Annotated in this window: 178 protein-coding genes, 4 tRNA genes, 3 pseudogenes and 2 riboswitches (2 of these 187 only partly in view); of the genes and pseudogenes, 92 read left to right on the plus strand and 93 right to left on the minus strand. The window is 72.7% G+C overall.

Annotation, left to right across the window (positions count from 1 at the left end; genetic code table 11):
• On the minus strand, nucleotides 1–1,674 hold the 5' portion of the coding sequence (locus D7223_RS16675) for a carbon starvation CstA family protein (protein WP_272948707.1). It extends 456 nt beyond the left edge of the window; 1,674 of the gene's 2,130 nt are visible here — the first part of the coding sequence; its start codon is at nucleotides 1,672–1,674; its stop codon lies beyond the left edge, outside the window.
• Between the two features lie 70 nt (nucleotides 1,675–1,744).
• Complete coding sequence (locus tag D7223_RS16680) at nucleotides 1,745–1,975, minus strand: DUF3311 domain-containing protein (RefSeq protein WP_202864661.1); 231 nt, start codon at nucleotides 1,973–1,975, stop codon at nucleotides 1,745–1,747.
• Between the two features lie 152 nt (nucleotides 1,976–2,127).
• Between D7223_RS16680 and D7223_RS16685 the strand changes: the two genes are divergently transcribed.
• The 3 genes from D7223_RS16685 to D7223_RS16695 are packed head-to-tail and all read left to right on the plus strand — an operon-like array spanning nucleotide 2,128 to nucleotide 4,603.
• Nucleotides 2,128–3,675 carry a sodium:solute symporter family protein gene (locus D7223_RS16685; RefSeq protein WP_120729332.1) on the plus strand — a complete coding sequence of 516 codons (1,548 nt, stop codon included), beginning with the start codon at nucleotides 2,128–2,130 and terminating at the stop codon, nucleotides 3,673–3,675.
• A gap of 2 nt (nucleotides 3,676–3,677) precedes the next feature.
• Nucleotides 3,678–4,316 (plus strand): sigma-70 family RNA polymerase sigma factor, encoded by a 639-nt coding sequence (locus tag D7223_RS16690; RefSeq protein ID WP_202864662.1) that lies wholly within the window; start codon nucleotides 3,678–3,680, stop codon nucleotides 4,314–4,316.
• A complete protein-coding gene (locus D7223_RS16695; protein ID WP_120729333.1) occupies nucleotides 4,313–4,603 on the plus strand; it encodes a hypothetical protein in 291 nt (96 codons plus the stop codon). Before D7223_RS16690 ends, D7223_RS16695 begins: the two co-directional genes overlap by 4 nt.
• A 30-nt stretch (nucleotides 4,604–4,633) precedes the next feature.
• Here the strand turns inward: D7223_RS16695 and D7223_RS34295 are convergent, their stop codons facing one another.
• Together D7223_RS34295 and D7223_RS34300 are read right to left on the minus strand one after the other, a co-directional pair.
• Complete coding sequence (locus D7223_RS34295; RefSeq protein WP_420330322.1) at nucleotides 4,634–5,029, minus strand: nuclear transport factor 2 family protein; 396 nt, start codon at nucleotides 5,027–5,029, stop codon at nucleotides 4,634–4,636.
• Nucleotides 4,987–5,670 (minus strand): hypothetical protein, encoded by a 684-nt coding sequence (locus D7223_RS34300; protein WP_420330317.1) that lies wholly within the window; start codon nucleotides 5,668–5,670, stop codon nucleotides 4,987–4,989. Before D7223_RS34300 ends, D7223_RS34295 begins: the two co-directional genes overlap by 43 nt.
• Before the next feature lie 261 nt (nucleotides 5,671–5,931).
• Here D7223_RS34300 and D7223_RS16710 point away from each other — a divergent pair, with 261 nt between their 5' ends.
• From D7223_RS16710 to D7223_RS16755, 11 genes are all read left to right on the plus strand, one after another.
• The gene (locus D7223_RS16710) at nucleotides 5,932–7,605 is read left to right on the plus strand and encodes an ABC transporter ATP-binding protein (RefSeq protein WP_202864673.1); all 1,674 of its coding nucleotides are present in this window, start codon (nucleotides 5,932–5,934) and stop codon (nucleotides 7,603–7,605) included.
• Complete coding sequence (locus tag D7223_RS16715; protein WP_120729336.1) at nucleotides 7,602–9,377, plus strand: ABC transporter ATP-binding protein; 1,776 nt, start codon at nucleotides 7,602–7,604, stop codon at nucleotides 9,375–9,377. Before D7223_RS16710 ends, D7223_RS16715 begins: the two co-directional genes overlap by 4 nt.
• Nucleotides 9,378–9,587: 210 nt before the next feature.
• Entirely contained in the window at nucleotides 9,588–9,809 is a 222-nt protein-coding gene (locus D7223_RS16720; RefSeq protein WP_202864663.1) for an EamA family transporter, read from the plus strand.
• Nucleotides 9,810–9,929: 120 nt separating this feature from the next.
• The gene (locus tag D7223_RS16725) at nucleotides 9,930–10,748 is read left to right on the plus strand and encodes an MBL fold metallo-hydrolase (RefSeq protein WP_120729338.1); all 819 of its coding nucleotides are present in this window, start codon (nucleotides 9,930–9,932) and stop codon (nucleotides 10,746–10,748) included.
• A gap of 112 nt (nucleotides 10,749–10,860) precedes the next feature.
• Nucleotides 10,861–11,301 carry a hypothetical protein gene (locus D7223_RS16730; RefSeq protein WP_147252560.1) on the plus strand — a complete coding sequence of 147 codons (441 nt, stop codon included), beginning with the start codon at nucleotides 10,861–10,863 and terminating at the stop codon, nucleotides 11,299–11,301.
• Nucleotides 11,302–11,409: 108 nt separating this feature from the next.
• Nucleotides 11,410–12,219 (plus strand): SAM-dependent methyltransferase, encoded by an 810-nt coding sequence (locus D7223_RS16735; protein ID WP_120729340.1) that lies wholly within the window; start codon nucleotides 11,410–11,412, stop codon nucleotides 12,217–12,219.
• Nucleotides 12,220–12,563: 344 nt separating this feature from the next.
• Nucleotides 12,564–12,636: transfer RNA gene (locus tag D7223_RS16740), tRNA-Trp, on the plus strand.
• Between the two features lie 212 nt (nucleotides 12,637–12,848).
• Nucleotides 12,849–13,292 carry an HNH endonuclease gene (locus tag D7223_RS16745; RefSeq protein ID WP_120729341.1) on the plus strand — a complete coding sequence of 148 codons (444 nt, stop codon included), beginning with the start codon at nucleotides 12,849–12,851 and terminating at the stop codon, nucleotides 13,290–13,292.
• Nucleotides 13,293–13,348: 56 nt separating this feature from the next.
• Nucleotides 13,349–13,422, plus strand: a tRNA-Met gene (locus D7223_RS16750).
• Nucleotide 13,423: 1 nt separating this feature from the next.
• A tRNA-Leu gene (locus D7223_RS32820) sits at nucleotides 13,424–13,507 on the plus strand.
• 94 nt (nucleotides 13,508–13,601) lie between these two features.
• Nucleotides 13,602–13,674: transfer RNA gene (locus D7223_RS16755), tRNA-Arg, on the plus strand.
• Between the two features lie 126 nt (nucleotides 13,675–13,800).
• Here the strand turns inward: D7223_RS16755 and D7223_RS16760 are convergent.
• The gene (locus D7223_RS16760) at nucleotides 13,801–14,769 is read right to left on the minus strand and encodes a GNAT family N-acetyltransferase (protein ID WP_120729573.1); all 969 of its coding nucleotides are present in this window, start codon (nucleotides 14,767–14,769) and stop codon (nucleotides 13,801–13,803) included.
• A 120-nt stretch (nucleotides 14,770–14,889) separates the two neighbouring features.
• Between D7223_RS16760 and D7223_RS16765 the strand changes: the two genes are divergently transcribed.
• Nucleotides 14,890–15,627, plus strand: a complete 738-nt coding sequence (locus D7223_RS16765; RefSeq protein WP_120729342.1) for an alpha/beta fold hydrolase — start codon at nucleotides 14,890–14,892, stop codon at nucleotides 15,625–15,627.
• 42 nt (nucleotides 15,628–15,669) lie between these two features.
• Here the strand turns inward: D7223_RS16765 and D7223_RS16770 are convergent, their stop codons facing one another.
• The 6 genes from D7223_RS16770 to D7223_RS16795 all read right to left on the minus strand — a co-directional run bounded on the left by D7223_RS16770 (nucleotide 15,670) and on the right by D7223_RS16795 (nucleotide 20,320).
• Nucleotides 15,670–17,208, minus strand: a complete 1,539-nt coding sequence (locus D7223_RS16770) for a methyltransferase domain-containing protein (protein WP_238162068.1) — start codon at nucleotides 17,206–17,208, stop codon at nucleotides 15,670–15,672.
• A gap of 70 nt (nucleotides 17,209–17,278) precedes the next feature.
• Entirely contained in the window at nucleotides 17,279–17,779 is a 501-nt protein-coding gene (locus D7223_RS16775) for a polyketide cyclase (RefSeq protein WP_120729343.1), read from the minus strand.
• Nucleotides 17,780–17,783: 4 nt separating this feature from the next.
• Nucleotides 17,784–18,536 (minus strand): class I SAM-dependent methyltransferase, encoded by a 753-nt coding sequence (locus tag D7223_RS16780; protein ID WP_120729344.1) that lies wholly within the window; start codon nucleotides 18,534–18,536, stop codon nucleotides 17,784–17,786.
• A gap of 6 nt (nucleotides 18,537–18,542) precedes the next feature.
• Entirely contained in the window at nucleotides 18,543–19,091 is a 549-nt protein-coding gene (locus D7223_RS16785; RefSeq protein ID WP_120729345.1) for a TetR/AcrR family transcriptional regulator, read from the minus strand.
• Nucleotides 19,092–19,163: 72 nt separating this feature from the next.
• Nucleotides 19,164–19,802: a GyrI-like domain-containing protein gene (locus D7223_RS16790; RefSeq protein WP_120729346.1), complete on the minus strand. Its 639-nt coding sequence runs from the start codon at nucleotides 19,800–19,802 to the stop codon at nucleotides 19,164–19,166.
• Nucleotides 19,802–20,320 (minus strand): PadR family transcriptional regulator, encoded by a 519-nt coding sequence (locus tag D7223_RS16795; RefSeq protein WP_120729575.1) that lies wholly within the window; start codon nucleotides 20,318–20,320, stop codon nucleotides 19,802–19,804. The genes D7223_RS16790 and D7223_RS16795 overlap by 1 nt, the downstream gene beginning before the upstream one ends.
• A 63-nt stretch (nucleotides 20,321–20,383) precedes the next feature.
• Here D7223_RS16795 and D7223_RS16800 point away from each other — a divergent pair, with 63 nt between their 5' ends.
• Together D7223_RS16800 and D7223_RS16805 are read left to right on the plus strand one after the other, a co-directional pair.
• On the plus strand, nucleotides 20,384–20,578 hold the full coding sequence (locus D7223_RS16800) for a helix-hairpin-helix domain-containing protein (RefSeq protein WP_120729347.1): 195 nt from the start codon (nucleotides 20,384–20,386) through the stop codon (nucleotides 20,576–20,578).
• Between the two features lie 122 nt (nucleotides 20,579–20,700).
• Entirely contained in the window at nucleotides 20,701–21,144 is a 444-nt protein-coding gene (locus D7223_RS16805; RefSeq protein WP_120729348.1) for a nucleotidyltransferase domain-containing protein, read from the plus strand.
• 158 nt (nucleotides 21,145–21,302) lie between these two features.
• On the opposite strand, the gene D7223_RS16810 is transcribed toward D7223_RS16805, so the two are convergent.
• The 3 genes from D7223_RS16810 to D7223_RS16820 are packed head-to-tail and all read right to left on the minus strand — an operon-like array spanning nucleotide 21,303 to nucleotide 23,608.
• Entirely contained in the window at nucleotides 21,303–21,983 is a 681-nt protein-coding gene (locus tag D7223_RS16810; protein WP_120729349.1) for a GOLPH3/VPS74 family protein, read from the minus strand.
• A complete protein-coding gene (locus D7223_RS16815; protein ID WP_120729350.1) occupies nucleotides 21,980–22,699 on the minus strand; it encodes an ABC transporter permease in 720 nt (239 codons plus the stop codon). Before D7223_RS16815 ends, D7223_RS16810 begins: the two co-directional genes overlap by 4 nt.
• Before the next feature lie 27 nt (nucleotides 22,700–22,726).
• Nucleotides 22,727–23,608 carry an ABC transporter ATP-binding protein gene (locus D7223_RS16820; RefSeq protein WP_120729351.1) on the minus strand — a complete coding sequence of 294 codons (882 nt, stop codon included), beginning with the start codon at nucleotides 23,606–23,608 and terminating at the stop codon, nucleotides 22,727–22,729.
• Between the two features lie 107 nt (nucleotides 23,609–23,715).
• Between D7223_RS16820 and D7223_RS16825 the strand changes: the two genes are divergently transcribed.
• The 3 genes from D7223_RS16825 to D7223_RS16835 are packed head-to-tail and all read left to right on the plus strand — an operon-like array spanning nucleotide 23,716 to nucleotide 26,153.
• Nucleotides 23,716–24,870, plus strand: coding sequence for a sensor histidine kinase (locus D7223_RS16825; RefSeq protein ID WP_120729576.1), 1,155 nt, complete (start codon nucleotides 23,716–23,718; stop codon nucleotides 24,868–24,870).
• Nucleotides 24,867–25,469, plus strand: a complete 603-nt coding sequence (locus tag D7223_RS16830) for a response regulator transcription factor (protein ID WP_120729352.1) — start codon at nucleotides 24,867–24,869, stop codon at nucleotides 25,467–25,469. Before D7223_RS16825 ends, D7223_RS16830 begins: the two co-directional genes overlap by 4 nt.
• A gap of 54 nt (nucleotides 25,470–25,523) precedes the next feature.
• On the plus strand, nucleotides 25,524–26,153 hold the full coding sequence (locus D7223_RS16835; RefSeq protein ID WP_120729353.1) for a class I SAM-dependent DNA methyltransferase: 630 nt from the start codon (nucleotides 25,524–25,526) through the stop codon (nucleotides 26,151–26,153).
• Nucleotides 26,154–26,203: 50 nt separating this feature from the next.
• Here D7223_RS16835 and D7223_RS16840 read toward each other — a convergent pair whose 3' ends face one another.
• The 6 genes from D7223_RS16840 to D7223_RS16865 form a co-directional block, all read right to left on the minus strand.
• Entirely contained in the window at nucleotides 26,204–26,638 is a 435-nt protein-coding gene (locus D7223_RS16840) for a VOC family protein (protein ID WP_120729354.1), read from the minus strand.
• Nucleotides 26,639–26,681: 43 nt separating this feature from the next.
• Entirely contained in the window at nucleotides 26,682–27,053 is a 372-nt protein-coding gene (locus D7223_RS16845; RefSeq protein ID WP_120729577.1) for an ArsR/SmtB family transcription factor, read from the minus strand.
• 573 nt (nucleotides 27,054–27,626) lie between these two features.
• Nucleotides 27,627–29,618: an acyl-CoA dehydrogenase family protein gene (locus tag D7223_RS16850; RefSeq protein WP_120729355.1), complete on the minus strand. Its 1,992-nt coding sequence runs from the start codon at nucleotides 29,616–29,618 to the stop codon at nucleotides 27,627–27,629.
• 123 nt (nucleotides 29,619–29,741) lie between these two features.
• Nucleotides 29,742–30,593 (minus strand): Rossmann-fold NAD(P)-binding domain-containing protein, encoded by an 852-nt coding sequence (locus D7223_RS16855; RefSeq protein WP_120729356.1) that lies wholly within the window; start codon nucleotides 30,591–30,593, stop codon nucleotides 29,742–29,744.
• Between the two features lie 73 nt (nucleotides 30,594–30,666).
• A complete protein-coding gene (locus tag D7223_RS16860) occupies nucleotides 30,667–31,380 on the minus strand; it encodes a hypothetical protein (protein ID WP_120729357.1) in 714 nt (237 codons plus the stop codon).
• A 217-nt stretch (nucleotides 31,381–31,597) separates the two neighbouring features.
• On the minus strand, nucleotides 31,598–34,351 hold the full coding sequence (locus D7223_RS16865) for a beta-L-arabinofuranosidase domain-containing protein (protein WP_120729358.1): 2,754 nt from the start codon (nucleotides 34,349–34,351) through the stop codon (nucleotides 31,598–31,600).
• A gap of 727 nt (nucleotides 34,352–35,078) precedes the next feature.
• Here D7223_RS16865 and D7223_RS16870 point away from each other — a divergent pair.
• A complete protein-coding gene (locus D7223_RS16870) occupies nucleotides 35,079–36,467 on the plus strand; it encodes an RICIN domain-containing protein (protein WP_120729359.1) in 1,389 nt (462 codons plus the stop codon).
• A 71-nt stretch (nucleotides 36,468–36,538) separates the two neighbouring features.
• Here the strand turns inward: D7223_RS16870 and D7223_RS16875 are convergent, their stop codons facing one another.
• Nucleotides 36,539–37,309, minus strand: a complete 771-nt coding sequence (locus D7223_RS16875; protein WP_120729360.1) for a FadR/GntR family transcriptional regulator — start codon at nucleotides 37,307–37,309, stop codon at nucleotides 36,539–36,541.
• Between the two features lie 149 nt (nucleotides 37,310–37,458).
• On the opposite strand from D7223_RS16875, the gene D7223_RS16880 reads away from it, so the two are divergent.
• From D7223_RS16880 to D7223_RS16915, 8 genes are all read left to right on the plus strand, one after another.
• A complete protein-coding gene (locus D7223_RS16880; protein WP_120729361.1) occupies nucleotides 37,459–38,724 on the plus strand; it encodes an ABC transporter substrate-binding protein in 1,266 nt (421 codons plus the stop codon).
• Nucleotides 38,725–38,728: 4 nt separating this feature from the next.
• The gene (locus D7223_RS16885) at nucleotides 38,729–39,709 is read left to right on the plus strand and encodes a carbohydrate ABC transporter permease (protein ID WP_120729362.1); all 981 of its coding nucleotides are present in this window, start codon (nucleotides 38,729–38,731) and stop codon (nucleotides 39,707–39,709) included.
• Complete coding sequence (locus D7223_RS16890; protein WP_120729363.1) at nucleotides 39,709–40,536, plus strand: carbohydrate ABC transporter permease; 828 nt, start codon at nucleotides 39,709–39,711, stop codon at nucleotides 40,534–40,536. The genes D7223_RS16885 and D7223_RS16890 overlap by 1 nt, the downstream gene beginning before the upstream one ends.
• 1 nt (nucleotide 40,537) lies before the next feature.
• The gene (locus tag D7223_RS16895) at nucleotides 40,538–41,767 is read left to right on the plus strand and encodes a mandelate racemase/muconate lactonizing enzyme family protein (RefSeq protein ID WP_120729364.1); all 1,230 of its coding nucleotides are present in this window, start codon (nucleotides 40,538–40,540) and stop codon (nucleotides 41,765–41,767) included.
• A 115-nt stretch (nucleotides 41,768–41,882) separates the two neighbouring features.
• The gene (locus D7223_RS16900; protein ID WP_120729365.1) at nucleotides 41,883–42,908 is read left to right on the plus strand and encodes a zinc-dependent alcohol dehydrogenase; all 1,026 of its coding nucleotides are present in this window, start codon (nucleotides 41,883–41,885) and stop codon (nucleotides 42,906–42,908) included.
• Nucleotides 42,905–43,666: a 2-dehydro-3-deoxy-D-gluconate 5-dehydrogenase KduD gene (gene kduD / locus D7223_RS16905; protein ID WP_120729366.1), complete on the plus strand. Its 762-nt coding sequence runs from the start codon at nucleotides 42,905–42,907 to the stop codon at nucleotides 43,664–43,666. Before D7223_RS16900 ends, kduD begins: the two co-directional genes overlap by 4 nt.
• Entirely contained in the window at nucleotides 43,663–44,541 is an 879-nt protein-coding gene (locus tag D7223_RS16910) for an amidohydrolase family protein (protein WP_120729367.1), read from the plus strand. Before kduD ends, D7223_RS16910 begins: the two co-directional genes overlap by 4 nt.
• Entirely contained in the window at nucleotides 44,538–45,524 is a 987-nt protein-coding gene (locus tag D7223_RS16915; protein WP_120729368.1) for an aldo/keto reductase, read from the plus strand. Before D7223_RS16910 ends, D7223_RS16915 begins: the two co-directional genes overlap by 4 nt.
• Before the next feature lie 100 nt (nucleotides 45,525–45,624).
• Here the strand turns inward: D7223_RS16915 and D7223_RS16920 are convergent, their stop codons facing one another.
• The 3 genes from D7223_RS16920 to D7223_RS16930 all read right to left on the minus strand — a co-directional run bounded on the left by D7223_RS16920 (nucleotide 45,625) and on the right by D7223_RS16930 (nucleotide 54,433).
• Entirely contained in the window at nucleotides 45,625–47,748 is a 2,124-nt protein-coding gene (locus D7223_RS16920) for a ThuA domain-containing protein (protein ID WP_120729369.1), read from the minus strand.
• Between the two features lie 87 nt (nucleotides 47,749–47,835).
• A complete protein-coding gene (locus D7223_RS16925) occupies nucleotides 47,836–50,676 on the minus strand; it encodes a PQQ-dependent sugar dehydrogenase (RefSeq protein WP_120729370.1) in 2,841 nt (946 codons plus the stop codon).
• 211 nt (nucleotides 50,677–50,887) lie between these two features.
• On the minus strand, nucleotides 50,888–54,433 hold the full coding sequence (locus D7223_RS16930; protein WP_120729371.1) for a ThuA domain-containing protein: 3,546 nt from the start codon (nucleotides 54,431–54,433) through the stop codon (nucleotides 50,888–50,890).
• Between the two features lie 459 nt (nucleotides 54,434–54,892).
• Here D7223_RS16930 and D7223_RS16935 point away from each other — a divergent pair, with 459 nt between their 5' ends.
• From D7223_RS16935 to D7223_RS16970, 8 genes are all read left to right on the plus strand, one after another.
• Nucleotides 54,893–56,404 (plus strand): sugar ABC transporter ATP-binding protein, encoded by a 1,512-nt coding sequence (locus tag D7223_RS16935; RefSeq protein ID WP_120729372.1) that lies wholly within the window; start codon nucleotides 54,893–54,895, stop codon nucleotides 56,402–56,404.
• 114 nt (nucleotides 56,405–56,518) lie between these two features.
• Entirely contained in the window at nucleotides 56,519–57,493 is a 975-nt protein-coding gene (locus D7223_RS16940) for an ABC transporter permease (RefSeq protein WP_120729373.1), read from the plus strand.
• Between the two features lie 2 nt (nucleotides 57,494–57,495).
• Nucleotides 57,496–58,491, plus strand: coding sequence for an ABC transporter permease (locus D7223_RS16945; protein ID WP_120729374.1), 996 nt, complete (start codon nucleotides 57,496–57,498; stop codon nucleotides 58,489–58,491).
• A complete protein-coding gene (locus tag D7223_RS16950) occupies nucleotides 58,491–59,672 on the plus strand; it encodes a substrate-binding domain-containing protein (protein WP_238162070.1) in 1,182 nt (393 codons plus the stop codon). The genes D7223_RS16945 and D7223_RS16950 overlap by 1 nt, the downstream gene beginning before the upstream one ends.
• Before the next feature lie 6 nt (nucleotides 59,673–59,678).
• A complete protein-coding gene (locus D7223_RS16955) occupies nucleotides 59,679–60,287 on the plus strand; it encodes a TIM barrel protein (RefSeq protein WP_238162074.1) in 609 nt (202 codons plus the stop codon).
• Nucleotides 60,288–60,473: 186 nt separating this feature from the next.
• Nucleotides 60,474–62,873 carry an RICIN domain-containing protein gene (locus tag D7223_RS16960; RefSeq protein WP_120729376.1) on the plus strand — a complete coding sequence of 800 codons (2,400 nt, stop codon included), beginning with the start codon at nucleotides 60,474–60,476 and terminating at the stop codon, nucleotides 62,871–62,873.
• 128 nt (nucleotides 62,874–63,001) lie between these two features.
• The gene (locus D7223_RS16965; protein WP_120729377.1) at nucleotides 63,002–63,379 is read left to right on the plus strand and encodes a PadR family transcriptional regulator; all 378 of its coding nucleotides are present in this window, start codon (nucleotides 63,002–63,004) and stop codon (nucleotides 63,377–63,379) included.
• Between the two features lie 2 nt (nucleotides 63,380–63,381).
• Complete coding sequence (locus D7223_RS16970) at nucleotides 63,382–64,086, plus strand: hypothetical protein (protein ID WP_120729378.1); 705 nt, start codon at nucleotides 63,382–63,384, stop codon at nucleotides 64,084–64,086.
• Here D7223_RS16970 and D7223_RS16975 read toward each other — a convergent pair.
• Entirely contained in the window at nucleotides 64,043–64,600 is a 558-nt protein-coding gene (locus D7223_RS16975) for a GNAT family N-acetyltransferase (RefSeq protein ID WP_120729379.1), read from the minus strand. The two genes, D7223_RS16970 and D7223_RS16975, sit on opposite strands and share 44 nt — an antisense overlap.
• A 153-nt stretch (nucleotides 64,601–64,753) precedes the next feature.
• On the opposite strand from D7223_RS16975, the gene D7223_RS16980 reads away from it, so the two are divergent.
• A complete protein-coding gene (locus D7223_RS16980) occupies nucleotides 64,754–65,407 on the plus strand; it encodes a class I SAM-dependent methyltransferase (RefSeq protein ID WP_120729380.1) in 654 nt (217 codons plus the stop codon).
• Between the two features lie 3 nt (nucleotides 65,408–65,410).
• Here D7223_RS16980 and D7223_RS16985 read toward each other — a convergent pair whose 3' ends face one another.
• Nucleotides 65,411–66,199 (minus strand): hypothetical protein, encoded by a 789-nt coding sequence (locus tag D7223_RS16985; RefSeq protein ID WP_120729381.1) that lies wholly within the window; start codon nucleotides 66,197–66,199, stop codon nucleotides 65,411–65,413.
• Nucleotides 66,200–66,382: 183 nt separating this feature from the next.
• On the opposite strand from D7223_RS16985, the gene D7223_RS16990 reads away from it, so the two are divergent.
• A complete protein-coding gene (locus tag D7223_RS16990; protein WP_120729382.1) occupies nucleotides 66,383–67,681 on the plus strand; it encodes a M16 family metallopeptidase in 1,299 nt (432 codons plus the stop codon).
• A 373-nt stretch (nucleotides 67,682–68,054) separates the two neighbouring features.
• Here the strand turns inward: D7223_RS16990 and D7223_RS16995 are convergent, their stop codons facing one another.
• From D7223_RS16995 to D7223_RS17040, 10 genes are all read right to left on the minus strand, one after another.
• Nucleotides 68,055–68,336 carry a hypothetical protein gene (locus D7223_RS16995; protein WP_120729383.1) on the minus strand — a complete coding sequence of 94 codons (282 nt, stop codon included), beginning with the start codon at nucleotides 68,334–68,336 and terminating at the stop codon, nucleotides 68,055–68,057.
• Between the two features lie 138 nt (nucleotides 68,337–68,474).
• A complete protein-coding gene (locus tag D7223_RS17000) occupies nucleotides 68,475–68,861 on the minus strand; it encodes a hypothetical protein (protein WP_120729384.1) in 387 nt (128 codons plus the stop codon).
• Entirely contained in the window at nucleotides 68,858–70,147 is a 1,290-nt protein-coding gene (locus D7223_RS17005; protein ID WP_120729385.1) for an NAD(P)/FAD-dependent oxidoreductase, read from the minus strand. The genes D7223_RS17000 and D7223_RS17005 overlap by 4 nt, the downstream gene beginning before the upstream one ends.
• 25 nt (nucleotides 70,148–70,172) lie before the next feature.
• Complete coding sequence (locus tag D7223_RS17010; RefSeq protein ID WP_202864665.1) at nucleotides 70,173–70,598, minus strand: thiol-disulfide oxidoreductase DCC family protein; 426 nt, start codon at nucleotides 70,596–70,598, stop codon at nucleotides 70,173–70,175.
• Complete coding sequence (locus tag D7223_RS17015) at nucleotides 70,591–71,292, minus strand: response regulator transcription factor (RefSeq protein ID WP_120729386.1); 702 nt, start codon at nucleotides 71,290–71,292, stop codon at nucleotides 70,591–70,593. The genes D7223_RS17010 and D7223_RS17015 overlap by 8 nt, the downstream gene beginning before the upstream one ends.
• A gap of 26 nt (nucleotides 71,293–71,318) precedes the next feature.
• Nucleotides 71,319–71,870: a hypothetical protein gene (locus tag D7223_RS17020; RefSeq protein ID WP_120729387.1), complete on the minus strand. Its 552-nt coding sequence runs from the start codon at nucleotides 71,868–71,870 to the stop codon at nucleotides 71,319–71,321.
• Nucleotides 71,867–72,892, minus strand: coding sequence for an alpha/beta hydrolase (locus D7223_RS17025; RefSeq protein ID WP_120729388.1), 1,026 nt, complete (start codon nucleotides 72,890–72,892; stop codon nucleotides 71,867–71,869). Before D7223_RS17025 ends, D7223_RS17020 begins: the two co-directional genes overlap by 4 nt.
• A gap of 15 nt (nucleotides 72,893–72,907) precedes the next feature.
• Complete coding sequence (locus D7223_RS17030) at nucleotides 72,908–74,758, minus strand: ABC transporter ATP-binding protein (protein WP_120729389.1); 1,851 nt, start codon at nucleotides 74,756–74,758, stop codon at nucleotides 72,908–72,910.
• A complete protein-coding gene (locus D7223_RS17035) occupies nucleotides 74,751–75,620 on the minus strand; it encodes a hypothetical protein (protein ID WP_120729390.1) in 870 nt (289 codons plus the stop codon). Before D7223_RS17035 ends, D7223_RS17030 begins: the two co-directional genes overlap by 8 nt.
• 162 nt (nucleotides 75,621–75,782) lie before the next feature.
• Entirely contained in the window at nucleotides 75,783–76,046 is a 264-nt protein-coding gene (locus D7223_RS17040) for a hypothetical protein (RefSeq protein WP_147252558.1), read from the minus strand.
• 299 nt (nucleotides 76,047–76,345) lie between these two features.
• On the opposite strand from D7223_RS17040, the gene D7223_RS17045 reads away from it, so the two are divergent.
• On the plus strand, nucleotides 76,346–77,674 hold the full coding sequence (locus D7223_RS17045; RefSeq protein ID WP_158610900.1) for a cation:proton antiporter: 1,329 nt from the start codon (nucleotides 76,346–76,348) through the stop codon (nucleotides 77,672–77,674).
• A gap of 64 nt (nucleotides 77,675–77,738) precedes the next feature.
• Here D7223_RS17045 and D7223_RS17050 read toward each other — a convergent pair whose 3' ends face one another.
• The 11 genes and pseudogenes from D7223_RS17050 to D7223_RS17090 all read right to left on the minus strand — a co-directional run bounded on the left by D7223_RS17050 (nucleotide 77,739) and on the right by D7223_RS17090 (nucleotide 101,262).
• The gene (locus D7223_RS17050; protein WP_158610901.1) at nucleotides 77,739–79,193 is read right to left on the minus strand and encodes an amino acid adenylation domain-containing protein; all 1,455 of its coding nucleotides are present in this window, start codon (nucleotides 79,191–79,193) and stop codon (nucleotides 77,739–77,741) included.
• A complete protein-coding gene (locus D7223_RS17055) occupies nucleotides 79,187–81,454 on the minus strand; it encodes an AMP-binding protein (protein ID WP_238162102.1) in 2,268 nt (755 codons plus the stop codon). Before D7223_RS17055 ends, D7223_RS17050 begins: the two co-directional genes overlap by 7 nt.
• Before the next feature lie 5 nt (nucleotides 81,455–81,459).
• On the minus strand, nucleotides 81,460–84,333 hold the full coding sequence (locus D7223_RS17060) for a thioester reductase domain-containing protein (RefSeq protein WP_120729395.1): 2,874 nt from the start codon (nucleotides 84,331–84,333) through the stop codon (nucleotides 81,460–81,462).
• Nucleotides 84,330–85,061, minus strand: a complete 732-nt coding sequence (locus D7223_RS17065) for a thioesterase II family protein (protein WP_120729396.1) — start codon at nucleotides 85,059–85,061, stop codon at nucleotides 84,330–84,332. The genes D7223_RS17060 and D7223_RS17065 overlap by 4 nt, the downstream gene beginning before the upstream one ends.
• Nucleotides 85,055–86,239: an acyl-CoA dehydrogenase family protein gene (locus D7223_RS17070; protein WP_238162080.1), complete on the minus strand. Its 1,185-nt coding sequence runs from the start codon at nucleotides 86,237–86,239 to the stop codon at nucleotides 85,055–85,057. The genes D7223_RS17065 and D7223_RS17070 overlap by 7 nt, the downstream gene beginning before the upstream one ends.
• A complete protein-coding gene (locus D7223_RS34305) occupies nucleotides 86,236–90,699 on the minus strand; it encodes an amino acid adenylation domain-containing protein (RefSeq protein WP_420330323.1) in 4,464 nt (1,487 codons plus the stop codon). The genes D7223_RS17070 and D7223_RS34305 overlap by 4 nt, the downstream gene beginning before the upstream one ends.
• 132 nt (nucleotides 90,700–90,831) lie before the next feature.
• Nucleotides 90,832–90,966, minus strand: a pseudogene (locus tag D7223_RS34310) (phosphopantetheine-binding protein); the annotation flags it as partial.
• A 360-nt stretch (nucleotides 90,967–91,326) separates the two neighbouring features.
• Nucleotides 91,327–93,756 (minus strand): annotated as a pseudogene (locus D7223_RS34315) (type I polyketide synthase); the annotation flags it as partial.
• Nucleotides 93,753–99,179, minus strand: coding sequence for a non-ribosomal peptide synthetase (locus D7223_RS17080; protein ID WP_120729398.1), 5,427 nt, complete (start codon nucleotides 99,177–99,179; stop codon nucleotides 93,753–93,755). The pseudogene D7223_RS34315 and the gene D7223_RS17080, both read right to left, overlap by 4 nt.
• Before the next feature lie 218 nt (nucleotides 99,180–99,397).
• On the minus strand, nucleotides 99,398–100,237 hold the full coding sequence (locus tag D7223_RS17085; RefSeq protein ID WP_202864666.1) for an ABC transporter permease: 840 nt from the start codon (nucleotides 100,235–100,237) through the stop codon (nucleotides 99,398–99,400).
• Nucleotides 100,234–101,262, minus strand: coding sequence for an ATP-binding cassette domain-containing protein (locus D7223_RS17090; RefSeq protein WP_120729399.1), 1,029 nt, complete (start codon nucleotides 101,260–101,262; stop codon nucleotides 100,234–100,236). Before D7223_RS17090 ends, D7223_RS17085 begins: the two co-directional genes overlap by 4 nt.
• Before the next feature lie 107 nt (nucleotides 101,263–101,369).
• On the opposite strand from D7223_RS17090, the gene D7223_RS32535 reads away from it, so the two are divergent.
• Entirely contained in the window at nucleotides 101,370–102,017 is a 648-nt protein-coding gene (locus tag D7223_RS32535; RefSeq protein ID WP_158610902.1) for a TetR/AcrR family transcriptional regulator, read from the plus strand.
• A 55-nt stretch (nucleotides 102,018–102,072) separates the two neighbouring features.
• On the opposite strand, the gene D7223_RS17100 is transcribed toward D7223_RS32535, so the two are convergent.
• The 11 genes from D7223_RS17100 to D7223_RS17150 all read right to left on the minus strand — a co-directional run bounded on the left by D7223_RS17100 (nucleotide 102,073) and on the right by D7223_RS17150 (nucleotide 125,527).
• Complete coding sequence (locus tag D7223_RS17100) at nucleotides 102,073–102,750, minus strand: response regulator transcription factor (protein WP_147252555.1); 678 nt, start codon at nucleotides 102,748–102,750, stop codon at nucleotides 102,073–102,075.
• A 207-nt stretch (nucleotides 102,751–102,957) separates the two neighbouring features.
• Nucleotides 102,958–103,338, minus strand: coding sequence for a hypothetical protein (locus D7223_RS17105; RefSeq protein ID WP_120729401.1), 381 nt, complete (start codon nucleotides 103,336–103,338; stop codon nucleotides 102,958–102,960).
• A 70-nt stretch (nucleotides 103,339–103,408) separates the two neighbouring features.
• Nucleotides 103,409–103,639 carry an MbtH family protein gene (locus D7223_RS17110; protein WP_120729402.1) on the minus strand — a complete coding sequence of 77 codons (231 nt, stop codon included), beginning with the start codon at nucleotides 103,637–103,639 and terminating at the stop codon, nucleotides 103,409–103,411.
• Between the two features lie 2 nt (nucleotides 103,640–103,641).
• Nucleotides 103,642–114,111 carry a non-ribosomal peptide synthetase gene (locus D7223_RS17115; protein ID WP_120729403.1) on the minus strand — a complete coding sequence of 3,490 codons (10,470 nt, stop codon included), beginning with the start codon at nucleotides 114,109–114,111 and terminating at the stop codon, nucleotides 103,642–103,644.
• A 2-nt stretch (nucleotides 114,112–114,113) separates the two neighbouring features.
• On the minus strand, nucleotides 114,114–114,992 hold the full coding sequence (locus D7223_RS17120; RefSeq protein WP_202864667.1) for a 3-hydroxyacyl-CoA dehydrogenase family protein: 879 nt from the start codon (nucleotides 114,990–114,992) through the stop codon (nucleotides 114,114–114,116).
• The gene (locus D7223_RS17125) at nucleotides 114,989–120,187 is read right to left on the minus strand and encodes a condensation domain-containing protein (RefSeq protein WP_120729404.1); all 5,199 of its coding nucleotides are present in this window, start codon (nucleotides 120,185–120,187) and stop codon (nucleotides 114,989–114,991) included. Before D7223_RS17125 ends, D7223_RS17120 begins: the two co-directional genes overlap by 4 nt.
• Nucleotides 120,188–120,204: 17 nt before the next feature.
• Nucleotides 120,205–122,007 carry a non-ribosomal peptide synthetase gene (locus tag D7223_RS17130; protein WP_120729405.1) on the minus strand — a complete coding sequence of 601 codons (1,803 nt, stop codon included), beginning with the start codon at nucleotides 122,005–122,007 and terminating at the stop codon, nucleotides 120,205–120,207.
• Nucleotides 122,004–123,047, minus strand: coding sequence for an HAD-IIIC family phosphatase (locus D7223_RS17135; protein WP_120729406.1), 1,044 nt, complete (start codon nucleotides 123,045–123,047; stop codon nucleotides 122,004–122,006). The genes D7223_RS17130 and D7223_RS17135 overlap by 4 nt, the downstream gene beginning before the upstream one ends.
• Nucleotides 123,044–124,054, minus strand: coding sequence for a beta-ketoacyl-[acyl-carrier-protein] synthase family protein (locus D7223_RS17140; protein WP_120729407.1), 1,011 nt, complete (start codon nucleotides 124,052–124,054; stop codon nucleotides 123,044–123,046). The genes D7223_RS17135 and D7223_RS17140 overlap by 4 nt, the downstream gene beginning before the upstream one ends.
• Nucleotides 124,051–125,232: an acyl-CoA dehydrogenase family protein gene (locus D7223_RS17145; protein WP_202864668.1), complete on the minus strand. Its 1,182-nt coding sequence runs from the start codon at nucleotides 125,230–125,232 to the stop codon at nucleotides 124,051–124,053. The genes D7223_RS17140 and D7223_RS17145 overlap by 4 nt, the downstream gene beginning before the upstream one ends.
• 13 nt (nucleotides 125,233–125,245) lie before the next feature.
• Nucleotides 125,246–125,527, minus strand: coding sequence for an acyl carrier protein (locus D7223_RS17150; RefSeq protein WP_120729408.1), 282 nt, complete (start codon nucleotides 125,525–125,527; stop codon nucleotides 125,246–125,248).
• A gap of 116 nt (nucleotides 125,528–125,643) precedes the next feature.
• On the opposite strand from D7223_RS17150, the gene D7223_RS17155 reads away from it, so the two are divergent.
• Entirely contained in the window at nucleotides 125,644–126,420 is a 777-nt protein-coding gene (locus tag D7223_RS17155; RefSeq protein ID WP_120729409.1) for an alpha/beta fold hydrolase, read from the plus strand.
• A 14-nt stretch (nucleotides 126,421–126,434) separates the two neighbouring features.
• Here D7223_RS17155 and D7223_RS17160 read toward each other — a convergent pair whose 3' ends face one another.
• The 3 genes from D7223_RS17160 to D7223_RS17170 form a co-directional block, all read right to left on the minus strand.
• On the minus strand, nucleotides 126,435–127,190 hold the full coding sequence (locus D7223_RS17160) for an SDR family oxidoreductase (protein WP_120729410.1): 756 nt from the start codon (nucleotides 127,188–127,190) through the stop codon (nucleotides 126,435–126,437).
• A 119-nt stretch (nucleotides 127,191–127,309) separates the two neighbouring features.
• Nucleotides 127,310–127,498, minus strand: coding sequence for a hypothetical protein (locus D7223_RS17165; protein ID WP_120729411.1), 189 nt, complete (start codon nucleotides 127,496–127,498; stop codon nucleotides 127,310–127,312).
• 56 nt (nucleotides 127,499–127,554) lie between these two features.
• Entirely contained in the window at nucleotides 127,555–127,857 is a 303-nt protein-coding gene (locus D7223_RS17170; RefSeq protein WP_120729412.1) for a helix-turn-helix domain-containing protein, read from the minus strand.
• 65 nt (nucleotides 127,858–127,922) lie between these two features.
• Between D7223_RS17170 and map the strand changes: the two genes are divergently transcribed.
• The 6 genes and pseudogenes from map (at nucleotide 127,923) to D7223_RS17205 (ending at nucleotide 136,147) form a co-directional block, all read left to right on the plus strand.
• Nucleotides 127,923–128,705: a type I methionyl aminopeptidase gene (map, locus tag D7223_RS17175; protein WP_120729413.1), complete on the plus strand. Its 783-nt coding sequence runs from the start codon at nucleotides 127,923–127,925 to the stop codon at nucleotides 128,703–128,705.
• A 156-nt stretch (nucleotides 128,706–128,861) separates the two neighbouring features.
• Entirely contained in the window at nucleotides 128,862–129,695 is an 834-nt protein-coding gene (locus tag D7223_RS17180; protein WP_420330324.1) for an SAM-dependent methyltransferase, read from the plus strand.
• 1,116 nt (nucleotides 129,696–130,811) lie between these two features.
• Nucleotides 130,812–131,213: pseudogene (locus tag D7223_RS33985) on the plus strand (family 43 glycosylhydrolase); the annotation flags it as partial.
• Nucleotides 131,201–132,415: a carbohydrate-binding protein gene (locus D7223_RS33990; RefSeq protein WP_272948709.1), complete on the plus strand. Its 1,215-nt coding sequence runs from the start codon at nucleotides 131,201–131,203 to the stop codon at nucleotides 132,413–132,415. The pseudogene D7223_RS33985 and the gene D7223_RS33990, both read left to right, overlap by 13 nt.
• 12 nt (nucleotides 132,416–132,427) lie before the next feature.
• On the plus strand, nucleotides 132,428–135,235 hold the full coding sequence (locus tag D7223_RS17200; protein ID WP_120729415.1) for a glycosyl hydrolase family 95 catalytic domain-containing protein: 2,808 nt from the start codon (nucleotides 132,428–132,430) through the stop codon (nucleotides 135,233–135,235).
• A gap of 81 nt (nucleotides 135,236–135,316) precedes the next feature.
• Complete coding sequence (locus tag D7223_RS17205) at nucleotides 135,317–136,147, plus strand: hypothetical protein (protein ID WP_337589450.1); 831 nt, start codon at nucleotides 135,317–135,319, stop codon at nucleotides 136,145–136,147.
• 201 nt (nucleotides 136,148–136,348) lie between these two features.
• Here the strand turns inward: D7223_RS17205 and D7223_RS17210 are convergent, their stop codons facing one another.
• The 8 genes from D7223_RS17210 to D7223_RS17245 all read right to left on the minus strand — a co-directional run bounded on the left by D7223_RS17210 (nucleotide 136,349) and on the right by D7223_RS17245 (nucleotide 146,866).
• Nucleotides 136,349–137,266: an ECF transporter S component gene (locus D7223_RS17210; protein WP_238162084.1), complete on the minus strand. Its 918-nt coding sequence runs from the start codon at nucleotides 137,264–137,266 to the stop codon at nucleotides 136,349–136,351.
• A complete protein-coding gene (locus tag D7223_RS17215; RefSeq protein ID WP_120729416.1) occupies nucleotides 137,263–138,882 on the minus strand; it encodes an ABC transporter ATP-binding protein in 1,620 nt (539 codons plus the stop codon). The genes D7223_RS17210 and D7223_RS17215 overlap by 4 nt, the downstream gene beginning before the upstream one ends.
• A complete protein-coding gene (locus D7223_RS17220; protein WP_120729585.1) occupies nucleotides 138,879–140,126 on the minus strand; it encodes a CbiQ family ECF transporter T component in 1,248 nt (415 codons plus the stop codon). Before D7223_RS17220 ends, D7223_RS17215 begins: the two co-directional genes overlap by 4 nt.
• Nucleotides 140,119–141,045 (minus strand): hypothetical protein, encoded by a 927-nt coding sequence (locus D7223_RS17225; RefSeq protein ID WP_120729417.1) that lies wholly within the window; start codon nucleotides 141,043–141,045, stop codon nucleotides 140,119–140,121. Before D7223_RS17225 ends, D7223_RS17220 begins: the two co-directional genes overlap by 8 nt.
• Complete coding sequence (locus tag D7223_RS17230; protein ID WP_120729418.1) at nucleotides 141,042–142,514, minus strand: cell wall anchor protein; 1,473 nt, start codon at nucleotides 142,512–142,514, stop codon at nucleotides 141,042–141,044. The genes D7223_RS17225 and D7223_RS17230 overlap by 4 nt, the downstream gene beginning before the upstream one ends.
• A 177-nt stretch (nucleotides 142,515–142,691) precedes the next feature.
• Nucleotides 142,692–142,745, minus strand: a riboswitch (cobalamin riboswitch).
• A 119-nt stretch (nucleotides 142,746–142,864) separates the two neighbouring features.
• Nucleotides 142,865–143,350, minus strand: a complete 486-nt coding sequence (locus tag D7223_RS17235) for a hypothetical protein (protein ID WP_120729419.1) — start codon at nucleotides 143,348–143,350, stop codon at nucleotides 142,865–142,867.
• Between the two features lie 67 nt (nucleotides 143,351–143,417).
• On the minus strand, nucleotides 143,418–144,452 hold the full coding sequence (locus tag D7223_RS17240) for a ribonucleotide-diphosphate reductase subunit beta (protein ID WP_420330318.1): 1,035 nt from the start codon (nucleotides 144,450–144,452) through the stop codon (nucleotides 143,418–143,420).
• Nucleotides 144,449–146,866 carry a ribonucleoside-diphosphate reductase subunit alpha gene (locus D7223_RS17245; protein WP_120729420.1) on the minus strand — a complete coding sequence of 806 codons (2,418 nt, stop codon included), beginning with the start codon at nucleotides 146,864–146,866 and terminating at the stop codon, nucleotides 144,449–144,451. The genes D7223_RS17240 and D7223_RS17245 overlap by 4 nt, the downstream gene beginning before the upstream one ends.
• Before the next feature lie 124 nt (nucleotides 146,867–146,990).
• Nucleotides 146,991–147,201: riboswitch (cobalamin riboswitch) on the minus strand.
• Nucleotides 147,202–147,429: 228 nt separating this feature from the next.
• Between D7223_RS17245 and D7223_RS17250 the strand changes: the two genes are divergently transcribed.
• On the plus strand, nucleotides 147,430–148,071 hold the full coding sequence (locus tag D7223_RS17250; protein WP_120729421.1) for a GNAT family N-acetyltransferase: 642 nt from the start codon (nucleotides 147,430–147,432) through the stop codon (nucleotides 148,069–148,071).
• Nucleotides 148,072–148,177: 106 nt separating this feature from the next.
• On the opposite strand, the gene D7223_RS17255 is transcribed toward D7223_RS17250, so the two are convergent.
• Both D7223_RS17255 and D7223_RS17260 read right to left on the minus strand, forming a co-directional pair.
• Entirely contained in the window at nucleotides 148,178–148,990 is an 813-nt protein-coding gene (locus D7223_RS17255; protein ID WP_120729422.1) for a class I SAM-dependent methyltransferase, read from the minus strand.
• A 61-nt stretch (nucleotides 148,991–149,051) separates the two neighbouring features.
• Nucleotides 149,052–151,661: an ATP-binding protein gene (locus tag D7223_RS17260; RefSeq protein WP_158610903.1), complete on the minus strand. Its 2,610-nt coding sequence runs from the start codon at nucleotides 151,659–151,661 to the stop codon at nucleotides 149,052–149,054.
• A gap of 214 nt (nucleotides 151,662–151,875) precedes the next feature.
• Between D7223_RS17260 and D7223_RS17265 the strand changes: the two genes are divergently transcribed.
• Together D7223_RS17265 and D7223_RS17270 are read left to right on the plus strand one after the other, a co-directional pair.
• The gene (locus tag D7223_RS17265; protein WP_147252553.1) at nucleotides 151,876–152,427 is read left to right on the plus strand and encodes a hypothetical protein; all 552 of its coding nucleotides are present in this window, start codon (nucleotides 151,876–151,878) and stop codon (nucleotides 152,425–152,427) included.
• A gap of 88 nt (nucleotides 152,428–152,515) precedes the next feature.
• Nucleotides 152,516–153,883, plus strand: a complete 1,368-nt coding sequence (locus D7223_RS17270) for a pyridoxal phosphate-dependent decarboxylase family protein (RefSeq protein ID WP_120729425.1) — start codon at nucleotides 152,516–152,518, stop codon at nucleotides 153,881–153,883.
• Here the strand turns inward: D7223_RS17270 and D7223_RS17275 are convergent.
• Both D7223_RS17275 and D7223_RS17280 read right to left on the minus strand, forming a co-directional pair.
• Nucleotides 153,864–154,265 carry an MmcQ/YjbR family DNA-binding protein gene (locus tag D7223_RS17275; protein WP_120729426.1) on the minus strand — a complete coding sequence of 134 codons (402 nt, stop codon included), beginning with the start codon at nucleotides 154,263–154,265 and terminating at the stop codon, nucleotides 153,864–153,866. The two genes, D7223_RS17270 and D7223_RS17275, sit on opposite strands and share 20 nt — an antisense overlap.
• A complete protein-coding gene (locus tag D7223_RS17280; RefSeq protein WP_120729587.1) occupies nucleotides 154,258–155,502 on the minus strand; it encodes a MalY/PatB family protein in 1,245 nt (414 codons plus the stop codon). The genes D7223_RS17275 and D7223_RS17280 overlap by 8 nt, the downstream gene beginning before the upstream one ends.
• Nucleotides 155,503–155,609: 107 nt before the next feature.
• On the opposite strand from D7223_RS17280, the gene D7223_RS17285 reads away from it, so the two are divergent.
• The 7 genes from D7223_RS17285 (at nucleotide 155,610) to D7223_RS17315 (ending at nucleotide 163,468) form a co-directional block, all read left to right on the plus strand.
• A complete protein-coding gene (locus D7223_RS17285) occupies nucleotides 155,610–156,488 on the plus strand; it encodes a bile acid:sodium symporter family protein (RefSeq protein WP_120729427.1) in 879 nt (292 codons plus the stop codon).
• A gap of 9 nt (nucleotides 156,489–156,497) precedes the next feature.
• The gene (locus D7223_RS33995) at nucleotides 156,498–156,881 is read left to right on the plus strand and encodes an SdpI family protein (RefSeq protein WP_120729428.1); all 384 of its coding nucleotides are present in this window, start codon (nucleotides 156,498–156,500) and stop codon (nucleotides 156,879–156,881) included.
• Nucleotides 156,882–156,988: 107 nt separating this feature from the next.
• Complete coding sequence (locus D7223_RS17295) at nucleotides 156,989–158,545, plus strand: phytoene desaturase family protein (RefSeq protein ID WP_222622264.1); 1,557 nt, start codon at nucleotides 156,989–156,991, stop codon at nucleotides 158,543–158,545.
• Complete coding sequence (locus D7223_RS17300) at nucleotides 158,487–159,059, plus strand: RNA polymerase sigma factor (protein WP_120729430.1); 573 nt, start codon at nucleotides 158,487–158,489, stop codon at nucleotides 159,057–159,059. The genes D7223_RS17295 and D7223_RS17300 overlap by 59 nt, the downstream gene beginning before the upstream one ends.
• The gene (locus tag D7223_RS17305; RefSeq protein WP_120729431.1) at nucleotides 159,052–159,771 is read left to right on the plus strand and encodes a hypothetical protein; all 720 of its coding nucleotides are present in this window, start codon (nucleotides 159,052–159,054) and stop codon (nucleotides 159,769–159,771) included. Before D7223_RS17300 ends, D7223_RS17305 begins: the two co-directional genes overlap by 8 nt.
• Before the next feature lie 87 nt (nucleotides 159,772–159,858).
• Complete coding sequence (locus D7223_RS17310) at nucleotides 159,859–160,383, plus strand: hypothetical protein (protein WP_120729432.1); 525 nt, start codon at nucleotides 159,859–159,861, stop codon at nucleotides 160,381–160,383.
• Between the two features lie 103 nt (nucleotides 160,384–160,486).
• Entirely contained in the window at nucleotides 160,487–163,468 is a 2,982-nt protein-coding gene (locus D7223_RS17315) for an Hsp70 family protein (RefSeq protein WP_120729433.1), read from the plus strand.
• Between the two features lie 3 nt (nucleotides 163,469–163,471).
• On the opposite strand, the gene D7223_RS17320 is transcribed toward D7223_RS17315, so the two are convergent.
• Entirely contained in the window at nucleotides 163,472–164,107 is a 636-nt protein-coding gene (locus D7223_RS17320) for an NADPH-dependent F420 reductase (RefSeq protein WP_120729434.1), read from the minus strand.
• 87 nt (nucleotides 164,108–164,194) lie between these two features.
• Between D7223_RS17320 and D7223_RS17325 the strand changes: the two genes are divergently transcribed.
• Together D7223_RS17325 and D7223_RS17330 are read left to right on the plus strand one after the other, a co-directional pair.
• Entirely contained in the window at nucleotides 164,195–164,560 is a 366-nt protein-coding gene (locus D7223_RS17325; protein ID WP_120729435.1) for a winged helix-turn-helix transcriptional regulator, read from the plus strand.
• 82 nt (nucleotides 164,561–164,642) lie between these two features.
• Nucleotides 164,643–165,191: a hypothetical protein gene (locus D7223_RS17330; RefSeq protein ID WP_120729436.1), complete on the plus strand. Its 549-nt coding sequence runs from the start codon at nucleotides 164,643–164,645 to the stop codon at nucleotides 165,189–165,191.
• Between the two features lie 4 nt (nucleotides 165,192–165,195).
• Here D7223_RS17330 and D7223_RS17335 read toward each other — a convergent pair whose 3' ends face one another.
• Nucleotides 165,196–166,119 carry an alpha/beta fold hydrolase gene (locus D7223_RS17335; RefSeq protein WP_202864669.1) on the minus strand — a complete coding sequence of 308 codons (924 nt, stop codon included), beginning with the start codon at nucleotides 166,117–166,119 and terminating at the stop codon, nucleotides 165,196–165,198.
• Nucleotides 166,120–166,371: 252 nt separating this feature from the next.
• Here D7223_RS17335 and D7223_RS17340 point away from each other — a divergent pair, with 252 nt between their 5' ends.
• Nucleotides 166,372–167,217: an SAM-dependent methyltransferase gene (locus D7223_RS17340; RefSeq protein ID WP_238162087.1), complete on the plus strand. Its 846-nt coding sequence runs from the start codon at nucleotides 166,372–166,374 to the stop codon at nucleotides 167,215–167,217.
• A gap of 183 nt (nucleotides 167,218–167,400) precedes the next feature.
• Nucleotides 167,401–168,375: a hypothetical protein gene (locus D7223_RS17345; protein WP_147252552.1), complete on the plus strand. Its 975-nt coding sequence runs from the start codon at nucleotides 167,401–167,403 to the stop codon at nucleotides 168,373–168,375.
• Between the two features lie 13 nt (nucleotides 168,376–168,388).
• Here the strand turns inward: D7223_RS17345 and D7223_RS17350 are convergent, their stop codons facing one another.
• The gene (locus D7223_RS17350; protein WP_120729439.1) at nucleotides 168,389–169,975 is read right to left on the minus strand and encodes an LLM class flavin-dependent oxidoreductase; all 1,587 of its coding nucleotides are present in this window, start codon (nucleotides 169,973–169,975) and stop codon (nucleotides 168,389–168,391) included.
• Between the two features lie 188 nt (nucleotides 169,976–170,163).
• On the opposite strand from D7223_RS17350, the gene D7223_RS17355 reads away from it, so the two are divergent.
• The 7 genes from D7223_RS17355 to D7223_RS17385 all read left to right on the plus strand — a co-directional run bounded on the left by D7223_RS17355 (nucleotide 170,164) and on the right by D7223_RS17385 (nucleotide 177,255).
• Entirely contained in the window at nucleotides 170,164–171,276 is a 1,113-nt protein-coding gene (locus tag D7223_RS17355; protein WP_238162088.1) for a hypothetical protein, read from the plus strand.
• Between the two features lie 82 nt (nucleotides 171,277–171,358).
• Nucleotides 171,359–171,838, plus strand: a complete 480-nt coding sequence (locus D7223_RS17360; protein WP_120729440.1) for a DUF2975 domain-containing protein — start codon at nucleotides 171,359–171,361, stop codon at nucleotides 171,836–171,838.
• Nucleotides 171,838–172,044, plus strand: a complete 207-nt coding sequence (locus D7223_RS17365) for a helix-turn-helix domain-containing protein (protein ID WP_120729441.1) — start codon at nucleotides 171,838–171,840, stop codon at nucleotides 172,042–172,044. Before D7223_RS17360 ends, D7223_RS17365 begins: the two co-directional genes overlap by 1 nt.
• Nucleotides 172,041–172,982, plus strand: a complete 942-nt coding sequence (locus tag D7223_RS17370; protein ID WP_120729442.1) for an ABC transporter ATP-binding protein — start codon at nucleotides 172,041–172,043, stop codon at nucleotides 172,980–172,982. Before D7223_RS17365 ends, D7223_RS17370 begins: the two co-directional genes overlap by 4 nt.
• The gene (locus D7223_RS17375) at nucleotides 172,979–173,788 is read left to right on the plus strand and encodes a hypothetical protein (protein ID WP_120729443.1); all 810 of its coding nucleotides are present in this window, start codon (nucleotides 172,979–172,981) and stop codon (nucleotides 173,786–173,788) included. The genes D7223_RS17370 and D7223_RS17375 overlap by 4 nt, the downstream gene beginning before the upstream one ends.
• The gene (locus tag D7223_RS17380) at nucleotides 173,785–174,942 is read left to right on the plus strand and encodes an NAD(P)/FAD-dependent oxidoreductase (protein WP_120729444.1); all 1,158 of its coding nucleotides are present in this window, start codon (nucleotides 173,785–173,787) and stop codon (nucleotides 174,940–174,942) included. Before D7223_RS17375 ends, D7223_RS17380 begins: the two co-directional genes overlap by 4 nt.
• Nucleotides 174,943–175,125: 183 nt before the next feature.
• Nucleotides 175,126–177,255, plus strand: a complete 2,130-nt coding sequence (locus tag D7223_RS17385) for a cellulase family glycosylhydrolase (RefSeq protein WP_186832242.1) — start codon at nucleotides 175,126–175,128, stop codon at nucleotides 177,253–177,255.
• A 105-nt stretch (nucleotides 177,256–177,360) separates the two neighbouring features.
• Here the strand turns inward: D7223_RS17385 and D7223_RS17390 are convergent, their stop codons facing one another.
• Both D7223_RS17390 and D7223_RS17395 read right to left on the minus strand, forming a co-directional pair.
• On the minus strand, nucleotides 177,361–178,812 hold the full coding sequence (locus D7223_RS17390; protein ID WP_120729445.1) for a cellulase family glycosylhydrolase: 1,452 nt from the start codon (nucleotides 178,810–178,812) through the stop codon (nucleotides 177,361–177,363).
• Between the two features lie 142 nt (nucleotides 178,813–178,954).
• Nucleotides 178,955–180,349, minus strand: coding sequence for an aminotransferase-like domain-containing protein (locus D7223_RS17395; protein WP_120729446.1), 1,395 nt, complete (start codon nucleotides 180,347–180,349; stop codon nucleotides 178,955–178,957).
• Between D7223_RS17395 and D7223_RS17400 the strand changes: the two genes are divergently transcribed.
• Nucleotides 180,348–181,292: a DMT family transporter gene (locus D7223_RS17400; RefSeq protein WP_120729447.1), complete on the plus strand. Its 945-nt coding sequence runs from the start codon at nucleotides 180,348–180,350 to the stop codon at nucleotides 181,290–181,292. The two genes, D7223_RS17395 and D7223_RS17400, sit on opposite strands and share 2 nt — an antisense overlap.
• Before the next feature lie 38 nt (nucleotides 181,293–181,330).
• Here the strand turns inward: D7223_RS17400 and D7223_RS17405 are convergent, their stop codons facing one another.
• From D7223_RS17405 to D7223_RS17415, 3 genes are all read right to left on the minus strand, one after another.
• Nucleotides 181,331–182,005: a hypothetical protein gene (locus D7223_RS17405; protein WP_120729448.1), complete on the minus strand. Its 675-nt coding sequence runs from the start codon at nucleotides 182,003–182,005 to the stop codon at nucleotides 181,331–181,333.
• Between the two features lie 148 nt (nucleotides 182,006–182,153).
• The gene (locus D7223_RS17410; protein ID WP_186832239.1) at nucleotides 182,154–183,269 is read right to left on the minus strand and encodes a glycosyltransferase; all 1,116 of its coding nucleotides are present in this window, start codon (nucleotides 183,267–183,269) and stop codon (nucleotides 182,154–182,156) included.
• Nucleotides 183,270–183,311: 42 nt separating this feature from the next.
• On the minus strand, nucleotides 183,312–185,078 hold the full coding sequence (locus tag D7223_RS17415) for a hypothetical protein (RefSeq protein WP_120729450.1): 1,767 nt from the start codon (nucleotides 185,076–185,078) through the stop codon (nucleotides 183,312–183,314).
• A gap of 195 nt (nucleotides 185,079–185,273) precedes the next feature.
• Here D7223_RS17415 and D7223_RS17420 point away from each other — a divergent pair, with 195 nt between their 5' ends.
• Together D7223_RS17420 and D7223_RS17425 are read left to right on the plus strand one after the other, a co-directional pair.
• Nucleotides 185,274–186,341: a DUF2855 family protein gene (locus D7223_RS17420; RefSeq protein ID WP_120729451.1), complete on the plus strand. Its 1,068-nt coding sequence runs from the start codon at nucleotides 185,274–185,276 to the stop codon at nucleotides 186,339–186,341.
• Nucleotides 186,342–186,441: 100 nt separating this feature from the next.
• Nucleotides 186,442–188,703: a catalase gene (locus D7223_RS17425; RefSeq protein ID WP_120729452.1), complete on the plus strand. Its 2,262-nt coding sequence runs from the start codon at nucleotides 186,442–186,444 to the stop codon at nucleotides 188,701–188,703.
• Nucleotides 188,704–188,782: 79 nt separating this feature from the next.
• Here D7223_RS17425 and D7223_RS17430 read toward each other — a convergent pair whose 3' ends face one another.
• Nucleotides 188,783–189,550 (minus strand): IclR family transcriptional regulator, encoded by a 768-nt coding sequence (locus D7223_RS17430; protein ID WP_120729453.1) that lies wholly within the window; start codon nucleotides 189,548–189,550, stop codon nucleotides 188,783–188,785.
• A gap of 46 nt (nucleotides 189,551–189,596) precedes the next feature.
• On the opposite strand from D7223_RS17430, the gene eda reads away from it, so the two are divergent.
• From eda to D7223_RS17485, 11 genes are all read left to right on the plus strand, one after another.
• Entirely contained in the window at nucleotides 189,597–190,235 is a 639-nt protein-coding gene (gene eda, locus D7223_RS17435) for a bifunctional 4-hydroxy-2-oxoglutarate aldolase/2-dehydro-3-deoxy-phosphogluconate aldolase (RefSeq protein WP_238162092.1), read from the plus strand.
• A complete protein-coding gene (locus tag D7223_RS17440) occupies nucleotides 190,232–191,335 on the plus strand; it encodes a sugar kinase (protein ID WP_120729455.1) in 1,104 nt (367 codons plus the stop codon). Before eda ends, D7223_RS17440 begins: the two co-directional genes overlap by 4 nt.
• A 79-nt stretch (nucleotides 191,336–191,414) precedes the next feature.
• Nucleotides 191,415–191,945 carry a P-loop NTPase family protein gene (locus D7223_RS17445; protein ID WP_120729456.1) on the plus strand — a complete coding sequence of 177 codons (531 nt, stop codon included), beginning with the start codon at nucleotides 191,415–191,417 and terminating at the stop codon, nucleotides 191,943–191,945.
• 64 nt (nucleotides 191,946–192,009) lie between these two features.
• Complete coding sequence (locus D7223_RS17450; protein WP_420330319.1) at nucleotides 192,010–192,657, plus strand: M23 family metallopeptidase; 648 nt, start codon at nucleotides 192,010–192,012, stop codon at nucleotides 192,655–192,657.
• 120 nt (nucleotides 192,658–192,777) lie between these two features.
• On the plus strand, nucleotides 192,778–193,782 hold the full coding sequence (locus D7223_RS17455) for a LacI family DNA-binding transcriptional regulator (protein ID WP_120729458.1): 1,005 nt from the start codon (nucleotides 192,778–192,780) through the stop codon (nucleotides 193,780–193,782).
• A 255-nt stretch (nucleotides 193,783–194,037) separates the two neighbouring features.
• On the plus strand, nucleotides 194,038–195,417 hold the full coding sequence (locus D7223_RS17460; protein ID WP_120729459.1) for an ABC transporter substrate-binding protein: 1,380 nt from the start codon (nucleotides 194,038–194,040) through the stop codon (nucleotides 195,415–195,417).
• Nucleotides 195,418–195,498: 81 nt separating this feature from the next.
• Nucleotides 195,499–196,455 carry a carbohydrate ABC transporter permease gene (locus D7223_RS17465; RefSeq protein ID WP_120729460.1) on the plus strand — a complete coding sequence of 319 codons (957 nt, stop codon included), beginning with the start codon at nucleotides 195,499–195,501 and terminating at the stop codon, nucleotides 196,453–196,455.
• 12 nt (nucleotides 196,456–196,467) lie between these two features.
• On the plus strand, nucleotides 196,468–197,355 hold the full coding sequence (locus D7223_RS17470) for a carbohydrate ABC transporter permease (RefSeq protein WP_120729461.1): 888 nt from the start codon (nucleotides 196,468–196,470) through the stop codon (nucleotides 197,353–197,355).
• A 102-nt stretch (nucleotides 197,356–197,457) separates the two neighbouring features.
• Entirely contained in the window at nucleotides 197,458–199,107 is a 1,650-nt protein-coding gene (locus D7223_RS17475) for a glycoside hydrolase family 13 protein (protein WP_120729591.1), read from the plus strand.
• Nucleotides 199,108–199,261: 154 nt separating this feature from the next.
• Complete coding sequence (locus D7223_RS17480) at nucleotides 199,262–202,147, plus strand: discoidin domain-containing protein (protein ID WP_120729462.1); 2,886 nt, start codon at nucleotides 199,262–199,264, stop codon at nucleotides 202,145–202,147.
• Nucleotides 202,148–202,257: 110 nt separating this feature from the next.
• Nucleotides 202,258–206,271 (plus strand): galactose-binding domain-containing protein, encoded by a 4,014-nt coding sequence (locus D7223_RS17485; protein ID WP_120729463.1) that lies wholly within the window; start codon nucleotides 202,258–202,260, stop codon nucleotides 206,269–206,271.
• A gap of 40 nt (nucleotides 206,272–206,311) precedes the next feature.
• Here D7223_RS17485 and D7223_RS17490 read toward each other — a convergent pair whose 3' ends face one another.
• Both D7223_RS17490 and D7223_RS17495 read right to left on the minus strand, forming a co-directional pair.
• On the minus strand, nucleotides 206,312–206,791 hold the full coding sequence (locus tag D7223_RS17490; protein WP_120729592.1) for a GNAT family N-acetyltransferase: 480 nt from the start codon (nucleotides 206,789–206,791) through the stop codon (nucleotides 206,312–206,314).
• Nucleotides 206,792–206,955: 164 nt separating this feature from the next.
• Nucleotides 206,956–207,873 (minus strand): hypothetical protein, encoded by a 918-nt coding sequence (locus D7223_RS17495; protein WP_120729464.1) that lies wholly within the window; start codon nucleotides 207,871–207,873, stop codon nucleotides 206,956–206,958.
• Nucleotides 207,874–208,181: 308 nt separating this feature from the next.
• On the opposite strand from D7223_RS17495, the gene yidD reads away from it, so the two are divergent.
• Nucleotides 208,182–208,433, plus strand: a complete 252-nt coding sequence (gene yidD / locus D7223_RS33610; protein WP_238162104.1) for a membrane protein insertion efficiency factor YidD — start codon at nucleotides 208,182–208,184, stop codon at nucleotides 208,431–208,433.
• On the opposite strand, the gene D7223_RS17505 is transcribed toward yidD, so the two are convergent.
• The 3 genes from D7223_RS17505 to D7223_RS17515 form a co-directional block, all read right to left on the minus strand.
• Complete coding sequence (locus D7223_RS17505) at nucleotides 208,316–209,566, minus strand: MFS transporter (RefSeq protein WP_120729466.1); 1,251 nt, start codon at nucleotides 209,564–209,566, stop codon at nucleotides 208,316–208,318. The genes yidD and D7223_RS17505 overlap by 118 nt on opposite strands.
• Before the next feature lie 82 nt (nucleotides 209,567–209,648).
• Nucleotides 209,649–210,125, minus strand: a complete 477-nt coding sequence (locus D7223_RS17510; protein WP_120729467.1) for a hypothetical protein — start codon at nucleotides 210,123–210,125, stop codon at nucleotides 209,649–209,651.
• Nucleotides 210,126–210,166: 41 nt separating this feature from the next.
• Nucleotides 210,167–211,300 carry a PQQ-dependent sugar dehydrogenase gene (locus tag D7223_RS17515; RefSeq protein ID WP_120729468.1) on the minus strand — a complete coding sequence of 378 codons (1,134 nt, stop codon included), beginning with the start codon at nucleotides 211,298–211,300 and terminating at the stop codon, nucleotides 210,167–210,169.
• A gap of 165 nt (nucleotides 211,301–211,465) precedes the next feature.
• Between D7223_RS17515 and D7223_RS17520 the strand changes: the two genes are divergently transcribed.
• The 6 genes from D7223_RS17520 (at nucleotide 211,466) to D7223_RS33060 (ending at nucleotide 218,648) form a co-directional block, all read left to right on the plus strand.
• On the plus strand, nucleotides 211,466–212,800 hold the full coding sequence (locus D7223_RS17520) for an MFS transporter (RefSeq protein ID WP_120729469.1): 1,335 nt from the start codon (nucleotides 211,466–211,468) through the stop codon (nucleotides 212,798–212,800).
• 23 nt (nucleotides 212,801–212,823) lie between these two features.
• Nucleotides 212,824–213,348 carry a hypothetical protein gene (locus D7223_RS17525; RefSeq protein WP_120729593.1) on the plus strand — a complete coding sequence of 175 codons (525 nt, stop codon included), beginning with the start codon at nucleotides 212,824–212,826 and terminating at the stop codon, nucleotides 213,346–213,348.
• Between the two features lie 10 nt (nucleotides 213,349–213,358).
• Complete coding sequence (locus tag D7223_RS17530) at nucleotides 213,359–213,979, plus strand: CG0192-related protein (protein WP_120729470.1); 621 nt, start codon at nucleotides 213,359–213,361, stop codon at nucleotides 213,977–213,979.
• 40 nt (nucleotides 213,980–214,019) lie between these two features.
• The gene (locus tag D7223_RS17535; RefSeq protein WP_120729471.1) at nucleotides 214,020–215,102 is read left to right on the plus strand and encodes a PIN domain-containing protein; all 1,083 of its coding nucleotides are present in this window, start codon (nucleotides 214,020–214,022) and stop codon (nucleotides 215,100–215,102) included.
• A 406-nt stretch (nucleotides 215,103–215,508) separates the two neighbouring features.
• Nucleotides 215,509–218,226: a pectate lyase family protein gene (locus D7223_RS34135; RefSeq protein ID WP_222622263.1), complete on the plus strand. Its 2,718-nt coding sequence runs from the start codon at nucleotides 215,509–215,511 to the stop codon at nucleotides 218,224–218,226.
• 257 nt (nucleotides 218,227–218,483) lie between these two features.
• Entirely contained in the window at nucleotides 218,484–218,648 is a 165-nt protein-coding gene (locus D7223_RS33060; RefSeq protein WP_186832238.1) for a hypothetical protein, read from the plus strand.
• Nucleotides 218,649–218,690: 42 nt separating this feature from the next.
• On the opposite strand, the gene D7223_RS17545 is transcribed toward D7223_RS33060, so the two are convergent.
• From D7223_RS17545 to D7223_RS17570, 6 genes are all read right to left on the minus strand, one after another.
• Nucleotides 218,691–219,410 (minus strand): GNAT family N-acetyltransferase, encoded by a 720-nt coding sequence (locus D7223_RS17545; protein ID WP_238162094.1) that lies wholly within the window; start codon nucleotides 219,408–219,410, stop codon nucleotides 218,691–218,693.
• Between the two features lie 2 nt (nucleotides 219,411–219,412).
• Nucleotides 219,413–219,925, minus strand: a complete 513-nt coding sequence (locus D7223_RS17550) for a DinB family protein (RefSeq protein WP_120729472.1) — start codon at nucleotides 219,923–219,925, stop codon at nucleotides 219,413–219,415.
• A 44-nt stretch (nucleotides 219,926–219,969) separates the two neighbouring features.
• The gene (locus tag D7223_RS17555; protein WP_120729473.1) at nucleotides 219,970–221,058 is read right to left on the minus strand and encodes a Gfo/Idh/MocA family protein; all 1,089 of its coding nucleotides are present in this window, start codon (nucleotides 221,056–221,058) and stop codon (nucleotides 219,970–219,972) included.
• Nucleotides 221,059–221,169: 111 nt separating this feature from the next.
• The gene (locus D7223_RS17560) at nucleotides 221,170–222,117 is read right to left on the minus strand and encodes an SMP-30/gluconolactonase/LRE family protein (RefSeq protein WP_120729474.1); all 948 of its coding nucleotides are present in this window, start codon (nucleotides 222,115–222,117) and stop codon (nucleotides 221,170–221,172) included.
• Nucleotides 222,118–222,219: 102 nt separating this feature from the next.
• Nucleotides 222,220–224,235, minus strand: a complete 2,016-nt coding sequence (locus D7223_RS17565) for a cation:proton antiporter domain-containing protein (RefSeq protein WP_202864671.1) — start codon at nucleotides 224,233–224,235, stop codon at nucleotides 222,220–222,222.
• Nucleotides 224,236–224,362: 127 nt separating this feature from the next.
• The gene (locus D7223_RS17570) at nucleotides 224,363–225,361 is read right to left on the minus strand and encodes an alpha/beta fold hydrolase (protein ID WP_120729475.1); all 999 of its coding nucleotides are present in this window, start codon (nucleotides 225,359–225,361) and stop codon (nucleotides 224,363–224,365) included.
• Between the two features lie 241 nt (nucleotides 225,362–225,602).
• Between D7223_RS17570 and D7223_RS17575 the strand changes: the two genes are divergently transcribed.
• Nucleotides 225,603–230,309: a hypothetical protein gene (locus D7223_RS17575; protein ID WP_120729476.1), complete on the plus strand. Its 4,707-nt coding sequence runs from the start codon at nucleotides 225,603–225,605 to the stop codon at nucleotides 230,307–230,309.
• A 10-nt stretch (nucleotides 230,310–230,319) separates the two neighbouring features.
• On the plus strand, nucleotides 230,320–230,686 hold the start of the coding sequence (locus D7223_RS17580) for a hypothetical protein (protein WP_120729477.1). Its footprint extends 3,266 nt past the window's final position; 367 of the gene's 3,633 nt are visible here — the first part of the coding sequence; the start codon lies at nucleotides 230,320–230,322; its stop codon lies off the right edge, out of view.

Genomic DNA, 230,686 nt, shown 5'->3' on the forward strand with positions numbered 1-230,686 from the left:
GATCACCGTGGCGACGGTGAGCGCCACGGCGGCGAGCAACTGGTTGGCGATGCCGAAGAGCGGGAAGAGCTGGTTGATGCCACCGAGCGGGTCGATGACGCCGGCATACAGGAAGTAGCCCCAGGCGCCGACCACGATCGCGCTGGTGGCCCAGACGCCGGGCAGCCAGCTGACCCGGCCGATCGGCTTCCAGATGTTGCCCAGGGTGTCCTGGAGCATGAACCGTCCGACCCGGGTGCCCGCGTCGACCGTGGTGAGGATGAACAGGGCCTCGAACATGATCGCGAAGTGGTACCAGAACGCCTTGAACGAGTCGCCGCCGATCACGCCGGAGAAGATCTCCGAGATGCCGACGGCAAGGGTGGGGGCGCCGCCGGTGCGCGCCACGAGGGTCGGTTCACCGACCGCGGCCGAGGCGGCCTGTAGGTCGGCCGGGGTGATCGTGAACCCGAGGTTCGTTACCGCGGTGGCGGCCGACTGGAAGGTCGAGCCCACCACACCCGCCGGGGCGTTCATCGCGTAGTACAGGCCGGGATCGAGAATGGACGCCGCGATCAGCGCCATCACCGCCACGAACGACTCCATCAACATGGCGCCGTACCCGATCAGCCGGACCTGCGACTCCTTCTGGATCATCTTGGGCGTGGTGCCCGAGGCGATCAGAGAGTGGAAGCCGGACAGCGCGCCACAGGCGATGGTGATGAACACGAACGGGAACAGTTGGCCGGCGAAGACCGGACCGGTGCCGCTCCGGGCGAAGTCGGTGATCGCGTCGGTCCTCAGCACCGGAAGGGTCACCAGGACCCCGACCGCGAGCAGCGCGATCGTGCCGATCTTCATGAACGTCGACAGGTAGTCGCGCGGCGCGAGCAGCATCCACACCGGCAGCACGGAGGCGAAGAACCCGTACACGACGAGGCAGATCACCAGCGCTTCCGGGCTGAGCGTGAACGCCGGGGCGAGGCTCGACTCCTGGATCCAGCCGCCGCCGAGAATCGCGGCCAACAGCAGGACAACGCCGATGACCGATGTCTCGATCACCTTGCCCGGCCGAAGGATGCGCAGGTATACGCCCATGAAGAGCGCGATCGGGATGGTCATCGCGATCGAGAAGGTGCCCCACGGCGACTCCGCCAGGGCGTTCACCACGACAAGGGCGAGCACCCCCAGCAGAATGATCATGATGGAGAAGACCGCCACGAGTGCGGCCACGCCGCCGATCGGGCCGATCTCGTCCCGCGCCATCTGCCCCAGGCTGCGGCCGTCGCGACGCATCGAGAAGAACAGCGTCACCATGTCCTGGACGGCGCCGGCGAAGATCACGCCGATGATGATCCACATCGTGCCCGGCAGGTATCCCATCTGCGCCGCCAGGACCGGCCCGACGAGCGGACCGGCGCCGGCGATCGCGGCGAAGTGGTGCCCGAGCAGGACCCGACGGTCGGTGGGGTGGTAGTCGATGCCGTTGTCCAGTCGCTCCGCCGGCGTCGCGCGACGGTCGTCGACCCGCAGCACCCGCCGGGCGATGAAGCGTGCGTAGAACCGGTAGGCGATGGCGTACGAGCAGAGTGCCGCCACGACGAGCCAGACGGCCGAGATGCTTTCGCCACGCGCGACGGCGAGCACGCCCCAGGCGGCGGCGCCGACCACGGCGACCAGCGTCCAGATCACCACGGATCTGGCCCTGGTGCCGGCGCGCGTAGATGCCACTTCGTTCATTGCTGCTCCTGATGGTGGGAAGGGTCTACCGCTCGTCGTCGAACCGGTCGTGCGGGTGGCGACGCAGGAGGCGGTGACTCACCGCCATCACGGCCACGGAGAGCACCGCCCAGGCGAACTGGTACCAGTAGAAGTACGGCAGGCCGAGCAGGTTGGGGCCGTCGCGGGCGTACAGCGGCGGCCACAGCAGCGCCAGCACGGGAGTGGCCAGCAGCACCCCGGCGGCTATTCGCCGGGCCTTTTCCGATCCCGCCATTGTTCGCCTCCACATCCGCTGTTCGCTCGCGGCGCGAGTGACGTGGTTAGAGTTGCGCCGACCCGGGCGAGGGTTTACCGCGAAGAAACATTCGATCGCTTGTCAACCGAACATGGACCGTGCGCAACCTCATCTCGATTGAGAGGTGACTCGTGCAACCGGTCAGTGTGGCGGTATTCGCCGCCGTCGTGCTCGGCACGTCGCTGCTGGCCGTCGCCGCGCGCCGGTTCCGGGTCGGCACCGACCTGCCCAGCCTCGAAGACTGGGCGTTGGCCGGGCGCCAGTTCGGCCCCGTGCTGACCTGGTTCCTACTCGGTGGCTCGATCTACACCGCGTACACCTTCGCCGCCGTGCCGGGCCTGGTCTACGGTGCCGGCGCCCTCGGGTTCTTCGCCCTGGCCTACACGGTGATGATGGCTCCGCTGGCTTTCGTCGTGCTGCCCCGGCTCTGGCGGGTGGCCCGCGACCACGGCTACCTCACCGTCGCGGACTACGTGCGCGGCCGGTACGACTCGCCGCTGTTGGCGCTCGCGGTCGCGCTGACCGGCATCCTGGCCACGATGCCGTACATCGCCCTGCAACTCCTGGGCATCCGGGCGCTGCTCAGCGCCGGCGGCGTCTATCCCGCAGGCCTCGCCGGCGACCTCATGTTGACGTCGGTGTTCGCGGTGCTCGCCGGTGCGACATACCGCAGCGGTCTCCGCGCGCCGACCGTCATCTCCCTCGCGAAAGGCATCCTCGTGTTCGCCGTCGTCCTCGCCGTGGTCGCCGTCGCGCTGGGCGATCTGGGCGGGCCGGCGGCCATGTTCGACACGGCGACGCGCACCCTCTCGACGGATGGGCCGTCCACGGCCGCACTGGTGCTCGACCCGGCAATGCACACCGCGTACGCCAGTCTGGCGCTGGGATCGGCGATGGCGCTGCTGATGTACCCCCACGTCCTCACCGCCTCCTTCGCCGCAGCGGGCCCGGACAGCCTGCGTCGGGCGACCATCGCGATCCCGGCCTGGACCGTCGTGCTGGGTCTGTTCGCCCTGCTGGGCGTCGCCGCGATCGCGCAGGGGGTGGTGGCGCCGCCGGGCAACGCCGAGGCTGCCGTACCGGTGATGGTGCGCGACCTGCTTCATCCGGTCCTCACCGGCCTGGTGTTCGGTGCCCTGGCGGTCGGCGCGTTGGTCCCCGCCGCGGTGATGTCGGTGGCGGCCGCGGCGTTGTTCGTCCGCAACGTCTACGTGGAGTACTTCAACCCGACCGCCACCCCCAAACACCAGACGAAGGCGGCACAAGTGGTGTCGCTGGTGGCGAAGTTCGGCGCGATCGCGTTCGTGTTCGGGCTGCCAGATCAGGACGCGATCAATCTGCAACTGCTCGGCGGGGTGTGGATCCTGCAGACCTTCCCCAGCGTCGCGCTGGGAGTGTTCAGCACCTGGCTGCACCGCGGCGCGCTCCTCACCGGTTGGGCGGTGGGCATGGCGGCCGGCACCGCCCTGGTGGCGTCCGGTGGGTTCTCCGCCGTCGTGGCACTGGACGTGGGCGGCAGGCAGGCGCTGGTGTACGTCGCCCTCGCCGCGCTGGCCCTCAATCTCACCGTGGCCATGGTGCTGACCCCGATCCTCGATCGGGCGGGAGTCGCCCGCGGCATGGACGCCACCGCGGCCACCGAGCGCCGGATGCCCCGACCCCCGAAGGTGGTGCGCTGAGCATGCGTCGAGGATCGCCGCCCGGCACGGCCATGGGCACGTCCGCTGCGAACCCAGCGGCCGCACCGGCGATGCCGTCGCCGCCCGGCGCGGTGCCGGTGAGCGGTACGACCGAGGGCGCGCACGACGCAGCCGCGCCGGCCCTCACGGACCTGGAGCGTGAGACGGAGTTGGCGCGGGTCTTCGACGCGCATCGGACGACCCTGTTGCGGCTGGCCGTCCTGCTCGGCGGCGAGAGCGACGCGGAGGACATCGTCTCCGAGGCGTTCTACGAGCTGTACCGCAAGTGGAATCGGCTTCGCAGCCCCGACGCGGCGCTCGGCTACCTCCGGTCGACGATCTGCAACCTGGTGCGCATGCGGGTACGGCGGATCCAGGTGGTCCGCCGGCACGCCGAGCAGAGCGTCGAGATGGCCGAGTCGGCCGAGACCGAAGTGTTGCTGCGCGACGACCAGCGGGCGGTCGTCCTGGCGCTCAAGGCCCTGCCTTCGCGGCAGCGGGAGGCGCTGGTGCTGCGCTACTGGCTGGATCTGCGGGAGGCGGAGATCGCGGCGGCCATGGGCATCTCGGCCGGCGCGGTGAAGTCGCACGTCGCACGCGGCATGGCCGCGCTGAGCCGAAGCATGGATGATCGCGCATGACAGAGCGACGACCGGATACGACGGCGGATCAGCTCCGGGACGTCTTCGACGCGCTGGCGGCCACCGTCAGCGAATCGCCGCCGGCGTATTCGAAGGCGCTGGCCGGTTGGCGGCGCCGGGAGAGGCGGCGTCGTCTGCGACTCGCGATCCTGGTCGCCATCGTCTTCGCCGCGGCCAACGCCATCGGCCTCTGGGCGTTGAACCGGGCGAGCCCCGACGTGCACATCATCTTCAACGACACGCCAGGCGTCACCGCGACACCCCGGGACGGCTTCGGACCGCCCTGAGCGCGGCCGCCGGCGGCGGCCCGTACGCTCTCATTCCCCACGGCGTGTCGCGATCCTCACCCGGTCCCGGACCCCGGGCACATCAGCCGCAGCGTGGCCAGCCTCGTCTCCGTCACTGATCCCGGCCAGGATGCTCCTCCGCTCCGCCGGGAGTGCGGTTGGTACGCCATCAACGGGGGAGTGTCGGTGGTAGGCCTTGTTGGCAATGCGCCACCTGTCGTCGACGTGGACGAGCAGAAAGATGTCGGTGAAGGTGTCCACGCCGTGCCGGAGCGTCATGGTGGCGGTTGCGACGGTGCCGTGGACGTCGATGGAGTCGATGCGGCGAGAGCGGATCGGTTCGTCCGGGGCTGGATGGCCGTGGAAGAGAGCGCAGTAGTCGTCTAGGCGCCAGGAGGTGAAGGCACCGTCTCGGATGCCCTCGATGTGGGCGGTGGGTAGGAATGCGTCGCGGAAGTGTGCGGGTTTCCGGTGGCGTGTCCGCGGATGTAGGCCCGTAGCGGTTCGAGCACGGCGTCGTCGACGGCAGGGATGGCGGCGGCGACGGCGATGTCGCCTTGCTGGCCGGCAGGGGTGGCCGCCATCAGGCCGGCCGCACTGCGCAGGGGGGTGTTCGATGCGGCGGCCAGCAATGCCATGTCCTTGACCAGCGCGCCGATCGTGAACTCAGCTGTGGCAGCGGGCGGTGGGCCGGCGAGCCAGGATCGCTTTCGGGCGACAAGCCCACCGAGTGGGCCTAGTTCGAGGATGTCCAGCGTCTGCGCTCGGGGCAGGCCCAAGGCGTCGGCTTGCCGCAAGGAGTCCCGTAGCGCGACGACGGAACCGGCGAGGCTGAAGGTGACAGGTTCATCGGTTGGAGCCAGGACATCGGCCGCAGCATCGCCCCGATCGGCGAGCTGGCAGGCGGGACCTGCGGATGGGCCAACCTCGGTCTCGATGAACGGGGAGAGATCTACACTGTCATGGTCGGGTTGGCGACCTTCGGCCGCATGCCGCATGCCGCATGCCGCATGCCGCATGCCGCATGCCGCATGCCGCAGGCTCTGGATCGTCTCGTCCTCGGACACATGCCCCGCAGCATCAACCGATGCTCTTCGTCCTGAGTTGCCGCACATCCGGATCGGCCGCTGCACGTGCGCGGCCTTTCGCCAGCGACTCCACGTGGCGCGCGTGGACTCGACCGGCGCGGTAATGCGTGGATACGTCGCGAGCGTGATCGGTAACCTGGGCCGGTGCCTCCGCAGCTCCCTCATCCCGAGCCCGGCGTGCCGGATACGAGGGGTCCGTTGTGGTACATCTGGTGGCTGGTCCGCTGCCAGCCGTGGCGGGTGCTGCGCGGCAGCCTGATCGGTACGGCCTGGATGCTCGGGCTGTCGGCCCGGCCGTACCTCGTCGCCCGGGCCATCGACGATGGGCTGCGCGCATCCGACTACCCGGCGCTGGTGTGGTGGGTGACCGCGATCCTCGTCGCGGGGGTGGGCCTGGCCTACCTGGGCATCATGCGGCACCGCACGATGACCTTCGTCCGGGAGGATGCGTCGGCCCGCTCCGCGGCCGTCCTGCTGCGTCACCTGTCCCGGATCGGCGCCGTGCTGCCGCGCAAGCTCGCCGCCGGGGAGGTCGCCACCGTCGGCGGCGCCGATGTCACGCACACCTCGGCGGTGCTGACGATGACCGGGCCAGGTGTGGGCGCGGTCCTCGCGTACGCGTTCGTCGCCGTCGTGCTGTGGTCGGTCTCCCCGCTCCTGGCGCTGTTCGTGCTGCTCGGCGTACCCGCGACGGTGGTGGTCGTGGGACCGCTGCTGCGCCGCCTCGAACGGGTCGAGTCGGTCTACCGGCACCAGCAGGGCCTCCTCACCACCCGCGCCGGAGACATCGTGGCCGGGCTGCGCGTGCTCGCCGGCGTCGGTGGGCGCGGCCTGTTCGGCCGCCGGTACGCGGCCCGCTCGCAGCGCCTGCTGACGGAGGGATACCGCGTCGGCGCCGTGAACAGCTGGATCGAGGCCTTGACGGTCGTCGTCCCCGGGCTCTTCCTGGCCGCCGTGGTGTGGCTGGCGGCGCGGATGGCCGCGGCCGGCGACATCACGATCGGGCAGATGGTCGCCGTCTACGGATACGTGGCGGTCCTCATCGTGCCGGTCTGGTTCCTGCTCGAGGGCGGCTACCAGTTGATCCGGGGCCGGGTGGCCGCCCGCCGGATCGTCGACCTGCTCACCCTGACCCCGGACGACGCCGCACCCCCTCCGGGAGTCGGCGGGGCGGGAGTCCAGCGCGCGCCGGACCACCCCGCCGACCTGCACGACCCCGCCACCGGGCTGACGGTACCGGCCGGGCGGCTGCTCGCCGTCGCCGCCGATGACCCGGCCGAGGCCATCGCGCTGGCCGACCGCCTGGGGCGGTTCCTCGCCAGCGACGTGACCTGGGGCGGCGTGCCGCTGGCCGGGGTCACGCTCGACGAGGTACGCGCTCGGATCCTGGTCGCCGACCACGACTCCTACCTGTTCGCCGGGACGCTGAAGGAAATTCTGCGTACCCGGGCGGGCAAGGACGACGCCGACATCAGCGCGGCCGTCGCCACCGCGTCGGCCGAGGATGTCGTCGACGCCCTACCGGACGGGCTCGCCACGCCGATCGGCGCCCGGGCTCGTACCCTCTCCGGCGGTCAGCGCCAACGCATCCGGCTCGCCCGGGCCCTGCTCGCCGAACCGGAGGTACTGATCCTCGTCGACCCGACGTCGGCCGTGGACGCGCATACCGAGGCGCGTGTCGCGCAGCGGCTCCGGGCGGCGCGGGCCGGGCGGACCACCATCGTGCTGGCCACGTCGCCACTGCTGCTCGGGTGCGCCGACGAGGTCGCGCACCTGCGCGACGGCCGGATCGTCGGGACCGGCACCCATCTCGAATTGCTCGAACAGGACCCGAGCTACCGGGCGCTGGTGTCCCGGCGCAGTGACTCGGGGGACACCCAGGAATCCGTCGGCCTCGACGGGGTGCCGCGGTGACCCGGCTCCCCGTCGCGGACCGGGCCGTGGTCCGCCGAGCCGCGCGGGACCTCCTCGCCCGGGACCGTCGCGCGGTCGCCATCGTGCTGGTGCTGCACGGCGCCGCGGCGATCGCCGGGCTCGCCGCGCCATGGTTGTTGGGCAGGATCGTGGACGAGGTCGCCGCCGGCGGGGGTGCGGCCGCGGTGGACCGCCTGGCGCTCGCGATCGGCGTCTGCGTGCTGGCCCAGGGGCTGCTCTCCAGGTACGCCCAGTACGCCGGCCACCGATTCGGCGAGCGTGCCGTCGCCCGACTGCGCGAGGACTTCGTCTCGCGGACGCTCGACCTGCCGGTCTCGCTCGTCGAGCGCGCCGGCACCGGTGAACTCGCCACCCGCAGCTCGGTCGACGTGACGACCGTCGGGACCACCGTCCGCGACGTGGTGCCGGTCATCGTCATCGCCACGACCCAACTGTCGCTTCTCTACGGCGCGATCTTCCTGCTGCACCCGCTGCTCGGCCTGGTCGCCTTGACCGGACTACCGTCCATCTTCGCGGTCACCCGCTGGTACCTGCGTCGCGCCAGGCCGGCATACCTTGCCGAGGGAGCCGCGACCGCCGAGCTGACCGAGGCGCTGACCACGACCGCGGAGGGCGCCCGTACGGTCGAAGCGCTCCGCCTCGGCGCCGATCGCATCGCCCACGGCACGCAGCGCATCGGTCAGGTATGGGCCACCCGCCGGGCGACCCTGGCGCTGCGCTCCGTCTTCTTCCCCGTGGTGGAGGCGAGCTACGCACTGCCCATCGCCGCGGTGCTGCTCATCGGCGGGTTCGTCATGCCCAGAGGCATGGTGACGCTCGGTGAGGTGGTCGCCGCCGCGCTCTACCTCCAGCAGGCAATCGATCCCCTGGACCGGCTCCTGCAGTGGACGGAGCAGGCACAACGCGGCCTCGCCTCATTCGCCCGCGTACTCGGTGTCGGCCAAGAACCTGACAACGGCTCCCGCCCCGACACGGTCGCCTCGGCCGCACACGGGATACCGGAACCGCGCGGCACGGTGTCCACCGCGGAGGAGCGGCTCGTGGTGCGCGGCGCACGATTCTCCTACGCCGACGGCCCCGATGTGCTGCACGGGATCGAACTCGAGGTGCACCCTGGCGAACGGCTCGCCATCGTCGGCCCGTCGGGCGCCGGGAAATCCACCCTCGCCCGGCTGCTCGCCGGCATCGACGCGCCGCGCGAGGGTGTGGTGAGCCTCGGTGGTCGCCCCGTGACAGACCTGCCCCCGGCCGAGCGGCGCCGTCGGATCGCCCTCGTCACCCAGGAGCACCACGTCTTCATCGGCTCGCTGCGCGACAACCTTGCCTTCGCCGCGTCTGGCGCGTCCGACGACCAGATGCGCTCCGCGCTGGCAGCGGTGGGCGCCGACTGGTACACCGACCTGCCCGACGGCCTCGACACGCAACTCGGCGACGGCGCCCGCGAGCTCAGTGCCGCCGATGCCCAACAGCTCGCGCTGGCAAGGCTCGTGCTCGCCGACCCACACACGTTGATCCTCGACGAGGCGACCGCCGCCCTCGACCCGACAACCGCCCGACGCACCGAGCGGGCGCTCGCCGCCGTCGTCAGCGGGCGTACCGTCATCGCGATCGCGCACCGTCTCAACACCGCACACGACGCCGATCGGGTGGCAGTGCTCGAAGACGGCCGGCTCACCGAACTCGGCAGCCACGACGACCTCGTCAACGCCGATGGCGCCTACGCCGCCCTCTGGCGCTCCTGGCACGGATGAGCGGGAACCTGACCGTGTCGCTACCGCTGGTCGTGGCGCTATGGGTGTCGCGCCGACGGGTCCGCGGGCGGGGGCGCGGCGGGCCGCGGCCGCGTGCCGCTACGCGAGTTGGACCAGGACACCGCGGCAGGTGGCCAGGCACCGGTTCTTGGATGACCTTGCCGGCACGACCCGGCCACCAGACGCCCACCGGGCCGGCCGAAGAAGCCGTTGAGCAGTTCATCGATGCCACTGCTCGGCGTGTCCGGCAGCCTCGCGTTCGTCGAGGCCCGCCACCTCACCGACCTCGGCGTGGTCGCCGTGCTCGCCTCGTTCTATCCCGCCGTCACCGTGTTGCTGGCCCGGATGCTGCTCGGCGAGCGCCTCGGCATCGGGCAGCGCCTCGGCCTGGTGTTCTGCTCGGCCGCCGTCGGGCTGATCGCCGCCGGCTGACCGGCCGTCGAAGCCCCTACCACCCACCCAGAAGGAAGCCTTCGTGAAGAATGATGCGGCCAGTTCCACCGCGTACGGTCTCGACAGGTGGCGGCAGACCACAAGCGGAAGGATCCGCCCGTGCTGACCCAGGTCGCGGAAGGTGTGCTGATCCACCAGAGCGAGTTGCTCCAGAACAATGCCGTTGTCGTGCAGGGCCGGGCGGGGGCGTTGCTGATCGATCCCGGGATCACCGGCGACGAGATGGCCTGCCTCGCTCAGGACCTGTCCGACTCGGGCCAGCACTGTGTCGCGGGTTTCGCGACCCACCCTGATTGGGACCACGTGCTCTGGCACGCCGACTTCGGCGACGTGCCCCGGTACGGCACAGCCCGCTGCGCGGACGTCATGCGGGGTGTGCGGTCCCGAGCGGACTGGAGGACCCGCGCCGCCGAGGGCCTCCCGCCGGAGATCGCCCAGGAGGTACCGCTGGATCTGTTCGGCCTCATCACCGGTCTGTCCGCCGGAACCGGGCAGGTTCCCTGGGCCGGCCCTCGGGTTCGGATTCTGGAGCATCCGGCTCACTCCCCGGGCCATGCGGCACTCCTGATCGAGGACCGGGGAGTGCTCGTGGCTGGCGACATGCTGTCCGACGTCTTCATTCCGATGCTCGACGACTTCAACGACGCCAATGACCCGGTCGAGGACTACCTCACAGGACTGCGCCTGCTGGAGGGCGTGGCGGACAGAGTCGACGTCCTCGTTCCGGGTCACGGGTCAGTCGCCCGGGCTGACCAGGTGCACGCACGGATCGCACAGGACCGCGCCTACCTGCACGCCCTGCGGGACGGCCATGCTCCCGAAGATCCGCGGATCGGCCCAGCGGCCGCGCCTGGCTGGGAGTGGGTGAGTGACATACACGCAGGACAGGCCCAGCGCCTCGCCGAAAGACACCGGTAGCGGGGCCTGGGATCGGGAGAGCGCGATGCACCGGTGACCTGTGCGATCCGCACGGTTGACCGGTGACAACAGGAGGCTGCCCGTTGCGTGCCCAAGGCCGCAACCTGGATCCATGACCGGAACAGTGACTCACCAAGCCACCTCCCCTGCTGCCGCCGTGCTGCGGAGTCCCGCGCTGTGGTTGGGCGTCGCGCTCGGGGTGGTCGAGCTGACCGACAGCGGCCCCTTCGACCCGTACAGTCCGACAACGTTCATCCCCCCTCTCGTCGCCCTCATCTACCTGATCTTCGCTGCCTCTCGGCACGGTGCGGACCGGTCCGCCGCGATGCGGATCCAAGCCGTCGGGCTGGTCTGCTTCACCGCGGTGTCGGTGGTTACGTTGATCGTGGATCCGGCAATCGGCCGCTATCTGATCGCGGCAGGCTGGCTGGCCCACGCCGCGTGGGACTTCGCCCACCGTGACGGCCGCGTCGTACCGAAATGGATCGTACGGTTCTGCGTACCGTTCGACCTTCTCGTTGCCACCTCGCTCGTTGTCGGGACCTGGTCGTGAAACGAACGTTCGGAGAACGGGGATCGACAGCCTTGCGGTACCACGCGGGCGTCGGCGCGTCGCTAGGCTACGGCCTTGACGCCGCCTGGCTGGTAAGGAGAGACAGACATGTCGCAGGACCGGGCTGAGCAGCCCATGGGGGGTTCGGCCACCAAGCTGGACACGACGGTGCCGCACTCCGCTCGGGTGTGGAACTACTGGCTCGGCGGTAAGGACAACTTCGCCCCGGATCGGGAGGTCGGCCAACAGGTGCGGGCGGTCTTCCCGGAAATCGTCGAGGCGGCACGGTGTTCGCGCGCGTTCCTGGGTCGAGCGGTGACCTATCTTGCCGCAGAGGCGGGGATTCGCCAGTTCCTGGACGTCGGCACCGGCCTGCCCACGGCCGAGAACACGCACGAGGTCGCCCAACGGATCAAGCCGGAGGCGCGCGTCGTCTATGTCGACAACGACCCGATGGTGCTCGCGCACGCCCGGGTGCTGCTGAGCGGCAGCCAGGAAGGCGCCACCCAGTATGTCGACGCCGACCTGCGCGACCCGGAGAAGATCATCCAGGACGCCCGCGAAACACTGGACTTCAATGAGCCGATCGCCCTGATGATGCTGGGCGTCATGGGTCACGTCGAGAACCCGGCCGAGGCGCGGGCCATCGTCAACGCCCTGGTCTCGTCCCTGCCCCCCGGCAGCTTCCTGGCGATGTCCGACGGCACGGCGACCAGTGAGCGGGTCATCGAGTCGCATCGGCAGTACAACGGGAGTGGCGCGCTGCCGTACCACCTGCGGGGGGGCGCGGACTTCACGGCCTTCTTCGACGGTCTCGACCTCGTCGAGCCCGGTGTCGTGCCGTTGGGGCACTGGCGGCCGGACAACCGGCCGTCGGCCATCGTGGATGGTTACTGCGGGGTCGCCCGCAAGCTCTGACGTGTAGTTGCGCTCCTCAACGCCGGACCGTCGATAGCCACGAGGTAGGTGAACGCGGATTCGGAAATATCCGTTGCCCATCGTGGACGCCGCCCTTACCTTCAATTGGCAAGGTCATCCGCACCAACCGAGGAGTTCCCCGTGCCGCAGTACGCCTCTACCGAATCCACGCGGCTCATGCCGCGCGGCGGTGTGCTGCCCTCGTTCGGGCGAGCCCACGACCTCCGCGCGAGCGAGCAGAACTGGAAGCCGGGGTGGCGGCGCGAATAGCGCCGGCGCAAGCTGCGAAGCCGCCCACCCCGACAGGGACAGGGCGGCTTTTCGTTACTCCATCACCACCTCACAGGGGCGTAGCTCAACTGGTGGAGCACCGGTCTCCAAAACCGGAGGTCGCAGGTTCGAGTCCTGTCGCCCCTGCTACTCGCTCCGACTTCGGCCGGCAGCGTCGCACATTCTCCACTCCACACTGGATGGCATAGACAGAACCCCGGCCGGCGTCAGCACGGGCCGGCCGGGGAGTACCACCTCCGGGACGAGGGCGACGGCTGACCCGCTCGCTTTGGGAGCGAGAGACACGGGGTTCGACTCCCGGAGCCTCCACCACCGGCATACGACAGGAAGGGGGACCGGTGGACGCCGTTCTGGTCCTGAACGCCGACCTGGGACCGCTGCACCGGGTCCCGATCAGACACGCGATCCGGATGCTCATGCGCCGGGTCGCCGAGATCCACGAAGCCGAGCCGGACCGGCTCATCGGCATCTTCCCGGTGCCCCGCGTCCTCCGGCTCGTCCGGTACGTCGTCACCAAGTGGCGCTACACGAGAGAACCCGCCTGGAGCAAGGGCGGCGTCCTGCGCCGTGACGGCCGTCGGTGCGGCTACTGCCCCGCGCCGGCGACCACCGTCGACCACATCGTGCCCCGCTCCCGCGGCGGGCGGAACACCTGGCAGAACACGATCGGCGCATGCTACGGCTGCAACCAGCGCAAGGGGGACCTGACCCCCACCGAGGCGGGGATGGCACTCCGGTTCCCGCCGTCGGTGCCCAGCTGGTCGAGCATGGAGCAGCGCTGATCCTGGCCGGCGGGGTCGCGGCCCCGCCGGCCGCCTTTCCCGGGCCGTCCACTCAAGCCGGCGTACTCAACGGCAGAGCATCCGGCTCATGACCGGAAGGCACCCGGATCGACACCGGGCGTCGGCACCACGCGCTCGTGGTGGAACTCAGGTAGACACGCGCGGTTCAGCGCCGCGTGCCGAGAGGCGTGAGGGTTCGACTCCCTCCGAGCGCACGCAAGACAGAAAGCGAAGGGAACTGCCGCCCTCCGGTGGAGAGGTGGCCGGAACGGCAGGACAGCGGTGGTGCGGGCCCACCGACGACACCTTGCCCCCGTGGCTCAGCGGATAGAGCACTGGATTACGGATCCAGGGGTCGCGCGTTCGAATCGCGCCGGGGGTACGCAGCGAGATGTGGGGCACGCGACAGCGCGTCGGGTCCGGGGGGCCGGAGGCCGGCCCGCCTGCGAAGCGGCGCACGCCGGTTCGATTCCGGTCTCGATGCCGTCCGGTGTGGGGTCGCGACCGGTCAGTAGCCGATCAGCCGGTGCAGCCGGAGGAACGTCTCGCTGAAGCCGAGTGCCGGCCAGGCCCGTGAGGCGAGCAGGTTGGTCACCCGCCAGTCGGTGACCACGCTGTCGAACCCGGCCGTCACGGCCCAGTCGATGACGGCGGTGCCGAGGGCGCGTCCGGCGCCGGTGCCCCGGGCGTGCGGGAAGACCGCCGCGAACCCGAGGAACCCGGCGTGGTCCGGGCGGGCCAGGCTCAGGTGCCCACTCGACTTCTCCAGTGCGCAGCCGATGGCCGAGCCGACGACCCGGCCGTCCGACTCGGCGACGAAGGTGGCGTACCCGGGGTTGTCGAAGTCGGCGGTCCACTCGGCGAGGGCCTCTTCCAGCGTGCCCACCCGGCCGGCCGAGAACGTCGGGGACCGCCCGTGATGCAGTGGCAACTCGAGTTCGAGTTGGGCGAGCGCCGGGATGTCGGCCCGGGTCGCCCGGCGCACCGGCAGCCCGGCCGGCGTACCCGTCCCCGGCCGGGCGGCGGGTTGGATGGCGTGCGCGTGCTGCTGGCCGAAGCCCAGGCGGAACCAGGCCCGCACCAGCTCCGCGTCGTACGTAGGTACGACGACGTAGTGCGCCGTGCGGCCCTCGTCGACCCATCGGGCGGCGGCGACCGCGTACAGGTCGCGCGTCACCTCGGGGTCGGTGACCGCGAGTCCGGCGGCCTCCACCCAGATGTTCGGCCCCCACAGCGGTGACGGCTTCGGTGCGCCGAGGACGAAGCCCACCGGGACGCCGGCGCGGTACGCGACCGCTCCCGACGCGTCGGGAGTCTCGTACGCGGCGGTCAGCTCCGCCAGCGCGACGGCGGCGTCCTCGAACCGGGCGGACAGCAGCGGCTGGGCGGCGCGGTGCCGGCGGTGCCGGTCGGCCAGCAACGTGCCGCAGGCAGCCAGGTCGGCGGCCGTGAACGGCCGTAGCTCTGTCCGGGACATGGCCGGCACGCTACGCACCATCGGCGCCGAGGTCATCCGGGTTTCGACCGCTCCGATGGCTCGCGACATCGCGTTCGCCGAAAGGTGGCGGCTGTCGGGCGGGTCCGTGATGGTGGACCGATGAAGCCGGTGTTCGTACTGCTGCACAGCCTGTTGTTGGGTCCCCTGACCTGGGCTCCGGTGGCGGCCAGGCTGAGGGCCCGGGGTGCGGCGGCGATCGTGCCGTCGTTGGTCCGGGTGGCCGATGCCGACGACGCCCCGTTCTGGCCCCGGATCGGCGCCACTGTCAGCGAGAGCGTCACCCACCTACGGCCGGACCAGCCGATCGTGCTGGTCGCGCACAGCAACGCCGGACTTCTGGTCCCGACTGTCGTAGTCGCGGTCGGGCGGCCGGTGGTCGGCTGCCTGTTCGTGGATGCCAGCTTGCCCTCCCGGTGCGGGCCGACGCCCGCCGCGTCGCCCGAGCGGCTGGCGTACCTGCGGTCGATGGCGACGCAGGGTCGGTTGCCGCCGTGGACGACCTGGTGGGAGGAGAGCGCCACCGCGTCGCTGTTCCCCGACGCCCGGACCAGGTCGATGGTCGCGGCCGAGCAGCCCCGGGTCCCGTTGAGCTACTACGAGCAGCAGTTCCCGGTGCCCGTGGGCTGGGATCACCGGCCGTGCGGGTACCTGTGCTACGGGCCACCGTACGACCGCACGGCGCAGGAGGCGCGGACGCGGGGTTGGGACGTGGCCGAGATTCCCGGCGGTCACCTGCACCAACTCGTCGACCCGGACGGGGTGACCGCGGAGATCGTCACCCTTACCGCGAGCTGGAGCCCGCCGGCCGGACCAGACCGTACCCGCTCTCGCCGCTGATGGGGCGCGAGATCCGGAAGTGCGGCCGCTGTGCCGGCACGCTCACCCGTGCCAGGGGCGGCGGGCGACGGCGCGGATGTGGGTGGTCGGCCAGTCGAGCGGGCGACCGTCGAGGTCGGTGAGGGAGGCGACCGGCGCGATCCGGTTCTCGACCAGCCAGTCGTTGCGAACCGGGGTCGAAGCCGGGTCGATCTCGAAGCCCGCGTCGGTCAGCAGGTCCGTCCAGTCGGCGAAGTCGAGGCCGCAGAACTGCTCCCGCGTCTCCGACAGCCAGCTGTCGACGTAGTCCTTGCGGGTCAGGTAGTCCATCGCGGCACCCAGTTCGAGCCGTACCGAGCCGTCGTCCAGGGCCTCGTGGCTGAAGGGGAACGCGAAGTCGACCGCGAACTGGTCCAACCGCGCTCTCGTCGACAGGCCACCGACGTACCGTCTGACCTCGCCGGAGGTGAGCTGGGCGAGATCGTGTCGCGGCGACGCCGGGTTGTCGCCGTCGTCGGTGGCGAGCCACAGGATCACCTGACGGTGGCGGTCGTCCGGCCCGCAGACGTCGCTGTTGATCCAGACTCCGCCGGGCACCGTGTGGTCGTGGATGCGACGGGCGAACTTCAGCACCGACTCGCGCTGCCGCCCGTACGACCAGATCTCATGGGTCAGGGCGAAGGTGAGCGTGGTGTCCACCGAGCGGTCCTTGAAGATCGCCCCACCCAGGACGTTGCGCTGGAAGAAGTACACGTTGGCGTTGCGGAAGACGCCCTGCGCCTTCTTGTGCACGCACTCCTGGTAGAGCTGGCGGGCCACCTCGACGCCGATGAGGTCGCTCTCGTGCAGCGCGGCCTCCCGGTCCGCCAGTTCCAGGACCGCCCCGGCGCCGCAGCCGATGTCCACGATGCGGCCGGGCTGCACGTGCTGGCGGACCGCGGCCCACTTGCGCTCGGCGGCGTCGGCGAAGGCCTCGACGTAGGTCCGGTAGTCGCGGGTCGCGGTCAGCCCGCCCTCGTCGCCGACGAGGGGGTCGTTGACCACCGACCGGACCGTCTCGACCAGTTGGTAGCGGTCGAAGACGTCGATCGTGGCCGGGTGGGCGAGCTGGCGCCAGGTCTCGTCGCCCCCGGCCAGCCGCAGCAGCACGTCCCACGGGCGCTCCGGCGCGCCCGGCATCTCCGGGTCCGCCTCCACCTGCGCGATGGAGAACCCGAGCCGCTCGTAGAGCTTGGCCACCTGCGGTGTGGAGCAGGCGACCAGGGTGTTGTCGGGGGTCAGGTCGAGGCCGGTGGCCACCGCGATGGTCTTGAGGGTCACCTCGGCGAAGGCGTCGGTGGGCGCGGTGTCGAAGATCGGTACGACCACCGACCGCAACCCGCTCGACACGCTCAGTCGCTCGATCGCGGCCTCACGCCGGTGGTACGGAACCGGATTGCGCCGGGTGTTCTCGTGATTGGCGGAGGTCACCGCCCACACGATCGTCGTGCCGCCGGCCGCGGCCAGCCGGTGCAGGTAGTCGGCCTGGAAGCGGGTCAGCAGGTGATGGCGCCCGGGAAAGAGCACGAAACGCGTCGACGGGTCGATCGTGATCATCTCCATGCGGTGCCGGGTCGAGGTGCGATCCGAGATCGTACCGGGATGCGACACCGGCGGAGCCGGCCGGGATCCCTCACTCGGTAGAGCGTTCGGCCAGTTGCTTGAGGGTGAGTAGCTGCCGTCGGGCCATGACCAGGTCCCCGACGGACACCCCGAGGGCGACCATCCGGTTCGTCCGCATCACCACCTTGAGCAGCAGGCGCGTGGTGTCGTGCTCGTCGGGTACCAGGACGTAGGACAAGCAGGCATTCATGATCGTGCCGGTCAGTTGCCTTCCGGGCTCGACCGAGAGAATCCGACCCCGCCGGCGCCCGCCGGCGGTGGTGAACGCCTCTCCCACCCGGGGTTCGGGGAGGCCGACCAGACGGCGAGGTGAGCGGCGGCCGAGATTGTCGATCCAGTCGTAGGAGTAGGGCGCCAGCCGCACCTGGGCGACCCACGGCCACACCACGGTGGCAGGCGCGTTCACCCGTACCCCTCGCCACGCCCGCAGGGTGGGTGCGACGACGAAGTCGTCGCAGGGATAGGCGCGCGAGACCTCGCTGTCGGTCACGCCCCACCGGTCACCGAGCATGCCGTCACCCTTCGCCCCGGGCCAGCACCAGCGTGGTGCGCAGATCGAGTACGACGGTGCCGCCGAAGTCGTCGACCAGTCGGCCGAGGACGGTCAGCCCGCGCCGTTGCCGCTCCGGGGACCGGGACAGGTACGGCCCGAAGGTACGCACCAGATCGAGATAGTGCCCCTTGTCCAGTGGCAGGTCACGCCGGAAGACCTCCTTGCGGACGTCGACGAACCGCCCGTGGTCGACGACGTCCTGGTGGAACCAGTCCGCGGGCCGCTCCCGTACGGTGGGGTCGATCGTTTGCAGCGCGGATCGGATCGCCGCCCGCTGGCCGGGGTCGGCGTAGTCGTAGCGATGCCCGAACAGCGCCAGTGTGCCGCGGGGGGCGAGTGCCTGCCGCGCGTGAGCGTTGCGGGTGGCCGGGTCCAGCCAGTGCCAGGCCATGGCACAGGCCAGCACGCCGACGCCACCGGCAGGTGGCGACCACTGTTCGAAGGTGCTGGCGCGGACGTCAACGTCGGGAAATCGCGTGGCCAGTAACGCCGCCATCCGCGGATCGGGCTCGATGCAGGTCAGCGGCGCGCCGATGCGGGCGAGCACCTCGGTTCCCTTGCCGGTGCCGGCGCCGATCTCGACCACGGACAGCGGCGTGCCGCCGTGGTAGGCGACGATCTCCTCGGCGATCTGGGGCGGATAGCCCGGCCGGGCGGTCTCGTACAGGTCGGCCACCGACCCGAAGACGTCCACCACCTCACTCCTCTCGATCAAAGCGGTTCACCACGTGGCCTCCGCGCCGCGCAGCGAGTCGATCGCGGCCTGGCTGCCCCCGGTCACGTCCACGCTCAACGCCTGGAGCATCACCACCAACGCACCGAGCGCGAGCGTGTCCCGCAACTCTCCCGGTCCCGCCGTGGACCAGTGCTCGGCCTCGTCCAGGATCCCGCCGATCACCGCCCGGCAGCCCGCCGCGACCGCCTCGTCGGAGCGGGCCGCCGCGCAGGCCTGCAACCACAGGCCGGTGACGACACCGTCGGCGATCAGCGCCCGGAAGCCGGCGCGCATGGCGGGCAGCGGGTCACCCGGGTTCTGGGTCGCCGCCTGCTGGAGCACCCGCCGGATACGGGCCTCCATCTCATGCATGCAGGCCAGGAAGAAGTCGCGCTTACTGCCGAACAGCCGGAAGACGTACGGCTGGGACACGCCCATCTGGTCGGCCACCTTCTGCACCGACGCGGTGGTCAGTCCGTGGTCGGCGAAGACGCGCATGCCGATGTCGACCGCGTCCACCCGTCGCTGCGGTGCCGTACTGCGCTGCGTGCCCATACCCGCAGCATTACAGTAGTAACCACTTACAAACAAGGCTTGAACGCTTCGCGCTCATCGCGGGCCCGGCGCTCACCCCCGGGTGTCGGTGGTGACCGGTTGCCTGAGGATGGTGCGCCGCTTGTCGGGTGCCACCTTGCGGAAGTCGCTGAGGTAGATCTCGTGATGGGTGCCGGCCATGCGCAGCCGGTGGCCGGGGATGAACTCGTGGTGCAGTCGCGCGAGCACGTCGGCCTCGTCGTCGAAGGAACCCACGTGCAGCGTCTGCACGCACCGTCCCTCGGCCAGCGTCTGGAGGCGGACATCGTCGAGACGCGCGGGGCGGTGCCTCGCGGCGGCCTGCTCGACGGCGCTGGAGAACATCCGCTCGTCGATCCAGTCCGGGACCATGAGCATCAGCGTCCAGTCCCACCGTGACTTGTCCCGGGCGGTGGTGAAGGACCTCATGTCCGCGGCCCACCACAGGCCTTCCAGGGGCGGGACGACGTAGTCGCGTCCGAGGTTCCGCTTGCTGGCGAACTTCAGCTTGTACGCCACCGGGTAGAGCGCTTCGATCGCCTCGACGAAGGCGGGTGAGGTGTTGGGATCGCCGTGGCCGTCGATCATGACGTACTGCATCTCGGGTACGTCGACCATCCGGAACCGGCCCCGCTGTGCCTGGTAGGCGTCGAGGGTCTTCTTGAAGTCGGTCTTGTCGTCGGTCATCTTCATCACCGGGCCTGGGCTCGGGTGGCGAGCCACTGCCTTTCCGCCTCCATGAGGCTCAGGGAGTAGGAGAACACCTCGCGCGCCGCGAGTGGGAGGGGTGCTGGTCCCTGCTGGGCCGCTCGGACCGCGGCGATCTGGGCTTCGATCTGCGCCAACCGGGCGCTCAGCGCCTGCGCGTACTGCTGCGCCGACAGCAGGGAGAGGTTGGCGATGCCGACCAACAGTGGGTGTGGAACCGGCCGCGCCTCGGCGATGAGGGTCCGCGCGTCACGTGCCGCGACCTCACGGCCCGCTGCGGTGGCGTGGAAGACACGGCGGGACCTTACGGCTGCCGGACCCTCCGGAACGTGGAGCAGGCCGCGCCGCTCCAACTTGGCGAGCAGGTAGTAGATCGAGGAGAACCCGATATCGGTCCACTGCCGTATGCCGCGCTGCTCGATCACCCGCGCCAGGTCGTAGCCGTGCTGCGGCCGCTCGATGACCAGACCCAGCACGGTCAACTCGGCGGGGGTCAGATCCATGACCATTATTCTAGCACTAGAATACTCGACCGCGGCAGGGCCGGGACGCCTAGGATCGGCGGCGTGGAGTCCACCCTCGACACGCTGCCGAAGATCGGTGCGCCGGCGACCCGCGCCCTGAACAACGCCGGCTATGCGACGCTGCGCGACCTCGCCGGGGTGCCGCGCACCGAGCTGGCCAAGCTGCACGGCATGGGGCCGAAAGCGCTCGGGACCATCCAGAACGCGCTGGAACAGCACAACCTGAGCCTGGGATAGGGCTTCCTGCGCCAGTCGTGGTGGGCACCCCGCCGTCGGTCGCCCCGCGCTGCCGGGTTGGGTCGTCGGCGACGGGATCGGCAGGACAGCGGCTGGCCGACGCTCATGTCAGACTCGACCGCGTGGTGACGCAGGAGCGGTCGCAGGAGGTCCGAGCGGTCGTCGACCAGGTGGTCGGGTGGGCGGCCAGCCGCGAGGACGTCGGTGCAGTGGTGGTCGTCGGTTCCTGGGCGCGCCAGGCCGCGCGGATGGACTCGGACGTCGACATCGTGGTCCTCACCGACAATCCGCGTCACGCGGAGGCGAGCGTCTGGACGGATCTGCTCCATGGTGACGTCGTCCGGTTGGCGCAGTGGGGGCCGCTCCGGGAGATCCGGGTGCGGCGCCCGTCCGGATTCGAGGTCGAGATGGGGGTCGCCCCACTGGGCTGGGCAGACATCGACCCGGTCGATCCAGGCACGCACCGGGTCATCACCGACGGCCACATGATCCTGCATGATCCGGCAGGTCGGTTGGCCGCTCTTTCGGCCGCGTGCCGTGCCGGGAGTGGCACAGGTGAGGCCTGAGACGCGGTAAGGCTGAGTTCCGCCGCGCCGGGTATGCGGCTCGACGTGCCGACCGGGTCGGGCGGATGCCGTCGCGGCGGTACGGCGTGCGGCCTGCACCGCCCGCCGCGCCGCCAGCGAGGGATTCCACCCGCCCGGTACCTGACGCGCCGGCCTGCTCAGACTCGGGGAAGCACGGTGATGGCCACGACCGCACTGTTGACGACGGTGGCCGTCACGGTCCGGGCCACCGCCTCCGCCGCGGCGTCGGCGCCCCAGTCGCCGCGCTCGAGTTCCTTGGCCCGCGTGATCACCGGTGACGTCCACGGAATCTCGCGGTGGAACTGCGGGAGGGTTCCGCTCGCCGAGAGCAGTGCTGCGAGTGCGGCGACCCGGGCCTGCGGCTCGACGCCGTCCACGAGGACCCGCCGGACGTCGGCGAGCAGGCGCGCCCGGCGTTCGGTCCTTCCTTCCCGCAGGGCTGTCGTCCGGAACAGGCCGAGCGTCTTGCGCGGCACCCGATCGATGTCCCCTCGTCCGACTAGCCGCTCCAACACGGGCTCGCGCAGGGCGGGGCCGATCGCCGCGAGTGTCGTCTGAACCCCCCGGGGCTTCTCGGAGAGGTAGTCCCACGCCGAACGGAGGATCTCATCCGACGGGGGGTGACCCTCGACGCTCCGGACCCGCCGCCGTTCCGCCGTGGTCAGATGCTCACCGAGGGCGAGGTCGGCGAGTACGGCTCCGGCGAGAACGTAGAAGAGGGTGTTCTCCCCGGCGATGGTCCCGGACCTGGGCTGGAACAGGAGCAGCAGGAGATCCTCGGCCAGGGTCGGGGCGTCCGGGCGGTCATCGGCGGTCATCGGCGGGGCTCCCAGCGGAAGAGTCGGTTGGCGAGGGCGACGGCGATGGCGACCCAGGCCAGGGTGGGTGCGAGTAGGGCCAGCGATTCGGTCACGGCGACGCCGCCGTTCCAGGCGTTCATGGTCAGTTCGGTGGCGGCGCCGCCGGGCAGCAGCCGCTTGAGCCAGGCGAGGTCCGCGGTGCCGGTGATGCCCACCCAGGTGGCCACGAAGATGACGCCGAGCGTGACGGGCAGGGTGGTGACCTGCGCGTGTTCGGGTGAGTTGGTCAGCCCGGCGGTGGCCAGGGCCAGGCCGATCATCATGGCCAGGGTGGCGACGGTCGCCACCACGAGCAGGGCGATGTTCGCCGGCTTCCCGGCGACCACGGCCAGGGCGATCAGGATCGCGGTCACCTGCACCACCGCGATGACGGTGACGGGCAGCAGCAGGCCGGCGAGGATGCCGGTGTCGCTCGCGGCGGTGGAGCGCAGCCGCTTGAGGAAGAGGTTCTGCCGTCGGGAGGCCAGGGTGGTGACGGCGGTGGCGTAGAGCCCGAACGCGGCGATCGTGAACATCACGACCGCGGCGATGTAACCGAGGCTGCCGATGTCAGCGAAGGTCTCGTGCTGACGGACGAAGAAGAGGCAGACGGCCACCGGGATGATGAGGCTGGTGACCAGCACCAGCCGGTTGCGGAAGATCTGGATCAGTTCACTGGCGGCGATGGACAACACGGCGACACTCCTGTCGAGAGGGAGGATTCAGCTGCTGATGGCACGGAACACGTCGTCGAGGCGGGTCGGCCCGGCCTCCAGGCCCTGCAGCTCGATGGCGTGGTCCTGGGCCCATCCGAGCAGGAGGTGCAGGTCCTTCTGCAGTCCGAAGGTCTCGACCACGACCTTCCCGTCGGCGTCGACGGCGGCCTGCAGCGGCAGTGCCGGTGCCGGTGCCGGGAGGGAGAAGCGGATGACCGCCGGCAGGGTGCGGGTCAGTTCGGCGACGGTGCCCTCGCGGTGGAGGGTGCCCTGGTGCATCAGCCCGATCCGGTCGGCACGCTGCTGTGCCTCTTCAAGGTAGTGGGTGGTGAGCACGATGGTGGCGCCGTTCTCGCGCAGCCGGTCGACGGTCGCCCACACGGCGTCGCGGGTCTGGATGTCCAGACCGGTGGTCGGCTCGTCCAGGAAGATCAGCTCCGGGGTGCCGTAGACGGCGGTGGCGAAATCCAGCCGCCGCTTCTCCCCGCCGGAGAGCTGGGACACCCTCCGGCCGGCCCGGTCGGTGAGGTCGACGATGTCGAGCACCCGGTCGACATCGTCGGTGCGCCCGCTGAGCCGGCCGATCAGACGGACGGACTCACGGACCGTGAGGTCCGGGGAGAATCCGCTCTCCTGGAGCATGACGCCCATCCGGGGACGGACCGCCCGGCGGTCCCGCGGGCTGTTCCCGAAGACCCGCACGGTGCCGGAGGTCGGCCCCCGGTGTCCCTCGATGACCTCCAGGGTCGAGGTCTTCCCGGCTCCGTTGGTGCCGAGCAGCGCGTACAGCTCTCCTGGTCTTACCTCGAAGGAAAGGTCCCTGACGGCGTGGAAGTCGCCGTAGGTGAGGTTCAGCCGGTCGACTTCGATGACGGGTGTGGTGGACATGCACCCATCACAGCGCGGATCCGCCCGACCGGTCAGTGGCGCCACGTCATGACCGCATGTGACGTGGTGTCACTGGTCGTGGCCACCGGCTGGCGGATACTGAGGTGGTGACCGCAAGATCGCCGCGCTTCACCAAGGCGACGCAGGGACGACTGCGCCGGCTCACCCTCGCGACGTCACTGCCGCCGGTGGTGATCGCCGCGGTGGTCCTGCTCCTCGTCGACGCGCGTACCTGGTGGCATTTCATCGTCCTGGCCCCGGGGGTCGTGGCGGCCCTGGTGGCCTTCGAACGGTGGACCGCGGACGACCTGGCGCGGGTCGCGCTGCCCTGCGTGGTCGTCGCGGCAGCGGTGTGGCCGTTGGGAGTCCTGGTGACCGGCAGCCCGAACGCGTACTGGGGTTTCTGCGCGGCGGGTTCGCTCGCCATGCGCGAGGTACGGCGGCGGCGGGCACTGGCGCTGGTCGCGCTCTTCTCCTACGTCGCCGTCGTCGGGTCGGCACGGCTGCTGGTGGAGCGGGACGACGTGGGCGAGGTCCTCCTCACGTACGTCCTCGTCCCGACGGCCCTCACCGTCCTGGTGACCGTCCTGACGGTGGTGGGTGAGCGGTTCTACGACCTCATCCGGGAACTCGAACAGACCCGGGAACGCGAGGCGGAACTGGCGGTCGTCCGGGAACGGGTCCGGTTCGCCAGCGACCTGCACGACATCCAGGGCCACACCCTGCACGTGGTCAAACTGAAGATCGCGCTGGCGCGGAAACTGGTGCCCGGCGACCCGGATCGAGCGGAGAGCGAACTGCGGGAGATCTATGCCCTGGTCAGCGACACCATCACCCAGACCAGGGAACTCGCGTACGCGCAACGGCGGCTCAACCTCTCGGCGGAGATCGAGAACGCGAAGAACCTGTTCGAGGCCGCCGGCATCCGGGTCCGGGTGACCCGGGAGGCCGAGGTCGACGCCCGCGCCAGCGAACTGCTCGGTCAGGTGCTGCGCGAGACGACCACCAACATCCTGCGGCACGCGCAGGCCACCACGGTGCAGATCACGCTCTCCGGCTCGGGCATCACCATCGTCAACGACGGCGTGACCGCCGACACGCTCCCCGAACTCCGGGGGCTGTCGGCGCTGCGGCAACGGTTGGCGGGCGACGGAGGCGAGCTGACCGTGGAACAGACGGATGGGCGGTTCCTGACCGCAGCGGTCTTCCCGCCGGCCCGCGCCGAAGCCGCACCCAGGGACGCGGGGAAGGTTGGCCGATGACGACGATCGTGCTCGCCGACGACGAGGTGCTGCTCCGCAAGGCGCTGGCCGCACTGCTGCCCCTGGAAGGCGACGTCACCGTCCTGGCCGAGGCGCAGGACGGCGAGACCGCCATCGCGGCCACCCTGCGGCACCGGCCCGACGTGCTGGTTATCGACCTGGAGATGCCGGGCGTGGACGGGCTCGGCGCCGTCGCGGAGATCCGCCGTGCCCGCCCGGAACAGGTGGTCCTCATGTTGACCCGGCACGCCCGGCCCGGCGTGCTGCGCAAGGCCCTGAAACTCGGCGTCCAGGGCTTCGTCAGCAAGTCCGCCGAGCCGGCTCACATCACCTCGGTCATCACCGCCCTGCAAGCCGGCAAGCGGTGGATCGACCCGGACGTGTCCGCGCTCGCGGTCATCGACGACTGCCCACTCACCGACCGCGAACTCGACGTCCTGCGGGAGACCGGCGAGGGCTACTCGGTCGTCGACATCGCCGCCCGGCTCCACCTCGCCCAGGGCACGGTGCGCAACTACCTGTCCAACGCCATGCAGAAGACCCAGACCCACACCCGCCACGAGGCGGCCCGCTACGCCCGCGAACACGACTGGCTGTGAGCGGCGGGTCGGGTGAGTCTGCGCGGTACCCCGGCCGAGGCTATGGTGCAACGCATGCGAGGTTGGCTCGACGACACCCGGACCTCGTACGACACGGTGGCGCTGAGCTATGCCGAGCTGCTGCGCGACGCTCTCGCCGGTGAGCCGTTCCAGCGGGGCATCCTCGCGCTCTTCGCCGAACTCGTCCGCGCCCAGGACGCCGGACCGGTCGCCGACATCGGCTGCGGGCCCGGCCGGATCACCGCCCACCTGCACCGCGCCGGCCTGGACGCGTTCGGCATCGACCTGTCACCCGTGATGGTCGACGTGGCCCGGCGGGACCATCCGGGCCTACGCTTCGAGGTCGGCTCGATGACCAGCCTCGATCTGGCCGACGGCTACCTGACCGGGCTGCTGGCCTGGTTCTCCCTGATCCACGTTCCCGACGACGAGGTCCCCACCGTCCTTGCCGAGTTCCGCCGGGTGCTCCGGCCCGGCGGGGTGGTGTTGCTGGGATTCCACGCGGGTGACGGCAGCCGGCGGGTGACCGAGGGCTATGGCGGCCGGATGAACGTCCATGTGCACCGTCGCCCACCGGGCCGGATCGCGGCCTGGCTGCGCGCCGCCGGCTTCGCCGTCGAGGCCGAGATGGTGCACCACCCGGCCCCGAACGTCGAGGGCGGTTTCGTCTTCGCCCACCGGTGAGGCCGGCGGCGGGCGCAGTCGACGCACGGGGTCGCCACGCTCGCGGCCGCTCAGTCGAGACAGAACTCGTTGCCCTCGACGTCCTGCATCACGAGGCACGACTCGTTCTCGCCGTCGGCGAGAAGCAGCCGCACGCGTGCCGCGCCGAGCGGAACTAGTCGGGCGCATTCGGCCTCGAGGGCGGCCAGTCGCTCCTCACCCACCAGCCCGGTGCCGACCCGTACGTCGAGATGCAGCCGGTTCTTGACCACCTTGCCCTCGGGAACGCGCTGGAAGTACAGCCGCGGGCCCACACCGGTGGGATCCGTGCACGCGAACGCCGCGCCCTGCCGCTCCGGCGGCTGCGCGTTGCCGAAAGCCTCCCAGGTGGCGAATCCCTCCGGCGGTGGCGGCAGGACGTACCCCAACAACTCGCACCAGAAGCGGGCGACCCGCTCGGGCTCCGCGCAGTCGAAGGTGACCTGGAACTGTCTGACCGATGCCATCGGTACACCATAGGGTGGGGGCGTCCGCCGTCCACCGGGCGGATCAGCGGGATTTCTTCGTCGCCCGTTTACGCGGTGGCGTCAACAGGTCGGCGATCGCCGCGATCGCGGACGGCACCAGGCGGTAGTACGCCCAGACGCCGCGCTTCTCGCGTTCCAGTAGGCCGGCCTCGGTGAGGATGCGTAGGTGATGGCTCACGGTGGGCTGGGAGAGACCGAGCGGTGCGGTGAGGTCGCTGACGGACGCCTCGCCCTCCGGCGCGGACTGGATCAGACTGAGCAGTCGGAGCCGGGCGGGGTCGGCGAGCGCCTTCAGCACTCCCGCGAGCCGCTCGGCGTCGGCCCGCTTGATCGGCTCGCCGGTGAGTGGCGAGATGGCAGGCATGACAGTTTTCGCAGTTCCCACGCCCTGCATCGTTCCATCCGCACCGTCGATGGACTGGAGAATCGCCATCAGTACCCCGATCGCGATCGGAGGTGTACCTCCCGGTCGAAGTTGTTGCCGACCTCGGTAGGTGCTTCCTGCCGTCGCCACCGTGGTAGACGACGTAGGCGGTGTCGTCGCGGGTGAGCAGGTGCGGGGAGTTGATCGCCCAGCGGCAGTTCATCGAGGGGCTGGCCCACACCGGCCTGAAGGGGTGAGATCACCGGCCGCAGGACCGACACACCGCAGGTACGCGACGCCGCCGGGCGGGGTCCGCCGCCCGGCGGCGGGAGCCCTTCGGTGGAACCGGCGGCACAGCCCCCGGCCGGTGCGTGCAGCATCGGGCTGACGCCAGACCGCGAACGCCGGCGACGGTGGGGCTGCGCGATCGCACCACGGGCACTACCGAACTGAGTCGTCAATGTCATCACGCCCCTCCGGGCGAGGCTGAGTCATCGACGACATCAGGTCGATAGGGCGTCGCGCGGCTCGCCGACCGCCGGGCTCAGGTGAGGCGTCGCGGCGCTGGCCGCCACCGCCCGGAGACCCGCTGGCACCCGCTCGCTATACCGGGACGGCCTGCGGATCCCCGGCGGCGTCGTGGGCGGCCATCGTCTCCTGCCGTTGGGGCTCCTCGCGCAGGATGGCGCAGTGCAGCCACTTCTCCGGGATGGCGAAGCCTTCCACGAGTGTCCGCATCTGCGGGCGCAGCTCCTTGAGCAGGCCGTTCACCACGCCGGTGATCGCCTTCGAGCGGGCCGGCGTGAGCCGGCCGTGCTCCAGGAGCCAGCCCTTGTTCGCCTCGATGACACCGAGCGCGTAGAGATCGCAGACCCGGGAGAGTAGCGCCCGGACCGCCGGGTCGGCGGTGTCCTCGACGCCGGCGACGAACGCCTCCAGGGTGACCCGGTCGATGTGCGCGGCGGCGACGGCGAGGACATGGTCCTGCACGTCGTTGAAGATGTCGAAGGGGCGGTCCTTCTTCGTGACCGCGCCGTTGCGGAGACGGCGGACCGCGCCGTCCAGGAGGTGCCGCTCGCGGTCCTCGAAGACCTTGAGCTGCCAGCCCCGGTCGGTGACGGCGACCTCCTCGTCGCGGCCGGGAACGGCGCTGATCAGCCGTTCGATGAGTGACCGGGCGGCGGTGCGTTCGAGCACCATCTCCCGGACCTGTTCGGCGACGAAGGAGGCGCGGCCCCAGCCGTCCAGCGACCCGAAGTCGTCCCGGTGTCCGGTGAGCAGACCCTTGGCCACCAGTTGCAGCAGCACCGTGTTGTCGCCCTCGAAGGTGGTGAAGACGTCGGTGTCGGCCTTGAGGCTGGGTAGCCGGTTCTCGGCCAGGTAGCCGGCGCCGCCGCACGCCTCGCGGCACATCTGGATGGTGCGGGTGGCGTGCCAGGTCTGCGCGGCCTTGAGCCCGGCCGCCCGGGACTCCAGTTCCCGTTGCCGGTGCTCGTCGACCGGGCCGTCGCCGCCCTGCACCTCGTGCAGCGCGGCGACCAGTTCGGCCTGGGCGAAGTGCAGGGCGTACGTGGTGGCCAGGGCGGGCAGCAGCTTGCGCTGGTGGGCCAGGTAGTCGTTGAGCAGCACCTCCCGATCCGCGTCGGGCGTGCCGAACTGCCGACGGATGTCGCCGTAGCGCACCGCGATGGTCAACGCCGACTTGGTGGCGGCCGACGCGGCGCCGCCCACGCTCACTCGGCCCCGGACCAGGGTGCCGAGCATGGTGAAGAAGCGGCGGGAGTCGTTCTCGATCGGGCTGGAGTAGGTCCCGTCCTCCGCGACCTGGCCGTACCGGTCCAGCAGCATGTCGCGCGGCACCGTCACGTGGTCGAAGCTCAGCCGTCCGTTGTCCACGCCGAGCAGGCCGGCCTTGGGCCCGGCGTCACCGATGGTCACGCCGGGCAGCGGGTTGCCCCGCGCGTCGCGGATCGGGACCAGCCAGGCGTGCACGCCGTGCCCCTGCCCACCGGTGACCAGCTGTGCGAAGACCACCGCCATCCGCCCGTCGCGTGCCGCGTTGCCGATGTAGTCCTTGCGGGCCGCCTCGTGCGGGGTGTGCAGGTCGAAGGTCTGCGTCCGCGGGTCGTACTCGCAGGTGGTGCGTAGCTGCTGGACGTCGGAGCCGTGGCCGGTCTCGGTCATCGCGAAGCAGCCGAAGATCTTGCCGGCGATGATGTCCCGCAGGTAGGCGTCGTGGTGCCGCCGGGTGCCGAGGGCGTTGACGGCGCCGCCGAACAGGCCCCACTGCACGCCCGCCTTGACCATCAGGGACAGGTCGACCTGCGCCAGCATCTCGGTCGCGACGATCGAGCCGCCGACGTCGGATCGGCCGCCGTACTCGGTGGGGAAGCCCGACGCGATCCCCAGCTCGACGGGGAGGTCGTGGAGGAGCCGGGTGATCCGCTCCCGGGCCTGGTCACCGGTCTCGCCGTAAACCGGCAGGAAACGCCCGTCGAGGTGATTCCGGTGGGCCTCGCGGACCTCGGCCCACGGGCCGTCGAGCGCTTCCCGTAGGCGAGCGAGGTCGATGTGGCCGGACACGTGATCGGACATGGTGACCCCTCCGCAGGCGGACATATGGGTACAGTCTGGTCCCGATCAAGGGTACCGGCCGGTAACGGTGACCCGGGGGGTATGACCGCGGTGAGACCGGACACCCTCCGGGGTCGCGTGCGCCTAGGCCGGCCGGGTGTCGGCCAGGAAGTCCTGCAACGACCGTGCCGGCCGCCCGGTCACCCGCTCGACGGTGTCGGTCACCGCCGCGAAGCTGCCCGCGCGCACGCGCTCGAACGTCAGCGCGGTGAGGTCCCGTTCGAAGCCCGATGTCCCGGCGAGTGCCTCGTCCACGGTCACCTCACGATGGACCACCGGACGTCCCGCCGCGGCGGCGAGCAGCTCCGCGGTGCGCGGCAACGAGAGGGACTGCGGACCGGACAGCTCGTAGACCTGACCGGCGTGCCCGTCTCCGAGCAGCGCCCGCTCGGCCACGGCCGCGATGTCCCGGGCGTCGATCCAGGCCACCCGCGCACCACCGCTGGGGAAGGCCAGTTCCCCGGCCTCGGTGATCTGGTCGCGGTAGAAGCGTGGGTCGGTGAAGACCTGCATGAACCAGCTCGGTCGCAGGATCGTCCAGGCGCGCCCGCTGTCACGTACGGCACGCTCGGCCCGCGGTGCCCATCCGTCGGGCCCGGTGTAGTCCGCGTCCCGCTCGGACAGCAGGACGACGCGGGCGCCGGGTGGCGTCTGGTGCAGCAGCGCACCGATGAGGTCCGGCGCGTCGGCACGATCCGGTCGGACGACGTAGACGGCCTCGGCGCCGTCGGTCGCCGCCGCCCACCCGGCGGGTTCGTCCCACGAGAAGGCCGTGGGGCGCACGCCGTCGATGGTGACCGTGGACGGATCGCTGCTGCCGCCGCGCACCTCGACGCCCGGCCGCGTCGTGAGTGACCGCGCCAGCGGTACGCCCGTCTTGCCGCGGACCCCGGTCACCAGCACCCGAGTCGGGCCGGTCGGGCCGGGACGGTTCATGTCGCACCACTCCTCTGCTCCGGCGACTGTTCCACCAACCACCTAAGCACGTCGGACGTGGTGCGGCCGGGCTTCAGACCAGCAGTTGCTCGCGCATCCTCGCGCCCGGGTTGATGCCGCCCAGGGCCCGAGCGCTGGCCGGGTCGTGCACGGCGAGGGTGTTGTTGCGGCGCATCAGCTCGCGCACCGCGGGCGGCAGCCGGGGCGGGTCGTCCATGGCGGCGAGGACCTCACCGGCGCTGGAGATGAGTCGATCGGCCAGGGCGGCGGCGTCGGTGTCCACCCGCACCCGGCCGTACTCCCAGCCCGCGATGGTGAGGTCGAGCACCTCGAACAGCCGGGTCACGAGCGGGTTCGGGTCGATCACCCGGTCCAGCCGGGGTGCCCGGCGGCCGACCACCTTGACGGCGGCGGCCACCTGCGCGTACGGATGGAAGCCGCACGGCAGCGCGAACAGTGGCCACCGCAGAGCCGGCCCGGCCTCCCGCCACAGTGGCCGGTAGTTGCGGCGGTGCACCAGAAGCCGCCGGCCCGTCCGCCGGTGCACCTCGTGGGCCTGGGCCAGCAGGTCCGCGTGGGCCTCGTCGGCGACCTGGCTCACGATCCGGGCCGCCACCACCAGACCGTCGTCGCCGGCCAGCATCTCGGTGACCGCCTCGACCTGCTCCGGGAACCGGATCTGGGCGTGGGCGCCGTACCGAGTCTGGACGTCCCGTAGCAACGTCTGCTGGCGGACCGGATCGAGCTGGACCCGCCCGCCGCCCAGCAACCGCTGGAGCCAACGCATGTCGCCTCGATTCAGCAGAGCCGTCCCGGACCGCGGCTATGTTAGTGCGTCCGACTCCCCTCGTGTGCCCGAGGGTGACGCTGCGGTCCCTCGACCCGCTGGCCGTGCCCGCGTACCACGGGAACAGCCGACCCGGTCCTCATGCCTGCCTCGAGACGTGTCGCCGGTCGGCCGACCAGGGGAACGGGTACCGGCCCGAAGGCCGGTACCCGTCGGGTCAGATGAACCGCCAGCGCTGGTCGGCGGCGCCGCTGTCGTTACCGAGGACGACCTGCGCCCCCTGGGAGCTGGAGCCGCCGCTGACGCCGAGGACCCGGCCCCCGTTGGCGCACTGAATGCGGAAGTAGCCGGCCCCGCCGTAGCGCAGCCGCCACCGGTGGTCGGCCGCGCCGCTGTCGGTCCACTGGAGGATCCGGGCGCCGGCGGTGGTGGCGCCGCCCTCGACGCCGAGCACCTTGCCGCTGTGCGAGTTGCGCAGCCGCAGGTATCCGCCGGTGTCCACGATCGCGGTCCAGAGGTGGTCGGCGGTGCCGGTGTCGCCCCACTGGATGACGAGGCCGCCGTCGGCGGTGGACATGTTCTGCACGCCGAGGACGAGGCCGCTGGCGAGGTTCTGGATCCGGCGGGCGCCGTTGGGTATGAACCGCCACTGGTTGTCCGGGCTGCCGTTGTCCTGGTCCTGCACCGCCTGGGCGCCCTGGCCGGTCGCGCCACCCGAGATGGCAAGCAGCTTGCCGGTGTGCACGTTGCGCAGCTTGTGCGAGCCGTCGCCGACGTCGACGACGGTCCAGAGGTGGTCGGCGGTGCCGTTGTCGGCCCACTGGAGGATGCGGGCGTTGTCGGCGGTGGACATGTTCTCCACCCCGAGCACCTTGCCGCTGTGCACGTTGCGCAGCCGGATCGCCGATCCGTCGACCAGGATCTGCCAGTTGTGGTCGGCGGTGCCGGTGTCACCCCACTGGAGGGCGAGTCCGCCGTCGGCCGTGGACATGTCCTGGATGCCGAGCACCAGGCCACTGGCGACGTTTGCCAGACGGAAGCTGGCGTCGGTGCCGCCTCCACCGGCACCGACGTTCCAGTACACCGTGTAGTGGTGACCGTGGGCGTCGTGGAACGGGCCCAGGTTGACGCCGGTGCCGTTGGCGACCGCGGTGAACGCCAGGGCACTGCCGCTGGTACGGGTGATCGAGCCGGGGTCGAGGGTGGGCAGGCCGGCCAGGGCGGTGTTGCCGTAGTTGCCGGAGAGCACCACCGGACCGTACGTGATCGCCTGGACGGCGGGGTTGTCGTTGGCCGGCACCATGACGACGCGCATCGGCAGCCGGACCGTGACCACGTCACCGGACGCCCAGGAACGGGTGAGCACGGCGTAGCTTCCCGGACTGGTGGCGATGTTCTGCGGCGTGCCGTTGACGCTGACGGTGGCCCCGCTGGTCCACGCCGGAATCCGGATCCGCATCGTCCACGAACCGCCGACCGAGCCGGTGACGGTCAGGGTGGTGGTGTCGCTGACCGGGTACGAGGTGCTCTGGGTGACCGTGATCCCGCGCGGTGTCCAGTTGAGCACCGACGGCATGAACAGGTTGACCGTCAGCGTGCTGCCGTTGTGGAAGTAGATGGAGTCCATCAAGGTGGTGTTGGTCTCCAGGCCGGTGCCCTGACAGCACCAGAAGGAGTGGTAGTCGGTGCTCCACGTGCCGCCGCCCCACGCCGGTCCCACGCCGCGCCGACCACCGGGGTTGAGCGGGGTGAAATAGGTGACGTGGCCGTGCCCGTCGGCCGGGTTCTGCTGGCCGATCATGTGATTGAGCAGCGCCCGCTCGTAGAAGTCGAAGTACCCCGCCCGGTTCGGGTCCAGCTGCCACAGCTCCCGGGTCAGCTTGAGCATGTTGTAGGTGTTGCACGCCTCGCAGGTGTCGGTGCGCAGGTACCCGGCGATGGCGTCGGGGGCGCGGAAATGTTCGGCCTGGCTGTTGCCGCCGATGACGTAGGTGTGCGCGTCGACGGTGATGTTCCACGCGTTGCTGGCGATGTCCCGGTAGCGGGTGGTCCCGGTGGCCTTGAACTCCCGGGCGGCGCCGATCCACTTCGGCACCTGGGTGTTGGCGTGCAGCCCGTTGAGCTGGTCGGAGTTCGCGGCCAGCGGGTTGAACACGGCAGCGTGGTCGAAGCGCTGGGCGACGGCCAGCCATCGGGCGTCGCCGGTCTGCTGGTACAGGTCGGTCAGCACCGCGTTCATGCCACCGAACTCGGTGCCCAACATGGCCTGCATCTGGGCGGAGGTGAGCCGGCCGGTGCGCCGGTCGACCCAGCCGGCGAGCCCCAGCAGCACGTCGCGGGCCTGGTTGTTACCGATGAGGCGCCACACGTCGAGCAGACCGGCGAGCGTCTTGTGGATGCAGTAGTAGGGCACGTTGCCGTTGTTCAGCGTGCGAGCTTCCAACGCGGTGAAGTCGGACTCGGGGAAGCCGCTGAGGTAGCCGGTGCCGAAGCCGGCGGCCGGGTTGTTGGCCTGGCACTTCGCCAGCTCGGCGACCATGTGGTCGGCCTTGTCCCGGCAGGTGGTGTCGCCGAGCACCGCCCACCCGTACGCCCACGCGGTCAGGAAGTGCCCCTGCATGTGGGTACGGAACGGGAAGGTCGGGGCGTCCCAGCCTCCGGTCGGCGCCGCGCCGGCGGTGGACAGGCGGTGGTTGGCCCGGAAGTTGTAGAGCAGCCGGTTGACGTCGACGAAGCGCAGGTAGTTGAGCGTGCGATTCTGGTTGTCCTGCCAGCGGCTGGCGGTCAGCCGCACCTGGCCCGGGTCGAACGCGTACGCGGAGACGCCGATGTCGGGCCGGACCGGAGGCAGCGCGGCGCTGGCGGCACCCCCGCCGATCAGCGGCCCGAGGGCGGATCCGACCGTGGAGGCGACGGCGGTCGCGCCGGCGGTCCGGAGGAGAAGTCGGCGGTTCAGGTGGGGCGAGGTCATCAGGGCCTCCGTGGCGGGGACTGACAATCAGGTGGCGGTGCGGCGGGCCGGCGGGAGGCGTGCTCCCGCCGGCCCGCCCGATGTCCGGTCGTTGATTCGGCGGGCGCCCCGGTACCCGCGGCAGGCCGCGGCGTTCCGTACCGGGCCAGTGGCGAATCAACCAGCGGCACAGGTTGGACATGGTCACGTCGATCCGGCACGGCGGAGGTACTTCGGCGCTCCGGCGGATGCCTGTCCCGCTACGCCGGATCGTCGACAGCCGTGGCCCGGCCCCCGCCGGCGGTCGGGCCCGACCGTCGGCCTGCCCTGGGGGCGTCGTGACCCGAGGTGCGACCAACGCGGTGCGCCCGGCCCGACACCGCGGGCGTCGCCCTCGACCATCGACTGTGAGCGATAACACTGACTTCGTCAAGTGGCCCCGACCGTAATGGAAAGTCAGGACTCCAGCTCAGTATTGATCGATGTTCGTCGTTTGACGTATGACGTCGTGAGCGCTAACTTCTGACGCGCGGGTCAGGTGGCTGCCGGGAGCCGGATGACGCACCGCCGCGGTCTGCGCGGGCCTGCTTCGATCGCGTCGGTCGGGGCGGGGCCCGGGTCGTACGCCGCCGCCGCGCTCACCCGCGCAACACCCCATCGTGCTGACGCCACCACCGGACGCCGGCACACACGCCAGGGCACGCGCGTGCGTTCTGCCCGTGGGTGACCCCGATCGAAGGAGTGGACCATGAAGGCCATCGGTGAGGCTCGTCCCGCCTCTCCCCGGAGACGTCGCTGGCGGTCGACGCTGGCCGCGGCGGCGGTCGCGGTCATGGCGGCCGGCACGCTCGTCGCGGTGAACGCGACGCCCGCGGCGGCGGCGACGGTGGATACCAACGCCTGGTACGTCCTGGTGAACCGGAACAGCGGCAAGGCGTTGGACCTGTACGGCGCGGCGACCAACGACGGCGCGCGGATCAGCCAGTGGACGCGCAACAACGGCGCGAACCAGCAGTGGCAGTTCGTGGACTCCGGCGGGGGTTTCTACCGGCTGAAGTCCCGGCACTCGGGCAAGGTCCTCGACGTCTACAACTTCTCCACCGCCGACGGCGGCGCGATCGTGCAGTGGACCGACGGCAACGGCCCGAACCAGCAGTTCCGGCTGGCTGACTCGGACGGTGGCCACGTCCGGCTGATCAGCCGGCACAGCGGCAAGGCGGTGGAGGTGCAGGGGGCCTCCACGGCCGACGGGGCGAACATCGTGCAGTACTCCGACTGGAACGGCGCCAACCAGCAGTGGCAGCTCGTCCGTACCGACGGCGGCACCACCCCGCCGCCGACCGGCGGCACCGGGTGCGGCAAGGCGCCGACCCTGAACAGCGGCACGCACACGATCCAGAGCAACGGCAAGAGCCGCTCGTTCATCCTGCGGGTGCCCAGCAACTACAACAACAACAACCCGTACCGGCTGATCTTCGCGTTCCACTGGCGGGGTGGCACCATGCAGGAGATCTCCTCCGGCGGCACCAGTGGGACCCCCTGGTCCTACTACGGCCAGCAGGAACAGTCGAACAACAGCGCGATCCTCGTGGCGCCGCAGGGGCTCGGCAACGGCTGGGGCAACGCCGGTGGCGAGGACGTCGTCTTCGTCGACGACATGATCAGCCGGATCGAAAGTGCCCTGTGCGTCAACCCGCGGCAGCGGTTCGCCCTCGGCTTCAGCTGGGGCGGCGGCATGAGCTACGCCCTCGCCTGCGCGCGGGCCAATGTCTTCCGGGCCGTCGCGGTCATCTCCGGCGCGCAGATCAGTGGATGCAGCGGCGGTACGCAGCCCATCGCGTACTTCGGGCTGCACGGCATCTCGGACAACGTCCTGAGCATCTCCCAGGGACGCTCGCTGCGCGACACGTTCGTCCGGAACAACGGCTGCGCCGCACAGAACCCGCCCGAGCCGGGAGCGGGCAGCCGCACGCACATCACCACCACCTACTCGGGATGCCGGGCCGGCTACCCGGTGCAGTGGGCCGCGTACGACAACGGCCACATGCCCGGCCCGGTGGACGGCACGTACGCCGAGAGTGGCATCACCACCTGGACCAAGGGCGAGATCTGGCGGTTCTTCGCGCAGTTCTCGTGACTCCGGGTCGGCGACGAGGCCGACGTGCGACCGCGGCGCCCGCTCCCGCACCGGGAGCGGGCGCCGCCGGCTCAGCGTTGCAGGCGGGCGGGCCGACCCGAACCGCTGCGCCGGACCAGCCAGGCCTCGGTGATGTGGGTGAACATCGCCTCGGCGGCACCCTCCGGGTCGCCCGCGGCGATCCGCTCGTAGATCCGACGGTGCCCGCGGTTGGACGCCACACAGAGGGAGCGTTCGGTCCGGCCCATGTAGCGGGCGGTGTTCACCACCTGACTCTCCAGCGCGCGTACGACACCGCGCGCGATGCGGTTGCCGGACGCCTGCATGACCGTGTCGTGGAAGGCGCGGTCCTGCTCGTGGTAGGTGACATGGTCGTCGACCAGCTCGTCCATCCGGTCCACCAGGGCGCGCAGCCGGTCGAGGGTCTCCTGGTCGGCGAGGCGGGCGGCGACGTTGGCCATGTCGGACTCGAGCACCCGCCGGGTGACGACGAGGTCGTCGAGGATGGCGAGGCTGTCGTCCTCGGCGATGGTGGCGCCGAGGACGAGTTCGTCGAGCATGTCCCAGTTCGACGGCGGGGTGACCGTGGTGCCGGCGCCCTGGCGGACCTGTACGAGCCCCTTCTCCTGAAGGATCTTCACCGCCTCCCGGACGACGGTCCGGCTCACCGAGAAGGTCTCGCAGAGGACCGGCTCGGGGGGCAGCGGCGCGCCGGACGGATGCACCCCGCGGACGATGCGCTCCACCAGCTCGGCGGTGACCGCCGTGGCGAGGTTGGCCGGTCGCCGCGACCACGCCGGGCTGGCCACGGCATTCGGGGCTGTGTCCTGCGATGGCGTCATGTCCCCCTCCGAGTGGATCGCCGTGGCACCGGCGTCCGGAGATCAGTGTACGACCGACGATTGACGTCACACGTCATACGAGTTACGTTCCGGTCAACGATGGCGCGACGGCGGGTCCGTCGGCCAATCCCCTTCTGAGGTGAACAACGATGAAACAGCGCGCATTGTGGTCGGCGGTCCTCGTTGCGGGACTGGCTCTGGCCGGCTGTGGAAGTGCCACCGACTCGGACTCGTCGTCCGGTGGGTCGGAGGAAAAGCTGGTGGTGTGGGACTGGAAGTCCGGTGAGGCCTCCGCCGCACCGTACATCGAGAAGGCGAAGGCCGACTTCGCGAAGAAGCACCCGAACGTCACGGTGGAGTTCGTCGCCCAGCCGTTCGACCAGTACTACACGCTGCTCGGTGCGGCGATCCAGTCCGGCAAGGGCCCGGACGTCATCCTGTTCAACGGTGGCGGCCAGATCCGCGACCGGGTCGACGCGCTGGCGCCGCTGGACGAGTACGTGGCCGACGACAGGCAGCGGCTGGCCGGCTGGGACGCGTTCACCAAGGACGGCAAGATCTACGCCGGCCCGGTGACCCTGCAGGGCCACCCCATCTACTACAACAAGGCGCTCTACGAGCGGGCCGGACTGGACCCGGCGAGCCCGGCCACGACGTGGACCGAGTTCGTCGCCGACTGCGCCGCCATCGCCAGGGCCGGGGCCAAGTGCTTCGCCCTCGGCAACAAGGAGGGCGTCGGCATCCAGTTCTGGCTCTCCGCCCTGGCGTCGGGCATCCTCACCGCCCAGGAGTACGACGACTGGATCGCCGGCAGGCGCGACTGGAACTCGGCCAACGTCAAGCGGGTCTTCCAGCTCTGGCAGGAGGCCGGCGAGGCGGGCCTGAACAACGACGGCGCCAACTCCACCGCGATGTTCAACGACTCGTTCGCGCTCTTCCAGTCCAGCAAGGCCGCCCATGTCATCGGGCTGATGTCGGACGTGGGGCACTGGAAGGACTTCAACGAGTTCCTGACCCCCGGGAAGCTCGGCGTCATGGACACCCCGGTGGTCACCGCCGGGACCACCCCGAGCCTGCCCTACGACGGTGGCATCGGCTACGGCGTCGCCAAGTGGACCAAGGACCCGAAGGTCGCCGCGGACCTGGTGCGCTCGCTGACCTCGACCGAGGCGCTGAAGGCGTTCTACGCCGAAGCCGGCGCGATCGCCGCCGACAGCACGATCGACGTGTCGCAGGCCGGCCCGGCCGCCGCCACCATCGTCTCCGAGATCAAGGGCGGCAAGCCGGCCCTGCACGTGGCGCTCTCCTCGAAGACCCTGGACCTGATGGGTCGGCTCTCCCAGCAACTGCTCAGCGGTTCGATCACCGTCGACGAGGTGGTGAAGCAACTGGCCGCTTCCGACCAGGCGGGCTGACCTCGTGCCGATCGGAAACGCTCAGCCGTCGGTCCGTCCGGCTCCCGCCGGACGGACCGGTCCGGCGCGGGGTGGGCTCTCCACCGAGCGGGCCGGCAACCGTGCCCGGCGATCCCGTGGTGGCGCGCGGGCCGAGCGCTTCGCCCCCTACATCCTGGTCGCCCCGGCCGTCCTGATCATCGTGGCGCTCCGGCTCTACCCGCTGATCCTCGGCGTCAACTTCTCGTTCACCGGCGACGGGGTACGCAACGGGCTGGCGGTCGGTCTCGACAACTACCGCGAGCTGTTCCACGATCCGCTGTTCCGGACCGCGCTGGGCAACGTCGGGCTGCTGGTGCTGCTGCTTCCGGTGGCGGTGGCGATCCCCGGGCTGCTCGCGACCTTCATCTACCTGCGGGTACCGGGCCACCGGTTCTACCGCGGCGTCTACTTCTTCCCCGCGGTGCTCTCCCCGGTCATCGTCGGCGCGATCTTCAACCTGCTGCTCGCCTTCGACGGCCCGCTCAACGCCGTCCTCGCCTCGGTCGGGGTCAGGCCGGTGGACTGGCTCGGCGACCCGGACGTCGCCATGTTCATGGTGGTCGGGGTGCATGTCTGGGCCACCTTCGGGATGGCGCTGGTGGTGTTCCTCGCCGGGTTCGCCACCCTGGACGCCGCGCTGCTGGACGCCGCCCGGGTGGACGGGGCGTCACTGCCCCAGGTCATCTGGCACGTGATCGTCCCGGGTCTCTCCCGCACCATCCAGTTCGTCTTCGTGACCACGCTGATCGGGATGTTGACCTCCATGTTCGGCCTGCTCTTCGTGATGACCAGCGGCGGCCCGGAGGGATCGACGTACCTGCCGGAGTACTACATCTGGATCCAGCAGGGCCAGATGAACCGGCCGGCCCTCGCGTCGGCCGCGTCGACGATCCTCTTCGTGATCATGATCGTGGTGGGGTTGTTGCAGATCAAGCTGCTCAAGCGGGCGGGAAGGGAGGACTGATGTCCCGCGTACGCCTGAGCCGGTGGCTGATCGCCGTCCCGATGTCGTTGCTCGCGCTCGCGACGATCTACCCACTGCTGTTCACCGCCAACGTCGCGATGAAGACGCGGCGTGACTACATCCTCGACCGGTTCTCGCTGACCGACGCCCTGCGCTGGGAGAACATCGACACGGCCTGGAACAGCGTCGGCATGGGCCGCTATTTCGTCAACTCGCTGCTCGTGGTGACGTCGTCGGTGGTCCTGCTGCTGCTGCTCGGATCGATGGCCGGTTTCGCCCTGAGTCAACTGCGGTTCCGCGGCTCGTCGGCGCTCTTCCTGGGCTGCCTCGCCGGGCTGTTCGTGCCGTTCCAGGTGATCATGGTGCCGCTCGCCCGGATCATGGCCGACACCGCGCTCATCGACACGTACCCCGGCCTGGTCCTCGTCTACGTCGCCCAGTTCCTGCCCTTCACCATCTTCCTGATGACGAGCTACTACCGGAGCATCCCGCCGGAGATCATCGACGCGGCCCGCATCGACGGCAACAGCGTGTACGGCGTGTACCGCCGGATCATGCTTCCCCTGGGCACCCCGGCACTGCTGTCGGTCGGCATCCTCAACGCCCTGTTCTGCTGGAACGACGTCCTCATGGCGTTGGTGATGATGCCCTCGGCGGACCACCGGACGCTGATGGTCGGCGTGACCTCGCTGCGGGGCCAGTACTCCGACGACATCCCCACCTTCGCCTCGGGGGTGCTGATCGCCGCGATACCCGTCCTGCTGGTCTACCTCTTCCTCCAGCGCCAGATCGCCGACGGCGTCGCCGCCGGTTCCACGAAGGGCTGACATGCGGATCACCGGATATCGGACTCTCCACACGGTCCAGGAATGGGGACGACCGGTCGGCGACGCCAACGGTGTCTTCGCCGACGGTGTGGTCCCGGTGTCGATCGTCATCGTCGATACCGACGAGGGCATCTCGGGGGTCGGCCTCGGACCGCACGTCGAGATCGAGCGGATCTTCGCGGCCATCGACGGAGAAGACCCGCGCGCCGTCACCACCCTCTACGACCGCATGCTGCGGCACACCTTCAAGGCGGGCCACGCCGGCCCGGTGTTCGGCACCATCGGCGCGCTCGACACCGCCCTGTGGGACATCAAGGCGCAGGTTGCCGGCGAGCCGCTGTGGCGGTTGCTGGGCGGACGCGACCGGCGGGTCCCGGCGTACGCGTCCGGCCTGGACATCGGGCTGACCGACGACGAACTCGTCTCGACGTACGAGGTCTACGCCCGGTACGGCCTACGGGCCGCCAAGCTCAAGGGCGGCCTCGACATCGAACGCGACCGGCATCGACTCTGCCTGGTCCGGGAGGTGCTGACCGAGGCCGGTCGCGGACTGCGGCCGGGTCTGATGCTCGACGTGAACGAGGCATGGACCCGCAAGCAGGCCGTCCGGCACGTCTACGAGTTGGAACGCACCCTGGACCTCATCTGGATCGAGGAGCCGGTTCGCCGGTGGGACGCCGAGGGCCTCGCCGCGGTCGGCCGGGGAGTCCGCGCGTCGGTGGCGACCGGGGAGAACCTGACCGGGCTCGAGCAGTACCGCCCGCTGATCGCCGCCGGCGCGGTCGACATCGTCCAGATGGCCGCCGTCTGGGGGGTCACCCACTTCCTGCGGACATCCGCCCTGGCGCACGCCCACGACCTGCCGGTGAGCCCCATCGGCAACAGCCCGGTCGGGTTGCTGCACGCCGCCACCTCGGTGCCGAACCACCTCACCAGCGAGTTGCAGGACCTGCGTCCACCGGTCGGGGTCTCCGTCGATCTGCACGTCGAGGACGGGGCCTTCGTCCTCGGCGACTCACCCGGACTGGGTGTCGGGATCGACGAGGACCGGATCCGGGCGGCCACCCGGCGCCCGGGGGCGCAGTCGGCCGAGGGCCCCCACGTCCGGCCGGAGCGGGCCGGACGTCAGCTGCTTGCCGGAGTCGACGGCCCCGCCCCCGCCCCCGCGCGGCAGATCCCCGTCGCCCCGCTGCCGCCCCGCAACGAGGTGGCGCCCCACGCACGGCACTGACCCTGCGCCGGGGCTCCGGTTCCACCGGGTCCGGCACCCGCCGACCGCGGGCGGTGCGCGTGCGGTCATGTCCGGTCGGTACGACCGGTGTACCGACCGTCGAGACGGAGGAGCGATGAAGGCAGTGCTCTACCGGGGTGCGCGGCACCTCGGGATCGAGGAACGCGACGCGCAACCGCCGGGCCGCGGCCAGGTGCGGATCGCGGTGGCCTACACCGGAATCTGCGGCACCGACCTGCACATCTTCCACGGTGACATGGATGCCCGGGTCGGCGCCCCGGCGATCATCGGGCACGAGATGTCCGGCCGGATCGCGGCCGTCGGCGAGGGGGTCACCGGTTGGTCCGTGGGCCGGGCGGTGACGGTGATGCCGACCCGGTCGTGCGGCCGTTGCCCGGCCTGCCGGCGGGGGCACTCGCACATCTGTCACGCCATGGACTTCCTCGGCATCGACTCACCCGGTGCCATGCAGTCCTTCTGGAACGTGCCGGCGGAACTGGTCCTGCCGCTGCCCGAGGAGCTGCCGTTGGACCATGCGGCGCTGGTGGAGCCGGTCGCGGTCGCGGTGCACGACGTACGGCGGGCGAACGTCTCCGCCGACCAGCAGGTGGTGGTGGTCGGCGGCGGCCCGGTGGGGGTGCTCATCGCCGTCGTCGCCGCGCGCCAGGGTGCGCGGGTGCTCCTCGTCGAGCCGGACCCGGTCCGTCGCGCGGTCGCCGGCGAGCTGGGGATCGACGCCGTCGACCCGACGGCGTCGGATGTGGTGGCGCTGGTGAACGACCGGACCGGGGGTGCCGGTGCCGATGTCGCGTTCGAGGTCTCCGGTTCGGCCGCCGGGGTCGGTACGGCGGTCGACGTGTTGACCACGCGTGGCCGGTTGGTGTTGGTGGCGATCCACCCGCAGCCCCGTCCGGTCGATCTGCACCGGTTCTTCTGGCGTGAGTTGGAGCTGCTGGGCACCCGGCTCTACCAGCGCGACGACATGGTCGAGGCGATCCGGCTGGTCGCCTCCGGCGCGATCCCGGTGCGGCGGCTCATCTCCCGGGTGGAGCCGGTCGAGGCGGTGGGCGCGGCGTTCGAGGCGTTGGAGTCCGGCGGGGTGATGAAGGTGCTGGTGGATCTGCGGGAGGAGGCGCGGTGAGCGGACCCTTCGACCTGTCCGGTCGGGTCGCGGTGGTGACCGGCGCCCGGCGGGGTATCGGGCTGGCGATGGCCGAGGCTCTGGCGGTGGCCGGCGCCGACATCATCGGCGTCTCCGCGCGGTTGGAGGCGACCGGCAGCGAGGTGGAACGCCGGGTCCGTGCGGCCGGGCGTCGGTTCACCGCGCTGCGGGCCGATCTCGCCGACCGGGCGGCGGTACGTCGGCTGGCCGAGACGGTCAACGAGTGGGGGCCGATCGACGTCCTGGTGAACAACGGTGGCACGATCGCCCGTACCCCGGCCGCCGAGCACCCGGACGAGATGTGGGACCACGTGATCGAGGTGAACCTGAGCAGCCAGTTCGTGCTCAGTCGCGAGGTCGGCCGGACGATGGTCGAGCGCGGCCGAGGGAAGATCATTTTCACCGCGTCGCTGCTGAGTTTCCAGGGCGGCATCACCGTTCCCGGCTATGCCGCGTCGAAGTCGGGCGTGGCCGGGCTGACCAAGGCACTGGCGAACGAGTGGGCGAGCCACGGGGTGAACGTCAACGCGATCGCTCCCGGCTACATCGCCACCGACAACACCCGCGCGCTGCGCGAGGATCCCGACCGTGACCAGGCCATCCTCGCCCGGATCCCGGCGGGTCGGTGGGGCCGCGCCGAGGATCTCGGCGGTGCCACGGTGTTCCTGGCGTCGGCGGCGTCGGACTACGTCAACGGGGTCGTGCTGCCCGTCGACGGCGGCTGGCTAGGCCGATGACCGGCCAGCCCGGACCCGGACGAGCCGGGATCATCGACGCGCACCACCACCTCTGGGTTCGGGCCCGGCACCCGCAGCCGTGGATCGACCCGGTCACCATGGCGGCCATCGACGCCGACTTCGAGGCCGTCGACCTCGCCCCGCTGGCCGGGGCCGCCGGGGTCACCGGGACCGTCGTGGTGCAGTCCATCGCCTCGACGGCGGAGACGGTGGACCTGCTCGGCGTCGCGGCCGACAACGCCCTCGTCCGTGGCGTCGTCGGCTGGGTGGACCTGACCGCCGACGACGTCGCCGAGCGGATCGCCGGGCTGCGGGCGGCGCCGGGTGGAGACCGGCTCGTCGGCATCCGCCACCTGGTGCAGGGCGAGGCCGACCCGGCGTACCTGGACCGTGCCGACGTCCGGCGGGGGATCGCGGCGGTGGGAGCCGCCGGCCTGGTCTTCGACCTGCTGGTCCGCCAGCACCAACTGGCCATGGCCGCGCGCCTGGCACACGACCTGCCCGACGTGCGGTTCGTCCTCGATCATCTGGGCAAACCCGCGCTGGGCCGCCCGGATCTGGCGGACTGGGCCCGGGACCTGCGGACGCTGGCCGCCCCGCCCAACACGACGGCGAAGATCTCCGGCCTGGCGACCGAGGTGCGGCGGCTGCCCTGCACGCCGGAGGACCTCCGGCCGGCCGTGGACCACGCACTGCACGCGTTCGGGCCGGACCGGCTGATGTTCGGCTCGGACTGGCCGGTGTGCCTGCTCGCCACCGCGTACGCCCGATGGGTCGAGGTCGTGGCGGAGTTGCTGGGTGACCTGGACGCACCCGGCCGCGCGTCGGTCTGGCGGGACACGGCGCGGCGCGTCTACCGGCTGGGGGCGGTGTGAGCGCGCGGGCGTTGCCGCGCCGCCCGGCGGTACGCCTCACCGAGCTGGGCCTCGGCGCGTCCCAGGGCGGCAACCTGTACCGGGCGACCACCGACGAGGATTTCGCCGCCGCCGTCGACACCGCGTGGGAGGCGGGCATCCGGTACTACGACACCGCGCCGCACTACGGACTCGGGCTGTCCGAGCGACGGCTCGGCGCCGCGCTGCGGCACCGGCCGCGCGACGAATACGTGGTGTCGACCAAGGTCGGACGGCTCCTGGTGCCGTCGCCGGAGGACGCGCACCTGCGCGACCCCGACGGGTTCGACGTTCCGGCGAGCCACCGGCGGGTGTGGGACTTCAGCCGGGGCGGCGTCCGCCGCTCCCTGGAGGCCAGCCTGGACCGCACCGGCCTCGACCGGATCGACGTCGTCTATCTGCACGACCCCGACGACCACTGGGAGCAGGCCGCGTCCGAGGCGGTGCCGGCCCTGGTCGAGTTGCGCGACCAGGGCGTGGTGGGCGCCATCGGGGCCGGGATGAACCAGTCGGCGATGCTGGCCCGGTTCGTGCGGGAGGCCGACATCGACGTGGTGATGTGTGCCGGGCGGTACACCCTGCTCGACCAGGACGCCGCCGCAGACCTGCTGCCCGCCGCCGAGAGCCGCGGGGTGGCCGTGGTGATCGCGGGCGTCTACAACTCCGGGCTGCTGTCGCGGGACCGGCCACCGGCCGACGCGCGCTACGACTACCAGCGGGCCCCGGGTGAGCTGATCGAGCGGGCGCGGCGGATCGCGGCCGTCTGCGAGACGTACGGCGTCACCCTGCCGCAGGCGGCTCTCGCCTTCGTCCGCCGGCACCCGGCGGTGGTCTCGACGGTCGTCGGTGTACGCGACGGATCTCAGGCGGCCGAGGCCGTGCGCCGGTCGGCGGCCGTGGTGCCGGACGACCTCTGGGACGCGCTGGCCGCGGCCGGGCTGCTCGCCGCGCCCCCGCCCGGGTAGCGCGCCCCCGTTCCGTTCGCCGCTCGGCCGCGTGAACCCAGACCAACGCGGTCCCCCCGCCGTATCCGTGACGGCGGGGGGATGCGCGGGTTCTACCGGGTCAGGGCAGGGTCCATTTCTGGTTGGCGCCGCCGTGGCAGGTCCACAGGTGGACGGCCTGGCCGTCGGTGGCGCTGTTGTTGGAGATGTCGAGGCATTTGCCGGTCTGCGGGTTGCGGAGGGATCCGTCGGGCTGGGCCGACCAGTTCTGGGCGGCTCCGCCGGTGCAGGTCCAGAGTTGGATCCTGGTGCCGTCGGCGGAGGCGCCGCCGTTGACGTCGAGGCACTTGTTGAGTGCCTTGATGGTGCTGCCGGGGGTGACGGTCCACTGCTGGTTGGCGCCGTTGTTGCAGGTCCAGATCTGGATCTGGGTGCCGTCGGCCGACGAGCCGCTCCGCACGTCCAGGCACTTGCCGCCCAGCCCGACGATCCGGCCGGCACCCGTCGGCGGCGGGGTACCGGACTTGACCAGGGTGAACTCGTCGACGTCGTAGAGGAAGCCGCCGCCACCGGCGAAGCTCAGATAGAGCGGCTGCGTGCCCGACGGCACCCCGGAGAGGCTGGCGGTCACGGAGGTGAAGGTCTCCCAGCCGCCGGTCACCGGCACCGCGACCTGACCGAGGAGCTGACCGGTGGCAGAACCGCTGCGGACCTGGAGGGTGCCGCCGGAACCGGCGGAGGCGACCCGCGCCCGCAGCGAGGTCGCCCCGGTGAGGCTGAGGCCCTGGTAGCCGACCCAGTCGCCGTTCTCGATGTTGCCGACGACCTGCCCGCCGACCGCGGCGGCCTTGGCGAACCGGCTGACCCCGCTGCCCGAGGTGTACGACTCCGCCTGCACCGTGACGTCACCGCTCGGCGGCGGGGTGGTGCCCCCCAGCTCCTTGATCCGGATGTTGCGGTACTGGACCTCGTCGCCCGTACCGTGGTTCTGGATGCCGATGTAGCCGTCGAGCTGCCGGTTCGGATCGGTGTTGGTGAAGTCGTTGATCCTGACCCCGTTGAGGAAGACCTGGAGGCGTTCCCCCTCGACCAGCAGTTCGAAGGTGTTCCACTCGCCCGGTGGGTTGAGCGCGGCGTCCCGGGCCGCGGTGTCCGGGGCCTTGACGGCGTAGATCGAGCCGGTGGTGCGGTCCACCGCGTCGGTGGCGTCGATCTGCACCTCGTAGCCGGTGTTCAAAGCCGCGTTGGGGTCGGTCGTCGCGGGGAAGCCGACGATCACCCCGGAGTTGTGGTCGCCTTGGATCTTCCAGTCCAGCTTGAGCGAGTAGCTGGGGGCGAACTGCTTCGCGCTGTACCAGTGCATGCCCATGCCACCGAACGAGGTGAGGGTGGCGTCGGAGTTGGTGAAGCCGCCCGGCCCGGCCTGGGACCACCCGGTGGTCGAGCCGTTGTAGAGGGGGGTGTAGCCGGTCTCCGGCCGGCAGTCGGCCCGGGCGCGGCCGGCCGCGTAACGGATGCCGCCGAGCAGATGCGCCCGGAACGCCGGCTCGGCGTACGACGCCTGGGTGTGCCCACCGGCGGTGTAGAACGACCGGCCGCCGCTGACCGTCTTGCACCAGGTGATCGGATGGTCACCGCCCATCGACCCGCCGGAGTACGACGACTCGTCCAGGGTGGCCAGCACCCGGGCCGTCGAGCGGGGATTGGACCGGAAGTTGTACCACTCGTCGGTGCGGGTCCAGTTCTGCGGGAGATGCGCGGTGCCCGGGTGGGCCCGGTTCTCCACCTTCACGGTGGCCTGCTGGATAGCCGGGTGCGAGGAGAAGTACGCACCCACCAGGTTGCCGTAGAAGGGCCAGTCGTACTCGGTGTCGGAGGCGGAGTGGACGCCGACGTAACCGCCACCGCCGTTGACGTACGACTCGAAGGCGGTCTGCTGGCTGCTGTTGAGCACGTCACCGGTGGTGTTGAGGAAGATCACCGCCTCGAATCGGGCGAGGTTGGTGGTGGTGAACTGGCCGGCGTCCTCGGTGGCGGTGACGGTGAAGCTGTTCGCCGCGCCGAGGTCCCGGATGGCCTGGATGCCCGCCGGGATGGCGTCGTGCCGGAAGCCGGCGGTCTTGGAGAAGACCAGCACGTCGTACGGCGCGTCGGCGGCGCTGGCCGGGGTGGCGGGGGTGGTCAAGGCGAGAACGGCCAGGACGGTGGTGGCCGCGCCGAGAGTGGATCTGATGAGTCTTCGCATTGTCGCCCTCTCATGGAACGGGATGAGCTGGGGGAGCGGCCCCCTGCCGGGCCTCGGACGCCGGCAGGGGGCGACGTTCCTACCGGGTCAGGGCAGGGTCCATTTCTGGTTGGCGCCGCCGTGGCAGGTCCACAGGTGGACGGCCTGGCCGTCGGTGGCGCTGTTGTTGGAGATGTCGAGGCATTTGCCGGTCTGCGGGTTGCGGAGGGATCCGTCGGGCTGGGCCGACCAGTTCTGGGCGGCTCCGCCGGTGCAGGTCCAGAGTTGGATCCTGGTGCCGTCGGCGGAGGCGCCGCCGTTGACGTCGAGGCACTTGTTGAGTGCCTTGATGGTGCTGCCGGGGGTGACGGTCCACTGCTGGTTGGCGCCGTTGTTGCAGGTCCAGATCGCGATCTGGGTGCCGTCGGCGGTCGAGCTGTTCGGCACGTCCAGGCACTTGCCGCCGAGCCCCACGACCCGCCCGGTGCGGCTCGCCGAGGTGCCGGTGTTGACGGTGAACGCGTCGAGGTCGTAGAGGAACCCGGTGCCGCCGGCGAAGGTCAGGTAGAGCGTGGTGGTGCCCGCCGGCGCGCCGGCGAGGTTGCCGGTGACGGTGGTGAAGGTTTCCCAGCTACCGGTGTTCGGCACGGTCGCCGAGCCGAGCACGGTGCCGGTGGGGGAGCCCGCCCGCACCTGGAGGGTGCCGCCGGAGCCGGCGGACGAGACGCGGCCGGTGAAGGAGGTGGCGTTGTCGAGCCGGTACGGCGTGAACGCGATCCAGTCGCCGTTCTCGATGTTGCCGACCGTGGTGCCGCCTTCGGCGGTGGTCTTACTGAAGGTCGCCACGCCGGAGGAGGTCCTGTAGTGCTCGGCCTGGCGCTTGCGGGGCTGGAGGGTGTGCTGCTTGTGGGTGGTCAGCCCGCCGTTGTCGGTGTACTCGGCGTCGAAGACGCCGAAGATGTTCGCCGCGTCGTCGTGTTCACCGTCGACCGGGATGGTGATCGAGCCGGAGCAGCCGTTCTTCGAGGTGATCGAGTGACCGTGCTGGTCGTGGCCGAGCACGTAGGTCAGCTTGACCCGGGCGCAGTCGATCGTCTGGTCCTCCGGGTCGCTGACCGTGATGGTGTACGGCACCGTGTCGCCGTAGGAGAAGAGGGTGCCGTCGATCGGGCTGGTGATGGTCACCGTCGGGGCGGTGTTGCCGACACCGACCTGCACGCTGGCGGTGCCGGTCGCGCCCTGCGGATCCCGGACGGTGAGCGTCACGTTGTAGGTGCCGTTCGTGCCGTACGTCTTGCTCGGGTTCGCCGCCGTCGAGCTGGTGCCGTCGCCGAAGTTCCACGAGTAGGTCAGCGCCCCGCCCTCCGGGTCCGACGATCCGGCCGACGAGAAGTTCACCGTCAGCGGCGCCTGGCCGGAGGTCTTGTCGGCGGTGGCCGCGGCGGTCGGCGCGCGGTTGCCGGCGGGACCGACGTAGTCGAAGCGGTAGAGCGCCGAGTTGGCGTCGCCGTTGTAGAAGCCGGTGCCGTAGTCGAGCACGTACAGCGCGCCGTCCGGGCCGAAGGCCATGTCCATGACCTGCTTGCCGACCCAGGGGAAGGTGTCGATGGCGCCCCGGGAACCGTCGGCGTTGATCTGGATCGGCTTGATCCAGCCACGACCGAACTCCCCGGCGAAGAACTGCCCGTTGAGCGACTGCGGGAACTTGGTGGTGGAGGGGTTGTTCGGGTCGTACCGGTAGACCGGGCCGGCCATCGGCGATTCGGAGCCGCCGCCGAACTCGGCCGGGCTGCCGGCGTCGCCGGCGTACCTGATCCAGGCCGGTTTGGCCCCCGGCAGGGTCGACAGGCCGGTGTTGCGGAACGAGTTGTTCGTCGGGCCGCCGGTGCAGTTGTACTTGCCGCCGGCGGAGTTGCTGTTGAAGTCCCACTCCGCGTAGGTCTCGTTGGCGGTGTTCGTGCCGGTGCAGTACGGCCAGCCGTAGAAGCCGGGCCCGGTGACCCGGTTGAACTCGACCTGGCCACTCGGACCCCGGTTGCCGGTGACGCCGGCGTCCGGGCCGTAGTCACCGACGTACACGACTCCGGTGGCCTTGTCGACGCTCATCCGGAACGGGTTGCGGAAGCCCATCGCGTAGATCTCCGGCCGGGTCCGCGCTGTGCCGGGAGCGAACATGTTGCCGGCCGGGATCGAGTACGACCCGTTCGCGTTGACCTTGATCCGCAGGATCTTGCCGCGCAGGTCGTTGGTGTTGGCCGCGGACCGCTGCGCGTCGTACGCCGGGTTGCGGTTGGTCCGCTCGTCGATCGGGGAGTATCCGGCCGATTCGAACGGGTTGGTGTCGTCGCCGGTGGACAGGTAGAGGTTGCCGGCGGCGTCGAAGTCGATGTCGCCACCGGCGTGGCAGCACTGGCCGCGATCGGCCGCCACGTCCAGAACGGCCACCTCGCTGGCCCGGTTCAGGCTCCAGTCGGAGTTGAGGGTGAACCGGGAGAGCCGGTTGACGCCCTGCCAGGCGGACCAGTTCGTGCCGGTGCCCGGTGCGTCCCCGCCGGGAGTGTTCAGCGTCGGCGCGTAGTAGAGGTAGATCTGCCGGTTGGAGGGGAAGTTCGGGTCCACCCCGACCCCCTGGAGCCCGTCCTCGTCGTGCGCGTAGACCGGAAGGGTGCCGATCACGGCGGTGTTGCCGGCCGCGTCGGTACGCCGCAGCGTGCCGTTGCGGGCGGTGTGCAGCACCGATCGGTCGGGCAGCACCGCGATGCTCATCGGCTCACCCATCTCGGCGAGGCCCTTGGCCAGGGTGACCTGCTGATAGTCCGCCGCGTTGATGGCGGCTGCCGCGGGTGTGGAGCTGCCGGCGAGGACGACCGCACCGGCCGCGGCCACCATGAGCAGCGCGGAGCCGGCTGACGAGAGTCGCCGGCCGAACATCGTGTCGAGTACAGACATGCTGGGGTTTGTTCCTTCCTGACTGCTGATGCCAGGTCGGCGCCGAAGCGCCGGTGCCGTGGCGACGGTTTGCCGCCTGTGGGGGGAGGTGGCCCCCGACCGGTCGTGCGACCGGTCGGAGGCCACCTGTCGACGTGCTCGCCGCGCCGCCGGGGCACATCGACGAATCGGGCCACCTACCCGCACCGCCCGCGAGGACGGGCGGGGTCGGTCACGCCGGGCTGAACCGCCACTGCTGGTTGGCGGCCCCGTGGCAGTTCCACTGCAACAGCCGGGCACCGTCGGCGGTGGCGGCGCCGTTGACGTCCACGCAGAGCCCACTGGGCACGCTCCGCACCGTGTACACCCCGGAGGTTCCGGTCGCCGTGGCGGTGAACTTCTGCTGGTTGCTGTTGTTACAGGTGGCCTGCTGGAGGAAGGCGCCCGGCGTGGTCGAGCCGCCGATCACCTCGGCGCACTTGCCGCTGTGCACCGCCTTCAGGTAGACCGCGCCGCCACCGGCGTCGACGGCCTGCCACTTCTGGTTGTTCCCGCCGGTGGCCGCCCACTGGTTGATCTGTGCGCCGTCGGCGGTGGAGACCCCGCTGACGTCCATCAGCTTGTTGCTGTGTTGCGCGGTGAGCGTCCACGTCCGTCCCGCCACGCCGGTGGTGGTGGGAGTGCCGACGCCGGGACCGCCGAAGGTGTGCGAGTCGAGATCGAACCAGTTGTTCGCGCTGCCCTTGAAGACCAGGTAGAGCGGGTGGCTGCCGGCCAGGGCGGCGACGTTGACCGGCGGCGTCGACTGGTAGTTGTCCCAGCCGCCGGTGCTCGGCACCGGTGTGGTGGCCAGCAGGGTTCCGGTCGGTGAGTCGGCGCGTAGCTCGATCGTGCCGCCGCCGGACGGCGACGACAGGCGGTAACTGACGGTGGTGATGCCCGACAGGCTCATCGGGTTGAAGGCCACCCAGTCGTTGTTGGAGATGTCGCCGACCCGCTTGGTGCTCTCCGCGCCGGCCTGGTCGACGACCCGGGTGCCGGACTGGCTGCTGTAGTACTCGGCCTGCTTGTGCTTGGGCTGGAGGATCACCTGTCCGTAGCCGGTGAGCGGGGCCGCGCCGCCCGCGCCGCCGTTGTCGGTGTAGCGCGCGTTCAGCACGTAGAACAGGTTGGCGCCGTCGGGGTGACCGCCGAGCAGATCGGTGGAGATGGTGCCCGAGCAGCCGGGGTACTCGGTGGTTTCGTGTGCGTGGTCGTCGTGGCCGAGCGCCGGGTTGAGGAACACCTTGGCGCAGTCGACCGGCGCGCCGCCCGGGTCGGTGACGCTGATCTGGTAGGGCACCCGGTCGCCGAAGGTGAGCATGCCGCCGTTGGCCGGAGTGGTGATGGTGACCACCGGGGCGGTGTTGCCGACGGTGATCTGGACGTTGGCGAAGCCGGTCTTGCCGGTGTTGTCGGTGACCTTCAGCTGCGCCGTGTAGTTGCCGTTGGTGGTGTAGACCTTCGCCGGATTGGCCGCGGTCGAGGTGGTGCCGTCACCGAAGGTCCACAGGTAGCTGAGCGTGTTGCCGGGATCGGGGTCGACCGTCCCGGCGCTGCTGAACTGGACGTTGAGCGGCGCGTTACCGCTGGTGGGGGTGCCGGTGGCCTTGGCGATCGGCGAGCGTCCGCCCTGGATGTAATCGATCCGGTAGAGCCCGGAGTCGCTGTTGCCGCCGCCGAAGTTGGTGCCCCACTCCAGCAGGTAGAGCGAGCCGTCCTTGCCGAACTCCAGGTCCATCGGCTTGTTGAACCGCGACGTCGGCAGGAACGGGTTGGTGCGGGTCACCGCCGTGGCCGAGTCGACGTGCACCTCTTTGATGTAGCTGCGGGACCACTCGTAGAAGAAGTGGACGCCGTCGTAGTAGGGCGGGAACTTGGTCGCTGACGGGTTCGCCGGGTCGTACCGGTAGACCGGCCCACCCATCGGCCCGGAGCCACCGGAGCCGAGTTCGGGGAAGGTCGGCGAGGTGCCGTAGCCGTACCACATGTTGGGTGCGACGACCGGCCGCAGGCTGGTCAGGCCGGTGTTGTTGGGCGAGTTGTTCACCGGCGCGGCGCAGTTGAACTTGGCGCCGACGACGCCGGTGTCCGGGTTGTACGGCGCGTACGGCTGGTTGTCGCCGTGGCAGAACGGCCACCCGTAGTTGCCCGCCGACTTGATCACGTTCAGCTCGACGAGCCCCTCGGGCCCGCGGTTGGTGGTCGGGGGGTTCCGGTCCGGTCCGTAGTCGGCCAGGTAGACCCAGCCGTTGGCGGGGTCGATGGAGAAGCGGAAGGGGTTGCGGAAGCCCATCGCGTAGACCTCCGGGCGGGTCTGCGCCGTGCCCTGTGGATACAGGTTGCCCGCGGGAATGGTGTAGCCGCCGCCGGCGGAGGGCCGGATCCGCAGCAGCTTGCCGCGCAGGTCGTTGGTGTTGCCGGCGGTGCGGGCGGCGTCCAGGTTGGCCTTGCCGGACCGCCAGTCCAGCGGGGCGTAGCCCTGCCAGTTGGGGTCGAGGTTCGGCGGGGTGTCGTCGCCGGTGCCGATGTAGAGGTTGCCGTCGGGACCGAACTCCAGGTAGCCGCCGGTGTGGCCGGGCTCGGGGAACGTCCGGTCACGGTAGGCCGGGATGTCGATGACGGTCACCCCGCTGGACATGTTCAGCGTGTCCCCGCTGAGGGTGTACCGGGAGACCCGGTTGATGTCGGTGCTGCTGCTGGCCGGGGAGTGGTACAGGTACACGTATCCGTTGCTGGCGAAGCTCGGGTCCAGGGCCAGTCCGGTGAGGCCGTCCTCGCCGCCGGTGTAGACGCTGAGCGTGCCGGCGGTGACGGTGCTGTTCGTGGCGGGCTTGAAGATCTTGACCTGCCCGCCCCGCTGGACGTACATCACCCGACCGTCCGGAAGCACGGACAGCGCCATCGGGTCGACGGTGTTGTCGTCCAGGGCGCGCTTCTCGAAGTTGCCCCAGACGGTGCCGCCGCAGTCGCCGGGCTCGTTGCCGGCCGCCCACTTGACGCCGCCCAGGACGTGGTTGCGGAAGTTCGCCTCGCTGTACGACGCGATGGCGTGGCCCATGGCGGTGGCCCAGACCCGTCCGCCGGAGACGTTGCGGCACCAGGAGATCGGATGGTCCGGACCCATTGCCCGGGAGCCCGGGTTGTAGGTCCGCTCGTCGGCGGTCACCAGGACGTGGACGTCGCCGCGGGGGTTGCGGTCGAAGTTGTACCACTCCTCACTGCGGTTCCAGCGGTCCGGCAGGCCGGCCGTCGACGGGTGTTTCTTGTCGGCGACGATGGCGGTTCCGGGCAGCACGCCGGGGGAGTGCTCCGGCATGTGCGCGCCGGCGTTCACGGTCTGGTCCCACCACGGGTACTCGGCCTCGATGCCCATGTCGGTCGCGTTGTGGATGGCGACGATGCCCTTGCCGCTGGCGAGGAATCCCTCCACCGCCTGGCGTTGGGCCGCCGAGGTCCACACCATGCCGGAGGTCTGGAACATGACGAGGACGTCGAAGGTGGCGAGGTTGGCCGGGGTGAAGACGTTCGAGTCCTCGCTGTGCACCAGTTCGAAGTTGTCGGCCGCCGCCTGCTGCTGGAACATCGAGATCCCGGCGGGGATGGAGTCGTGCCGGTAGCCGGCGGTCTTGGTGAACAGCAGGGCGCGGAAGGCGGGAGCCGCCGATGCCGGGTGGACGAGCCCGAGCGCGAGCAGCAGACCCGCGAGCAAGCCGATGATCAGTGTGTTGCGACGCATGCCGTCTCCTAGTTCGGCGGAGCAACGGGGGTGCACCACCGCGGGCCGCCCCGCCGGAGCGGTGCACCGCCGCACGAAGTCACACAGCGTGACCGAAAGCCGTGTTCATTCCGTGGTCGGCGGCGGTTCGAGGTGGCAACAGCTTCGGCATGTGTCGATGTTTGCGCTAACATCGAGTCGCCGTCACGGAGCGCGGTCGACTCTGCCGCCCCCTCGGCCCGGCATCACTGCCGATGAGCGACCAGCCCGGAAGTCGCCGTACGTCGAGGATTGCGAACTCATACCCAAGCATCTATCTTCATACGTGTGATGTTTCGTTCGTGTCAAGCAAAAGTTTGCGCACGAGAACAAGAAGTAAGCCGGGCTGTCGCCGGAAGCTTCCGGCCGGCCCGCTGCCAGATGACTCGAGTGCGGCGAGGGGATCTCGCCCACGGCTACTACTTGTAAGGGCTCCTGCGAATGTCGGATCCACGGCCCGTGCCGCTGCTCGCCCTGCGCGGCATCGGCAAGTCCTTCCTCGGCGTACGTGTCCTGCACGGTGTCGACCTGGACCTCGCTCCGGGCGAGGTGCACGCCGTCGTCGGCGAGAACGGCGCCGGGAAGTCCACCCTGATGAAGATCGTCTCGGGTGCGTACGCCCCGGACGACGGCACCGTCGAGTTCGCCGGCGAGGCGCGTGTGTTCCGTGGTCCGCGCGACGCGCAGCGGGCCGGCATCGGCATCATCCACCAGGAGTTCAACCTGCTGCCGGAGCGCACCGTCGCGGAGAACGTCTACCTGGGACACGAGCCGGTACGCCGTGGGCTGGTCGACCGCCGGGAGATGGTGCGCCGCACCGGGCAACTGCTCGCCTCGATCGGGGAGACCGCGTTGCCGGCGGACACCCCGGTAGGGCGACTCGGTGTCGCCCAGCAGCAGGTCGTCGAGATCGCCAAGGCGCTCGCCCTTGACGCGCGACTGCTCATCATGGACGAGCCCACCGCCGCACTGGCCGACCACGAGGTCGAGTTGCTCTACGGCCTGGTTCGCCGGCTCCAGGAGCGGGGGATCGGTCTGCTGTACGTCTCGCACCGACTCACCGAGGTCTTCGACCTCTCCGATCGGATCACCGTGCTCAAGGACGGCCACCGGGTGGACACGCTGTGGACCGCCGACACCACGGCCGGCGAGCTGGTGCGGCGCATGGTCGGTCGGGAGCTGTCGCACTACTACCCGGACCGGGCCGGTCCCGACGACCTCGGTCCGGTCCGACTCACCGTCCGGGACGGTGGCAACCGCAAGCTGCGCGGCGTGGACCTGGAACTGCGCGCGGGTGAGGTGCTCGGCGTCGGTGGACTCCAGGGCTCCGGGCGGTCGGCGCTGGCCCGTGCGCTGTTCGGCGTCGCGCCGTTCACCAGCGGCGCCGTCACGCTCGACGGCGCGCCGGTGCGGCTGCGCTCGCCGCGCACCGCGATCCGGGCCGGCATCGCCTACGTCACCGAGGATCGCAAGGGCGAGGGCATCCTCGCCCGGCAGTCGGTGCTCGACAACGCGCTGCTCGCCGGCCGCGCCGTCTTCGCGGCCCGGTCCGGTCGCACCGCCCGGACCGGGCGGGCGCGCGAGTTGCTCGCCGCCGTGGAGGTCCGCGCCGCCGGTGACGACCAGGAGATCCGCTTCCTGTCCGGCGGCAACCAGCAGAAGGTCGTGCTGGCCAGGTGGCTCGCGCTCGACCCGCGAATCCTGCTCTTCGACGAGCCGACCCGGGGCATCGACGTGGGTGCGAAGGCAGCCATCCACGATCTCGTCCGCCGCCTCGCCCGCGAGGGGGCGGCGGTGCTGATGATCTCGTCCGAGCTGCCGGAACTGCTCGGCATGAGCGACCGGATCGTCGTTATGCGCGACGGTCGGATCGCCGGGGAGCTGCCCGCCGGTGCGACCGAGGAGCAGGTCGTGGCCCTGGCCGTCGACGCCACGCGGGAGAGGGTCCAGTGAGCGTGAGGAGTGAGCCGGGTTTGCGAGCCCCGCAGTCGCGAACGAAGAGGGTCCAGTGAGCGTGAGGAGTGAGCCGGGTTTGCGAGCCCCGCAGTCGCGAACGAAGAGGGTCCAGTGAGCGTGCGGTCCCTCCTGCCCGCCCGACGCCCGGTGCCGGGGGTGTTCGTCGCCCTCGCCCTCACCCTCGCGATCGGCTGGCTGGTCGTCACGATCGACGGCGGTCAGCTCTTCAACCAGTCGACCACGGTGAGCCTGCTGCACGTCGCGGCCGGGCTGGGACTGGTGGCGGTCGGCCAGACCCTGGTCATCCTCGGTGGCTCGCTCGACCTCTCGGTGGCGTACGTGATCAGCTTGAGCACCCTCGTCGCGGCCGAGACGATGAACGGCAGCGACGGCGCGGTGCTGCCGGCGATCGGCCTGGCGCTCACCGTCAGCGCCGCCGTCGGACTGCTCAACGGGCTGCTGGTCACCAGGCTGCGGATCAACGCCTTCATCGCGACGCTCGGGGTCGGACTGTTGCTCAAGGGGTACCTGGACAGCGGCTACGACGGCCCGGCCGGCACCACCGCCCCCACGCTCGTGCAGACCCTCGGCTACCAGCGCGTCGGTCCGGTACCGCTGTCCTTCCTGCTGCTGGTCGTGGTCACCGGCGCGGCGTGGTTCGCGCTCTCGCGGACCCGCTTCGGCCATCACCTGGTCGCCGTCGGCGGTGACCCGACGGTCGCCCGGCTCTCCGGTGTCCGCAACGACCGGGTGCTGGTCACCGCCCACGTGCTCTGCTCGCTCTGCGCCGGGCTCGCCGGGATCTACCTGGCCAGCCGGCTCGGCTCGGGCGCACCCCGGGTGGGCACCGAGGGCCTCTACGACCTGGAGTCGATCGCCGCGGTGGTGATCGGCGGCACCGCTCTCGCCGGCGGTCGCGGCGGCGTCGTCGGCACCGTCGGCGGCGTGCTGCTGCTCGCCGGCATCGACGCCATCTTCAACCAGCTGGAGGTGGACGCCTTCTTCAAACAGGTGATCCGGGGGGCCGTCATCATCGCCGCGGTCGCCGTCTACGCCCACCGGGCCGTGCGAAAGGCGGCGTCGTGACCATGCGGACCGTCCAGCCTCGTCCGCTGCCGATGCGGCTCCTGCGGGCCCGCCCCGGCGGGATCCTGCCGATCCTCGCGATCCTCGCGGTGCTGCTTGTCCTGGTCGCCCTCCGGCAGCCCGACTTCCTCGCCCCGCCGTCGCTGATGTCGTTCCTCGGCCGTTCCGCGCCGGTCATCCTGCTCGCCGCCGGTCAGTACTTCGTGATCGTCTCCGGCGAGTTCGACCTCTCGGTGGGTTCCCTGGTCACCGCGCAGGTGGTCGTCGCCGCCCGGCTGATCGACAGCGATCCGTCGCGGACCTGGCCGGTGGTGGCGCTGCTGCTCGTCGGCGGTGCGCTGGTCGGGTTGGTCAACGGCCTGATCACCACGCGACTGCGGGTGCCGTCGTTCATCACCACCCTCGGCATGTTCCTGATCCTCGTCGGCGCGGTCTATCTCTGGTCCGACGGCGCCCCGAAGGGCGGGCTCTCCGAGGAGTTCCGCCGGTACGGCCGGCGCGCGTTCGAGGACGTGCCGGTGCTCGGCCGCGTGCCGTACGCGCTGCTGGTCCTCCTGGTCCTGGTGGCGCTGGCCGTGTTGCTGATGCGCTCCGACTTCGGCCGGACCCTGGTCGCCGTCGGCGACAACCCGCGCACCGCCGAGTTGAGCGGGGTACGGGTCTGGCGTACCCGGACGATCGCCTTCGTCCTCAGCGGACTCGCGGCGGCGGTCGCGGCGATCCTCCTGGGTGGCTACAGCGGGGTGTCGTTCCAGGCCGGCGTCGGCCTGGAGTTCGGTGCGATCACCGCGGTGGTCCTCGGCGGCGTCGCGCTGGGCGGCGGTCGTGGCTCGGTGGTCGGGGCGATGCTCGGTGCGCTGACCCTGGAACTCCTGTTCGCCCTCATGAATTTCTACGGCGTCTCCGGCGCCCTCAGATCGACCGTCCAGGGCGCGATCATCCTGCTCGCCGTGGCGGTCTCGGCAACGCGCAACGCTTCGAGACAAGGGGAAACATAGTGCGACGTTCCATGGCGGCGCTGGCCGCCGTCACCCTGCTGGCGCTGGCCGGTTGCGCCACCGACGAGCCCGCCGCGAGCCCCTCCGGCAGCGCCTCCGCCGCCGGTTCGGGCACCGGGGACCAGTCGAAGTTCTTCGTGCAGGCCGACTACGACGCCGAGCTCGCGTTGCTCGACACCGCCCCGACCGGGCCGGCCGACAAGCCGTGGGAACAGGTGCTCAACCCGACGATGGTGGACACCGCCAAGTTCAAGAAGGCCGGTCCGCACAAGATCTGCTTCTCCAACGCGGCGCTGAACAACCCGTGGCGGCAGGTCGGGTTCAAGACCATGCAGGCCGAGGTCGAGGCGCAGCGGAGCCGGATCAAGGAGTTCGTGCACGTCGACGCCGAGGGCAAGGACCAGAAGCAGATCGCGGACATCAACGACCTGCTCGGCAAGGGTTGTGACGCGCTCATCGTCTCGCCGAACACCACCGCCACGCTGACCCCGGCCGTCGAGGCGGCCTGCCGCGCGGGCCTGCCGGTCGTCGTCTTCGACCGTGGTGTCGACACGGACTGCCCGGTGACGTTCATCAACCCGATCGGTGGGTACGGCTTCGGTCACGTCGGCGCCGAGTTCGTCAGTCAGCAGATGAAGCCCGGCGGCAAGGTGCTCGCGCTGCGCATCCTGCCGGGCGTCGACGTGCTGGAGACCCGCTGGTCGGCGGCGAAGGTGGCCTTCGACAAGGCGAAGGTCGACGTCGTCGGGGTCGAGTTCACCGACGGGGACCCGGCCAAGACCAAGAAGATCGTCGACGACTACCTCCAGCGGTACGGCACCATCGACGGCATCTGGATGGACGCCGGCGCGGTCGCGGTCGCCGCGGTCGAGGCGTTCCAGGACGCGGGCAAACCGGTGCCGCCGATGAACGGCGAGGACCAGCTCGACTTCCTGAAGATCTGGAAGGACCGGAAGCTCAACGCGATCGCGCCGACCTACCCGACGTACCAGTGGCGTACACCGATCATCGCCGCGCTGCGGATCCTCGACGGTCAGCAGGTGTCCAACCCCTGGAAGCTGCCGCAGCCGACGATCACCCGGGAGAACCTGGACAACTATCTCGACCCCGGCATGCCGCCGCTGCACTACGCGATGTGCGGTTGCGCCGACCTGCCCGGTTATCCGCAGCGCTGGAAGTAGGTTCCGGTGTACGCCATCGGTGTCAACCCCTGGGTGTGGACCTCGCCGGTCGACGACGCGGCGCTGGCCGAGCTGGTCCCGCGGATCGCCGGGTTCGGCTTCGACGCGGTCGAACTGCCGATCGAGCAGCCCGGTGACTGGGATCCGGTCCGCACCCGGGACCTGCTGGCGGCGTACGGGCTGGCCGCGGCCGGCGTCTGCGCGGTGACCCCGCCGGGGCGCGACCTCGTGGCCGCCGCCCCGGCGGTCGTCGAGGCGACGGTGGCGTACCTGCGGAGCTGTGTGGACAGCGCGGCGGTCCTCGGCGCGCCGTGCGTCGGAGGTCCGGTCTACGCCTCGGTGGGCCGGACCTGGCGCATGTCCCCGGCGGCCCGGGCGGCCTGCTACGCGGACTTCCGCCGGGCACTCGCGCCAGTCGTTCACCGGCGAGAACGAGACCATCGCCACCGCCGCGTCGATCTGGCGTCCGCTCGCCCCGTCCCAGGATCAGCTCGCCCGGGACGGCCTGACCTATCTCCGGGGGCTCCTCGGCTGACCGCCGGGGATGGTCCGGTGTGGCCGCTCGGTCTCCCGCAGTGCCATGGATCGATTCTTGCTAAGACATCATTCGTATGATGAACTTCAGGAACCGGGTACCGGTGTCGCCTCGGGTGGCGCCGCGGTTCGTTCCCCGCGCGGCCGCCTGATCGCACCCTCGCCGGTGGCGACTCGTCCCAGCGCCACCAGCAGCGCAACGCCGACCAGTCACAGAACCGGACCGTCTGCCACACCACCACCACCCCCAGGTAAGGAGACCCTTCCGTGTCCGTACCGTCATTCCGCGCTGCCCGAAGGCGGGTGCTGGCCGGTGTCGCGGCGGCGGCCCTCGCCGCCGTGGCCACCGCGACCGTCGTCACCGCCGCGGCCACCCCGGCGCTCGCCGCCACCACCACCCTCTACGCCTCGCCCTCCGGCAGCGGCACCAGTTGCTCCGCCGCCCAGCCGTGCTCGCTGACCGCCGCGCAGACCGCGGTGCGCGCCCAGGCCGGCTCGATGTCCGGCGACATCGTCGTCCAGTTGGCCGACGGGGTCTACCGGCTCACCGCACCGCTGCGGATGACCGCCGCCGACTCCGGCACCAACGGTTACCGCGTGCTGTGGCAGGCGGCGCCGTCGGCGCGTCCGGTGATCAGCGGAGCCCGCGCGGTCACCGGCTGGACCCTCGCCGACGCCGGCCGCAACATCTGGCGGGCCAACGTGGGCGCGGGCCTCGACAGCCGGCAGCTCTACGTCAACGGCGCCATCGCCACCCGGGCGCGGACCCAGGTCAACCGGGCCGACTTCACCCCGGACAGCAACGGGATGAGGTTCAGCAGCAGCGCCCTGAGCTACCTGAACAACCTGGCGAACAAGAGCCGGGTCCAGATGGAGAGCGTCAACTCCTTCACCGACCGGTACGTGTCGGTGCAGAACATCACCGGCAACGTCATCACCATGCAGCAGCCCGGCTGGAGCAACAACAACTTCGGCTACGACACCTTCACCAGCCCGCACCGGGCCGGTCCGCTCTACCTGACCAACGCCTACGAGTTCCTGGACGTGGCGGGCGAGTGGTATCTGGACCCGACCACCGGTGCGCTGTCCTACATCCCGCTGGCCGGACAGAACATGAACTCGGTGAGCGTGGAGCTGCCCACCCTGCAGGCCCTGGTCAGCGTCGGTGGCACCTACGCCGCGCCGGCGCACCACATCTCGTTCAGCGGGATCACCTTCACCGGGACGAGCTGGCTGGGCGCCAGCAGCAACCAGGGCTACGTCGACCAGCAGACCGGTTCCTACATCGCCGGCAACTGGAGCTGGCCCAGCTTCACCTCCTGCCACAACGGCTGCCCGCAGTTCGAGGCGACCCGACCGAACTGGCAGCAGATGCCCGCCGCGGTGCAGGTCTCCGCCGCCAACGACATCACCTTCACCGACTCCGCGTTCGTCAATCTCGGGCAGACGGCGCTGGGTATCGGCAACGACGCCAACGCCCACCTCAGCGGCGTCGGCCTGGGCACCCGAAACATCACCGTCAACCGGTCGGAGTTCGCCCGCAACTCCGCCGGCGGCATCCTGGTCGGTGGCGTACGCGCCGACGCGCACCACCCCAGCGACCAGCGCATGGTCAACCGGGACGTCACCATCAGCAACAACCGGCTGCACGACCTCGGGATCGAGTACCGGGGCATCGTGTCGGTGCTGACCACCTACGTCACCAACGCCACCATCTCCTACAACGAGGTCTACAACATGCCGTACACCGGCATGTCCATCGGGTACGGGTGGGGCGCCAACGACGCCGGCGGCAGCGACCACTACGCCGGCCGTGGCCTGTACAACTACCAGCCGCGGTACACCACGGCGACCACCGCGTCGAACAACCGGCTGATCGGCAACCACGTGCACGACGTCATGCAGCAGATGAACGACGGCGGCTGCATCTACACCCTGTCGGCGAACCCGGGCGGGCTGATCAGCGACAACTACTGCCTGCGGACCAACGGCTACTTCGGGGTCTACTTCGACGAGGGATCCCGCTACTTCACCGCCCGCAACAACGTCTTCTCCGCCACCGGCACCTGGGCCACCGCCAACTACTGGTACGCCGAGAACATGGGCAACTTCACGGTCACCAACAACTGGTCGACCAACGGCAGCACCAACGTCACCAACGGCGACCGGGGCAACGTCGTCTCCGGCAACGTGACCGTGACCAACGGCAACTGGCCGGCCGGCGCCCAGGCCGTGATGGCGGCCGCCGGACCGCAGAGCGGAGACGGCAACGGCCAGCAGAACGTCCAGATCGTCGGGGGACAGTCCGGCCGCTGCCTGGAGATCGGGAACTACAGCACGACCAACGGCACCCAGGCGCAGCTCTGGGACTGCCACGGCGGGACGAACCAGCGGTGGACCCACACCGCGGGCAGGCAACTGATGGTGTACGGCAACAAGTGCCTGGACGCCTCCGGCCAGGGCACCGCCAACGGCACCCTGGCGATCATCTGGGACTGCAACGGCCAGCCCAACCAGCAGTGGAACGTCAACCCCAACGGCACCATCACCGGCGTCCAGTCCGGGCTGTGCCTCGACGCCAGCGGCAACAGCACCGCGAACGGCACGAAGATCCACCTCTGGGCGTGCCACGGCGGCACCAACCAGCAGTGGAGCCTGCGCAACTGACACGGCGGGCGGGCGGGGTCGTGCCGGTCGGCGCGGCCCCACCTCCGTGGAGGCGGCGCCGCCGCACTCCTGGCGGCTGACGTGGTTCGGTATATCGTGGCGCCAACTAGTAGCGTATTATGTCTCGCATGGTAGCTCCGGGGGATCAGCCGACCGACGAGGGCGATCGGCAGACGCAGCTCCTTCGCGGCGCGCTGGACATGTGCTTGCTGGCACTGCTGGCCCGCGAACCCGCGCACGGCTACGAGCTGGTACGGCGGATGGAGGCGGCCGGATTCGGTGCGATCAGCTACGGCACCATCTATCCGCTGCTGACCCGGATGCGCCGTCTCGGCCTGGTCGCCGACGAACAGCAGGTCAGCCCGACCGGGCCGCCTCGCAAGGTCTACGCGTTGACCGGCTCCGGCCGCACCCACCTGGACGCCTGGCAGAAGCAGTGGACCCGCTTCGCCGGCATCGTCGACGCCGTCCTCATCCCGCCCGCTGACCGCACCACGAGGAGTTGACCGTGGACATCATCGACAGCGTCCTTGCCGAAGCAGACCAGGCATGGCGCGCGTACGGGGTCGGCCCGGCCGACCGGACGGCGCTCGCCGCCGATCTGCGCCTCGATCTCCAGGCCGCGGTGGCCGACGGAGGCGTACCGGCGCAGCTGATCGGCGGCGACGTGGCCGGCTTCGCCCGACGGCTCGCCGACGAGGCCGGTGTCCGGCGAGTACGCCGGGACTACGCCCGGCTACTCCGCACCGCACTGCTCGGTGCCGTCCTCGGCGTCGTGCTCGGCTACGGCATCCTGATGGCGGCGTACCCGGTGTTCGTACGCCTGGTGGACATCCCCCGCTCGGTCCAGGTGCCGGTCCAGGTCGCGGTCGGCGTCTACTACGGTGTGCCGGCAGCCGTGGTCGTGGCCGGGGCGGTCGTGGCGGTGCGGCACCGGCTGCGCGACCTGCCCGAGATCCGGAGGACGACCCGGATGATGAGCGTCCTGCTGCCGGCGGCCGGCATTCTGGTCACCCCGATCACCATGGCGTTCGCATGGTCCACCGATTACGACACCGCACCGGAGGTGGTGGCCGTGGAGGTCGCCATGGTGCTGGCCGCGCTCGCTGGTGCCACGGTGCTGGCCCGCCGCCTGTCGCTGTCCGACCGCCGAGCGGCCGCCGCCGGCGCTACTCGGCGACCTGCCACTGCTCCAGGTACTCCTCGGCGGTGATGCCGAGCAGGACGACGTCGTGCTGGCGGCCGCGCCCGAAGTGGCTGCGGCGTCTGCGTCCCTCCTCCACGAAGCCCAGCCGTTCGCAGAGCCGCAGTGAGGGCCGGTTGAACGGCAGCACCTCGACGTTGCACTTCTGGTAACGCCGCTCGCGGAACATGTAACGCAGCAGCAGGACTGCCGCCTCGGTGGCGTGGCCCCGACCGCGGCGCTCCGGGTCCAGCGCGATGCTCGCGCCGAAGGTGCCGTTCCAGGGCTGCGCCAGCCGGGTCGACACGGTGCCGAGGATCGCCTCGTCCTCGGCGCCGACGATGGCCAGGGTGAACTCGTCGTCCTCGCGGGCGGTGAACTCGGGCGAGGTGCGCCGCTGGAACGCCGCCGCCGGCCGGGGTGGCACGACACCGCCCTGCTCGGCGTAGTCCGCGTCCTCGGCGATGCGGCGCAGGACCGGCCAGTCGTTCGGCTCCAGGGCGCGCAGCCGGACTCTCGTGCCGGTCCACGGATACATCGTCATCACCTTCTCCGTCGGGCCGTCCGTAAGGAAGGCTCAGAATAGGACGGTTGGCTGACGGATAAAACCACCAAATAGCGTGTTGGTGACTAGATCGACAGGAAATCGCTGATAGTGCCACGTGTGGTACTCCCAGGCCGTGACATACTCACCCCGATGAATGAGCGTGGCCGCGGACCCGACTCGGTCGCCCGCTTCAACCGGTGGGCACCGAGCTACGACAACGATGGCGTGCAAAAGATCTTCGCACCCCTGCATCGGACCACTCTCGACTGGGTGGCCGCGCTGACCACCGGGCCGACGGCGACCCGGCCGGCAGCGACCGGGCCGCCCGTCCTGCTGGATGTCGGCTGTGGCACCGGCGCCCTGCTGGCGGCGGCGGCGTCCCACCTCCCCGGCGCGCGCCTGGTGGGCGTCGACCCCGCCGAGGAGATGACGCGCATCGCCCGCCGGCGGCTGCCGGCGGGCGCACAGGTGATCTGTGCCGGTGCGGATCCGCTGCCCTTCGCCGACGGCGCCGTCGCCGTGGTGGTCAGCACGATGGCGTTCAACTTCTGGCCACGCCCCGCCGAAGGGCTGCGCGAGGTGGCCCGGGTGCTCGCCCCCGGTGGCCTGGTGGTGATCGCCGACCTGTTCGCGGTGGGCTGGCTGCGTACCGTCGCACCGGTGGTGGGGGCCGGCAACCGGCCGCGCAGCCGGCCCGCGATGGGCCGGCTGCTGGCCGACGCCGGCCTGCGCGTCGTCGGCTGGCGCGCGGTGAGCCGGCGCGGGCCGGTGCCGATCCTGCACGCCGTGGCGGCGACTCGCTGACGCTCAGCTCCCGGTGATGCTGCTGCGCCAACCGCCCCGGCGGAACTGGATCTCGCCGGCGTAGGTGGGCGGCAGGTCGAACTCGGCCAGCCGGGTGCCGGCGTCGATCGTCACGTCGACCGTCGCGACGCTCGTCGGGCGCAGGGCGTTCTGGTAGGCCATCGTCACCTCGCCGCGTCGCCCGGCGGCGTAGATCGGGGCGCTCTGCACCTCGGTGACCGGGGTGGCCGCCGGCTCGGTCACCAGCGCGGTACGCCGGTGGTCCAGGCCGGAGCCCCGGAAGCTCATGGTGATCCGGTTGCGGCCCGTGGCGTCCGCCTCGACGGACTCGGTCGCGGCCACCGGCCGCACCTTCAGGCCGAGCAGCTGGGCCTGCGCCACCAGCGACAGGTTGGTGGTGCCGTACCAGAGCTGGAAGAACGCCTCCTGGGGTACGCCGTCGCGCGACTGGAGCAGCGTCAGGCCCATGGTGCTGACGTGCCGCCCCGGCCACCGGTGGCCGTTGACCTCCACCCGGCCGCACTGGTGGTCGGAGACCAGCAGGTAGCCCAGGTCGGGGCTGGGCGGGAACGGGGCGATCTCATAGCGTGCGGGCACCGCCGCGCGCAGCTCGGTCATCGGCGCGAGCAGCATCTCGTTGAACTCGTAGCAGTCCTGCTCCACGGTGGACACCGACCAGGAGCGGGTGGCCGCCGACGCCGAGGGCGACTGCAGGGCCACGGTGACCGCGACGACCAGCGGGCACAGCACGATGGCGACGGCGCGCAGCGCCGCGCGTGGGTAACTGCTCATGACTTCCGCCCTTCGGTCCGACCCCGGTCGGGTCCGTCAGCCCGAATTCTCGTCCGGCACCGATTCCCGGGGGCAGACCAACCGACCTGACCGATGGGGCAGCGCCGGTCGGGGTCGCCGGATGGGCAGGGGCCGTCCGGGCACCCGGTGTGCGACGGTGTGGAGTGAGGAAGGGAGGGCGGCATGGTCCAGGAGAGCGCGCTGTCGGCGACGATCCGGGAGACCACGCTGCCCGGCGGGCTACGGGTGATCACCGAGACCGTGCCGTCCATGTCGTCGGTGGCGCTGGGCGCCTTCGTCGATGTCGGCGCGTGCGCCGAGCCGGCCGCCCTCGGTGGCCTCTCCCACTTCCTCGAACACCTGCTCTTCAAGGGCACCCCGCGGCGCGACGCCCTCCAGGTGGCGCGGGCCATCGACGCGGTGGGCGGCGACTCCAACGCGCAGGCGGGCAAGGAACTGACGTTCTTCCACGTACGGGTGCGTGACACCGAGCTGCCGGTCGCGGTCGACCTGCTGCTCGACCTGCTCACCTCGCCCCGCCTGGACGCCGGCGACGTCGAGGCGGAGCGGCGGGTCATCCTCGGCGAGCTGGCGATGCAGGAGGACGACCCGGGCACCGTGGTGCGGACGCTGCTGGGCCGCGCGCTCTTCGGCGACGGCACCCTGGCCCGCCCCGCGGTGGGCACCCGTGAGTCGGTCCTGGCGATCGGCGCCGACGACGTGCGCGAGTTCTACCACCGGCACTACCGGCCCGACCGGGTGCTGATCGCCGCCGCCGGCAACGTGGGCCACGACGAGTTGGTCGACCGGGTGGCCACCGCGGTGGCCGACGCCGGGTGGCAGGCCACGACCGGCGGCGCGGACACCACAACGGACGCCCGGATGCAGGACGGCGGGCCACGGGTGCGGGTGCTGCACCGACCGTGGGAGCAGGCGCACGTCACACTCGGCGTGCGCGGCATGGGGCACACCGACCCCCGGCGGTACGCGATGACGGTGCTGGGCACCGCCTTCGGTGGCGGGCTGTCCTCGCGGCTGTTCCAGGAGGTACGCGAGAGGCGGGGCCTGGCGTACGCCATCGGCTCGTACGCGTCGAGCTACCGGGACACCGGCACGTTCGTGCTGTTCGCGGGTTGTGCTCCCGCGAAGGTCGACGACCTGCTCGCGTGTCTCGGCGAACAGGTCGTCGACCTGAGGGCGCGCGGCCTGACCGACGACGAGCTCGACCGGGGAAAACGGCAACTGGCGGGCAAGTTCGTGCTCGGCCAGGAGGACACCTTCTCCCGCATGACCCGGATCGCGAGCAGCCGGCTCTTCACGGGCGTAGCGGAGTCGGTGTCGGACGTTCTCGACGGTATCGCCGCCGTCCGCGCGGAGGACATCGACGCGGTGGCGGCGGAGCTCTGGAACGTCGGGCGGTCGCGCCTGGCCGTCGCCGGGCCGGTGGACCCGGACCACGACTTCGCGGCGGTGTTGCCGTGACCAGCCGGCGCGGCGCAGCGCCGGGTCACCCCACCAGCCGCGGGTCGCGGCCCCCCGGTCCGGGTGGCGGCCTGGCGGTCGTCACCCTTGCCCTCGGAGACGGCGTACGCGAAACTGAAGGTCCTCGTCGGCGCCGGGAACGCGGCCGGCGCGACGGGGGCGGTCATCGTCGGCGCGGTGGAGCGCGCCGACCGGAGCTGCCACAACTGGCCACTGTCAACACGGGCCTCTGGATCCGCGGCGACGGTCTCGATGCGGTTCATCGTGATCCTCCGTGGCGCGGACGGGCGCGGCCTGACAGCGGTTGGCGTGGCGGGGTTCCCGTCGGCCGGGTGGAGCCGGCCGACGGGAACCCGTGATAGCCCTACCAGGGTCAGGAAAGCCCGCCGACGGCGGCCTGACGGGTCGCGACCAGCTCGTCGACCGGCATGTCGGCGAAGTTGCCGCGCACCCCGGTGAACGCGCCGTAGCCGGCGTCCGGTCCGTTGAACACGGCCTGCATGAACTGGTAGCCGGCGCCGACGCCGAGGATGAAGCCGGCGACGCACGGGCAGGTCAGCGTCGGCACGGTGGCCTCCACCGACTCCAGCGGCCGCAGGTAGGTGGTGTCGGCCTCGGGCAGCAGGTTCTGGGCGACGGTCTCGATGCGGTTCATCGTTCTACCTCCCTTAGTGGGTGTCCGGTGACATCTACGTTAGGAAGGCGAGCGGGGAGAGTCATCCCTCATATTGTGGGTTTGGATCGGGGCCGCCCGGGGGATGATGATCGATCCCCCGGACGGCCCCGCAGGTGCTCAGCCGCGCGCCACCCGCGCGGCGCTGACCAGGCACACGGTGGCCGGCAGCAGGCCGACGGCCCAGGCCCAGTCCTGGTCCCGCAGCAGGTAGTAGCCCAGCAGTGCGGCCAGCAGCGCGACCCCGTACGCGTTCAGCGTGGCCGTCGCGGCGCGGGCCGGCCCGGCCTGGGCGCCGGCGCGTCGGCGCAGTGACGAGCTGACCCACGCCAGCGCGCCGACGAAGAAGATGACGCTGAAGCCGAGGACGGCCTGTACGCCCGAGGGCAGCCGCCCCGCGCCGACGAAGATGGCGACGGTCAACGCGGCCAGGGCCAGCGCACCCGCCACGTAGCGGGTCCGGGCCGAGTCGGGCTGTCCGCCGCGGGCCTCGGATCGTGCGGTCATACCCGCTCTCCGTCCGCCGCCACGACCACCGGGTCCGGGTCGGGGATGTCGAAGTAGGTCGACATCGCGGCCGTGCCGGAGATGACGGCGATGAACGCCTCCCGGGCCGATCCCAGTTGTTCGTTGAAGGCCATCATCGCCTCCGCCTGCTGGAAGTAGTCCTCCACGTCACGGTCCGGATTGTAGAAGAACCGGACATAGGACAGGAAACCGGAGATCATCTCGTGATAGCCGGCGTGGTAGCCCTCCAGCGCCCGCTCGGCCAGGTCCGGCCGCCGCAGCGCGACGTCCGCGGCCCGCGCCGCCGGGTGGGAGGCCAGGATGGACAGGCAGACCCCGCCGGAGAAGAGCGGGTCGATGAACGCGCCGGCGTCGCCCACCGCCAGCCAACCGGGCCCGGAGAACCGGTCGGTCAGGTACGACCAGTCGCGGGTGGTGCGGAACTTGTCGACCTGCTCGGCGCCGGCCAGCAGGTGCTTGAGCTGGCGGCTCTCCGCGACTCCCCGGGCGTACAGCTCGGCGATGTCGACGTCGGCGGCCCGGACCGTCTCGGTGGGGGTGACGTAGCCGACGCTCAGCGTCGGCGGCGTGGTGGCGACCGGGATCGCCCAGAACCAGCCGTCGGTGACCCGCTCGACGAGGATGTTGCCCTCCTGCCCGGCCGGCAGCTCCCCGGTGGGGGCGAAGTACGTCCAGTAGGCGAGGCTGCGCAGGTCCTCCTGCCAGTCGATGGTGGCCAGGTGCCGGGTCAGCGCCCGGGCCTGCCCGGAGGCGTCGACGACCAGCGACGCGCGCACCACCCGCGGCTCGGCTCCGTCGACGGTGTACGACACGCCGACCACCCGACCGTCCTCGATCACCGGAAGACCGACGGTGGCCTGAAACCGGACCTCCGCGCCCAGCTCGACGGCCCGGTCCAGCAGCAGTTGGTCGAACTCGGCCCGGCGCACGTGGTACGAGTACGGGTACGGCCCGCCCAGTTCGGCGAAGTTGACGTTCCACAGCTCGCGCTTGGCGCCCCACACCAGGCTCAACCCGTTCTTCTTGGGAAAGCCGAACGCCTCCAGGCGTTCCAGCAGCCCCAGATCCTCCATCACGCTCAACATTCCGGTGATCAGTGACTCACCGATGTGGTAGCGGGGGAAGACCTCGCGCTCCAGCACCAGCACCCGGTGCCCGCGCTTGGCGAGCTGGCCGGCCGTGCACGAGCCGGCGGGTCCGCCGCCGACGATGACCACGTCGAAGAACTCGTCTCCGGCGGTTCCCGATCCGATCGGCTCTGCCATGGGAAGTCTCCTTCGCTCTCGGTTCTCAGGACTCGGGGTGGGGCGGGCGGGGGACCGCGCACGCCGCGGTGCCGCCCGGCAGCCGCATCCGGTTGTCGGCCACCAGGCGGTAGACGCCCGCGGCCAGCCAGCGGGTCGGTGGCAGGGCGAGCAGGAAGCCCACCGGCCGCCAGGCGGGCCGGCCGGTACGCAGCAGCCGGGCGAACGCCTGCGCGCCGCCGTACACCCGGCCCGAGGGTTCGACGTAGAGCACCTCGTGGTCGGCGCGGGAGGCGGTCACGCCCCAGGCCGCCAGGTCGACGGTCTGGTACGCGGCGATCGGCGTCGCCGGCCGCACCCGGCCGCTGATGTCGTTGATCGACCGGGTGCAGAAGCCGCAGTCGCCGTCGTACAGCATGATCGGCCCGGCCGGGGTGGCGGGGGCCCGGCGGGGGGACGCGTGGTCAGCCAACGGGACCTCCGGTGGGTTGCGGCGCCAGCGCGCCGAGCGCGCTCTGCCCCTGACACAGCAGGCCGTGCTGCTGGGCGAAGACCACGGCCTGGGTGCGGTTGCGGACCCCGAGCTTGCGCAGGATGCTCAGCACGTGGCTGTGCACGGTCGCGGCGGAGATGAACAGCTTCTGCGCGATCTGCTTGTTGGGATGGCCCTGGGCCAGCAGGCTCAGCACGTCCAACTCACGGTCGGTCAGCGCGTACTCGGCCGTCGACTTCGAGTGGGCGCAGGCCAGCCGGCACAGGGCGGTGGCCAGGGTGGCCAGGATCGACGGCGGGACGAAGGGGTGACCGGCGGCCACCGCGCGCACGCCGATCATCACCTCCTCCGGCGGGCTGTCGAGCAGCAGCACGCCACGGGCGCCCGCCGAGATCGCCTGTGCCACCACCCCGGCCGACTCGAAGCCGGCCACCACGATCACGCCGCCGAGCCGGCTGCGGGAGCCCGGAGCGGCCGCCAGCCGGGAGAGGTCGGTGGGGGACACCTCGATCGGCACCAGGCCGACCGCGCCGAGGGCGCCGCGCAGGCGTGTGCACATGACGTCGACCGAGTCGACCACGACGACGTCGTGGGTCAACCGCGGTGCGCGCAGCGCGTCGATGATCCGGTCGAACGTCGTCGGGTATCCATCCAGGACGATGACGGTGGTCACCGCGGCCTCCCCGCTGTGGGTCCAGGTCAGGCAATTGGGTGCCGATTGGACAGGAAGAGCATCACCGGCTCCTCGTCGACGTCCCGGCCGGACGATCGGGCGACCAGGAACTGGGTCCGCCGGGCCCCGGGGGCATGCCGCTGACTGTGCGTGATGAAGTTCAGCAACGTCAGGTAGGCCACCGAGACCTGGATGTCCTCCTTCTCCAGCGAGGGTTCCTGGGTGATCTTGATGATCTCGTTCATCGTGTCGAAGACGATCTTCTCGCCCCGACGGTTGGGGTGCCAGAACGCGTGTCGCAACGTGCGCTCGCCCGCGACCAGCACCTCCTTCCACTCGGTGACCTCGCCGTCGGCCAGCTCGTCGCGGAAGAGCAGGTGGTTGTCGTAGGTGCCCGGCTGCGGCGCGAAGAAGCGCCAGTCGGGCAGGAACACGCCGTGTGGGTCGATCCGCTCGGACAGCTTCGACCGGCGGGTCGGCTCCTGCTTGACGGCGCTGGCCACGAACCAGGTCCCGAGCACCCCGTAGAGCGCCATCCTGCGGATCGTGGCCATGCTGATCCGACTCATCTCGATCACCGATCCTTCTCGGACTGTCGGTCCGCCGGGTGCAGCGGCCGCTGCTCCCGGACCGCCTGTACGACACTTCGCACCGCGGCCACCACCCGCGCCGCCGGCTCCTGGTGGGTGACCAGCTCGATGTGCTCGACCCCGTCGACGATCTCGTGCACCGCGTCGTCGGAGAGCTGGGCCAGCTCCTCCTGCAACTGCAGGTGCACCGGGTCGCCGGTGACGGTCGCGCCGGCGGTCAGCACGTACAGCCGGCACTGCGGCGGCAGCTTCGCGTCGCGTACCTCGGCATTGACGTCGGTCTGCCACGCCACGAACTCGGCGTACGAGCCGTGCCACATCTGCCGCGTGCTGAAGGCGGCCTTCGCCGCCCGGCGCGCCGGCTCGGGCAGGCCCTCGATCCGGAAACGCCGGTCGCTGTACGGGTTCAGCCGGATCATCCCGATGGTGCTCTGCCACATCGAGTCCCGCAGGTACTGCTCCACGAACGGCAGGCCGACGCGCTGCCGCTGCGAGCGCACCAGCTCCTCCGGATGGGCGACGTCGGCGAGGACCAGGCCGGCCACCTGCTCCGGATGGCGCTCGGCGAAGTGCCGCACCAGCAGGCCGCCGTACGAGTGGGCCACCAGCACGTACGGCGGCCGGGCGCCCACCGCGTCGAGCGCGGCCGCCAGGTCGTCGGACGAACGTTCGGCGGTGCGCGGCAGCGGGCCCGGGGCGCTGCGGCCGATCCCGGCGCGATCGTAGGAGACGGTGGGTGCGAACGCGCCCACCCCGTCCTGGATCCACGCCCACAGCTCCAGCGGGGTGGCCATCCCGCTCTCGAAGACGACGGTGGGTCCGGGCTGCTCGGCCAGACCGGTGGTGTGCACCCGCAGCGTGCGGCCACCGACGTCGACGTGGCTGCCGGCGCCGGGAATCAGGCGGCGGTCCCGGCGGGTCGCCGCGGCCTGGTAGGTCGCCCCGGCGGCCAGCGCCACGGCGCTGACGCCGAGCCCCGCGGCGAGGATTCGCGGCATCATGGTGGGCATGGCGGTCCTCCGGTATCAGGAGGCGGTGGGCGCCGACAGCGCCGGCACCGCGGTGAACTGCGTACGCACCAGCCGCTCGTAGAGCGCGTCGGTGGCGAGCAGGTGGGCATGGGTGCCCTGGGCGCGGACGACGCCCTTCTCCAGCACGACGATGTGGTCGGCCTGCACCACCGTGGAGAGCCGGTGCGCCACCGCCACCACCGCCCGTCGTTCGGCGATCTCCGCGACCGCGGACCGCAGCGCGAACTCGGCCTCGGCGTCGAGCTGGGAGGTCACCTCGTCGAGCAGCAGCACGTCGGGATCGGGCACCAGCATCCGGGCGATGGCGATCCGCTGCCGCTGGCCGCCGGAGAGCGTGCGGCCCTCCTCGCCGACGGCGGTGCCCAACCCGTCGGGCAGCGCGTCGACCCAGTCCCGCAGGCTGGCCTGCGCCACGGCCTCGGCGACCCGGTCCGCCGGCGCGTCCGGCTCGGCGTAGCGGATGTTCTCCTCGATGGTGCCGTCCATCACCCGCGACTCCTGCTCGACGAAGCCGATGCGGCTGCGCAGGGTGTCCAGCGGGATCTCCCGCACGTCGGTGCCGTCGAGCAGCACGCTGCCCGGCGGTGGTTCCCACAGCCGGGTCAGCAGACCGAACAGCGTCGACTTGCCGGAGCCGGACGGGCCGACGATCGCCACCAGGCCCTGCCGGGGGACGTCCAACGACACCCCGCGCAGCACCGGGCGGTCCGGCAGGTAGCCGAAGTGCAGGTCGCGCACCCGCAACAGCGGTGCGTGCGGGGTGGTTGGCGGGGCGGGAGTGGCCGGCGGGGCCGGGGCCGGCGACACCGGAGCCACCGGCACGGTGGCGTCGTCCTCCTGCGGGAAGCGCAGCAGCAGGTCGATCCGGCTCACCGAGGCGAGCCCCTGCTGGAGCTGGCCCATCGCCGCGAAGAAGCTCACCAACGGGGCGATCAGATAGAACAGGTAGAGCAGGAAGGTGGCGAACTCGCCGATGGTCAGCGCGCCGGAGCCCATCCGCACCGCGCCGACCGCGAAGACCACCGCGAAGGAACCCTGCACGCCGGCGTCCGCGGTGGGCGCGAGCAGGGCGTTGAGCCGTACGGTGCGCATGCCGGCGTGGTGCGCGGCGGCGGCCCGCTCGTTGACCCGGTCGGCCTCGCGCTGCTCGGCGCGGCTGAGCTTGATGGTCGTCACCGCGGCCAGCGCCCGTTGCAGGTCGCTGCCGAGTTCACCCACCCGCGACTGGGTGTCCTCGGTGGCGATCCGGATCCGGCGGGCCAGCGCCACGCTGCCGCTCGCGGCCACCAGCACGCACACCAGCGCGGTGAGGCTCAGCACCGGGTCGATCACGGCCATAAGCACGACCGTGGCGGCGACCGTGATGCCGGTCAGGAAGAGCACGGCCATGCTCTGGGTGAGCGCGGTACGCAGCAGCGAGGTGTCGGCGACCAGCCGGGTGAAGAGGTCGCCGCGCCGGTGCAGCCAGTGCGCGGGCAGGGTGGCGCGCACCAGCCGGGTCACGATGGTCCGCCGGACGGTGAGCACCACGTGGGTGCCGGTGCGCCCGATGATGTACGACTGGAGGCCGGCCAGGGTCGCCTCGGTGACGAACAGCGTGATCAGTACGAGCAGCGTGCCCACCGCGAAACGCTGCGCGGTGAGCTGCCCGACCAGCTGGCCGATGACGATCGGCTGCACCAGGGCGGCGGCGGAGCCCAGCAGCCCGAGCAGCACCGCCAGGGCCAGTCCGAGGCGGTGTGGCCGCAGCAGGCGCATGGTCACCCGCAGCGGGCCGGCGGCGGGTGGTGCGGCGGTCGCCGCGGCAGGCTCCCCTCCCCGGTCCCGGAGGGCCCGCTCAGCCACGGCGCAGCTTGCGGAAGAAGTCGGCGAGGCGGGCCACGTCGTTCGCCGACATGTGCTTGGCGACGTGGACGACGGCCGGGTAGGTGCCGACGAACGAGTAGACGAACCGGTTGAGGCCCATGAAGACCGCGTTGCCGACGTGGAAGCCGCCGCCCATGCCGAGCATCGCCCAGGCGGGCAGCTTGGGGGCGGCCATCATCAGCGGCATCGCCAGCTCGCTGGCCACCACGCCCCAGCCGGCGGCCCGGGCGAGTCGCGGCCGTGACTTGAGCAGCTCGTAGACCCGCTTGTCACCGTAGACGGTGGTGCGGAAGATGCCCGGCATCGCCATGCCGTTGCGCCACGGCGCGCCGACCAGCTTGGACAGGCCGGCGGCGAAGTAGGACAGGTTGGTCTGGCCGGCCAGGAACCACGCGCACGCCTCCTTCGCCTTCTCGTCGTTGGCGAAGATCCGGCTGGCGGTCAGCGTGGCGTAGGTCAGCAGCGACATGTGCTCGGTGCCGTCGGTGCCGTAGCGGATCCGGAAGTGCAGCAGGTAGTTCGTGGCGGCGATGTAGGCGACCGCCACGTCGCGTACCTTCTTGCTGCTGTACGGGTTGACCAGCGCGACCGCCGCGGCGAGGCGGAGCTGGTAGATCAGGTAGATGCCCGGCGGCTTGAACAGGTAGTCCAGCAGGTCACCGGCCTTGCCGGCGGTCCACTTGTGCCGGGACCGCTCGACCTGCCAGCTCAGCAGGCCGGTGTCCGTGAAGACCTGCGGCTGCGTGAGGAACTCCAGCGACGCCAGGACCAGGCCGAGCGATGAGATCTGCTCGACCCGCTTGAGCGCCTTGTCGACGGGGACGTCTTCGTTGCCGGCCATCGGCCTCTCCTGCATCGTCGATCGGGTGATGGATGGATGCCCCGCTGCGCCTCCCGGAGGGCCGGGCAACGCGGACGGAGCCGGAGACCCGCCGAGGCCGCTTCGACGCCGACGCGCCGGGGAGTCTGCGCCGACTCCCCGGACACGTGGCGAGGTCCGTGCTTAGCGCGTGACCGCCTGGCGGCGGCTCTGCACGAGCTCGGAGACGGTCATCTGGTCGGCGGTCTCGCTGTCCAGGCGGTAGCCGGTCGGGGTCTCCTCGGCACCGCCCCACTTGTGGTAGGCGTAGAGGCCGGCGCCGACGGCCACGCCGACGGCGAACGGGGTGAGGACCGGCGCGGCAACGCCGACCAGCTCCAGCGGCTCGAGAACACCCTCCCCGACGGCGGGGATGTCACGCTCGGCCGCAGCCTCCATACGGTTCATTCAGTCCTCCTGTGGATAGAACCGGCTGATGTCGAAAACTCTATTCTCCGATCGGTTCCTTCGACTCCACCAAAGTGCTGAACAATGGATCCAGTATGGTTCCGGCCGGTAATCACGGGAAATACCCGAGTGGCCTGACGTCCCTGCTACCTCTGGGTATAGCCAGGTGGCTAGGGCACCCTAGCCACCCTTCCGGCCCATTGGGCGCGGTCAGCCGAATAGGGGCAACGAATTTACGCAGAACTATTATTTATTGCCGGTGCGGGCCGGCGGAAAATGCTGCCGACAAGGAGGCGACCGTGCCGAACTCCGTTGCGTTGACGATCCATCTGTTGGTGCAGTTGACAGTGGTTCTCGGCGCCTGCCGGCTGGCCGGCGCCCTGCTCGGGCGGCTCGGCCAGCCGCAGGTGGTCGCCGACATGATCGCGGGGTTCGCGCTCGGGCCGGTGGCGCTCGGCCTGCTGGCACCGCCGGTGCAGCAGGCGCTGTTCCCGCGCGAGCTGGAGCTCGCCGGCGTCACCGTCGCGCACCCGTCCGCCCAGATCCTGCACGTGCTCGGCCAGCTCGGCGTGACGCTGTTCATGTTCCTGGTCGGCCTGTCCTTCGACGGCGCGGGCGCGATCCGCCACCTGCGCAGCGCCACCACCACCGCGGCGGCGAGCCTCGCCGGACCGCTGCTGATCGGTAGCCTGCTCGGCCTCGCCCTGGTCGGCGGGGCCCTGGGCGTCGACGGGTCCGACGCCGGCTGGTTCGGGCCCGACACCCCCGGCTGGCAGGCGGCGTGGTTCCTCGGTCTCGCCGTCGCCGTCTCCGCGTTTCCGGTGCTGGCCCGCATCCTGGAGGAGACCGGCGCCACCCGGACCACGGTGGGGACCGTGGCGCTGGCCTGCGCGGCCACCGACGACGCGGTGGCCTGGATGATGCTCGCGGCCCTGATGGCGACCGCCGGCGCGGCCGCCCACCTGGGGGTCCTCGCCGTCGCGGGCGGACTGGCCTACGTGGCGGTGCTGGTCGCCCTGCGCCCGTTGCTGCGGCGCCTCGCCCGCTGGGCCACCGAGGGCGGCGACACGCTGCGCCCGGCGGCGTTGGGATCGGTCCTGGTGCTGCTCACCGCCTGCGCCGCCACCACCGAGGCGATCGGCCTGCACGCCGTCTTCGGCGCCTTCGTCTGCGGGCTGGTCATGCCCCGGGAGCTGACCGCCCACCTCACCGGGCGGATCGCGCCGCTGACCACCACGCTGCTGCTGCCGCTCTTCTTCGCCTCGGCCGGCCTGCGCATCGTCACCGACACCCTGCTGGACCCGCGCGGTTGGCTGGTGCTGGTCGCGGTGGTGCTGGTCGCGGTGCTCAGCAAGGGCGGGGTGAGCGCGCTGGTCGCCCGCTGGTCCGGGTTGAGCTGGTCGCAGTCCGCGTCGGTCGGGGCGTTGCTCAACGCCCGCGGCCTGATGGAGCTGGTGCTGATCGACGTCGCGCTGCGCGCCGGGCTGATCGGGCCGAAGCTCTACACCGTGCTGGCACTGATGACCATGGTGACCACCTTCGCGGCGGCCCCGGTCTTCACCCTGACCCGCCGCCACTGGCCCGCGGCGACCGCGCCGGTGCCCGTCGACCGGGTGCCGGCGGGCTGAGGCCGCCGCCGCGCCGCGGCCCGATCGGTCCGGTCCGCCACCCGGCGGCGTGGCGCGGCCGGTGTCACCGGCCGCGCAACGCCACCAGGTCGACCTTGTCGTGGGCGGTACGCGGCAACGCCGGCATCCGGCGGATCCGGCTCGGCACCAGGTGGGCGGGGAGGCATCCGGCGACGTGGGCCCGTACCTGCTCCGGCGCGAGGTCGACGCCGGAGCGCGGCACGTAGTAGGCGACCAACTGGAGCTCGCCGAGCTGGTTGGGCTCGGCGAGCACCGCGCACTGGGCGACCGCCGGGTGAGCCGCGATCACCGCCTCCGGCTCGCCCAGCTCCACCCGGAACCCGCGCAACTGCACCTGACGGTCGCGGCGACCCAGGTAGTGCAGCCGGCCCTCGGCGTCCTGCCGCGCCCAGTCACCGCTGCGGTAGTACCGCTGCCCGGCCAGGGTGACGAACCGTTGCCCGGTCAGCTCCGCCCGCCCCAGGTAGCCGTACGACACCGAGGCTCCGGTCACCAGCATCTCACCCGGCTCGCCGGCCGGCACCGGGCGCAACCGCTCGTCGACCAGCAGCACCCGCAGGTGCGGCAGCGGCCGGCCGATCGGCGTGGCGCCCGGCAGCGTCCCGGTGTCGTCCTCCAGCGCGGCGAACGTGACGTGCACCGTGGTCTCGGTGATGCCGTACATGTTGACGAGCGTGGCGGCCGGGGCGACGCCCAGCTCCCGCCAGGCCCGTACCGCGCCGGTGTTGAGGGCCTCGCCGCCGAAGACCACGTAGCGCAGCTCGGGCAGCGCGATCGGGTGGGCCTCCAGCTCGGCGACCAGGTGCCCGAACGCGGTGGGCACCTGGCTGAGCACGGTCACCCCCTCGTCGGCCAGCAGCTCACCGAACGCACGCGGATCCGCGGCGACCCACGGCGGTACGACCACCACCCGCCCACCGTGCAGCAGCGCCCCCCACAGCTCCCAGACGCTGAAGTCGAAGCTGTGCGAGTGGAACATCGTCCACACGTCGGCGGCGGAGAAGGTGAACCGCTCGGCGCAGGCGTCCATCAGCGCGCACACGTGCGCGTCGCCGACCACCACGCCCTTGGGCGTGCCGGTCGAGCCGGACGTGTAGATGACGTACGCGGTGCCGGGCGGCACCGGGCGCGGCGGGCCGCCACCGGTGCGTACCACCACCGGCCGCCCGGTGCCCGGCTCGACCTGCACCACGGTGTCGATCCCGGCGTCGCCGGCGATGTGCTCCTGCCGGGACGCGGGATAGGCCGGGTCGATCGGCACGTACCCGCAGCCGTGCTCCAGGATGCCGAGGATCGCCACCACCACCTCGGCGCAGCGGGGCATCCGCAGACCCACCAGGGTGCCCGGCGGCACCCCGGCGTCGGCGAGTTGGCGCCGCACCTCGGCCGCCGCGGCGGCCAACTCGTCATAGCGCAGCTCCCGGTCCCCGTCCACCACGGCGACCGCGTCCGGGTCGCGGGCGACCTGTGCGGCGAAGCGCCGCGCCAGCGTCAGCACGGCACGGCCGAGCGTCGCGCCGGCGTCACCGCGATGGTGCCCACCATCGGCGCGGTCGGCCGGGTGAACAGGACGTCCAGGCTGCCGTCGGCGTCGTCGGCCCAGCCGATCGTCACCGCGTACCCGGCGTCCTCACCGAGCACCGCGAGGTCCTCCGGATCGACGGCCCGGCGGTCGTCGTCCAGCCGCCGCCGGCACGTCGCGACGGGCAGACCGGCGGCGAGGGCGGCCGCCGCGGACACCTCGGTGGCGAGGCGGGCGTTGGCGAGGCCGGTGACCCGGACGGCCGGCACGCCGGCGGCCAGCGCCGCCGGCAACCCGGCCAGGTCGCACGACACCGGGGGAGTGCCGGGTCGGGCCGGTGCGGCGGTGTGCAGCAGCACGTCGTAGCGGTGCCGGGTCAGCTCGTTGTGGAACCGGCCCCGCTTCACCTGGACGTCGACGCCCGCCACACCGTTGAGGCGCGCCGGGGCGTCGGCGAAGAAGCCGGGATCCACCAGCAACTCCTTGTCCAGCGCGACGGCGCGGTTGACGTCGGCGCGCAGCCGCGCCGGGTCGTCGTCGGGTTCGGCGCGCAGCAGCCGCACCGCGGCCTGCATGGTGAAGGCCAGGCGGGCGTTGCGGACGTCGCCCACGAATATCGCGCCGCCGGGACGCAGCAGCGGAACGACCCGGGCCAGGACGGCGTCGAGGTAGTCCAGGGTGGGGAAGTACTGCACCACCGAGTTGAGCACCACCACGTCGAAGGACGCGTGCGGCAGACCCGTCACGTCGTGGGCGGCCTGGTGGCGCAGGACCACCCGGTCGGCGAGGTCCGGGCGCGCGGCGGTCTGCTCGGCCAGGCGGCGGACCGCCGTGCCGGACAGGTCGGTCGCCCAGTACGACTGGCACTCTCGGGCCAGCCGGCCCAGCAGCAACCCGCTGCCGGCCCCGATCTCGAGCACCCGTTCCGGGCGCAGGGCGCGAATCCGGTCGACGGTGGCCTGCTGCCATTCGCGCATCTCCGGAAGCGGGATGGGCTGCCCGGTGTAGCTGCTGTTCCAGCCGGAGAAGTCGCCGCCGAGTCCGTCGGCGGGCACCGCGTACAGCTGGTCGTAGATCGACTCCCAGTCCCGGACCACGGCGGCGTCACCGACGTCCACCGGGGGGACCGACCCGGCAGCCGCGCGGCCCACCAGGTCGACACCGCCCTCCGCGCGCCGCCGCCCCAGGTCCCCGGTGCGCCGCAGCCGGATGCCGAACGGGTCGACCACCACCCCGGACGGCAGGGGGCCGCCGGGCTCGACGGCCGGGACCGACTCACCGCCCAGGTAGAGCTCGCCCACGTCCCCGGCCGGAGTGGGGTGCAGGTCGGGGTCCAGCAGGCGCAGCGTGGTGCCGGGCAACGGCAGGCCCACCGGCAGCACGTCCGGCAGCGGCGCCCCGGCCGGCAGGCGCAGCGCCGCACAGCCCAGGGCGCCGTCGGCGGGGGCGTACTCCCAGGTCAGTGCGGCGCCCGGATGCCGCCGGCGCCACCGGGCCACCTCGTCGCGCGGCACCCTCGGCCCGGTGAGCACGAGTTCGCCGGTGGGGGAGGCCTCGTCGGGCAGGGCGGTCAGCGCCGCCAGGCCGTCCGGGGTGAGCTTGGCGAAGGTGGGCCGCCAGCCGGACCAGGCGGCGTCCTCCAGCTCGCCGAGTTGCACGCAGCCACCGGCGAACAGCGGCACCAGCAGCGCGGTCAGTTCGGCGGCGGTGCCCGGCAGCGTCGGCAGCACGGCGACGCCGGCCGCGGCGGGGTACGCCGGCAGTGCCCACCGCAGGTAGGCGCGCAACGCCCGCGCGCCGAGGGCGGTGCCGTCGCCGACCAGCACGTCGTCGTCGAGGGCGCCGCCGAGCGCGACGCGCAGACCGTCGACCGGAGGCGGGTCGACCGGCGCGGTGCCGAACGGCAGCACCGCGACGGTGCCCGCCGGGACGGCGCCGGGGTCGGCGGCGAGCACACCGGACAGTGCGGCGGTCGGCGCGGCGCCGACGTCGAGGCGGGTGTAGGCGGCCCCGACCCGCAGCGTGGCGAGCAGCGCGGCCACCGCCCCGCCGTCGTCGTCGGCGGCGGCGACGATGCCGACCAGAGCGCCCGGGCCGACGCCCCGGGCCCGCAGTGCGTCGGCGAGCTGTCGCGTCCAGCCCTCGAGCCGGCCGTGGGTCACGGTCCCGGCGTCGGTGACGAGGGCGGGACGCTCGGGACATGCGGACGCGACGGTGAGGCAGCCGGACTCCGTCATCGTGCTCACCCCCGCACCGACGTGACGTTCGAGAGCCCGGCCGGCGCGCCGGCCGCGGATGGGGCCGGTACGTGGCCGATGGCGACGAAGTGGTCCAGGCACCGTCCGATGAACTCTCGCCCGACCTCGGGGGCGGACACGTCGTCACCGAGCACCGCGCGTGCCCGGGCGGTGTCGTAGAGCGGCTCCCGCCATCCGTCGGCGTTGGCCCGCACCCACGGGCCGAGCACCGAGAGCACCAGGTCCCACCGGCCGTCCGGGTCGCGCCGGGACAGCCGGACCAGTTCGGCGTACCACTGCTCCAGCGGCACCCCGGCGACCTGGTAGCCGCGGTCGGACAGGGCGCCGGCGAGCTCGGCGAAGGTGAACGGCGCCGCCGCGGTCAGGTGGTACGCCTGCCCGAGCGCGTCCCGGCGGCGGGCGAGCGCGGCGATGCCGGCCGCCACGTGCTCGACCGTCGAGACCGGCAGCGCGATGTCGCTCTCCGGGACGAGGCCCAGGGCGACGCAACCCCGCACGATGTCGCTGACCACGTCGCCGACCTTCCACCGGCCGGTCGCCGGACTGCCGACCAGCCGGGCCGCCCGGGTGAGCACCACCGGCACGCCCCGGGCCGCGGCCTCACCGACGACGCGGTCGGCCACCCACTGCGACTGGATGTAGCCGTTGTAGAGGTGTGGCGGCGGGGTGTCGACGAAGACCTCCCGACCGGAGCGCTCGTCGTCGCCGAGGTCGGTGACCTCCGCCGGCGACACGTAGTGCACCGGGACGGCTCCCGCGCTGCCCGACGTGGCCAGTCGCAGCACCTCCCGGGTGCCGTCCACGTTGGTCGGCCGGACCCGCCGGTAGGGCGGCAGGATGTTCACCACCGCGCCCAGATGGTAGATCTCGTCGAGGTCGTCGGCGAGCGCCCCGAAGGCGTCCGGGCTGAGACCGAGGCGCGGTTGCGACAGGTTCCCGGGCAGCACCTCGATCCGGGCGTCGAACCCGTCGTCCCAACGGCCGGCGGCGGTCAGTGCCTCCCGTACCCGGCGGCGACCGTCGGCCGGGTCCAGCGAGCGGACCAGGCAGACCACGGTGGCGGGCGTGTCGCGCAGCAGCCGTTCCAGCAGGGCGCTACCCAGGTAGCCGGTGCCGCCGGTGAGCAGCACCCGCCGCGGCTCGGCCGCCCACCGCACCTGCCCCCGGCCGGTGATCGCCGGGTCCAGCACGGCCTCCCGGACCACGTCGACGTGGCCGCGCGGGTCGCGGGCACGGTCGTCGGCGACGCCACCGGCCTCGATCAGCGCCGCCAGGCGGGCCACGGTCGGCCCGGCGAACAGCGCCTGCAACGGCAACAGGGTCCGCCACTCGTCGTGGATCCGGTTGGCCGCACGGGTGCCGAGCAGCGAGTGCAGGCCCAGCTCGACCAGGTTGTCGTCGCGACCGACGTGCGCCAACTGGAGCAGGTCGGCGAAGAGGGCGCTCAGGGCCGCCTCGGTCTCCGTCCCGGCGGCCGGGGCAAACGCGGCCGGCGCGGCGGCCGGCTGCGCCGTCGGGGCGGCGGCCGGCCGCGCCGGTGCGACCGCGTCCGGGATGTCGCCGAGGCGCGCCGGGTCGTCGCGCACGAGGGCGGCGAGCACGTCGTGTACGCCGGCGACCAGCGCCCGCGCCCGGACCGGGTCGACGCGCCGACGGTCGTGGATGAGGTGCAGCGGCAGGTCGTCGCCCGGAAGCACCATCAGCACCAGGGGCGTGTGCGGGCGCGTGTGCAGCTGGAAGCCCTCCAGGCCCAGCCCCTCATCGCCCAGTGTGAACGGCGGCAACGGCATGTTCTGGAAGCCGACGATGCTCTCGAAGAGGTCGGCGCCGGCGGGTGCGCTGCTCCACCGCTGGATGTCGGCCAGCCCGGTGGCGGCGTTGTCGCGGACGGCGATGATGTCGTCCTGGATGGCCCGCAGCCAGGCCACCACCGGGCGGTCCGGTTCCAGCGTGCTGCGTACCGGCACGGTGCCGACCAGACAGCCGACCATCGACTCCGCGCCGGGCAGGTCGGCGGGACGGTGGGCGAAGGTGGTGCCGACGGCGACGTCGGCGCAGCCGGTGGCCCGCCCCAGCACCAGCGTCCACGCCCCCTGCACCAGGGTGTGCAGGGAGAGCCGGTGCCGCTGCGAGTACGCGCGCAATTCGGCGGCGAGGTCGCCGAGGGACTCATCGACCCAGTCGAAGGCGGTGTCGCCGGCCGGGGCGGCGTCGGCGTCCAGGCGCAGCGGTGCCGGCTGGTAGCCGGCCAGGTAGCGGCGCCAGAACGGCCCGGCCGCCTCCGGGTCCTGCCGCTTCCACCAGGCCACGTAGTCGCGGAAGCGTCCCGGCGCCAGCAGCACCGGCTCCCGGCCCCGCACGTACGCCTTGTAGGCCGCGGTGAAGTCGGACATCATCAGGCCGACCGACCACCCGTCCACCACCAGGTGCGACAGGCGCAGCGCGATCTGGAAGCGGTCGTCGGCGAGCAGGCACAACCCGACCCGCATGATCGGCGGAGTCTCCAGGTCGAAGCCGCGCCGCCGCTCGTCGCGCAGCAGCTCGTCGAGCAGCCGCCGCTGCTCGGCGACGGGCAGGTCCCGCCAGTCGTGGGTCTCGCGCGGCAGCGCCGCCCGGGTGTGCACCGCCTGCACCGGCTTGGCGATGCCGTCCCAGCGGAACGCGGTGCGCAGTGCCGGGTGGCGGTCCACCACCAGCTGCCAGGCCCGCCAGAACGCCTCCTGGTCCGGGCTGCCGGTGAGGGTGAGCACGGTCTGCTCGACGTAGAAGCCCTCGTCGGGTGCGTACAGGTGGTGGAAGAGCATGCCCTGCTGCATCGGGGTCAGCTCGTAGACGTCGTCCAGGTTGGTACGGCTCATGCCCGCCTCCGTAGCGGTGTCGGGCCGGCGATCGGGGCTAGCGTGCCGGCCAGGCGCGACAGCAGCTCGTCCCGCGCGGTGCGCAGGAAGAAGTGGCCGCCGGGGAACATCTGAAGGGCGAACGGGCCGGTCGTGCAGCCCGTCCAGGCGGTGAGCGCGTCGGGGGTGACCCCGACGTCGTCGAAGCCGCCGAACGCGGTGACCGGGCAGCTGACCGGCAGCCCGCGGTAGGAGTAGTCGTCCACCACGGTGAAGTCGGCCCGCAGCACCGGCAGCAGGATCTCCATCAGCGCGTCGTGCGCCAAGACCTCCGGCGGTGTGCCGCCGAGGGAGCGGATGTGGTCGCGGAAGCGGTCGTCGGGCAGCGCCGACACCGGCGGCTCGACCCGGGGTACGCCGGGCGCGCGCATCGCCGCCACGAACAGGTGCTCCGCGACCAGCCCGTAGTAGTGCTCCAGCCGCCGGCACAGCTCGAAGGCGAGCAGCGACCCGTAGCTGTAGCCGAGCACCGCGAAGCGTTGCCCCGGCCGGGACAGCACCGCGCCCAGCAGCTCGGCGACCAGGGGCTCCAGCCGGTCGACCGGGTCCTCGTGGAAACGCAGGCCGCGCCCGGGCAGCTCCAGCGCCTCGATGGTGACGCCGGCCGGAAGACTGTCCGCCCAGTCGGCGAACACCCGCGCGGAGCCGCCGGCGTACGGCAGGCAGTAGAGGGTCAGCGGGCTCACCACGGCCGCTCACCGCCCGCGCCGACCAGGATCGCGCCGATGGTCCGGAACTGGATGTTGGACGTACCCTCGTAGATCTTGCCGACCTTGGCGTCCCGGTACAGCTTCTCCACCGGGTGAGCGGTGGTGAACCCGTTGCCGCCCAACGTCTCCACCGCCTGCGACGCGGCGCGCTCGGCCACCTCGGACGCCAGGTACTTGGCCATCGCGCTGACCCGCAGGCGGTCGGTGGCGGTGCCGTGGTGCAGCACCCGCACCGCGTCGTAGAGCAGGACGCGGGCCGCCTCCAGCTCGGCGGCGAGCCGCGCCAGCGGGAACAGCACCCCCTGGTACGACACGATCGCCTCGCCGAACTGCTCGCGCCGCTGCGCATAGGTCAGCGCCTCGTGCAGCGCCCCGCGGGCCAGCCCGACGAGCTGCGCCGCGATGCCCAGCTTGCCGATGTTGAGCGTCTCCATCGCCAGCAGGTCGGCGGCGCCCACCCGGCCCAGCACGTTCTCCCGCCCCACCGGCACCCCGTCGAGCCGTACGTCGCAGGTGGAGCTGGCCCGGATGCCGAGCTTGGCCTTCGGCGGACCGACGGTCAGCCCCGGCGAGTCGCGGTCCACCAGGAACGCGGTCAGCCCGCCGGACGCGCCGTCGACCCGCGCGAACACCAGGAACAGGCCGGCCTCGGCGGCGCTGGTCGTCCAGCACTTGCGTCCGTGCAGGAGGTATCCCCGGCCGTCGGCCTCGGCGCGGGTGGAGAGCGCGAAGGCGTCGCTGCCGGCCTGCTCCTCGGAGATCGCGTACGCGCCGGCCAGGCCGGTCGCCAGACGGGGCAGGTAACGGCGTTTCTGGTCGCCGGTGCCGTGGCGCAGCACCGCGCTGGCCACCAGGGCGTTCTGCACGTCGACGAAGACCGCCACGGCCGGGTCGACGGCGGCCAGTTCCTCGATCGCGATGAGCACCGCGAGCAGGTCGTGGCCGGCGCCGCCATACGCCCGGGGGACCTCGATGCCCATCAGGCCCGCCGGCACCAGCTTCTTGAGCAGGGTCGGGTCGAGCGCCGACGCGGCGTCCATCTCCCCCACCAGGGGGCGTACCTCGGTCTCGGCGAAGTCGCGGACCGCGTCCCGCCAGGCGGCGTGCCGCTCGGACAGCGCGGTGACCGGCAGGCCGATCGTCTCGGTGGTCGTCACAGCTCCTCCATGTCGTCGAGCACCGCGGCCAGGTCGTCGGCGCCGAGGTCGGCGAGCGGGAAGTCACCGGCCGAGACCTGGCCCGCCCCCTGGTCGCCGCTGTGCGTGGCGATGTCGCGCAGGGCGGTCTCGAAGGCGTCCGCCAGGCTCGGCAGGTCGACCGCCGGGTCGGTGCTGCTCCAGTGGATGTGCAGGCCACCGGCGTAGTCGACGACGGTGAGCCGGACGGCCGCGCCGAGGCTGTCCCGCTCCCAGCGGGGCCAGGGCGCGGGATTGCCGGGTGGCAGCAGCCGGGCCAGTCGCGACCCCTCGCCGAAGCGCTCCAGCACGTGCAGGGCGAACCGGGCCGGCCCGTACGCTCCGCCGGTGCTGGAGCGGGTCCAGTCCTTGACCGCCGGCAGCAGCACGGCCAGGTCGTCGGTGTCCGCGCGGAGCGCGCCGGGCACCTCGGCGACGGACAGGAACGCGCCCACCGTGCGGGAGGTGTCCACCGTGCCGTCGTCCCGCCGATCGCTCACCACCAGCACCGGGCCGTCCAGACCGGTGCGCCCGGCGGCCCGGGTGAGCGCCGCCAGGGCGGTCTCGGTCAGGCTCAGCCGGTAGCCGCGTCGGGTCGCGTCGGTGAGCCGCTCGGTCTCGTCGGCGCTGAGCTGGCTCACCGCGTGGTGCGGGGGCCCCTCCGGTGCCGCGGCCGGCTCGACGGCCACGACCGCGGCACCGGCCGCCTGCGGGGACTGCTCGACCCACCGGGTGAACGGGTCGGTCGGCGGGGCCAGTACGACGTTGTCGCCGTTGCGCAGCTGCTGGGTGATGCTCAGGAACTCGGAGACCACGACCTCCCACGAGCCGGCGTCGACCACCAGCTCCGAGGCGAGCAGGGTGAGCACCCGGCCGTCCGCGCCGAGGTCGAACAGGGCGGCGGCGAAGACCGTCCCGCGTTCGACGTCGAGTTCCTCGCGCATCTCGTCGGCCATCTGGGCGACCGCCTCGGCCCGTACCTCGGCCGGCAGCGCGCCCAGTTCGATCACCGGCAGGTGGGCGGAGAACTCGTCGGCCGGCACCGCCGCCTGGCACCAGCCGTCGTCACCGGTCACCGCGAAGCGGGTACGCAGTGCCGGGTGCCGGCTGATGATCTGGCGGACCGCCTCGCGAGCGGCGTCGACGCACAGCTCCGGCTCGACGTGGAGGTCGACCCGGTGGGCTCCGGCCGGCAGGCCGGGCGCGGCCACCGCGAGCAGGCGTGACTGGAACGCGGTGACCGGTGTCAGGGCGACCTGGCCGCCCGGGGTGGTCGCCACGGCGCCGCGCGCCTCCAGCCGTTCGGCCAGGTCCACGATGGACTGCGCCTCGAAGAGGTCCTGGAGCCGCAGGTCGATGCCCTGGTCGTTGACCTGGCTGATGATCCGCACACCGATGATCGAGTCGCCACCGAGCTGGAAGAAGTTCGCCCACGGGTCGACCTCGTCGACGCCGATGGCGTGCGCCGCGATCTGGCACAGCCGTACCGCCAGCGGCGTCAGCTCGCCCCGTTCCCGCTCGACCGCGACCACCCCGGGTTCGGGGAGGTTGTTGCGGTCGATTTTGCCGTTGGGGGTGAGGGGGAGTGTGTCGAGGATGGTGATGGTGGTGGGGATCATGTAGGGGGGTAGGTGGGTGGCGGCGTGGGTGCGGATGGTGTCGGTGAGGTGTGGGTCGTGGTGGTGTTCGGGGTTGGTGATGATGTAGGCGGTGAGGCGGCGGTGGTGGCGGTCGCCGGTGGCGGTGGCGATGGCGGTTTCGACGGCGGGGTGGGTGGTGAGGGTGTGTTCGATGTCGCCGAGTTCGATGCGGTGGCCGCCGATTTTGACTTGGTGGTCGGTGCGGCCGGCGAATTCGATGGTGCCGTCGGGTAGGCGTCGGCCGAGGTCGCCGGTGCGGTAGAGGCGTTGGCCGGTGGTGGGGTGGGTGATGAAGGCGTTGGCGGTTTTGTGGGGGTCGTTGTGGTAGCCGTTGGCGAGGCCGGTGCCGCCGATGTGGAGGTGGCCGGTGACCCAGGTGGGGCATTCTTGGTGGCGGTCGTTGAGGACGTGGAAGGTTTGGTTGGTCATGGGTCGGCCGTAGGGGATGGAGTCCCAGGTGGGGTCGACGTGGTCGATGTCGTGCAGGATTGACCAGATGGCGGCTTCGGTGGCGCCGCCGAGGCTGGTGGTTTTGGCGTGTGGGGCGATGGTGGTGATGCGGTGGGGTAGGTCGGTGGGGATCCAGTCGCCGGAGAGTAGGACGCGGCGGAGGGTGGGTGTGGTGTGGCCGGTGGCTTCGAGGTGTTCGACGAGCATGGCCATGAGGGCGGGTACGGAGTTCCAGAGGGTGATGTGGTGTTGGGTGATGAGGTGGTGCCAGCGGGCGGGGTCGCGGTTGGCGTCGGGTTCGGGTAGGACGAGGGTGGCGCCGGTGGCGAGGGCGCCGAAGATGTCCCAGACGGAGAGGTCGAAGGACAGGGCGGACAGGCCGAGGACGGCGTCGTTGGCGGTGACGTGGTAGCGGTTGTTGACGTCGACGCAGGTGTTGACGGCGGCGCGGTGGCAGATGGCGACGCCTTTGGGTCGGCCGGTGGAGCCGGAGGTGTAGATGATGTAGGCCAGGTCGTCGGGTTGGACCTGGGTGGCTACGGCGGGTGGGGTGTCGGCGACGGCGGTGTCGTCGTCGGCGTTGACGACCAGGATCGGTAGGCCCGAGCCGGGGTGGCCGGACGTGCCCGCGCGGACCAGGACGGCGGTGCATTCGGCGTGGGTGAGGACGTATTCCTGCCGGTCGGGTGGGGTTGAGGGGTCGACCGGTACGTAGGCGGCGCCGGCGAGTCCGGCGGCGAGGACGGCGATGATCTGTTCGACGGATTTGTCGATGATCACGGCGACCTGGTCGCCGCGGGTGACGCCGGCTTCGACGAGGCGGTGGGCGGTGAACGACGCCCTGCTGAGCAGTTGTCCGAAGGTCAGGTGTCGGCCGGAGGCGACCACGGCCAGGTCGTCGGGGTGGGCGGTGGCGTGTTCGACCAGTCGGGTCCACAGCAGTCCGGAGGGTATCGGCGCCTGGGTGGCGTTCACCCCGGCGACCAGCTCGGCCAGCCCGGCGGGAGACACCTCGGCAGGGCCGGTCCAACCCGTGCCGGAACCGAGCCGGTTGAGCACGTCGACGAAACCGGCGAACATCTGCTCCACCAACCCGTCCGGAAACAACTCGTCCACGCTGGGCCAGCCGACCACCAGGCCGGCCTCCACCTCCAGTGCCGCGGCGTCGATCCACACCTGCGGGGTCTGGATCACCTGGTGTTCCAACCGGCCCAGCCAGTCCACCATGGACGACTCGTTGGCCTCGCTCTCGTTGACCAGGGTGCTGGTGAACACCGCCGGCATCATCGCCGCGTCGGTGCCGCCGCGCTGGCGGGCCAGCTCGCGCAGGATGTCGACGCCGTTGACGTAGCGGTACTCCAGGTCCTCCCAGTTCTGCTCCTGCAACCGGCGGGCCACCCCCAGGATGGAATCGTCCTCGACCAGGTCGACCGGCAACAGCGTGAAGGACGCGAACCCGCCGACCAGGCGCTCGACGTCGGGGTGGACGGGCAGCCGGATGTTGGTGGTCACGTTGAGCGTGAACCGACCCGAGCGGGTCCACCCGCCCAGCACGCACGCGTACGCGGCCAGCAGCACCGCCGACGGGGTGACACCGTGCGTGGCGGCCTCCCGCTTGACGGTGTCCCACACCGGGGCCGGGATCAGCGCGCTGCGGGGCACGAACTTCGGCTCCCGCACCAGCTCCGGCGACGTGGCCAGCGGCAGCTCCGGCGGCGCGGGCAGGGTGGCCACCCGCTCGCGCCAGTAGTCCATCGACCGGCGGTAGAGCGAGGTCTCCTTGAGCTTCTCCGCGGCCAGCCGGTAGTCCCGGAAGGAGATGCCCAGCTCGGGCAACTCCTCGGCCGGCCGCTCGTAGTAGGCGCGCCAGTCCGCGAGCAGGATCCGGATGCTGCCCATGTCGGCCATCATCAGCTCGAAGCTGAGGAACAGCCGGGTACACCCGCCCGGCAGTCGCACCACCCGGATCTCGAACAGCGGCCACGCGTCCTCGGGCCGCATCTCGTGTGACATCGCCTCGCGCATCTCGGCGAGCCGGACCTCGACCACCTCCGGCGTCTCGTCGCGCAGGTCGACCACGGGGAAGTCGTACCGGGTGACCTCCGGCAGCACCCGCTGGTGACCGTCGCGGGTGAACACGGCCCGCAGCATGGCGTGCCGGGCCAGCACCCGGTTCCACGCCTGGTTGAGCCGTTCGACGTCGAGGTCGTCCCGGTCCACCTCCCAGTACATGTGCGCGCCGACGTTGCCCATGCTGAAGTTGCCCATCCGGCCGATCCACTGGGCCTGCTGGATCTCGCTGAGACCGAACGGCTCGTGCAGGTTCGCCCAGTCCGGCTCCGCCACCGGCATCTCGTCGTCGACCACCGGCGCGGGCGCGGCCGTGGCCGTGGCTGGCGCGGCCGCGGGCAGCAGCTCGGCGACCACCTCGGCGAGCGCGGCCACGGTCGACGCCTTGACCAGGCGGCGCAGCGGCACCTGCACACCGAGGTCCTGCTGGATCCGGGTGACCACCTTGGTGGCGAGCAGCGAGTGGCCGCCCAACTCCACGAAGATGTCGTCGACGCCGATCGGCGCCACCCCGAGCAGGTCCTGCCAGATGACCGCGATCCGCCGCTCGACGTCGGTCCGCGGAGCCAGGTAGACGGTGGTCAGCGCCGGACGGGTCTCGGCCGCGCCGAAGTCGATGTCGTCCGGCTCCTCGACCACCATCCCGGGTGCGGTGCCGCCGGTGACGGTGGGTGCCTCGACGAAGTAGCGCCGGCGCTCGAAGGGGTAGGTCGGCAGGGCGACCCGGCGGCGGCGCGCGCCGTCGTGTACCCCGTCCCAGTCGATCTCCACGCCGCCCAGCCAGAGCCGGCCGACGGCCTCCAGGGCCGCCGCCTCGTCGGAGCCGTCGGCGTCCGGGGCGCGCATGGTGGGCACGGCCAGCACGCCGCGCGCGTCGGGTGCCAGCCGGGCCAGCGTGCACAGGGTGGTGCCGGGGCCGACCTCCACCAGCACGCCGGTGCCCTGCTCGCGCAGGCGCACCATCCCGTCGGCGAACCGGACCGGCTCGCGCAGCTGGCCACTCCAGTACTCCGGGCTGGTGGCGTCCGTGCCGGTCAGCCAGGTGCCGGTGCGCCCGGAGAGGATCGGCGCGGTGGGCACCGCCGGCGCCGCGGCGGCCACCGCGGCGGCGAACGGGCCGACGACCGCGTCCATCATCCGCGAGTGGAACGCGTGCGAGGTGTGCAGCATCCGGTGCCCGACACCCTCGGCCTCCAGCGTGGCCGCGAAGGCTCGTACGTCGTCCCGGCTGCCCGCCACCACGCAGACCTCGGGCGCGTTGAACGCCGCGACGTCCAGGCCCGCCGGCACCCGACCCGCCAGGGCCTCCGGGGAGAGCGCGACCGACAGCATCGCGCCGGCCGGCTGGGCCCCCATCAGCCGGCCCCGCTCGGCCACCAGCCGGACCGCCTCCTCCGGCTCGAACACGCCGGCCAGGGTGGCGGCGGTGAACTCGCCGACGCTGTGACCGATCGTCGCGTCGCGGCGCACCCCCCACGAGGTGAGGAGACGGGCCATCGCGTACTCGACGGTGAACAGCGCCGGCTGGGCGACCGCCGTGTCCGACAGCCGGGTCCGGGCGGCCCGGTCGGCCGGGTCCGCGGCGACCAGCAGGTCGCGCAGGTCGAAACCGAGCGCCGGCACCAGCACCTCGGCGCAGCGGTCCACCTCGGCGCGGAACACCGGCTCGGTGCGGTAGAGCCCGGCGCCCATGCCCGGATACTGGCTGCCCTGCCCCGGAAAGAGCCAGGCCACCTCGGGCTCCTCGGCGGACGCCCGGCCGGAGAGGGTACGCGGACCCGCGCCGTCGCCGAGCGCACCGGCGGCGGTGCGTACGTCTTCCACCACGACCGCTCGCCGGTGCGCGAAGTGGGTCCGCCCGGTCTGCAACGTCCAGGCCGCGTCCGCGACGTCGAGCAGCTCCGGCGCGTCGTCGGGCGCGTCGGCGTCGGCGAAGGCACCGGCCAGCCGGGCGGTCGCCGCGTCCAGCGCGGCGGCGCTGCGCGCGGATACCACGATCAGGTGGCGGTCTCGGCGGGCGCCGGAGAGGTCCCGGGCCGGCGGCTCCTCCAGGATCGCGTGCACGTTGGTGCCGCCGAACCCGAAGGAGCTGACCCCGATGCGTCGCGGATCGCCGTTGGCCTTCCACGGCTGGAGCTCCGCGTTCACCCGGAACGGCGTCGCCGCGAAGTCGATCTCCGGGTTGGGCGCGGTGTAGTTGACGTTCGGCACCAGCTCGCCGTGCTTGAGCTGGAGCACCGCCTTGATCAGCGAGGCGATGCCGGCGGCGCTGTCCAGGTGGCCGATGTTGCTCTTCACCGAGCTGACCGCACAGTAGCCACGCCGGTCGGTGTGCCGGCGGAAGACCTTGGTCAGCGCGGCGATCTCGATCGGGTCGCCGAGCGCGGTGCCGGTGCCGTGCGCCTCGATCGCCTTGATGCTCTCCGGGTGCACCCCGGCCAGTCCGATGGCCGCCGCCAGCACCCTCGCCTGACCCTGGATGCTCGGCGCCGTGTAGCCGACCTTCGCGGCGCCGTCGTTGTTCGCGGCGGTGGCCCGGATGACCGCGTCGATCCGGTCGCCGTCGGCGAGCGCGTCGTCCAGGCGGCGCAGCACCACCACGCCGGCGCCGCTGCCACTGACCGTGCCCCTCGCCTGCGCGTCGAACGGGCGGCAGTGCCCGTCCGGCGAGAGGATCATGCCCTCCTGGTAGAGGTAGCCCCGCGTCTGCGGGAACCGCACCGTCACGCCGCCGGCCAGCGCCAGGTCGCACTCGTCGGCCAGCAGCGCCTGACAGGCCTGGTGCACGGCGAGCAGCGAGGTGGAGCAGGCACTCTGTACGCAGACCGCCGGGCCGTCCAGGTCGAGCTTGTAGCTCAGCCGGCTGGCCAGATAGTCCTTGTCGTTGGCGACCAGCAGTTCCAGGCCGTCGGCGGATGCGTCCAGGCCGCGGCCGGGCAGCAGGTGGGCCAGCAGGTACGAGGACAGGCTGGCGCCCGCGTACACCCCGATCGAGCCGTCGTACGAACCCGGGGTGTGCCCGGCGTCCTCCAGCGCCTCCCACGCGCACTCGAGGAAGATGCGGTGCTGCGGGTCGAGCAGCGCCGCCTCCCGCGCGCTGTAGCCGAAGAACCGGGCGTCGAAGAGTTCGGCGTCCTCCAGCGCACCCCACGCCTTGACGAAGCGGGGGTCGGCCACCAGCTCCGGGGCCACGCCGGCGGCGAGCAGCTCCTCGTCGGTGAAGTGGCGGATGGACTCGACGCCGGCCCGCAGGTTGTGCCAGAAGCGGGTGACGTCGGGGGCCCCCGGGAATCGACCGGCCAGGCCGATCACGGCGATGTCGACGGTGTCGGTCCTCATGACCTTGTCTCCTCTTCCTGTCCGGACCGGACGACACGTCGCCGGGCTCGACGATTGCGTTGGCCACGGGCGAAGGCCGCGTCCAGGTCCGCGTCGCCGTCGTCGGTGCCGGTGAGGACCCCGGACAGGCGCCGCACGCTGGTGTGTTCGAAGAGCAGCGTGAGCGGGAAGTCGCGCCCGAGGGCGGTCCGCAGCTCACGGTGCAGTCGCAGGATCAGCACGGAATCGAGCCCGAGCTCGAAGAAGTTGGACCGCACGCAGACCTGCGGGGTGCCGAGGACCTGGCCGAGCTGGGTGGCCACGGTCCGCTCCAGCGGGGTACGGGGTGGCGTGTGGTCGGCCACCACGATCCCGGGTTCGGGGAGGTTGTTGCGGTCGATTTTGCCGTTGGGGGTGAGGGGGAGTGTGTCGAGGATGGTGATGGTGGTGGGGATCATGTAGGGGGGTAGGTGGGTGGCGGCGTGGGTGCGGATGGTGTCGGTGAGGTGTGGGTCGTGGTGGTGTTCGGGGTTGGTGATGATGTAGGCGGTGAGGCGGCGGTGGTGGCGGTCGCCGGTGGCGGTGGCGATGGCGGTTTCGACGGCGGGGTGGGTGGTGAGGGTGTGTTCGATGTCGCCGAGTTCGATGCGGTGGCCGCCGATTTTGACTTGGTGGTCGGTGCGGCCGGCGAATTCGATGGTGCCGTCGGGTAGGCGTCGGCCGAGGTCGCCGGTGCGGTAGAGGCGTTGGCCGGTGGTGGGGTGGGTGATGAAGGCGTTGGCGGTTTTGTGGGGGTCGTTGTGGTAGCCGTTGGCGAGGCCGGTGCCGCCGATGTGGAGGTGGCCGGTGACCCAGGTGGGGCATTCTTGGTGGCGGTCGTTGAGGACGTGGAAGGTTTGGTTGGTCATGGGTCGGCCGTAGGGGATGGAGTCCCAGGTGGGGTCGACGTGGTCGATGTCGTGCAGGATTGACCAGATGGCGGCTTCGGTGGCGCCGCCGAGGCTGGTGGTTTTGGCGTGTGGGGCGATGGTGGTGATGCGGTGGGGTAGGTCGGTGGGGATCCAGTCGCCGGAGAGTAGGACGCGGCGGAGGGTGGGTGTGGTGTGGCCGGTGGCTTCGAGGTGTTCGACGAGCATGGCCATGAGGGCGGGTACGGAGTTCCAGAGGGTGATGTGGTGTTGGGTGATGAGGTGGTGCCAGCGGGCGGGGTCGCGGTTGGCGTCGGGTTCGGGTAGGACGAGGGTGGCGCCGGTGGCGAGGGCGCCGAAGATGTCCCAGACGGAGAGGTCGAAGGACAGGGCGGACAGGCCGAGGACGGCGTCGTTGGCGGTGACGTGGTAGCGGTTGTTGACGTCGACGCAGGTGTTGACGGCGGCGCGGTGGCAGATGGCGACGCCTTTGGGTCGGCCGGTGGAGCCGGAGGTGTAGATGATGTAGGCCAGGTCGTCGGGTTGGACCTGGGTGGCTACGGCGGGTGGGGTGTCGGCGACGGCGGTGTCGTCGTCGGCGTTGACGACCAGGATCGGTAGGCCCGAGCCGGGGTGGCCGGACGTGCCGGCGCGGACCAGGACGGCGGTGCATTCGGCGTGGGTGAGGACGTATTCCTGCCGGTCGGGTGGGGTTGAGGGGTCGACCGGTACGTAGGCGGCGCCGGCGAGTCCGGCGGCGAGGACGGCGATGATCTGTTCGACGGATTTGTCGATGATCACGGCGACCTGGTCGCCGCGGGTGACGCCGGCTTCGACGAGGCGGTGGGCGGTGAACGACGCCCTGCTGAGCAGTTGTCCGAAGGTCAGGTGTCGGCCGGAGGCGACCACGGCCAGGTCGTCGGGGTGGGCGGTGGCGTGTTCGACCAGTCGGGTCCACAGCAGTCCGGAGGGTATCGGCGCCTGGGTGGCGTTCACCCCGGCGACCAGCTCGGCCAGCCCGGCGGGAGACACCTCGGCAGGGCCGGTCCAACCCGTGCCGGAACCGAGCCGGTTGAGCACGTCGACGAAACCGGCGAACATCTGCTCCACCAACCCGTCCGGAAACAACTCGTCGACGGCGTCCCAGCTCACCAGGGCCGCGCCGTCCTCCTCCCGGACCTGGTGGTCGATCCAGATCTGCGGGGTCTGCGACACCGAGAACGCGGTGTCGCCGAGCCACCGGGTGTGGATCTCACCGTTGTCCCGGCCGCTGGTGAACACCACCGGCACCGGCAGCGCCGCGCCGCGTCGGCGGGCCTGCTCCCGCAACACCTGTACGCCGCTGAAGTGCCGGTGCTCCAGGTCCCGCCACAGCTGGCGCTGGATCCGGATGGCCAGCTCGCCCAGGGCCGGCGAGCCGCCGAGATCGATTTCCAGCAGGGTGATCGAGGTGAAGTCGCCGACCACCGCGTCCACGTCGGGGTGCAGCGGCAGCCGGTTGAACAGCGTGGTGGCCACGCAGAACCGCGACGTGCCGCTCCACCGGCCCAGCGCCGACGCGTACGCGGCCAGCAGCACCGCCGACGGGGTGACACCGTGTGCCGCCGCGTCCCGCTTGATCCGTGACCAGGTCCCGGCGTCGATCCGGTGCTCGTGCCGGTGGAAGCGGGACCGGCGCAGCTCGGCCGCGGTCGGTGCCAACGGCAGGTCCGGCCCACCGGGGAGGGTGTCCAGGCGGTCCAACCAGTAGGCCCGGGAACGGGCGTAGCCGGGGCCGGCCTCCAGCGCGCGCGCGGCGAGCAGATAGTCGCGGAAGGACACCCCGATCTCGGGCAGGGTGGCGTCCGGGTCGAGATACCACCGACGCCACTCGTCGAACAGGATCTGCACGCTGCGGACGTCGCCGACCAGCAGATCAAATCCTATGTGGACTCGTGTGTGCCCGAGCGGGAGTCGGCTGATCCGCACGTCCAGCATCGGCCCGGTGTCCAGCGGCAGCACCTGGTGCGACATCTCCTCGCGTACCGCGGCGAGCGCCTCGTCGGCCTCGTCGAGCGAGGCGTCGCGCAGGTCGATCTCCCGCACCGGCACGGTGCCGGGCACCGCCAGGATCCGCTGGGTGCCGTCCGAGCCGATGACCGCGCGCAGCATCTCGTGCCGCTCGACCAACGCGCCCAGGGCCCGCACCAGGCGCGGCACGTCCAGCGACGCGGAGTCCAGCTCCGTGTACCAGTAGGTGGAGACGCCACCGAGCCGGGTGGCACCGCTGCGGCCGACCAGGTAGGCGTGTTGCAGGTCGGTCAGCGGAAACGGCTCGCCCCGGCGGTCCGGGTCCGCGACCAGGGCCGGCAGTACGGTGACCCCGGCCGGGTCGTCGGCCCGCGGGCCGGCCAGTCGGGCCGTCACCAGCCGGGCCAACTGGTCCACGGTGGATTCGGCGAACTCCTCCAACGGCAGGCGTACGGCCAGGTCGCGTTCGAGGTCACTCTGCACCTGAAGCGCCCGCAGCGAGTCGAGACCGAGCAGCGTGAGCGGGGTGCCCGGGGTGACGGCGGCGGCGTCGACGCCCGGGGTGGCGGCGATCCGCCGGCAGATCTCGGCACTGACCACCGGTGTCCGCATGGCCTCGGGCAACGCGTCGAGCAGGTCGCGCAACGGCGTGGAGCCGTCCGCCCGCCCGGTCCCGTCCGCCCGCGTCGCACCCGGTCCGGTCGGGCCCGTCGCGCACTCGACCGCGCCGGTATCGATCTCCACGACCGAGGTCGCCGGATCCTCGGCCGGCGCCGGCCGGTCCCGGGTCGGGGATGGCTCGACGGCGGTCCACCGGGCGAGTTCGGTCAGGTCACCCGCCGCGTACCCCCGCTTCGCGGCGTGCCGCTGCACCTTGCCGCTGGAGGTTCGCGGTAGCGTGCCGGCGCGCACCAGCACCACGGCGTGCACGGCCACGTCGAACTCGGCCGTCACCGCCTGCCGGATCGCCGCGACGATGCCGTCCACGTCCGGCTCGGTGGCGTCGCGGCGCACCTCGGCGACGACGAGCAGTTGCTCGCCGGCCTCGGTGTCCAGCCCGGCGGCGGCGGCCAACCCCGAGCGCAGTGCCGGGTGGCTGGTCACCGCGCACCGCTCGACGTCCTGCGGGTAGAGGTTGCGCCCGCGTACGATGATCATGTCTTTGATCCGGCCGGTCACGAACAGCTCGCCGTCGTGGACGAACCCCAGGTCTCCGGTGCGCAGGAACGGCCCCTCGCCGGTGGTGACCCGGGCCTGGAACGTCTCGTGGGTCTGCTCCGGTCGTCGCCAGTAACCCTGCGCGACGCTCGGTCCGCTCACCCACACCTCGCCGACCGCGCCGGCCGGCAGCAGCCGGCGGTCCGCGGCGTCCACCACGACCACGGACTGCGCCGGGTCGATGCCGGGGCCGACGCTGACCAGCCGTCGGCGGTCCGTCCCGTCCGTCGCCGGGGTGACCTCGCCGCGTTCCAGCGCGCTGGCACTCACGTCCAGCTCGGCCGGCGCGGTCCGGGTGATGGTCACCGCGAGCGTCGACTCCGCCAGCCCGTACCCCGAGCGGAACGCCTCGGGGCGGAAGCCGGAGCCGGCGAAGGCCTCGGCGAAGCGGCGCAGCGTCTCCACCCGGGTGGGCTCGGCGCCGGCCACCGCGCTGGTCCAGGTGGAGAGGTCCAGCCCGGCCCGCCGTTCCTCGTCGATCCGGTCGGTGCACAGGTTGTAGGCGAAGTCGGGGGCGAACGACGTGGTGCCGCCGTAGCGCGAGATGGCCTGCAGCCACTGGAACGGGTCGAGCGCGAACGTCGCGGGCGCCAGCAGCACCGCCTCGAACCCGCCGTGAACGGGTTGCAGCACGCCGGCGATCAGACCCATGTCGTGGTACGGCGGCAGCCAGCTGACCATCCGGTCGCCCGGGTGGTAGCCGAGGGCGTCGTGCAGTGTGCTCGCGTTGCGGAGCAGGTTGCCGTGGCTCACCATCACGCCGCGCGGGTCGCCGGTGGTGCCGGAGGTGTACTGGAGGAAGGCCAGCGAGTCGCCGTCGATCCGTGGCGGGCACCAGCCGGCGGCCTCGGCGGTCCCGACGGTGGCGGTGTCCAGCCACTCGAAGCCGACCAGCTCCTCCGCCTGGGTGAACCGGGCACTGGCGGCGGTGCTGATCCGGTCGGTGGTCAGCGCCAGGGCGGGGGCGGAGTCGCGGACCAGGCCGCGGATGCGCTCCAGACGCCGGGTGAAGTTGGGTGGATAGGCCGTCACGGCCACCACGCCGGCATAGAGACACCCGAAGAAACAGGCGATGTACTCCAGCGACGGCGGATGCAGGATCAGCACCCGGTCGCCGGGCGCGGCGTGTCGGCGTATCCGGGCGGCGATCGCCATGGCCCGCCGGTCCAGGGCCGCGAACGTCAGGCTCTCGCGTTCCAGGCCGTCACGGTCGAGAAAGAGGTACGCCCGCCGGTCCGGCTGCTCGCGGGCTCGGGTGCGGAGCAGGTCGACGACGGTGTGCGCGGACTCGGAGGCGTGCGTGCGCATGGGAACCCCACCTTCTGTGCGCTGGCGTTTGGCGACCGGGCACAGTGGAAATGTTGGTCAGACCGCAACCACTTCGAAATGCCCGGGCGGGGTGTCATCTCGGCTAGGACGGGGGTAGTCAGGTGGCTACGTCCACCGGCCTCGCCGACGCCGACGCGCACATGAACCGGCCCGTGGCTGAGGGGAAAGCCACGGGCCGGTGGATCACGCGGTGGGGTTCAGCGGCGGGCGCGTGACACCCGCCCGCGCAGTGCGAGGTGCGCCAGGGTGTGCGCCAGGACGCCCACCACCACGATGGCGATGAACCCGTGCAGCAACGGCGTCACCGACCAGCCCTCGGTGATCAGGGACCGGAGCGCGCCGTAGACGTAGGTCAGCGGGTTGACCCCGGCCACGGCGTCCATCCACCCGGTCATCTCCTCGCGCGGGACGATGGTCGTGGAGAGGAAGACGAACGGGAAGAACAGCAGGAACGTCTGGGCGGTCACGGTCGGGTTGGCGGTCCGCAGCGCCACCGCGTAGAGGATGCCGACGTACGCCAGCGACCAGGCCAGCGCCACCCCGACGAACGCCAGCATGCCCAGCACGCCGGTGGTGAACTGCACGCCGACGAGGGCGCCCATGATGAGCACCGGCACGGTGAGGGCGGCAACGATGGCGAGATCGGCGACCATCATCCCGAGCAGCAGCGCCACCCGGTTGACGGGGGAGAGCAGCAACCGGTCGAAGTAGCCGTTCATGATGTCGGTGACCACCGACGGCGCGCGGGTCACGCCGGTCACCGCGATGACGATCGACACCGGGAGCTGGAAGGCGCGGAACTCGTCGATCCCGGCCTGGCCGAAGATGCTCTCCAGCGAGCCGATGAAGATCGCGAAGAAGAAGACCGGCACGAAGATCGGCGGGAACAGCGTCTCCGGTTCGCGGCGGGCCTGCCGCAGGGAACGGCCGGCGATGTGGATCACGTCGCGGACGAAGCCGGCGCGCCGGGCGAGGTTGGGCCGGGGCGTGGGCACCTGCGCCCGGGTGGCGGGTAGGGCGTCGGGCATGGTGGTCATCGGGGCGCCCCTCCTGCGGTGGCGAGCTCGGCGTGGGCCTGGTCGCCGGCCAACCGCTGACCGGTGACCGAGAGGAAGACGTCGTCGAGGGTCGGCCGGCGCAGCGTCAGGCTCTGCACCGGCACGCCGGCGTTGGCGAGCGCGACGGCGACCGGGGTGACGGCGGTCGGGCCGTCGCCGACCCGGGCGGTGATCTCGGAGCCGACCACGTCGACGCCCTCGACCTCCGGCAGCGCGCGGAGCCCCACCGCGGCCGACTCCGCGTCACCGTCGACGTGGGCCACCACCATGTCGGCGCCGATGCGCCGCTTCAGCGCGTCGGGCGTGTCCTCGGCGACCAGTTTGCCGTCGGAGATGATGCCGACCCGCTCGGCGAGTTCGTCGGCCTCTTCCAGGTATTGGGTGGTGAGGAAGACCGTGGTGCCGCTCTCCCGGTTGAGCCGGCGCACCTCGTCCCAGAGTGCGAACCGGCTGACCGGGTCGAGCCCGGTGGTCGGTTCGTCGAGGAAGAGCACGCCGGGGTTGTGGATCAAGGCCAGCGCGAGGTCGAGGCGACGCTTCATGCCGCCGGAGTAGGTGCCGGCCGGGCGCTTGACGGCGTCCCCGAGCTCGATCAGGTTCTCCAGTTCGGCGATCCGCCGGCGGATCTCCGGGCCGCGCAGGCCGTACAGCCGGCCCTGCAACTCCAGGTGCTCCAGGCCGGTCTGCTTGTCGTCGATGGCGGTCGCCTGGAGGGCGGCGCCGATCGCCAGGTGCACGCCGACCGGGTCGCTCGCGACGTCGTGCCCGGCCACCGTGGCCGACCCTCCGGAGGGGGTGAGCAGCGCGCAGAGCATGCGTACGGTGGTCGACTTGCCGGCTCCGTTGGGGCCCAGGAACCCGTAGATCTCACCGGTTGGTACGCACAGGTCGACACCGTCGACCGCCCAGCGGCTACCGAAACGCCTGCGCAGGCCAGACGCGGTGATTGCGGGCGCAACTAATCCTCCACCTGGTGGAGGTGAGACAGCGGTTCTTGGGTCCATACTGGTCTCCTCGGGCCGATATACTCAGGAGTCTCCGAGACAGTGCGTCTGGTGTCAATACATTGTGTCTCGGTGGTGCGCCGAGTTCGAACGGTTTGGAGGAAGCCGTGGCGGAAGACTGGCGTGACACCCTCGAGACCCACAAGGCTCGATACCGCGAACGGATCATCGACGCGGCGATCGAGCTGGTCGCCGAGGAGGGCGTCGCCAAGGCGTCGATGGCAGCCCTGGCCCAGCGGGCGGGGATCGGTCGGGCGACGGTCTACAAGTACTTCCCGGACGTGGAGCACGCGCTGCTCGCCCACGTGGAGCGGGAGGTCGACGACTGTCATGCGGCGCTGCGCGCCGTCCATGTGCGGGAGGAGGATCCGGTCGCGCGTCTGCGTGGCTGCATCGAAGCGCTGCTCGCCTACTTCGCGAGTCAGCGTCACCGGCTGAGCTGGGTCACGCTGGAGCAGGCCGACCTCTCGTCCGCGGCGGTCTCCCGCCTCCGCACGCTGATGACCAACCTGCCGCAGCCCTTCATCGAGACCATCGCGACCGGCATCGACACCGGTGGCCTGCGGGGTGACCTACGACCAGAGGTGCACGGTCTGCTCATCTTCAAGATGGTGGTCAGCCTGCACGACCATCTGGTGGCCGGCGCGCTGACCCAGCAGGACGCGGTGACGGCGGTGTGGCAGTTGATCAGCGAGGGCGTGCTGCCCCGGGAGAACGGCCACCTCCCCACGGTGGCCAGCGTCTCGTCCGCCTGAAAGCAGGAGCGGGGCCGGTCGCGGACATCGGACCGGCCCCGCCGCTTGCGGTGACTCAGACCTCTTCGAGCAGGCCCTGCTTGATGGCCACCGCGGCGGCGAGGGTGCGGTTGGAGCAGTTGAGCTTGGCCAGGATGTTGGCCACCAGTCGCTTGACGCCGTGCTGGGAGATCAACATCCGGCGGGCGATCTGCTTGTTGCTCAGGCCCTCGGCCAGCAGGATCAGCGTCTCGCGTTCCCGGGGCGTCAGCTTGGTGCAGTCGGCGCGGACCTGCGGGGTGGTGCCGCGGGCGCGCTCCAGCAGCCGGTTGGCCAGCATCGCCGGCATCGGGATCTCCCCGCTGTCGATCCGGCTGAGCGCCTGGGCCAGCGCGTCCTCGGTGACGTCGTCCTGGATCAGGAAGCCGTTGCTGGGGAAGCGGGTGACCGCGTCGAGGCTCTCGCAGCGGCGCCCCAGCAGCAGCAGGATCTTCGCGCCCTGGCTGAACGCCGCGTCGGCGACCTGGTAGGGCCCGGTCGCGGCGAGGTCCTCGCACGCCAGCACCAGGATGTCGTACGGCCGGCCACAGGGCACGTGGTCGGGGTAGGCGGCGACGAAGGTGTTCACCTCGGTCACCGAGTCGAGTGAGCTGAGCATGTCGCTGAGGCCGCGGCGCGCCAACTCGTTGTCGGCGAAGACGAGGACGCTGAAGCCCCCTCGGCCTTCTGTAAAAGGGTTACCAAATCGTTCCACGTCGATCAGCTCTCCCCCGGTCCCGCCACGTGACAAACGAAGTGTAGGGCCCGTGACAAAGTGTCGCGAGTGCCACACGAGATCAAGTTGGACAGGAACGAAGGTCTATGTGCCCTGATCAGAGCATCACTGCATGTCGACAACGGTCGAAGCCAATCGGCCACATTGCTCAACCGAAAGTGGGATGGGCCAATTGGCGACCGACCACTATCGACTGTTTCGTCGCCACTGACCGACGGCCAGGACCACCAGCAGCAGCGGCACCACGACCCACAATTGTGCCGTCGTGTAGTGCCGCAGCTCGCCCGGAACGTCGACGCCCCGGATCTCCGCCTCCAGCGCACCGGGGCGGATCAGTGTGAGCGCGTGCACCGACAGCGGTACGTAGTTGGCGGCCAGCCCGATCAGCCAGCACCCCACCACCGTCCGCAGGACACCGCCCGAGGACACCGAGACGACGCCGAGGGCGCCACTCACGACGACGCCGAGCAGGAACTCGGCGAGGATGACCCACCGGCGCCAGCGGACACCCGCGGAGCCCCACATGTCGATCGCGGCGAGGCGGCGTACGTCGAGTCCGAGGGTCATCCTCCGCATGCTGCCACGGGCCCGCCCCGACCCGCCATCGCTTCCCGAGGACGACGCCCGGGCCCGGAGCTCACGCCTCCAGCCGTACGTCCGGAGCCGTCAGGGCCCGCACCAGGCTTCGTGGACGCATGTCCGTCCAGTGCGTCTCGATGTGCCGCAGGCACTCCGCCCGACCCGCCGGGCCGAGCGTCACGCTCCACCCCGCCGGCACGTCCGCGAACGCCGGCCACAGCGAGTACTGGCCCTCCTCGTTGACGAGGGACAGGAAGGTGCCCTCCGGGTCCTCGAACGGGTTCGTCATCGTCAGCTCCTCACCAGGGATGTGGCCCGTACGGCGGCGACCCGCCGCTCGGGATGGTCGACCAGGGTCTCCAGGGCCCGCACCATGGCCGCCACCAGCCGCTCCACCACCGCGGCCGGCAGCAGGTCGGGCCGGTGGGTGACCCGGAAGGCGATCCGCTCGTACGGCAGCACGGCCAGGCCGAAGGTGAAGTGCGGGGTGTCGTGGCCGGTGGCGCCGCTCATCCGGAGACCACCGGTGGCCTCGGTGAGCGCCTCCGGGTCGAGCGGGAAGTTCTCGAAGACGACCGCGCTGTCGAACAGGTCGCCCACCCCGGCGGCGCGCTGGATCTCGCCGAGGCTGAGGTACTGGAAACCGCTCAGGCGGGACTGCTCGTCCTGGATCCGGTCCAGCAGGCCGGCCAGGTCCTCCTCGCCGCGCAGTCGCACCCGGACCGGCAGCGTGTTGATGAACAGGCCCACCATCCGCTCCACGCCGGGCAGTTCGGGCGGCCGGCCGGCCACCGTCATGCCGAACACCACGTCGTCGCCGCCTGTCGCGTCGGCGAGGGTGAGCGCCCAGGCCGCCTGGACGAAGGTGTTGACGGTGAGCCCACCGGTGCGCGCCCGCGCCCGGAGGGCCGCGCTGAGCGGCTCCGAGAGTTCCGAGGTCACGTGCTCCGGCAACACCGCCTCTCGGTCCGGTGCCGGCTCCGCCAGCAGGGTCGGGCCGGGCAGGCCGTCGAGGACGTCCCGCCAGGCCGCCCGGGCCGCCGCCCGATCCTGGCGGGCCACCCACGCCAGGTAGTCGCGGTACGGCGGCGCCGGTGGCAGCGCCGCCCCGCGCAGCTCGGCGTGGTAGAGCGCGAGCAGGTCCGTGATGAGCAACGGCGTCGACCATCCGTCCAGGAGGATGTGGTGCGCGCCGATCACCAGGGCGTGCCGCTCGGCGGCCAGCCGGACCAGCAGCAGTCGCACCATCGGCGGTTCGGTGGGCTGGAACCGGGCCGCCCGGTACGCGTCGACCAGATCCGCCAGCCGGCCCTCCTGCTCCGCCGGGGCCAACCGGCTCAGGTCGATCTCCCGCCACGGCATCCGGGTGGCCTCGCCGATCACCTGTACCGGCACCGGCAGGCCCTCGTGCAGGAACGCGGCGCCGAGGTGCGGATGCTGGCGCAGCAACCCGTCACCGGCCCGGCGGAGCGCCGCCGCGTCCAGCGGCCCGTCCAGGTACAGGGTGAGCTGCACGACGTAGACGCCCCGGGCCTCGTCGGCGGAGACCGCGTGGAAGAGCAGGCCCTCCTGCAACGGGGCGAGCGGCAGCACCTCACTGGCACCGGGTACCTGGGCGGTGATCGCGTCCACGTCGTGTTGGCTCAGGCGCAGCAGGGGGAAGTCGCTCGGTGTGCGTCCGCCGGTGCTGACCCCGGCCAGCGCGGCCAGGCCGGCGAGCGCCTGGCGCCAGGCCCGCGCCAGCTCCTCGACCTCGGCCGCGTCGACGGCCTGGCTCGCGTACACCAGGCTGGCGGTCAGCCCCGGGCCGTGCGGACCCTCCACCGACCAGGCGGTGACCTCCAGGACGTGGTGCAGCGGGGTACCCGGATCCGCGCCGCCGCCCAGCCCGCCGGCCTCCGGCGCCGGTCGCCAGGCCTCCGGCCCGGTGCCGGCCCCGTCCTCGCCGCCGGCGAACCGGCCCAGGTAGTTGAACCCGACCTGCGGGTGGCCGGCCGCCGCCAGCAGCGGGCGGGTGTGCGGGTTGAGGAAGCGCAGCAGGCCGTACCCGATGCCGTGGTCCGGCACCGCGCGCATCTGCTCCTTGACCCGCTTGAGCGCCGACTCCAGGGCCGGCCCGCCGGACACCACCTGCTGCCAGTCGACCGGGCCCGGGTCGAGCCGCACCGGGAACATGCTGGTGAACCAGCCGGCGGTCCGGGTCAGGTCGAGCCCGTCGACGAGGGGTTCGCGCCCGTGCAGTTCGCTGTCGATCACCAGCGCCGAGCCTTCGTTGCGGCCACGCGCCCGGCGCCGGTGGGCCGTCGCCAGGGCCAGCGCGGTGGCGAGCACCTCGTCCGGCCGGCAGTGGAACAGCGCGGGCAGCCTCACCAGCAACGCGGTGGCCTCGTCGGGCGTCACCTCGACCGGCACCGAGGCGGCGGTCCCGGCGACGTCCACCGCCGGGTCCAGCGGCCGGTGACCGAGCAGCGGGTCGCCGCCGCCCAGCTGCTCCAGCCAGAGGTCCACCTCGTTCTCCCGGTCGGGGCGCTGCGCCTCCTCGGCGAGCAGTCCGGCCCACCGGCGCAGCGACGTGCCGACCGGCGCGAGGGCGGCGCCGGCCGGGTCCCCGGCGCGGGCGGCCCGCCAGGCGGCCTCCAGGTCGGCGGAGAGCACTCGCCAGGTCACGCCGTCGACGACGAAGTGGTGCGCGAGCAGGTACAGCCGGCCGGCCCGCCCGTCGCCGGCCTCGGCGTGGACCACGCGGAACATCGCGCCCCGGGTGGGCACCAGCGTCCGGCGTGCGTCCTCCAGGGCCACGGTCACCGCCGTGGACGCCTCGGCGGTGTCCAGGTCGGCGACGCGGAGCTGGTCGACGACGGTGGCGGCGTCCACCGCGCCGACCGGGAGGATCTCGCAGCCGCCCGCCGCGTCGATCCGCATCCGCAGCGCGTCGTGGTGGTCGAGGACGGCCTGCACGGCCGCCACGAGGTCGGCGCGGACGAGGCCGGCCGGCACCGCCAGGGTGACCGACTGGCAGAAGCCGTCGACCGGGCCGGGGCGCTCGTGGCACCACCGCATGATCGGGGTGAGCGGCATCGGGCCGATCGCGTCGTCCCGGGTCTCGGCGGCCGGTGCCGGCACCGTCCGGGCGACCGCGGCGATGGCCGCGACCGACCGGTGCGCGAAGATCTGCCGCGGCGTGAGCGTCAACCCGGCCCGGCGCGCCCGGCTGGCCAGTTGCAGTGCGGAGATGCTGTCCCCGCCGAGGTCGAAGAACCGGTCCTCGACGCCCACCTCGTCCAGCCGCAGCACCTCGGCGAAGAGACCGGCGACGACCCGCTCGGCGTCGGTACGCGGCGCGCCGCCCCGCCCGCCGACCGCCGGCCCCGGTGCGGGCAGCAGCGCCCGGTCCAGCTTCCCGTTCGCGGTCAGCGGGAACCGCCGCACCACGACGACGGCCGCGGGCAGCATGTGCTCCGGCAGGCGCGTCGCGGCCCACTCGCGCAGCGCCGCCCCGTCGATGTCGGCGCCGGTGACGTAGGCGACCAGCCGGCGTACGCCCGGATGGTCCTCGCGGGCCACGACGGCGGCCCCGGTCACCTCCGGGTGCTCGCGCAGCGCGGCCTCCACGTCCCCCGGTTCGATCCGGAAGCCGCGTACCTTGACCTGTTCGTCCGCCCGACCCAGGAAGTGCAGCACCCCGTCGGCGCCCCAGCGGGCCAGGTCACCGGTGCGGTACAGCCGCCCGCCGGGCGGGCCGAACGGATCGGCGGTGAACCGGGACGCGGTCAGCACCGGGTCGCCGAGGTAGCCGTGCGCCAGCCCGGCACCGGCCAGGTACAGCTCGCCCGGCACGTCCGGGCCCGCCGGCCGCAGCGCCGCGTCCAACACGTACGCCCGGGTGTTGTCCATCGGCCGGCCGATGGGTAGAGGGCCGTCGACCGGGTCACCGGGGCGCACCGGCCAGGTGGTGGCGAAGGTGGTGTTCTCGGTCGGGCCGTACCCGTCCACCACGGTGATGCCGGGCACCGCGGCCCGGACCCGGGCCACGGCATCGGTCGGCACCACCTCGCCGCCGGTCCACACCTCGACCACCCCGGTCAACGCCTCCGGCGCCTCCCCGGCGACCAGGCGGAAGAGTCCGGCGGTCAGCCACAGCGCGGTGACCCGGTGCTCGGCGACGAGCCGGCCGATGGTCGCCACGTCGACGTCGCCGGGCGGCGCGACCACCACGGTGCCGCCGCGCAGCAACGGCACCCACAGCTCGTAGGTGGCGGCGTCGAAGGTCACCGGTGAGTGCAGCAGGACGCGCCGGTGCGCGGCGGTGTCGAAGCGCCGGTCCAGCGCCAGCGCGACGACGGCGCTGCCCGGCACCACCACGCCCCGGGGCACCCCGGTGGTGCCGGAGGTGTACATGACGTACGCCGGTCGACCGGCCGCCGCCGGTACACCGGGCGCGGCGGCACCGGAGGCGTCGGGACGCAACCGGGGGCCGGTGAACTCCGGCAGGGCTGTGTCGTCCGCCGCGATCAGGCAGGCCGGCCGGGCGTCGGACAGGATGGCGGCCAGCCGGGCCGGCGGATAGCCGGTGTCGACCGGCAGGTACGCGGCGCCGGCCCGCAGGGTGGCGAGCAGGCTCACCACCAGCGCGGCACCCCGGGGCAGCGCGACCGCCACCAGGTCACCCGGCGTCACGCCCGCCGCGACCAGCGCACCGGCCAGCCGGTCGGCGCGCGAATCCAGCTCGTGGTAGGTAAGCGTCGTGTCGCCGTCTACCACCGCGACCGCGTCGGGGCTGGCCGCCGCGACCGCCGCCACCAGCTCGTCCGGCCCGGCCGTGGGCAGCGGCGCGGCGGTGTCGTTCCACCCGGACGGCAGGTCGTCCCGGCCCGGTCCGGTCAGCCGGAGTCGACCGACCGGGGTGTCCACGTCCGACACCAGCGCCTCGAACACCCGGCGCAACGCGGCCAGCAGGCGGCCGGCGCGTTCGTCGTCGACCACGTCCGGCCGGTGGTCGAGCCGGAGCTGGACCCGCCCGCCCCGGGCGTACACCCGGAGCGTCACCGGGTAGTGGCTGCCGTCGTGACTGGCCAGGCCCACCACCCGAAGATCGCTGCCGGCGGGTTCGAAGCTGCCGGTGTCCATCGGATAGTTCTCGAACGCGAACACGGTGTCGAAGAGGGCGTGGTGGCCCACCGCCCGGTGGATCGCGCGCAGGCCGAGGTGCTGGTGCGGCATGAGGGCCGTCAGGTCGGCGCGCAGCCGCGCCACCACCTCGCGCAGCGTCCACCCGGCGGCACAGCGGACCCGCACCGGCACCACGTTCATCGCCAGGCCCACGATCGCCTCGACGTCGTCCAGCTCCGGTGGGCGTACCGACACGGTGGCGCCGAACGCGACGTCGGCGCCGCCGGTGACCGCCGACAGGGTCAGTCCCCAGGCCGCCTGCACGACGGTGTTGAGGGTGACCCCGCAGTGGCGGGCGGCCTGCGCCAGGCCGGCGGAGAGGGCGTCCGGCAGGTCGACGGCGGCCTCACCGACGGGCACCGGGCCGGTCCCGTCGCTGCCGGGCGCGAGCAGGGTCGGCGTCGTGAATCCGGCGAACGCGTCGCGCCACGCGGTCGCGGCGGCGGCGACGTCCTGGCCCGCAAGCCAGGTCACGTACTCCCGGTACGGCGTGAGCGGCGGCAGGTCGCGCGCGGCGGCGCCGCCGGTGTAGTAGCCGAGCAGGTCCCGGATCAACAGGGGCGTCGACCAGCCATCGGCGACGATGTGGTGGCAGAGCAGGGAGATCCGGTGCCGGTCGTCGGTGAGCCGGTGCACCGAGATCCGTACCAGCGGGGGCCGGGTCAGGTCGAAGCGTCGGGCGCGGTCGGCGGCGAGCAGGCGCCGCGACTCCTCCTCCCGGGCGTCCGGGTCGAGGCCGCGCAGGTCCGTCTCGTCGACCGACGGGTGGCCGCCGCGCGGGATCACCTGCACCGGCCGGGTCAGTCCCTCGTGCAGGAAGCCGGCCCGCAGGTTGGGGTGCCGGCGCAGCAGGTCGTCGGCGGCGCGACGGAGCCGGGCCACCTCGAACGGACCCTCCACGTCGAGGATCAGCTGCACCGAGTAGACGTCCGGGGCGTCCTCGTCGTAGCGGGCGTGGAAGAGCATCCCCTCCTGAAGGGGCGCCACGGGCAGCAGGTCGACCGGGTCCGGCACCGCCGCGACGACCAGGTCCAGCTCCTCCGGGGTGAGGGGCGTCAGGCTCAGGTCCAGGTCGGCGGGAGCGGTGTCGCCGGAGCCCGGTCGGGCGGTGTGCGCGGCGAGCCCGGCGAGGGCCTCCGCCCACCTGGTGGCCAGCTCGCCAATTTCCTCCTCGCCGAACAGCTCGCCGGCGAACATCAGCGAGGCGGTGAGCTGGGTGCCGGTCGGTCCCTCCTGGGCGACCATGCCGATCTCCAGCTCGTGCGGCAGTGGCGCGTCCGGGTCGGACGCGCCGCCCAGGCCGTCGAACTCCTTCGCCGCACCCCACCCGGTGTCCGCACCCTCACCGCCGACGGCGGCGAACCGGCCGAGGTAGTTGAAGCCGATCTGCGGGCGGCCGGCCTCGGCGAGCACGGTCGAGGTGTGCGGGTTGAGGTAGCGCAGCAGGCCGAAGCCGACGCCCTTGTCCGGCAGTGACCGGGTGAGCTGCCGGACCCGGCGGATGGCGTTACCCACGGCCGGGCCACCGTGGCGTACCTCGTCCCAGTCCGGGGCGCCCGGGTCGAGGCGCACCGGGTAGATGCTGGTGAACCAGCCGACCGTGCGGGACAGGTCCACGCCCGGCACGACCGGCTCCCGCCCGTGGCCCTCGATGTCGAGCAGCACGGACGAGGCGGCGCCCCGGCCGCGCTCTCGACGCCAGCGCGCCACCGCCAGCGCCAGGCCGGTCATCAGCACCTCGTCGGGTCCGCAGTGGAACAGCGCCGGTGCCCGGGTGAGCAGCAGCTCGGTCTGCTCCGCGGGCAGGCGCATGGCGAACATCCGGCTGGTGCGGGTCACGTCCCGGGTCGCGTCGAGCCGGTCGGCGCCCAACGTGGGATCGTCCTCGGCGAGCTGGTCCAGCCAGACGTCCACCTCGTCCTCCCGCTCGGGGCGGCGCGCCTCCTCGCTGAGCAGCTGCGCCCAACGCCGGTAGGAGGTGCCCACCGGCGGCAGCGCCGCCGTCGTCCCGTCCCGCGCCGCGGTCCAGGCGGCCACCAGGTCGGGCACCAGCACCCGCCAGGCGACGCCGTCGACGACCAGGTGGTGGGCGACGACCAGCAACCGACCGGGTCGCTGCCGGCCGGCGTCCAGCCACACCAGCCGCAGCATCACACCGTCGGTGGGGGCGAGCTGCCGGCGGGCCGCCTCGGCCTCGCGGCCCACCACCGCCGCCAGTTCCCGTTCGTCCAGGTCCGCGACGTCGACCCGGCGTACGCAGGACGCCGCGTCGACCGACCCACGCGGTCGCACGTCGAGCGTCCAGCGGGCCACCCGGGCACCGGTGGCGCCGCCGCCCCGGCGGGTCAGGGTCAGCCGCAGCGCGTCGTGGTGCTCCAGCACGGTGCGGACGGCGGACACCAGCCGGTCGTGACCGAGGTCGGCCGGCACCTGAAGGCCGACCGACTGGCTGAACCCGTCGCCGGGACCACCACGCTGGCGGAACCACTCCATGATCGGCGTCAGCGGCACCCGACCCACGCCGTCGTCGGCGATCTCCGCCGGTCCGTCGTCGACCCGGCCGCAGATCGCGGCGAGACCCTCGACGGTGGGGTGCTCGAACACGTCCTGCGGAGTGAACGAGAGCCCGGCGCGGCGGGCGCGGCTGACCAGCTGGATGGCGATGATGCTGTCGCCGCCGATGTCGAAGAGGCTGGCCCGGTGGTCGACCGACGGCAGGCCGAGCACGTCGGCGAAGACACCGGCCAACACGGTCGCGGCGTCGTCGCCGGGTTCGCCGGCCGGCGTCGGCGCGCCGGTGGTGTCCTGCCGGTCGGCGTCCCGTGGGCCGCCGGGCGGTGCCGCCCCGACGGCGGTCGGATCGTTGCCGGCGACCGGGTCGTTCGCGGTCTGGCCGGCGGTCGATCCGGCGCCGGTCGTCGGATTGGCGGCCGCGGCGAAGTCGGGGGCGGGCAGGGCGGACCGGTCCAGCTTCCCGTTGGGCGTGGTGGGCAGCCGGTCGAGGACGACGACCGCGGCGGGCACCAGGTGGTCGGGCATCCGCGCCGCCGCCCAGGCCCGCACCGCCGCGCCGTCGACACCACCGGTCACGTACGCGACGAGCTTGCGGTCGCCGGGGCGGTCCTCGCGGGCGACCACGGCGGCGCCGGTCACCGACGGGTGCTCCGTCAGCGTGGCCTCCACGTCACCGGGCTCGATCCGGAAGCCGCGCACCTTCACCTGGTGGTCGGTGCGCCCCAGGTAGTGCAGCACGCCGTCGGCGTCCCACCGGGCCAGGTCGCCGGTGCGGTAGAGCCGGCTGCCGGGCGGGCCGAACGGGTCCGCCGGAAAGCGCTCCGCGGTCAACACCGGGTTGCCCAGGTAGCCGTCGGCGACCCCGTGACCGGCCAGGTACAGCTCGCCGGCCGTGCCGGGCGGCACCGGCTGCAACGCGCCGTCGAGCACGTACGCGCGGGTGTTGGGCAGGGGCCGCCCGATCGGCGGCGGGCCGTCGACCGGCCCGTCGGTGTACCAGGCGGTGGCGTAGACGGTCGCCTCGGTCGGGCCGTAGACGTTGCCGAGGCGGGCGTCCGGGAACCGCTCGCGGACCGCGCGGGCGACCTGGACGGGCAGCGCCTCGCCGGCGAGCAGCAGCGTGTCCGGGTGGAGGTCGAGCCCACCGTGCGCGATCAGGTGCCCGAGCACCGACGGCACGGTGCTGACCAGGCTGACCTGCCGCCGCGCGGCCGGCTCGGCGATCAGCGCCAGCGGGTCGGGGACCAGCTCCACGGTGTGCCCGGCCAGCAGCGGCACCACCACCTCGAAGACGGAGACGTCGAAGCTGAGCGAGGTCGACGCGAGCACCCGGCGTAGCGCCGGGTCACCGATGTCGCGACGGGCCCAGCCGAGCAGGTTGACGACCGACCGGTGGGCGACGACCACACCCTTCGGGCGGCCGGTCGAGCCGGAGGTGTAGATCACGTACGCGGGGTGCGCCGGCAGCAGTCGCACCGACCGGTCGTCGTCGGTGGGCCGCCGGTCCGGCCGGGCGTCCACCTCGGCGCGTACCGCCGGGTCGTCCAGCCGGACGGCCCGGTGGCCGGGATGCCGGTCGGCGAGCTCGCCGCCGGCCAGCAGCAGTGCCGGCCGGGCGTCGGCGAGCATGCCGGCGACACGGGCGGCCGGATACGCCGGGTCGACCGGCAGGTACGCCGCGCCGGCCTTCGCGATGGCGAGCAGTGCGACCACGGTCTCCGCCGTGCGGGGCAGGGCCAGCGCGACGAGACGGCCCGGCCCCGCCCCCTGGGCGAGCAGGTGGTGCGCGAGCCGGTTGGCCCGCTCGTCGAGGTCCCGGTAGGTCAGCCGGGTCTCGTCGGCGACCACGGCGAGTGCCCGCGGGTCGCGGTCGGCGGCGGCTTCGAAGAGCCCGGGAACGGTCGCCGGGACGAGGGCGGCCGCCGTGTCGTTCCACTCGGCCAGGCGACGGCGCACCGGCTCGCCGACCAGGTCGACGCGACCCACCGGCAGCCGGGGGTCGGCGGCCAGCGCCCGGCGCAGGGCGGCCAGGTGGACGCCCAGCCCGGCGGCGTCGAAGTGGGCGGCGTCGCCGTCGAGGAACACGCGCAGGCAGCCGTCGACCGGGTCCTCGACGACGCGGACGACGAGCTGCGCGGGCTGCCCGGTGCCGAGATGCCGCACGGTCGCGGCGACCGGGCCGAAACGGGCCGGCGGCCCCGCCGGCACGGCCTCGACCAGCACCCCGTACGGCCCGACGTCGGCGACCGGGTGCCGCTGGTGGCGTCGGGCCCGACGGGTCGCGTCGGCCACCCGGCGCACCACGGCGGCGACGGTGTGCTCGGGCCGGACCGTCACCCGCAACGGCAACACCCGGGCGAGCGGGCCGGGGTCGCGCAGGTCGCCCCGTTCGGTGCGGCCGGCCATCTGCAACCCGGTCAGCACGTCCGTCCCGGCGCCGCGCCGGTGCAGGTAGCCGGCCACGGCCGCGGCGAGCCACACCGGCCACCCGACGCCGGCGGCGCGGGACGCGGCGCGTACCGCCGCCGTCTCACCCGCGTCCAGCGGGGCGTCGGCCGTCACCCGGCCGGTGCGATCCGCGTCGTAGGTGGTCGACAGGCTGGCCGGCCGGGGTGCTTCCCGCAGCTCCTGCGTCCAGTGCCGGCGCGCCGAGTCGGCCCCGGGCCCGGTCGGGCCGGCCGGCACGGGTGCGCGCAGCTGTTCCCCGGCGTCGCCGCCGAGCAGCCCGGAGTAGATCTCGGCGGCCCGGGCGGTGACCAGTTCCACCCCGTGCCGGTCCAGGCGACCGGCGGGATAGCGCTGGTACCAGCCGTAGCGCCCGTCGCCCAGGTGCAGCAGCGCCTGGTCGACCGGGCCGCCGTTCGCGCCCGGGCGGCGGCCCCCGACCCAGCCCTCGGCCGCGCCCCTCGGGTCGGGTTCGCCGCCGAGGTCGACCAGCTCGACGTCGCCCGGCGCCGGCAGCCCGGTGACGGCGTGCAGTTCTGCCAGGGCGCGACGCACCGCCGTGCCGAACAGCGCCGGGTCGAGCACGCCCTCCGATGTGACGAGTGCGGCCACCGCGCCGGTGTGGTCGGCCACGGTCATCTCCCTCCGAGGACGCGGGTGTGGGCGTAGTGGTGGAAGCCACGGCCGGCCTTGCGCCCCAGGTGCCCGGCGCCGACCAGCTCGGCCAGCAGGCGGCTCGGGGTGAACCGGTCGTCGCCGGTGTGCTCGCGCAGCACCACCAGCGAGTCGAGGACGGTGTCCAGGCCGATCAGATCGGCGGTGGCGAGCGGGCCGAGGGGATGTCCGAAGCAGCTGGTGAAAACGTCGTCGACGGTGGCGGCGTCGGCGGTGCCCTGCTGCACGACGGTCGACGCCTCGTTCACGGTCAGCATCAGCACCCGGTTGGTGACGAAGCCGGGCCCGTCGTTGACCACGATCGCCCGTTTGCCCATGCCGTGCAGGAGAGCGCGGGCCCGGGTCAGCGTCTCGGTGCTGGTGTCCGCGCCGCGTACCACCTCCACGGCATCCTTGAGCGGTGCCGGGTTCATGAAGTGCATGCCGAGCACCCGGTCGGCGCGGTCGGTGAACGACGCGAGCCGGGCGACCGGGATCGCGGAGGTGCAGGACGCCAGCACCGTCCGGTCGGGACAGACCGCGTCCAGGGCGGACAGCACCGCGCGTTTGACGTCCACCCGCTCGGTGGCGCACTCCACCACGAAGTCGGCAGTGGCCAGGGCGTCGATCGAGTCGGCCCACCGCACGGTCCCGGTCGGCCCGGTGGCGGCGGTGGGGCGGGTCAGCCGCAGCAGGCGTACGCCCTCACGCAGCCGGTGCGGCCCGCGTTCGCGGGCGGCCGGGTCGGGCTCGACCACCACCACGTCGTGACCCGCCTGGGCGGCGCACTGGGCCACGCCGACACCCATGGTGCCGGCTCCGACCACACCGATCGTCATCTCCGGTTCCTCCCCGGTCATCCGGCCACCGCCGGCAGCCACAGGTCGAGCGCCGCCCGGTCCGGCTCGGCCGCCGCGGCGCGCAGCAGACCCACCAGTTCGTCCGCCAGCGCCGCCACGCTGTCCGGGTCGAACAGGTCCGTGCGGTAGGTCAGGCTCGCCGCGACGTCGTCGCCGTCCGGCCGGACGGTCAGCGCCAGGTCGTAGGGGCGCGCCCCGGCGGCGGCGTCCACCGACCCGAACCACAGGTCGAACAGCGGGTGGCGGTCCGGCAGCGTCGGCACGTCCAGGGCACGGGCCAGACCCTCGATCGGCACGCCGAGGTGCTGGCGGGCCGCGGCGAGCGTCGCGTCGACCCGGGCGAGCAGGTCGGCCCAGGGGGGTTCGTCGGAGAGGTCCACGCGGATCGCGGCGGGTCGTGGTCCCTGCCCCGCGTCGAGCGCCGCGCCCACCACCACGTCGTCGGTTCCGGCCCGCGCGGCGACCAGGGCGAGGTACGCCCCGAGCAGCGCGGTCACCGGGTCGGCGGGGCCGGCGGCGGCCGTCACCACCTCGGCGGGCACGCGGAACGGGTGCACCGCGGTGGCCGGGTCACCGCCGGCCGCTCGCGGCCGGTCCGTGGGCAGCTCCACCACCGGCGCGTGGGCGAGCGCCTCCCGCCAGTACGCGACGTCGGCGCCGGCACCCCCGCCGGCGTGGTCGAAAGCCGCCGCCGGTGGCCCGGATCGTGCGACGGCGGCGGCCAGCTCCCGTACCGGCCGGTCCGGGTCGGCCGCGAGCGCGCGCAGCAACGCCACGAACAGCTCGGCCGTCGCCGCCACGGTGGAGCGTTCGAAGAGCTGGGTGCGGTATTCCAGGATGCCGACCAGGTCCCGCAGCTCGGCGTGCTCACCCAGCACCAGGCTGAGGTCGAACTTGGCGGTGCCGGGCGGCAGGCCGGGGAAGGGATCCTCCCGGTCGCCGCCGCCGAGCACGTTGCCCCGCCCGATGTCCCGGGAGACCGTCGGCGGCAGGGTCTGGTGGACGTACATCACGTCGAACAGCGGGCTGCGGGACGGATCGCGCGGCCCGGCGACCGCCTTGACCACCCGGTCGAACGGGACCTCCTGGTGCTCCAGGCCGGTCAGCACCGTCCCGCGCACCTGGCGGACCAGCTCGCGGAAGGTCGGCTCACCGGACAGGTCGGCCCGCAACGCGATGGTGTTGTTGAAGAAGCCGATCAACTGCCACAGCTCCGGTCGGGTGCGGCCGATCGTCGGCGTGCCGACCACCAGGTCGTCCTGCCCGCTGAGGTGGCCGAGCAGCACGTACAGGCCGGAGAGCACCACGGTGAACAGCGTCGCGGTCTCCGCCCGGCCCAGGTCCCGCAACGCCTCGGTGACCTGCTCCGGCAGGATGAAGCTGTGGTGGTCGCCCGCGTGGTCGCGGCGGGCCGGACGGGGATGGTCGGTGGGCAGGTCGAGCACCGGCGGGTCGTGCAACTTCCCGCGCCAGTAGTCCAGTTCGGCGTCCAGCGCCGGACCGCCCAGCAGCTCGCGCTGCCACCGGGCGTAGTCGCGGAATTGAATGGGCAGTGGCGGCAGCTCCTGCCGCTCGCCCCGGGTACGGGCGGCCAGGTGCCCCGCCAGTTCGGCGGAGAGCACGGCCGGGGCCCAGCCGTCGTTCACCGCGTGGTGCATGAGCGTGATGCTCAGGTGGTCCTCGGAGGCGAGGCGGACCAGCACGACGCGGACCAGCGGGTCGTGTGCGATGTCGAAGACGTGCCGCTGCTCGGCGTGCAGGATCAACCGGGCCGCCGCCTCCGGGTCCGGTGCGCCGGAGACGTCCACCACGGAGAAGAAGTCACCCAGCGCGGGACGGATCACCAGGCGCGGCCGGCCGTCGTCGGTGGCGAAGTTGGAGCGCAGCACCTCGTGGCGGGCCGCCAGATCCTCCCAGGCCAGGCGCAACGCCTCGACGTCGAGCGGGCCGCGTACCCGGGCCGGCGCCGGCAGGTTGTAGAGCGTGGTGCCCGGGTCCAGCTGGTGGTGGAACCACATCCGCTCCTGGCCGAACGACACCACCAACTCGTCGCCCGGCACGATCGGCGGCAGCCCACGGCTCGGCGACCCGCCTCGACCGCCCGTCCGGTTCGGACGGGGCGGCGGTGCGGCGGGTGCGAGCTGCGGTGCGGCCACATCGGGGGCCGCCGGCGGCACGGCGGGTGCGGTGGGTACGACCGACTCCGGCGCGGCCGGGGCGGGCTGCGGTGCGGCCGGGACGGGTCGGGTCGCCGGCGCGGGTCGCGCGGCTGGCCCGGTCGTCGGGGCGACCGGTGCGTCGCGTGCGACCTGTCGGTTGGGCGGGGTGCCGGCCTCGGGCTCACCGGGGCCGGTCGTGCCGGGTCCGGGCACGGTGGTGTCCGGCGTGGCCGGACCCGACCGGGTACCGGCTGCGCTCGTTCCGGTGGATTCGGGGCCGGCTGCTCCGGCGCGTTCCGCGATCACGCCGGTGAGGTCGGCGACGCGCGGGTGGTCGTAGATGTCGACCAGGCCGAGGCCGACGTCGTAGGTCTCGGCTACCCGGTCGATCAGTTGCAGGGCGATGACCGAGTTGCCGCCGAGGGCGAAGTAGTCGGCGTCCGGCGGTACGTCGTCGGCGTGCAGAAGGGCGCGCAGCGCCTCCCGCAACCAGGGCCCGACCGGGGGCCCGACGGCCGGCTCGGTGTCCGCGACCGGGGCCGGCTCCGTGACCAGGGCCGGTTCCGTGACCGGGGCCGGCTCGGTGACCGGGGCCGGCTCGGTGACCACGGCCGGCTCCACGACGGCCGCCGGCACGATGGCGGGCCCGTCGACGGTGGCCGGCTCGGCGGTCGGGACCGCCGGTGCCTCGATGGGCGGCGGGACGTCGGCCGGTTCCCGAAGGACCGCCGGCTCGGCGGTGACCGGCGGCTCGGCCGCCCCGGCCGGGGTACGGGTCGACCCGGCGGTGTCGGGTCGCACCGGGTCCGGCACCGGTCCGGCGACGACGGGCGGGCCGAGGCGGATGACCTCGCCCAGTGGCAGCGGCCAGCAGCGTTCCCCGCGCAGCGGGGTGCCGGGCAGGTGGATCCGGCGGGCCGGCGGTCCGGCGGGCACCTCGGCCAGGGCGCCCCAGTCGAGGTCGACCCCCGCCCCGTACAGCGCGCCGAGCAGGCGCAGGACCCCGTCGGGACCGGGCGGTACCCGCAGCGTCCCGCGCGGCCCGCCGGGCACCGCCGGGTCGGTGAGCGCGTCGCCCAGTTCGCCGCGGATGCCCAGCTCGACGAAGATCACCGGACCGTCGGCGAGTACCGCGGCGGCGGCCTGCCGCAGCCGCTCCGGGTCGGCGGCCGGGAACGGCCCGCCCTCGGCCAGTTCGACGGTGTCCTCGGGAGTCAGTTCGTCGCGCAGCCACCGCACGGCGTAGCGGGCCGCGCCGGAGCTGAGCAGGCCGTGGACCGGCACCCCCGCGGCCACCAGCCGGCGGTGCGCGTCGAGCTGCCAGGCCACCACCCCGGCGGCCGGTCCGCGCAGCGGCAGACGCGGCGGCAGGGGAGGGACGACGGCGTCGGTGGGTACCGTGGCGTCCCCGGAGAGCAGCAACACCACCCGAGGTCCGCCCGTGGCGCCGCTCGCGTTCCCCGGGCCGGTGGCCGTGGACACCGCCGCCGCGCGGTGCGGCTCCGCCCCGTCGGCGGCCCGGCGCCAGGTCGCCTCGGCGGCCAGCGCGGTCGCGGCCGTCCGGGTGTCGGCGGCGACCACCGCCAGGCGCAACGGGTGGTGGTCGCGGCCGGCGCCCAGGGTGGCGGCGACGTCGCCGAGGCGGGCCGAACCCGGCCGCAGGGCGACCGCGATCCGGGTGCAGGTCTCCACCAGGTCGTCGACGGTACGGGCGGAGACCGGAAGGAGCCGTGCCGCACCGTCGTCCCCGGCCGGCGGCGGCGTCGGTGCCTGCTCGACGACGCAGTGCGCCACGATGCCACCCAGGCTGTACGAGCTGACGCCGGCCCGGCGCGGCTGCTCCCGGCTGCCCGGCCACTGTTCCAGCGCGGTCACCACCCGCACCCCCGCCGCCTGCGGGTCCACGCCCTCGGCGGGGGAGTGGTAGTGCAACGACGGGTACCGCTCGCCGTGGTGCACGCTCAGGATCGCGCACACCAGGCCGGCGATGCCGGCCGCGTGGTCGAGGTGGCCGATGGCGGTCTTCACCGATCCGATGGGCAGCGCCCCGCCCCGCCGTACGCCGGCCTGGCGACCGGCCCGGCCGAGCCCCTCGATCTCCACGGCGTCGCCGAGTCGGGTGCCCGACCCGTGCGCCTGAAGGTAACCCGCCGTGGACAGGTCCAGGCCGGCCGCCCGCCAGGCCCGGCCGATGACGTCGGCCTGGGCGACCGCACTCGGTGTGCTGATGGTGGCGGACCGGTGTCCGTTGTGGCCGATCGCCGTACCCCGGATGACGGCGTGCACGGGCAGGCCCTCGGCCCGCGCGCGGGCCAGGGTGCTGAGCAGCAACACCGCCCCGCCCTCACCGGCGGCGGTGCCGTCGGCGGCGGCGTCGAACGCCCGGCACCGGGCCTGCGGGGAGATGATGGCCCGGAACGCGCCGGTGTCGTCGGCGGGCGGATGCAGCGACCGCACCGCGACCCCACCGGCCAGGGCGAGGTCGGCGTCGCCGGCCCGCAGTTCCCGACAGGCGTGGTGCACCGCGACCAACGAGCCGTTGCAGCCGGTGTCCACGCCGTAGGTGGGGCCGCGCAGGCCGTAGAGGTGGGCGACCCGGGAGGGCAGGGCGCAGGGCACGGTGCCGAGCATGGCCAGGGTGCCGGTCTCACCGACCAGCGCGCCGTAGTCGGGGCTCGGTGAGCTGAACACCACGGCCGTCCGGCTGTCCCGCAGGCTCGACGGGGCCAGGCCCGCGTTCTCCACCGCACCCTGCACCAGGTGCAGCGCGATCCGGTGCTGCGGGTCGATCAGCTCCGCCTCCCGCCGGGACAGGCCGAAGAAGCGGTGGTCGAAGAGGTCGATCCGGTCCAGGTAGCCCAACTCGGCGTACCGGACGTCGGGGTCGAGGTTGGAGGTCTCCCGCCGGGTCGCCGGCATCGGCCGTACGCTGTCCCGTCCGGCGCGCAGGTTGGCGCGGAACGCGTCGAGGTCGTCGGCCTGCGGAAACCGCACGGCGACGCCGATGACGGCGATGTCCTCTCCCGGCTGACCCATCGTTCTTCCTCCCGGCGTCACACTTCGAAGCTGAGCGCGGCGGCGGGCGGCGGGCCGCTCCGGTCGGAGACCGGCGTGTCGGCCCGTCCGGCGATCACCGCCGCCTGCGCCGCGATCGTCTTGGCGTCGAACAGCTCACCCACCCGGACCGCGCCGGGCCAGCGACGTTCCAGTCGCTTGTGCAGGTCGACGACCTTCAGCGAGGTGCCGCCGGCGTCGAAGAAGTTGTCCTGCAGGCCGCAACCCCGATGTCCCAGCACCTCGGCCCAGATGTCGGCCACCGCGCGTTGCAGCCCGGTCCAGTCGTGGTCGGCCGGCGCGTCCACCCGGTCCTCCTCCTGTGCGGCACCGAGCCGCGCGAGGGCGTCCCGGTCGAGCTTGCCGTTGACGGTCAGCGGTATCGCGGGCACCGCCACGAACCGCGCCGGCACCGCGGCGAGCGGCAACGATTCGCGACACAGCGCCCGCAGCGCCACCGGCGGTGGGAGCGGACCGTCACAGACCAGGTACGCGACGAGCACCGGCTCCGGTACCAGCGGATCGAGCAGCACGGCGGCCCGGCGTACCGCGGGGTGGGCGCTGACCACCTCGGCGACCTCGGCCGGCTCGACCCGGTGTCCGCGTATCTTCACCTGGTCGTCGGCCCGCCCCCGGAACTCCAGGGCGCCGTCGGGGCGGCGCGTTGCCAGGTCTCCGGTGCGGTAGAGCCGGGCGCCCGGCAGGGCCGCGAACGGGTCGGCGACGAAACGCTCCGCCGTGCGGGACGGCTGCCCGGCGTAGCCCTGCGCCAGGAACGGCCCGCCGACGTACAGCTCGCCGACACCGCCGGCGGGCTGCTCGCGCAGCGCGGCGTCGAGGACGTGCACCCTCGCCCCGGGAAGCGGGGCGCCGATCGGCACGTCCCCGCGGGTGTGGTGCGGCGGCACCCGCTGGTAGGTGCACGAGACGATGGCCTCGGTCGGCCCGTACTCGTTGACCAGTCCGGTGGTGGGCAGCAGTCGACGGTGCCGGCGGACGAGGTCGGCCTCGCACCGCTCACCGCCGACGCTGACGTGCCGCAGCGTGGGCGGCAGCAGCGCGGCGTGGTCGAGCAGCAGCCGGTAGTAGGACGGTACGCAGATCAGGTGGGTCACGGCACGGGTGGCGGCGAGCGTGGCGACGGCACCCGGGTCGGCCATCCGCTCCTCGTCGGGCAGCACCACCGTGCCGCCGCGCCGCAGGGTCCACAGGGTGGCGCCCAGGCTGCCGTCGAAGGACAGGCGCAGGGCGGTCAGGAACGTCGGTCGCCCGGTGCCGTACAGCACGTCCCGGCAGCGGATGGACGTGTCCAGGTGGGCGTGACCGACGACCACGCCCTTCGGCCGGCCGGTCGAGCCCGAGGTGTGGATGACGTACGCGGGCAGGTCCAGCGGCAACGTCGGGGGCAGCGGCACCGGCGGCGCGGCCACCAGGTCCCGGACGTCGAGGTGGGCCAGGGTGTCGGCGGAGGCCGGTCGGCTGCCGGCGTGCACCAGCACCCGGCAGTCGGTGTCGCGCACCACGGCGGCGAGCCGGGCGGCCGGCTGCCCCGGTTCCACCACCGCCCACGCGGCGCCCACCCGGGCGGCGGCCAGCATGGCGACCACGGTGGCGGTCGACTGTTCCAGGTGGACGGCGATGACGGTGCCGGGCAGCGCGCCCGCGGCCACCAACCGCATCGAGAGGTGGTCGACGGCGTCCGCGAGCCCGCCGTAGCTCAGGATCTCGTTGCCCACGACCACCGCCGGGTTCTCCGGGGTCTCGCTGGCGTGGGCGAGGATCTCCACCACCAGCGGGGTCACCGGAGCACGCCCGTCCGGTCGTCGACCCGGACGTGGCCGGGCCGGGCGGGGGGCAGCCGGGCCGGGTCGGCGGCCAGCAGCATCCGGTCGGCGTCGCGCCGGACGATCTCGAAGCCGCCGAAGCGCAACGTCACCAGCATGATGCGGTTGACCGGGGTGGGCACCAGTTCGGCGACCGGCCGGCGTCCGGCGGCGACCGCGGTACGCACCAGGTGGTCGAGCAGGACCGCGCCGACCCCCCGGGACACCACCCGGCAGGACATCAGCAGCAGCTCCAGCACCGACTCGGTGCCGGTGAGCCGGGTGACCGCCAGCCCGATCGTGCCGTAGCGGCCGAAGCGGTCGGTCAGCTCCGCCACGGTCACCTGGTAGTCCGGGTCGTGGCACAGCGCCCGCAGCTCCGCCATCCCGTACGTGATGCCGGTGCTGTTGAGCTGATGGGTGCGTACGGTCAGCTCGTGGGCGCGGGCCAGGTCGTCCTCGGTGGCCCGCCGGACGGTCAGCACCAGGTCGAGACTCGCCAGGAAGTCGGTGTCCGGCTGGCCCCACTCCTTCTCGGCGGCGGCGCGCCGGTGCTCCGCCTGGTACATCTGCCGGCGCTGCCGCGACTCGTCGGTGACGAACGGCGGCTGGAACTCGGCCCGGCCGGCCAGGTCACCGACCTGGGTGGCGTCGTAGCAGCGGACCGGTGGCAGCGCGCGGGCGACCTCGGCCCGCTCCACCGGGTCGTTGTCGACGAAGGCGAGGGTGTCGACGCCGATGCCGAGGGTGGCGGCGATCCGCCGGACCGCCGCGGACTTGTCGCCCCAGCCGACCTCGACGGCGCAGAACAGGTGGGTCAGCCCCACCGCGTCCAGGTGGGCCACGGCGGTGTCGTGGTGCCCCCGGCTCGCGACCACGTGCAGGATCCCCCGGTCGTCGAGGGCGTGCAGGGTGCGGACCGCCGCCGGGAACGGTGTCGGCGCGTCGCCCTCCAGTACGACGCCGCCCCACAGCGTGTCGTCGAGGTCCCACACCAGGCACTTCACCGTCGGGCTCATCGCGGGTCCGTCCCGCGCACCAGCAGTGCGCTGCTCCAGGCCGCGACCGGGCTGCTGTTCATCACCAGGACGTGCCCGCCGGTTGCCACGGTGGCGGCGGTGTCGTCCAGGTTGGCGAGCACGTCGATCGGGCCGAGGTGGCCGTAGCGGGCCAGGTTGGTCGGGCACGCGTCGCCGATCGTGACGCCCAGGGCCCCCTGCCAGAACGCGAACGCGCCGCGGGACAGGTTCTGCATGAGCACCGCGTCGAGCCGGTCCGGGGTGAGGCCCCGAGCCGCGAGGACCTCCCGGTTGAGGTCACGCAGCCGGCTGCGGCTCTCCATCGCCAGCCGGAACGAGTAGGTCGGCTCGTCCGCGCAGGTCTCCCGCCAGTGCCTGGCCGGCACGTCCCGGTAGTCGATGTGGAACAGGTCGGCGTAGCTGCCGTCGCTGCGCTGCGCGTGGTCGAGCCAGCCCCACCGGCCGGGCTCCCGGCCGAGCAGCACGGCCGCACCGGCGTCGCCGAGGACGGTCATCGGCGGCCGGTAGCGTCCTTCGGTGGCGGCGACGGCGCCCATGGCGACCAGCACGTGCCGCCACGCCGGCCGGCCGCGCAGCAACGCCACACCCACGTCGAGCGCCGCGGACACCGACACGCAGCCCAGGTCGCCGACGCTGAGGGTGGTCGCCCGGATCGCCCCGAGGCGGGCCTGCAACCGGGTCGCCTCGGAGGCCAGCAGGTATCGGGGGGCACGACCCTGCACGAGGATCAGCGCGTCCACGTCCTCGGCCGCCAGCCCGGCCCGGTTCAGCGCCTCCTGCGCCGCGGCGGCCGCCAGGTCCACCTCGGCGCCCGGTCCGGGCCGGCCGTCGTGGTCCCGCAGGCAGCGGATCTCGTCGATGCCCAGGGAGAGCACGTGGTCCCGGCGGGCGGCCGGCAGCGCCGCCACCTCCGGCAGCGCGGCGACCGCGACGGTCTCCGCCGGTAGGTGCACGCTCACCGGGCCCAGCCAGATCGGGGTGGTCACGACGGCACCGCCACCGGTCCGGGCCGGGCCGGTGCCGCCGCGCCGCTCCGCCGGTGGGCGCGGATCGCGTGGTCGGCGAGGTGCAGCTCGCTGACCTCGTCGGACCCTTCGATGATCCGCATGACCGTGGCGTCGCGCAGGAAACGACCCACCAGGCTGTCCGGGTCACAGCCGGCTGCCCCGTGCACCTGCACCGCGTCCCGGCTCACCCGGGTGGCGGCCCGGGAGGCGGCGTACTTCGCCAGCACGGTCGCGGCGACGGCGTCCGGGTCGCGTACGGCGCGCACCTGTGCCGCGTGGCGGCAGAGCTGTTCGGCGGCGGTGACCGCGACGTGGCCCCGGCCGAGCGTCGCGCGTACCAGCTGGTGGTCGGCGAGGCGCACCGCGCCCTGGACGCGCTCGACGGCGTGCGCGGTGGCGGCCCGCTGGCACGCCCGCGCCAACCCGACGCAGCCCCAGGCGACGGTGTAGCGACCGTGGTCGAGCGCGGTGCCGGCGACGTGGGACAACCCGAACCCGGCCGGTGCGACGAGGTGTGAGCGGGGCACCCGGACGCCGTCCAGGTCGAGGTGGGCCACCTGGGCCGCCCGCAGTCCGAGCTGACCGCGGACCGGCTCCCGGCGCAGACCCGGCCGGTCGCCCTCGACCAGCACCGCGGCCGGTGCCCCGTCCAGGCGCCCGATCACCAGCAGCAGGTCGGCGGTGGCGCCGAAGGTGACCCACCGTTTGCGACCGGTGATCCGCAGCGCGTCACCGCTCGGCTCGATGCTGGTGGCCACGGCGGCCAGCTCGGTGCCGGCGCTCTCCTCGGTGGCGGCGAACCCGGCGACCGCCGCGCCGGTGGCCAGCGCCGGCAGCCACCGCTCGCGCTGCTCGGCCGAGCCCCAGCGGCCGAGCGCGGCGGAGACCATCCCCTGGACGGTGAGCAGTGCCCGCAGCGAGGAGCACACCGCCCCGATCCGGGCGGTCGCCTCGCCGATCGCGGCCGGTGACGCGTCCGCGCCACCGTAGCGCCGGGGCAGGTCCCGGGCGAGCAGGCCGGCCGCGCCGGCGTCCGTCACCACGGTCGCCGGCAACACGCCCGTCCGGTCCCAGGCGGCGGCGTCGAGCCGTACCGTGTCGGCGAAGCCGGCGGCCCCGGCCACCACGGCGGTGTCGGTGTCGGTGTGGGTGTCCACGGTGCCCCCGAGCTCAGCCGCGACTCGTGGCGGCGCGCTTGCCGCCGACGAAGGCGGTGACCGCGTTGACGGTCCGGAAGTTGGCGAAGTCCAGGTCCTCCGGCTCGACCTCGATGCCGAAGGTGTTCTCCACGAACGCGATGAGCTGGAGCGCGAACAGTGAGGTGACGGTGCCGCGGGCGAACATGTCCTCGTCCGGCTCCGGTGCGTCGCCGACCGCCTCGGCCAGGAAGGCTCGTACCGTGGCGGCCACGTCGGCCGGCCGCGCCGCGCCGGCCGGGATGCTGTCGCTCATGCCTCGAAGTATCGACACGGACATTTACCGCAGTCCATGGGATACTTCGGCGACTGCATCCGGCGTAGCCAGTTGGGCAGCTACCGCCAGTGATCGGCCGCGTGCACCATGAAGCCATGGGTTACGCGCGGGCGGGAAGCCTCGACGTCTACTACGAGGAGCACGGCGAGGGCGACCCGCCGCTGCTGCTGCTGCACGGCGCGCTCGCCACCATCGAGACCTCGTTCGCCGCCGTGCTCCCCGAGCTGGCGAAGTGCCGCCGGGTGGTGGCGGTGGAGCAGCAGGGGCACGGCCGCACCCGCGCCGGCGACCACCCGCTGACGCTGGAGTCGATGGCCGACGACACCGCCGCCGTCCTCGACCAGCTGGGGGCGGGGCCGGTCGACGTCCTCGGCTACGACCTGGGCGCCGGCGTGGCCCTGCACCTGGCGGCGCGGCGGCCCGACCTGGTGCGCAGGCTGGTCTTCGTGGGCCACGCCTTCGACCGGGACGGCTTCCACCCGGGCGTGCTCGACGGCGTCGCCCGGCTCACCCCGGCCATGCTGGTGGGGTCACCGTTCGAGCGTGCGTACGCCGCCGTCGCCCCCGACCCGTCCGGGTTCGCCACCCTGGTCGAGCGCACGGTCGCCCTGGAGACCGGCATGACCGACCTGCACCCCGACGAGGTACGCGCCCTGGCCGCGCCCACGCTCGTCGTGGTCGGCGACGCCGACCTGGTACGGCCCGAGCACGCGCTGCGGATGTTCCGGCTGCGTGGTGGCGGCGTGCCCGGTGACCTGGTCGGCCTGCCGGCGGCGCAGCTCGCGGTGCTGCCCGGCACCTCGCACGCCGCGCTGCTGGCGCGCCCCGACCTGCTGCTGGCGCTGGTCCTGCCGTTCCTCCAGGCGCACTGAGGGCCGACCCGCGGTCAGCCCAGCCCGCCGGCGGCGTGGATGTTCTGTCCGGTGACCCAGCGGGCGTCCGGACCGCAGAGGAACGCGATCACGTTGGCCACGTCGGCGGGCTGGCCGAGCCGACCCATCGGGGTGATCCGAGCGGCCATCTCCAGGCTCTGCTCGCTGTTCGTCGAGCGCAGCAGGTCGGTGTCGGTGGCGCCCGGCGACACCGTGTTGACGGTGATGCCGCGGGCGGCCAGCTCCCGGGAGGCCACCCCGGACAGTTGCTCCACAGCGCCCTTGCTGGCGGCGTACGCGGCGATGCCCGGGCCTGGCATGACGGTGTTGATCGTGGACAGGTTGACGACCCGTCCACCGTCGCGCATGTGCCGGGCGGCGTGCCGCAGGGCCAGGAACACCGCGCGGGCGTTCACCGCCATCAGCCGGTCGAACTCGTCCTCGGGCAGGTCCACCAGGAGCGCCGGCGTGTGCCGGGCGGCGGCGTTGTTGACCAGCAGGTCGAGACCGGGCAGGTGGGTCCGGGCCCCGGCGAAGAGCGTGTCCACCCCGGCGGGATCGCCGAGGTCGGCGCGTACCCCGTGGGCGACGCCACCGTCGGCGGCGACCTCCTTCTCCACCTCGGCGGCGGCCGCCGCGTCGTGGTGCCAGCCGAACACCACGGTCGCCCCGTCGTGAGCCAGCCGCCGTACCACCGCGCGGCCGATTCCCCGCGAGCCGCCGGTGACCACGGCCCCCTTGCCCTCCAGAATCCGCGTCCTCACGTCCATGGACCGACGATAGGTCCGTCGGGGCCCGCCGGGCAGCCTCCCTCCGGGCATGCCCGATCGGCCACGCCTCCGCCTCGGCCGGTGCGGCGGCACTCGGCGGCGGGCGGTCGGCGCCGGTCTCAGCGCGAGCCGCCGCGTGACCGCGCCCGGTCGATGGCCAGCCCGGTCGGGATCAGCACGGCGGCGACCACCGCCCAGCTCGCCAGGGCGACCCAGAACGGACCGTCGTTGAGGACGACCGTCAGGATGCTCACCGGGAGGAGGGCGATCGCCGCGGCGACCACCGGTCGGCGTACGGAGTTCGTCATGGTGGCGTCGTCTGCCCGGTCCCCGTACCCGGCAAACCGCGGAGCGGCGCGGTGACCTACGAGGCCAACCGTTCCCGTGCCTGGTGACCGAAGCTGCTCGGTTCGGCACCGTGCTCGGCCTGGTTGATCTCGGCCCAGACCACGTCCAGGGAGAGGCCGAGGACGTCGGCGATCGCCGCGATGGTCGGGAAGGCGGGGGTCGCCACGCGGCCCGACTCGATCTTGCGCAGGGTCTCCGGGGAGACGCGGGCGCCGAGCGCGGTCTCCAGCATCGAGCGCTCTCCCCGGGCGCGACGCAGCAGCGCGCCGAGGCGCTGCCCGCGCTCGACCTCCGCGGGGGTGAGCGGCAACCTGACCATGCTCCGATTCTAGTCACGGGATAACATGGCCGGGATAGTTATTGGACGCATGAGGAAGGCGCCCCATGATCGAGATCCTGGACCCCGCCCAACTGCCCCGGGCGAGGGAGGCGGGCGCCCTGGTCGCGCACATCCTGCAGAACCTGAAGAGCCGCAGCTCGGTCGGCACCAACCTGCTGGACATCGACCGGTGGGCCAAGGCCATGATCGTCGAGGCCGGAGCGGTGTCCTGTTACGTCGACTACGCGCCATCCTTCGGGCGCGGGCCGTTCGGCCACTACATCTGCACGTCCGTCAACGACGCCGTGCTGCACGGCCTGCCGCACGACTACCCGCTCGCCGACGGTGACCTGCTCTCGCTCGACCTGGCCGTCTCCGTGGGCGGCGTCGTCGCGGACTCGGCCATCAGCTTCGTCGTGGGCGACTCGAAACCCCCGCAGAGCGTCGCGTTGATCAGCGCCACCGAGCGTGCGCTGGCCGCGGGGATAGCCGCTGCCGGCCCCGGGGCGCGGATCGGCGACATCTCCCACGCCATCGGCTCGACCCTGCACGGTGCGGGCTACTCGGTCAACACCGAGTTCGGCGGCCACGGTGTCGGTTCGACGATGCACCAGGACCCGCACGTGTCGAACACGGGACGACCCGGCCGTGGCTACCGCCTGCGCCCCGGGCTGCTGCTGGCACTGGAGCCGTGGGTCATGGCGGACACCGCCGCCCTCGTCACCGACGCCGACGGATGGACGCTCCGGAGCGCGACCGGCTGCCGGACCGCCCACAGTGAGCACACGATCGCCATCACCGACGACGGAGTCGAGATCCTCACCCTGCCGGAGCGGACGCCTCGGTGAGCCGTGGCGGCGGCGGTCCCGTCGCTGCCCCGCGGTGCCGGGCGGGTGGCGCGGATTCTCCGCTTTCTATACCGTGGCACGGTCGCGGCGGCCACATCCCCGACCGGGCTCGCCGCGACGGAGGCGGCGTACGCAGTCGGGAGCGAGGGGTTCGTGGTGACCAACGACTCGCCCACGGTCAACCGGCCTGAGGTCGGCGAGGTCGACGTGCAGCAGAAGATCGACACGTCGGTGCCGCACTCGGCACGGATCTGGAACTACTGGCTCGGCGGCAAGGACAACTTCGCGGTCGACCGCGAGGCCGGCGACCAGTACCGGCAGGTCTTTCCCGGCGTCGTCGACGTCGCCCGTGCCTCCCGGCAGTTCCTGGTCCGGTCGATCACGTTCCTCGCCGCCGAGGCGGGCGTCCGTCAGTTCCTCGATGTCGGCACCGGGCTGCCGACGGCCGACAACACCCACGAGGTGGCGCAGCGGATCGCCCCGGAGGCGCGGATCGTCTACGTCGACAGTGATCCGCTGGTGCTGGTGCACGCCCGGGCCCTACTGGTCAGCACGGCCGAGGGCCGGACCTCCTACATCGACGCCGACCTGCACGATCCCGCCGCGATCATCGCGGAGGCCGGCCGGACGCTCGACCTCGGGCAGCCGATCGGCCTCATCCTCAGCGGCGTCATGGGCCACGTGCCCGACTACGAGAGGGCCCGATCGATCGCACGGCAGCTGCTGGCGCCGCTGCCGGCCGGCAGTTACCTCTCACTCAACGACGGCACCAGCCTGATCAGCCCCGAGATGCGGCAGGCGCAGGACGACTACAACGACACCGGGGCGGCTACGTACACGCTGCGCACGCCCGAGCAGATCGCCGGGTTCTTCGAGGGCCTCGAACTGGTGGAGCCGGGCGTCGTGCCGTGCCCGCGGTGGCGACCCGACGACGCGGTCGACACGCCCGCCGACATCGACGCCTTCGGCGGGGTGGGCCGCAAGCGCTGAGGCGGCGGCCAGGCTCACCCGGAGCGGCGCGGCCCGGGCGGCCCGGGGCGGCGCGGTGCTGCCCCGGACGACGAGAGCGGTGCCAAGTTCGTATCTCGCCTGGGCCGGCGGATGACCGTCGGTCAGGGTCAGCGCGAGTCGAGCGGCGGTGGCCCCCGATCTCGTGGGAAGGGCCGTCGCACCGTGGCCAGCGGTGCCCGCCACGTGGGTCACGCTTTCGTGGTGCGGTGAATGTTTTCGATAACATTTTCTTGCCGCAGCCAAGGGGTCTTCGCCGGTGCAAGGGCTCGCCGGGCGGTCGGCGGATCGTGACGCGGGAGGACACTTCCGCGAAACATCACCGACACGTCTTGACTGCCGGCGCTTGCATCCACGACAGTCTATGAGGGCGAGGTGACGCGCGGTCGGGAGCCCGGCGCGCCGGCCCGCACCCCGGATGGCGACGTCGTGGTGTGAGTGGGCTACTCCTGTTAGCGCTAACAGAAGTCACGGTGACGATCGGTCGCACCCCCGGGTCGGACCCGCCGGCGGCGTTCACCGGCCCGCCCGCGCCCGTGCTCGACCAATCCACACCAGAAGCAGGACGGCAGAGAGGCCTCAGTATCGTGGCGATCAGTCGACGAGCACTCGTCAGGGCCGCTGCCGCGTCGGGCGCGCCCACACCGAACATCGGCGGCGGCTCGTGGACGTCGCTCCACCAGCGTGACTACCCCCCCGCCGCTGAACGCCAGGCACGGCTCGATTCTCGGGATCAGCGACGCCGAGTACGACGGGTTGGTGTCCCGGTGGGGCACCACCCAACTGGGTGCGACTCAAGTCGTCGAACTTCCCGGACCACGTCGTACGCCACGCCAACAACATCGGCCGCGTCGACCCGTACCCGCGCGCCGCCGGGCTGGCGACCCGCTCAGCGCGAGTGCCGGCGCGACCGACCGGCAGGACGCCACCTTCCGCATCACGGCCTGACCGAGGGAGACCATCGTGACGACGAGATTCCTGCGACGGGGCGTCGCCCTGCTCGCGAGCCTGCTCTGCGTGGTCCTGCTGGGGCCGGCCGCGACCCGGGCGGACAACCCCATCGTCCAGACCATCTACACCGCCGACCCGGCGCCGCTGGTGCACGACGGACGGGTCTACCTCTACACCGGCCACGACGAGGACGGCTCGACGTACTTCACCATGCGCGACTGGCGTGTCTTCTCGTCGGCGGACATGGTCAACTGGACCGACCACGGTTCGCCGATGAGCCTGGCCACCTTCAGTTGGGCCAGTGCCGACGCGTGGGCCGGCCACACCGTCCACCGCAACGGCCGCTTCTACTGGTACGTGCCGGTCAAGAACCGGGCCACCGGGCGGATGGCGATCGGCGTCGCGGTCGCCGACAGCCCCACCGGCCCGTTCCGGGACGCGATCGGCCGGCCACTGGTGGAGAACGGCGAGATCGACCCGCACGCGTTCGTCGACGACAACGGGCAGGCGTACCTGTACTGGGGCAACCCGAACCTGTGGTACGTGCGGCTGAACGCCGACATGATCTCGTTCTCCGGGGCGCCGACCCAGATCCCGCTCACCACCGCCGGATTCGGCGCGCGCAGCGGAAACACCAGCCGCCCACCCTGTACGAGGAGGGGCCGTGGGTCTACAAGCGCGATGGCGTCTACTACAACGTCTTCGCGGCGGAGTGCTGCGCGGAGTTCATCGGCTACTCCACCGCCCCCGGCCCGACCGGCCCGTGGACCTACCGCGGGACGGTCATGCCACGCCAGGGCGGCAGCTTCACCAACCATGCCGGCGTCATCGACTTCCACGGCGGCTCGTACTTCTTCTACCACAACGGCGCACTGCCCGGCGGCGGCGGCTTCACCCGCTCGGTGGCGGTGGAGAAGTTCAGCTACCGGTCCGACGGCACCATCCCGACGATCAACATGACCACCACCGGCGCACCGCAGGTCGGCACCCTCAACCCGTACGTGCGCCAGGAGGCCGAGACGATCGCCTGGGCCTCCGGTGTGGAGACCGAGCCGGCCAGTGAGGGGGGCATGAACGTCGGCTGGATCGAGAACGGCGACCACATCAAGGTCAAGGGTGTCGCGTTCGGCGCCGGCGCCACCTCGTTCACCGCCCGGGTGGCATCGGCGACCAGCGGGGGCCGCATCGAGGTGCGGCTGGGCAGCCCCGGTGGCACGACCGTGGGCACCTGCACCGTCGGGGGCACCGGTGGCTGGCAGACCTGGACCACGGTCACCTGCCTGGTCAGCGGCGCCACCGGCATCCAGGACCTGTACCTGCGGTTCGCCGGCGACAGCGGCAACCTGTTCAACGTCAACTGGTGGCAGTTCCACCAGGGAACCGGCGCGACACCCCCGCCGCCCCCCACCACGCCGCCCCCGACGGCGGCACCACCGACCACGCCGCCGCCGACCGGCGCGGGCTGCACCGCCGCCTACCGCACCGTCAACACCTGGGGCGGCGGCTTCCAGGGCGAGGTCACGGTGACCGCCGGCGCGGCGGCGATCAGCGGGTGGACCGTCCGCTGGACCCTGGCCGGTGGCCAGACCGTCACCCAGGTCTGGAACGGCACGCTGAGCACCAGCGGCTCGACCGCCGCGGTGACCAACGCCGGCCACAACGGCGCGCTCCCGGCGACCGGGTCGACCACGTTCGGATTCATCGGCGGCGGCACGCCGTCGACCCCGTCACTCACCTGCACCCCGGCCTGAGGAGCTACGTCCATGCCTGACATGACACGAAGGAACGTGCTGAGGGCCGGCGCGACGGGCGCGGGCGCCGCGTTGCTGCCGGTCGCCTGGACCGCCACCGCCCGCGCCGGTGCCCAGGCGCCGCCGCAGGTGACGGCCGCCGGTGACATGGCACTGTGGTACGACGAGCCGGCGGGCAGCGACTGGCTCCGTGCGCTGCCGATCGGCAACGGGCGCCTCGGCGCCATGGTGTTCGGCAATGTCGACACCGAGCGGCTCCAGCTCAACGAGGACACCGTCTGGGCCGGCGGCCCGTACGACTCCGCCAACACCCGCGGCGCGGCCAACCTGGCCGAGATCCGGCGGCGGGTCTTCGCCGACCAGTGGAGCCAGGCGCAGGACCTGATCAACCAGACCATGATGGGCACCCCGGGCGGCCAACTCGCCTACCAGCCGGTGGGCAACCTGCGGCTCGCCCTCGGCTCCGCCAGCGGCGCGTCGCAATACCACCGGACGCTCGACCTCACCACCGCCACCGCCACCGCCACCTACGTGCAGAACGGAATCCGGTACCAGCGTGAGGTGTTCGCCAGCGCACCCGACCAGGTGATCGTGATCCGGTTGACCGCCGACCAGGCCAACTCGATCACCTTCAACGCCACCTTCGACAGCCCGCAACGGACCACCGTGTCGAGCCCGGACTCCGCCACCATCGCCCTCGACGGCATCTCCGGCGCCATGGAGGGCGTCAACGGCTCGGTGCGATTCCTCGCGCTGGCCCACGCCACCGCGACGGGCGGCACGGTGAGCAGCTCCGGCGGCACCCTGCGCGTCTCCGCCGCCACGAGCGTGACCGTCCTGGTCTCGATCGGCTCCAGCTACGTCAACTACCGCATCGTCAACGGCGACCACCAGGGCATCGCCCGTACCCGGCTCACCGCCGCCCGAGCCGTGGGCATCGACCAGCTGCGCAGCCGCCACCTCGCCGACTACCAGGCGCTGTTCAACCGGGTGACGATCAACCTGGGGCGGACGGCCGCGGCCGACCAGCCGACCGACGTGCGGATCGCGCAGCACGCGAGCGTCGACGACCCGCAGTTCTCCGCCCTGCTGTTCCAGTACGGGCGGTACCTGCTGATCTCGTCCTCGCGGCCGGGCACCCAGCCGGCGAACCTCCAGGGCATCTGGAACGACTCGATGACGCCGCCCTGGGACTCGAAGTACACCATCAACGCGAACCTGCCGATGAACTACTGGCCGGCCGACACGACCAACCTGCCGGAGTGTTTCCTGCCGGTCTTCGACATGGTCCGGGACCTGACGGTGACCGGCGGGCGGGTCGCCCAGGCGCAGTACGGTGCCGGCGGCTGGGTCACCCACCACAACACCGACGGGTGGCGGGGCGCCTCGGTGGTCGACGGGGCCTTCTGGGGCATGTGGCAGACCGGCGGCGCCTGGCTGGCCACCCTCATCTGGGAGCACTACCTGTTCACCGGTGACACCGGCTTCCTCCAGACCAACTACCCGGCCCTGAAGGGCGCCGCGCAGTTCTTCCTGGACACCCTGGTCACCCACCCGACGCTCGGATATCTGGTCACCAACCCGTCGAACTCGCCGGAACTGGCCCACCACGCGAACGTCAGCGTCTGCGCCGGTCCCACCATGGACAACCAGATCCTGCGCGACCTGTTCGACGCCGCGGCCCGCGCCAGCGAGGTGCTCGGCGTCGACCCCACGTTCCGCTCCCAGGTGCGTACGGCCAGGGACCGGTTGCCCCCGACGCGGATCGGCTCGCGGGGCAACGTCCAGGAGTGGCTCGCCGACTGGATCGAAACCGAGCGCAACCACCGGCACGTCTCCCACCTGTACGGGCTGCACCCCAGCAACCAGATCACCCGGCGCGGTACCCCGCAGCTGTACGAGGCGGCCCGCCGGACGCTGGAGCTGCGCGGCGACGACGGGACCGGCTGGTCGTTGGCCTGGAAAATCAACTACTGGGCCCGGTTGGAGGACGCCGCCCGCGCGCACAAGCTGGTCCGGGACCTGGTGCGGACCGACCGGCTCGCGCCGAACATGTTCGACCTGCACCCACCGTTCCAGATCGACGGCAACTTCGGCGCCACCTCGGGCATCGCCGAGATGCTGCTGCACAGCCACAACGGCGAGCTGCACCTGCTGCCCGCGCTGCCGACCGCATGGCCCACCGGCCAGGTCGCCGGCCTGCGCGGTCGTGGCGGATACACCGTCGGAGTGGCCTGGACGAGCGGGCAGGCCGACGAGATCCGCGTCCGCGCCGACCGGGACGGCACGGTACGGCTGCGCTGCCGGCTGTTCACCGGGAGCTTCACCCTCGTCGACGTCACCGACGACAGCACCCCGGCCACCACCCGACCGGAGACCGACGTCGTCCAACTGACCGTCCGGGCGGGCCACACCTACCGCGCGGCACGGCCCGGTGTGACGCCGTCACCGACCCCGACCGGCACGCCCACGCCGAGCGCGACACCGTCTCCGACCCCGACGGACACCCCCGCCCCGTCCGGCGCGCGAGCGACGTACCGGGTCACGAACTCCTGGTCGGGCGGCTTCCAGGGCGAGGTCACGGTGACCGCCGGTGCCACCCCGATCCGCGGCTGGACCGTCACCTGGACGTTCCCCGACGGGCAGGCCGTGAGCCAGATCTGGGGCGGCGCGCACACCCAGAGCGGGGCGAACGTGCGGGTGACGAACGTCGACTACAACGGGGCCTTGGCCGCCGGCGGCTCCACCACCTTCGGCTTCATCGGCACGGTGAACGGCGCCAACAACCCACCGACCAACATCGTCTGCACGACAACCTGACCAGGCGCGCCTGAGCAGGGGCCCCGTCCGGGGACCGGGCACGGGACGCCACGGTCGCGACCTCGGCGGTACCGTGTCGCCGTGAGCGGGGGAACGGTTGCCACACCTTCATCGCCGGCCGGTGCGCGTCTACCGGCGAGGGCTCCCGGCGTACGCCGGCGTCCCGGGTCCTGGTTCCTGACCTGCGCGCTGGTGACCGCCGGCCTGGTGCTGGGCGGGTGCTCCGGGCACCGCGACGGCGACTCGCTGGCGGTGGACAGCGCGGTGGCCGAGGCGGCGCGCCTCAAGGACGACCTCGGTTACCGTGACCGGCCCCGGGACGCCGAGCACATCGCCGCGACCGAGGTCGCCCAGGAGGGGGCGGGCGACGGCACCGTCGGGCGTGAGCTGTTGGCCTGGTCGGGGCGAACGGCCGGCAGCGAGCAGGCCACCATCGACGTCCGGTTCGTCGCGGTGGTGGCCGCGCGGCCGGGGACGTCCTTCGGCACCCGCGGCCACTCCGCGGGCCGGGCCACGCGCTGCTACCGCTACCTGCTCCAACTCTATCGCTACACGTCGTACGACGAGATCGACTGCCCGTCGGTGACCACGCCCGCGCCGCCCCGCGCCGCACCGATCCCGAAGCTGCCCGACGACGGGCGCGAGCGGCTCACCGCGGCGCTGCGCACCGCCACACCCGACACCCTCGCCGGCGCGGTACGGGCGGCGTTTCCCGCCGAGCACATCACCGTCGACACCACCACGCACGAGGGTGCCCTCGTCGCCGCGGTCGGCGTACCCGCCGAGCGGGACTGCCTCCTCATGGTCAGGACACCCGACGGGAAGATCACGTCACCCGGGTACGACCGCATCTGGCTGGAGCCGGGCGAGACGGGATGCAAGACCGGGCTGTACGTCTCACCGCCCCGTTGACCTGCGGTTTTGCCGGATCCGAGCAGTGGTCTTACCGGCCGGGGAGCGGTACGACTGATACATCGACGCCACCCGCCGCTCGCGGTCGACGACCGGGTCTGCCCGGTGGCGCGATGTCAGTAGGAGGTACCGCTCATGTGTCGGGATCCTACGGGGCACCGCAACCGCAACCGCATTCGCGGAGCGGAACGGCGGACCCGGTCAGGTGGGAGTTCCACGTGGAGCAACCACGGATCTCGCCCGGGTTGCCACGCCAGACGGCGAAGGCTCGGGTCGGGACGCCCCGTCACCGGCGGGCACCGTGGCCGGCGCCGCCGGCGGGTCGGGTGCGGCGAAGATGACCGGCGCGCCGAACGCGGCCCTGCGTGCGGCGCGGCGCAGCGCGGTGAGCACCGCCGGGCCGGCGAGGACGATCGCCACGGCGGTGGTGATCGCCCGGCCGGTGTCCCACCCGAAGGTGGAGGTCACGGCGGTGAACACCGCGAAGCGGTGCAGGTTCTCCAGGACGGGTGCGCCCGCGACGTAGGAGAGCTGGGTGTCCGCGCCGACGCTGAACGGCCAGAACCACAGGTTCATCAGCAGGCCGTAGCCGTAGGCGGCCAGGACGCCGTACCCGGCCAGGACGGCGATCTCGGCCCGGCCGCGCAGCCGCGCCGGTAGCAGGCCGGCGCCGAGGCCGATCCAGGAGGCGGCCAGCATCTGGAACGGCAGCCACGGCCCGACGCCGGCGGTGAGCAGGGCGGAGGCGAACAGCGACGTCGAGCCGAGCAGGAAGCCGAATCCCGGCCCGAACACCCGCCCGGCGAGCACCAGCAGGAAAAAGACGGTCTCGATGCCGGCGGTGCCGGCGCCGAGCGGACGCAGCGCGGCGTTGACCGCGGCGAGCACACCGAGCATGGCCAGGGCCTTGCTGTCGATGCCGCCGGAGCTGAGTTCGGCCAGCACGAGCGCCACGAGCACCGGCAGCACCACGAGGAACACCAGCGGCGCCTCGTCGGTGCGCGCGGTGGTCTCCGGGCCGGCGGGGATGAAGAACGGCCAGGTGAAGGTGGCCAGCGCGGCGGCCGAGGCGAGGACCAGCACGAGAGCCGTGCGCGGGGTGACCCGCAGGACGCTCATGCCGGCTCCAGCGCGGCGGCGACCTGCTCGACGGTCAGCCATGGTGCGGGGGCGAGGACCTTGGCCACCTGCGGGGCGAACGCGGGGGAGGCGAGCATGATCTCCGCCGTGGTGCCGTCGGCGACGACGGACCCCTCGGCCAGCACCACCACCCGGTCGGCCAGGGTCGCGACGAGTTCGACGTCGTGCGTCGCCAGCACCACGCTCCGGCCGGCGGCGGCCAGCTTCCGGACCACGGTGGTGAACTGCCGCTTGGCCCGGTAGTCCAGGCCGCGCGTCGGCTCGTCGAGCAGGACCACCGGTGGGGCGGCGGTGAGTTGGACGGCCAGCGCGAGGGCGAGACGCTGCCCCTCGGACAGGTCCCGGGGATGCCGGTCGCCGGGCAGGCCGGGGGTGAGCTGGTCCAGCAGGGCCCGGCAGGTGCCGGCGGGCGTTCCGGTCTCCCGGTCGGCCTGCGTGCACTCGGCGTCCACCGTCTCCAGGTAGAGCAGGTCACCCGGGGTCTGCGGGACCAGGCCGACGTGCCGGCGGGCCCGGCCGGCCGGCAGGGCCTTCGGGTCGAGGTCGCCGCGCGGCCCGGCCACCGCCACCGTGCCACCCTGCCGGGGGCCGCTGCCCTGCACCGCCCACAGCAGGCTGGACTTGCCGGAACCGTTGCGGCCCATCAGCGCGACGACCCGCCCGGGACGCAGGTCGAGGTCGACGCCGGCCACGGCGACGGTGCCCGGATAGCGCACCACGACCTTCCGGGCGGTCAGCACGGGCGCGTCGACCGGGGCCGGCGCGGGCTCGGCGGGTGCCACATCGGTGAGCCGCTCGCGCAGGGTGGACGCGCGTCGCCGGGCGTCGCGGACCGACAGCGGCAGCGGCGTCCAGCCGGCCAGCCGGCCCAGCTCCACCAGCGGCGGCGCGAGGTCCACACCGGCGAGTACGTCGGCCGGCGCCCCGTCCACCACGCGACCGTCGCCGGGCAGGTAGAGCAGCCGGTCGGCGTACTGCACCACCCGCTCCAGCCGGTGCTCGGCCAGGACCACGGTGACGCCGAGGTCGTGCACCAGCCGGGTGACGGTGGCGAGCACGTCCTCGGCGGCGGTCGGGTCCAGCGCGGAGGTGGGTTCGTCGAGCACCAGCACCCGGGGATGACTGGTGAGCACCGCGCCGATGGCGACCCGCTGCTGCTGCCCGCCGGAGAGCGTCCGCAGTGGCCGGTGCCGCAGCTCGGCGACGCCGAGCAGGTCCAGGGTCTCCTCCACCCGCTTGCGCATCACCGACGGCGGCAGGGCCAGCTGCTCCATGCCGTACGCCAGTTCCTCCTCGACGGTGTCGGTGACGAACCCGGACAGCGGGTCCTGGCCGACCACGCCCACGACGTCGGCGAGGTCACGCGGCGGGTGCCGGCGGGTGTCCCGGCCGGCCACCGTCACGGTGCCGTGCAGGGTGCCGCCGGTGAAGTGCGGCACCAGGCCGTTGATCGCCCGCAGCAGCGTCGACTTGCCGGCGCCGGTGCGGCCGGCGACCAGGCAGAGCTCGCCCTCCTCGACCCGGAGGGTCACGTCCCGCAGCGGCGCGGCGACGCCCTCGGCGTAGCGGACGGTGACCCGGTCGAAGCTGATCATCGGTGACCTCCGGTCACCGGTGCCGGCGACGTCGTGGGCCGGGCGGCATCCGTCGTCGCGGCGGACACCGGTACCGGCGGGCGGGTGGGACGCGCCAGCGGCGGTGGCGGGGCCAGCCAGGCCGGCGCCGCCCCGGCGGCGACGGCGAGCAGCAGCAACGGGGTCAGCTCGGGCCAGGTGGGCGGGCTGACCGGGGGGTAGAGCAGCTCCGGGGCCACCCTGCCGGCCAGCACCGTCAGGGCGGCGGCGGTCACCCCGCAGCCGGCCACCAGCAGCTCGGCGGGGCGCCACCGGTCCGGCCGGTACCGGCTGCGGCGCACCCGGCGCCCGGCCAGCAGCATCCCGGCCACGGCGACGACCAGGCCGGCCAGCAGCATCGGCAGGCCCAGGTGGTCCGAGCCGGTGGTGTCGAGCAGCCCGTACGTGCCGGCGCAGACACCGACCAGCCCGCCGAGCACCAGCGCCCCGGTGACCGCCCGCTGACCGGCCGGCACCGCGTCGGTACGGCCGTAGCCACGCGAGTCCATCGCCGCGGCCAGCGCCAGGGACCGGTCCAACGCGTCGGCCAGCACCGGCAGGGCGATGCCCCGCAGGGCCCGTACCCCCCGCCCGGGCGCGCCGCGCAGCCGCCGCGCCCGGCGGACCCGCAGCACGCTCTCGACCAGTTGCGGCGCGACCGACAGCGCCACCACCACCGCCGTGCCGACCGCGTACAGGGCTCCGGGTACGGCCTTGAGCAGCCGTTTCGGGTTGGCCAGCGCGTTGGCGGCGCCGAGGCAGACCAGCATCGCGGCCAGCCGCAGCCCGTCCTGGAAACCGCCGAGGAGCTGCTCGGCGGCGACGGGCCCGAACAGGCGGATGCCGGCCGCCCATTCCGGCAGCGGGATCTCCGGCAGCCGGACCAGCACGTGCTCGCCCTGCCCGCCGCCGAACACGATCCGGAACACCACCCGCATCGCCACGATCACCGCGCCGAGCACCAGGTACATCCGGAACGCCAGCGCCCACGGGGCGTCGCCGCGCCGGCGGACGACCACCAGCGCGGCGACCGCGACGAGCAGGCCCAACCCCAGCGGGTTGGTGGTGTGACTGGCCGCGGTGGCCAGTCCGAGCGCCCACAGCCACCACGCGCCCGGGTGCAGGCCCCGGGGCAGCCGCCGGTCCGGCCACCGGACCGGCCCCCGTCGGTCGTCGACGGCCGTCGCCGGACCGCGCCCGACCGGGACCGGGGCGCGGTCAGTCATCCGGGTCGGCGGCGCGTCGGCGCCGGGCGGCGACCACGCCACCGGCGGCGAGCGCGGCCAGCAGCAGCGCCCCGGCCGCCGTGCCCAGCGGCAGGCCCCCGTCGTCCCGGGACGCCGCGACCTCGGTCACCACCGGCCCGTCGGTCGGGCCCGCGGAGGGTACGCCCGGGGCGCCGCTCGGCGTGGGCGGTGGCGGCGACGAACCCGGCGCGCGGGGCGTCATCGAGGCGCCGGTGGACACCGGAAGGCCGGGGCCGGCGGTCGGCGGGCGTACCGTGCCGGGAAGCCCACCCTCGGCGGCCGGTGGCGGGTTTCCGCCTCCTGCCGGCGGTGGCGCGATCGGCCCGCCACCGCCCACGGGGGGAGGTGGTGGGGGTGGTGGCGCCGGCGGCGCGGGTGGCGGTGGCGGTGGCGCCGGCGGAGCGGGGCGCTTCGGGGCGATTCCGGGCCGGGGTGCGTCGCTGGCGTCGCGGTTCAGGGAGAACGACCAGCCCTCGAAACTGCCCGCCGGTGGCTTGCGGTTGAGCACACCCTTGGCGCTGTACGTCCAGCTGCCATCGTTCGGGGCGTGCCAGTACGACCAGTAGGCGCTGGCCGGCGGCGTGTCGACGCACTTCTCCGCCGCGGTGGACGGCCTGCCCTCGATCCGGCAGACGAACCCCTCGCCCCAGCGCAGGGTGCCGGTGATCTGGAAGCCGGCGTTCTTGAGCGCCGCGAGGCCGGTGGACTGGGTCCCCGCGGCGCAACGCACCACCGTGCCGCCGCCGAGCTGGTGGAAGTCGACCACGACGGTGACGCCGGAGGCGTCCGGGCAGTAGCCGGCCGACCCGGCGGCCGTCGCCGGGGTGCCGGGCCCGAGCACCGTGCCCGTGGCGGCCAGGACGACGACCAGTCCGGCGCGGGCGGTGCGGACCGTCATGCCGCCCGCCGGCGGCCGAGCACCAGCAGCACCGCCCCGCCGCCGAGCAGCAGGAGCGCGACCAGCAGGTAGCTGGTGATCGCCGCGCCGGTTCTCGGCAGGGCACCGGGACCCGGGGCCGCCGGTGTCGTGCCCGGTGCGGCGGTGGTGCCCGGCGGGGGGACGGTGCTCGGCGCGGTGGTGGGGGACGGACTCGGCGGTGCGGTGGTCACCGGGGCGCTCGGCGTCGGGCCGGTGGTGGCCGTGGCCGGCGCGGTCGGCGTCGGTGCCCCGGTGGGGGAGACGGTGGCGGTGGGCGAGGCCGTGCCGGTCGGGGTGGGTTCCGGGGACGTCGGCGGCGGGTCGAGGCCGATCCGGCCGAGCGGGACCCCGGCGAGCCCGAGCAGGGCCTGGGCGGTGGCCCGGCGCCACTGGTCCCGCTCGTGCTCCGCGATACCCGTCTCGGCGGCGGTTGCCAGTCCCGCCCTGTCGTAGGCGATGGCGCCCGCCTCGGCGGCCGCCGGACCACCGGTCGAGGCGGTGACCTGAAGCCCGGTCAGCGCCTTCGCGGCGCGGGCTGCCGCGGCGTCCCGGCCGGCGGCGGCGAGGGCCTGACCGGCCAGGCCGGTGCTGTTGGAGTTCGCGCCGGACGTCGGTCCCGACCCGCCGTACGATCCGTCGGCGCGCTGCTGGGTCACCAGCCACTCCGCGCCCTTCGCCGCCGCCGTGGCCGCGCCGGTGGCGCCGTCGTCGGCGGCGGCCAGCAGGGCCTGGACGGCCATCGCGGTCGAGTCCACGTCGAGCGTGGCGTCGGACTGCTCGTCGCAGGACGGCGACGGGCCGTCCGCGGTGTCCGGGTAGAGCCGGAAGCCGCCGGCCGCGCACTGCTGCCGGACGAGGAAGTCCACGGTGTCCTGCGGCAGGGCGCCGCTGCGGGCCAGACCCAGCACGGCGAAGGACTGGTCGAAGGTGTTGCTGGCGTCCGGGCCGGTGGCGGCGGTGGTGCGGCTGGTGATCCGTCCCCGCTGGTGGCCCGCGTCCGCCCCGGCGATCAGCGAGCGGGTCTCCGTGCGCAGGTCGAACCCACCGAAGTCGCCGGGATCGGCGCCGGCGGCGGAGGCGGCGTAGAGCAGCTTCGCGGTGGCCCCGCCGTCGGTGAAGCCCTCGATGCCGAAGTCGTCGTAGCTGTTGTAGGACCGCACGTGCGCCGCGACCTGCTCGGTGGCGGCCCGGCGGGTCGGGTCGGCCACGCCGGTGGCGGACAGGGCGATGAGACCGTCGACGGTCAGACCCCAGTCCGCGCCGCCGAACGGCCCGGGCAGCGACCCGTCGCTGAACTCGCCGGCCAGCCAGGACGCGGCGTCACGGGCGGCGGTGACATCGGCCGGGGCCGGTGCGGCCACCACGGTCAGGGGTAGTGCGGAGATCGCGACGAGGGTCGTCGCCGCGACGGTGCCGAGACCGGTGGCGAGACGCCGGGACAGGGGCATGGGGATGCCTTTCGCAGAGCGGTCGGTGAGAGCTCCGGAAAACACCCCGAGAATGACGACACCCCGCTCCGCGTGCTGCGGTGAGCGGGGTGAGGCGGACCTCGGTGGCCCGGACTTCACCCTGTAGACCTCGACAGTGGAAGCCGCTCGTCCCGGGTGAGGCATTCCGGCTCGCGAGGTCTCCGCCTCGCTCACGGTTGCGGGTCAGCGCCGGCTTCGAACCGGCTTCCCCCCACACGGGACGTATGCAGTTGTGCGCCCGGCGTGCACCGGGTGCGGTCACCGTACCGCTCGTGCGTCGACGACGCCAAGGGTGGTGGCCGTCACCCGGTGCGGCCCGGGCGGCCCGGTCAGGGCGCGGCGATGCCGGGTGCGGCACCCGCGCCGAACGACCAGCCCTCGACGCTGCCCGGCGCGGGGTTGTAGCTGCTCGCGCCGGACGTGCTGTAGGACCACGAGCCGCCGCTGGGGGCGTGCCAGTACGACCAGTACGCGGTGGCCGAGGGGGTGTTGACGCACGGCTCGGTCGCGGCGGTGGGCTTGCCGTTGATCCGGCAGACGAAGGCCAGGCCCCAGCGTGCGGTGCCGGTCACCGTGAAGCCGGCGCCCTGTAGGGCGGCCAGCCCGGTGGCCGGGTCGCCGGGGGCGCAGCCGACCTGGACCCCGCCGCCGAGGGCGGCGAAGTCGACCACGACGGTCACCCCCGAGGTGCCGACGCAGGCGGCGGCGTGCGCGGCCCGCGGCGCGGGCTCGACGGCGGTCAGGGCGATGGCGGCGACGGCGGCGGCCAGCAGGCCGGCAAGGCGCCGGCGGGCAGTGCGGCGGTGACGGAACACGAGGTCCTCCTGAGATCGGGTGGGCGGTGGAGACGGGTGACGGGCATGTGGGCGGCCGGTGCGGCGGTCAAAAGTCGTCGTCGAAGGTCACGCTGCCGCTGACGCCGACCTGGTACGCGGACACCCGCCGTTCGAAGAAGTTCGACAACTCCTGCACGTCCTGAAGGTCCATGAACGCGAACGGGTTCGCCGCGCCGTAGAGCGGGGCGATGCCGAGCTGGGCGAGCCGACGGTCGGCCACGTGTCGCAGGTACTCCCGCATGTCGCCCAGGGACAGCCCGGAGACGCCCTGGCCGAGAAGGTCCTCGGCGAACTGTGCCTCGCACTCGACCGCCTCGGCGAGCATCTCGCGTACCTGGCGGACCATCTCGTCGTCGAACAGTTCCGGTTCCTCGCGCCGCACGGTGTCCACCACGTCGAAGGCGAACGCCATGTGCATGGACTCGTCGCGGAACACCCAGTTGGTGCCGGAGGCGAGTCCGTTGAGCAGGCCCCGGGACCGCAGGAAGTAGACGTAGGCGAAGGCGCCGTAGAAGAACAGGCCCTCGATGCAGGCGGCGAAGCAGATCAGGTTCAGCAGGAACGCCCGGCGGTCGTCCCGGGTACGCAGCTCGCGCAACTCGAAGATGGAGTCGATCCAGCGGAAGCAGAACTCGGCCTTGCGCCGGATCGAGGGGATGTTCTCGATGGCGGCGAACGCGGCGAAGCGTTCCTTCTCGTCGGGTACGTAGGTGTCCAGCAGGTTGAGGTAGAACTGGACGTGCACCGCCTCCTCGAACAGTTGCCGGGACAGGTAGAGCCGGCCCTCCGGGGAGTTGACGTGCTGGTAGAGGTTGAGCACCAGGTTGTTGGCGACGATGGTGTCGCCGGTGGCGAAGAACGCGACCAGCCGGGACACCAGGTGCCGCTCGGCGGGTGAGAGTTCGGCCAGGTCGGCGAGGTCGGCGTGCAGGTCGACCTCCTCGACGGTCCAGGTGTTGCGGATGGCGTCCTTGAACCGGTCGAAGAACCGCGGATGCCGCATCGGGCGCAGGGTGAGGTCCAGACCGGGATCGAGCAGCAGGTGCCGGGTGCCGGTCGGGGTCTCGGGGGCGGTGGTCACTGGCAGGCCTCGCAACTCTCGGGGTTCTCCAGGGAGCAGGCCAGCGCCTCGTCGTCGCGTACCGCGACGTGCGACGGCGCGGCGTCGCCCGGCGCGACGACCGGTCCGACGGCGACGGTGGCCTGCTGGATGCGCGTCGCCGGACGCGAGCGCAGGTAGTAGGTGGTCTTCAACCCGGACTTCCAGGCGTACAGGTACATCGACGACAACTTGCCGATGGTGGGCGCGCTCAGGAACAGGTTCAGCGACTGCGACTGGTCGACGTACGGCGCGCGGGCGGCGGCCAGGTCGATCAGCGCCCGTTGCGGCAGCTCCCACGCGGTGCGGAACAGCTCCCGCACGTCGGCGGGCAGGTCGGTGATCCCCTGCACCGATCCCTCGGCGCGCTTGATCTGGTCGCGGATCGCCGACGTCCAGAGCCCGCGTGCCTTCAGTTCCCGGACCAGGTACGTGTTGACCTGGAGGAACTCGCCGGACATGGTCTCGCGCTTGAACAGGTTGGACACCTGCGGCTCGACGCACTCGTAGCAGCCGGCGATCGAGGCGATCGTCGCGGTCGGGGCGATCGCCACCAGCAGCGAGTTGCGCAGCCCGTGGGCGGCGATCCGGGCACGCAGCGTGGCCCAGCGCGCGGCCTGGGTCGGCTCGACGCCCCACAGGTCCGGGTGCAGCTCACCGGAGGCGGCGCGGGTCTGCGCGTACGCCGGGTGCGGGCCGAACCGTTCGGCGAGCCCGGCGGAGGTCTCCAGCGCGGTCAGCAGGATCTCCTCCTGCACCCGGGTGGACAGCTCCATCGCCTCGGCCGAGTCGAACGGCAGGCGCAGGGTGAACAGCGCGTCCTGCAGGCCCATCAGGCCGAGCCCGACCGGTCGCCAGCGGGGGTTCGACGCCGCCGCCTGCTCGGCCGGGTAGTAGTTGATGTCGATCACCCGGTCGAGGAACAGCACCGCGGTGCGGACCGTGGACCGCAGCTTCGTCCAGTCGACGCCGTCGGCGGTGACGTGCGCGCCGAGGTTGACCGAGCCGAGGTTGCACACGGCGGTCTCGGTGTCGTCGTTGACCTCGAGGATCTCGGTGCACAGGTTCGACAGGTGGATCGTGTTGCCCGGCACGCCGGTCTGGTTGGACAGCCGGTTGGCGCGGTCCTTGAACGTCATCCACCCGTTGCCGGTCTGCGCCAGCGTACGCATCATCCGCCCGTACAGGTCCCGGGCCTTCACCGTCCGGACGGCCTTCTTCTCCGCGACCCGGTAGGCGGCGTCGAACTCCTCGCCGTACAGGTCGGGCAGCTCCGGGGCGTCGGACGGGTCGACCAGCGACCAGTCGCCGTCGGCCTCGACCCGGCGCATGAACTCGTCCGGGATCCAGTTCGCCAGGTTCAGGTTGTGCGTCCGCCGGGACTCCTCACCGGTGTTGTCCCGCAGTTCCAGGAACTCCTCGACGTCCGGGTGCCACGGCTCCAGGTAGACGCAGGCCGCGCCCTTGCGCCGGCCACCCTGGTTGACCGCCGCGACACCGGCGTCGAGGGTCTTGAGGAACGGCACGATGCCGTTCGACCTGCCGTTGGTGCCCCGGATCAGCGCGCCCCGACCGCGTACCCGCGACCAGGCGATGCCGATGCCGCCGGAGAACTTCGACAACTTCGCCACCTGGTGGTAGCGCTCGTAGATGGAGTCAAGCTCGTCGCGCGGGGAGTCGACCAGGAAACACGACGACATCTGGGTGTGCCGGGTCCCGGAGTTGAACAGCGTCGGTGAACTCGGCAGGTAGGCCAGGGACGCCATCAGCCGGTAGAACCCGATCGCCTCACCCGGAGTCTCGGACAATCCGCACGCCACCCGCAGCAGCCAGTACTGCGGTGTCTCCACCACCAGCCGCGACTCGGGGTGCCGCAGCAGGTACCGGTCGGCGACGGTGCGCAGTCCGAAGTACTCGAACCGCAGGTCGCCGCCCGGGTCCACGGCGTCGTCGAGCGTGCGGGCGTGGGCGGCCACGAAGGCGGCGGTGTCGTCGGAGATCAGACCCAGGCCGTGCGCGTGGCGGATCGACTGGCTGAAGCTCGCGACGCCCTGCCCGCGTACCTCCTTGTCCACGTACGCGGCCAGCAGCCGCGCCGCCAGCCGGGAGTACTGCGGCTCCTCGCCGATCAGCTCCGCCGCCGTCTGGATCGACAGCTTGTCCAGCTCGACGGTGGTCGCCCGGTCGTAGAGACCGCTGATCGTCTTCGTCGCGACCCGGAGCGGGTCCACCTCGTCCAGGCCGGCGACCCACCGCTGGACCGCCGTCACGATCTTCTGGACGTCCACCGGCTCGGTGTCGCCGCTGCGCTTGCGTACGTGCATCACCTGCCGGGGCCGCTCCGGCTCACCCGGGCCTCCCGGTCCGGACCCGGGTCTCTCCTGCACGACCGTCATGACATCTCCTCGCGCTGTCACCGATGGCCTCGGACGCGCGGAGGAACGCCAACGGGCCACACCGACTCGGCACAGCCCGGCTGCTGGCGTCGGTCGTCCCGCGCGACCTCCGACCGCCGCGCGCGACCGCGCACGGCGTGCTGGCAGGTCTTCGGACTCGTGGGCGTCGTACGCGTTCCTACTGGCCGTCGCTTCCCAGGCCCGGCGGGCCCAGTGCTCGTTGACGGCGGTCGTTCCCACTCACCGCTGCGGGGCAGTCCCGGTTTCGCACCGGATTCCCTCTTGCCTCGGCCACCCTGGACGGGTGGCCGAACCAGCTACGTCGGACACCATATATGGCCCGCGTCCCAGTGGCGCACACCAGGTGTTGTGTTCGGCGTGTCGTACCGCCGCTCGCCACCCTTCGCGCTGGCGCAGGCAGCCACGATCCAGAAGTTCTCGATCATCTACGATCGACCGCTGGTGGGGAGTTGGCTGGCGGGTGGCCGTTTCCGGAAGCGAACCGGTGATCCGATCCTGGACACCACCGATCGCATCACCGGGCAGCGGCAAGGAGAACGACGATGGGCACTGAGCTGGCCGACATCCTGGACGCCGCGGCCCGCGGGCACTTCCCGCCGCCGGACGGCCGGAACACGGTGGTCCCGCAGCCGAGCCACCGCGATGCCGGGGTGATCGCGTTCACCGCCCATTCCGTGGTGTTCACCGACGAGGACCCGCAGTGGATTCGCCGTACCCTGGAGGCCCTCGACTGCGATCGCCTGGCGGCCGCGATGAATCCAGCCTTCCTGGGCGCGTTGCTCGACCGCACCCGGCGATCCATGGACACGATCGACCTGCTGACGGTCGCGAGCCCGCTCGCCGGTGCGCCCCCGCTGGAGCTGAGCGAGATCGCGGACGCGGATCACCCACGCTTGGCCAGGGCACGTACCCGCCGTGACGACGTCCGTGTCTGGACGGCCGACGGTGGACTGGTCATCCTCGGCCGGGGCGTGGCGGGCAGGTGGGAAACGTCGATAGAGGTCGACGAGGGACATCGCCACCGGGGCCTGGGGCGGGCCCTAGCAACGGCCGCGCGGCATCTGGTGCCTGACGGGCAGCCGGTCTGGGCGCAACAGGCCGCCGGCAACGCGCGGAGCGTACGCGCCTTTCAGGCGGCCGGTTTCCGGCCGGTGGGAGCCGAAGCACTGCTCCTCGTCAGGTGAACATCCGACGCCGGCCCGACACCAGGTCGCCCATCCGCGTCGGACGGTGTCCCCGGGCCGCCGGTCAGACCGACTGCCAGTCATCGGTGGTCAGCGCGGCCGTCGGCTACACCCGGTAGGCCAGCGCCTCGACGTACGACGCGGGGATCTTGACGGTGCCGTCGGTGGCCGCGTTGTGCCGGTCGGCCAGGTCGACCAGATCGTCGTACAGCAGCGTGCCGGCGTGCTCGTCCAGCGCCTCGAACGCCTTGCGGGTCGGCCCGTAGTTGGCCCGGAAGAAGTCGGCGAACTCGGTCGCCGCGCCGAACCGGAACACGAAGTCACGCCGGGTGACCCGCAACCCGGTCACCCGGTCACCGAGCAGCTCCCGCAGTCGCGCCTCGGTGCCCCACTCCGCCGGGGGGCGCACACCGGGCGGTGGCGGGACGTGCCGGCCGACGGTCCGGAACAGATGACCGATGAAACCGTCCGGGGTCCAGTTGGCCAGCGCGAGCGTGCCGCCGGGCCGCAACACCCGCAGCAACTCGGCCGCGGCGCGTTCCTGGTCCGGCGCGAACATCACGCCCACCACGGACAGCACCGCGTCGTACTCGCCGTCGTCGTACGGCAGCCGCTCGGCGTCGGCCTCGCGGAAGGTCACCGTCAGGTGCTCCGCCTCGGCGCGGGCCCGACCACGGTCCATCAGGTCGGTCACGTAGTCCACGGCGGTCACCTCGCACCGGCACCGCGCCGCGGCGATCGCCGCGTTCCCGGTGCCGGTCGCCACGTCCAGCACCCGCGAGCCGGCGGACAGGTCGGCCGCCTGCACGGTCGCCTCGGAGATCGGATGGATGAGGGCCGCCACCGCGCCGTAGTCGCCGCTGGCCCAGGTCTTCTGCTGCTTGGCCTTGATGCCGTCGAGGGTGAGAGAAGTCGTCATGGCCGGGACGTTACGAGCGGCTGGCGGCGCTCACATGGGTGAAGTTCCCCATGTTGGCGGGCTAGACGAGACCCCGGTCGCGGGCGGCCGCGACCGCCCGGCCGCGCGACGCCACACCGAGCTTGCCGAGCACGGCGGAGACGTGGTGGTCGACCGTCTTCGCCGACACGGTCAGCCGCTCGGCGATCTGCGCGTTGCTCAACCCGTCGGTGAGCAGCCGCAGCACCTCCAACTGGCGGGTGGTCAGGCCGGTCGGGTCGGCGGCGGTCGAGGGCCGCGGCCCGCGCGGCACCCGCAGGCCGCGCCGGCGCAGGTCGGCGCGCAGCCGCCGGGCCGGCACGACCGCGCCGAAAGCGTCGAACACCGCCAGTGCCTCCCCGGCGGCGTCGGCGTCGCCGCAGCTCAGGGCCTCCGCCGCCAGGTACGGGCAGCCGCGTGCCCGCCACTCTTCCGCCGCCTGACGCCAGTCGCCGTCGATCAGCAGGCGGTACGGCTCGGCCACTCCGGCCGGTGCCGCACCGAGGCCGCCCGCCCGCCACAGCCGGAACGCCAGTTCACCGAGGAACCACGGCTGGCCGGTCCGCTGGGCGACCTCCAGCCCCCGCTTGGCCTCGGCGGCGGCCCGGTCCGGGTCGCCCACCAGCCAGAACCACTCGGACAGCGCGGCCGAGGCGGGCGCGACGAACTGCGACTCGTCGGTGGCGTGGCCCCGCTCGGCGGCGAGGGCCAGATCGGCGTACGCGCCGGCCTGCCCACGCCGCGCCGCGATGATGCCCCGGGTGGTCAGGGCGCCGATCAGGGAACCGCCGGGCTGGTCGTGGCCGGCCAGCGCCTCGTCCGCGTCGGCCAGGGCGGCGGCCCAGTCGCCCCGGACCAGGCGCAGGCGGGCCCGGTTGCCCAGCACGTGCCGGCCGTAACCGTCCAGGTCGCGGGCCGCGGTGAAGGTCAGGACGTCGGCCATCGCCCGCTCGGCGGCGTCGTAGTCGGCCCAGTCCACGGATACGCAGGCGAGGTTCACCAGGGCCCGACCGGCGTGGTCGTCAAGACCGGCGGCGGACGCCTCCTGGTACACCCGGGTCAGCTCGGCCACGCCCTGCGGCTCGCCGCGCTGAAGACGCGCGCTGCCGATGTTCACCCGCGCGTGCAGCGCGGTCTCGCGGTCCCCGCACCGGCGGGCGAGCCCCAGCGCGCGCTCGCCCCACTCGACCGCCGCGCCGGCCTCGTCGGCCAGCATGTGCAACTGGGACAGGTTGCTGTACGCCATCGCCAGTTCCCGCCCGGGCGGCAGCGTGCGCAGCACCTCGACGGCTCGTACCCCGGCCTGCCGGGCCTCGGCGGTGCGGCCGGTCCACCAGGCGAGCCGGGACACCCAGCGCAGCCCGACCCCGATCTCCGCGGTGTCGCCGCGCGCCTCGCGCAGCACCAGCGCCTGCCGGCGGGCGGAGAGCGCGTCCGGTGCCCGCCCACCGAGATAGGCCACCACCGAGTACGCCTCCAGCAGCCCGGCCCGGTCGGCGTCCGGCAGCGCGGTCGCGCACTCCAGCGCGGTGGCGTAGTGCGCGGTGGCCTGCCGGTACGCGCCCAGCTCGGCCGCCCGTCGGGCGGCCACCGGCGCCCAGCGGAGGACCGCCACCGGATCACCGGCGTGGTGCGCGTGGTGCACCATCCGCGCCGGGTCCGCCCCGGGCCGCCCGCCCAGCGTGGCCAGCACCTCGGCGTGCAGCGCGGCACGGCGGACCGGGGACAGCGACTCCTCGACGGCCCGCCGCAGCAGCTCGTGCCGGAAGCCCACCCGGTCGCCGAGCGCGGCGAGCACACCGCGCGCCAGGCACTCGTCGACGCCGGCCGCCCGGGTGCCCAGAACCGCCGGCTCGACCGCCGACGGCACCACCGACACCAGTTCGGCGACCGCGCGGGCGGCCGGGGAGATCCCGCTCAGCCGGGACAGCACCAGGTCACGCACGGTCGGCGGGACGCCCTCGGCGGAGGTGGCCAGCAGCTCTGCCACCAGCAGCGGGTTACCCCCGGTCACCTCGTACACCGAGGTGGCGGACCGCCCGGCGCGGCGGGCGAGTTCGGCGACGGCCGCGGCCGACAGCGGCGGCAGCTCCAGCCGGCGGACCGCGGACCGTGGCAGGCCGGCGAGCACGGTACGCAACGGGTGGTCGGGACCGATCTCGTCGTCGCGGTACGTCAGCAGGAGCAGCGCCCGGCACCGCGGCAGGCGCCGGCCGAGGAACGCCACCAGGTCGAGGGTGGCCTCGTCGGCCCAGTGCAGGTCCTCCACCACGACCACCGGGCGGATCCGCTGGCGGGGGCCGGTGAGGATCTCCAGCAACGCCTCGAAGGCGGCGCCGCGGGCCGGCAGGCCGGTCCCGGCCGGCCCGTCGGGCGAGTCGCCGTGCAGTCGCGCCATCCGGTCGCGCAGCTCCCCGCCGGCCTGCCGGGCGATGTCGTGCAACGGGCCGAGCGCGCGCGGGGTGAGCAGCGGATCGCAGGAACCCCACAGCAGCCGGGCCCGGCCGGCGGTGGCCGCGGCGAAGGCGTGCGCCAGCGTCGACTTACCGGCGCCGGCCTCCCCGCAGACGATCGCGATGCGACCTCCGCCGGAGGTCTCCTCCCGCAGCCGGTGCAGATCGGCGAGGGCGTCGCCCCTCTCCAGCAGGTCCATCACCGCTGATCGTAGGCACGGCGCGACCAGCGTCCTAGCGGCTACCGGACACCGGGCCCGGCCGTTCACCGGTGCTCGGGGACCGTCATCTCGCCGAGTGGCGACCAGTCCTGAAGCGCGACGGAGGCGTTCCCGATCGGAGCTGTTGCCCGGGCAGGCGACACTGGGCGCCACCGTCGGCGGCCGCGGTCGGCGGACTCTCCGAGGAGTCGCCATGCGCATGAGGACATTCGTCTCGACCGTCGCCGTGTCGGTCCTGACCGCGACGGCCGCGCTGCTGCCGGCCGGCCCGGCCGCGGCCGACACGGCGCTGGACGGCTGCTACGACTCGACCGTCCCGCAGCACCAGGACCCGGCCGCCTGGCCCGCCCCCGGGAGCGGGCAGACGACGTGGACGTCGCCGATCAGCATCATCCACGGTGACGCCTTCCGGATACGGGCACAGGGCACCGTCTGGATCGACGCGTGGGGCACCAGGAAGAGCATCGCCGGCGAGTTGCCGGTAGCGCCCACCGCCGGCGGCTGGCCGGCGCCCGGCGCCCCCCGGTACGCGCTGATCGCCCGGGTCACCTCGGGCTCGATGTGGGTCAAGAAGACCAGCCGGAGTCACGGATCCAGCTCCTGGTTCCCGGTCGGCACGGACAGCGACTGCATGCTGTTCTCCAGCAACGGCGACCCGGCACCGAACCTGGTCTTCACCTTCAACGACAACAACCTGGGCGACAACAACGGCGGCGCGGGCGTCGTCGTACGGCAGTGGTTCTGACCGACGACACCACGAGCTGACGCCGTTGTCTCCGTGGTCCGGTGCCGGCGGGGTCCTGGCTGCCCGGGTTCGGGTCTATGGTGCGTCGGTGGAGGAGTTGCGTCGCCTGTTCCGTTCGGCCGCCGACCACGCGGCCGACTACCGTCGGTCGTTGCCGGAGCGACCGGTCGGGTTGCCGACCGACCACGAAGCCGTGGCTGAGGCGTTCGCCGGCCCGCTGCCCGCCGCGCCCACCCCGGCGGAGCGGGTGTTGGCGGACCTGCTCGCGGCGGCGGAGTCCGGTCTGGTGGCCAGCGCCGGTCCGCGCTACTTCGGGTTCGTGGTCGGTGGCGCGCTGCCGGCGGCGACCGCGGCCGACATGCTCGCCGTCGGGTGGGACCAGAACGCGTTCAACGCCGTCCTGTCACCGGCCGCCGTCGCCGCCGAGGCCGCCGCCGGTGGTTGGCTGAAGGAGTTGCTGGGGATACCGCCGTCGGCGTCGGCCGGTTTCGTCACCGGCGGGCAGGCGGCGAACACCGCCGGACTGGCCGCGGCCCGGCATCAGGTGCTGGCGGACGCGGGTTGGGACGTGGAACGACGCGGGCTGCTCGGGGCCCCGCCGATCCGGGTGGTCGCCGGGACCGAACGGCACGGCACCATCGACCGTTCGCTGCGCCTGCTCGGCCTCGGACTGGACGTGGTGGAGCCGGTGCCCGCCGGACCGAACGGTGCCATCGACCTCGGTGCGCTGCGGGACGTGCTGCGGGCGGGTGCTCCGGGCCCGACCATCGTGTGTCTCCAGGCCGGCAACGTGAACACCGGTGCGTGCGACGCTTTGCGCGAGGCCGGCGAGCTGGTCCACCGGCACGGCGGATGGGTGCACGTGGACGGCGCGTTCGGGCTGTGGGCTGCGGCGAGCCCGGCGACCCGGCACCTGGTGGACGGGCTGGAACTGGCGGACTCGTGGGCGTGCGACGGCCACAAGTGGCTGAATCTGCCGTACGACACGGCTTTCGCCTTCTGCGCCCGGCCGGAGGCGCACGCCGCGGCGATGTCCTACACGGCGGCGTACCTGGTCGGTTCTGGTGGCGCGCCGGTGGGCGCGGACCTCACCGCCGAGTCCTCCCGGCGGGCCCGGGGGTTCGCCGTCTGGGCCGGCCTGCGGGAACTGGGCCGCGACGGGGTCGCCGCGCTGGTCGACCGCTGCTGCGCGCTGGCCCGCCGGTTCGCCGAGGGGCTGACCGCGGCCGGGTTCGAGGTGGTGAACGACGTGGTCCTCAACCAGGTGCTGGTCGGCTTCGGCGACGACGCGCGCACCGAGCGGGTGGTGGCGGCGGTGCAGGCGGACGGCACGTGTTGGATGGGTGGCACCACCTGGCGGGGACGACGACTGATGCGGATCTCGGTGTCGAACGCCACCACCACTGGGGCGGACGTGGACCGGTCGGTCGCCGCGATCACCCGGCTGGCGGCCTGACCTCGGCGGCGCTCGGCATCTCGGCGGTGTCGCCGCCCAGCGGATCCGGGGCCCGCATGTGCCACGCGTCGGTTACCAGTTCCCGCAGGCGGTCGACGGTCACCCGGGCCAGCCGCAGCATCACCAGGGGCAGCCCGTCGTACCCGGCGGTGGTGAAGAAGACCTCCGGTTCGCCGAGCAGTAGCGCCTGCTTCTCGGCCTCGTCGCCGACGTAGAGCACGGCGATGTCGGTCCGGATGCGGCGCGGCTCGCCGGGCCGGCGCTCGGGGTAGGACCAGACGAAGCCCTTGCCGCCGACCCGGAAGTCGAAGCCGTCGCTGTCGATCTCGACCACGTGTGGCAGCGCGCGGGCCAGCCGCCGGACGTCGTCGGCGTCAGCCATCGGAGGGCCCCCCGCCGACCGCCCGGCCCATCCGGGTGACCGCCTCGGTGAGGATCTCCGGCGAGGTCGCGAAGTTGAGCCGGACGAAGCCGGTCCCGCCGGTGCCGAAGACGTGCCCGGAGCTGAGGGCGACCCGCGCGCGGTCGAGGAACATCCGGGCCGGACCGGCCAGGTCGCTGGCGATGCCGGGTCCGTCGCCCGGCGCCGGGGTGTCGATGCCCAGCGCGGCGCAGTCCAGCCAGGCGAGGTAGGTGCCCTCCGGGCGGTGGTACCGGACGGCGGGCAGGTGCTCGGCCAGCAGCGCCGCCAGCAGGGCGCGGTTGGCGTCCAGACCGTCGAGCACCCGGTCGAGCCACGGCCCGCCGGCGCGGAAGGCGGCCGTGTGCGCGAGGACGCCGAGGTGGCTGGGGCCGTGGCTGACCTCCTCCGGCATCCGGGCGAGGTCGGCGACGGCGTCCGGACCGGCGACCGCGAGCGCCGCCTTGAGGCCGGCGAGGTTCCACGCCTTGGAGGCCGAGACGACGGCGAACGCGTTCGCCGTGCCGGCGACCGTGAGGTACGGCGTGAAGTGCGCCCCGGCGAACACCAGGGGAGCGTGGATCTCGTCGGAGATCACCCGTACCCCGTGCCGGTCGGCCAGCGCGGCGACGGCTTCCAGCTCGTCGCGGCGGTGCACCACACCGGTCGGGTTGTGCGGGTTGCACAGCAGGAACGCCGGACGGCGTCCGGCTGCCCGCGCGTGACCGAACGCCTCGTCCAGGGCGGCGAGGTCCATCCGCAGGTCCGGTCCGAGGGGCGCCTCGACCACGCGCCGGTCGGCGTGGCCGACGAACGCGTAGAACGGCGGGTACACCGGGGGGCAGACCACCACCGCGTCGCCGGGGTCGGTCACCAGCCGCAGCACCTCGACGATGCCGATCATCACGTCGGGCACCACGGTGGTGCGGTCGACGCGGAAGTCGTGCCAGGCCCAGCGCCGGGCGGCGAACTCGGCGAGCGCCTCGGCGTACGCCGTCCCGTGCGCGTACCCGGTGTCGCCCAGGTCGACCGCGCGGCGCAGCGCGTCGGCGACGGCCGGGGCGAGGGGGACGTCCATCTCGGCCACCCAGAGGGGGAGCACGTCCGGCGGGTGCAGGCGCCACTTCACGCTGGTGCGCTGCCGCAGTTCGTCAAGCGTCAGCCGGGTGAGCGGGTTCTGCGTCGGGGAGCCGTCGGCGGAGGGGGCGGATCCTGCCATGCCGTCCACCCTAGGGTCTGGGCCGACGTTCCTGCCGGCGCGCGGCCTCCACACCCGGCCGCACGGGGGATGGTGGCGGCGTTACCGGGTGGTAACGATGTCGTGTCATGGACTCCGCCCTGACCTTGATCGGACTTCCCGTCGCCCTCGGCATCATCATGCTCGGTCTGGGCCTCGGACTGACCACCGACGACTTCCGCCGGGTGGCCCGGCACCCGAAGGCGGCCGTCATCGCGCTGGTCTGCCAGCTGCTGGTGCTGCCGGCGCTCTGCTTCGGCCTGGTGCTCGCCTTCGACCTGCCGCCGGCCCTGGCGGTGGGGATGATGTTGCTGGCGGCTTCCCCCGGCGGCACCACCGCGAACCTCTACAGCCACCTGTTCGGCGGCAACGTGGCGCTGAACATCGCCCTGACCGCCATCAACTCGGTGCTCGCCGTGTTCATCCTGCCGATCGTGGTCAACCTGTCGGCGGCCTATTTCCTGGACGACGGCAGGAGCATCGGCCTGCAGTTCGACAAGGTTCTCCAGGTGTTCGCCATCGTGCTCCTCCCGGTCGCGGTCGGCATGCTGATCCGGGCCCGGGCGTCCCGCCTCGCCGCCCGCCTGGACCGGCCGGTCCGGATCCTGTCCGTGGTCGTCCTGGTCGCGGTGATCGCCGGTGCGGTGCTCGGCGAGCGGGAGAACATCGCCGACTACTTCGTCTCGGTCGGCCTGGCCGTGCTCGCGTTCAACCTGCTGAGCCTCACCATCGGGTACGGCGTGCCGCGGCTGGCCGGGGTCGACCGGAGCGCGGCGACGGCGGCCGGTTTCGAGATCGGCATCCACAACAGCACCCTGGCCATCACGATCGCGCTCAGCCCGGCGCTGCTGGACAGCACCCAGATGGCGATCCCGGCGGCGGTCTACGGCATCGTCATGTTCTTCACCGCGGCGGCCTTCGGCTACCTGGTGACCCGGCGCGCCACCCGGGCGGAACCGTTACAGTGACGTTGCCCGATGCGTCAGGGGGGTGTGGAGATTGCTGGCCGGAGCGTTCCTCTCCGTGGTCTACGCATTCCTGGGTTGGCTCGTCTCCTTCACGGCCCGGGCCTCGCTGCGGCCGTCGGTGAACATGCACCGCAGCCCGGGGTACGCACGGTAGCCACCATGAAGTCGATCGAACACTGGTACGCGGCACACCGCCGGGTCGAGCGTCCGCTGTACCGCACCGGGATCCTGCTCGCCGTCCTGTCCCCGCTGCCGGTCGTCCTCGGCGCCGCCTTCGGTGATCCACCGGTGATCGCGGCGGTCCTGGTGCTCGCCGTCCTGGTCGTGCCCTACCTGCTCTACCTGGGCTACCTCGGTGACCGGGCCGCGGTCGCGGTGGACGGCGGGCGTTGAGTCGGCGCCGCGGTGACGGAGACCCGTCGCCGTCGGCCCGTTGACCGGTCCGGCGAGGACCGATGGGAAGGGGTGGGCCGGTGGAGCCGGACAGTGCGGGTGGTCGGGTGCGAACCGACGTGGTCGTGGTGGGCGCCGGGCCGAACGGGCTCGCGGCGGGCCTGGTGATGGCGGGCGCGGGCCTGCGCGTCGAGGTCTACGAGGCGGCGTCCACCATCGGGGGCGGGGCGCGTACCCGGGAGCTGACGCTGCCGGGCTACCGGCACGACGTCTGTTCCGCGGTCCACCCGATGGCCCTGGCGTCACCGTTCTTCCGGGCCTTCGACCTGGCGGCGCACGGCGTACGACTGTTGCACCCGGAGGTCTCCTACGCGCACCCGCTGGACGGCGGCCGCGCCGGACTGGCCTGGCGGGACCTGCGGCGCACCACGGCCGACCTGGGGCGGGACGGAGCGGCGTGGCGTCGCCTGCTCGACCCCCTGGCGCGGCGGTCCGGCGACCTCGCCGACGTCGTCATGTCCGACCTGCGCAGCCCACCCGCGCATCCCCGGTTGGCCGGTCAACTGGCCGTCCGCGTGCTGCGCCGGCTGGCCGCCCGTGGACCGCTCGACTTCCGCGACGAGGTCGCCCCGGCGATGCTGGCGGGTGTCAACGCCCACGCCATCGCGCCGGTCGGCGGCATCGGCGCCACCGCGGTCGGTGTCGTGCTGGCCGCGCTGGCCCACGGGGTCGGCTGGCCGGTGCCCGAGGGCGGCAGCCAGCGCATCGTGGACGCGCTCGCCGCCGAACTGCGCCGCCGGGGCGGCCGGATCGTGACCGACGCCCCCATCGACGACCTGGCGCAACTGCCGGCGGCGCACGCCGTCCTGCTCGACCTGACGCCCGCTGGTCTGCTGCGCCTGGCCGGCACGCGGCTGCCGGCCGGCTACGCCCGGAGCCTGCGCGCGTACCGACGCGGTGGGGCCGCCTGCAAGGTGGACTTCGCGTTGGCCGGCCCGGTGCCGTGGCAGGCGCCGGACTGCGCGCGGGCGGGAACCCTGCACCTGGTCGGCACCCGGCAGGAGGCCGCCGCCGCCGAGGCCGCGGTCGCCGCCGGTCGGCACGCCGAGCGTCCGTACGTGCTGGCGGCCCAGCCGGGCGTGGTCGACCCGTCCCGGGCGCCGACCGGGCGACAGGTGCTCTGGACGTACGCACACGTGCCGAACGGATCCCCGCGCGACGTCCGGGAACAGGTCAAGGACCAGGTGGAACGCTTCGCCCCCGGTTTCCGGGACCTGATCCTGGCCGAACACGTGATCACCGCCGACCGGTGGGAGTCCTACAACCCGAACTACCTCGGTGGCGACATCTCCGGCGGGGCCACCACCGCCTGGCAGCTGGTGGCCCGGCCGGTACCGCGGTGGGACCCCTACCGGACCCCGCTGCCCGGGGTCTATCTCTGCTCCGCCTCCACCCCGCCCGGCCAGGCGGTCCACGGCATGTGCGGGGTGCACGCGGCACGGCGGGCACTGCGCGACCGGTTCGGCATCCGCACCGATCCGCTCACCCTGGTGGCCGGCCCCGACCGGGTGGAACCCGGACCTCCCGAGCGGTGTCAGGAAGGTGATGGCACGGGAGGCCACACTGGACGACGAGGAACTCGTCAACCGCGCTCGCCACGGTGACCTGACGGCGTACGCCGCCCTGGTCGCCGGCCACACCGCGTCCGCGCACCGTACGGCGGTGCTGCTCGGCGCGGGTCCGGACGCGGAGGACGTCATCCAGGAGGCGTTCGTCAAGGCGTACCGCAAGCTCTCCCGGTACCGGGGGGAGTCGTCGTTCCGCGCCTGGCTCCTGGCGATCGTCGCCAACGAGACCCGCAACCTGCATCGGACACGCGGCCGGCGCGACGGGCTCGTCCTGCGGGCGGCGGCGGCGGACCCGCGATCGGAGGTCGCCGGGGACGTCGCGGTCGACACGGTGCTGGCCGGGGAGCGCCGCGCCGCGCTGGTCCGGGCCCTGCGCCTACTGCCGGTGAAGGACCGCGAGGTCATCGTCTGCCGGTTCTTCCTCGACCTCAGCGAGGACGAGACCGTCGCCATGCTGGGGTGGCCCCGGGGCACGGTGAAGTCGCGGACCTCCCGGGCGCTGGCGAAGCTGCGCGGCCTGCTCGACCCGGCGGAGGTGCGCTGTGGATGACCTGGAAAGGGAGCTGCGTGACCTGTCCGGCTGGCTGGAGACGCCCGACGCGCCGGACGTGACCGCCGGGGTACGCGTACGGCTGGCCACCCCCGCGCCCCGGTGGCGTCGGTGGCGATACAGTGCCGCCGCGGTGCTCGTCGCCCTGGTCGTCGCCGTCCTGCCGCCGGGCCGGGCGGCACTCGCCGACGCGGTGGCGGGATTGGTGCGCTTCGCCGGGATCAGGATCGTCACCTCGACCGGGCCGGCGTCGCCGGCGGCCACGCCGTCACCGCTGCCGTCGCGGCGCCCGGTCGCCCTCGACGAGGCGCGGCGGGCGGTGCGCTTCCCGCTCCGCGTCCCGGCGAAGCTCGGCCCCCCGGAGCAGGTGCAGGTCGCGGACCCCGACGCCACCGGCGCCCACCGGGTGGCCACGCTGCTCTACCGTGGCGGCGCGTTGCGGGTGGACGCCTTCGACGGACGCGTCGACCTGCTCTTCCTGAAGCGGGCCGTCGGGCCGGGGGTGGCGTTGGCCCACGTGGACGGCGGGTTGGCGGTCTGGGTCGACGGCCCGCACGCGCTGACCTACGTGGATCGCGCCGGCACCGTCCGCGAGGAGACCGCGCGACTGGCCGCCTCGACCCTGATCTGGCAGGAGGGCGACGTGGCCTATCGACTGGAAGGCGCCCTGACCAGGGACGAGGCGGTCGCGATCGCCGACTCGCTGGACTGAGCGTCCGGGCCGGGAACCGGTGCGGCCCGGCCGGTGTCCCGACAGTGGAACGCACGAGCGGGCACGACGTCGGACCGGAGGCGTGAGATGGGTACCTGGAGCAGGCTGTCGTGGGTGACGGTGGCGGTGCTGATGCTGGCGGGGTGCACCACCGGACGGTCGACCGCCCCCGTCGCGGAACCGGGAACCACGGCCCCGACGAGCGCGCCGGCGTCCGCACCGACCGGCTGCGCCGACCGGGTCGAGCGGGGCCCGCTGCCCGTCTGGGCGGACGCCGGGTTCAGCGGGGACGCCCGGGCCCCGCACGTCGTCGGCGCGCAGGACGAGATCGCCGCGGTGCTGTTCGGCAACCCGCTGCGGGTGGCCCGGACCGACGGGTCCACCAACAAGATCCTCTGGGTCGCCCGTCCCGCCCCGACCCCGCCCGTGACGGAGCCGGCCACCCTGAGGATCACCGCGACGCTGGCCGGATCCGGCATCCGGGTGACCCGTGAGGTGCCGGGCGGTCCCGGCCCGTCCGTCGTCGACCTGCCCCGAGCCGGCTGCTGGCACCTCGAACTCTCCTGGTCCGGGCGTACCGACACGATGGACCTGGGGTACGCGGAGAGCTAGGGACCTGGACCCCGCCGGCTGCTCGGGGCGGGAGCGGTGGCGGTGCGGTGGCTGCGTACGATGCGGGGCCGGCATCCCCACGTCCTGCGGAGGTATTCGGCAGATGGCAGGCCAGCTTGAGGGGTACGCGCTCGGCGTCGACCTCGGCACCTCGCACACCGTCGCCGTGCTGCGCCGCCCGGACGGGCACACCCGCGCGCTGCTGGTCGGCGGGCAGCCGCTCATCGCCTCTGGCGTGTACGTCGACCCCGCCGGGGTGCTGCACGCCGGCGTGGACGCCCAGCGGCTGGCCCGCACCGACCCGGGCCGGTACGAGCCCAACCCGAAGCGTCGCGTCGACGAGCCGACGGTGTCGCTGGCCGACCGTCGGTACCGGCCGGCCGAACTGCTGGCCGCGACGTTGCAGGCGGTCGGCCGGGCGGCGGTCGAGGCGGTCGGCTTCCTGCCCCCGGCGGTGGTCACCTGCCCGGCGACCTGGGGCGATTCCCGCCGCCAGGTGCTCGCCGACGCCCTCGCCTTCGCCGGGTGGCCCACCGCGGCCGAGCACACCCTGTCCGGCCCCACCCCGGACGGCACCCGGCTGCTGCGGGAGCCGGTCGCCGCCGCCCGGTACTACACCCAGATCCTGCGCCGGCCGGTGCCGGTCGGCGGGACGGTCGCGGTGTTCGACCTCGGCGCGGGAACGCTGGACGTCGCCGTGCTGCGCCACGAGGGCGCCGACCCGTGGGGCGACTCCGGATTCTCCGTCGTGGCGGCCGGCGGTGCCGACGACCTCGGCGGCTTGGACGTCGACGCCGCGTTGCTGGGCCGGCTCGGTGAGCTGGTCGCCGACGCGCACCCGCAGCGGTGGCGGCGGCTCGTGCACCCGGAGTCGGCCACCGGGTGGCGGGAGCGGCACGAGCTGTGGGACAACGTGCGGGGCGCCAAGGAGATGCTGTCCCGGGTCACCGCCGTGCCGGTGGTCGTGCCGGGGGTGGCGGCGCCGGTCACCCTGACCCGCGACGACCTGGAACGGGCGGCCGCGCCGCTGCTGGCCCGCGCCGTGGCGGTGACCCGGGAGGTGATCGCCGCCGCCGGGCTCGATCCGCGGCAGCTCGCCGGCCTCTTCCTGGTCGGCGGCGCCACCCGGATGCCGATGGTGGCCCGGCTGCTGCACGCCGAGCTGGGCGTCGCGCCGACCGTACTGGAGCAGCCGGAGCTGCCGGTGGCCGAGGGTGCGCTGACCGACCTGCCGCTGCCCCGGGGAAGCCGCCCGGTCGCCGCCGCCGGTCCGGCCGCCGCGCCCGGGGCACCGGCTGCGCCCGCGCCACACCCGGCCGGGTCGGATCCGGTGCCGCAAGCGGCCGTTCCCCGGCAACCGGGATCCGGCGACCCGGCCCGAGCCGCGCACGTCCCGCCGGCGTCGCCCGGGTCCGCCGCTCCGCCCGGGCCGGCGAACGCGGCGGCGCCCGCACCCACCGCCGTGGCCGGACCGGAGGGGATCACGCCGGCCCTGCCCGCCGGGTCGGCGCCGACCGTGGTCGAGGACACGGCGACCGCCCCGACCGTGCCCGCGCCGCCGGGTTCGCCGCTCGTCGCGCCCAGTCCGCCGGGGTCGCCGGTGGCCGCCGGGCCGGGTGGCTGGGGGCCGGGCGGGTCCACGCACCCCGACGGCGCGGCGGGCGTACGCCGGCCGGGAAGCCCGGTGCCCCCGCCACCCGGCGGCGGGGGTCGGACCGGACCGGCGTTTCCCCGCGGCCGGGCGCGGTGGGTCACCCTCGGTGCGCTGGCCGCCCTCGCCGCGGTGGTCGCCGCGGCGGTGCTGTACCTGACCCGGGACCGCTACCCGGCGCTGGACTTCCGGACGTCCCTCGTCGAGGTGGCCCGGATCCCCGCCGGCGGAGAGCGGCCGACGGAGATGTTCACCGCGATGCTCGGCGACCGGGCGTACCTGGCACACCGGCTGCCCGACGGGCGGCTGGAGGTGGTGGCCGTCGACGCGGACACCGGTGACCCGGCGTGGCGTCGGCAGACCACCGTGTCGTCGCAGCGGTGGGAGGGGATCGTCGCCCTGCCCGGGGCTGTCGCGGTCCTCGCCGACGCGATCGGCGACGACACGCCCCGCGACCTGGTGGTGCTCGACGGCGGCAGCGGCGCGCAGCGGTGGACCCGGTCGGTGCGCGGCGGCGACCGGGTGCTCTACGGCGAGGGGACCGCGGTGCTGGTGGACCGGGCCGGCAACCGGCTGGTCGGCCTGCGCCTGGCCGACGGCTTCGAGAAGTGGTCGGAGCCCAACCCGACCGACCAGTACGGCGGCACCCGGACCAGTGTCCACCCGGTCCTCACCGACGAGGCGCTGGGCGGCCCGGCGTACCTCGACGGCTCCCCGCGCGACCCGTGGCGCGGCGAGGTGCGCCGGATCGTGCAGGTGGGCGCCGACCGTACGGTGCGGTCCGTCGACGTGGTCAGTGGCGAGATCGTCCGCACCCGGCCCGGGATCGCCGCACCCGACGACCTGCTGGTGGCGCACGGGGACCGGCTGTACGTCGCCCGCAACGAGCCCCGGTACCAGTTGCTGGCGTACGACCTGACCAGCGACGCCCAGCCGATCGTGCTGTACACCGCGGACGACGACCGCAGGCGGCCGGAGGCGCTGGTCCCGTGCGGTGAGCGGCGGGCGTGCCTGCTGGAGGTCACCGGCGGCGACGACGCGACCGCCGAGGTGGTGGCGGCCACCGAGAAGGAGGTGAAGCGCTGGTCGGCGCCGAAGGCGACCCGGCTGGTCCCGCTCGGCGAGCACCTGCTGGCCCGGCGCACCTCCCCGGAGTCGGCCGGCACCCTGTTCGCCCCGGACGGGCGGGCGGTGCTGCGCGACCGGGGCGGGGTGGCGGTCCGGCTGGACGCGGGCAACCTGCTGCTCTTCGCCGACCCGCTGACCTCGGCCGAGGACGACCCCAGCGTGGCCGGGCTGCCGGTGGCCACCGGGGTGGTGGCCGAGATGGGCCGGCTGGAGGACGTACGCGGCGAGACGTGCTCGTGGAACACCAGCGTGATCGCCTGCGGGTCGGCAGAGGACTTCGTCCTCCACCGGTTCGCCGACGACTAGGTGCTACCGGCCCGCGACGTCCGGGACGGCCAGCCGGGGATTGCACCCCGCCGCCACGACGCGCATCACGAAGCCGGCGACCTCCTCCAACTGGCGTGCGCTGCCCAGCCCACCGACCACCGCGGTCCGCGCACCGAGATCTCCGGCCAGCGTGCCGGTGGTTTCGAGCGCCTCGGGCTGGTCACCGCAGATCGCCACGACAGGTGCGGAGTCATGCGGCCCCGAGTAGGGCCAGGAGGCTCCCGCGAACAGGTGGAACGCCTTCACCACGTGCGCTCCCCGCGCGACCCGGGCGACCAGCTCGGCCGCCGAGTCCGACGACGGCTTCAGCTGCCCGGTGGCGTAGTCGACGGCGTTGGTGCAGTCGATCACCGTCCGGCCGCTCAGGGACCCGTCAGCGCCGCCGACGAGGACGAGCGCTTCCGCCAGGCCCTCCCACGCCACCGCGACCACGACCACCTCCACCCGCGCCGCGAAGTCGGCGGGGACGACCGCCCGGGCCGCGCCGCCGATCTGGCCGGCCACCCGGTCGGCCCTCCGCGGATCGCGTCCGGTCACCATGACCACGTGCCCGGCGCCGGCCCACGCCCGGCCGAGCGTGGTGGCGAGGTGGCCCGTTCCCAGGATTCCTACCTTCACCGTTCTCTCCTCGTCTGGGGGATGACCCGGGAAACGCTAGGAGGCCGGTTCCTACCGTTTGGTAGGAGACGCTGCGACCCTGGACGGATGATCGACGGCACCTGCCAGACGTTCGTGTCGGACTGCCATGTCCGCGCGGCGGTCGAACTCATCAACCACACCTGGGACCCGGTGGTCCTGTCGGCGCTGCGAGCCGGCCCGACGAGACGCAACGACCTGCTCGGCCGTATCGGGGGCATCAGCGACAAGGTCCTGACGCAGACACTGCACCGGCTACGGACCCGGGGCCTGGTCGCCCGACTGGACCGTGACGGACGGGTGCCGGGAGGTCGCGGTGCCGTCTACCGGCTGTCGCCTCTGGGGCAGTCGTTCGCCGAGGGCCCGCTGGCACAACTGGCCCAGTGGGCCGCGGCGAACCAGGCAGCACTCACCGGCTCGTCGACACCGTCGTGACCGGCGACGACCTGTGCGACGGTGACCGTGCCCTGCTGCCGTCCGCTCGCGGCGACGCCGGTCGCGCGGTTACCCTGCGACGGTGGTGGAGGATGCGGATGCCGACCGGCTGGCGGCGTCGCTGGCCGGGCGCCTCGACGCGGTCACCTTCACCGACCTGACCACGGACCAGGTCACCGCCCGGCTGATCGACGCGGTGGCGGACTGGGCGGGGGAGCAGGGTTGGCGGGTCTACCGGCGGGCACCCAGCGTGCTGCCGCTGCCGCCACCGATGTCCGCCCGGCAGTCGGTGCTCGACGTGGCCTGCGCCCGCCCCGACGGTCCGCCGGTGGTGGTCGAGGTCGATCACGGCACGCGCCGCCGCACGTGGGAGAAGCTGCTCGCCGAGGCCGACGCGGGACGGGTCACGCTCTGGGTGCGGTGGGGCGCCGGCCGGTTCACCGCGCCGCCGCCGCCGATCCGGATGGTGTCCTGCGCGGTGCACCGACGGCCGGACCCGACCGGCGTCCTGCACAGTCGCCGCCCCCGCGCCGATCGGCTGCCGCCGGTGCACTCCGCCGTGCCGCAGGGGTCGGTGGACGCCGTCGAGCTGCCGTTGCCGCCGACGGTGTCGCCCGGCGCCGAGGGCTGAGCCTTCAGACCTCCCGCACCGCGTCGGCGAAGGCCCGGGGCGCCTCCTGGGGAAGGTTGTGCCCGACGCCCCCGCTGACGGTCCGGTGTTCGTACCGGCCGGTGAACTGCGCGCGGTAGACGCTCGGCTCCAGATGCGGTGCGCCGTTGGCGTCCCCCTCCAGGGTGATCGTGGGTACCGCGATCGTCGGCTTGCCGGCCAGCCGCTTCTCGATGTCGTCGTACTGGGGTTCACCGGGCACGAGGCCGAGCCGCCACCGGTAATTGTGGATCACTATCTCGACGTGGTCGGGGTTGTCCCACGAGGCGGCGCTACGGTCGAATGTCGCGTCGTCGAACTCCCACTTCGGGGACGCCGTCCGCCAGATCAGCCGGGCGAAGTCGGCCAGGTTCCGCGCGTACCCTTCCCGGCCGCGTTCGGTGGCGAAGTAGTACTGGTACCACCAGGCGTGTTCGGCGACCGGCGAGAGCGGAACCCGGCCCGAGTCCTGGCCCGCGATCAGATACCCGCTCACCGCGACCAGACCCCGGCAACGCTCGGGCCACAGTGCGGCGAGCACGCCGGCCGTCCGGCCGCCCCAGTCGAATCCGGCCAGCGTCGCCTGCTCCACCCCGAGTGCGTCCATCAGCGCGACGATGTCCAGGGCCATGGCCGCCGGCTGGCCGTTGCGGACCGCGTCCGCCGACCGGAACCGGGTCGTGCCGTACCCACGGATGTGCGGCACGACGACCCGGTGGCCGGCGTCGGTGAGCAGCGGCACGACGTCGACGAAACTGTGGATGTCGTACGGCCAGCCGTGCAGGAGGACGACGGCCGGGCCGTCGGGCGGACCGGCATCGACGTAACCGACGTTCAGGACCCCGGCGTCGACCTGCCGGACGGTCTCGGGGAGGGCTGCCGAGCCGGTCCCGGAGCGGTTGTCGTCCATCGGGTGCTCCTCGGGATCGGGTCGTGGCTCGGACCGCGCCGGACCGCCCATGAATACTAGGAATCCGGCCCCCGACACGTCCCCGGAACGCCGAAGAACAGGCCCCCGGGGACGGTACGGACGCCCCTCGGGCACGGTCGCCCGGGACGGTGACGGGACCACCCGGTCGCCGCACGGCACCTAGGATGAGCCCCGCAGAGCGCGCCGCGTGACAACCGGCTGCGGCGCCGCCGGTCGACCTGGGGAGGTCTCGTGACGGCACCGTCGGTTCCGGGCGGAGACGAGCGGCGGGGCGCCGACCGGATCGACACCACCGTGGTGCATCCGGCCCGCCGCTACAACTACTGGCTCGGCGGCAAGGACAACTTCGCCGTCGACCGGGAGTCCGGCGACCAGATCGCCGCCGTCTACCCGGCCATCCGCACGCTGGCCCGGGAGAACCGCGCCTTTCTCGGCCGGGCGGTGCGGTTCCTCGCCGAGGAGGCCGGGGTCCGGCAGTTCCTCGACATCGGCACCGGCATCCCGAGCGCCGACAACACCCACGAGGTGGCCCAGGCCGTGGCCCCCGAGTCCCGGGTGGTCTACGTCGACAACGACCCGATGGTGCTGGTGCACGCCCGCGCGTTGCTGACCAGCAGTCCGGCCGGGGCCACCGCCTACCTCGACGCCGACCTGCGCGATCCGGAGCGGATCCTCGGCGATCCGCAACTGGCCGCCACCCTGGACCTGTCCCGGCCGGTGGCCCTGGTGCTGGTCGCGGTCGCGCACTTCCTGACCGACGAGGACCGCCCGCACGAGCGGGTCGCCCGGCTGGTCGACGCGCTGCCCGCCGGGAGTTGGCTGGCGCTGACCCACTTCACCACCGACCACATTCCCGCCGCGATCGTCGAGCGGATGTACGCCGAGTTCGCCGCCGGCCGGATGAAGCAGGACACCGTCCCCCGGGACCGGGCCGGGTTCGCCCGGTTCTTCGACGGCCTGGAACTGGTCGAGCCGGGCATCGTCCCGGTGACCGAGTGGCGACCACGGGTGCCGCCGGAGCAGCGCCCGTCGCTGGCCGAGGCCTCCATCTACGGCGCGGTGGCCCGCAAGCCCTGACCTGCCCCCGCCTCGGGTGCGCTCCGGCCGGCGGACGGCCAGGTGTGGCGCGTCCCGGTTGCCGGCGACCCCCGCCGGGCCAGTTCTTACGAGACGACGACGTTTACCGCGCCGCGCTGGCGGGCGGAGTCGGCCGTTGGTTGGGTCGAGCCGTACGGATGTCGTCGTGGAGGGGGACGAATGATGAGGACTGTTCGGCGGGCCCGGACCCTGGTGGCGGCCGCGACCGTCGGTCTGCTGGCGCTTCCGACCGCCGGCCCGGCCAGCGCCGCACCGGCAGGCACGCCCAGGGCTCTCGCGCTATCCAGCTCGGTGTCGCCGCCGGTGATCACCGCCGGCCAGACCGCCACCCAGACCATCACAATGTCCCGCGCCGCGCCTGTCGGCGGGATGGACGTCTTCGTCTACGGCGACGCGCGGTACAACGATTTCACCAGCGGTCGCGTGCACCTGCCGGCCGGGGCGACCAGCGTCAGCTTCCCGATCCGGGTCGGCTCGTACGCCGTGCCGACCACTGTGGCGCTGCACGCGCAGGTGAGCGGGCGCAGCCTGCAACGGGTGGCCGAGGTCGTCGTCCGGCCGCCGACCGACCAGGCAGTGGCCGAGCTGCGCTTCACGCCCCGGGTGGCCCTGGCGAACACGTGGACGACCGGCGTGGTGGTGTTGCGGAGTCCCGCGCCGCAGGGCGGTGTCACCGTCGACGTCCGGCGCAACACCTCGTACGGACCAGTGGTCATCATGCCCCTGGCGGTGACCGTTCCCGCCGGCAGCACCACCGCCACCTTCGACGCCTGGGTGGACAGCATCAGCGAGGCCGAGATCATCCGACCCTCGGCGCACCTGGGTGCCAGCGCGGCGGCGACCGAGCTGGTGGTGCTGCCGAACCGGTTCGATCTGGGGCCCGGCTACGCCAGGCGCGGCGCGGTGACCGAGGCCGCGATCGGGATCGGCGCGGCCCCGAACCCCGACGGCGTCACGATCGCGCTGACCACCACCACCGAAGGGGTGACCGTGCCGCCGTCGGTCTTCGTTCCGCCCGGCAGCCCGGGCACCACCTTCCCGGTCACCGTCAGCGAGTCGGCCTCGGTTTCCGAGCCGGCGTCCATCACCGCGACCTGGAACGGCACGTCGGTCACCGAGAGTCTCGTCATCGGCTGACCGCCGGGGCGGGTCACATGCCGAGTCGGGCCAGCGGTTCGACCAGCTCCCGCTCCTCGTAGGACAGGTGGGACAGCAGGGTGTCGCTGAGCAGGTCGACCGCGGCGCGCAGCTCGGCGGTGCCGTCGTCCACCGACACGTAGGCGACCAACGCGCGGTCGACCCGTTCGAGGACGTCGTGGATGGCGTGGTGCTCCCGCTCCAGCCGGTCCAGCACCGGCGCGAGCCGTGCGTCGTTGGCCCGCAGGTGTGGAAACAGGCCCTGGTCCTCCAGGGTGTGGTGGGTGGTGACGATCCGGCAGTACGACTCGCAGTACGTGCCGAGGGTCCACTTGTTCTGCCGGATCGTCATCGTGTTGATGTGGGAGCGGGCGGCGCCCGCGCCGAGGGTCCCGGCGGACACTTGGTCGATGATGTCGTAGAGCTGGGCCAACTCGGCGCGCAGCCCGTCGTGGACCTCGACGAGGTGCTGCGCGGTGGCCAGGTCGTGAGCGGTGTAGGTCCGGGTGTCGTCGCGCGCCGGGCCGGTGGGGCGCTCCGCCTCGTCCCAGACCCGGATCGCGCTGCGCCGGGTGCCGTCGTCCGGAGTCGGTGTCACGGTGAAGGCCCCGCGCGGTACCGAGGTCCCCGCCACCGACGTCCCGGCCACCGGCGGGACCGCCGGGGCCGGCGAACCCGTCGGCGGCGGTGGGGTGGCGGCCGACGTGGGGGCGGACCGTTCGGCCCGCACCTGCTCCAGCACCGCGGGAACGACCTCGCCGGCGTAACGGCGCAGGTCGTCCGGGTCGTCGGTGGCGAGGATGAAGGTGCTCACCCCGTCGGTGAGCGCGAGATCCGCCAGTTCCTCGGCCCACTGCTCGGCCGGGCCGTCCAGCGGGCCCCGCCCGACGGCGCCGAACCGTCCCTGGATGTTCAGCAGCCGGCGTACGTCGGTGGGGGACCGGCCGGCCTCCCCGGCGGCGTCGTCGATGACGGCGTTGCCACGGGCCAGGTCGCCGGGCTGGAGATAGGCGAGGGACGGCAGCCAGCCGTCGGCCCGCCGCCCGGTCAGGGCGAGCATCCGCGGCTTGTACGCGCCGAGCCAGATGCCGACCGGGTGGGCCGGCGCGGGTCCCCGTTTCGCGCCGACCACCCGCTGGTGCTCGCCGTGCACGCGGACCCCGCCCCGGCTGTCGGTGTCCCACATCTGCCGGATCACCTCGATGGCCTCGTCCAGCGCCCGCACGGCCTGGGCGGGGGTGAGCCGGTGCCCGCCCATGGCCTCGATGGCGTCCCAGAAGGCGCCCGCCCCGAGCCCCAGCTCCACCCGGCCGCCGCTGAGTCGGTCCAGGCTCGCCACCGCGCGGGCGAGCACGGCCGGGGGGCGCAGCGGCAGGTTCGCGACGTTCGGCGACAGCCGGACCCGGCTGGTGCGGGCGGCGACGAAGCTCAGCAGCGTCCAGGTGTCCAGGTGCGCGGGCTGGTACGGGTGGTCCTGGAAGGTGACCAGGTCCAGACCGACCTGCTCGGCCTGCACGGCCAGCCGCACCACCCCGTCCGGGTCCGCGCTGGCCGGGGTGAGGAACACCCCGAAGGTCAGCGGGTGCCCGTAGTCGCTCATGACGTGTCGACCTTTCCACGCAGGTGTGCGCCGCGCGGCGTGAACCCGGATCCGGACCGCGCCGATGATCGGATCGTATCCCCGGGAACGGGTACCCCGGGCCGGCGCGGGGGACGACGACTCGCGCGCCGGGGAAGGACCGGACCAGGCCGTGGTTGGATGGCGGGATGCGGTTCACCGGGCCAGACGTGCCGAGACGGCGGGGCGGCGGCGGCACCCGGTGGTTGGCGGCCACGGTCGGCGTGGCCGCCGTCCTCGTCGGCGCGGCCTTCCCGGTCGACGCGGCGGCGTCACCCACCCCGGTCGCCGTCACCACCCGGTGCGAGGTACGCGACGGCCGGCTGACCGAGATCTCCGGGATGGTCGCCACCGACGACGGGTTCGTGATGATCAACGACGGCGCGGACGACGAGTCCCGTCGGCGCGTCTTCTTCCTCGATCGCGCATGCGCCGTGGTGCGGACGGTGTCGTACCCGTCGACGCCACGGGACACCGAGGATCTCGCGGTCGGCGCCGACGGCACGCTCTGGGTGGCGGACATCGGTGACAACAACCGTTCCCGCGAGACGGTCGCGGTGTGGAAACTCGCGCCGGGGGCGGACGCGCCGGTGTTGTACCGGATGGCGTACCCGGACGGCCCGCACGACGCCGAGGCGATGTTGGTGACCGGCGACGGCCGGCCGTTGATCGTGACCAAGTACTCGGCCGTCCTGTATGCCCCGACCGCCGCCCTGCGGACCGGGCGGACCGTGCCACTGGCCCGGGTCGGGCAGGTCCGGCTGCCGGCCTCCACCACGAGCAACCCGTTCTCGGCGCTCGGCCGGACCGCGGTCACCGGCGCCGCCACCGCCCCGGACGGACGCCGGGTGGTGCTGCGCACGTACGCCGACGCCTTCGAGTTCGAGGTCCCCGACGGTGACGTGGTCGCCGCGCTGACCGGCTCCACCCCGTCGGTCACGCCGCTGCCCGACGAGCCGCAGGGCGAGTCGATCACCTACAGCGGTGACGGGCGGTCCCTGCTCACCGTGTCCGAGACCGCCGGCCAGCCGCCGGGCACCCGGGCACCTGTCCTCCGCTACCCCCGGCCGGCGGCGGTCGCGTCCACCCCACCGCCGTCCACCCCACCGCCGACCACTGCGGGGTCGACGACGACTCCCGGGCCGTCCGCCGTGGCGACGAGCGACCGCACCGGCGTCGGGCGTACGCCGATCGTGCTGGCCGGCGCCTGTGGGCTGGGCGCGGTCGTGGTGGGCCTGCTCGTGGCCCGGCGCAGGCGCAGGGGCTCCCCGGCACGGCGCTGACCTGGCCGACGAGCGGCCACGCACCAGGCTGGCGAACGCCGTACCGATTGACTTTCGATAGGTATTGCGTGATAGTCGATGCATGCTTGCTGAACATCGAGCGGTGCTGCCGCTCCGGGTCTTCCTCGTGGTGCTGTTCGGGGTCCTGGTGGTCTTCCAGACCATGTCGCTGCCCGGGCAGTTCGCCTACATGGCGGAGCAGTCACCGGAGGAGGCGTACCTGCGCTGGCCGGCCACCATCGTGACGATCTTCTGGGTGCTGTGCGTCCAGGTGGTGATCGTGGCCACCTGGAAGCTGCTCACCCTGGTCAAGAACGACCGCATCTTCACCCAGGCGTCGCTGGTGTGGGTGGACGCGATCGTGTGGGCCATCGCCGCCGCCTGGACGGTGCTCGTGGGCGTCTTCCTGTACGTCGGCTTCAACGCCAACGATCCCGGGCTTCCCCTGCTGTTGTTCCTGATCCTGGTCGGGGTCGCGGTGTTCGGGCTGCTGATGGTGGTGATGCGGGCCCTGCTGCGGCAGGCCACCACCCTGCGCACGGACATGGAGGCGGTGATCTGATGCCCATCGTCGTGCGGATCGACGTCGAACTGGCCAAACGCAAGATGAGCGTGGGTGAGTTCGCCGAGCGGGTGGGCCTCACCCCGGCGAACATCGCGGTGCTGAAGAACGGCCGGGCCAAGGCGGTCCGGTTCAGCACCCTGGAGGCCATGTGCCGGGTGCTCGACTGTCAGCCCGGTGACCTGCTCGAATGGGTCGACGAGTGATCCAGGTCCGGGGCCTCACCAAGCGGTACGGCGACGTGCTGGCCGTCGACGACCTGAGCTTCGACGTCGAGCCCGGCAAGGTCACCGGCTTCCTCGGACCCAACGGGGCGGGGAAGTCCACCACGATGCGGATGATGCTCGGCCTGGACCGGCCCACCTCCGGGACGGTGCTGGTGAACGGCCGGCCGTTCACCGCGCTCGCCGAACCGCTGCGGGAGGTCGGCGCGCTGCTCGACCCGGGCTCGGTGCACGCCGGCCGCACCGGCCGCAGCCACCTGCGGGTGGCTGCCCGGACCAACGGCGTACCGGAGCGTCGGATCGACGAGGTCGTCGAGCAGGTCGGGCTCGGCAGCGCGGCCGGCCGGCGGATCCGGGGCTACTCGCTGGGCATGCGCCAGCGGCTGGGGATCGCCGCGGCGCTGCTCGGCGACCCCCGGGTGCTGCTGTTCGACGAGCCGATGAACGGCCTGGACCTGGACGGCATCCGCTGGATCCGCGGGCTGCTGCGCCAGCTCGCCGACCAGGACCGCACCGTGCTGGTCTCCAGCCACCTGTTGAGCGAGATGCAGCAGACCGCGGACCGCCTGGTCGTCATCGGGCGCGGGCGACTGATCGCCGACGCCACGACGGCGGAGATCCTGGGCGGTCTGGGCCGCCTCCAGGTGCGGGTCCGCAGCTCGCGGTCCGAGGAGTTGCTCGCCCGGCTGCGGGAGCGCGGCCTCACCGCCGAGCGCGTCGACACGCACGAGCTGCGGGTCGAGGAGAGCACCGCCGAGGAGGTCGGCGAGGTGGCCAACGAGGGCCACCTCCCGCTGCACCACCTCTCCGAGGCGCAGCAGTCCCTGGAGCACGCCTACCTGGCGCTCACCGGCGACGACGTGGAATACCACGGCCGACCGGCGGAGCCGACCCCGACGAGGACGGAGGTGGCACGGTGACCGCCGCGCCGACCGCCCGCGACCGGCGCGACGAGGCCCGGGATCTCTCCACCGGCCAGGTCTTCGCCCGTGCCTGTGCCGCCGAGTGGACCCGGCTGTGGACGGTCAGGGCCACCTGGTGGTTCCTGGCCGCGGCAGCCGCGGTGATGGTGGGGATCGGTGCCACCGCCGGCTTCGAGGCGGCCGGCAGCCCGGATCCGCCGCAGGGCGATCCGGCATGGCGAATCTCGACGATCACCGCCATGCCGGCCCAGTTCGCCCTGCTCGCCCTCACCCTGCTCGCGGTCACGTCCGACTACGCCACCGGCGGGATCGTCCCGGCCCTGCAGTGGACGCCCCGCCGGACGATCCTCTTCCTGGCCCGCGCCCTGGTGCTCACCGGGACCACCGCCGTCGCCGGCGCGCTGCTGGGACTCGCCTCCGCCCTGGCGGCCCACACCACGGCCCGGCCGTTGCTGCGGCTGCCGTGGGACGACGGCGTCGAGGTGCTCGGCACGGTGGCCTTCGTCGTCGCGGCCGGCGCCCTGCTCGCCGTCGGGCTCGGCTTCCTGCTGCGCCACACCGCCGGCGCCCTGGTCGCGGTCTTCCTGCTGATGTTGCTGCTGCCGCTGCTGCTGCCGCAGTTCGGCTACGCGTGGATGGACGCGCTGGCCGACGTCCTGCCCGGCACGGGGGCGGCGTTCCTCCTGCTCGGCGAGGTGCCGGGGATGACGACGTCGTCCGCGGTGACGGTCCTGCTCGGCTGGGCCGGCGGCGTGTCGCTCGCCGGCTGGCTGCGGCTGACCCGGGACGACGCGAACCGATGACGACCGACCAGGTCGACGTGCTGGTCGTCGGGGCGGGGCTGGCCGGCCTGCACACGGCCACCCTGCTCGCCCGGCAGGGCCACGAGGTGCTGCTGGTCGAACGGCGTCCCACGCTCACCGGCGCGATCCGTACCACCGGCATCTTCGTCCGGCGTACGCTTGAGGACTTTCCGCTGCCCCCCGACTGCCTCGGGCCCGCCATCCGGCGGGTCGTGCTCTACCCGCCGGGGCTGCGTCGCCCGGTGACGCTGGACAGCGCGCGCGACGAGTACCGGGTCGGCGACATGGCGCCGCTGTACGTGGCGGCGGCCCGCGCGGCGACCGATGCCGGGGTCCGGATCGCGCTGGGCACCCGGTACGCCGGTCGGCGCGGCGAGGTCTTCCTGCTGGCCGGTCGGGACGGGCCCACCGGTGTCCGGGCGCGGTTCGTGGTCGGCGCCGACGGGGCCCGCTCGCGGGTCGCCCGCGATCTCGCCCTGGACCGCAACCGGCACCTGTTGGTCGGCGCCGAGGAGGTCTTCGGAGTTCCCCGCGGTGACGGGCCGCCGGCGTTCCACTGCGTGCTCGACCCCGCGGTCGCCCCGGGCTACCTGGCGTGGGTCGTCAACGACGGGCGGCACGCCCACGTCGGCGTGGCCGGCTACGCCCACCGCTTCCGCGACGGGCTCCGGGGGGCGCTGCGGCGGTTCGCCGCCACCGCGCCCGGGCTGTCCGGGGTGGACCGCCCGGAGGAGGTCGAGCGGCGGGGCGGCCCGATCCCGGTCGGCGGTGTGCTGCGCCGGATCGGCTGCGTCGACGGGCTGCTGGTCGGCGACGCGGCGGGCGCGGTCTCCCCGCTCACCGCCGGGGGCCTCGACCCGTGCCTGCGGCTGTCCGAACTCGCCGCCGCCGTCCTCGACGAGGCCCTGCGGGCCGGCCGGCCCACCGCGCTGGCGCACTACGACGGTGCCGCGCTGCGGGCCCGCTTCCGGGGCCGGCTGCTGCTGCGCCAGGGTCTGGCCCAGGTACGCACGCCGGCCGTCGCGGCGGCGGCGTTCACCCTGCTGCGTACGCCGCCCGGGCGGGCCGCCGCCGGCCGGATCCTCTTCGGCGACGGTTCCTTCCCCGCCGTCGCGCCGTTCGCGGCCCGACCGGCGACGGGTCGGTGCCGGTAGCGGCTCGCCCGACGACGCGGACGTCCTCCGTGGTGCGACCCGACCGGGATGCTGATCGATTGCCGCCGATTGACAAAGTTTGGGATCCAAACTTAATCTGCGGCTCTCGGTCGGGTGTCGCCCGCGTTCCCGGTGCCGCCCCGCCGCATTCCCGTCCCAGTGCAACCCCAGGCGAGGAGCGTCATGGCCGGAATACGAGGCACGACGACAAGGACCCGATGGCGACTGAGTGTGTTCACCGGCGCCCTCACGCTGCTGCTGGTGAGCCTCGGCATGACGTTCGCGGTGAGCGCGCACGCCGCCGCCGGCTGCTCGGTGGCGTACTCGACCAACCAGTGGCCCGGCGGGTTCACCGCCAACGTGGCCGTCACCAACCTCGGCGACCCGCTCAACGGCTGGCGGCTGACCTGGACGTTCCCCGCCGGCCAGCAGGTGACCTCGGCGTGGAACGCCACCGTCACCTCCGCCGGTGCGAACGTCACCGCCAGCAATGTCGGCTACAACGCCGCCATCGGCACCAACGGCACCGTCTCGTTCGGCTTCAACGGCTCGTGGAGCGGGTCCAACCCGGCCCCGACCTCGTTCGCCCTCAACGGCGTCACCTGCACCGGCGGCGTCGGGCCCACCACCGGTCCGCCGACCACCCCGCCGCCGACGACCCCGCCGCCGACCACGCCGCCCCCGACGACCCCGCCGCCGGCCGGCGACCCGATGGCCTACGTGGCCGCGATGCAGCCCGGCTGGAACCTGGGCAACACCTTCGACGCGGTCGGGGCCGACGAGACCGCCTGGGGCAACCCGCGGGTCACCGAGGCGCAGCTGGACGCGATCCGGGCGCAGGGCTTCAACAGCATCCGGATCCCGGTCACCTGGAGCAACCACCACGGGCCGGCGCCGGCGTACACCATCGACCCGGCCTGGCTGAACCGGATCAAGGAGGTTGTCGGCTGGGCGCTGGCCGACGGTTTCTACGTGATGATCAACATTCACCACGACTCGTGGCAGTGGATCAACGCGATGCCGACCGACCGGACCACCGTGCTCAACCGGTACAACGCGCTCTGGACCCAGATCGCCGCCGCGTTCCGGGACGCCTCGCCGAAGCTGCACTTCGAGAGCGTCAACGAACCGCAGTTCGCCAACAGCTCCGGTGACGCCCAGAACGCGCAGCTGCTGCACGAGCTGAACACGTCCTTCCACCGGATCGTGCGAGCCTCCGGCGGCGGCAACGCCACCCGGATGCTCGTCCTGCCGACCCTGCACACCTCGTCGGACCAGGCCCGCCTCGACGAGCTGACCGCCACCCTCGGCCAGCTCGACGACCGCAACCTGATCGCCACCGTGCACTTCTACGGCTACTGGCCGTTCAGCGTGAACGTCGCCGGCGGCATCCGGTTCGACGCCACCGCCCAGAAGGACCTGACCGACGCCTTCGACCGGGTGCACAACGCCTTCGTCGCCAAGGGCATCCCGGTGGTCATCGGCGAGTACGGGCTGCTCGGCTTCGACCGGCACACCGGCACCATCGAGCAGGGCGAGAAGTTGAAGTTCTTCGAGTTCCTCGGCTGGTACGCCCGGTCCCGGCAGCTCACCACCCAGCTCTGGGACAACGGCCAGCACTTCGACCGGACCGCCTTCCGGTGGAAGGACCCGGAGCTGTTCGCCCAGATCACGTCGAGCTGGACCACCCGGTCCGGCACCGCGTCCTCCGACCAGGTGTACGTGCCGCGTACCGGCTCGGTGACGGCCAGGACGCTGACCCTGAACCTCAACGGCACCGCCTTCCAGGGGCTGCGCCAGGGCAGCGCCAACCTGGTGCAGGGCACCGACTACACCGTGTCGGGCAACCAACTCACACTCACCGCGAGCGCGCTGACCCGGCTGGTCGGCAACCGGGCGTACGGCGTGAACGCCACCCTGCACGCCCGGTTCTCCACCGGCGTGCCGTGGCGGATCGACGTGATCACGTACGACCGGCCGGTGCTGTCCCACGCGACCGGGACCACCACGTCGTTCGCCGTGCCGACCCAGTTCCGGGGCGACCAGCTCGCCACCATGGAGGCGAAGTACGCCGACGGCAGCAACGCCGGCCCGCACAACTGGACGTCGTTCAAGGAGTTCGACGTGACCTTCTCGCCCGACTACACCGGTAACCGCATCACCCTGACCGAGGCCTTCTTCGCCGAGGTCAACGACGGTGCCCGGGTGAACCTCACCTTCCACTTCTGGAGCGGGGCGACCGTCACCTACGCCGTCACCCGGCAGGGCAGCACGGTAACCGGCACCACCACCAGCACCGCCCGGGTCGGCTGACCCCGTACCAAGATCGAGGGCCGCGACCGCAAGCCGGTCGCGGCCCTCGCGCGGGGCGGGCGCCCCGTCCGGGATGGACGGAGCGCCCGCTCGGGGAAGGAGGGGTCAGAAGTTGTCCGGGGTACGGATCCGGTTGCGCATGAAGGTGCCCGACTCGGTCAGCACCGAGGTACCGGCGAACTGGGTGCCGTTGCAGGTGCCCGGGCGCAGCGCGGCGCTGCCCTCGGCCTTGTCGGAGAACGTCCAGTTCGCGTAACTGATCTTGAGGCGGTCCATCAGGTCCACCCAGGCGGCGCTGCTGGCCAGGTCGGCGGCGCCGTCACCGGTGTACGAGACGGTGCCGAACTCGGTGACGAACATGGGCAGCCGGGCGGCGGCCCGCTCCAGCTCCGCCCGGTAGTTGTCCCGGTGCGAGGCGGCATAGAAGTGGAAGGCGTACATCACGTTGCTGGCGTTCACCGGGTTGTTGATGACCTCGGTGGCGTTGCCGCCCTCGGAGACGCCCAGCGACGACCAGGCCCGGGTGCCGACGATGACCACCGCGTCCGGGTCGTTGGCGCGGATGACCGGGATGACCTGCTCGGCGTAGTTCTTGATGGTGGACCAGCTGACGCCGTTGGGCTCGTTGGTGATCTCATAGATCACGTTGTTCTTGTTGGCGTGCCGGGCGGAGACGGCCGCGAAGAAGGTCTTGGCCCGCTCCAGGTTGAACATCGGGTCACCCGGGGTCAGCGTGTGGAAGTCGATCAGGGCGTACATGCCCCGGGCGGTGGTCTTGTCGACCAGGTCGTTGACCCGGGCGGTGAAGCCGGCCGGGTCGGTCTCGTAGCCGTCCTCCTGGACGTACATGGCGACCCGGTAGAGGTCGGCCCGCCAGTCGGTGGCGAGGGCGTCGAGCGCCTGGTCCTTGGAGCACTGCGGGAACCACTGGATGCCGTGGCTGCTCATGCCGCGCAGCTGGATCGGCCGGCCGTGCTGGTTGCACAGGTTGGCCCCGCACACCCGGAGCTGGCCGTTGATCGCCACCGGGGTCTGGCCGCCCGGCGGCGGCGTGGTCGGGGGTGGCGTGGTGGGCGGGGGAGTGGTGGGCGGGGGAGTGGTCGGCGGCGGCGGGGTGGTCGGGTTCGTCGTGCCGCCGGTGCAGACGGTGCCGTTGAGGGTGAACGACGTCGGCGACGGGTTGCTGCCGGTCCACGAGCCGTTGAAGCCGATCGTGGTGGAGGCGCCGGTGCCCAGGGAGCCGTTGTAGCCCACGCTGCGCGCGGTGACCGCCGAACCCGACTGGCTGTACGTCGCCGACCAGCCCTGGACCACGCGCTGTCCCGGGTCGGGGAAGCTGAAGCCGAGGGTCCAGTCGCTGACCGGGTCGCCGAGGTTGCGAATGGTGACGGAGGCGGTGAAGCCTCCGGTCCAGCTGTTGGTCGTGTATGTCACGGCGCAGCCGGTGGCCGCCGACGCGCTGGCGGTGGAGAGCGCGACGGTAGCGCCGAGGGTCAGCGCGCAGACGGCGCCGGTCGCGAGGAGTTGCCGTCGCGAGGGCAGGGAGAGTCGTCTCATCGGGAGGGTCTCATTCCGGTGGTGGTGGGGGTGCCGGTTCGGGAGCGCTCCCACGGCAGCTTAGAGGGGACGAAACCGGCGTGCAACATCTAGCTGTGTCGAAGTCCGCCCGAGGCCGCGGTGGGAGGGTTCGGCGGTCCACTCAGGATTCGTGCAGAGCGCGGGCGAGGCGACGCACCGCCTCGTCCATCAGCTCGGGCGGGGCCGCGGCGTAGGTGAGGCGCAGGTGGGGGGCCGGCGGTTCGGCGGCGTACCAGGGGCGGCCGGGGAACACGACGACCCCCTCGGTCACCGCGGCGGCGGCCACCGCGACGTCGTCGGTGCCCTCCGCCAGGCGCACCCAGAGATGCAGGCCGCCGGTCGGGACCTCGGCCGGGACGAGGTCGGGCAGGTGCCGGCGCAGCGCGGTCAGCAGGGCCTCCCGGCGGGTCCGCAGCGCGGTCCGCAGGGCGCGCTGGTGGCGCGCCCTGGCCGGGGCGGTGACGAATTCGAGGGTGGCCTGTTGCAGCGGGCCGGCCACGAAGAAGTCGTCGAGCAGCCGGCTCGCGCGCAGCCGGGCACCGGCCGGACCGCGGGCGCCGATCGCGGCGACGCGCAGCCCGGGGGCGGCCGACTTGGTCAGCGAACGCAGGTAGACGACGTGACCGTCGGGGTCGTCGGCGGCCAGTGGCGGTGGGGCGTCCCCGTCGACGGTGAGGTCGCGTGCGTAGTCGTCCTCGATCAGGAAGGCCCCGGCGTCGCGTACCGCCTCGGTGACCGGCGCCCGCCGGTGGCCGGCAAGGGTCGCGCCGTGCGGGTTGGCGTGCAGCGGCTGGCAGTAGAACAGGCGTGCGCCGGTACGGGCGAACGCGGCGGCGAGGTGGTCGGGCCGTACCCCGTCGGCGTCGGCGGGCACCGGCACCACCCGCAGACCTGCCGCGCGCGCGGTGGCCAGCGCGCCCAGGTAGGTGGGGGACTCGACCAGCAGGGTGTCACCGGGCGTGGTGAGGGCGCGCAGCGTGGACGACAGGGCGGCCTGCCCGCCAGGGCAGATCACCATGTCGTCGGCGCGCAGCCCGGTCCCGGACTCGCGGGCGAACCAGGCGCGCAGATCGGCCCGCCCCTCGACCGGGCCGCGCTGCCAGGACGCCGGCTGTCGGGCGGCCCGGGCCAGCGCCGCTCCGAGCGCCGCGGCCGGTTGCAGGTCCGGGTCGAGGTAGCCGCCGGACAGCGGAATCGCTCCCGCCGGGGGCAGCGCCAGCAGCGCCCGCATCTCCGCCTCGCCGGGTCGGCGGGGACCGAGCGCCACGGTCTGCCACGACAGGTCGGGCGCCCGTCGTTCGGGCGGCGCGGTGGCCACGAAGGTGCCCCGACCGGAGCGGGTCTCGATCAGGCCCTCGGCCGCCAGCTGCCGGACGGCCTCGGCCACGGTGACCGGCGAGGCCCGGTGTCGCGCGGTCAGCGCGCGCATCGAGGGCAGCCGGGTGCCGGGCTCGGCGGCGGCCACCCGGGCACGTAGATCTTGGATAACGCGTGCCGTTGCGTTACCGTTCTCCATGAGGGCTAAGAGTAGCGCTACTGTCCCGACCACGGTAACGGCGGATCGCCACGCCGGGCTCGTCCTCGGCGCGCTGGGCGTGCTCGCCTTCAGCCTGTCGTTGCCGGCCACCCGCGTCGGGGTGCAGCAGCTCGATCCGTGGTTCGTCGCCTTCGGCCGGTCGGTCGGCGCCGCGCTGCTGGCCGGGGCGTACCTGTGGTGCACCGGTGCGCCGCACCCCACCGGCGACCAGGCGCGCCGGCTGTCGATCGTCGCCGTCGGTGTCGTCGTCGGCTTTCCGCTGTTCACCTCGCTGGCGCTGCTCACCCAGACCTCCGCGCACGGCGCGGTCGTCATCGCCGTCCTGCCCGCCCTGACCGCCGTGTTCGCGGTGCTCCGGGCCGGCGAGCGTCCGCCGCCGCTGTTCTGGGCCGCGAGTGCCGGCGGGATGCTGGCGGTGCTGGTCTTCCTCGGCGCCAGCGGTGCGGTGCGCGGTGCGCTCTCCCCGGCCGACCTGTTCCTGCTGGCGGCGGTCGTGCTCTGCGGGCTGGGATACGCCGAAGGCGGCGCGCTCGCCCGCGAACTCGGTGGCGCCCGCACCATCTGCTGGGCGCTGCTGCTCGCGCTGCCGGTCACCCTCCCGGTCACCGTGATCGCCGCCGTGGCCGACCCGCCGCGCGCCGGCGCCGCCGCCTGGTCGGCGTTCGGCTATCTCACCGTGGTCTCCATGTTCCTCGGCTTCTTCGCCTGGTACGCGGGTTTGGCCCGGGGTGGCATCGCGCGGGTCGGCCAGCTCCAACTCGCGCAGCCGGTGCTCACCCTGCTCTGGTCGGCGTCGCTGCTCGGCGAGACCGTCGCGCCCGCCTCGGTCCTGGCCGCACTGGTGGTGCTGGCCTGCGTCGTGCTGATCCAGCGGACCCGTGCCCGCGTGCCGCCGCCCCCGGCGTCGCCGACCCGGCGGTGATCCGGCGGGACCGATCGCCCCGCTCGTTCGTCGCGCTCTCAGGGCCGCGGCAGCGGGATCTCCACGGCGTCGCAGCAGGCACTGCCCTCCAGCGCGTCGTTGATCTCGTCGCCAGCCCGGAAGGCGAGGTGTCGGTCCACCGCCACCTTGAGCGGGACACCCCGTTGGGTGCCGAACCCGAAATCGGGTTCCGCCCGGACGGCGAAGGCGCAGCGCAGTTGCCGGCTGTCCAGGTCCATCACCAGCAGGTCGAGGGTGACCCATCCGGGTGCGGGCGGTACCACGGGGGAACCGTCGGCGTTCTCGCGGAACGGTTGGTGCGCGAACGCGGGTACCGGATCCAGGTAGCCGGTCGGACGGACGACGAGCACGTACTCGAGGCGGTCGATCATGGCGAGCTGGTCCGCGAGGTAGTCCGGAGCGGCCTTCTCCTCCGACAGCCGTTCACCGCGCAGTTCCAGCGCCGCGTAGACCGTGGCGTCGACGAACGCGCCGTCCGCCCGGCCGGCGCCGGTGAGACTGAAGTCGTACGGCGAGTCGAAGCCACCCGTGTCCAGGGTGCGCAGCTCACCCTCCATCATCACCAGCATGGTGGACTCGGGCGGCCGGTTCCAGCGGACCGTGGCCACCGGGCCGTCGGGTCGGATCGGTCGTGGGCAGGTCCCGGGCCGGTACCCGCCCCGGGCCGGCAGGGCCGGGGCCAGGTCGAGCAACGCCGCTCGTACGCGGGTCAGGCCCGCCCGGTGCTCGTCGGCCAGGTCGCGCTCGCTGGGCGGGGCGGCGCAACCCCCGACGGCGACGATGATGGCCGTGGCCAGTGCCGCCGACGCCGCAACTGATCGCCGTACGTCGATCGCCCGATCATACGCCGCCGGTGGACGCGTCGCCGGGCGTCGACTCGCCGGCGGCCACCGACTCGCTCGCGGCCACCGACTCCTCGGCGGCCCGGCGCAGCGAGCGGTGCCGGGGGAGGTCCTCGCGGGCCGGCGTAGCCGGCCGGTCGACCGGCCGCGCGGGCACCCGGGGCGCCCCGTCGGTACGCGTGAGGAGAGCCTCGGTCTCCTGGACCAGGTAGTGCGGCCGGCGTTTGGACTCGTAGTAGATCCGGCCGATGTACTCGCCGATCACCCCCAGGATCGTCATCTGGATGCCCCCGAGCCCGATCACGCTGATGATGGTGGTGGTGTATCCGGGCACGTCGATGCCGCGGCTGAGCGCGTCCTCGACCACCCAGGCCATGTAGACCACCGCGAGCAGGGTGAGGAACAGGCCACCGTAGATCGCCAGCCGCAGCGGCCGGTTGTTGAACGACAGCAGCCCGTCGAACGCGTAGTTGAACAGCTTGCCCAGCGTCCACCTGCTCCGTCCGGACTGCCGGCTCTCGTTGCGGTGGGCGACCACCACCGTCCGGAAGCCGATCCAGGAGAACAGCCCCTTGGAGAACCGGTTGTACTCCGGCATCGCGAGCACCGCGTCCACCGCGAGCCGGGACAGCAGCCGGAAGTCACCCGCCCCGTCCAGCAGCCGTACGTCGATCCACCAGTTGACCAGCCGGTAGAAGGAGCGGGAGGCCACCGTACGCAGGAACCGGTCGCCACGCCGGTCCCGCCGGGCGATCACCTGGTCGAAGCCCTGCCGGTACAGCGCCACCATCTCGGGCAGCAGCCGGGGCGGATGTTGCAGGTCGGCGTCCATGATGACCACCGCGTCGCCGGTGGCCCGCTCCAGGCCGGCCAGCATCGCCGCCTCCTTGCCGAAGTTGCGGCTCAGCGACGTGTAACCCACGGTCGGGTCGGCGGCGGCCAGCCGGCGCAGCGCGGCGAGGGTGCCGTCCTGGCTGCCGTCGTCGACGTACACGATCTCGACCTCGACGTCGGACAGCTCCGCGCACGCGGCGGTCACCGCCGCGTGCAGCCGCTCGACCGAGTCCTCCTCGTTGAAGCAGGGCACCACCAGCGACAGGCGCATCCCGGTCACCCCACCCCGCCGGTGCCGCCGTGACGGCCCCCGGGTGCCCGGTCACAGGCGGTAGACGAGCACACCGTCGATGTCCTCCCGGGTGATGCCCAGGCCGTCGACCGGCCGGGCCGCGATGCCCTCCCACGGCGTTCCGCCGGCCCAACCCGGCAGGGCCACCACCGTCCGCACCCCGATGCTCCGCAGGTACGCCACGCTGGTCGGGTCGGGGAAGGTAGCCGTGGCGGCCCGGGTCTGCGCCTGGGTGGCCGGTTCGAAGCCGGCCAGCCCGTTGGTCACCCGGGGGAACCCGTCGGTGGTCCAGGACATGTAGATCAGATCGAGCGCGCCGCCGGCGGGCAGCACCAGCATCGGGTCGGTGGCCGTACGCATCGCGGCCGGTGGCGGCGGCACCACCGGGTGCGCCGTCCGGTTGACCCCCTCCAGCCCGGCCAGGGCCAGCGGGACCAGCAGGACCACCGGGGCCAGCCACCGGGTCCACCGCCCCGGCGACCAGGCCCGGACCGTCTCGGTGAGCACGGTCAGGGTGCCCGCCGCCAGCACCGCCAGCAGCAGGCTGGTCCAGTGCATCATCCGGCCCGGCGTGCGCAGGGCGTCCCAGCCGGGCAGGTGCTTCGACAGCGTCAGGTAACCCGGGTCGCCGTCGCCGCCGAGGGTGGCACCCAGCCCCAGCAGCACCGTGCCGAGCACGCCGAGCGCCAACCCGACCCGACGCCGGGCCGGGTAGACCGAGAGGAACAGCCCGGCGGCGGCCAGCACCATCAGGGTCAGGCCGGGCAGCAACGCCATCTCCGGCGGCCAGGACAGCTGCTCCCGGGCGCCCGCGTGCCGCTCGCCCCACAGCCACGAGTCGGCCGGGGCGGTGACGAAGCCGATCAGCGGCGGCGAGAAGCTCTCCGTCCAGGCCAGTGGGCGCTCGGCCTGCGGGTTGAGATCCACGACCTTCAGGTAGACCAGACCCAGCAGCAGTGTCACCCCGCCGAAGACGGCCCCGCCGGCCAGGTCGGCGAGCAGCAGCCGGCGGCCGAACGGGGGCCGCTCGCGGCGTCGCCACCACGCCCAGCCGTAACCGCCGGCGCCGACCACCACCGCGGCCAGCAGGAAGTAGACCAGCGGCAGCCCGATGGCGAAGCCGAGGCTCACCTGCCAGGCGGCGACGCACCAGCCGGCCAGCGCCCACCCGGGACGTCGTCGCTCCGGCCGGTAGCCGTGCCGCAGCGACCATCCGTGGCCGCGGGCCAGCATCGCCAGGCAGAGCGCGATGCCACCGCTGGAGAGGATGTTCAGGTGCCCGGCGTGCGCCAGCCGCCACGGCGCGAACGCCCACGCGATGCCGGCGACCGCGCCGCCCAGGCGGCCCGCGCCGAGCTGCCGGACCAGGGCGTACGCGCCGACGAACGCCAGCGCGTGCAGCAGCACGTAGAGGACGTTGTAGCGGATCAGGGCGGCCTCGAAGCCGGAGCCGAGCATGCCCAGTGGGGCGTACCCGAGCAGGGTGTCGCTGTAGGCGTAGGTGTAGGTCTCGGGGAAGAAGGTGTTGGAGTGCCAGAGACCGGACGGGTTGTCGAGCAGGGCGTGCCCGGCCCAGGCCACCTGCCACGTCTGTAGCGTGGGGTCGCCGATGTCCCCGGGGACCGTGGTCGCCGGATGTCGCAACGTCGGCCAGGTCAGCACCACGGCCAGCAGCACACCGCCGAGCATCGCGAGGGTCCATTCGTGGCGCAACCATCGCCAGCGGTCCCACCCGCCGCGGCCGGCGGGCGGGGGTTCCTGGTGGTGGTCGACGGTCTCGGTGGCGGCGGCGGTCATGAAGATAGATGGTCCACGATGTGGATCGTCATGTCGATGAGCGACCCGCCATGTGGGCGTACCGATCTCGCCGCCGGCCAGCGGCGGGAGCGCTCCCGAGGTCGCCGGCGCGGCCGGCGTCAACCGGTTCGGGCAGTGGGATTTTGCACTCACAGTGCACTTGTCTCGTGCTTCGCGGGTGCCTAGCGTCACCATATGGCTGACACCTGGACCTTCGCCGTGGCGCGTGACGACCTGAGCGACACCACGCTCGTCGAGGGCGCGACACCGGACCTGGCCGACGGCGAGGCGCTGCTGCGGGTGGACCGGGTCGGCCTCACCGCCAACAACGTGACGTACGCGGTGCTCGGCGACGCGTTGCGGTACTGGCGGTTCTTCCCACCGGAGCCCCGGGGGCTCGACCCGCGCCGGGGACTGCCGCCGGTGTGGGGCTTCGCCGAGGTGGTCGCGTCGACCGTGCCGGGTGTCGCCGTCGGGCAACGCGTCTACGGGTACCTGCCGCCGGCCGGTCACCTCGTGGTGCGGCCGGACCGGGTGGACGCCACCGGGTTCCGCGACGCCAGCCCGCACCGGGCCGACCTGCCCTCGCCCTACAACGCCTACCGGTCGACCACCGGCGACCCGGCGTACCGGGTGGAGCAGGAGGACCTGCTGATCCTCTTCCGGCCCCTGTTCTTCACCTCCTTCATGCTGGCCGACCAGGTCGCCGACCACGACTTCTACGGGGCCGCCACGCTGGTGCTGTCCTCGGCGTCCAGCAAGACCGCCTACGCCGCCGCCCACGAACTGCGCGGCCGGGGTCCCCGCCTGGTCGGGCTCACCGCGCCCGGCAACGTCGACTTCACCCGGTCGCTCGGCTGCTACGACGAGGTGCTCGCCTACTCCGACGTGGACAGGCTGGACGTGGTGCCGACGGCCTACCTCGACCTGTCCGGGGCGCCCGCGACCCGGGCCGCCCTGCGCCGGCACCTGGGCGACCGGCTGGTCCGGGACGTCGCCGTCGGCCTCACCAGCCAGACCCCGAACGGGGACGCCGCCGGCGAGGTGTTCTTCGCGCCGAACCAGATGCGCAAGCGGAGCCAGGACTGGGGCCGCGCGGGCCTCGACCAGCGGTTCGCCGAGGCCTGGGCCCGGTTCGCCGCGGTGGTGGACCAGTGGCTCGACGTCCGGGTCGGCACCGGCCCGGAGGCGTTGCGCGACGCGTGGCTCGACGTCCTCGCCGGCCGTACCCCGCCGCGCGTCGGTCACGTCGTCCAGCTCTGAGGGACGGGTCTGTTCCGTCGGGATCGGGGTGTTTTGCCGGTTCGACCGAGGGTAGGGCACTCAGGGCACGCTCGTAGTCGCCTGATGGAGGACCCCCGGCATGGAATCCAGCACACCCGCCAAGGCAGTCAAGGACGTCGTGGGGGCCGCGGTGGGAAAGGTGGCGGACGCCCTGACCACCGACGTACCCGGTGCACCCGGCAGCGCGCCGCCCACCGTCGAGGAACCCACCACGCGGCACGATCCGCTCCCGCCGAAGCCGGAGCAGGGCGCGCCGCAGACGCGTACCCCGACCGGCGCGGAGACCGGCGCGCCGACGACGGCCAACGGCCAGCAGGGCACGTACCTGACGACCTCGCAGGGCGCGCGGCTGCGGGACACCGACCACTCGTTGAAGGCGGGGCCGCGCGGCCCGACCCTGCTCCAGGACCACCACCTGCGGGAGAAGATCACCCACTTCGACCACGAGCGCATCCCGGAGCGCGTGGTGCACGCGCGCGGTGCCGGCGCGCACGGCGTGTTCACCGGCTACGGCAGCGCGACGGAACTGACCCGGGCGGGCTTCCTCGCCAAGGGCAAGGAGACCGCGGTGTTCGTCCGGTTCTCCACCGTCCTCGGCTCGCGCGGATCGGCCGACACGGTGCGGGACACCCGGGGCTTCGCCACCAAGTTCTACACCGACGAGGGCACCTTCGACCTCGTGGCGAACAACATGCCGGTCTTCTTCATCCAGGACGCCATCAAGTTCCCGGACATCATCCACGCCGGCAAGCCGCACCCGGACCGCGAGATCCCGCAGGCGCAGAGCGCGCACGACACCTTCTGGGACTTCGTCTCCCTGCACACCGAGGCGCAGCACCACACCATGTGGAACATGTCCGACCGGGGCATCCCCCGGTCGTACCGCATGATGGAGGGCTTCGGCGTGCACACCTTCCGGCTGGTCAACGAGGCCGGGGAGACGGTGCTGGTCAAGTTCCACTGGAAGCCGAAGCTCGGCGTGCACTCCCTGACCTGGGAGGAGGCGCAGCTGCTCGGCGGCATCGACCCGGACTTCCACCGCCGGGACCTGTACGACGCGATCGAGGCCGGCGCGTACCCGGAGTGGGAACTCGGCCTTCAGGTGTTCCCGGACACCCCGGAGGAGACCTTCGCCGGGATCGACCTGCTGGACCCGACGAAGATCGTGCCGGAGGAACTCGCGCCGGTGCAGCCGGTGGGCCGGCTGCGGCTCGACCGGACGCCGACGAACTTCTTCGCCGAGACCGAGCAGGTCGCCTTCCACCTGGGCCACCTGCCGCCGGGCATCGACGTCACGAACGACCCGCTGTTGCAGGGCCGGCTGTTCTCCTACCTGGACACGCAGCTGACCCGGCTGGGCGGCCCGAACTTCTCGCAGATCCCGATCAACCGGCCGCACGCCGCGGTCAACGACATGCTGCGCGACGGCTTCCACCAGCACGCGGTGCACGCCGGAGTGGCGCCGTACCGGCCCAACTCGCTCGACGGGGGCAACCCGTTCCCCGCCGGCGACGCCGAGCACGCCTTCCTCGACGTGCCGGTCACCGTGACCGAGGCGCCGAAGGTACGCGCCAACCCGGTCTCGTTCGACGACCACTTCAGCCAGGCCCGCCTGTTCTGGTTGAGCATGTCACCGGTCGAGCGGGAGCACATCATCCGGGCCTACACCTTCGAGCTCGCCAAGTGCTACCACCAGGCGATCAAGGAACGCCAGCTCCAGTGCCTGGCCAACATCGACCCGGTGCTGTGCGCGCAGGTCGCCACCGGCCTGGGTCTGCCCGCGCCGCAGCCGACGATCCCGCTCGCCGACGTCGAGCCCAGCCCGGCGCTGTCGCAGATCGGCCGGGAATGGCCGGGCGACGGCCGGACGGTCGGGATCGTCGTCGACCCGGACGGCGACCTGGACGGCGTCGGCCAGGTCCGCCGCGCGGTGTTCGCCGCCGGCATGGTGCCGCTGCTGATCGCCCCGCACGGCGGCACGGTGGCCGACCTGCCGGTGCAGCGGACCTTCGCCACCGCCCGGTCGGTGGAGTTCGACGCGGTGCTGCTGGCCGGCGCGCCGGTGCCGGCGCCCGACGCGCTGCCGGCCCGGGACGCCAAGGCCGGCGCGGCCGACTCGGTGACGGTGGACCCGCGGGTGCTGCTGCTGGTCGAGGAGGCCTGGCGGCACGCCAAGGCGATCGGCGCCTGGGGCGCCGGCGGCCAGGTGCTGCGGCAGGCCGGGGTGACCGGCTCGCCCGGCGTCGTCACCGGGGACTCCGGCGCCGGCGTCCTCGCCGACGTGCAGCAGTTGATGGCCGCCCACCGGACCTGGGAGCGGTTCCCCGCCGCGGTGTCCTGACCCAACCCCACCAGCCGTCGGCCGGCCCCCGCTCCTGGGGCCGGCCGACGGCGTCGGCTCCCCGGCGGGCACCGGTCGCTCAGGCGGTGAGCATGCCCCGGGCACGGGTCAGGTCGCCGACCGTACGCCGCAGGGACGCCACGATCGACGTCTCCAACTCCGGTCGCAGGCGGGTCACCGGCACCGAGACGCTGACCGCGTCGACCGCCGGCGTGGCCAGCGGAACGGCCACCGCGAAGCACACGATGCCCTCGGCGTTCTCCTCCCGGTCGACCGCGTGGCCGCTCGCCCGTACCGCGGCCAGGGCGGCGTGCAACGGCCGGCGGTCGGTGATCGTGTGCGGGGTGAGCCGGGGCAGCGGCCAGGTCAGCAGCCGGTCCACCTCGGCGTCCGGATGTCCGGCGAGCAGCGCCTTGCCCAGCGCGGTGGCGTGCGCCGGCAGGCGTCGGCCGACCGCGCTGTAGAGCCGCAGCCGGTGCACCGACTCGCGCTTGGCGAGGTAGACGACCTGGTCGCCGTCGAGCCGGCCGAGGTGCACGGCCTCCCCGAACTCGCGGGACAACTCGTCCAGGACCCCGGCCAGCAGGCTGACGCTGTCGTCCCCGTCGAGGTAGGCCGCGCCGACCCGCAGCGCCCGCATGCCGAGGCGGAACCGGGTGCCGGTGTCGTCGGTCCGCACCCAGCCTCGACCGGTCAGGGTGCGCAGCAGGCCGTGCAGGCTGCTCTTCGGGATGCCCAGGGCCCGGGCCAGGTCGCCCAGCGCCCACGCGTGCGGCTGGTCGGCGAGCAGCTCGAGCAGGTCGAGCGTGCGCCCGGCCGACTTGACGGGCTGGAAGTCCTCGGGCACGACGTCACTCTAGCGAACACCCGACCCCTTCAGTATGGTCACATACGTGACTGACGTTCACGAGAATGAACAGCTATCCGTCGGGCGGGTCCTTCCCGTCGTGGTCCTGGACGATGCCCGGCATGCCGACGCCCTCGGCGACGCGCTGGTCAAGGGTGGTCTCGCCGCCGTCGAGGTGACCCTGCGTACGCCGGCCGGGCTGGCCGCCATCGCGAAGCTGGCGGCCCGGGGAGACCTGACCGTCGGTGCCGGCACGGTGCTCGACGCCGCGCAGGCCGGGCGGGCCGTCGCGGCCGGCGCCCGGTTCGTCGTGACACCGGGGTTCGCGCCCGCGGTGGTCGACGCCTGTCGCACCGCCGGCGTGCCGGTGGTGCCCGGTGCCGCCACCGCCACCGAGATCCAGATGGCCCTGGACGCGGGCCTGGACACGGTCAAGTTCTTTCCGGCGCGGCAGCTCGGCGGCGTCGAGATGATCAAGGCGCTCGCGGCGCCGTTCCGGGGCGTGCGCTTCATCCCGACCGGCGGCATCACCCCCGACGTGATCGCGGACTACCTCGCCGTGCCCGCCGTGCTGGCGGTCGGCGCGAGCTGGATCGTCGCGGCGGAACTGATCGCCGACGAGGACTGGGACGAGATCACCGCCCGGACCCGGCAGGCGCTGGCCAGCGCCGGGGGTGCGGCATGAGCGTCGTCACGCCCCGGCCGGCCGCCGAGTGCCGGTTCGACCTGGTCTCGCTCGGCGAGGTCATGCTCCGGCTCGACCCCGGCGAGGGCCGGGTCCGCACCGCACGCACGTTCCGGGCCTCCGAAGGCGGCGGGGAGTACAACGTCGCCCGCGGCCTGCGCCGCTGCTTCGGCCTGCGGACCGCGGTGGTCACCGCGTTCGCCGACAACGAGGTCGGTCGGCTGCTGGAGGACCTGGTCCTCACCGGCGGCGTGGACACCAGCCTGATCACCTGGATGCCGTACGACGGCATCGGCCGCGAGGTCCGCAACGGGCTGAACTTCACCGAACGGGGCTTCGGCGTGCGTGGCGCCGTCGGCACGTCCGACCGGGGCCACTCGGCGGCCAGCCGGCTCGCGCCCGACGACGTCGACTGGGACCACCTCTTCGGGACACTCGGCGTGCGGTGGCTGCACACCGGCGGCATCTACGCCGCGCTGTCCGAGACGGCGGCGCGGACCGCCGAGGCCGCGATGACCGCCGCGCGCCGGCACGGCACCCTCGTGTCGTACGACCTCAACTACCGGCCGAGCCTGTGGAAGGCCGTCGGCGGCCAGGACCGGGCCCGCGAGGTGAACCGCCGGCTCGCCCGCCTCGTCGACGTGATGATCGGCAACGAGGAGGACTTCACCGCGTGTCTCGGCTTCGAGGTGCCGGACACCGACATCCACGCCGGCGCCCTGGACGCCGGCAACTTCAAGGCGATGATCACCGACGTGGTGCGGGCGTACCCGAACTTCGCGGTCGTCGCGACCACGCTGCGCGGCGTGCGCAGCGCGACGGTCAACGACTGGGGTGCGGTGGCCTGGGCCGGCGACGCGTTCGCCGAGGCCACCCACCGGCCCGGCCTGGAGATCCTGGACCGGGTCGGCGGCGGGGACAGCTTCGCCTCCGGGCTGATCTACGGCCTGCTGGAGCGCGGCGGCGACCTGGCGCTGGCGGTGGAGTACGGTGCCGCGCACGGCGCGCTGGCGATGACCACCCCCGGCGACACGTCGATGGCCAGCCGCGCGGAGGTGGAGGCGCTGATGCGCGGGGCGGGGGCCCGCGTCCAGCGCTGACCGGGCCGGCGGCCGGCGGCGCGGTGGGCGTCGCCGGCCGCCTCCGCCGGGCCCGACGGCCACTGCGTACGCTGCCGCGGTGAGCGCTCCGAGGCGGATCCTGGTCTACGCGGTGTACGGCGCCGGCAAGTCCACCCTCGCCGAGCGGCTGGCCGACCGGTTGGGGCTGCCCTGGTACCCGGTCGACGACCTGCTCTGGCAGCCCGGCTGGGTGGAGGTGCCGGTGGCGACGCAGCGCAGCCGGATCGAGGCGGTCTGCCGGCGGGAGCGGTGGATCCTCGACGGGGCGTACCACGGGTGGCGGGACGTGCCGCTGGGCCGCGCCGACCTGGTGGTCGGCCTGGACTACCCGCGCTGGCTCTCCTACTGGCGGCTGCTGCGCCGCACCGCCCGCCGGCTGCGTACCCGCGAGGAGATCTGCAACGGCAACCGCGAGTCCTGGACCAGCGTGCTGTCCCGGGACTCGATCCTGCTGTGGCACGTCACGGCGTTCGGCCGGGCCCGGCGACGGATGCGGGCCTGGCAGGCCGATCCGTCCGGCCCGCCGGTCGTGCTGTTCCGCTCCCCGGCGGACCTGGAGCGCTGGCTCGCCGACCTGCCCGGCCGATGAGCCCCGGTTGGGGCCGGGGAGTCCCACAGGTGACGTCTCGCGGCCGTCTGCCATGCTCGGGACGGTGACCACCGGTGACCCACCCCGTTCCCGCCACCGTCGTGTCCGTACCCGCCGGCTCCGGCTCGTGCTCGCCCTGGTGGCGGTCGCGGCGCTGGTCGCCGTCGCCGTGGTGGCCGTGCCGCTGCTGCGCCCGCCGGGCCCACGCCCGCTCTTCCAGATGCCCGTCGCGTGCGGCGAGACCTGGCAGCTGGGCACCTACCCCGGCCACGACGACTTCGACGTCGACCTGTTCCCCACCGAGGGCGAGGCCTGGGGCCGTCCGGTGCTCGCCTCCTACGCCGGCACGGTCACCGTGGCGGGCATCAACGGGTCCCTGGGCGGACGCACGCCGGAGAACCCGGACGGGCCGCGCGGTCGGGGCGGCGGCTACTGGGTGAAGATCGACCACGGGGGCCGGTGGGAGACGCAGTACCTGCACCTGCTCGAACCACCGCTGGTCCGCGAGGGCCAGGAGGTGGCCCAGGGGGAGCAGATCGGGCGGCTCGGCAGCACCGGCAACTCCGGCGCCCCGCACCTGCACTACGAGCAGCGCCGGGGCTGGGAGAAGGTGGAGACCTGGTTCGACGGGTCGCCGTCGGGCATCACCACCGACGAGCGGGAGTACACCGTCCGTAGGGAGAGCAACAACTGCGTGGCCGGACAGCCGTAGCCGGCGCCGGCACGGCACGTCGGCGGGTGCACCGGATTCGGTAAGTGATCATCAGCAATTCGTCATTCGATGGCAGATGGCTGTTCAGTTCTTGCAGGAATACAACGTACGATTGCGACCGTGACGAAGAGGTTGACGGAGGTGGCCCGCAAGGCGGGCGTCAGCGAGGCCACCGTGAGCCGGGTGCTCAACGGACGCGGCGGCGTCTCCGAGGCGACCCGCACCGCGGTGCTGACCGCGCTGGACATCCTCGGCTACGAGCGTCCCACCAAACTGCGCGGCGAACGGGCCCGGCTGGTCGGTCTGGTGCTGCCGGAGCTGCAGAACCCGATCTTCCCGGCGCTGGCCGAGGTGGTGACCGGCTCGCTGGCCCAGCGGGGTTTCACCCCGGCGTTGTGCGCCCGCACCATCGGTGGCGTGCCGGAGTCCGGCTACGTGGAGATGCTGCTGGACCACCAGGTGTCCGGGGTCATCTTCGCCGGTGGCTCGTACGCCCTGGCCGACGCCTCGCACGAGCACTACCGGCGGCTGCTCGACCGGGGCCTGCCGGTGGTGCTGGTCAACGCCGGCGTCGACGAACTCGGGTTCCCCCGGGTGTCCACCGACGACGCGGTCGCCGTCGAGCAGGCGTACGGGCACCTGCGCTCGCTCGGCCACGAACGGATCGGCATGGTGCGCGGTCCGGAGGACCACGTGCCGTCGCGGCGCAAGGCGGCGGCGCTGGCCCAGGTGGCCGGCCTGAAGGACCTGGACAAGTGGGTGGAGCGGTCCAGTTTCTCCATGGAGGGCGCTCGGATCGCGGCCACCAAGCTGGTCGACCGGGGCGTCACCGGCATCATCTGCGCCAGCGACGTGCTGGCCCTCGGTGCGATCCGCGCGGTCCGCCGGTTGGGCCTGGCCGTGCCGGAGGACGTCTCGGTGGTCGGCTTCGACGACTCGGCGTTCATGACCTGCACCGACCCGCCGCTGACCACGGTGCGGCAACCGATCGAGACGATGGGGCAGGCCGCGGTCGACCTGCTGGTCACCCAGATCGAGGGGGCCGGCGTGCTCGCCGACGAGCTGCTCTTCGAACCCGAACTGGTCGTCCGTGGCTCCACCGGGCCGGTGCGCGCCACCGGCTGATCGCGCCCGGCGGCACGTCGCCGGGCAAAAAGGGCGGACCCCTCCGGGTCCGCCCTTTTTGCTGTTCCACCGAGGTCTGATCGCTTCCTTTCATGCTTCAGTTCAGTTCTTGCGGACACGCGTACGGGTTTGTATCGTCATCGGCACGAAACATTCGGCGATAGAGAGCTGAATCACGTCCCGTGGGCCCGTGGTGGTCGACCACCGCGGACCAGCGAAGGCCATGGTGACTCCCGTTCGGAGAAGGGTGGACAGATGTCCGTACCGCAGTACCGGAAGGCTGCGGCGCTGGCGCTCGTGGCCGGCCTGGGGCTCAGCCTCACGGCGTGTTCCACGAGGAGCGACGACGCGGGGACCGACGCAGGCGGCAAGGTGACCATCACCGTGGACTGCCAGCCGGTCGGCTCCCAGAAAGAGCTGTTGAAGAACTGGAACGACGACGTCGCCGAGTTCCAGCGGCAGAACCCCGACATCGTCATCAAGAGCGTCAGCGTCGGCGAGCAGTGCAACAACCCGCCGGACTTCACCGCCCGCCTCGCCGGCGGCACCGTCACCGACGTCTTCTACGGCTACATGACCGATGTCCAGCAGGTGCTCGACTCCGGCCAGGCGATGGACATCACCGAGTTCGCCAACAAGGACACGATCCCGACCTGGGACAGCATCGACCCGGCGCTCAAGGAGGTCTTCACCGACGGCGGCAAGCTCTACGCCGTACCGGTGAAGAACTACTCGATGGGCCTGGTCTACAACAAGGTGCTGTTCCAGCAGGCCGGGCTCGACGTGAACAACCCACCCAAGACCTGGCCCGAGGTCCGGGACGCGGCAAAGAAGATCTCCGCGCTCGGCAACGGCGTCGCCGGCTACGCGGAGTACAGCGCCGGCAACACCGGCGGCTGGCACTTCACCTCCCTGCTCTACTCCCAGGGCGGCCAGGTGCTGACCCCGGACGGCAAGAGGGCCGACTTCAACAACGCGATGGGCAGGCAGGTCCTGCAGAACCTCAAGGACATGCGGTACGGCGACAACAGCATGGGCGCCCGCCAGTTGCTCCAGTGGGGTGACCTGCTGACCAACGCCGGCGCGGGCAAGGTCGGCATGTTCATCGGCGCGCCGGACGCCACCCAGGCGATCGTCAGCCAGTTCCAGGGCAAGTTCCAGGACTGGGCGATGGGCCCGCTACCCGGACAGGACGGGCCGGCCAAGGCGACGCTCGGCGGCGGCGAGGGCTACTTCTTCAAGAAGGACCTCAGCCCGGAGCAGGTCAAGGCCGGTCTGAAGTGGATCGCGTACCAGAAGCTGACCCCGGGCAAGGGACAGTTCGACTACGTCCGGGCCAAGCCGCAGAACTACCCGGTGGGCCTGCCCCAGCCGCTGCTGTTCGCGGGCGGCAGTGAGGCGCAGAAGCAGGAACTCGAACTGCGTAAGGCGAACGCGAACGTGGACACCACGAACTTCGCGGTCTTCGAGGCCAACCCGGTCCCGATCAAGGGTGAGCCCCGCAACGCCCAGGCCGTCTACGCGGTGCTCGACGCCGCGATGTCCGGGGTGCTGACGAACCCGAACGCGAACATCGACGCACTGCTGAAGACGGCCGAGGAGAAGGTCAACCAGCTCTTGGCCGCGGAGAGCTGATCCGGTGTGTGGGGGCCGGCCCACCGGCCCCCACATCCGCCGCGCCGAACCGACCGGTCACCGAAACACGCAGGAGTTGCCTTGGCGATCACCACCGTCCCGGGGATCAGGAGCGAACCGGGACGCCCCGCGCCGTCGTACCCGGCGCGGTCGCAGCGCACCAGCCTCGGCCGCAAGGTACGGGACAACCTCACCGGTCACGCGTTCCTGATCGGGGCGGTGGTCTGCTTCGCGGTCTTCTCCTGGTACCCGATGATCCTCGGCGTCGTGATGAGCTTCCAGCGCACCCGCCGCGGCGAGACCACCTGGGTGGGCTGGGACAACTACCTGCGGATCCTCGACGACCCCAGCTTCTGGACCGCCTGGCGGAACACGTTCTCCTTCACCCTTCTCGCGCTGCTCCTCGGCTACGCGGTGCCGTTCTTCGTGGCGATCCTGCTCAACGAGTTCCGCCACGCCAAGGGGTACCTGCGGATCCTGGTCTACCTGCCGGTGATGCTGCCGCCGGCCTCGGCGCTCTTCCTGTTCAAGTTCTACGCGTACGACCCCAGCGAGGCGGGCCTGTTCAACGCGATCCTCTCGGCGCTGCACCTGCCGACGTCGCAGTGGATGCAGTCGCCCCAGATGACGATGCCGGCGATGGTGATCGCGTCGACCTGGATGAACATGGGCGGCGCGGTGCTGATCTACCTGGCCGCGTTGCAGAACATCCCCGGCGAGTTGTACGAGGCGGCCGAACTCGACGGCGCCGGGATCTGGCGGCGGATCGTCAACGTGACGATCCCGCAGACCCGGCTGATCCTCGCGCTCCTGGCGATGCTCCAGATCGTCGCCACCATGCAGTTCTTCGTCGAGCCGCTGATCCTCGCCAACGGCGCGGGTGCGGAGGACTCCGCGACCTCGGTGGCCTACCTGATCTACCAGCACGGCTTCTTCCAGAACGACCTCAACGGCGCCGCGGCGCTCGGCGTGATCATGCTCGTGGTGCTGGCCGGCTTCTCCGCCGTCTACCTGCGGCTGAGCGCGAAACAGGACTAGGAGAGCGAGGCCATGGCACAGGATTCCGGGACCCGGACCCTCATCTCCCAGGCCCAGCTGCGACGCGGCCGCGGTCGGTTCGTCTACTGGACGCTGCTCACCGTCGTGGTGGTGGGCTTCACGCTGGTCTTCCTCGGGCCGCTCTACTGGATGGTCACCGGCGCGCTCAAGTCCGGCCAGGAGATCGCGCAGACCCCGCCGTCGCTGTTCCCGAAGGATCCGCAGCCGCAGAACTACGTCGACGCGTGGAACAACCTGGCCCTGGCCAAGCTGCTGTTCAACACGTTCTACTACGCGGCCGGGGCGCTGGTGTTCCAGCTGGTCCTGGACACCGCCGCCGCGTACGCCCTGTCCAAACTGCGCCCGGTCCTCGGCAACGTGATCCTGGCGATGATGCTGGCCACGCTGATGATCCCGGCGATGGTCCTCATCGTCCCGCAGTACGTGACGGTGATCGACCTGCCGATCCTGCACATCAACCTGCTCGACTCGCCGTTCGCGATCTGGCTGCCGCTGGTCGCCAACGCCTTCAACATCTTCCTGTTGAAGCGCTTCTTCGACTCGATCCCCGAGGAGCTGATGGCGGCGGCCCTGATGGACGGCGCGTCGCCGCTGCGCACGCTGTGGTCGATCATCCTGCCCATGTCGCGCCCCATCCTCGGGGTGGTCTCGATCTTCGCGGTGACGGCGGTCTGGAAGGACTTCCTCTGGCCGAAGCTGGTCATGCCGTCGCCGGAGACACGGACGGTCAGCGTCGGCATCTACGCCTTCTCCGGCGGCACGCCGATGAACGTGGTCATCGCCGCCTCGGTCATCGCCGCGATCCCGACCGTGGTCATCTTTCTGATCTTCCAGCGGAACATCATGTCCGGGCTGACCACCGGCAGCCTCAAGGGCTGACCCGCCGCAGGCACACCGTGGCGGACAACGACCGTCCGCCCGGCCCCACACCTCCAGGTCCGGCGAACCCCGCCGACGTACTGACGCAGAAAGCAGGTGCTCGTGTCCAGAGCAGACGACAGTCCGTGGTGGCGTGGAGCGGTTATATACCAGGTGTATCCCCGGAGCTTCGCCGACGGCGACGGTGACGGCATCGGCGACATCGCCGGCATCCGGTCCCGGCTGGACCACCTCTGCACGCTCGGCGTCGACGCGATCTGGTTCAGCCCCTGGTATCCGTCCCCGATGGCCGACGCCGGCTACGACGTGTCCGACTACCGCGACATCGACCCGGTCTTCGGCACCCTGGCCGAGGTGGAGGCGCTCATCGCGGAGGCACACGAGCGGGGCATCCGGACCATCGTCGACGTGGTGCCGAACCACTGCTCCGACGCGCACCCCTGGTTCCAGGCGGCGTTGGCCGGCGGGCCGGGCGCGCCGGAGCGGGACCTGTTCTGGTTCCGCCCGGGCCGGGGCCCCGGCGGCGACCAGCGGCCCACCGACTGGATCGGCGAGTTCGGTGGCGAGACCTGGACCCGCACCACCAACCCGGACGGCACCCCCGGCGACTGGTACCTGCACCTGTTCGCCCCGCAGCAACCGGACTTCAACTGGGACCACCCCCGGGTGCGGGCCGAGTTCGAGGACATCCTGCGCTTCTGGTTCGACCGGGGTGCCGACGGCATCCGGATCGACTCGGCCGGGCTGCTGGTGAAGGACGGGACGCTGCCCGAGGTCCGGCCGGACCAGCCGCACCCGTTCCACGACCTCGACGGGGTGCACGACGTCTACCGCGCCTGGCGGCGGATCGCCGACTCCTACCCCGGTGACCGGGCCCTGATCGGCGAGGTGTGGCTGCCCGACCGGCAGCGGTTCGCCAACTACCTGCGCCCGGACGAGCTGCACGCCGCGTTCAACTTCGACTTCCTCGGTTGCGCCTGGGACGCCGCCGCGCTGCGGGAGAGCATCGACGGGACGCTGAGCGCGCACGCGCCGGTCGGCGCGCCGGCCACCTGGGTGCTCTCCAACCACGACGTCACCCGGCACGTCACCCGGTACGGCCGCGAGGACACCACCTTCAGCTTCGCCAAGAAGCGCGAGGGGATCTTCTCCGACCTGGAGCTGGGCACCACCCGGGCCCGCGCGGCGGCGCTGCTCTCGTTGGCGCTCCCCGGTGCCGCCTACGTCTACCAGGGTGAGGAACTCGGGCTGCCGGAGGTCGAGGACATTCCCCCGGAGCTGCGCACCGACCCGATGTGGCCGCGCTCCGGCTACGTGGACCCGGGCCGGGACGGCTGCCGGGTGCCGCTGCCGTGGTCCGGCGACGAGCCCCCGTTCGGCTTCAGCCCGGACGGCGCGGCGTCGGCGCCCTGGCTGCCGCAGCCGGCCCACTGGAAGGACCGCACGGTACGGGCGCAGACCGGCGACCCGCACTCGATGCTCGAGCTGTACCGGGCGGCGATCGCGATCCGGCGGGCCGAACCGGCACTCGGCGACGGCGAGCTGACCTGGCTGCCCGCCCCGGACGGGGTGCTCGCGTTCAGCCGGGGCGGGGGCTTCCACTGCCTGGTCAACCTCTCCGGCGCGCCGGTGCCGCTGCCGGCCGGCGGGGAACCGCTGCTGGCCAGCCGGCCGCTCGACGACGACCTGCTGCCCCCGGACACCGCCGTCTGGCTGCGGGTCGCCGAACCGGCCGGAACCGCACCGGTCTGATCCGTGAGCCGGTGGTGCCGGCGGCCCCGTCCCGACCGCCGGCACCACACCGCCCCGCCGGCCCGCCGGCGCGCACCCGGAAGGAGGCGTCCACCCAAGCGCAGTCGTACCGCACGGGGGGACCTGCACCACGCCACGAAAGAGAGCCCCGCTCATGCCCGAGTACGCCACCGCCGTCCCACACCCACCCCGACGAGTCCACGCCCGCGCCGCGCTCGCCGCCCTCGCCGGCCTGGCCCTCGCCGCCACCACGCTCACCGTCGTCGCGGTGACCGGCACCGGCACCCCGGCCCGCGCCGCCGGACTGTCCCCGTTCGACATTCCCGGCCGGGGCGCGACCGTCCCGTTCGTCGAGCACGAGGCGGAGGAGGTGGCGCACACCGGCACGAAGATCGGCCCGGACCGGCGTTACGGCACCCTGCCGTCGGAGGCGTCCGGCCGGGAGGCGGTCACCCTCGACGCGGTCGGTGAGTACGTCGAGTTCACCCTGACCGCGCCGGCCGACGCGGTGACCTTCCGCTACAGCCTGCCGGACAACGCCGCCGGCACCGGCCGGGACGCCAGCATCGACCTGCGCGCCAACGGCGCCCTGGTCAAGGCGGTGCCGGTGACCTCCAGGTACGGCTGGTACTACGGCGGTTACCCGTTCAACAACAACCCCGGCGACACCAACCCGCACCACTTCTACGACGAGACCCGGACGATGTTCGGGACCACCTACCCGGCCGGCACGAAGATTCGCCTCCAGGTCTCCTCGACCGCGCAGTCGCCCACCTTCACCATCGACCTGGCCGACTTCGAGCTTGTCGGCGCGCCGATCGCCAAGCCGGCCGGTGCCCTGGACGTGGTGGCCGACTTCGGCGCCGACCCGACCGGAGCCACCGACTCCACCGCCCGGTTCCAGGCCGCGGTCGACGCCGGGAAGGCGCAGGGACGGGCGGTGTGGATCCCCGCCGGCACGTTCACCCTCTGGGACCACGTGGTGGTCGACGGGGTGACCCTGCGCGGCGCCGGGCCCTGGTACTCGGTGCTCGGCGGCCGGCACCCCACCGACCGCAAGCGGGCCGCCGGCATCTACGGCAAGTACGTCCCCGGCGGCGGCTACACCGGCCCGGTCCGGCCGCACGAGGCCGGCGGCCCCAGCCGCAACGTGACCCTGCGGGACTTCGCGATCATCGGTGACATCCGGGAGCGGGTCGACGACGACCAGGTCAACGCCATGGGCGGGGCGATGTCGAACTCGGTGGTGGACAACGTCTGGATGCAGCACACCAAGGTCGGGGCCTGGATGGACGGGCCGATGGACAACTTCACCATCCGCAACAGCCGGATCCTCGACCAGACCGCCGACGGGGTGAACTTCCACACCGGCGTCACCAACTCGACGGTGACCAACACCTTCGTCCGCAACACCGGTGACGACGCCCTGGCGATGTGGGCGCAGGGCGTGCCGAACGTCCGGAACTCCTTCACCCGCAACACCATCGGCGTGACGATCCTGGCCAACCACCTGGTCAGCTACGGCGGCCGGGACATCACGATCGCCGACAACGTGACCGCGGACTCGGTCACCAACGGCGGCGGCATCCACGTCGCCAACCGTTATCCCGGCGTGCAGGGCCAGACCGCGGTCCTGGGCACCTGGACGATCGCCCGCAACACCCTGATCCGCAACGGCAACTCCGACTACAACTGGCAGTTCGGGGTGGGCGCGATCTGGTTCTCCGCACTCAACGAGGCGTTCCAGAACCCGACGATCAACATCACCGACACCGACATCCTGGACAGCTCCTATGCGGCGCTGCACTGGATCGAGGGCCAGACCAACGGGATCAACCTGAACAACGTCCGCATCGACGGCGCCGGGACGTACGCCCTCCAGGTGCAGGCGCCCAGCCAGGTCACCTTCACCAACGTCCGGGCCACCGGGATCGCCCAGCCCAGCCCGATGCACAACTGCGTCGGCAGCGGCTTCCAGATCACCCAGGGCGCCGGCAACTCCGGCTGGTACACGCCCACCCCGTACTGCGGTCCGTGGCCGGCGCCGCAGTGGGGCAACGGGCCGACCAGCCCACCGCCCAGCACGACCCCGCCGACCACCGCCCCGCCCACCACACCACCGCCGACCACCCCGCCGCCGACCGGCGGGAACCTGGCCCTCGGCCGCGCGGCCACCGCGTCCAGCGTCAACCAGAACTACGGCGCGGGCAACGCCACCGACGGCAACGCCGGCAGCTACTGGGAGAGCGTCAACAACGCCTTCCCGCAGTCGCTCACCGTCGACCTCGGCGCCGCGCGCCGGGTCGACCGGGTGGTGCTCAAGCTGCCGGCCGGCTGGGAGCAACGCACCCAGACCGTGAGCGTGCTCGGCTCGACCGACGGTTCGTCCTGGTCGACCCTGGCCGGCTCGGCGGGCCGCACGTTCGACCCGGCCACCGGCAACACCGTGTCGGTCGCGCTGCCGGCCGGAGACCGCCGGTTCGTCCGGGTCGCCGTCACCGGCAACACCGGCTGGCCGGCCGCGCAGCTCGCCGAGGTCGAGGTGTACGGCGGCGGCACCACCCCCGCACCGACCACCCCGCCGCCAACCACCACGCCGCCCCCGACCACCCCGCCACCGACCGGCAACCTGGCCCTGGGCCGGCCGATCGCCGGGACCAGCCACGCCGACGTGTACGTCGCCGGCAACGCGGTCGACGGCAACCCGAACACCTACTGGGAGAGCGCCAACAACGCCTTCCCCCAGTCGGTGACCGTCGACCTGGGCAGCGTCCGGCGGGTGTCCCGGGTGGTGCTGAAGCTGCCGCCGGCCACGGCCTGGCAGACCCGCACCCAGACGGTGACCGTGCTCGGCTCCACCGACGGCGCCACGTTCAGCACGCTCAAGGGCGCGACCGGCTACACGTTCGACCCGGCCAGCGGCAACACCGTGTCGATCGCGCTGCCGGCCGGGGACCGCCGGTTCGTCCGGCTGACCGTCACCGGCAACACCGGCTGGCCCGCCGGCCAACTCGCCGAGTTCGAGGTCCACGCCACCTGACGTGTGCGGCGGGGCCCCGTCCGCCGATCGGGGTCCCGCCGCACACCCGCACCAACCGCACCACCGCACACGCCTCTCCACGTCCCCCGGGAAGAAGGTGTCCCCCCACCATGTCCAGATTTCGTACCCGACTGATCGCGGCGCTCGCCGCGGTCGGCCTGGCCGTCACCGCGGCCCCGGCCCCGCCGGCCGTCGCCGCCGGCGGCCCCAACCTCGCCGCCGGCCGCCCCGGCTCGGCCAGCAGCACCAACGGACCGTTCGGCACCGCCAACCTGACCGACGGCAACCAGGGCAGCTACTGGGAGAGCAGCGGCGCGCTGCCCCAGTGGGCCCAGGTCGACCTCGGCTCCAGCCGCTCGGTCGACCAGGTGGTCCTGAAGCTGCCCGCCGCCTGGGAGGCCCGCACCCAGACGCTGTCGGTGCAGGGCAGCGTGGACGGCAGCACGTTCAGCACCGTCGTCGCGTCCGCCGGACGGTCGTTCAGCCCGGCCGGCGGCAACACCGTGACCATCAACTTCCCGGCCACCAGCCTCCGGCAGGTACGGATCGCGATCACCGCGAACACCGGCTGGGCCGCCGCCCAGCTCGCCGAGCTGGAGGTGTACGGCGCGGCCACCTCGTCGACCAACCTGGCCCTGGGCCGGACCATGTCGGCCAGCGGCCAGTCCGACGTGTACGGACCCGGCAACGCCAACGACGGCAACGCCGGCAGCTACTGGGAGAGCCCGAGCAACGCCTTCCCGCAGTGGATCCAGGCCGACCTGGCGGCCACCGTCAACGTCAACCGGCTGGTGCTCAAGCTGCCCGCCGGTTGGGAGGCGCGCAGCCAGACGCTGACCGTGCAGGGCAGCACCAACGGGTCGACGTTCAGCACCCTGGTCGGCTCGGCCGCGTACGCCTTCAACCCGGCCGCCGGCAACACGGTCACCGTCACCGTGCCCACCGCGGCCACCCGGTACGTCCGGCTGCTGATCACCGGCAACACCGGCTGGCCGGCCGGGCAGCTCTCCGAGCTGGAGATCTACGGCCCGGCGTCCGGGGACACCCAGCCACCGTCGGCGCCGGGCAACCTGGCCCTCACCGAGCCGGCGACCAACCAGATCCGGCTGACCTGGTCGGCGTCCACCGACAACGTCGGGGTGACCGGCTACGACGTGTACGCCAACGGCGCGCTGCGGACCAGCGTCGGCGGCACCACGCTGACCTTCACCGACACCCAGCCGGCCGGATCGACGGTCTCCTACTACGTCCGGGCGAAGGACGCCGCCGGAAATGTGTCGGCGAACAGCAACACGGTCACCCGTACCGGCGGCAACCCGCCGGGCGGTGGCACCAACCTGGCGGTCGGCAAGCCGATCACCGCCTCGTCGATGGTGCACGTCTTCGCCGCCGCCAACGCCAACGACAACGACGTCGCCACCTACTGGGAGGGCGCGCCGGGGGCGTACCCGAGCACGCTGACCGTCGCGCTGGGCGCGAACGCGAGCATCAGTTCGGTGGTGGTGAAGCTCAACCCGGACCCGGCCTGGGGTCCGCGTACCCAGACCTTCCAGGTGCTCGGCCGGGAGCAGTCCGGCTCCGGGTTCAGCACCCTGGTCGGCTCGGCGACATACTCGTTCAGCCCGGCCGGCAGCAACACGGTGACCATCCCGGTGTCGGCGACCGCCGCCGACGTGCGGCTCCAGTTCACCGCGAACTCCGGCTCGTCCAACGGTCAGGTGGCCGAGTTCCAGGTCGTCGGCGTGCCGGCGGCGAACCCGGACCTGACCGTCACCGCGCTGACCGCGTCACCCGCCGCTCCGGTGGAGACCGACGCGATCACCCTGTCGGCCACCGTCCGCAACGCCGGCACGGCGGCCTCCGCCGCCACCGCCGTCGGCCTCTACCTGGGTACGACGAAGGTCGGCACGGCCACCGTCGGCGCCCTGGCCGCCGGCGCGTCGACCACCGTCTCGGCGAACATCGGCCCGCGCAACGCCGGCAGCTACCAGCTGGTCGCCAAGGTCGACGAGGCGAACACGGTGATCGAGCAGAACGAGGCGAACAACAGCTTCACCGGCCCGACCGCGTTGACCGTCAGCCAGGTGGCCAGCTCGGACCTGGTCGCCTCGGCGGTGACCTGGTCGCCGGGAACGCCCACCGCGGGCGCCACGGTCACCTTCGCGGTGAGCATCCGCAACCAGGGCACGGTCGCCTCCGCCAGCGGGGCGCACGGCATCACGCTGACCGTGCTCAACGACGCCGGCACGGTGGTCCGCACGCTGACCGGTTCGCACACCGGCACCATCGCCGCCGGGGCGACCGCCGGGCCGGTCAACCTCGGCACCTGGACGGCGGCCAACGGCCGGTACACCGTCCGGGTGGTGCTCGCCGACGACGCCAACGAGCTGCCGGTGAAGCGGCAGAACAACACCAGCGAGCGGTCGCTGTTCGTCGGCCGCGGGGCGAACCTGCCGTACGACATGTACGAGGCCGAGGACGGTTCGGTCGGCGGCGGCGCGCAGGTGCTGGCGCCGAACCGGACCATCGGCGACCTGGCCGGTGAGGCGTCCGGCCGGCGGGCGGTCACCCTCAACACCACCGGCGCGTACGTCGAGTGGACCACCAAGGCACCGGCGAACGCCCTGGTCACCCGCTTCTCCATCCCGGACGCTCCCGGCGGCGGTGGGATCGACTCGACGCTCAACATCTACGTCAACGGGGTGCTGCACAAGCCGATCAGCCTCACCTCGAAGCACATCTGGCTCTACGGCGCGGAGGCCAGCCCGAGTGACTCGCCCAGCGCGGGCCCGCCCCGGCACCTCTACGACGAGGCCAACGTCCTGCTGAACTCGACCATCCCGGCGGGCAGCCGGATCCGGTTGCAGAAGGACCCGGCGAACAGCACCACGTACGCCATCGACTTCGTCAACCTGGAGCAGGTCGCGCCGCGGGCCAACCCGGACCCGGCCCGCTACCGGGTGCCGACCGGGTTCAGCCACTCCGACGTGCAGAACGCGCTGGACGCGGTCCGGATGGACACCACCGGCAACCTGCTCGGGGTGTATCTGCCGGCCGGCACCTACGAGACGTCACAGAAGCTCCAGGTGTACGGCAAGCCGGTGCAGGTGGTCGGCGCGGGCATCTGGTATACCCGCTTCCAGACACCGGCGTCGCAGCAGAACACCGACGCCGGTTTCCGGGTGGAGTCCTCGGCCAGCGGGTCGTCCTTCGCACACCTCGCCTTCTTCGGCAACTACACCAACCGGATCGACGGTCCGGGCAAGGTGTGGGGTGAGCTGAAGGACGTCGACAACATGACCCTGGACAACGTCTGGGTCGAGCACACCGTCTGCGCGTACTGGGGGGTCAGCGTCAGCGGCCTCACCATCACCAACAGCCGGTTCCGCAACACCTTCGCCGACGCCGTGAACCTGACCAACGGCAGCACGAACAACCGGGTGGCCAACTCGGAGGGCCGGTCCAACGGTGACGACGCGTTCGCGCTCTTCTCCGCCACCGACCAGGGCGCGTCGACCGGCAACCACGGCAACGTGTTCGAGAACCTGTCCGCCACGCTGACCTGGCGGGCGGACGGCATCGCGGTGTACGGCGGCTACGACAACGTGTTCCGCAACCTCTACATCGCGGACATGCTGACCTACTCCGGCATCACGATCAGCTCGCTGGACTTCGGGTACCCGTTCATCGGGTTCGGGGCCAGCCCGCCCACCCGGTTCGAGAACATCTCGCTGATCCGGGCCGGCGGTCACTTCTGGGGCTCGCAGACCTTCCCCGCGATCTGGGTCTTCTCCGCGTCCAAGGAGTTCCGCGGCATCCGCGTCACCGACGTCGACATCGTCGATCCGACGTACTCGGGGATCATGTTCCAGACCAAGTACACCGGCGGCCAACCGGAGAACCCGATCACCGACACGGTCTTCACCAACGTGTCGATCTCCGGTGCCCGGCGCAGCGGTGACGCCTTCGACGCCAAGTCCGGCTTCGGCATCTGGGTCAACGAGGCGCCCGAGGCCGGTCAGGGCCCGGCGGTCGGCTCCGCGACGTTCGTCAACCTCCGCCTGAGCGACAACTACCAGGACATCCGCAACACGACCAGCACGTTCACCATCAACCGCAGCTGAGGCGTACGTCCGGCGCCCGTCGGGGTTCCGGCGGGCGCCGCTACGTCAGGCGCCTGCGCATCTGCTGGGTGACCACCTGGTAGCCGGCCGAGGCGTAGAGGCCGATGGCGACGGCGTTGTCGCCGAAGACGTTCAGCTCCAGCTGGGTGATCCCGTGCTCGCGGACGGCCGCCTCGGCCGCGCCCAGCAGCGCCCGGCCCAGACCCTGCCCGCGGAACGCCGCGTCCACCTCGATGTCGAAGAGGAAGGCGCAGTCGGACACCCCGCGCGGATGGGTGAGCGAGATCCACAGCCGCCCCACCGGCGTCCCGTCCGCCCGCACGCCCCGCAGCAGGAGCACGCCGGGGGTGTCCAGACCGTGGGGGAGCAGGGTCCGGTTGAGTTCCACCGCGCGGTCGAGCGCCTCGTCCGCCGGCCACACCCCGGCGGCCACCTGGGAGTCGGCGTAGCCCCGGGCGACGGCGTCCTGCCAGGCGTCGAACTCGGAGGGGGACAGCGGGCGGGTGGTCACGTCGGTCACGGCGACGATGCTCGCACCCGCCACCCCGGGCGGCAAACCGGTTTCGGTTCCGGCCCTGGCCCATCTTCACGGTGACCTGAGGCGCGTGGAAGCTCGACTTCCGCTTCCGGCCCGGGGTGCCGTAATGGCGTGCGCCGTCACGGCACCCCGTCGGGTCGCGTCGGTCAGCCGGTGAACTTGTCCACGGCCAGTTCGATGGCGCCGTCGTCCGGACTGGCGTACGCCTTCAGGGTGGCCTTGTTGTAGGCGACGAAGCTCGGGCAGCGCACCGCCGGAGCGTTGACCGTGCCGCCGTCGGCGATCTTCTCGCCGGTCTTGGCGTTGTGGAAGGCCAGTGTGTACCGCGAGGACACGTAGTTGATGGTCACCGTCTTGCCGTCGGTGCCCTTGTAGTCGCACTTGCGCCCGGCGCCCTCGCTGCCCGGGACGAGCGTGAGGCACCCGACGACCGAGACGGTGGCCCATGCGGTCGCCCTGGCGTAGTAGGGCTTGTCGTAGCCGACCGATTCGAGCCGCCAGGACGACGGCCGGTCCGGCGAGTTCGAGAAGTTGAAGACCTTCGCGCTCTTGGGGCTCTGGTACGGAGCGGCGTTGAGGATCGGGCTCCCCTCGCAGACCGCCGACATGTCGCTGGAACTCCGCGCGGTCACCGCGTTGTTGTTCTGCGGCTGTTCCGGCTGCTCCGGCGTCGGCTGCGGCGCGGCCGACGTGGCGGTGCCGGCGTCCGGGGTGGCGCTGCTCCCGACGGTGGTCGGGGTCGGCTCGTCGTCGTCGAGGGCAAGGTAGCCGATGGTTCCACCGCAGACCATCAGGAGTGCCATCACTCCGGCGCCGATGCCGAGCCCGATGACGAGTCCACGGTTGGACTTCCGCGGCGGCGGCGTCGGCATGCCGAACTGCGGGGGCTGGCCGGGCTGGCCCGGGTAGGCCTGCTGCGGCTGGCCGTAGCCGGGCGGGGCGACCGGCGAGCCGGGCGGTCCCCAGGGGGTGCTGCCCGGGGCGACCGGCGAGCCGGGCGGCGGTCCCCAGGGGGCGCTGTTCGGATCCGGTTGACCTCCGTACGGAGGGTGACTCTCGCTCATCTACTGCCCTTGTCGCTGTCGGGGGTGCTGATCAAAGACAGGGTAGTGAGCAGCGCAAATCGAGCGGCGGGAATCCGGGTGACCTGCGGATGGGCCCTGTCCGCGTCCACGGATCGGTCGATGGCGGGGCCGGCCGCGAGCGGTGGCGCGGGTGTTCCAGGATGACCGCCATGGTGCGAGGTTTCTGGTCCGGCGAGAACCGGCGGCGGCAGCGTAGGTCGAAGAAGTCCCGGGATCTCAGGGGCGGCTGCGGTAGCTGCGACGGCTGCGACGGCTGCGACTTCGGGCTGTTCTCCACGCTGCTGACGATGGGCGCGGTGGTGGCGACGGCGAGCCGGACGCCGGCGGTGGACCGGGCCGGGTTGGCGGCCATCCGGGGGTACCGGCGGTGGCTGTCACCGCACTGGCCGGGTCACTGCCGGTTCGTGCCCACCTGCGGGGCCTACGGCCTGGCGGCGGTCGAGCGGCACGGACTCGGGGCCGGCGGACGGATGGCCGCCGAGCGGCTGCGTCGGTGTCGCCCGCGGGTGCGCCACGGCACCCACGATCCGGTGCCGTGAGCGACGGCGGCGGCGACGGCCAGGCAGGCCGCCGCCGCACCGACCAGCGGCGGGCGGGCTCCGAGGTGTACGGCGGCGGAGCCGAGCGGGATGGCCAGGACCAGGGGGCCGAACATCGCGGTGTTGGCGGTCGCCGCGACCCGGCCGAGCATCGCCGCCGGTGCGTGCCGCTGGACGGCGGTCACCGCGGCGACCAGCGTCCCGGGCAGCGCCACGCCGGCCAGCACCGACGCGGCCACCGCGCCGGGCCACCACGGCAGGCAGCGCACGAGGGAGGCGACGGCGAACAGCGTCGTGCCGGCGACGCCCACGACGACCGCGCCGTACCGGTCGACGAGCCGGCCGACCAGCAGGCCGGCGGCGACCGATCCGGCGCCCTGCGCGCTGAGCAGCACGCCGAGGAACGTCGTGGGCAGGTCCAGTTCGCTGGTCACCATCGCGTAGGTGGCGGCGGTGGTGAAGCCGGACATGGCGATCGACACCCCGGCCAGCACGACGGTGCGGCGCGTCGTCGAGTGCCCGAACAGGGCGGTCAGCCCGGCGCGGAGGCCGGGCCGGGAGCCGCCCGGTGCGGCCGGTGGGATCCGACCCAGCCGCAAGGCGGGGTAGAGGGCGGCGACCAGGACCGGCAGCGCGGCGCTGAGCACCACGACCGCGTGGCCGCCCTGCCACGCGTACAGGCCGGCGCCGGCCAGGGGCGCCACCAGCTTGATTCCCTCCTGCGCGCTGGACCGCCAGCCGTTCACCGTGCCCAGCGCGCCCGGCGGTAGCGCGGCCGGCAGCAGCGCCGTCTCGCCCGCGTCGATCAGGACGTAGGCGACGCCGTACGCGCACGACACGACGAAGATCAGCCAGGTCCGGTCCGGCCCGTCCACGGTCAGCAGGCTGAGCAGGACGGCGGCCAGCGTCAGGTGGACCCCGACGACCAGCCGGAGCCGGGCGACCCGGTCGAGCAGGCCGCCCAGCCAGGGGCCGGCCAGCACCGGGGCGTACACGCACAGCCCGGTCAACGCCGCGAGGCTGGTCGATCCGGTGAGGTCGAGGACCCAGATCCCGGCCACCAGGGACATCGCCCCGCCGCCCAGGCCGGACAGCAGCGAGATCGCGACGAACAGTCCGGCTTTGCGACGCATGAGCCCTCCAAGCTTGAGCCGGGACGACTCACATCCTCAAGCTTGAGCGGCGACCTATCAAGATGATCGGGTTGTGTCAACGCTACGTTGACAGCCGGGTCTCCAGCTCGGCCGCGGCGGCCCGGACCGGCGCGGGCAGCCGATCCGGGCCCGCGTCGGCCAGGTCGGCGGCGACGTGCGAGGCCAGCGTGTGCAGGGAACCCGGCTCGGCGTCCAGCGCCGTCGCCACGGTGGCCCGGACCAGCGCCGCCCGCCGGAACCGGCCGTCCCACCGCCGGTCGGTGTCGATCCACCGGGACAGCGCGACGACGGCGGCCCGTAGGGCGGCGATCCGCTCCGCGTACGCCAGGTCCAGGCTCTCCCGCCGCGCGCGCCGGGCGGCCAGCAGGCGCTGGCGGCGCTGCTCGGCGGCCTGCCGACTGCCCAGCCCGAGCGCGGCGGCGACCTGCGCCCACGTCGCGCCGCCGTGCCGGCAGCGGTCGATCAGGGCCAGTTCGTGGTCGTCCAACCGGGCCCGGGCGGCGGCCAGCTCGGCGAGTTCGGCCAGGTCGGGCGTCATGTGTCAACGCTACATTGACAGCCGTTCCCGGTCGCTCCGGCTCAGCGGGCCGGGAAGCGCAGGATCCGGTCGTCGCCGTCGCGCACGTCGCCCCGACCGTCGGTGTTGGACGTGGTCACCCACAACGCGCCGTCCGGGGCGACCTGCACCGTGCGCAGCCGGCCGTAGTCGCCCTCGAACCGCGCCGCCGGCTCGCCCAGGCGGTCGCCGTCGAGCGGGATCGTCCACAGCCGCTCACCGCGCAGCGCCGCCACGTACGCGGTGCCACCGGCGATCGCCATCCCGGACGGCGACGCCTCCCGGGTCGGCCAGGTGACCAGCGGGTTGGTGTACCGCCCGCCGTCGGTGTCGCCCTCGCCCTCGACCCGGGGCCAGCCGTAGTTGCGCCCCGGCTCGATCCGGTTCACCTCGTCCAGCTCGTTCTGGCCGAACTCGGTGGCGAACATCCGCCCCGACGAGTCCCAGGCCAGTCCCTGCACGTTGCGGTGGCCCAGGCTGTAGACCGGGGAGCCGGCGGTCGGATTGCCCGGTGCCGGCGCGCCGTCCGGGGTCAGCCGCAGGATCTTCCCGCTCGGGCTCTCCGGATCCTGCGACAGCTGCGTCTGGCCGGCGTCGCCGGTGCCGGCGTACAGCATGCCGTCCGGCCCGAACGCGATCCGCCCGCCGTTGTGGAAGCCGGCCTTGGCGATGCCGTCGAACACCACCTCCGGCGTGCCCCCGTCGAGGCGGAACCGGACGATCCGGTTGTCCCGCTCGGTGGTCAGGTACGCGTACACCAGGTTGTCCTGGGCGAACCCCGGCGAGACGGCCAGGCCGAGCAGCCCACCCTCGCCGCCGGCCGCCACGCCCGGCACCTCGTACACCGGGCGGGCGGTGCCACCGCCGGGCGTCAGTCGCAGTACCCGGCCGGTGTCCCGCTCGGCGACCAGGGCGTCACCGTCGGGCAGGAACGCCAGGCCCCACGGCACGTCGAGGCCCTGCGCCACCTCCTGCGCCGCGCCCAGGTCCGGCTCTCCGGTCGGGGCGCTGGCGGCGGCGCTGGTGGCCACCGGTCGGGACGGCGCGGGCGCCGACGGCTCCCCGCCGTCGCCGCTGTCGCAGCCGGTGGCGGCACCGACGGTGAGCAGCGCGAGGAACGCCCAGCGCCGCCGTGCGCGTGCGGTGACCAGTGCCATGCCGCTCCTTGAGGGTCGAGTGGACGCCGCCGCCCGGCGGTCGCCGACCGCCAGCCGATCACGGGTGACCGAAAACGTGGGGAAAGACGTTCCGACGGTAGATCCCCCGGCACCGTGGCGGCAACGACACGACGGCGCGGCGCGGTGTCACCCGGCTCTGACACGATGGGCGTTCGCGCCGGGCGCGACCCGCCGGCGCGCCGGCGGCCGTCGACCCACGGGGGAGGAGCCGTCACGGGTACGCACACCGCCGCCCGCGCCGCGCGGCCGGGACGGGCCGCCCGGGTCCGGGACCTGATGCCGTCGCTGGTGCTGGCCGCCATCGCCTTCACCTTCGTCACCGGTGAGACCCTGCCGGTGGGGCTCCTCGGCGACATCGCCGCCGGCCTGGACACCTCGCCGGGCGTGGTCGGCCTGTCGGTGTCGGTCTACGCGGCGACCGCCGCGCTGACCGCCGTACCGCTGACCCGGCTGCTCGCCCGGTGGCCCCGCCGCCGGATCCTGGTGGCCACCGCCGCCGCGTTCACCGCCGGGCACCTGCTCGTCGCGGCCGCGCCCTCGGTCTGGTTCCTGATGGCCGGGCGGGCCGTGTCGGCGGTCGCGCACGGGCTGTACTTCGCCGTGGCGATGCCCGTCGTCACCCGCCTGGCGGCACCGGAGCACCGGGGGCGGGTCGGCGGGCGGATCATCGTCGGCGGCGCGACCGCCCTGGTCGTGGGCACGCCACTGGTCACCCTGCTCGGGCAGGCCGCCGGCTGGCGGTTCGCCGCCCTGGCCGTCGCCGGAGTCGCGCTGGCCCTGGCCGGGATGCTCACCCGTACGCTGCCGTCGTTGCCGGTCAGCGACGACGCCGCGGCGGCCGGCGGCCGGCTGCTCCCGACGCTGCGCTTCCCGGGCCTGCCGGTGGTCCTCGCGGTGACCCTGCTGGTGGTCGGTGGGCACTTCGTGTTCTTCACCTACCTGGCGCCGTACGCGGCGCAGAGCCTCGACGTGCGCGGCCCGGCCTTCTCCGCGGTGCTGCTCGGGTTCGGTCTCGCCTCGGTGGCCGGCAGCGCCCTCGGCGGTCGGCTCGCCGACGCCCGCCCGGTCGCCGGCGTCCGGGCGGCCACCGCGCTGTTCGTGGTCGTGCCGGTCGCCCTGTGGGCCAGCGGTCGCGTCGACGCCCGGCCGCTGGGGGCGGCACTGCTGGCGGTGTCCGGCATGGCGTTCTCGCTGCTCGTGGTCCTCACCGTGCTGGCCGCCCTGCGCCGGGTCGACGACGCCCACGCCGAGACCGCCAACGCCGTGCACGGGATCACCTTCCAGGCCGGCATCCTGGGCGGGTCCGCGCTCGGCTCGCTGTGCTACCGGATCGGGCAGGTGGAGCAGATCCCGCTGCTCACGGCGACCTTCGGCGCGGTGGCGTTCCTGCTGGTCCTGACCACCCGCCGCGCCTTCGGCCCGCGTCACGCGGCACCCGGCGGTGACCCGCACGTGAAGGAGCCGTCCGGCCCGGGTTGACATCGCCGGAGGTGACTCCGATCATGACTGCCGTGCCGAGTGACCTGTGGGTGTCCATGACCTCACTGGGCGGAGTGGTCCTGGGCGGTGGTCTGTCCTTCTGGGTGCAACGAGCCACCCAACGCTCCGCCGAACGGGCGGAGGAACGCCGGCAGGTGCTGGCGCTCACCGAGGGCCGCCGGGCGGAACGACTGGCCCAGGTGCAGAGCTTCGTGGAGGTCACCGCCGAGGCCGAGCGGTGCGCCTTCATCCGTCCCGCGACGTGGTCCGCCGGCGACGAGTGGGAGGTCCGGACCCAGGAGGTCATGAACCGCGTCTGGGTGGCCGAGCGGATGGTCCGCCTGATGTTCCCGCTCCCGGTGTACGCCGCGGCGCGGGCGTACTTCCTGGACCTGAACCGCGCCGTCTGGGAAGGACTGCCCGACGGCGAGAGTCTCCGGGACTACCTGGAGGACAACCGGCTCGCCTTCCTCGACGCGGCGCGGGCGGCGGTGGACGGGCCCCCGGCACCCCCCGGCAGGTCGGTGCGGCGCGGGGAGCATCCGTAGGATCGCCGGCATGGCGCTGCTGCACCGGGCCGAGATCCGCCCGACCAAGCTGGAACTCCTGGAGGGTTGGCTGCCCGCGCAGCCCTGGTACGGCGGCGGGACCGGCGCGCAGGTGCGGCGCGTCGGGGCGTACCGCTTCGACGACCCGGCCGGCGAGGTCGGCATCGAGACGCTGCTGGTGCGGGTCGGCGACGGGCCGGTCCACCAGGTGCCGCTCACCTACCGGGGCGCGCCGCTGCCCGGCGCCGAGGACCGGCTGGTCGGCACCACCCGCCACTCGGTGCTCGGCGACCGCTGGGTCTACGACGGCTGCGGCGACCCGGTCTACGCCGCCGCCCTGGCCGACGCCGTCCTGCGCGGCACCGGCCAGGCGCAGGAGTTCTTCGAGGTCGACGGCGTCCGCGAGGTCCGGCCGCCGAACATGACCATCGCCGCCACGCCGGCGTCGGCTGCTGTCGCGCCGGGTGCTGTCGCGGCCGGCGCCGGCGAGCGGTTCGCCACCGACGCCGCCGACCTGGCGATCCTGCGCCGCCCGGTCGAGGACGCGCCGTTGACCGGGCCGGCGCTCACCGGCGCCTGGCCCGGCCAGCCGACCCCGATTCCCCTGGCGTACGCCTGGCCACGCCGGTGACCTCGGCCACCTGACCCGACCCCAGGCGTACGCTGCTTCCGTGGATCAAGAAGACCGGATCGCCCTGTTCCTGGACTACGAGAACCTCGCGCTGGGGGCACGGGACCACCTCGGCGGCGGGATGTTCGACTTCCGCCCGATCGCCGACGCCCTCGCCGAGCGGGGGCGGGTGGTGGTGCGGCGCGCGTACGCCGACTGGTCGTACTTCGACGAGGACCGCCGGATGCTGACCCGCTCGCACGTGGAGCTGATCGAGATTCCGCAGCGGATGGGCGCCTCCCGGAAGAACGCCGCCGACATCAAGATGGCCGTCGACGCGATCGAGTTGGCGTTCGAGCGGGACTACATCTCGACCTTCGTGATCTGCAGCGGCGACAGCGACTTCACCCCGCTGGTGCACAAGCTGCGTGAACTCAACAAGCAGGTGATCGGCGTGGGGGTGGAGAAGTCCACCTCGGCGCTGCTCCCGCCGGCCTGCGACGAGTTCCTGTACTACGACCGCCTGGAGGGCGTCGACCTCCCGCCGGCCCGCGAGCGCCGACCGGCGCGCCCGGCACGCAACGCCCGCCCGGAGCCCCAGCAGGCCGAGCCGGTCGAGCCGGAGCCGCATCCGGTCCCGGAGGAGCCGGCCCGGGACGCGGAGTCGCTCGCGGTGCTGGTCGCCCAGACCGTCGCCGGCCTGCAGGGCAGCTCCGGCGGCGAGGTGACCGCGTCCCGGCTCAAGCGCACCCTGCTGCGCAAGGACCCGACGTTCAGTCAGTCCGACTACGGCTTCCGCACCTTCGGCGAACTCCTGCGGTACCTCGCCACCAATCGCGTCATCGAGCTGACCGAGGGCCCGGCGAAGGGCGACCCGGAGGTGTACCTGCCCGAGCACGGTGACCAGGAGGTGGCCTTCGGGCTGCTGGGCTCGGTGGTGCAGGACCTCGCCGGCCGCGACGGTCAGGTGGCGCTGTCCGGGTTGAAGAACCAGCTGCGCCGAGCCCGGCCGGACTTCAGCGAGAAGAAGCTTGGCTACCGCAGCTTCCTCCAGTTCTGCAAGGCCGCCGCCACCGCCGGGGTGGTCGACCTGCACTGGAGCGCCGAGGCCGACGACTACCTGCTGTCCGTTCCCCCCGCCTAGCACCACGACCGTCGGATGGGCGGCGGACATGTGCACGCCGCGGGGCGAGTGCCTCGACGTGGGAATCCGTCGGGCCACGTACCGTCCCTGCGCGGCGCGCAGGCAGTGGCGCGCGGGCGGCGGTGCTCAGTGCGCGGACAGCGGTGCTCAGTGCGCGGTGCGCGGGCGGTGGCTCAGACGGGGAACGGCGAGCCGAATCGGCCGGCCGAGGGACGGGCTGACGGCTGTCGATATGCAACAAACCTGCACGTCCTAACCCTTGCGCCGCAGGTAAGCGCTTTCCTAGCCTGTGTTTCATCGATGTTTCGGTTCCAGGGCCGGCCAGGGGACGCGGACACGAAGCCATGTGCGGTGTGCGGGCGTAGGGCGATGCCCCCGTGCCGCGTTCACTCTGAGGAGTCCAAAAGTGAGAACCACAGTGAGACTCAAGCTCCTTGCCGGTGGCACCGCGGTAGCCGCGGTCGCCGCCGCGGTCGCGGCCCTGCCGATGACCCAGGCGTCGGCGGCGACCGGTGGCGTCACCGGTTACGCCACCCAGAACGGCGGGACCACCGGTGGCGCCGGCGGGCAGACCGTGCGGGCCACCACCGGCACCGCGATCCACGCGGCCCTGTGCAACCGGGCCAGCAGCAGCACCCCGATCGTCATCCAGGTCGAGGGCACCATCAACCACGGCAACACCGCCAAGGTCTCCGGCGACAGCTGCAACACCGCCGCCGGCGTGATCGAACTCAAGCAGATCAGCAACGTCACGATCGTCGGGGTCGGCGCCGGAGCGGTCTTCGACCAGCTGGGCATCCACATCCGTGACTCCAGCAACATCATCATCCAGAACGTGACCGTCCGGAACGTCAAGAAGTCCGGCTCGCCGACCTCCAACGGCGGTGACGCGATCGGCATGGAGAGCACCGTCCGCAACGTCTGGGTCGACCACGTCACCCTGGAGGCGTCCGGCGGGGAGTCGGAGGGCTACGACGGCCTCTTCGACCTGAAGGACAACGTGCAGTACGTGACCCTGTCGTACAGCATCCTGCGCAACTCCGGCCGGGGCGGCCTGGTCGGCTCCAGCGAGAGCGACACCTCCAACGGCTACATCACCTACCACCACAACCGGTACGAGAACATCGACTCCCGTACGCCGCTGCTGCGTGGCGGCATCGCGCACATCTACAACAACCACTACGTCAACCTGCGCGAGTCCGGCATCAACTCCCGCGCCGGAGCCCGCGCCAAGGTGGAGAACAACTACTTCAAGGACTCCAGGGACGTCCTGGGCACCTTCTATACCGACCAGGCCGGCTACTGGCAGGTCGCCGGCAACATCTTCGACAACGTGACCTGGTCCAGCCGCAGCGGCGACCACAACCCGGCCGGGCCCAACCCGACCTCCACCACCACCGTCAGCGTCCCCTACAACTACCGCCTGGACGGCGCCAGCTGCGTGCCGAACGTGGTGAACCAGACCGCCGGCGCCAACAAGGGCCTCCAGGTCTCCGACGGTAACTGCACGCCGCAGACCCCGCCGCCGACCACCGCCCCGCCCACCACCACGCCGCCCACCACGCCGCCGCCGACCACCCCACCGCCCGGCACCCCGGGTGGCACCAACCTCAGCCTCGGTGCCGGTGCCGACGGCTCCAGCAAGGCCGGCGGGACCAGCTACGGCAACGCGATCGACGGCAACATGAGCACCTACTGGTCGCCGTCCGGCTCGACCGGCCGCATCTCGGTCAAGTGGGGCTCGGCCACCACGGTGGGCGCGATCAACATCCGTGAGGCGGCCGGCGCGGTCGGGGCCATCGGGTCCTGGCGGGTGGTCAACAACGACAACGGCGCCGTCCTGGCCACCGGCAACGGGGCCCGCGTGATCACCTTCACCCCGGTCTCCCTGAGCAAGATCAACTTTGAGATCACCAGCGCCAGTGGCACCCCGCGGGTCGCCGAGTTCGAGACCTACCGCTCGACGACCACCACGCCGCCGACCACCACGCCGCCGACGACCCCGCCGCCCACCACGCCCCCGCCGACGACCCCTCCGCCGTCGAGCAACGCGCTGTACGTGGCACCCACCGGTAGTGACAGCGCGGCCGGAACGGTGTCCAGCCCGACCACGCTCACCTCCGCGATCACCCGGATCGCCGCCGGTGGGACGATCTACCTGCGGGGTGGCACCTACCGCTACTCGCAGACCATCACCATCGGCCAGGGCAACAACGGCACGTCGGGGGCGCGGAAGAACATCTTCGCCTACCCCGGCGAGACCCCGGTGCTGAACTTCTCGGCCCAGAGCGAGGATCCGGCGAACCGTGGGCTCGCCCTCGGCGGCTCGTTCTGGCACGTCCGCGGCATCGTCGTCGAGCGTGCCGGGGACAACGGGATCCTGCTGGCCGGCAACAACAACATCATCGAACGTACGGTGACCCGCCACAACCGGGACTCGGGGCTCCAGCTGTCACGACTGGTGGCCGACGCGCCCCGGGACCAGTGGCCCTCGAACAACCTCGTGGTGAGCACGGTGTCCCACGACAACGTCGACTCCGACGGTGAGGACGCGGACGGCTTCGCCCCGAAGCTGACCGTCGGTCCCGGCAACGTCTTCCGCTACACCGTGGCGCACCACAACATCGACGACGGTTACGACCTCTACACCAAGAGCGACACCGGTGCCATCGGCGCGGTGACCATCGAGTCCTCCCTCGCCTACGGCAACGGCACCCTCAGCAACGGTGGCCAGGCCGGCAACGGTGACCGCAACGGCTTCAAGCTCGGTGGCGAGGACATCGGGGTGAACCACGCCATCCGCGGCAACATCGCCTACGACAACGGCAAGCACGGCTTCACCTACAACCGCAACCTCGGCACCATGACGGTGTCGAACAACGTCGGTGTCGGCAACACCGAGCGCAACTTCACCTTCGACGGCGGTTCCTCGGTGTTCCGGAACAACACCTCGTGCGACAGCGGGGCGAACGACCGGATCATCGGCAACTCCGACGGCTCGAACCAGTTCTGGTCCGGCTCCAACGGATCCCGGTGCTCCGCGTACTCGGGCGCCCTGGGTTGGTCCTTCGCCTCGGACGGCCGCCTGGTGGTGACCTTCGGCGGCACGCCGGTGACGCCGTGACCAGATTCGCCGCGTGAACCCCGGCGGGCAGGACGGCCGACGCTGTCCTGCCCGCCGGGCGCCGGTCACCGCACGGTCGCCGGCCTCGGCACGGCGGCTCGCGTCCGGCCGGCCGACGGACCGCGCCGACCGGACCCGCCTGCCCCCGACATCCCACCGAACCCTGCGTCGATTGACTTTCGATAGAATACGAGCGAAAATCAATGCGGCGTCGCTGGTCGGGTCGGCGACGGGTGCGACCTCCGAGGGGACAACACATGAAGTACGCCGTGGCGCTCGTCACCGTTCTGGCCGTCGCGATCGGTGTCGCCGGCTTCGTGTACGGGGGAGCCGACGACTCCCCGGGCCTCCAGCTCCTGAGCGGCCTGATCGTGATCGGCGCGGTCGCGCTCGGCGTGCGCACGGCCCGCCGCAGCAGGTAGCGCCACTGGCCCGCAAGGCGGACACCGGGCACGCCCGACCGGTCAGCCTTCTGGCACGCAGGGGCGGGCGGTGATTGCCGGGTCGACGCCAAACTGTTCCAGGCAGGGATCCAGGCCGTCGATGGTGACCGGAGGCCGCTCCCGCGAATCCCAGTCGTGGCGGGTCAGGCGGAGGCGCTCGGAGACGACAGCCCGATCGTGCAGGACGTCCCGCGTGATTCCGTCGGGCCGGTAGCCGAGCTTGCGGGAGACGGCGAGCGGGGCGGGGTTGTCGACGAACGACGCCGTCCGTGCGTGTTCGGCGCCGAGGCCGGCGAAGGCCAGGTGGAGTACGGCGCCGCGCATCTCGGTGCCGATACCCTGCCCCTGATGGTCGAGGCCCAGCCAGGACCCGGTCGCCACCTCCCGCAGCGTCGCGTAGTTGTCGGCCCACAGGTCCTGTACGGCGATCGGATCGCCCTCCCGGAACACCGCGAGTTCCAGGGCCCAGCTCAGTGGTGTCCACCCGCCGCGCCGCCGCCAGTGTCGCTGGACGACCTCGCGTGCCAGGTCGCGCGGCGACACGTCTGTCCACGGGCGTAGGAAGGGCCGGCGGCCCGGTTCGTGTATCCCGCGTGCCGCCACGTCGGCGAGCGCGGCCAGCTCGTCCTCGTCGGGCAGTCGAAGTTCCAGCCGGGGGGTCCGGAGGCGGAGCCCCAGCAGGGGCCAGTGTTCGATCAGTGCCCGGGAGGTTCTTCCGCCAGACGTCCGTGGCCCGTCCACGCTCAGTAGTAGCCCTTCTCGCCGTCGAGCAGCTCCCGGACGGCGTCCAGGTGACCGGCGTGCCGGGCGGTCTCCTCGATCATGTGGATCACCATCCAGCGAAGGCTGGCGGCGGCGGACCGGAAGTCCGGGTGCCGGCCGACGTCGTCCAGCGAGTGCGCCGCGACGATCTCGTCGGAGATCGCGCACTGCCGCTCGTACTCCTGCAGGAGCTGGGCCAGCGGCACCCCGTCGACCCTCATGTCGGCGTCCTCGGGTTCCTCGACGAACTGCGGGCCCTCCGCCGGCCGGCCGAGGAACAGCACCTCGAACCAGGTCTGTTCGGTCCACCGCAGGTGCGAGACGATGCCGGCCACCGTCATCAGCGGTGAGGTCGGCAGGACCGGTCGGTGGGCGTCCTCGTCGGACAACCCCTCACACTTGAAGTGGACGATGGCGCGCTGCATGTCGTACCAGCCGAGGAGCTGGGTGCGCTCGTCGGCGACGAAGGGTGGGCGGACACGGGGGAGGGTCATGGCCGCCGACCCTAGCCGCGGGGCGGCGTACACGACAGCGGGTTTCACCCGGCGTCGGCGGCTCCCGGCGGCACCGGCAGCGCCACGCCCTCGGCGGCGGCCCGGTGCGCCAGCTCGATGAGCCCCACCGTGTCGACGGCGTCGCGCGGGTCCACCGGCAGCGGACCGCCGTCCCGCAGCGCCGCCGCCACCTGCGCGTAGAAACTCTGGTAGCGGCCCGGCTCGGTGGGCACCGGGCGGGCGTCGTCGTCCGAGCCGAGCAGGCCGTAGCGCTCCGGCGGCACCGCACCCCAGCCGGCCGCGCCCGGTCGGCCGCCGTCGCGCAGCGCGGCCTCCTGCGGATCCAGACCCCACGAGGTGTACGCGGCACGGCTGCCGAGGATCCGCAGGCGCGGCCCGACCTGCGCGGCGACCGCGCTCATCCAGAGGTGTGAGCGGACGCCCCCGGTGTGGGTCAGCGCCACGAACGCGTCGTCGTCGACCTGGGCGTCGGGGCGGCGGCGGTCCACCTCGGCGTACACCGAGGCGACCGGCCCGAACAGCTGGACCGCCTGGTCGATCAGGTGCGCGCCCAGGTCGTACAGGACGCCGCCGGCCTGGTCCGGGGTGCCGCTCTCCCGCCAACCCGGCTTGATCTCCGGCCGCCACCGCTCGAAGCGGGACTCGAACCGGGTGACCGTGCCCAGCGCGCCCTCGTCCACCAGCCGGCGGGCGGTCAGGAAGTCGCCGTCGAGGCGACGGTTCTGGAAGACCGTCAGCGGTACGCCCCGCCGGGCCGCCTCGGCCACCAGGTCACGGCCCTCGGCGGCGGTGGCGGCCAGTGGCTTGTCCACCACCACCGGCAGGCCGACGGCGATCGCCGCCCGGGCCGCCGGCACGTGGTTCCTGTTCGGCGTGGCCACCACGACCAGGTCCAGCGCGTCGGGCAGGCGCCACAACAGGTCGGGGTCGTCGACCAGGCGCGCGTCCGGGTGCTCCCGCCGCACCTGGAGCCGGCGCTCCGGGTCCCGGGTCACCACCGCGTGCAACCGCAGGCCCGGTGTCGCGGCGATCAGCGGGGCGTGGAACACCCGGCCGGCCACCCCGTACCCCAGCAGACCGACCCGCAACGCCCCCCGCGCCGTCCCCACCATGCCGCCCCCACCCCCCGATGATCGTTTCCGGTACGAATCTACGCCCCGCCGTGATCGTCTGCGGATGAGCTGTCCGACACGTCGGCGGAACGGCCGCTGGTGCGTAGACGATCAAGCCCGAGGGGTGCGGACCGCGACCGCCGTGTACGGCGTGGTCGGCGTCGGTGCGGTGGTGAAGCGGGCGTTGGGCAGGTAGAGCCGGCCCAACGCCTTCGCGACCGTGGTCGGCACGTCGAAGTCCGGGTCGGTGATGGTGCCGGTGACCGTGCCGGCGGTGCCGGCGCGGTTCAGTTCGACCACGGCGATCTGGTTGAGCCGGTTCTGCACGACGTAGAGGGTGCGGCCGAGCAGCAGCAGCCCGTCGCCGTTGGTGAACGTGTAGCCGGGCACGTCCACCACCGTGGTCGCCCCGGTGGCCGGGTCGACCCGGAACAGCGTGCCGGTGTTGGACTGGACGACGATCAGCGCCCGGCGGTCCGGCGTGGCGACGATGCCGTTGAGGTTCACCCCGGTGCCGACCTGCTGGTAGGCGCCGGTCAGCGCGATGGTGGTGAAGCCGTCGGCGGCCGGCAGCCGGCCGCCGCGACCCAGCGGCAGGCGGTAGAGCACCGGCCGGTTGGAGTCGGTGAAGTACGCGGCCCCGGAGGTGAGGACGACGTCGTTGACGAACGTGGGCGCCTCGGCGAACCGGTAGCTCGCCAGCACCCGACCGGTGCGGGTGTCGACCACCCGGGCGTCGCCGGCCGTGCCGCCGGAGACGAACAGCCGGCCCCGTGCGTCGACCTTGAGGCCCAGCGACGGGGTGCCGGTCGGCCCGCTGATCGTGGTGCCCCGGCCGGTGACCAGGTCGGCGCGGTAGATGGCGCCGGTGGCGCGGGAGCCGAAGTACGCGTGACGGCCGGCGGTGGCGATGCCCTCCGGCTGGAAGCCGTCGGGCAGGGCGACGACGGCCGGTGGCCGGCCGCCGCCGGCGTGTGCCGACGCGGGCGCGACGGCGACGGAGGTCAGCAGGGTGGCGGTCAGGGTGACGCCGAGCGCGGTCCTGAGGGGTCGGTTCACTGTGCTCCTTCGGGCGGGCCGGCGGCACGGGACCGACGCCGGCCACGGTCAGTGGGGCCAGGACCCTCCCCACTGTACGGTCGGTCCCGGCCCCCCGCCCGGCTAGAACCGGGTGGCCGGCACGTCCACCCGGTTGAGCAGTGTCTCGTCCAGGTAGCACCAGGCCCAGTCCTCGCCCGGCTCCACCGACGCGGCGATCGCGTGTTCCTCCTGCCGGTAGTGCGCCGACGCGTGCCGGCGAGGCGAGGAGTCGCAGCAGCCCACGTGCCCGCAGGACAGGCAGAGCCGCAGGTGCACCCAGGTGCTGCCCTCCAGCAGGCACTCCTGGCAGCCCGGCGCGCTGGGCAGCACCGGCACGATCATCTCGGTGTGCGGGCAGGGCGCCTCCGGGTCCGGACGCCAGGTGACGATGGAGTGCACGTCCACCCGGGTGGGTCCCGGCCGGGGCCCGGCGAGACCGCGCAGCACCGCCTCGGTCAGCGCGGCGTGCCCGGCCCGGTGGGTGTCCACCAGCCGGTCCGCGCCGGCCGCCGCCAGGTCGTCCAGGTCCACCGGCTCGTCCACCCGCACCACGATGGCCGCGTGCGGGGCGGCGGTGCGGACCACCGAGACGATCCGCTGGGCGGTCTCCGGATCGTCCTCCGGGATCACCACCATCCGCGCCTGCGCCAGGCCGGCCCGGTCCAGGATGTGCTGCCGGGTGGAGTCGCCGCGCAACACCTCGTGCCCGTCGGACTCGGCCTCCGCCGCGCCGTCCGGGTTGAGGGTCACGATCACCAGGGGTACGCCGGCGGTGGCCAGGTCACCGGCCAGCGACCGGGTGGCCGCGCCGTACCCGCTGATGATCACATGCCCGCGCGCCCCGCCGCCGTCCCCGCCGGCGAGGTCCGGCGTCGGTGCCCCCGGCCGGCGGCCCCGGCGCTCGATCGCGCCGCCCAGGCCCCGGCCGGCCGCGCCCAGCCAGGGCGTGGCGACCATCAGCAGCACGGTGGCGGCGATGAACGCCTGCGCGCCGTCCTCGCCCAGCCCGGCCGGGGTCAGGCCGGCGTCCCGGCCGACCCGTTCCAGCACGAACGAGAACTCACCGACCTGCACGATCAGCAGTGACAGTCCGGCGAGCACCGCCGGCCGGACCCGCAGCACCGCCGCCGACACGGCCGTCGCGATGCTCTTGACCACCAGCACACCGCCGACCGCGGCCAGCACCAGCGGCAGGTTGGCGACCACGAAGCCGAGGTCGAGCAACATGCCGACGGAGACGAAGAAGGTCGCCGAGAACAGGATCTGCAACGGCAGGATCTCGCCCAGCGCGTGCTCGGAGTGCCGGCTCTCGCTGACCACCATGCCGGCCAGGAACGCGCCCAGCGACACGCTGACCCCGGCCAGGCTGGTCAGGTAGGCGGTGCCGAAGCAGATCGCGATCACCGTCAGCAGGAACACCTCCGGCGAGCAGGCCCGCGCCACCACCTCCAGCAGCCGCGGCATGATCCACCGGGCGACGACCAGCACGACCGCCACGATGCCGATCGCCGTGCCGAGCGCGACCGCGACGTCCAGCGCCGTCCCGCCCTCACCGCCGAGCATCGGCACCAGCAGCACCATCACCACGATCGCCAGATCCTGGAAGATCAGGTACGCCAGGGCGGTGCGCCCCGTCTCGGTCTGCGTCTCGCCCCGGCTGGCCAGCAGGCGCAGCACGATCGCGGTGGACGACAGCGACACCAGGAAGCCGGTGAAGACGCCGACCTGCCAGGACACGCCGAACACCGCCAGCGCGGCGGTGGCGACGCCCACGGTCAGCACGACCTGGAGCCCGCCACCGATGACGATCAGCCGCCACATCGCCGCCAACCGGCTCAGCGAGAACTCGATGCCGATGGTGAACAACAACAGGATGACGCCGACCTCGGCGGCCACGTCGATGGCCTGCTGGCTCTCCACCAGGCCCAACGCGTGCGGGCCGATCGCCACACCGGCGAGCAGGAAACCGACGATCGGCACGATCCGCAGGCGGGTGGACAGGTAGCCGATCACCGCCGCGGCCAGCATCAACGCGACGATCTCGACGAGGAACGCGGGAGGACCCTCGGCGGAGGCGAGGACCGGGGACAGCTGCACGGCGCGAATGCTAGCCGCTCGTCGTTACCGCCGACCGCGCCTCGCGCGTCTTCCGCCGCCCGTCGTCACCGCCGACCGCGCCTCGCGCGTCGCTCGTTACCGCCGAAGGGCGTCGTCCGCCGCCCGCTCAGGAGAGGAACGGCTCCAGGGCGGCGAGGGTGGCCCAGGGCTGTTCGAGTTCCAGGTTCGCACGGGCCGACGGGATGGTCACCACCGGCACCGCCAGGTTGACCCGCTCCAACCGCTCCCGCAGCGCCGGGCGGATCTCCCGCTCGTCGGCGCCCCACACCATCAGGCCGGGCACCGTCAGGTCGCGCAACAGCGGCACGAGGTCGTAGCGCAGGTCGCCGGAGAGAAAGGGCAGCGCGGCGTACGCGGCGTTCGGCTGCCGGGCCGACCACACCCCGGCGTCGACCACGTCGGTCGGCACCGCCGCCGGGTCACGGAAGCCCTGCCGGCGGCACCACGCCTCGATGGCGGACCGCCGGTGGAACAGCGCCCGGTAGGCGGTCGGGCCGAACCGGGACCGGGCCAGCGGGGTCAGCGTCGCGCGGGCGACCGGGCCGAAGGCGTCCTCGCCGAAGTCCCGCCCGCCGCTCGGGGCGAGCATCGCCAGGCGGCGTACCGACGCGCCGGCCCGGATCGCCGCGATGGTGAACCCGACCGCGAGGGACTGCGCCACCACCGCCGGGGCGGAACCGGCGAGGGTGGTCAGGACGCGTACCTGCTCGACGTAGTCGTCGAAGAGCAGCGGCCGGTCCGGGTGCGCCGAGCAGCCGAACCCGACCCAGTCCGCCGCCAGCACCCGGTGGGTGCGGGCCAGCTCCGGCCCGATCCGGTGCCAGAGGTACGACGACGCACCGCCACCCACCCCGTGCAGCAGCAGCACCGGGTCACCGGTGCCCGCCTCGTACACCGCGACCCGGCCGGCCGGGGTGTCCACGTCCCGTCGGGCGAAGCCGTGCCGGGTGAGGTCCACCGCCGGGGTGCCGTCCAGCTCCGGCGTACGCGCCACCCACGCCGCCGCCGCGCCGGCCGCGCCCGCCACCCCGGCCGCGCCCACCAGCAGCGCACCCGTCCCCGCCCACCGTCCCCGCCCGGCACGCCCGTTCCACCCGCTGCCCACGCCTCGACGCTAATCCCGAACCCACCCGCCCGCACCCAAACCCCCATCCCCGCCCCGCCCCGGAGGGGGCTGTTAATAGGGGGCCCTTCCTCTACCGGAGGCGTTAACAAGGGGCCCTTCCTTACTCCCGGGGTGCTGTTTGCCGATAGTGGTGGTGTCGGCGAGCGGACTCCGGCGGGGGGTGGACACGAGAAGGATCGGAATCGGTCACCGTCGTGGCCACCTCCCGAAGGAGGAGCGCGTGTCCGATCCCATCCGCAGTTCACGCCCGCCCCGGACGACCCCGGGCTCTGAAGCCTTCTCCCGCCTCGCCGGGGACTCCCTCGCCCGCCTCGCCGAGGACGCGCTGCGCCGCAGCGACACCCGGCTGCCCGCCGACGCGCCGTTGGTGGACCGCCGGGACGAACGCGCCGACCTGCTGGCCGGCCGCTTCGTCCACCGGCTCACCGGACTGGCACCCAGCCGCCGGATCGGACCGTTCCGCACTCCGGGCGGGACCGACGTCTTCTACCACGTGTTCCTGGCCGCCCGCCGGGTCGAGGTGCGCGAGGTCGGGGCCACCGCGCCGGCGCTGGTGCTCACCGCCGCCCGACCGGGCACCGCCGGACCGGGCGGGCTGCCGATCGCCCTCGACGCGGGCACCCTCTGGATCCGCGGCGACCTCGTCGGCGGGCTGCCCGCCGACGCGTACGCCGGGCTGCGGGTCGACGGCGGCACCCTCACCCTGCCCGCCTCCGCCACGGTGACCGGTGACGTGATCACCGTGCCCGCGCCGTTGAGCGCCGCGCTCAAGGTCGCGCCGGCCGCCGACGCCCCGCCCGCCGGTGCCGGCGGGTGCACCGCCGCCGACGCGTCCACCACCCTGCCCGGTGCGGTCAGCCTGCGGTTCGGCAGCGGGGGACCGGAGATCGGCGGGGACTCCGGCGAGGCACGGGTGTGGCGGCAGCCCTTCCGCTTCGGTTCCGCCACCGGCGACACCACCTTCGTGCCCCGGCTGTGGACGCTCGTGCTCGGGTACGACGTGGAGCCGGACACCCTCGACCCCACCGCGATCGGCGCGGAGCTGGTCCGCTTCGGCGCCGCCGATCCGGCGACCGGCGTCGCCACCGTACGCGGCGGCGGACTCGGCCTGCCGGTGGTGGTGGCGACCGACCCGGCGATCCTGGGCGAGGCGGCGTCCGCCGCCCGGTGGCTGCTGCACGTCACCGGCCTGACCGCCCACTGGTACGACCCGGATCCCCGGGCGCACGAACTGCCCGAGGCGTGGGCGGCGGTGTCGGCGGCCGGCGCGATGCTGGTCGCCGATCAGATCGCGCCGCTGAGCCCACCGGTGCGGCACGCGTACGACCTGTGGGCGCTGCCCGACGGCGGGCACCGGCTGCCCTGGTGGCAACGCTACGACCGGCCGTTCTTCCTGCTGCACAGCTGCCACGTGGTCGACGGCGAACACCTGATGACGCAGGGCGGCGCCGAGGTGGCGCTGGACCGGCCGGTGACCACCGCCGGAGAGCCGGTGCCCACCCCGGCGCGGGACGGGGTGCTGCTGCTGCACCGGCTGGGCGACGAGGTCACCGCGCTGCTCGGCGCGACCCTGGCAGCCGAGCCCCGGCGGCACCTCCAGCTGGCCCTGCGCAACGCGCTGGTGTGGACCACCTGGCCGACCCTGGCGTACGTCCGGGGGGTGTTGCGCGACGGCCGCTCGATCGGGGCGGGCGCGGCGCACCTGCTCTTCGGGGTGCACGGCTGGGCGCCGATCCTGCCCGACCCGTACGTCGCCAACGCCACCGTCACCCGCCCACGGATCGGCCGGGAACCCCCGCCGGCCGCGCTGGTCTGCACCGTCGCCTGGACCGCGCCCGACGCGCCGGCCACGGTGGACTTCGAGGGGCAGCTCGGCCCGTCGGTCGCGGTGAGCGGCCGGCCCGCGTCGTCCGGCGAGCCGCGCCCGGCGGACGCCGACCGGGACGGCACCGACGTCGGCCTGACCCAGGTCGAGCAGGGACGCCTCGGGCTGGACAAGCGGACCGACGCCGAGTGGGACGCCGCGCGACGCCGGGAACAGGAACTGCGCGGGCAACGCGTGGAGGTGGCCCGGCAGTCCGACGCCAAGAGCAACGCCCTGGTCGACCGCTATCTCGACGAGGTGGTCGGCCCGACGCCGGGCCTGCTGCTGCTGGACGTCTCCACCAACCAGGACCTGCTGGGGGTGGCGATGGGTCCGCGGCGCGGCGACGCCGGCGGCCCGTACGGGGTGGACGGCCTGGAGGTCCGCGCCGAGGTCGCCGACCTGCGGGTGGTGGCGCTGCCCCAGGTGCAGTGGGAGCCGGTCCGGACCCTCGACGCCGACCAGGACATCATGACGATGGGCTGGTTCCCCACCCCGCTGGCGTCGGCCTCCGACGGTGGCGCGACGACGCTGGGCGCGCGCTCGCAGAAACTGGTGCCGGTGGTCCCCGCCGACGCCCTCGACGGCACCGTCGGGGCGTTCCGGGACGGCGTCCCGGTGGGCCTGCGGACGACCCTGCCGTTCGGGCTGGTCGCCGCCGTGGTGGTCCGGCCGGACGCCACCGCCGCTCGCCCGGCCGACCTGCTGGACCTGACCCGGCCGGCGTTCCCCGCCGAGGACGCGGTCGGCGGCATCCAGGTCACCGCGTGGGCCGAGGGCGGCCGGTCCGACGACGGCGGCGTGTCGGCTGCCTTCGACGGCCGCCTGCGGCAACTGCTCAACGGCGTGGACCTGGCCAGCGGCGCCCCACTCGGACTCTCCGTGCTGGGTTCCACCGCCGACCCGACGGGCAGCGTGGAGAGCGTCTTCAACAACGACATGGCGGCGAACCCCAAGGTGCCGGTGACCCGCATCGACGTCTCCGGCTACGGCGGTTCCAACTTCAGTGACTGGAACAACCCGTTCGCCGCCTTCGCCGAGGCCGCGAAGGTGCAGTTCCGGCTGATCGTGGGCCGCACCGCGCTGGAGGTCATCAAGGTCAACAGCGTGCTGCACCCGTGGGGCATCCGGGTCACCCGCTCGGTGACCGTCGAGCGTCGCCCCGGCGGTGGGGTGATCCGCCGGGACAGCGGCTGGCAGGCGTTCACCCCCGGCCTGTTCGACTACCGCTACCACGACAAGGTGGTCGGGGACATCGTGGTGGCCCCGTACGCCTTCGACGCCGGGCTGTTCCGGGGCCTGTTCGACGTACGGTCGATCCGTCCGGCGCCGGGCGCGGTCTTCGGCTCCGGCGGCGCGCAACTGGTGCCGTACCACTTCGACGCCGACCTGGCCCTCGACGGCCTGCCCGGGCGGACCCCGGCCACCGGTGTGCTCGGCTGGTTGCAGGTGACGCCGAACGGCGTGCCGGCCCCGGCGTCCGCGCTGCGGGCGCTGATCGAGGCGCAGGGCCCGGTCGGCGGGCCGGTCGACGCCTGGATCGACGTGGCCGGCAGCGGCCTGCCGTACCGCGCGCAGCGGATCGAGGTCGGCCTGGCCGACGACGGTGGCACGCCGCTGTTCGTGGCCACCGTGCGCGGCATGCCCCGGCTGCCGGAGACCGGGGCCTGGTCGGTGGTGGTGCGGCCGGTGGCCGGCGCGCCGCCCGGTGGCGGTGAGGCGGTGCCGGTGGCGGAGAACCGGGGTACGTCGCTGGTGCGCCGCTACCCGATCGGGTACGCGGCCGGCGACCGGACCGTCTTCACCGAGCCGCCGCTGGTCGGCGCGCCGGGGGCGTACCGGTTCGCGGACGCCGCCGACCTGCTCGTGCCGGCCGCCCCGGCGCACGACTACGCGCTGGTGCAGAGCACCCCGACGCACGCGTTCTGCTTCCCCCGTCCGTCGGTGCCGGCGCCCGGGGTGCCGCGGATCGAGTCCGGCGCCCGGCCCGCGCTGGCCGACGTGCTGGCCCGGACCACCTCCAAGGGGGCCTTCCCGCCACCGGCGAACACCATCGAGTTGGCTCCCGGCGCGGTGCACCTGGACGTGGGCGCGGCCGGTCGGCTGGCGCTCAGCGCACCGGTGGAGATCGTCGACCATCCCACCCCGCTGCGGATCGCCGGCAGCACCGGGCACGGCGCGCAGCTGCGCTACGACGACTCGACCCTGCGGCTGGAGCTGACCGAGGAACGCTGGTCGGCCGACTTCACCGGACTGCGGGTCTGGAACGACATCGCCGGGATGACCGAGCTGACCGGCTCGGAGCTGCACATCGCCGGTGGCACCGACCGGCGGCCGGAGATCGTCGAACTGCGGTCGCTGCTGCTGACCGAGATCGAGGAGATCCTGCGCTACATCCCGTTCTTCGGCGACCGGGGTGTGGAGGGGCCGATCCCGCTCGGCGCGACCAACGCCAAGCACGAGGTGAAGTTCGACGCGAAGACCATCGTGTCGTTCCCGAAGTTCTCGCTGCCCATCGGCGCCGAGATCACCGCCACCCTCTCCATGGGTGCCAGCAGCGGCATCGACCTGGCCACCGGCGGCGCGAAGGCGTCCGGCGTGTTCGGTGCCGAACTGGAGGGGAAGTTCCCGGTCCTGTCGGTGGGCGTGGTGCAGATCTTCATCATCGCCAGCCTCAAGGTCACCTTCTCGATCACCTCGGTCTCCGGCTCGGTCACCAGTGAGAAGTTCGAGCTGGTCGCGTTCGTCGGGGTGGGCGTGGAGGGCAACGTCGGCGTCTTCCGGGCGTACGCGTTCCTCGGCGTCGGCTTCGTGCTGGTCTACGACGCGATCGCCGCCCGGACCAGCTACGGGGGCCTGGTGGCCTTCGAGGCCGGCGTCGACATCACCCGCAGCGTCAAGATCGTCAAGGTCAAGCTCCGGGCCGAACTCCGGGGCCTGGTGTACGACGACGCCGGCACCACCAAATGCGACTACACCGGCTCGGTCAAGCTCCAGGTCGACATCTTCCTGATCATCTCGATCAGCGCGACCTACCAGGTCACCGACACGGTCACGCTCTAGGGAGTCCGCCATGGCCACCGCACACAAACTCACCCTCGTGCCGTACCTGCAACGCTGGGACCACGCCGCGCGGACCCTGTCGATCCGGCTGCTCGTCGCCCCGACCGGCAACCCGCTCGCCCCGCTGCTGGCCGCCCCACCCGGGGTGCCCGCCTTCACCGACGCGAAGCTCGCCTTCGGTGTCTCGATCTCCGACAGCGCCGGGGCCCTGCCCCAGCGCACCCTGGTCGACCAGACCGCCGTCCTGCCCGCCGCCCCGGACACCGTGCACGCCCCGCACGCCCGGGACATCTTCACCGCCCTCGGCGAGGCCCTGGAGATCCCGGCCGGGCCGGCCGGTGACACCTTCGCCCCGCAGGGCCGGGACCTCAGCCGGC

Source organism: Micromonospora endolithica (assembly GCF_003626595.1).
Classification (GTDB): Bacteria; Actinomycetota; Actinomycetes; order Mycobacteriales; family Micromonosporaceae; genus Micromonospora; species Micromonospora endolithica.

Excerpts from the sequence above, each read along its gene's own strand:
- D7223_RS16680 (WP_202864661.1), bottom strand. The coding sequence starts at position 1,975 with ATGGCGGGATCGGAAAAGGCCCGGCGAATAGCCGCCGGGGTGCTGCTG.
- D7223_RS16690 (WP_202864662.1), top strand. The coding sequence starts at position 3,678 with ATGCGTCGAGGATCGCCGCCCGGCACGGCCATGGGCACGTCCGCTGCG.
- D7223_RS16695 (WP_120729333.1), top strand. The coding sequence starts at position 4,313 with ATGACAGAGCGACGACCGGATACGACGGCGGATCAGCTCCGGGACGTC.
- D7223_RS16730 (WP_147252560.1), top strand. The coding sequence starts at position 10,861 with ATGACCGGAACAGTGACTCACCAAGCCACCTCCCCTGCTGCCGCCGTG.
- D7223_RS16735 (WP_120729340.1), top strand. The coding sequence starts at position 11,410 with ATGTCGCAGGACCGGGCTGAGCAGCCCATGGGGGGTTCGGCCACCAAG.
- D7223_RS16760 (WP_120729573.1), bottom strand. The coding sequence starts at position 14,769 with ATGTCCCGGACAGAGCTACGGCCGTTCACGGCCGCCGACCTGGCTGCC.
- D7223_RS16765 (WP_120729342.1), top strand. The coding sequence starts at position 14,890 with ATGAAGCCGGTGTTCGTACTGCTGCACAGCCTGTTGTTGGGTCCCCTG.
- D7223_RS16770 (WP_238162068.1), bottom strand. The coding sequence starts at position 17,208 with ATGGAGATGATCACGATCGACCCGTCGACGCGTTTCGTGCTCTTTCCC.
- D7223_RS16775 (WP_120729343.1), bottom strand. The coding sequence starts at position 17,779 with ATGCTCGGTGACCGGTGGGGCGTGACCGACAGCGAGGTCTCGCGCGCC.
- D7223_RS16785 (WP_120729345.1), bottom strand. The coding sequence starts at position 19,091 with ATGGGCACGCAGCGCAGTACGGCACCGCAGCGACGGGTGGACGCGGTC.
- D7223_RS16790 (WP_120729346.1), bottom strand. The coding sequence starts at position 19,802 with ATGAAGATGACCGACGACAAGACCGACTTCAAGAAGACCCTCGACGCC.
- D7223_RS16795 (WP_120729575.1), bottom strand. The coding sequence starts at position 20,320 with ATGGATCTGACCCCCGCCGAGTTGACCGTGCTGGGTCTGGTCATCGAG.
- D7223_RS16810 (WP_120729349.1), bottom strand. The coding sequence starts at position 21,983 with ATGACCGCCGATGACCGCCCGGACGCCCCGACCCTGGCCGAGGATCTC.
- D7223_RS16820 (WP_120729351.1), bottom strand. The coding sequence starts at position 23,608 with ATGTCCACCACACCCGTCATCGAAGTCGACCGGCTGAACCTCACCTAC.
- D7223_RS16830 (WP_120729352.1), top strand. The coding sequence starts at position 24,867 with ATGACGACGATCGTGCTCGCCGACGACGAGGTGCTGCTCCGCAAGGCG.
- D7223_RS16835 (WP_120729353.1), top strand. The coding sequence starts at position 25,524 with ATGCGAGGTTGGCTCGACGACACCCGGACCTCGTACGACACGGTGGCG.
- D7223_RS16840 (WP_120729354.1), bottom strand. The coding sequence starts at position 26,638 with ATGGCATCGGTCAGACAGTTCCAGGTCACCTTCGACTGCGCGGAGCCC.
- D7223_RS16845 (WP_120729577.1), bottom strand. The coding sequence starts at position 27,053 with ATGCAGGGCGTGGGAACTGCGAAAACTGTCATGCCTGCCATCTCGCCA.
- D7223_RS16850 (WP_120729355.1), bottom strand. The coding sequence starts at position 29,618 with ATGTCCGATCACGTGTCCGGCCACATCGACCTCGCTCGCCTACGGGAA.
- D7223_RS16855 (WP_120729356.1), bottom strand. The coding sequence starts at position 30,593 with ATGAACCGTCCCGGCCCGACCGGCCCGACTCGGGTGCTGGTGACCGGG.
- D7223_RS16860 (WP_120729357.1), bottom strand. The coding sequence starts at position 31,380 with ATGCGTTGGCTCCAGCGGTTGCTGGGCGGCGGGCGGGTCCAGCTCGAT.
- D7223_RS16865 (WP_120729358.1), bottom strand. The coding sequence starts at position 34,351 with ATGACCTCGCCCCACCTGAACCGCCGACTTCTCCTCCGGACCGCCGGC.
- D7223_RS16870 (WP_120729359.1), top strand. The coding sequence starts at position 35,079 with ATGAAGGCCATCGGTGAGGCTCGTCCCGCCTCTCCCCGGAGACGTCGC.
- D7223_RS16875 (WP_120729360.1), bottom strand. The coding sequence starts at position 37,309 with ATGACGCCATCGCAGGACACAGCCCCGAATGCCGTGGCCAGCCCGGCG.
- D7223_RS16880 (WP_120729361.1), top strand. The coding sequence starts at position 37,459 with ATGAAACAGCGCGCATTGTGGTCGGCGGTCCTCGTTGCGGGACTGGCT.
- D7223_RS16890 (WP_120729363.1), top strand. The coding sequence starts at position 39,709 with ATGTCCCGCGTACGCCTGAGCCGGTGGCTGATCGCCGTCCCGATGTCG.
- D7223_RS16895 (WP_120729364.1), top strand. The coding sequence starts at position 40,538 with ATGCGGATCACCGGATATCGGACTCTCCACACGGTCCAGGAATGGGGA.
- D7223_RS16900 (WP_120729365.1), top strand. The coding sequence starts at position 41,883 with ATGAAGGCAGTGCTCTACCGGGGTGCGCGGCACCTCGGGATCGAGGAA.
- D7223_RS16910 (WP_120729367.1), top strand. The coding sequence starts at position 43,663 with ATGACCGGCCAGCCCGGACCCGGACGAGCCGGGATCATCGACGCGCAC.
- D7223_RS16920 (WP_120729369.1), bottom strand. The coding sequence starts at position 47,748 with ATGCGAAGACTCATCAGATCCACTCTCGGCGCGGCCACCACCGTCCTG.
- D7223_RS16925 (WP_120729370.1), bottom strand. The coding sequence starts at position 50,676 with ATGTCTGTACTCGACACGATGTTCGGCCGGCGACTCTCGTCAGCCGGC.
- D7223_RS16930 (WP_120729371.1), bottom strand. The coding sequence starts at position 54,433 with ATGCGTCGCAACACACTGATCATCGGCTTGCTCGCGGGTCTGCTGCTC.
- D7223_RS16935 (WP_120729372.1), top strand. The coding sequence starts at position 54,893 with ATGTCGGATCCACGGCCCGTGCCGCTGCTCGCCCTGCGCGGCATCGGC.
- D7223_RS16945 (WP_120729374.1), top strand. The coding sequence starts at position 57,496 with ATGCGGACCGTCCAGCCTCGTCCGCTGCCGATGCGGCTCCTGCGGGCC.
- D7223_RS16965 (WP_120729377.1), top strand. The coding sequence starts at position 63,002 with ATGGTAGCTCCGGGGGATCAGCCGACCGACGAGGGCGATCGGCAGACG.
- D7223_RS16975 (WP_120729379.1), bottom strand. The coding sequence starts at position 64,600 with ATGACGATGTATCCGTGGACCGGCACGAGAGTCCGGCTGCGCGCCCTG.
- D7223_RS16980 (WP_120729380.1), top strand. The coding sequence starts at position 64,754 with ATGAATGAGCGTGGCCGCGGACCCGACTCGGTCGCCCGCTTCAACCGG.
- D7223_RS16985 (WP_120729381.1), bottom strand. The coding sequence starts at position 66,199 with ATGAGCAGTTACCCACGCGCGGCGCTGCGCGCCGTCGCCATCGTGCTG.
- D7223_RS16990 (WP_120729382.1), top strand. The coding sequence starts at position 66,383 with ATGGTCCAGGAGAGCGCGCTGTCGGCGACGATCCGGGAGACCACGCTG.
- D7223_RS16995 (WP_120729383.1), bottom strand. The coding sequence starts at position 68,336 with ATGAACCGCATCGAGACCGTCGCCCAGAACCTGCTGCCCGAGGCCGAC.
- D7223_RS17000 (WP_120729384.1), bottom strand. The coding sequence starts at position 68,861 with ATGACCGCACGATCCGAGGCCCGCGGCGGACAGCCCGACTCGGCCCGG.
- D7223_RS17005 (WP_120729385.1), bottom strand. The coding sequence starts at position 70,147 with ATGGCAGAGCCGATCGGATCGGGAACCGCCGGAGACGAGTTCTTCGAC.
- D7223_RS17025 (WP_120729388.1), bottom strand. The coding sequence starts at position 72,892 with ATGCCCACCATGATGCCGCGAATCCTCGCCGCGGGGCTCGGCGTCAGC.
- D7223_RS17035 (WP_120729390.1), bottom strand. The coding sequence starts at position 75,620 with ATGGCCGGCAACGAAGACGTCCCCGTCGACAAGGCGCTCAAGCGGGTC.
- D7223_RS17040 (WP_147252558.1), bottom strand. The coding sequence starts at position 76,046 with ATGAACCGTATGGAGGCTGCGGCCGAGCGTGACATCCCCGCCGTCGGG.
- D7223_RS17055 (WP_238162102.1), bottom strand. The coding sequence starts at position 81,454 with ATGACGGAGTCCGGCTGCCTCACCGTCGCGTCCGCATGTCCCGAGCGT.
- D7223_RS17060 (WP_120729395.1), bottom strand. The coding sequence starts at position 84,333 with ATGAGCCGTACCAACCTGGACGACGTCTACGAGCTGACCCCGATGCAG.
- D7223_RS34305 (WP_420330323.1), bottom strand. The coding sequence starts at position 90,699 with ATGCCGGTGGCGGAGCCGGACTGGGCGAACCTGCACGAGCCGTTCGGT.
- D7223_RS17080 (WP_120729398.1), bottom strand. The coding sequence starts at position 99,179 with ATGCGCACGCACGCCTCCGAGTCCGCGCACACCGTCGTCGACCTGCTC.
- D7223_RS17085 (WP_202864666.1), bottom strand. The coding sequence starts at position 100,237 with ATGACCACCATGCCCGACGCCCTACCCGCCACCCGGGCGCAGGTGCCC.
- D7223_RS17090 (WP_120729399.1), bottom strand. The coding sequence starts at position 101,262 with ATGGACCCAAGAACCGCTGTCTCACCTCCACCAGGTGGAGGATTAGTT.
- D7223_RS17105 (WP_120729401.1), bottom strand. The coding sequence starts at position 103,338 with ATGACCCTCGGACTCGACGTACGCCGCCTCGCCGCGATCGACATGTGG.
- D7223_RS17110 (WP_120729402.1), bottom strand. The coding sequence starts at position 103,639 with ATGACGAACCCGTTCGAGGACCCGGAGGGCACCTTCCTGTCCCTCGTC.
- D7223_RS17120 (WP_202864667.1), bottom strand. The coding sequence starts at position 114,992 with ATGACCGGGGAGGAACCGGAGATGACGATCGGTGTGGTCGGAGCCGGC.
- D7223_RS17125 (WP_120729404.1), bottom strand. The coding sequence starts at position 120,187 with ATGGGTCAGCCGGGAGAGGACATCGCCGTCATCGGCGTCGCCGTGCGG.
- D7223_RS17135 (WP_120729406.1), bottom strand. The coding sequence starts at position 123,047 with ATGAGCCCGACGGTGAAGTGCCTGGTGTGGGACCTCGACGACACGCTG.
- D7223_RS17150 (WP_120729408.1), bottom strand. The coding sequence starts at position 125,527 with ATGAGCGACAGCATCCCGGCCGGCGCGGCGCGGCCGGCCGACGTGGCC.
- D7223_RS17155 (WP_120729409.1), top strand. The coding sequence starts at position 125,644 with ATGGGTTACGCGCGGGCGGGAAGCCTCGACGTCTACTACGAGGAGCAC.
- D7223_RS17160 (WP_120729410.1), bottom strand. The coding sequence starts at position 127,190 with ATGGACGTGAGGACGCGGATTCTGGAGGGCAAGGGGGCCGTGGTCACC.
- D7223_RS17165 (WP_120729411.1), bottom strand. The coding sequence starts at position 127,498 with ATGACGAACTCCGTACGCCGACCGGTGGTCGCCGCGGCGATCGCCCTC.
- D7223_RS17170 (WP_120729412.1), bottom strand. The coding sequence starts at position 127,857 with ATGGTCAGGTTGCCGCTCACCCCCGCGGAGGTCGAGCGCGGGCAGCGC.
- map (WP_120729413.1), top strand. The coding sequence starts at position 127,923 with ATGATCGAGATCCTGGACCCCGCCCAACTGCCCCGGGCGAGGGAGGCG.
- D7223_RS17200 (WP_120729415.1), top strand. The coding sequence starts at position 132,428 with ATGCCTGACATGACACGAAGGAACGTGCTGAGGGCCGGCGCGACGGGC.
- D7223_RS17210 (WP_238162084.1), bottom strand. The coding sequence starts at position 137,266 with ATGAGCGTCCTGCGGGTCACCCCGCGCACGGCTCTCGTGCTGGTCCTC.
- D7223_RS17215 (WP_120729416.1), bottom strand. The coding sequence starts at position 138,882 with ATGATCAGCTTCGACCGGGTCACCGTCCGCTACGCCGAGGGCGTCGCC.
- D7223_RS17220 (WP_120729585.1), bottom strand. The coding sequence starts at position 140,126 with ATGACTGACCGCGCCCCGGTCCCGGTCGGGCGCGGTCCGGCGACGGCC.
- D7223_RS17225 (WP_120729417.1), bottom strand. The coding sequence starts at position 141,045 with ATGACGGTCCGCACCGCCCGCGCCGGACTGGTCGTCGTCCTGGCCGCC.
- D7223_RS17230 (WP_120729418.1), bottom strand. The coding sequence starts at position 142,514 with ATGCCCCTGTCCCGGCGTCTCGCCACCGGTCTCGGCACCGTCGCGGCG.
- D7223_RS17245 (WP_120729420.1), bottom strand. The coding sequence starts at position 146,866 with ATGACGGTCGTGCAGGAGAGACCCGGGTCCGGACCGGGAGGCCCGGGT.
- D7223_RS17250 (WP_120729421.1), top strand. The coding sequence starts at position 147,430 with ATGGGCACTGAGCTGGCCGACATCCTGGACGCCGCGGCCCGCGGGCAC.
- D7223_RS17255 (WP_120729422.1), bottom strand. The coding sequence starts at position 148,990 with ATGACGACTTCTCTCACCCTCGACGGCATCAAGGCCAAGCAGCAGAAG.
- D7223_RS17260 (WP_158610903.1), bottom strand. The coding sequence starts at position 151,661 with ATGGACCTGCTGGAGAGGGGCGACGCCCTCGCCGATCTGCACCGGCTG.
- D7223_RS17265 (WP_147252553.1), top strand. The coding sequence starts at position 151,876 with ATGCGCATGAGGACATTCGTCTCGACCGTCGCCGTGTCGGTCCTGACC.
- D7223_RS17275 (WP_120729426.1), bottom strand. The coding sequence starts at position 154,265 with ATGGCTGACGCCGACGACGTCCGGCGGCTGGCCCGCGCGCTGCCACAC.
- D7223_RS17280 (WP_120729587.1), bottom strand. The coding sequence starts at position 155,502 with ATGGCAGGATCCGCCCCCTCCGCCGACGGCTCCCCGACGCAGAACCCG.
- D7223_RS17285 (WP_120729427.1), top strand. The coding sequence starts at position 155,610 with ATGGACTCCGCCCTGACCTTGATCGGACTTCCCGTCGCCCTCGGCATC.
- D7223_RS33995 (WP_120729428.1), top strand. The coding sequence starts at position 156,498 with ATGCGTCAGGGGGGTGTGGAGATTGCTGGCCGGAGCGTTCCTCTCCGT.
- D7223_RS17300 (WP_120729430.1), top strand. The coding sequence starts at position 158,487 with ATGGCACGGGAGGCCACACTGGACGACGAGGAACTCGTCAACCGCGCT.
- D7223_RS17310 (WP_120729432.1), top strand. The coding sequence starts at position 159,859 with ATGGGTACCTGGAGCAGGCTGTCGTGGGTGACGGTGGCGGTGCTGATG.
- D7223_RS17315 (WP_120729433.1), top strand. The coding sequence starts at position 160,487 with ATGGCAGGCCAGCTTGAGGGGTACGCGCTCGGCGTCGACCTCGGCACC.
- D7223_RS17325 (WP_120729435.1), top strand. The coding sequence starts at position 164,195 with ATGATCGACGGCACCTGCCAGACGTTCGTGTCGGACTGCCATGTCCGC.
- D7223_RS17335 (WP_202864669.1), bottom strand. The coding sequence starts at position 166,119 with ATGGACGACAACCGCTCCGGGACCGGCTCGGCAGCCCTCCCCGAGACC.
- D7223_RS17345 (WP_147252552.1), top strand. The coding sequence starts at position 167,401 with ATGAGGACTGTTCGGCGGGCCCGGACCCTGGTGGCGGCCGCGACCGTC.
- D7223_RS17350 (WP_120729439.1), bottom strand. The coding sequence starts at position 169,975 with ATGAGCGACTACGGGCACCCGCTGACCTTCGGGGTGTTCCTCACCCCG.
- D7223_RS17360 (WP_120729440.1), top strand. The coding sequence starts at position 171,359 with ATGCTTGCTGAACATCGAGCGGTGCTGCCGCTCCGGGTCTTCCTCGTG.
- D7223_RS17365 (WP_120729441.1), top strand. The coding sequence starts at position 171,838 with ATGCCCATCGTCGTGCGGATCGACGTCGAACTGGCCAAACGCAAGATG.
- D7223_RS17380 (WP_120729444.1), top strand. The coding sequence starts at position 173,785 with ATGACGACCGACCAGGTCGACGTGCTGGTCGTCGGGGCGGGGCTGGCC.
- D7223_RS17385 (WP_186832242.1), top strand. The coding sequence starts at position 175,126 with ATGGCCGGAATACGAGGCACGACGACAAGGACCCGATGGCGACTGAGT.
- D7223_RS17390 (WP_120729445.1), bottom strand. The coding sequence starts at position 178,812 with ATGAGACGACTCTCCCTGCCCTCGCGACGGCAACTCCTCGCGACCGGC.
- D7223_RS17400 (WP_120729447.1), top strand. The coding sequence starts at position 180,348 with ATGAGGGCTAAGAGTAGCGCTACTGTCCCGACCACGGTAACGGCGGAT.
- D7223_RS17395 (WP_120729446.1), bottom strand. The coding sequence starts at position 180,349 with ATGGAGAACGGTAACGCAACGGCACGCGTTATCCAAGATCTACGTGCC.
- D7223_RS17415 (WP_120729450.1), bottom strand. The coding sequence starts at position 185,078 with ATGACCGCCGCCGCCACCGAGACCGTCGACCACCACCAGGAACCCCCG.
- D7223_RS17420 (WP_120729451.1), top strand. The coding sequence starts at position 185,274 with ATGGCTGACACCTGGACCTTCGCCGTGGCGCGTGACGACCTGAGCGAC.
- D7223_RS17425 (WP_120729452.1), top strand. The coding sequence starts at position 186,442 with ATGGAATCCAGCACACCCGCCAAGGCAGTCAAGGACGTCGTGGGGGCC.
- D7223_RS17440 (WP_120729455.1), top strand. The coding sequence starts at position 190,232 with ATGAGCGTCGTCACGCCCCGGCCGGCCGCCGAGTGCCGGTTCGACCTG.
- D7223_RS17460 (WP_120729459.1), top strand. The coding sequence starts at position 194,038 with ATGTCCGTACCGCAGTACCGGAAGGCTGCGGCGCTGGCGCTCGTGGCC.
- D7223_RS17470 (WP_120729461.1), top strand. The coding sequence starts at position 196,468 with ATGGCACAGGATTCCGGGACCCGGACCCTCATCTCCCAGGCCCAGCTG.
- D7223_RS17480 (WP_120729462.1), top strand. The coding sequence starts at position 199,262 with ATGCCCGAGTACGCCACCGCCGTCCCACACCCACCCCGACGAGTCCAC.
- D7223_RS17485 (WP_120729463.1), top strand. The coding sequence starts at position 202,258 with ATGTCCAGATTTCGTACCCGACTGATCGCGGCGCTCGCCGCGGTCGGC.
- D7223_RS17495 (WP_120729464.1), bottom strand. The coding sequence starts at position 207,873 with ATGAGCGAGAGTCACCCTCCGTACGGAGGTCAACCGGATCCGAACAGC.
- yidD (WP_238162104.1), top strand. The coding sequence starts at position 208,182 with ATGGGCGCGGTGGTGGCGACGGCGAGCCGGACGCCGGCGGTGGACCGG.
- D7223_RS17505 (WP_120729466.1), bottom strand. The coding sequence starts at position 209,566 with ATGCGTCGCAAAGCCGGACTGTTCGTCGCGATCTCGCTGCTGTCCGGC.
- D7223_RS17510 (WP_120729467.1), bottom strand. The coding sequence starts at position 210,125 with ATGACGCCCGACCTGGCCGAACTCGCCGAGCTGGCCGCCGCCCGGGCC.
- D7223_RS17515 (WP_120729468.1), bottom strand. The coding sequence starts at position 211,300 with ATGGCACTGGTCACCGCACGCGCACGGCGGCGCTGGGCGTTCCTCGCG.
- D7223_RS17520 (WP_120729469.1), top strand. The coding sequence starts at position 211,466 with ATGGGCGTTCGCGCCGGGCGCGACCCGCCGGCGCGCCGGCGGCCGTCG.
- D7223_RS17525 (WP_120729593.1), top strand. The coding sequence starts at position 212,824 with ATGACTGCCGTGCCGAGTGACCTGTGGGTGTCCATGACCTCACTGGGC.
- D7223_RS17530 (WP_120729470.1), top strand. The coding sequence starts at position 213,359 with ATGGCGCTGCTGCACCGGGCCGAGATCCGCCCGACCAAGCTGGAACTC.
- D7223_RS33060 (WP_186832238.1), top strand. The coding sequence starts at position 218,484 with ATGAAGTACGCCGTGGCGCTCGTCACCGTTCTGGCCGTCGCGATCGGT.
- D7223_RS17550 (WP_120729472.1), bottom strand. The coding sequence starts at position 219,925 with ATGACCCTCCCCCGTGTCCGCCCACCCTTCGTCGCCGACGAGCGCACC.
- D7223_RS17555 (WP_120729473.1), bottom strand. The coding sequence starts at position 221,058 with ATGGTGGGGACGGCGCGGGGGGCGTTGCGGGTCGGTCTGCTGGGGTAC.